Genomic DNA, 229188 nt, shown 5'->3' on the forward strand with positions numbered 1-229188 from the left:
GAAGTCGAGAGATACCGTTCTCCCGGAGGTAGTTGATCGCCTTCCCGACACCTGCATCCTCCGGGATGCTGATCACATCGTCGGTACAGATCTGTTCTACGGTCAGCGCGTCTAAATTATCGATGACGGCCGTCAAGATGGCGTCGGCCGTAATGATGCCGTACCGCTTCTCACCCTCGAACACCGGCGCGACCTTGGTCCCGCCCTCGACGAGCTGGCGGGCGACGTCCCGGATATGCTCGGTCCGGTCGATCTGGGGCGCCGGATCGTTTCGACTGGGCTTCGTCAGCGAACCGGCCTTCGCGTCGTCCTCGACGTGAGACTGGAGCACGTCCCGTTCGGCGAGCACGCCGTCGTACTCACCATCGCGCGTGACGATGATCCCCTTCGGGTTCTCTTCGTCGAACAGCGAGCGAACCTTCCCGAGTCTCGTCCCGACGTCGACTTCGACGTACTCCTGTGACGCGATATCAGAAATATCCATAGTACTCACGCTCTAGGGTTTGCTGTCGGGGCTATTTAACTTACCGCCCATTGTTAACATACGAAAATGATCGAAAACTGATAGCCAGACGGGCGGTGAAAGCAGTCGCTACGTACGATATAGCGAACGAGAGCGGCAGAAACCGGAAACTGGCGTCGAGCCTGACGCCGCGGTGCTGCAGTTTCTCGTCCTCGGGGAGGTCGGCGTTGGCGTCGCCGCGCATGCCCGAGCCGATATCCTTGCTGATCTCCGCCAGGGCGTCCGGGTCGTCCCAGTTGTTGACCGCTTCGACGACGGCCTCGCCCATCTGTTCGGGGTCTTCCGCGCCGAAGATCCCCGAGCCAACGAAGATGCCATCACAGCCGTGATGCATCATCAGTGCCGCGTCGGCCGGCGTCGCGATGCCGCCCGCAGCGAAGTTGACGACCGGGAGGCGTCCCTGCTCTGCGGTCTCGTGAACGAGGTCAAGCGGCGCCTCGTTCGCGCGGGCCCACTCCTCGCGCTCCTCGTGGGACATCCCGGTTAGCTGTCGGATCGCACTCTTGATGTTGCGCTGGTGGTGGACCGCCTGGTTGACGTCACCGGTCCCGGCCTCACCTTTGGTTCGGATCAGCGCCGCGCCCTCGTTGACCCGGCGAAGCGCCTCGCCGAGGTTCCGGGCGCCACAGACGAACGGGGAGGTGAACTCGCGCTTGTCGATGTGGAACCGGTCATCGGCGGGGGTCAGTACCTCGGACTCGTCGATCATATCGACACCGATCGATTCGAGGATCTGGGCCTCCGCGGTGTGACCGATCCGGGACTTGCCCATCACGGGAATCGATACCTCTTCGATGATTGCCTCGACCTCGACTGGGTCGGGCATACGGGCGACACCGCCCCGCTTACGGATGTCCGCTGGCACTGCCTCCAGTGCCATCACCGCGACTGCACCGACATCCTCTGCGATACGGGCCTGCTCGCGGTTGACGACATCCATGATGACGCCACCTTTCTGCATGCGAGCGAAACCGCGTTTTACGAGTTCGGTCCCGCGTCTGAGTTCCTCAAGATCGGTCTCTTCCGGCATGAATCTTCGTTAGGACTGAGCACACTTAACCCGTTCCTTTGGTTGAGTTTTGACGCCTGAAAACCGCCGGATCAGCGGTGGTTCTCGACGGATATCCCGGAGCTACATTGGTCGCGATTGACTGGCTCTACCGTCGACAGGGGTTTGGCCGGCCGACCCCCAGTCGGTACTATGGGCTGGAGCGTCGATGTCGAAGACGAAAGCTCGGTCTCGCTCGTCCACGACGAGGGGGTCCTACTGTACGCAAAGCGGGGCCTAGAGCACGAGGACCACGCCGAGTGGACGGTCGAGATCACTGATACCGCCACCGGCGAGGAGATAGAACGCGAGAGCTACGAGATCTCAAATCGGCAGCATCTCCAGTCGGTGCTGGACAAGTACACCGAGATCTATCCGCCGTAGCTCTCCCGCTCGTCGCGGCGATCACACGCAGACGATGCCGCCGGAACCGCTAGCGTTTTGAAGGTCTCCCGTGTCGTACACGACGATGGGAGAGCTACCGGAGCACGATCCGCTCCCGCAGTGGCTAGCGCCGGTACCACGCGTCGTCGAGGATCTGGGCCTGCGACTGGTCTGGATCGTCGTCGCGATCAATCTGGTAGGGACTGCCTTCGGCTTCTGGTTCTACGCCTTCGAGACGGGTCAGCTACTCAACACTCCGACGGTCATGTGGCCGTGGGTGCCCGATAGCCCGCTCGCGACGCTGTTCGCCGCAGGGGCGTTCGCCAGTTGGGCACGCGGGAACCCCCGCGAGTGGCTCACCGCGCTGGCCTTTTTCGGCAACGTCATCCTCGGGCTCTGGACCCCTTACACCATCCTCGTCTTTGCCGACGTCTACATGGCCGGTGGCTCACCGTTTCTCTACACGTTCATGTTCTTCAGTCATCTCTCGATGGTCGTCCAGGCGCTGGTACTCTATCGGATCAGCGAGTTCCCACCGTGGGCGGTCGGCATCGCCACCCTCTGGTACGGGTTCGATTTCGTCGTCGACTTCTTCATTCCGCTCGTCGGCGAGCCACATCACACCGTCCTGCCCGTTCCGCGGGATACCGAACTCTGGCTCGGAGCGACGGCGTTCGACGCAGCGGGTGCGGGAACGTTCGTGTTCACCTTGCTGGCGGTGTTTCTGGCACTTGCAATCCGCACGAAGAAAGTCGAACAACGGCACAGGGGCACCGGGAGTACCCGCTGAATCCGGGCGAGGCATCAGAGAACCCAGGTGTGGATACCCCTGCTGAACAGCAGGACGTAGTTGGTCACTGCCAGCAGTGCATACAGGAGTACGGACCCGTCTCGCCGTTCGGAGGCCCCGAGAGGACAGCACACTGCTTCAGGATCGGTAACGCAAGCAGGTGTCGTTTCAGCAGGGTTAAGTCGACAGTCGGACGAATCGGAGCCATGGCCACGAATCTCCCCGAACCGGATCGGCGGACTGTGCAGGGCGTGACCGCCGCCGGGATTGCCCTCGTATCGGTCGGCGTCGTGCTCGATGTCGCCGGAGTCGAAACGCTCGTCCTCGCTCTGGGCGTCTCGCTCTCCGCCGCCGGCATCGTGTTTCTCGCAACGCCGGGAGACACGAGCCAGCGCTACAGGCTCGCTTTCACCGCGCTGGCTGCCGGGCAACTCGCCCTCTTCAGTGGCCCTCTCGGGCTGCTCGGAATTATCGGGCTGCTCGCCGTCGGTGCGATAATCGCGTGGTTGAGCCTGCGGGAGGACGACCAGTTGTCGACCACGACGACGAGGTCATCGGCTTCGACCATCTCGCCGTCGCCCGCGTAGGTCCGTTCTTCACGCACCTCGAAGAGATCCGAATCGAGTGCTTCGCCGGCGAGTCGAAGGGTGCCGTCGTCGAGTTCGTAGTCGCCGCTTTCGAGCGCGGCGTCGAACTCGCCGACCTTGCCGCCGAACTTCGGACCGACCTGCGAGTAGTCCAGGCTGATCTCGTCGATTTCGGTCGTCACGTCGGGGTCCTCGTCGAAAGCGATCAGATCATCGACGTGCATGACCTCGCCGATTGCGCTCTCGAACCCGTCGATGGAACCGTACACCTCGACGCGGTCGAGTTCGGCGTTGAGCGGAAGTTGGTGCTCGCTCTTGTAGCGTCGCAGCGCACCGATCACCGCGGTCGCCGTCTCGCCCGCGTCGAGGTCGGCCTCGTGATGCGTCGTCGTCGGCCAGTCGGTGGTGTGGATGCTCTCCGTGCTGTACACCGACTGCCATATCTCCTCGGTGATATGCGGGAGGAGCGGGGCGAACAGTTTGAGGAATCGCCGATGGGCCGTCCGCAGGGCGTACGCCGTCGAGGGGTCGTCGGTCTCGCTCAGACGCTGTTTGGCGATTTCGAGGTAGTCATCGCAGAACGTGTTCCAGAAGAACCCGCGAAGTTGGTTGCGGGCCTTCGAGAACTCGTAGTTCTCCAGTTTCTCGGTGACCTCTTCGATAACGGCGTTCTGTTTGGCCAGTAGCCACTCGTCGATTGCGGCGAGTTCCTCGGGCTCTTGGGGATCGGTCTCGTCGACGAGGTGGCCGACGAGTTTCGAGGCGTTCCAGAGCTTTCGGAGCAGTTTCTCGCCGGTGACCAGATCCTGCTCTTTGAACGGGAAGTCGTCGCCGATAGAAGTGCCGGCGGCCCAGTAGCGCGCGGCGTCGACCGGGAACCGGTCGAGGACCTCCTCGGGGCGGACGACGTTGCCCTTGGACTTGGACATCGCCTCGCGGTTCTCGTCGAGGACCATCCCGTTGATCATCGTCGCGTCGAAGGGCACCTCGCCGGTGTGCTCGTAGCACTTGACGACGGTGTGGAACAGCCAGAACGAGATGATGTCGTGGCCCTGCGGGCGCAGGTCGAACGGGTATAGCTGTGGCCGGTCCATGGTGAACTCCCCGGATGCGCCGTCCACCTCGTCGGCTGTCTCTGCCGACTCGTCGCGGCGCCAGTCCCAGCCAGCGTTGATCAGCGGCGTCAGCGAGGAGGTCGCCCAGGTGTCGAAGACGTCCTCCTCGGGCCGCAGATCATCGCTTGCACATTCGGGACAGGCGTCGACCGGCGGGTCGTCCGAAAGCGGATCGACCGGCAGGGTCTCGCGGTCGGCGATGATCGTCTCGCCGCAGTCCTCGCAGTACCAGACCGGGATCGGAATGCCCGAGTCGCGCTGGCGCGAGATACACCAGTCCCACTCCAGGCCCTCGATCCAGTGTTTGTACCGGGTGTACATCTTCTCGGGGTACCAGTCCATCTCCCGGCCCGCCTGCAGATACTCCTCTTTCTTGTCGAGGATCTCGACGTACCACTGCTCGGTGACGAGGAACTCGACGTCGGTCGCACAGCGCTCGTGGACGTTGACGTCGTGGCTGATCTCCCAGCGGTCCCGGAGATAGCCCTCGTCGTCGAGGTCCTCGACGATCTCCTCGCGAGCCTCGTCGGTCGAGAGGCCTTCGTACTCCTCGGCGAGATCGGTCATCGTCCCGGACTCGTCGATGGCAACGCGAAGCGGCAGGTCGTGGGCCTGATACCACTCGATGTCAGTCTGGTCGCCGAAGGTACAGGACATCACGACGCCGGTCCCTTTCTCCATGTCGACGCGCTCGTCCTCGATGATCGGCACCTCGTGATCGAACAGGGGGACACGAGCGGTCTCGCCGACCAGATGCGCGTTCTCCTCGTCGTCGGGATGGACGAACATGGCGACACACGCGGGGAGCAGTTCGGGGCGGGTCGTCGAGATGACGATATCCTCGCCGGTGTCTCGCGGCTGGTTGTCGCTCGACTGTTCCAAGTCGCGTTGCGACTCGCTATCGACGTGGGTGAAGGCCACGTCGTTGTAGTGTGAGTCGCGTTCCGCACCCTCCATCTCGACCTGCGAGATCGCGGTCTCGCAGTCGGGACACCATATCGCCGGCGCTTTCTGGCGGTACTCCCGGCCGCGCTCGTACAGATCGATAAAGGAAAGTTGGGAGATGCGCTGGACGCGTGGCTCGATCGTTTTGTAGGTGTTGTCCCAGTCGACGGAGACGGCCAGCGACTGGACGTCGTCGGTGAAGGCGTCCTCGTACTCGGTACAGACGTCACGACACTTCTCCTGAAACTCGCGGCGCTCGAAATCCTGATGCCGAATGTCCAGTTCGCGCTCGGTCAGTCGCTCGGAGGCGATCCCGTTGTCGTCGTAGCCGAAGGGGAAGTAGGTCGTCTCCTCGAACATCCGCCGGAAGCGGGCGACGAAGTCCTGCAGGGTGAACTGGTAGAGATGGCCCATGTGGAGGTCGCCCGACACCGTCGGCGGCGGCGTATCGATCGAGAACAGGGTGTTCGGGTCGGTGACGGACTCGTCGTACTCGTGGACGCCCTGCTCGACCCAGTACTCCTGCCACGCCGGTTCGATCTCGCTTGGCTCGTAGCTGCCATCGAGACCGTCGCTATCGGCCGTTGCGTCGGCTCCCGCGTCGCTCGCGTCGTCGGTGCTCATGCTCTCACCGCCCGGGTGGGGCGTCGTCGATACCGCGTAGTTCGCTGTCGATAGTGGTCGTACATACTGGTCGTTGTTCGCTGAATACTGGTCGGGCACAATACATCCGTCGAAACGGGGTGGGAGAGATGGGGCAGGACGCCCCTACGAAACTGTCGCCGCGGCCGGGGTGACCGGACCTCGCCATATACCCAGTTACTCTACCGGTGCTGTTATTTATACTGGTCAGCAAGGCGAATACCTCGACCCACCGTGGTCGGGGATGAAGCCGACAACTTGTGATACGAACCATTAAATGAACACGTCTCTAATCAAAAGACAGCGATGGATTACAGTCACCGCTACCACGCTTATCCGACACAAGAGGTAGCGGAAGGACTGAAACACCATCTCGACGTTCATCGCCAACTCTACAACCACGTCCGCTGGGACTATACAAACAGTCCCGAAGACGACAAACCGTCCGAATACGACCAGAACAATAAACTCCCCGAGTGGAAGCGCGAGTGGCCAGTGTTCAGCGACCTGCACTCGAAAGCCGCACAAGCTACTGTCGCTCGCTTCCACCGCAACCTCTCGAACCTTCGCAAGAAGAAAGAAAAGGGATACAAGGTTGGTCGGCTCAAGCGGCAAGCACCCGCAGAGTATCGAAGTGTGACGTACAGTCAGTCCGGTTTCGACCTCGATGAAAAGAGGGGCCACGACAAGTACGCATACGTCCGCTTCAGCCAAATCGGATGGGTGAAAATCCGGTACTCGCGTCCAATCCCCGACCGCGCCACCATCAAAGAGGTCACGTTCAAGAAGGAGACGACTGGTGAGTGGTTCGTCTCATTCGGACTGGATACCGACGATGCTGACTTGCCCGAGAAACCGGATAAAGAATCACTTGACGCAACCAATAGCGTTGGCGTTGACCTTGGCATCCTGAACTACATCCACACCAGCGATGGCAAGACCGTTGATTGGCTCGATCTTGAAGCCGAACACGAGCGACTCCGCAGAGAGCAACGCAAACTCTCGTGGAAAGAACAAGGGTCAAACAACTACGAGAAACAACGGGTTGAACTGGCGAAGGTGAAGCGTCACATTCGCCGGAAGGTGCTGGACTACCAGCACAAGATAACGACATGGCTCGTCCGCGAGTACGATGCCGTGTTCGTTGAAGATTTGGACGTGAAAAAGATGTTAGAGCAGTCGCATAACGCTCGCAACAAGCAGGATGCGGCGTGGCGGCAGTTCATCACGCTCCTCGAATACAAGGCTGAGCTGTACGGCTGTCACGTCGTGCAAGTCGAAGCCCGAGGCACAACCAAAGAGTGTGCGTCGTGTGGCGTGGAGACAACGAAGCCCATTTGGGTCAGGGAACACTCCTGCCCCTCGTGCGGCTTCGAGACAGACAGGGATGCGAACGCGGCAATGAACGTCTTGCAGAGGGGCTTTTCTGAGTTAGGGCTGGGATGGCCCGAAGACACGCCTGTGGAGACTGTGGCCGCTACGGACAGGGCTCTGTTTGAGTCTGTGTCTGCAAGTCACGTCGTAGAAACAGGAAGCTTGCCCTCGTGAGAGCAGGATTCCCCGCGCCACCGTGCGCGGGGTAACATTCAATTCAGAAGCCGCCGGTGTAGCTCTCGACGTACTGAAACGGATCAGAAATTTAAGTATGCCGGGCGATCACAGGGAGGGTATGAAGCCAATCCCCGCCGAGACGGCTACAGTGCCGTACTCGATCCCCTCCCGTCAGCCGACCGCCCTCCAGCCACCGACCGCCCCGGATAGATGAGCGGTGGCATCATCGACCGGTACGCGGACACCCTCGTCGAGAACAGCAAACTCGTCATCCTCCTCTTGCTCGCCGCTACTGCGCTCGTCGCGGCCGGTCCCGTCCTCGACGACACCGAAGGCGGTGATATCGGTCAGTTTGCGACCGGGTCAGCAGAAGAAGCGGCCCAGGAGGAAATCGGGGCCACGTACGGTGAAGACGAGGGAGCAGTCACTCAGATCGTCGTCCGCGACGAGGGGGTGACGTCCTCACCCGCGAATCACTGCTCGACGGCCTCTATCTCCAGCAGGAGATACGTGAAGAGGACGCGACAGACGCCACACTGCAGGAGGATAACGCCATCGGTGGCGTCGAGAACGTCGTCGCGACGGCGGCCTACTTCCAGCAGCAAGCGCAGTCGGGCCCCCCGTCGAGGGAGAACCGACGCTTGCCGAACAGATCCATGCCCTCGAAGCCCTCGATGAGGAGGACGTCGACGCCCTGCTCGGCGACGTGCTCGATCCGGCGACCGAGACGCCCGGTCCGGACGCCACGGCCTTCCTGCCGTCGAGCTACGAGCCAGGAACGACGACCGCCGACGCCCGCCTCACCTTCGTCTTCCACGCCAGCGCGGACTCGGTCGAGGGCGGCGAGGACGCAATCGGCGACGCCCAACTGGCTATCGACGGCCTCGTCGACGAGCGGTTCGACGACGCGTTCGCTTTCGGCGGCGGCATCACCGACGACGCCTCGACGCGGGCGGTCGGGGACAGTTTCGCCATCATCACGCCCGTCGCGCTGGTACTCGTCCTCGCCGTCCTCGGCGTCGCCTACCGCGACCTCGTCGACGTCCTCGTCGGCGTGTTCGGCATCGCCGTCGTAATGGCGTGGCTTGCGGGCATTCAGGGCTGGCTCTCGATTCCTCCAGCCAACTGCTGATCGCCGTCCCCTTCCTGGTGATCGGTCTCAGCATCGACTACTCGCTTCACGTCGTCATGCGCTATCGGGAGGCCAGAGAGGGACGACTGCGTGACGACGGTCCCGACGCGACGGTCCCCCGCGAACCGACGGCGGCGATGCGACTCGGCGTCGCGAGCGTCGTCCTCGCGCTCGCGGCCGCGACGTTCTCGACCGGTATCGGCTTTCTCTCGAACTACGTTAGCCCACTGGCAGCGATCCAGGACTTCGCACTGTTGAGCGCGGGCGGCATCCTCGCGACGCTGATCGTGTTCGGCACGCTCGTCCCGGCGGTGAAACTGGAACTCGAACAGTTACTCGCCAGATTCGGCCGCGAGCGACGCAACGCCGCAGTCGGCGTGGGTACGGGACCGATCAACCGAACGCTGACCGGTATCGTCTCGCTCGTCCAGCGCCGTCCCGTCGCGGTGCTCGTGCTCGCGCTCTTGCTTGCCTCCGCGGGGGCGTACGGCGCGACCGGTATCGACACCGAGTTCAACCAGGCCGATTTCCTGCCCGAGGATCCGCCTGACTGGGTCAAGTCGATACCCGGGCCGCTCTCGCCGGGAGATTACGACGTTCGCGCAAACGCCGCCTATCTCGGCGACAACTTCCGCCAGCAGGGCGCGGGGACGGAGACACAGATACTCGTCAGGGGAGAGGTCACCGATCCCGACGTGTTGGCGGCGATGGACGAGGCGACAGCGCCGCCCGAGTCCGGGAGTACCGTCGTCGCTCGACCGGACGGGAACGCCGCGGTCGACAGCCCCGCGAGCGTGCTGCGCGACGTCGCCGCCGAGAACGACCAACTCGCCGACGCCATCGACGCGCGCGACGAGACCGGAAATGGACTACCCGACGAGGACGTCGCGGCGGTCTACGATACGCTCTACGACGTCGCGCCGGAGCGTGCTGGAGAGGTCCTCTACCGAAGCGGCGACGAGTACGAGAGCGCTCGCCTGTTCGTCGGCGTGCAGGGCGACGCGTCCGCCCAGTCAGTCGCCGACGACACCCGTATGATCGCCGACGGCATCGCGGCGACCGACGCCGTCTCCGCCACCGCGACCGGCGGGCCGGTACTCACCGCCGTTCAGCAGGACGCTCTGCTGGAGACGCTGGTGCAGGCGTTCGCGGTGACGCTCGTGGTCATCATGGCGTTTCTCTCCCTGCTGTACTTCATCCGGCACGGCGCGCCGGACCTCGCCATCGTCACTATCACGCCAGTCCTGATCGCGCTCGCGTGGCTACTCGGGACGATGTCCGCGCTCGGCATCCCGTTCAACAGCGAGACGGCCGTCATCACCAGCCTCGCCATCGGACTGGGTGTCGACTACAGCATCCACCTGAGCGAGCGCATTCAGGACGAACTGGTCGAGGGCAACGGCGCCTCGCTCGACGAGGCGCTCTCGACGGCGATTGCCGGCACCGGCGGTGCGCTACTGGGGAGCGCCGCGACGACCGCGGCCGGGTTCGGCGTTCTCGCGCTGGCGCTGGCCCCACCGCTCCGGCGGTTCGGCCTCGTCACCGGGCTGAGCATCGTCTACGCGTTCATGGCCTGTGTGATCTTGCTCCCGGTGCTGTTCGTGCTACGCGAGCGCGTCCGGGAGTGGCGTGCAGGACGGACTGCCGGGGAATGACGGCCAGAAACGACAACCCACTTGTCGGTGGCGACGCGTAGTCCGATTCGATGGACTGGACCGGAGTCGGCGAGTTGGTCGACGAACACCAGGAGATAGTGCGTTCTGTACTGTCGCTCGCGTACATCCTCGCCATCCTGCTGGTCGGTGCGGTGCTGGTCGGTGATCCGACGAGTAACTACCCGATCATCTCCGATGCCGTCGGTCTCGTGCTCGTCGTCCACGCCTACCGGACGGGGAACCTGGCGGCGCTGGGATCGACGCTGTTGCTCGTCGCCGCGCTCGGCATCTGGTTCCTGATCGCCTCGCCGTCGCTTCCCGGCGTCGATATCGGCGCGCTCGTCCCCGCGAGCGTTCCGTCGGAAGCGGTCCCGCCCATCGGACTTGCGGCAGTGCTCGCCGTCGGCTACGCGCTCACGGTTGCGGAGGTCCTGCCACAGCTAGATCGGGTCGTCGCCGAACGTGTCCAGTAAGGGACCGGGCGGACGGAAGGAGCTACTCGCTGTCGTTCGAGTGCGCACGGACCCAGAGTTCACCGATGCGCGACAGGCTGGTCCGGTGGGATTTGCCGTGTGACTCCTGTTCGATGTAGCCTTTCCCGCCGGGGCCGAGCAGGTCGACGTTGTAGATCACTTTCGAGCGGAAGCTATCGGTGTACTCCTCGTTGAGTTCGCGTGCCAGCGCCTCGGCCAACTCGGAGACGCTCTCGAACTCGCCGTGCTCGCCCAGCGTGAAGAGGATTAGCTCCTCGAACGGCTTGACGTTCGAGAAGGAGGCGACCGGTAGCTCGACGATGTGGCTGCCGTCGATCTCCTTCGCACCGATGGTCGTCCCGCGCTCGTCGAACTCCGAGAGCAGGTCGGTGGCGCTGTCGAGGCGCTCGTCGAGGCGCTCTCCGGGGACCTCGGACTCCTCCTGCAGCGTCTCCAGTAGCTCTCGTTGTTTGCGTAGCTCTTTGGCGAGTTCGGTCTCCAGATACTTTTCGGGTGCCGTGTAGTAGGTGTGGATCTTATCGCGGTCCTCCTGGCGCTCGACCATGATCGAGTGGGCCGCGGTGGCGAACGCAAACGAGATGGTCCGCGGCATCGCACTGATGTTCACCCAGACCTCGTTGCCCCGATCCAGTTCGTCGTTGATGAGGTCGAACGCCTGCTCGAAGGCGGCGTCGTAGTCGTAGACGTCGTCGAGGACGAACCGATCCGTCTCCGCGCCGAGCAGGTTCTGGAAGTCCTTGTCCAGTTTTTCCGAAAGGTGCTGTGCGTACTGAACGTTCTCCTCGCTGCCGACGGCCCCTTCGAGAAGGATCACCCGGTCGACGTCCTGCTGATCGCGGACCAGGGGCGCGATCAGCCGGTCGTAATCGAAGCCGACCGGCACGATGTGTGTCTGCATATCCGATCATTGGCGGCGTGGCTTAAGAATCTCCGCAAGTCGTCCCGGCCCCTGCAAGGCTGGCACGAATAGACGGCGTTTAGTGGAGCGAGCGAGAGCATCTACGTAATGGCGACACCCGATAGAGACGACTCCGCGCAGCAATCCGAACACGGAGCGCCCGCGGAAGGGAAAGTAGTCCGCGACCGCTTCGAGACGGACGAGGTGTTCCAGCGGATCATCGCGGCCGCCGACGAGGAGATCGATATCGGGCTGCGTGAACTGTTCTTCAGCAGTCTGGCCGGCGGCTTCGCCATCACGCTCACGTTTCTCGTCTACGCCTCTATGACTGCATCGACAGGGAGCCATCCCGTCCTGAGCGGGATCCTCTACCCGATCGGTTTCGTCTACATCATTCTCGGCGGCTACCAGCTATACACCGAGAACACGCTCCCTCCGGTCGCGCTCTTTCTCGAACGCCTCGCGAGCCTCCCCGCTCTCCTCCGTATCTGGGGCGTCGTGATCGTCGGGAACTTCGCCGGCGGGACGATGGGCGCGCTGATCCTCGCACAGACGGGCGTGTTCGGCGATCCGGCGGCCCTCGCGGCGACGGACCTCGCGATGAAGGGGATCGACACCCCCTTCTGGGATCTGTTCTTCAAGGGCGGCTTCGCGGGGCTGATCGTCGCCGGTGTCGTCTGGCTCGACTACGCCGTCCGCGACACCATCACGCGCTTTTTCCTCATCTACATGGCGTTTCTGATGATCCCCTACGCCGATCTGTTTCACGTCGTCGTCTCCTTCACGGAGTTGATGTATCTGGTCTTCCTCGGCGAACCGGTGCTCCTGTCCGGACTGACAGGGTTCATCCTGCCGGTGTTGCTCGGTAACACCATCGGCGGCGTCGTACTGGTCACCGTCGTCAACTACTTCCAGACGACCGAACGGCGCGTCGAAGAGGCCCGGCGGGACGGCGTCGAACGACAGCTATCGATCCGCGAGTGGATCATGGGCGGCGCGGCCGGACGCGGCTACGTCCCGACGACACTCCAGACCGACTCCGAACCGGAGGACCGCGGCGACGCCATCGAGTTCGACGGGAACGTCTACGTCAAACAGGAGGAGGCCGAGGACTAGGGTCGTGGTAGGGGGCGTGGCCGTCCGGGACTGACGGCAGGACGCGGTCGGGTACTCTACTAGTTGTGCAGCAGCGTCGCTGAACAGGCCGTCGAGTATCTCCGGCGTCGTGGGGTGGTAGGCGCGGTCCGGAATCTCGTGGACGTCAGGCCCATCTCGACGGCCAACTGCATCGTCTTGGCCATCACGTCCGCGTCGGGGTGGAGCCCCTGATAGCCGAGCACCGTCCCGTCGCCCCCGACGACGATGCTGGCGAGTCCCTCGGAGTAGTTCCGACTCCGGAAGACGCCGAGCGAGTCGACCGACTGCGTCGCGGTGACGTAGTCGATGCCGGCCGCTTCCGCGGAGTCAGCCGTGTGACCGACGCGTGCGTACGGCAGGTCGGCGAGACCGGAGAAGACGACCTGATGAGTGACGTTCTCGTAGGACTCCAGTTCTTCGGCTGCGCGATGTCTGAGGATGTTCTCGGCGGCGACTTCGCCCTCCTCCTTGGCGACATGCAGGATGGGTTCGCTCCCGTTGGCATCGCCGATGACGAACATGCGCTCGTGGTCGCGGGCCTGCATCGTGTCCTCAACCCAGCCAGGTTCGGGAGTCAGCGCCGTCGCGTCGAGTCCAAGCCGATCCAGTGCGGGCTTGCGCCCGGTGAACATGAACAACTGGTCGGCCTCGACAGTGCTCTCGGTCTCGCCGTCGTTCACCACGGCGCGGACCCCGCCGTCATCTGTCCGTTCGAGCCGTTCGGTCCGCGTGCCGAGTCTGACGTCGATGCCGAAGGCGTCCTCGTAGTGATCGACGAGTTCGGTTCCGAACGCCGGATCGGCGTCGGGGAGCACGGCCGGGAGCTGTTCGACCGCCGTGATATCCATTCCGGCCGCCTCGGAGAGATACGGTACCAGTTCCAGCCCGATAGCGCCAAGCCCGATGACTAGCCCGGACTCGGGGAACTCGGTCGTGTCGAAGACGTCCGCGCTACTCTGGAAGGGGACTTCTTCGATGCCGGGGATCGGCGGGACGGAAAGCGTCGACCCTGTCGCGACGACCACGTACTCCGGCTCGATAACGTCGTCGCCGACTGCAAGCCGGCGGTCGTCGAGGAACGTCGCCTCCTCCTGACGGAGGGTGACGTCGTCGCGCTCGATAATGGAGTTCATTTTCGACTGGCGTTTCCCGGTGTACATCGAGACGCTCTCGTCTTTCCGCGCGACGACCTGTTCGAGGTCGAGGTCGGGGACGTCCGCCCCGATCCGGTCGTCAGTGCGGGCGGCGAACCGCCGCTCGGCCGCCGACAGCAGTTCCTTGGACGGCATACAGCCGGCGAGCACGCAGAGCCCGCCCCCGGTTCGCCGTCGTCGATCAGCGTCAGTTCGAGATCGGGTTCCGCGGCAAGCCGTTCGACCACCGGTCCGGCGGCACTTCCGTGGGCACCGACAACTGCAACGTGGGTCGTCATACACGACTGTATCCGCCTGGGAAAGATAATTGTTTGGTATTGGGATTTATACACACAACAATCGATATCACAGCTGTTAGTGCCTGAAGATTGTGTTTCGTCGTCGTCGAGACGAGCTACATCGGGAGTGGGTCCCCGGAGGAGCACGCCGCCGACCTACCGGTCGACGCCGGAGAAGAACCGCGACCGGCGCTCGTCGGCGGCCGCCGTCGTCGCCGCCGAGACGGCGACCGTCAGGACGAGTCCCAGCAGCATGCCGACGATAGAGGCGTTCCAGCCGAGGTAGGTCGCCGGGACGAACGACGTGAACACGGAGAACAGGTAGAACAGCTGGCTACCGCCGATCCCCGCGTACATCCCCGAAAGCGTAGTCCGTCGCCAGTAGAGCGCGACGAGGACCGGGAACGCGAGTTGCGCGAAGCCCGAGAACGCGAGGTTGCCGATTTCGATCAGTGTGCCGGGTTGGCTCAGACTCGCGAAGAAGGTCGCGGTGGCGAAGACGACGACGCCGACCCGGCCGAGCAGGTCCTCGCGCCGGTCGGAGATGTCGGCATCGATGAAGGGGCGGTAGACGTCCCGAGTGAAGTAAGACGACCCCGACAGCAACATCGAGTCGCTGGAGGACATCATCGCGGCCATCGCGCCGGCGATGACCAGCGCGGCAAACCAGACGGGTGTGTACTCGTTGAGCAGGATCGGGACGACGTTTTCGCCCGCCGGAACGTCGATACCGAGCCCTGCGGCCCACGTCCCGAGCAGGAAGGCCGGGATGAACAGCAGGACGACCAGCACCGGCCAGAGGATGAAGGTGCGTTTGAACACCGTCTCCGAGTTAGCAGTGAAAAAGCGCTGGTTCACCTGCGGGAACATCGCGACGCCGAAACCGATCGAGATGGCCGTCGAGAGCATGTACTGCGGCGTGTAGAAGGCGCTTCCCAGCGCGAGGAACTCGGGGTTCGATTCGGCGACTGCGGCGGTCGCCGCACCCGCACCGCCGACGGCGTCTAACACCCATAGCGCGGCGACCCAGGTGATGACGAGCATGAACGCGCCCTGTACCGTGTCGGTCCACGCGATGCCGCGCATCCCCGCGAGCACGACGTAGATGATCATGAAGACGGTCACGAGCGCCGCACCGGCCCAGAACGGCAGAGCGCCGGCGGTCAGTCCGCTCAGCGCGGCCCCCGCGCCCATCTGTTGGAGCATCACGTACGGGAACAGCCAGAACAGGCTGATACCGGCAACAAGCCCCCGAAGGCCGACGGATCCGAACCGGTCGCCGAGCATCTCTCCAAGCGTGACGTAGCCGTGACGGTTGCCGATCAGCCACTGCTTGTAGCCGACGACGTACCAGAGAATGGCAAAGATGATCCCGTCCATCAATCCCATGACGAGGATCCACTCGGGCCCCTGCGCGTAGGCGAGGTTCGGCCCGCCGAAGAACGTAAACGCCGACAGGAGAGTGGCAAAGGTCGTAAAGAGGAGAACGATCGTCCCGAACGACCGGCTTGCGAGATAGAAGTCCTCGGCAGTCCGCTCGGTGACTCGGTAGGCCACCAGACCGATCGCAAGCGCCAGGAACAGATAGCCGACGATGATTCCGAGTTGAATACCGATAGCGGTCACAGGCCATCACCACCGCGGTCGTCGCCGGAGCTATCGCCCTCCGGTCCGAGGCGCGGTTCGTCGCCCGGTTCGATCCAGAGTCCCCAGTCCTCGCGAGCGAACAGCCAGAACGTAAGCGTCGCCGTGATCATCACACCGGCGTGCCACCAGATCCAGACCGGAAGTCCGAAGATCACCGTATCGACACCCCAGAGGAACCACGGGATTCCGAGGACTGCCAGCGAGAGAAACGCCAGCGCCCAACCGATCCGTCGTAGACGTGTCGCCATTGCCACCACGTCGGGCCTGCGGATGTTAAGTGCTGTCGTATCATGACGGACGAACGAGAGTACAGACGGCAGAGAGAGAGATGGACAGTACAGCCGATTCAGTGCGGAACTTTTTGACAACTCGCGTGTGATAATTTGACATGCAGACAGGTATCCAGTTATATACACTTCGCGACCTGAACCGTTCGGTCGTCGACCAGCTGACGATGGTCGGCGAAACTTCCTCGACGGCGTCGAGTTCGCCGGCCTCCCGAGCGAAGACGGCCTGTCGACGGCAGTATCGGCGGCGGGGCTGACGGTCGCTGGGGCCCACTTACAGGCTGAGTTGATCGAACGCGAACCGGAGCGGGTCGCCGACGCCTGTCACGCCCTCGATTGTGCCACGGTCGTCGTCCCGTATCTCGACGAGTCCCGCTTCGTCGACCGGGCGGCAGTGACGGAGACAGCGACGCGTCTGGGCCTGCTCGCCGACGCGCTCGACGAACACGGCTGTCGGCTCCTCTATCACAACCACGATCACGAGTTCGTCACGCCGACCGATACCGACGCACAGACCGCGTTCGACCTGCTCGTCGAGACAGCGGACGACTCGGTCGGGGTCGAACTCGATCTGGGCTGGGCGAAAGCGGCCGGCCAGGACCCGATCGACTTGCTCTACCGATACGGCGACCGGATCCCGCTCGTCCACCTCAAGGATGTCACCGCCGACGGCGAACCGATCGACCTCGGCAACGGCGTTCTCGATATCCCGTCCTGTATCGAGGCCGCCCGGGACGCCGGCGTCGAGTGGATACTTTTCGAGCACGACCAGCCAGAGGATCCGCTGGCATCGCTGGCGAATGCCGACGCCGTATTGCAGGAACCCCACCGCGCCCGGTGAGTGCTGACTTCGAGAACTGTAGTGTTTTAGTGCAAAGACTGTAGCGTATTACTTTTATAACTGTAGTAAACAACTTCAGTATCCGTAGTTATCACGATAGATGGCGACTGAGGCGCTCGCAGGTGTCCTCGCCCAGTGACGACAGCTATTTGGGCCGGCCGACTCCTATATAAACTGTTCCATGGCCTTCATCATGGGCACATCACAATCACGCCTCTCACCGGGGCAGATCATCAATGGACGACACCACAAAATATCTCATTCACGCCGACGTCATCGCCAGCGGGGTGGTCGAGCGGAGTGACGTTGTCGGTGCGATCTTCGGTCAGACCGAGGGACTCCTCGGCGACGAACTTGATCTGCGAAGCTTACAGCAGTCCTCGAAAGTCGGTCGCATCGACGTCGAAATCGACTCCGCGGGCGGGGAGACGCACGGTACCGTAACGATAGCGACGAGTCTCGACAAGGTAGAGACGGCAACGCTCGCCGCGGCCCTCGAAACACTCACCAGAATCGGCCCGTGTCGGGCCGACCTGGAAGTAACGAACATCGAGGACGTTCGCGCGGCGAAACGCCGGGAAGTCATCGAGCGAGCACAGGAACTGTTCGTCGAGGCGTTCGACGAGACGACCAGCAGCAGCCAACAGATCCTCGAAGAGGTGCGCCAGCAGGTCCGGGTCGCCGACATCACCGAGTACGAGGGCTCCCTGCCGGCCCACGCGTCGAGGAGAGCGACGCTGTCATCGTCGTCGAGGGGCGTGCTGACGTCCTGACGCTGCTGAGTACGGCGTCAAAAACGCCATCGCGGTCGAGGGGACCGACGTTCCCCAGGAGGTCGCGGACCTGTCGGCCGAGCGGACGACCACGGTCTTTCTCGACGGCGACCGCGGCGGCGACCTGATCCTCAAGGAGTTCAGCCAACTGGGCGACGTCGATTACGTCACCTTCGCGCCGAACGGTCAGTCGGTCGAAGACCTCTCCAGAGAGGAAGTGTTCGAGGCGCTCCGCGAGAAAGTGCCGTACAACGTCGTCGAAGGCGCGTCGGCACCGCGCTCGGCCGTCGCCGCGACGGACGGAAGCGCCAGTCCAGCCCCACCCAGTGGCAGTTCCTCGGCGCAAGAACCGGTCGGGGAGGGTCCGCCCACGACGATCGATCCGGAACTAACTCGGGAAGGCGCCGACGGGGCGGAGTGCACTCCCCAGGAGGAGGCCGCCACGACGGAGGCGGCTGACGCCGGCAAGCAGACAGAGGACCGCGACGACGCCGACGAGAGCGAGCCACAGACCATCCACGGTCACGTACACGAGGTCGTGGGGAACGGTCTGGTCCGACTGCTCGACGACGATTTCGGCGTCGTCGAGGAGGGGGCCGTCTCGGAGGCGTTCGAGTTGCTGGACCGGAGCGACGCCACGGCGAACGCGCTCGTCCTCGACGCGCCGCTCGAACAGCGATTGCTGGATCTGGCGGCCCAGCGCGGGGTCAGACAGGTCGTCTCGACGTCGCTGGGCGAGTTCACGAAGCGACCGACGAGCGTCCGTATTCGGACGGCCGACGAACTCGTCGACGAGTCGGCCTGAGGGTCCGCGCGAGCAACAGCGCCGGGTCGCCGTCGTAGTACTCGGGATCGACGTCGACGACGTGAAACCCGGCGTCCTCGTAGAGCGACCGCGCCGCGTCGTTGTCGGGAGACACCGCAAGCGACAGCGTCGTAACGCGGTCGGGAAGCCGCGCCATCGTCGCCGCGAGCAGCGCCGATGCGCGGCCCTCCCGTCGGGCGTCCGGCGCGACGACGAGTTCGGCCAGGTAGGCGCTCTCTCCCCGGGGAGCGTCATCGCGTAGCCGACCGGCGTGTCGGTATCGTCGGTCGAGACGAGCAACAGGCCATAGTCCTCCAGCGCGCGCTCTAACGTCTCGGGCGCAGGTTCCGGTAGAAGCGACTGGAGCGCGCGCAAAACGGGGGCGTCGGCCCCGGTTGCAGTTCGGATCACGAGAGTCCAGTGAGGCCGAAGGCGACAGCCAGTACGACACCGGTAATCCCACCCGAAAGCGTCGCGAAGAAGTTGACGCTCTGGTTGCCGAAGTACTCGCCTTCGAGGGTCGCACCGACGAGGCTGTCGACTGTCATCCCGGCGATGCCTGCGGCGACGACGACGAGCGTTCCGGTCGTTCCGATGGTCGCGAACAGCAGTCCGGAAAAGAGCCCGATGATCGTCGCACCGACTGTTCCCGCGAGTTCGCCCTGCCAGGTGATCGCGCCGTCGGTACCGGGGGCGACGGGTTCGAGCGTCGTGATCAGTCGCGGCGCATCGAAGACGCTCCCGATCTCGCTGGAGAGGGTGTCGGCCAGCGCTGTCGAGAGCGAGCCAGCGAAGGCAAACAGGAAGAGGTACGGATCGACCGCGATCAGCCCCGCGTCCGCGGCGGCGTAGCCGAAGACGGCGGCGAGCGCGACCGTCGCGTTACCGAGTACGTTCGCGCTCCCACGCGCGCCGTCGTTGCCCTCCGCGACGCCCCGATCACGCTTGTCCTCGTAGCGGAACTTGGTCGATAGCCCGCCGATACCGAAGAAGGCGATCATGACGGCGAACCAGGAGTAGCCGCCGAGGACGATGGCGACGAAGGCGAGGAAGACGCCGGTGAGCATCCCCTCGACCGAGGCAGTTTCCAGCGCGTACGAGAGGTAGCCGACGGCGACGGTGACGCCGAGAGCGACTGCCACGTCGAGGGTGCTCGTCGTGAGCGTCACCTCCGAGAGCAGCCACAGCAACAGGCCGATCGAGAGGATCACCGGCGGGTCGTCACGGCCCAGCAGGACCGTCCGGATCAACGCGCCGACAAGCGCGCCACAGGTCGCCATCACGACGAGTTGTGAGGCGTGTGGTATCGGCTCGGCCGCGATCAGTACGGCGAGATACTGGGCGGCAACGCCCGCGAGCAGTCCGCCGGCGACAAAACCTGCGGCGTCGGCGAAGGGGCCGTCGCCGTAGCCCCGACCGAGTTCCGCGGCGAGGTTCCCGTAGGCGTACAGCACGATAGAGCCAGCAAACACCGCTACGGGAAGAGCGGTGAAAACAGTGAGAAATCCGAGCACTACGGCTGCGACGGAGAAGCCGACGAGGCCTTTCAGCCGCTCGTCCCGGCGATCACCGGGGCGAGCGAACAACTCGAAGGCAACCCCGTCGGTGACGAGGACCGCGCCCACCGCGACCAGCGCGAAGAGGCCGGTCGCGACGCGTGCGTCGACTGCTGCGACGAGCGCAAGTGTTCCGACCGCGGCAAACGCCCCCGCTCGTCGTTCGGATGAGGTCACACTATTCCCTTCCTTTACCTGATGGTTACATAAGAGTCCCGAAGCCACGGCGTTCCAAGCCGGTGTGTTTACCACAGCGCGGGATCTGAACACGAACGTGGGACTGTACGATCGGTATCTCGCCCTGCGTGTCCGCCGTCACGACGCACCGCCGCCGGCACACGTCGCCCTCGTGCTCGCGGAGCGTGACCTGCTGAGCGGGGTGCCTACGACACGCTCGAATCCTTCTTCGAGTTGGCTTTCGAGTACGGCACCGACCGCGTAACGGTCTACGTCAGCGTGCTGGACGAAGCCGTCGCACCGACGCTCGAACGGTCGCTCCGGGACGTCGACGCACCGAAACCGATGGCGATCAGGGGGCCGACCGACGGGGACCGGGCCGACGCGCCGATCCAGATAAGCATCGGCCTCGGGGGAAACACGAGTTCACGACGGCTGTCCAGGCGCTCGCGACGGAGGTCGAAGGGGGAGCTTTCGCCCGACGCCGTCACCGAGCACGACGTCGAGGAACGACTCGTCTTTCCGGACGCGCCGGATCTCGTGGTCAAGACCGGTGCCGAACGCCTGTCGGATTTCATGATCTGGCAGTCAGTCTACTCGGAGCTATACTTCACTGACGTCAACTGGCGGGACTTCCGGCGTCGCGATTATCTCCGTGCCCTACGGGAGTACAAACAACGCTCCCGGCGGTTCGGCCGGTAGGAGAACGCCGGGAGACGAACTCTCTCGTGTTCCCATACCCACTTCGTTTGCAGTGGGTCCTCCGTGGTTTCGTGTCATCGAGCGTACGAAACCCAACCGTTTTTATACCAGAACAAACGACTACTAGGTGCAATGGCGAAAGGTACGGTTGACTTCTTCAACGACACGGGCGGTTACGGATTCATCGAAAGTGACGACGCTGACGAAGACGTATTCTTCCACATGGAAGACGTCGGCGGGCCTGACCTGGAGGAAGGTCAGGAAGTCGAATTCGAGATCGAAGAGGCCGAGAAGGGCCCACGAGCGAAGAACCTCGTCCGCCTGTAACACGACCCGAACGGTGCGGTTCCGGGCGTCGCGTTGGGGTCACACTCAGGCGGTCCGCCCGTGCAGTACGTCTTCCCGTATTTTCTACACTTCCCAGCCGAGGCTATCTCGTTCGCTCACCGCGTTCCGAAATCGTGGAGCGCGAGACCGTGAGCGATATACGTTCAGTTCCGAAAGTAACGGGTATGCCCGAGGTACTCGACGAGGAACTCTACCAGCGCACGAAGCGGCTACTCGAACCGGGAGAGATCCAGCTCAACGGTGCCGTGGTCCACACCGAACTCGGCTCCGAGGACGAAATCGACATGATGCAAGCGACCCTCGACGTCGGCGAGATTATCGCCGAGCACGCGGGCTACGATCCGAAAGACACCTTCGTCTACTCCGGCAACGACGACCCCGACTTCTCCTCGAATCAGCATCAGGGGCTGACCCTCGACGACGAGGAGTTCGTCTGGGAGTGCCAACAACTACTGCGCGAGGGGACGTTCGACATCGTCTTTTACTACGAGGCCAGCGCCGACCAGGACGCGATTCTGGCGGACATCGAGGCGGCCGGGTTCGCCGTCTCCGGCGTCGAGGGCGAATAGCGCTCTCGCCGACTCAGAACTGGAGATGTGAGGTCGAGTCGGGACCGTCGTCGCCGTCGTCGTCGCTCGTACCGGTCCCGAGATAATCGACGTAATCGTCAGTCAGGTACACCTGTCCCCCATCGACGGTGATATCGACCGACGGGAGCGTCGTGCCCGCCGCTTCGCCGTTGTCGCACTCGCCCGAGCACGTGTCGAAGATCGAGCCGTGTTTCGGGCAGACGATGCCGTCGTCGCGAACGATTGCACCGATTTCCTCCCGGTAGAGCCGCTGGTTCTCGTGGGTACAGCGGTTTATCCACGCCTCGACGCCGGTGCCCTCACAGGGGACGAGAACCACCTCCTCCTGTGAACCGTGCTGGTCACGTACCGTGAACAGCCACGATCCCTCCTCTCGCACCGTTTCGACGCTCGTCAACCGATAGCGACCGCTCATATGCGGCCACTGGGACGGAACCCCGTTAATTCCTCGGCCGGGAGTCCTCGACAGCCGTGACCGCCAGCCGATAGTCGTCCCGAGGGGCTTATGTCCGGTCGTTCCCGAGGTTCGGGTATGAGTACTGACGCCGCGGACCTGACCGAGCAGGACCGGGCGATCGTCAACGCGTTTCAGGGCGGCTTCCCCGTCGTCGCCGAGCCGTTCGAACCGGCCGCGGCGGCGCTTGCCGAACACGGGATCGAGCTATCGGCCGAGGCGCTACTGGACCGGGTTCGTGAACTCGACGAGGAGGGGACGCTGACCCGCTTTGGCGCGCTGATCAACGCCCAGGAGATCGGCGGCGCGGCGACGCTCGTCGCCATGCACGCCCCCGAGGAACGGTTCGACGAGATCGCAGAGCAGGTGAACGGCTTCACCGAGGTCGCACACAACTACGAGCGCGAGCATCCGTATCTGAACATGTGGTTCGTCGTGAGCGTCGCCGATCCCGACCGGGTCGAGACGGTGCTCGGGGAGATAGAGGACGCGACGGGCCAGGAGACGTACAACCTGCCCAAACGCCAGGAGTTCCGCGTCGAGGCGAAGTTCTACGTCGACGGGCCGATCGAGGGCGGTGCGGTCGACTGCTCCGACCTCGGGCCAGACGTGACGCCGAGCGGTCGCGAGACGCTCACGCCCCAGGAACTCGATCTCGTCCTGGAGATCCAGGGCGGCCTACCGATCTCGGCGACGCCCTATGCGGACGTCGCCGCGGCAATCGACGCCGAAACCGACTGGGTCATCGAGACGATCAAGCGGTTCGATGCCGAGGGGAAAGTCAGACGCGTCGGCGTGATCCCGAACCACTACGCGCTTGGCTACACCGAGAACGGCATGACGGTCTGGGACGTCCCTGACGAACTGGTCGACGAGGTCGGCCCCGAAATCGCCGGACTCCCCTTTGTCACCCACTGCTACCGTCGGCCGCGTCACGATGGCGTCTGGCCGTACAACTTCTTCGCGATGACCCACGGTCGGACCGAGGCCGAGAGCGAACGTCGGATCGAGCAGGTACGCGAGCGGATGGCCGAGTACTGGGACGTCAGCGACGAGGACTGGGACTCCCTGTTCTCGACGCAGATCCTGAAAAAGACCGGAATCCGCCTCGACGAACGGGCGGAGGCCAACACCACACCGGCCGGGGAGTGATCGCCCGAACATGTACGGCACAACGACCATCGTGTGGAGTGTAGATATGCAGACTATCGCGAGAGCTATCGAGCGAAGACCATGATCCCACTGCTCCACGACTTCAGCGGTGCGACGGTGCTCGTCTTCGGCGGCGGCCGCGTCGGCGCGCGAAAGGCCCGCCGGTTCGCCCGCGAGGCCGACGTAATCGTCGTTAGCCCGACGTTCGCCGAGCAGGAGTTCGGCGACAGCGACCTGATCCGCGAAGCGCCCGACGCCGAGTCGGTCCGTGAGTGGATCGATCGGACGGAGCCAGCACTGGTCGTCGCGGCGACAAACGACGAATCGGTCAACGAGGCGGCCGAGACGGCCGCCCGCGAAGGCGGGGCGCTAGTCAACCGAGCGGACCGGAGCGGCGCGACCGACGACGGCAACAGGGCGGTCGACGACGTGGTCGTCCCGGCAACGGTGCGGGACGATCCGGTGGTCGTCGCCGTCTCCACCGGCGGTACAAGCCCGGCGCTATCGCGGTATCTCCGCCGGCAGATCGAAACGGAACTCGAGGGCGCGGGCGGGATGGCCGAGTTGACAGGGACGCTCCGCGGCGAACTCCGGACGGTATCGCTCTCGCCGAGCGAGCGCCGGGACGCCGTCAGAACGGTCGTGGAGTCTCCAGCGGTTTGGAAGGCTTTACGTAGTCGAACATCTAATGTCCGGCAAGTGGCAGAGGACGTGATCCAGGAGGAACTCGGGGAGTTCCCGGGTGATGGTGAATGATGAACGCTACAGGGGCCGTAACTGGGGTTAGCGTCTCGCATAGCACCGCGACCGTCGACGACGTGGCACGGGCGGGTGCGGCCGACCAGCGTGCAGAGGTCGCAGAGCTAATCGAGAAGCCGTACGTGACTGAAGCGTTCGCGCTTCACACCTGCAACCGAACGGAAGCGTACGTCGTCACCGACGACGCCTCCGTCGGCCGGGCGGCGTTCGAAACGTTCGCACCGCACGTAGACGACGAGTCGGTCCGCTACATGGACCACGAGGAGAGCCTCGGACACCTCATGCGCGTCGCAGGGGACTCGAATCGCTGGTCCTGGGCGAGGACCAGATCCTCGGGCAGGTCCGGACGGCCTACGAGGACGCCCGCGGCGAAGACGGGATCGGCCCGATGCTCGAAGATGCCGTGACGAAGGCGATTCACGTGGGCGAGCGCGTCAGGACGGAGACAGCGATCAACGAAGGAATCGTCTCGCTGGGCAGTGCCGCCGCGACCGTCGCGATGCGCGAACTCGACACCGATGCGCCGACAGCGCTCGTCATCGGTGCCGGGGAGATGGGGACGACTGCCGTCAAGGCGCTCGCGGATCGCGGCGTCAACGATATCGTCGTCGCCAACAGGACGATGCCGCATGCCGAGCATCTCGCGAGCGAGGTCGACGCCGATGCGACCGCCGTCCCGCTACAGGGTGCGGACGCCGTCGCCGAGCGTGCCGACCTCGTCGTCTCGACGACCGCGAGCGATAGCCCGGTCATCGGCGTCGAACCGTTCGAGACAGAGGGGAGACGGTCGTCGTCGACCTCGCACAGCCTCGCGACGTGGATCCGAGAGTTGCGGATATCGAGCGCGTCACCGTCTATGATCTCGATACGCTCACGTCGGTCACCGAGCAGACGCGACGCCAGCGCCGCGCCGCGGCCGAGGAGGCCGAGGAGATAATCGATGCCGAGTTCGATCGGCTGGTCAACCAGTACAAACGGAAACGGGCCGACGAGGTTATCGCCGCGATGTACGAGAGCGCGGATCGGGTCAAATCCCAGGAGGTCTCGACTGCCGTCTCGAAACTGGAGGCCGAAGCGGACGCCGAACTCTCCACGGACGAACGCGAGGTCGTCGAGTCGATGGCCGACGCGCTCGTGAGCAAGCTACTCGCGCCGCCGACCAAGAGCCTGCGCGAGGCCGCCGGCGAGGACGACTGGACGACCATCAACACGGCACTCCAGCTATTCGACCCCGAGTTCGACGGCGAGAGCTACCCGCCGATGCCTCCCGAAGGGATCGACCGCGAAGATTTCGTCGACGGACTTCCCGAGGGTATCTCCCCGGAAGAACTCCCTGACGAGTTCCCGGAAGAAATCACCGAAAGCGCGCTTTCGGATGACTGACGGGGTGACCTTTTATTTTCTTGCAGACCGACGAACGTCGTATGGCAGATTTGCTATCCGACGAGGAGATCAGCGAGCAACTTCCCGATGGCTGGGAGCGTGAGGGCGACGAGATAGTTCGCGTCTACGAGTTCGACGAGTACCTTCGTGGGGTCACCTTCGCACAGATGGTCGGCGAAATCGCCGAGGCGGAGTTCCACCACCCGACGATCGAGATCCGCTACAAGGAAGTCGAGATCCGCTTTACCAGCCACGAGGAGGGTGGAATCACGGATCAGGACATCCATATGGCCGACCTGATCGAGTCCGAACACGACTGAAGATGAACGCTCGCTACGTCTTCGCCGTCGAGTTCCGGGTGCCAGTCGACGACCCGGAACTACGCCTCGACCCGGAGACGTTCGAGACGAAACTCTACCGCTCGGCGGCCTCGCCGGGCGACGAAGGCTGGCTGTTTTTCCGTAACAACCTCTGGCGCGGCGAGGTCGGCGACGAGGCACATATGCGCCAACTGACCACCGAGGAACTCCACGTCGACGTCGAATCCGTCGAGTACCGGGCGTTCGAGACGGACGAGGCGTATCTAGACGCGCTGAAAGAGGAGATCGCCGCGGACCTCGACCCGTTCAACGCCGACAGCGTCACCGAAGTGCTCTCGAAGTACTTTTCGAGTTCGCTGGAGGTCGAGTAACGCCACGGTTCGGAGCCTATCGCGCCGGAAACCACGGCGGATGGTCGTGTCGCCCACCGTCGCCCAGTCCGGCATCGAAGGGACCGTATACTGTTGCCTAGAGAGCCCCTGAGGCTCCGAATGAGGGGAATACTTATTCCGTTCTATCGCATACCTAATCTTCCCGATGGTTCCCGATTACGACTTCTGGCTGCTCGACCTCGACGGGACGCTCGTCGACGTCGAACCCGCCTACGTCTACGAGGTGATGGACGAGGTGGGGCGGCGACTCGGCCGGGAGTTCACGACACGCCAGGCCGAACTGCTCTGGCACGGCTACGGCGGGCAGCGTGACCAACTGCTCGACCAGCTGGGATCGATCCACAGCGGTTCTGGGCGACGTTTCACGAGGTCGAGGACCCGATCACCCGCTCCGAGTCGACGTTCCTGTACGAGGACGCCACCTTCGTCGGCGAACTCGACCGGCCGACCGGGCTGGTGACCCACTGTCAGAACTATCTGACCGGTCCTGTCCTGGAGTACCACGACATCGCCGACTGGTTCGACACCGTCATCTGCTGCACCGACGACGTGGGGTGGAAGCCCGACCCCGCGCCCGTCGAAGAGGCGATGGGCAACCTCGACGTCGGCCAGAACGGCCACGCCGGCGCGCTCGTCGGCGACAGTGCCGAGGATATCGGTGCAGCCAGAAACGCCGGTATCGACGGCATCCACGTCCAGCGCTACGATCCCCACGAACGCGGCTTCGTCGTCTGGGGCGACCGCCACATCCGCTCGTTCGACGAACTCGCATGAAACCGTGCCGAGGGCCTGACCGCCGGATCGCCCCAACCGACGGCTAACGTGCCGCCGGATTTAGGGGCGCTGATAGCCGTCGAGGTCGGCGAGCACCGAGTCGATATCCGCCAGCGCAGCAGCGAGTTCCTGCAGTCCGTGTTTCCCAAGTCGATCCGGGAGCGCCAGCACGCGCACCGTCTCGACGCCGAGCGGGACGAAGCCGAGGTCGAGCCGTGACGCGGTCGCCCGAAGCCCGAGACCGGCGTCAGCACGGCCGTGTTTCACTTTTCGAGCGGGGCTCTCGTGCGCACGGACGGCCAGGTCGAAGCCGTCGATGGCCTCGACCAGTTCGTGCCGGGTCGTCCCCCGGTCGTCCGCCAGATCCGCGATAGCTTCCGAGAGCGTCGTCCGCAGGCCCGAATCGGTCGTCCGGTTGATCAGGCGCAGATCGCGGTCGACGAGGTCGCCCAGCCCCTCGATACGGTCCGGATTGCCGGCCGGAACGACCAGCCCCCACTCGCGTTGCCAGGTGGCCAGCTCGTCGGCCTCGACGTCCGGAGCCGCCGACCCGCTCGTGACGGCTACGTCGGGGACGCCATCGCGAAGCCGGCGGAGTCCCTGACGCGTCCCGACCGACAGATAGCGGGGGTTCGAGAGCCGGTCCAGTAGCCGGGAGACGGCCGGGTCGTCCTCGCCGACGCCGAAGACGGTGGGCGGTCGGACGTCCGGCGAGAACAGTTTGACAGTGACTGGCTCGCCCGCCGCGAGGTAGTCCGTTTCGGCGTCGACCGTAACGAGTCCATCGGCGTCGGCCAGACTCGTCGTTGCGCCGCTGCCCTTGTCGACCGGATAGACGAGTCGGTCGCCCGTACCGCTCTCGACCAGTCCGACCGGCATGAGCCGGCGTCGACCCTGATCGTGGCGGGCTTCTGTCGCCATCTCGCCGTCGACCGTCGCGGACGCAGGCTCCGGTAGCCCGGCGGCGTCTCTGATCAGCGGGGCCACGAAGACCCGGAACGTCATCATCGCGGAGACGGGGTAGCCGGGCAGGCCGACGTACGCGCCGCCGGCGAGTTCGCCGACCAGCATCGGCTTGCCGGGCTTGATGCCGACGCCGTGGAGCAGCAGTTCGCCGCGGTCCTCGATCACCTGGTAGATGACGTCGACCGCACTGGCGCTGGTCGACCCCGACGAAAGTACGATGTCACACTCCTCGCTGGCCTCGACGAGGATGCGCTCCATCTCGTCGTAGTCGTCGCCGGCGTGGGGGTACAGCACCGGTTCGCCGCCGGCCTCCTCGACAGCCGTCGCGATAGTGTAGCTGTTGACGTCGTAGATCTGTCCGGCATCGCTGTTCAGCGTCTCGCCCGGCCGGACGAGTTCGTCCCCCGTCGAGACGATGCCGACCGTCGGCTGTCCGCGGACCGGCACTTCGTCGACGCCGAGCGCCGAGAGCAGGCCGATCTCACGGGCGGTGAGTCGCATTCCGGGGCCGAGCGCCCGCTCGCCAGCGGCGACGTCCGCACCGGCGAGCATGACGTTGTCGCCCGGCGCGACCGAGGTACGGACCAGCACGTCACGGTCGTCGCCCTGGCCCTCGTCGTCGGTCCGCTCGACCGGGACCATCGCGTCCGCGCCCGGCGGCATCACCGCGCCGGTAGAGATTTCGACCGCTTCGCCATCGTCCACTTCGACTGTGGGGTCCGCGCCCGCGTGGACGGTACCGACGACGGAGAGTCTGGCGGGGTCGGCCTCGTCCGCACCGAACGTGTCCCGAGCGCGCAGCGCGTAGCCGTCCAGATTGGCACGGTCGAACCCCGGCACGTCGAGCGCCGCATCGACGCGCTCGGCGAGCACACGACCGCCGGCGTCGGCCAGCGGGACGTGCTCGGTGTCGGGCGATAGCTCTAGACCGTCGACGACCTCGTGTGCGACGTCGGGATCGGTCAGTTCGCGGAACTGGCGGCGCTCGCTCACGGCGACCACTCCCAGTGCTGGACAGCGACCGTCTCACCCTCTGGAATCCCCTCACGGGGTTCGGGCACCACGACCCAGCCGTCAGCGAGCGCGACGCTGGAGAGGACCCCGAGCCTTTCGCCCGTGTCGGCTCCGCGACCAGTTCCTCGCCCTCCTGCCCGGTCCGGACCCGGGCGAACGTTCTGGTTCCGGGTTCGCTCGCTATCTTCCGATCCAGTCGAGCCTGTCGGGTCGGATGGGCAGGGGGCGACGTGCCACGGACCCAGTGCATCGCCGGTCGCAGGAACTGGACGGCGTTGACGATACACGCCACCGGATAGCCCGGGAGCATGAGCACCGGCGTCTCCTCGACGACGCCGAGCGCAACGGGGTGGCCGGGCTTGAGGCCGACACCGTGGACCAGCACCTCGCCCAGTTCGTCGACGACCTCGGGGATCAGGTCGCGCTCGCCGACCGACGAGCCACCGGTCGTCACGACGATGTCCTTGGTCAGGTCGCGCTGGACCGCCGCCCGCAGGCTCTCGAAATCGTCGGTGACGACGTTCCGGTACTCCGTGCGGCCGCTCCAGCGCGAGACCAGCCGTGAGACCGTCAGGCCGTTCGTCTCGATTACTTCGCCGGGCTGGGGGTCGTGCTGGACAGCTCCTCGCCGGTCGGGATCACGCCGACCGTCGGCTCGTCGTAGACGGCGACCTCGTCGACGGCTAGCGACTTCAGCAGCCCCAGATCCGAGGGGCGAAGTCGGTGGCCCGGTTCGTACAGCGCCTGGCCCGCTTCGACGTCCTCGCCGACCGGTGCGACGTTCTCGCTCTCGGCTACGGCGTCGAACACCTCTATCTCGCCGGCGACCTCGTCGACGTCCTCGATCATCACGACGGCATCACAGCTCTCCGGCACTTCGCTCCCCGTGTGGACGCGAACGGCCTCGCCCGGTGCGGGGTCGGCGTCCCGGTCCGCGGTCCGCAGGAGTTCCGGTGATCGGCTGCTCGCGCCGAAGGTGTCCGCCGCGCGCACGGCGTAGCCATCCATCGCCGCCCGACGATAGTGCGGGACGTTTCGCCGTGCGGTTACTGGCTCTGCGAGGAACTTGCCGTCAGCCTGGGTCAGTGGAAGTTCCGTCGAGCCGACCGTCTGGCTCGTTGCTTCGCGCAGTCGTTCTCTGGCCTCGTCGACCGGCGTCCGGTGTTTGAACCCCGACCGTTTCCGATCGGGCTCGGAATCGCTCATACACCAGTGTGGTGTCGCGACGGCAAAAAACCGAGTGCCAGGCTGGTAACGAACCTGCCAGGAGATCGGTCGGCCCGGTCGCCCGGCACAACTGCTCCGGGCGGAGATACCGGGACCACGGCCTTTTTCGCTTCCCGTTACTAAGAGAGAGTTATGTCAGCGCTGCGCGATGCCCTGCGCGATCTGCCCGATGCCGTGTTCGCCGATCTACTGGAGAGCGAGGAGGAGTATCTGCTCGTGATCGATCTGCCAGGCGTGACCGGCGAGACCCTCGACGTGCGAGTCGACGGCGGTCGCCTGATCATCGAGGCCCGCAGAGAGAAGGCCCTGCCGACCGATTTCGAGTATCTCCGCGAGGACCGCTCGCTGTTTCTCGACGCCGAGGTACCCCTGCCGCCGGACGCGACCGGCCAAGATGCCACGGCGACGATAGACCGTGGCGTGCTCGAACTCACCCTCCCCAAAGAGACCGGAGAGGTCGAAACGACGATCGAAGTGCATGACGAGTAGACGGGGGTGGTGAGCCTGGTCAACCTCCGCGCCTACTGGCGCTTTTTCATAGTAGCGAGACAGTTCTTTCCCCTCCTGTTCGCGTACGCCCGCGACCGGAACCGCTTCCTGGTGTTCGGGCGAGGGCGGTCGGTCGACAGCAGCACGCGCCGCCAGCGCGCCGAGCATCTGCTGGACACGCTGTTGACGCTTGGACCGACGTTCATCAAACTCGGACAGCTACTGTCGACACGGCCCGACATCCTGCCCCCGGAGTACATTCAGGTGCTCTCACAGCTACAGGACGAGGTTCCCCCGGCCGACTGGGAGGACGCGAGGACCGTCATCGAGGACGAACTCGGCCCGGTCGACGAGTACTTCGACGGGTTCGACACCGAGTCGATCAGCGGCGCGAGTCTCGGTCAGGTCCACCGCGCCCGGGTTGACGGGCAGGAAGTCGCCGTGAAGATCCGACGCCCCAACGTGAAAGGGCTCGTCGAGGCGGACCTGCGAGTCATCAACTGGTCGCTTCCGATCCTCATGTTCTTCATCGGCGAGGCGCGGTCGTTCTCGCTCCGGAACCTCTCCGACGAGTTCGCGAAGACGATCCGCGAGGAGATGAACTACCAGCGCGAGGCGGCGATGCTGAAAGATATCAAGCAGAACTTTGCCGACGACGAGACGATCCGGATCCCCGCCGTGATCGACTCCCGGTCCGGGCCGAAGGTACTGACGATGGAGTACGTCCCGGGGACGAAGATCAACGATATCGAGGCGCTGGACGACGCGGGAATCGACCGGACCGAGCTGCGACGACCCTCCAGCGGGCATACCTCAAGATGATCATCGACGATGGCGTCTTCCACGCCGACCCCCACCCCGGCAACCTCGCCGTGCAGGAGGACGGGACCATCGTCTTCTACGACTTCGGTATGAGCGGGCAGGTCGATCCGTTCGTCCAGGAGAAAGTCGTCGACTTCTACATCGCCGTCGCAAACCAGGATATCGACGGTATTCTGGACGTGCTCGTCGAACTGGGAACGCTCTCGCCGGACGCCGACCGGGCAGTGATGGCCGACGCGCTGGAACTGGCTATCGCCGACGCCCGCGGGGAGGACATCGAGACCTATCGCGTCCAGGAGATCGTCGGCCAGATCGAGGACTCGATCTACGAGTTCCCGTTCCGGCTACCCAAGAACCTCGCACTCGTCCTGCGCGTCGCGACCGTCGTCGAAGGGGTCTGCGTGACGCTCGACCCGGATTTCGACTTCATCACGATCGCGACCGATTATCTCTCCGAGGAGGGGTATCGCGAGGAGACGGCACGCCGATACCTCTCCGACGCCGGTGAGGAACTACAGGACACCGCCGAGTCGTTGTTCAGAGTCCCGCCGAAAGTCGAGAGCGCACTCGACCGGATCGAGCGCGAAAACTTCCATCTGCGAGCGGATATCGAGGACTCGGACGACCTTCTGGACCGCCTCGCGAAACGACTCGTGCTGGGAATCCTCGTGGCGACGGGGACCCTCTCGACGGCGCTTTTGTACGCCTTTGCGACCGCAGAGTCCGCGGCTATCGTCGTCGTCCCCACGCTGTTGGTTGGCTTTCTGCTGTACCGCTCGTTCACCAAGCGCCGCGGTATCCGGGCAAGCCCACAGTTTACTCGCCAGAACCTTCGGGAGCGCGAGGAGGAGTGAGACCGAAGACGTATTGAGCCAGGGCGAAAAAACGATGAATAATGTCATCCTCATTTGATCCAGAGACACCGGTCGAGTCGTATCATCCCGGCCACACGCGGTTCGTCCGCGTCGGTGAGCCGATCCACGATTCGGTGTTCGTCATCGACGCCGACGACACCGCACTCGGTGTCGACGTGGAGATCGACCAGGGAGGGCGTGACAATCTCGCGCCGCGCCTTCCGGATCTGTCTGTCGACCCCGAGAACTACGACGACGACGATTTCGAGTGGTCGGTCGTCTCGACGCCCGAGGAGAGCGATGGGGAGGTCCTCTCCTTTGCGACCTCGAAGACGGAGATTATCCGGTACGATGCCGGGGCGGACAACGCCGCCGAGTTCGTGGCCGATGTGCCGGGCGAGTACGTACTCGGACTCGACGCGCCGGATGGCCAGCACGAACTGACGCTGTACGCGTTCCCCGAGGGGACGGGTGCCCTCGTCCTCGCATCGAACTCGACGGCGAGTACGACGAGACGGGCGAGCGCTTCCGAATCGAATCGAACGCGAACCTCGCGCCGTCGAGCGACGCCGCTCCCGGAGATCTGCGCGTCGAGTTCCTCGCGGACGACCGGGACGCACTCGCGACGGCCGACGTCGAGGTCGCGGATGACGGCCGGTCGGCCACCGTACCGGTCGCAGCGCTCGACGGCGAGACGGCACGCGTTCACGCCGCCGCCTACGACGGGTACGAGACCAGCGTACAGGACTCGGTCGAACTCGATCCCGCAGGCGAGGTCTTCCTGCCGAACCGCTCGCCCGAGTGGATCGACGACGCCGTCATGTATCAGATCTTCCCGCGCTCGTGGGCGGGCGAACGCGGCAAGACGACCTTCCAGACGCTGATCGGCGGCGACGAGGAGACCGGCGCACGCGGCGTCGAGTATCTCGACGAACTGGGCGTCGACGTCCTCTGGGTGACGCCGGTCGTCCCGGCGACGAGCGCGCAGATGGACCTGCCACCGGGCGGCCCCCACGGCTACGGCACCCTCGATTATCTGGGGATCGCCGAGGACCTCGTCCCCGAGAGCTACGACGACCCGGTCGCCGCTTACGCCGATTTCGTCGAGGCGTGTAACGAGCGCGGTATCAAGGTGTTATTCGACCTCGTGATCAACCACGCCGGACGGTGGATCGACCAGTTCGTCGACACCATCGCCGAGGGCGATCAGTCGGTCGAGGCGGGCAACAGCGCTACCGTCAAGGCCTGGAACGAGGAGTCCACATACTTCGACTGGTGGGACCGCGTCAACTCCCCCGCTACGCCAAAGACGGCTCCCAGATCGAGGCCGCACCGCGTGCGACCGGCTTTGCGGATCTCCAGTGGATGCCCAACATCAACTACGAGAACCTCGCGATGCGCGAGTACATCCTCAGCGTCGCGGACTTCTGGTCCCGCGAGGTCGGCGTCGACGGCTTCCGCTGTGACGTCGCCTACGGCGTTCCCCACAGTTTCTGGAAGGATGTCCGCGAACTGGTTCGGGAGAACAACAGCGAGTTCCTGCTGCTCGACGAGACGCTCCCGACCGATCCCGCGTTTTCGGAGAACGAGTTCGACATGCACTACGACTCCTACGGGTTCACCTTCACCGCCCAGAACGTGCTTGAAGAGGGTGATGGCCTCACCGAGGGCCAAGAGCGCGTCGAGCATCTCTACGACTTCGCCGCCGATCCCAGCAATCCCGAACAACTCGTCGAGGACGTCTTGGCGCGCCAGGACCACGGCGTCCCCGATCACTCGCGAGTGCTCAACGCCGTCGAGAACCACGACGAGCAACGTCTTCTGAACCGCACTGCGGTCGACCTTGCGAATCCGGACCGCGACAGCGTCACCGAGGCTGAGTGGGACGACGCCGCGAAGGGACAGCGTGCTGCCTTCGCTGCCTGCATCGCCCTGCCGGGCGTTCCGATGGTCTACTACGGGCAGGAGCGCCAGATCAGCCGCTACGGCGAGGGACGGGTCTCCGACCCCGACGACCGCCGCGGGCGCGACGACGAGGGGAACGTCAGACCCGAAGAGGACGTCCGGCCGGGCGGCCGCCAGCGTGCGTTCATGAACTGGGAGGAGTACGACGAGGATCATCTCGAGTTCTACAGGGGGATGATCGATCTGTATCACGACCTCGACGTCCTGCACCCGGACGCCGAGCTATCGTCGAAGCCGACCGACGACGAGATAGATGCTGTCCTGTTCACCCGCGACGCAAGCGAGCGAGACGACGTGTCGGGGCCGGAAACGGTACTCGTCGTCGTCAACTTCGAGTCCGAGCCAGTGACGATCGGACTGCCCGAGGGCGTCGAACCGGAGAACCTCGCAGTCGACGACGGCGGGAGCGACGGCGGGACCGTCACAGTCGACACCGTCGGCGTCTTCGCGGTCACCGGAACGCTCGCCGAGAACTGAGCGGCGACGGCGCAATCTACACGCCGGCCCGATTCAGGATCGGCGTTCAGCGAACCGCTGGCTGAGCGCCGTCGACAGATCCGTCAGATACACCCCGCCCCACAACGCCACGAGGAGGCCGCCGATCGTGTTGTAGACGATGTCCCAGAGCGTGTCGTAGACGCCGTACTGCGTGAGTACCGACGGCATACCCAGCGCTCCAGCGCTAACTCCGATAGCGAACTCGAGGAGTTCCCAGACGACGCCGAACGCGAGCACGAACAGCAAGATGATCACCGCGATGAACTTCGGCGGCAGGTAGACCGCGTCGGAGTGCTCGTCGATGGCGCGCACCGTGGCGTAGCCCGCCGCCGCCACGACTGACGCCGAGAGCGCGTGCGTCATGTGATCCCACCACTCCGTCCCCGAGTAGAAGTTCCAGCCAGCGCCGGGGATGCCGACAGTCCCCAGTGCGTGGAGGAAGGCGGCGGTCGTGATCCAGAGCGTGATCCGGGGATCCATCGGGAGGCCGTAATCCCGCTCCAGAAGCCCCGGGATCCGGGTGACCGCCAGCGCGACGCCCGTGTTGACGATGATCCCGATACTCCCCCGTTCGATGCCGATAAACAGCAATCCGACGAGGCTGACCTCCATCAGTCGAGAGAGTTGGCGCTGTCGGTGCTCCGAGCCGAACAGCCGCGAGATGCTATTACTCACGAGTCTCACCCCGTCCCTCAGGAGTGGTCCCCGAACCGGGGTCCCCGGCGTCGTCGACGCGCTTGCTTTCGGCGACGAGTCGGGGCTCCATCGACGTGTACCGGCGGAAGTATAGCGTGAACACGCCGCCCGCGAACAGCCCAGCCAGCGCGGAGTAGATCCACTCGTACATCAGTTCCTCGTTGGTCGAGATGTAGTTAGTGCCGAGGTAGACGTCAAAGCCCCACTGGACCAGCCCCCAGAGCGCGGCGGCGGCCAGCGTCGCCACGACGACGAGCACGATCGCAAAGCCCGGTGAGAGCCGAACGGCCGTAAAGGACTCCAGTTCGACGGCGATCACCAGGGCGATGGCGGCGACCGCGAAGTACGCGGCGAACTGACTGGAGAGCCGTTCTGATCCGAGCGCCAGACCGACCACCGGCAAGGCGGCCATTAGCAGGACTTCCCACGGCAACATGACGTACGGCGAGCGATAGGCGAGCGGCGGGATCACCGCGAGGACGAGGAGCACGAAGGCAAAGAGCGACCAGAGCACGCCAGTGACGACGACGATACCGACGCTGGCGGCTCCCAGCAGAGCGATCAACAGCCACGAAACGACCGCGTTTCGACGGCCGCCGGCGAGCAACTCGTCGAGTCCGGACAGCGACATACCGGTTCTAAGAGGTTCACACATATATTGATGTGTGACCCGCGGCCGACAGTCGAGCGATAACGTCAGACCGCCGCGGCGAGGACGTACACTATCGCGTAGCTCAGGAGTGCCGCAGTGATCCCCGCGAGCGCGGTAAACGCGACGCCAAGCCAGTCGGGCAGCAGTTCGTCGTCGGTGGTCGCGCTCGGGCGCTGGGTGAGTGGCGGCGACCACCGCGAGAACCGTCGTCGAAGCTCGGTCGCTGTCGGAATCGGGCTGGGTCGCACCGAGAGCCCCCGCAGACGAGCCCTACCGAGAGGATCGAGAACACGAAGTGATAGGACACGTCGAGCGTCGGCGGCGCCATCGCGAGGGCGGCGACCCCGTAGGCGACGCCGACGGATGCACGGCGGTCGACGAAGTTCCACCACGACAGGCCGCCGATCCGGGCAGTCGTCAGCGCCGCGAGCCAGATCACGGACAGTTCGACCGCAAACGCGCCCAGCAGGTGGATCGTCGGATCGGCGTGAAGCAACACCCGGCTATCGAAGACGGCGACGCCGAACGGATAGAACAGTCCCGGTGGGTCCCCAGTCAGCAGGTCGCCCCACGGATGGGACAGCAGTCCCGCCGTGGCGGCCAGAGCAACTGTTCGAGCCGGGAACTCAGTCTTCCAGCGGCTCAGCGTCGCGACGCCAACGCCGGCGACTGCGAACAGCCCCATCACGACCCCGCCCAGCAGGCCACTCACCGCGTAGGCGACGACGATCAGCGCGGTGAGGATGACGACAGCGAGACCGCGACCCACAGCCCGGGTCTGCGGGGTCGCAGTCTTCGTGCCCGCCCAGAGCCCGAACGCGGGTCCCGCAAGGAGGGCGACGACTAGCGAGTGGGTTATCGTCCGGTGGACGTTCCGCGTGGCGTCCCAGAACGTGCTTGGTTCGACCACTGACTCGGCCGTCAGCGACCCGGCGTCGAGCGCGACTGCGGCGTACGCGACGTCGATGTCCGGGACGGCGGCGAACGCACCGGCGACCAGCCCCAGCGTCAGCGCGCGCCGCGCCGGCCAGCCTCGCCAGTCCGCGATCAGCGCGGCGAGGGCGAACGCCAGCAACGCGTGACCGAGAAACACAGTATCGCAGATACGTTTCTAACCATTATAACCTTCTCGCCGCTTCTGTAACATGTTATCTCACACCGCACATCGGGAGTGCGGACGGTTTTTGACCCGCGACCGCGTACGCCTGGACGGCCGATGACGACGCACTCGCTCCGAGGCGGACTCGGCATCCGGCGACGACGAGCCCTATGAGTGCCGAGGCCGACTTTCGATCCATACAGTTGCGGAGAGACGTGAATAAACGTCGGAGAATTGCGTCTGCTACTCGCTGAGAGAGGGCGGTCGCACTCGACGTTCCAAAGTTGCAGTTTGTCGTTTCGACTCTCTCACCTGATTGTCTCCGAACGAGACCACAACCACACGAACGAACTCGTCGAAACGGTCGAGGATCACATCAACTCCGAGAACTGGCGGTACCGACAGACATCATCGAACTCCGGAGAAACGCTCGCTATCCGGGATCCGGAGAGGGTGTCACATTTCCCACAGATGTATTTGCGAGTAGTGATTGGTTCAAGTATACCAATGTCTACGAAAAGTGCGACGGCTACCGATACCGAACAACAGACGTCTGCTCGGGACACCCGACTCCGGCTATGGAACGCCGTCATGGCTGTCCTGCATTTCCTGCAAGGACTGGCGATGGTCCTCCTGGCCGAAGGCGTCCTGTGGCCAGTCACGCGCACCAGATACGGGTTCAACCCCGCAACCGAGTCGATTTTTCCGGAGACAGTCTCCTTCTTCGACGCCAACCTCCCGCTGCTGGTGGCTGGATTCCTCTTCATTTCCGCGTTCGCGCACACTATCATCGCGACTGTCCGGTACGACAAGTACATCGAGTATCTCGACAGGGGGATGAACCCCTACCGCTGGTACGAGTACTCCATGAGCGCCTCGCTGATGATCGTCGTGATCGGCATGCTGGCCGGGGTCTGGGACGTCGGCACGCTCGTGGCGCTGTTCGGACTCGTTGCGGTGATGAATCTCTGCGGACTCCTGATGGAGCAACGCAACCAGTCGACCGACGAAACTGACTGGACGCCCTACTGGGTGGGTGTCATCGCCGGTATCGTGCCCTGGATCGTCATCGCGATTACGTTCATCGGCACAGTAGTGGCCAGCGACGGCGAGTTCCCCGAGTTCGTCATCTACATCTACGTCTCGATTTTCGTCTTTTTCAACCTCTTTGCGCTGAATCAGGCCCTGCAGTATCTGGAGGTCTCACGCTGGAAGAACTACCTCTTCGGCGAGAGGGCGTACATCCTGCTGAGCCTGGTGGCCAAGTCCGCCCTCGCGTGGCAGGTGTACTTCGGCACGCTGAACTCCCCGATCTAGCCGTCGAGAGCGTGGGTCATCGCTCGGACCCATTCAGATGAAACTCTAATAACCACCCAGTAAAAGACGCCTACCTCTAATAATCAGCATAAACTTATACACCAATAATTGACATCGTGTTACATGCCACGACACAACAGACGAACCTTCCTCAAGGTAGGTGGCGCACTGCTGGGTGGTATCGCGGTAGGAACAGAAGTCACAGCGGCGACACGGACTGATCGATTCATCGTCAAGACACGCGGCAAGCGTGGACTACGGGGTTAGACGTCGTCCACGAGATGCCGGGAGTGAATTTCGCGGTCGTCCGCGGATCCGAACAGGAGGTAAAACGGGCTGTCAAAGACTATGCGCCCGACATCGAGATCGAACTGAACGAACCGGACGTGAACGAGGACGTGCCGACGTTCGACGCCTCGGACTACGAGGGTCAGCCAGGCGATTTCCTCCAATGGGACAAGGCCGATCTGAACGTTCCGGAGGCCCACGAGACGACAGAGGGTGAAGGAACACGCGTCGCGGTCATCGATTCCGGGGTGCTGGAGACGCACCCTGATCTCGCTGGGCCACTAAACGTCGATCTTTCGAGGAACTTCACCGACGACGGTGGCGATCACAACCCAGTCGGCGGCGACGACCACGGAACGCACGTCGCCGGTATCGTCGCGGCCGACAACGCTGAGGGAACCGGCGTCAACGGGACAGCGCCGAAGACCGACCTCGTGGACTGTCGGGTGTTCTCGGGGAGGGCGCATCTTTCGCGAACATCCTCGCTGCTGTGGTGTATAGCGTAAACGTCGACGCCGACGCCGCGAACCTCTCGCTGGGCGCGTACCCGATCCCGAGACAGGGACTGGGTAGTTTCTACGGGAAGGTCCTCAACAGCGTGATGACTTATGCAAACAAAGAAGGGACGTTACTCGTGTTGTCTGCCGGTAACGCCGGCGCAGACCTGCGAAAGGACAAGAACTTCATCAGCCTCCCGAACGAAGGAGCACAGGGCCTCTCGGTCGCTGCGACAGGTCCGATCGGATACGGCTGGGACGCCGGCGACAGGGAGGCACCCCCAGAGAGTCCGGCGTTTTATACGAACTATGGGACCAACGATATCGTGCTTGGGGCACCAGGCGGGGACGCCGATTTGAGCGCTATCGGGACGGGTGTTCCGTGGTTCTATGACCTCGTGTTCAATACAGTGTTCGCCCCCACTGGTAATCTCGTGTCAGGGACGTTTGGGCCGAAGGCAGAGGATTATCCTGGCGATGTAACCGCCGAGCGAACCGGCGAGGACGGAGGGAACGTCACCGTTCAGGGGACGCCGCCCTACACGACCGACGACGTACCGTGGTACGCTTCTGTCGGGTTCGGCGGTGCGGAGTTCGCGGCAAGCAAAGACACCTTCGAGGGGGACGAAACCGTGACTGTCGATTACGAGACGGGGGTTGACCACGAGCGGCCCGCACCGGACTGGATTTCGATCTACGTGACCGTTCCAGCGGAGAGCGACGACGGCGACCCGACGGATTACGTGGTGATCGACTGGCAAGTGTCCGAGTCCTCGGGTTCGTCGGTCGCCTGGACAGCGAGCGACACGTTCGGCGACGGTCCCGGCGGCGTCTTCGAGGCGAGCAACGTCGTCGAGATTTTCGAGGACCCAGAGATCGACCCATCCTCGCCGAGTGCCAGCGAGAGCGACGTCGTGGGTGAGGCAGAGGTCAATGGCGTCGGCGTCTTCAGCGGCGGCGGTATCGGTCGCGACGACCCGGTCAACATAACCTACACTGGCGTCTCGTTCGAGGACAATGACCTCCTCATCCCACAGGATCCGGGCTACGGCTGGAAGGCCGGCACCTCGATGGCGGCACCGAACGTCGCCGGCGCGGCCGCGCTCGTCAAGAGCGCGAACCCGAACTACAACGCCAATCAGGTCGAAAGCGCACTCAAGCGAGCAGCAGATGTGCCCAACGACTACGATAAAGCGTTCTACGGGAGCGGCTATCTGAACATCCTCGACGCGCTCTAAGCGTCTATTCTCCCCATCCGATCACTGAATCCCGACTGTGCAGTTTCGCGGGTCGACGCCGACCCACACTTTTCGCGGTCGTCGCACAGGAGATGCCGAGCCATATCCGAGTCTACCTCCCCGAGATTCCGTTCGTTTAGGGCCCAAAGGCGGGGGATACCCGACATACGATCCGGGACGTGTCGTCAGATCCGGACCCTGATTCAGTCGTCGACGAGGTATCAGAGCGCTGTACGCGGGGGCTTCTGGCAACCTCTCGTTCTCGCCGCGTCTCCCGATGCATACTCGACCAGGAGTAACAGTTCAGTTGGGCAGGGGTCGGACGTGCCGAACGGGAAACCGTCTACTGACGCATGCTGTCAGCAACTACGGGGTATTCGTGTGCTGTCGGTCATGACTGTCCGGGAGCAGATACTGTCCGAGGTCGGAGAGTGTCTCCAGGCCCTGGGCCTCACCCTCCAGTTGCGGAACGACCCCGACCGGGAACTCGAACCGATCCTCGATCTCCTGGAGGCGATTCCTGTGTCGCCTGGCGTCGCGCTGGCACCGGTCGCACGGGCATTCTTCGTCGTTCTCGAACACGCGGTTCACCACGAGGGAGTCGACTGGGACGGAGGCGTCTTCGAGTTGTGACACGAGGCGCTCGGTTTCGCTGATCGCCATCTGCTCGGGTGTGAGCACGACTCGAAAGCGAGTGTGGGCCGGGTCGCGAAGCAGGTCGCCCACCTCGCTGACGCGCTCGCGAAGCGACGCGATTTCGTCGTCCTCGTCGCGACTGCCCCAGTACGCGGCAGGGCCCATCACCATGCTCCGTGCTGTTCTGGCCGTCTGCCGGACGCGGCGCTGGACCTCGCCAGCCACGCCGAGCGTCTCGTCGAGCACCTCTGGAAGATCGAATAGCCGAAGGGTGTGACCGGTCGGCGCAGTGTCGAAGACGACGGTGTCGTACCCTGCCGAGGTGTAGCGAGCCATGTACTCCAGGGCGGCCACTTCGTCGCCACCCGGGATCAGTCCGGCCTCGAAGAGGCGTTCGAGGTCGTCTTCTCCCAATCGCAATCCTGCGTCTCGGAACTCGTCGGCGAGCGCCCGGACGACTGACTGATACGCTTCCTGTCCGGTCTGTGGGTCGACCTCGGCGGCGAACAGCGAGTCGGTCACCGCCGTCGGTTCACCGCCGAGGTCCTGTTCGAACGCATCGCCGAGGGAGTGTGCCGGGTCCGTCGAGACGACGAGCGTCTTCGAATCGGACTCTCTGGCCGAGAGGGCGAGTGCATGTGCCGTCGCACAGGTGGTCTTTCCGACGCCGCCTTTTCCACCGTACAACACGACAGTAGATGGCCGCTGTCCGCTTCCGTTCGTTCGACGCATCATATAGAAGAACGAGTTACAGCGTTACAAATCCGAGGCCTGTCGAACCCTCTGTGCGGCTATGAACGTTTGGGAACGGTCCGGAAGCGCTGTCCGAGGGGGTGAGATCTGGTCGAGGATCCAGTCGCTGTGGGTCGTGAGACGTGAGTGGCGCGGCATTCGATTTACCAGTTCGTGGGAACAAGGTTACAGTATTTTTGAGAGGACGGTCAAGATTGACACATGAGTGAAACAGGCTCCGACGAAACCGTACCCCCGGACGTCGAAATCGCCCGAAACGCTTCGCGACGACCGATCGAAGAGGTCGCCGGAGACCTGGGTCTCGACGAGACCGATCTCGACCGGCGTGGAGACGGCATCGCGAAACTGTCCTGGGATGCAATTCACCGGGAGCTGACGCCCCGTCCGATGGGAACCTGGTTCTCGTGACGGCGATGACGCCGACGCGACGCGGGGCGGGAAAAACCGTCACAACCGTTGGGCTGGGACAGGCCCTCTCACAGCGGGGAGAATCGAGCGTCGTCGCCATCAGAGAGCCATCGCAAGGGCCGGTGTTCGGCATCAAGGGCGGTGCAGCGGGTGGCGGCTACAGCCAGGTGCTCCCGATGGAGGAGATCAATCTGCACTTCACCGGCGACATCCACGCCGTCACGGCGGCGCACAACCTCATCGCGGCGATGATCGACGCCGAGCGGACGCACGACAACGACCTGGATATCGAACCGGATAGCGTCGCCTGGAACCGCGCACTCGACGTCAACGACCGGGCGCTTCGAGAGGTCGTCGTCGGCCTTGGGGGAAAAGTGAACGGGCCACCGCGGGAGGACTCGTTTCTCATTACTGCGGCCTCCGAACTGATGGCCGTCCTCTGTCTGGCGACCGATATCGCGGACCTCAAAGAACGAATCGGTCGCATCATCGTGGCCTACGACACCGACGGCGACCCGATTACGGTCAGGGATCTCGACTGCGTGGGTGCCGTAACTGCCCTGCTGAAAGACGCCTTGCGGCCGAACCTCGTCCAGACGATGGAGGGAACGCCGGCGTTCGTTCACGGCGGTCCCTTCGCCAACATCGCAACGGGAACGAACTCGATTCTCGCGGACCAGCTCGGCTTGCGCCTCGGAGAGTATCTCGTCACCGAGGCGGGCTTCGGTGCCGATCTCGGCGCGGAGAAGTTCGTCAATATCGTCTCCCGGGAAGGGGTCGCGCCGGACGTTGCCGTGGTGGTCGCGACCGTCGACGCTCTCGAAAAACACGGCGAGGCGATGGTGGAGCGACAGCAACGCACTCACGACTCCGGCGATGGCGCAGGGCCGCCAGCGGACGATCATCTGGCGACCGTTCGCGCTGGCTGTGCGAACCTCGATCACCACGTCGACAACCTTCGGGCAATGGGTATTCCAGTCGTCGTAGCCGTCAACCGGTTTCCCGACGATACCGACGAGGAGATTCAGGCGGTTCTGGACCACTACGAAGTGCGCGACGTTCCGGCCGCGGTTTCGACGATGCACCGTGACGGCGGAGAGGGTGGCCTCGAGCCAGCAGCGTACGTGCAGCAAGCAGCCACCTCGGGGACCGCGTCGCTGGACCCCTCGTACGACCTGTCGATGGACATCGACGAGAAGATCCGTGCCGTCGCCACGCAGGTGTACGGAGCCGACGATGTCGAGTTCACCCCGCAGGCCCGCGCCGATATCGAGAATCTGACCGATCTCGGGCTGGACGACGTACCGGTCTGTCTCTCGAAGACCCCCGCGTCACTATCCGATGACCCCGACGAGGCGGGCGTTCCGTACGGCTGGGAACTGACGGTCAGGGAGCTGTATCCGTCGGCCGGTGCAGGGTTCGTCGTCGCACTCACCGGTGACGTTCTCACGATGCCCGGCCTCTCCGCCGACCCTGCTGCGGTCGACATCGAGGTCGATGACGACGGCTCTGTTCACGGGCTGTTCTGACCAGTCCGAGAGCATCTCGTAGGAGAGTGCGCTCCTGCACCTCGGCACCGTTCAGCGTCTCATCTTGGACCGTCCTGAGAGTAGCAATCGACGCAGGTCCTTTCGAGAGAGACCGCTCCATCACCGTTACTCTTCGACCGGTGGCCGGCGGACGACGACAAGGGGGACGACAGTACGCTCGGCGAGCCGTTGGGAGGTATCGCCGAAGATACGATCGGTGAGTTTCGGCTCGTCCTCGCCGACGACGAGCAGGTCGTGTTCGTTGGCGGCATCGACGAGCGCTGTCAGCTCGTCGTCCGCTCGCTCGATAGTCGTCGTCACCCGTCCGTTTTCGATGCCTGCATCCTCCATGGCGGAGACAATCGCTGTAAACGCTTGCTCTATGGCGTCCGTGTCTGCCCCCTCCTTTGCGGCATGGTAGACCGTCGCGGTCGCGTCGGTTTCTTCGAGTACTGCCGCGGCTGTCGCGGCGATGTTCGGGACGTTGATTCCGCCGCGAACCGCGACGATGACGCGCTCGATCGATTTTGTTGGGGCCGGAAACAGTACGGCGACCCGGTCGATTTCGGTGGCTACCTGCTCGATAGTCCGTCGGGCGTTATGAGTAAACGACAGCCGGGTCTCGACATCGGAACCGGCGTCGGCGAACAGATCAGCGACCGTATCGAGGGTCTGCCGTGCCTCGTCCTCGAACTGGGCTCGCGCCTGCTCGGAACTCGTCTGGTCGGGGATTTCGACGATACCTACCAGCACGACGGGTAACGGTGCGAGGAACTCCACGAGCGTTTCTGACACGGTCTCCCGCTCCTGGGCCGCGATTTGAACGACGACTGTCGGTGTCGGAGCAGTCATTGGACCTCCCCTTGAGCGATAGTTCGTCCGTGTACAAAAAGTACCAGCCGAGCGCAATGAGGCCGATTGCAGTTCCGAGTAGCTGTGATAAGGGCTGCATATAGTATACGAGCCCGAAACTCGCCAGCGCGCCGAGAACCGGCACGAACGGATAGCCCGGGCATCTGAACGAGGGTGTGTACCAGTCGGGGCTCTCGTGGCGGAGTTTGAGCAACGAGACGCAGGTCAGCCCGTACAGCAGGAGATGGAGGAACGAGGCTACCTCTGCGAGGACTTCCGTTCGTCCCGAGGCGACGAGCAGTACCGTCGTACTGCCAACGAACGAGAGGGCGAAGTGTGGTGTCCCGTACGTACGGCTCACCCGGGCGGCCTGTGACGGCACGAGTCCGTCGGCACTCAGTGCATAGAGCGCCCGCGACGCACTCAGTATCGAAGCGTTAGCACTCGAGACAGTCGCCAACAACCCGGCAACGAGAATGCTCACCGCACCGATGGGTCCGAGATAGACCCGCGCGACTTCGACGATGGCCGTCTCGCCCATCGCACCGATGGTCTCCGGCACGAACGTACTGCCGGCGATCAACAGCGTGATGACGTAGAGAACACCGACCAGAACCACCGACCCGATCATCGACAGCGGGAGGTTCCGGCGGGGTTCGACGATGTCTTCGGCGACGGTCGCTATCTGAGCGAAGCCGAGATAGGAGGTGAACACCAGCGCGGCCGTCGTCAGGACGGGGGCGTAGCCCTCAGGAGCGAACCCGGTCGCTCGTGTGGTCTCACCGTAGACCCCCAGCAGTTCCAGTCCACTGACCGACAGGAAGACTGCGATAATCGCCAACAGCACGCCGACGATGGAGTTCTGCAACGTCTCGGTGTTTTCGGTTCCGAGAATACTCGTCACCGTAAGCCCCACACCGGCGGCGATGCCGAGCAGGATTGCCACGGTCCCGGAATCGACAGTCGCAGGCATCGACTCGACGATGCCGGCCTCCATCAGTACCGATATCGCATACTCGCCGAACCCGACGAGATAAAACGCCGAGGCGAACACCAGCCCGAACCCGACCCCAATGCCGACAAGCGCGCCCGGAAGCGCGCCGAGACTCCGGGAGATGAAGTAGTATCCACCGCCCGATTTCGGCATCGCCGTCGCCAGTTCCGCAGTCGGCAACGCGACGAGCAGCGCGATGATCGCTCCGATAGCAAAGGAGAGCGACGCCGCGGGACCGGCCCGCCCAGCGGCAATACCCGGAAAGACGAAGATTCCCGCGCCGATCATCGTGCCGACGCCGATCGTCACTGCGCCAGCCAGCCCGACCGTTCTGTCGAGATCCGGCTGGGATGATGCCGACTGTCTGTCACGTCTCACACTGCAACAGATCGTCGTCGGTTTAATTCGACGTGGCTCCGTGTGAACCCGTTATATCTCGACTGCATCGATGGGAACGGCCATCCGCTGTCGGTCCGGTTCGAAGCCGAGTTTCTCGTAGTATGCCATCGCTCGGTCGTTGTCCGCTTCCACTCCCAGCGAGAGTTCGACACAGCCCTCCTCCCGTGCGTACTGGATCGCCCGCGCTATCAGACGGTCGGCGAATCCCGACCCCCTGTAAGCGGGGCCGACGTACAGGTTTCCGATGAACAGCCGTTTCGCCGGGTCGAGGAACTCGTCGGTCGGTTCGAGTCCAGCATTCAGCCAGCCAGCAAAGACGGCATCGATCCGGTCGAGGCCGACCGTAGAATCGTTCACGTCGTCGAGAGCGATCCAGGCCCGCCGATCCGGGACATCGTACTCTTCGAGCAGGTCCTCGACGACGGCCTCCCGGTCCAGATCCGAACTGAGGTGTTGCTCACCGACGGCAGCGCCCAACTCCTGCCAGAACGGGACCCAGCACTCGTCGAAGAACCGCTGGATAGCCGCGTTCTCGACTCGAAGCCGGCGGAGACGAACGGACGAATGATCGCCAGTCGTCGAGTAACCGTCGCCGGCCTCTAGCGTGACCGCAGACAGCGGGACGCGCATTCGATAGCCCTGAGCCTCGAAGCCGAGACGTTCGTAGTAGCCGATGGCGCGCTCGTTCTCGATTGCGACATCGAGCGTCAACTCCTTACAGCCGTCTTCGCGCGCCTGCTGGATCGCACGTGCGATCAGGTCGTCAGCGAGTCCCGATCCACGATATGACTCGCGAACCCAGATGTCGGCCACCTGGAGCCTGTCAGGCCAGTCGAATTCGTCGGGAGACGGTGCGAGACTCGTTTTCACGAACCCGGCAAAGGTCGCATCGACCGTCGAAAGTGGCGCCGGTCGGTCGATGCCGTCCTCGAGTGCGACCCACAGCCGATCCGACGGTGCATCGAGCAGGTCGAGGTGGTGCTGTACTACCGCCTCGATATCGACGTCCTCGATCAGGGTGTGGGCGGCGACAGCATCGCTCAATCCCTCGTGATAGGGCAACCAGCACTCCTCGATAAAACGGCGTAGATCTGCCTCTTCGGTAGGGACACGGCGGATCTGCATATGTGGATATCAGATCGATCGATCAAGAGCGTTGGGATGACGGGCCGATCGACCGCTAGAGCGGGGCTGTCTCGCTGCTGGCGGTCTCGAACAGGTCCAGGAACTCCTCGTCGTACTGCTCGTCGACGTGTTGCACGTTCCAGAGCCCCGATGCTCGGATCTCCGGACTGGTGCTGTATCGACCGAGCCAGCAATCCGCTCGCGGGTCGGTCGAGCGCTCCTCGAAGTCGCTGAGGAGGGCGATGGCGTTCCGTTCGAGGTATGCCCGGTCACTATCGGCACTCGGTTCGTCGTCGAGAGCAACCCAGAGAAACGGCTGGTCTCGGATGTACGCACTGACGCGCCGTTCGAGGATGTACTCCGCGTCCCGGACCGCCGACCGATCACGCTCGATGCTCGACCAGCGTTCGTCCCAGTCGGGGTAGTCGGCGTGGAGGTCGTGTTTCTCGATGATCGCTTCGCCGACACGTTTTCGATAGACAGAGCCGCGATGGTTCCCCCGTGTGGGTGCTCGGAACTCCCGCTTCCCGTTCCGTAGTGCTGTTTGAGCCTGTCCCAGAGCGTCGTACTGCTCCCTTCGGACACCGCATGTGTGCCGATACGGGCGACTCGGAACTGATCGGTCGATTCGTAGGTCTCGCCCGGTTCGAGGAAGAAGTAGACACCGCGGTCGGGCCAGTTCATGTAGCCGGTGCAGTGTTTGAGCTTTTGTGGGCCACCGACTCCGTGCTCGAGGTCGCCGAGTAACGTATAGAAGCGGTCGCGGTCGTCCTGGCGAGTCATTCCTACACCTCTCTTCTCGGTGACACACAAAGAGCTTCATCACTCACTGCGAGGGGTCGTGTAGAACGACATCGAGACCTGGAACGAGGGCGCGAAGACCCTCTTCGGCTACGATGCCGAGACCGCTGTCGGGATGTCGATGGCACGATTCCATCCGGAGTCCGACCGTGCGTCTGGACTTTCGGATCGGTTACTCCAGCAGGCCCGCATCGCCGGCGAGAGCGCCCACGAGGGCTGGCGCGTTCGCGCCGATGGCTCGGAGTTCTACGCCGACATCCGCTATGCGTTACTGGAGACCGAGGCTGGGGCGTCCCGGGGCTATGCGATGATCGTTCGAGACATGACGGACCGCCGCCGACAGCGCCGTCGGACAGAACAGTTCGTCGAGGAGTCCGACGACGTGGTGTCGATTCTCGGCCCGGACGGGGATCTGACGTACGTCAGCGGTTCCGCTGACCGCGTGCTCGGCCACGACCCGGACGACCTCGTCGGCGAGAACCTCTTCGACTACCTGCACCCCAGTGGGCGCGAAGAGGCCATGGAACACTTCTTCAGCGCCCTCGAGGGCGAGGTGGACAGCGCGGAGGCAGAGTGTCGGTTCCGCTCGGGCGATGGGGACTGGCTGAACGTCGAAGGCCAGTGTCGAGACATGACGGACGACGACGCTATCGACGGCGTATTGCTGTATCTCCGTGACGTGACCGACAGCAAGGAACAGGCCCGACAGTTCGAGGGGATATTCAATCAGACGTTCCAGTTCACCGGCCTGCTCGACCCCGACGGGACGGTTATCGAGGCCAACGAGTCCGCACTCGAGTTCGGCGGGTTCGACCGCGAGGCAGTCGTCGGTGAGCGGTTTTACGAAGCCCCATGGTGGACGCACTCCGAGGAGACGAGCGACGACATCCGGGACGCAGTAGAACGCGCTGCTGACGGGGAGTTCGTGCGCTACGAGACCGGCGCCAAGGGTGTCGACGGTCTTGCAACACTCGACTTCTCGGCGAAGCCGATAACTGACGAGGACGGCGAGGTCTCACTCGTCATCGTCGAGGGGCGCGACATTACGCAACAACGCCAACAGCGCCAGCATCTAGAGGTGATGCAACGAGTGATGCGTCACAATATGCGCAACGACCTGACGAAGGTCGAGGGCTACACGCAACTGCTCGCCGAGGAGACGGATCCGGATACGAAGGCGGAGTATCTCGAAATCCTCGAATCCGTGCTCGACCGCTGGAAGCAGATGAGCGCCAGTATGACCAAGATCCGACGGGTGTTTCGGAACCAGGAGGGGAGCGGTCGCGGGAAGACGCCGCGACGCTCGTCGACGACGCTGTCGCGGCGGCCAGCGACGCCCTCCTGGACGTGACAGTCGAGAGCGACACCGCTGTCGAGGCAGTAGATATCCCGGCAGACATCGCAGAAGCCCTCCGGGAACTGATCGAAAACGCCAGCGAAGCCGTGGCGCGGCCGGATGGCCGGGTCGAGGTATACCTATCCCGCCCGGAGGAAAACTGGGTCAGTATCGACGTTGTCGACGACGGCCCCGGCCTCCCGGAGATGGAAGCCGAAGTGCTCGAAACCGGTGAGGAGACCTCGTTGAACCACGGCGGAAGTCTCGGACTATGGATGGTCCGAACGCTCGTCAAACAGGCGGGCGGCGACATCTCCGTCGGCGCCACACCGGACGGAACGAGCGTCACGCTCCGCATACCCACGAAAGAGCCGTAGCAGGTCGATACCACGGGTTTCGACGGGACGGATTCAGGGTTCGATTGGACGTTTAACTGCGGCATCGTCAGAAGCCTCCACTGTGCTCGCCTCCGACTGGCTATCGACGAACTCGACGAGTATGTCGCCGACTGCGGTGGTGACCTCGTTCTCGAACGACGCCTGAACGGCGAAGAGTCCGCACGAGCCAAGACCGGTCGGCGAGGCTCACCCACCAGAGCGTCGGCGGCGACCGCGCCAGCGATTGCGGACGACTTTTCTCCGTCGTCCTCGAACGCCGGGATGTGACGCTCGACCGTGAAGAGCTACGAAAGGGGCTGGCACGGACGTGGCCGTATCTCCTCTCTCACCACGAACCGTCCGAGCGATGTCGGTGTTACTCGCCCAGGCTCCGCGGTCGACGGATCAGGCTCTGTGCGCGGTGTACCGGGATCTATCCCGGCATCCTCGCCGCGCTGTCCGGAGTCGGCGGGTCGCCGACGCTCGCGCTGGCCATCGTGATCGCCTTCCCACTGCCGGCGCTCGTCGACTGGACGGTGACGACGTTTACCGGTCGGCGCGGTTACAACGCCGTCCGGACGGCGACGGGATTGCTGCTCGGCTACGGCTACGGAGTCGGCCTCTATCGAGTGGTTCTGGCGGGGGATTTCCGCATAGTTGCGGTCGGCATCAGCTATGCGATGGTCGCTGGCGCACTGCTCTCGCTGTCGCTGACCGGAACTGAGGCCCGATGAGTACTACTTTGTAACTGCTTCGACAAATGCCATCCATCGTGAACTACTGCACCAACTGCGGTGAGCAGATAGCCGAGGACGCAGATCTCTGTCCTGAGTGTGGTGTCGACCAGCCGGCGACGCCCGAAGGCGAGCACATGACCCGAGACGAGAACCAGAAGTACTGCACGGAGTGCGGCGAACTGATCAACAGGCGGGCAGAGATCTGCCCGGAGTGCGGGGTGCGACAGCCCGGTATGGCCGACCCGAGCAGTGACAAGGTCGTGTCCGGCATCTTCGCCCTGCTGCTCGGAGGCATCGGCGTCCACAAGTTCTACCAGGGGAACATCAAGTACGGCGTGCTCTACCTGTGTTTCTTCTGGACCGGTATTCCCGCCGTCATCGGCCTTATCGAGGGTATCCTGATCCTGCTGGCGGACGACGCCGAGTACGAGCAGACGTACGCCGACGGGAGCATTCTGGGCCAGTTCTGAATCACGGGACACCGAGGAAGATAGCGATCACCGCGACCCGAACACATTAATCGGGAGCACCCGACGGTGGGGGTATGGCCGGAATCGTCTTCTTTGGGACCGAATCGCTCACTGAAGTCGTCGAGTTCTACGTCGAGACGCTCGATGCGGAGCGCTGGCTCGACCAGCCGGACTGTACGATCCTGCAGTACGACAACATGCTCTTTGGCTTCTGCGAGCGCGAGACGGCCGAAACCGATGGAACGATCACGTTCGTCGTCGACTCGAAGCGGGCAGTCGACGAACTGTACGAGCGTCTCGGCCACGTCTCGGAGGAGCCTCCCGCCGAGAACGAGCGCTACCGCATCTACCAGTGCTTCGCCGAGGACCCCGAGGGACGGACCGTCGAGGTCCAGACGTTCTTGCACGAGACCGACCCCGTCTGAGCCGAGCGATAGGGAGCCATCTCCCGGCTGGATCCGGATCGGACTCGGCCCGCCGGAGTCACAGTCTCGGAGTGGCTACTCGGCGCGTGCAAGCTCTACAACGAACGTCGCACCGCCGGAATCGTTGTCCTCGACCCGGATATCGCCGCCGTATCGGTCGACGAGCGTCCGGACGAGATACAGTCCAAGCCCGGACCCCTCGCTATCCAGACCCTGTTCGCCCTCGTCGAATATCTCGTCCTTGAGGTCGTCCGGCACGCCGGGGCCGTTGTCCGCAATCGAGATCCGGACCCGGTCCTCGAATTCGGTCGTCGAAACCTCGATCTCGGGAACGTCGGAGTCGTTGTGGAGGACGGCGTTCTGTAGCAGGTTCCGAAAGACGGAGTCGAGCATGTCGTCGGCGGTGACGACGACATCCGAAAGTGAGCCGTCGAGCCGAACCACTGCCGCCCGGAAGTCGGATCGGGTGTCCTCGATCTGCTCGTGAAGCGCCGTCGATAACCGTTTCGACACCAGTTCCGACTCGCTCTGGAGCAGGATGTCGGTCATCTCCTTGGCCGACGTCGTGATATCGATGGCTTCGTCGCCAGCGCGCAGGATCTGTTCGAGATACTCCGCCTGCTTGCCGTCGAGGTCGTCTTCAAGCGCCTGGGCGTACGCGGAGACCAACTGAAGCTTGTTCCGGATATCGTGATGGACGATCCGGTTAAGGATCTCCAGATTGTCCCGTTGGGTCTCGATCCGTGACTCGTAGGTTTTGAGATCGGTAATATCACGAGCGTAGCCGAGCACCGCGTCTTGGTCGGTTCCGGCGACCGTATAGGGGAGCTTGGTCGTGCGGAGAACCCGCGTCTCGCCGTCGGCGGTGGTCAACTCTTCTTCGGGAATCTCCAGCGCTTCGCCGGACTCGATCACTCGCAGGTCGTCCGCCTGGAAGTTCTCGGACTGGTCGGCGTCAGGCAGGATCTCCGAGTCGGTTTTCCCCTCGACCTCGTCGGGTGTCAGTCCGTACGACGCCGCAGTCGCTTCGTTGGCGAGAATATACTCGCCGTCCCTGTTTTTGGCGAACAGCAGGTCGGGCACCAGATCGACGATCTGGCGGAGCTGTTCGCGCGTCCGCTCGATAGTCTCTTCGTACTTCTTGTGCTCGGTGATATCGAGATGGATGCCGACCGCACGCTTTGGCTCCCCGTCGTCGTCGCGCTCGACGACCTTGCCGACGTCTCTGATCCACTTCCAGTCGCCGGCTTTCGTCTGCATCCGATGCTCGCAGTCGTACAGTTCCGTTTCGCCGGTGAGATGAGCGCTCAGTTGCTCCTCGACCCGTTCCATATCCGCCGGATGCACACGTTCTTCCCACGTATCGAGATGCGAGTCGAGTTCCGCGGGTGAGAACCCGAGCATCGAAGCCCACTGCTCGTTGAACTCCACTGCGTCGGTCTCGACGTTCCAGTCCCAGACGCCGAGTTCCGCTCCTCGGATCGCCAGATCGAGCCGTTCTTTCAGTTCGCGTAGCTCCTGTTCCTGTTCGACGTGTTCTGTCACGTCACGGGCACTACCGACGACTCGGACGACCTCGTCGTCGACCACGACCGGGACGAGCGTCGTCTGCCAGGTTCGGGTACCTGCGGGAAGCGAAAGGGTCTCCTCGTAGGAGATCCGCTCGCGAGCGGTCACACAGCGTCTGTAGTTCGCTTCGACCTCCGCGGCGACCTCATCGTCCAGAACGTCTCGCGGCGTTTTTCCTCTGATCGACTCCGTTTCGAGACCGCTCTTTGCCTCGTGGGAAGCGCTCAGTTGCCGGTAGCGGAACGTCGGATCCGACTCGTCGCCATCGACGTCGAACAGGAAGATCGCATCGTCCGCGTTCTCCATGATCGACTCGTAATCCGCCAACAATCGCGTTCTATCACGTTCTTGGCGCTTTCGCTCGCTAATGTCCCGAACGGCACAGACGAGACTTCCATCCGGCCGTCCAGTCAGTGACACTTCCTGGGGAAACGTCGTTCCGTCCGCACGGACGCCCGTCGCCTCGCCGCGCCAGTTTCCGCTCGCGTCGACCGTCGGAAAGATCTCGGACTGGAAACGCTCTCTCTCGCCCTCGTTGTAGAGGCCGGTCCAGGATCGCCCGACCAGCTCTTCGGGGTCCTCGTAGCCGTAAATCGTCGCGTGCGCCCGGTTGAGGTAGACGAACTCGCGGTTCTCGTCGAGAATCGCCATCCCGTCTATCGAGGCCTCCATCGCGCCGGAGAGACACGAATCCGAAGTCTGGGCCGGTCGATTCTTGCCGCTCTCGCGGAGACAGAGTGTCACGCCATCCGCGGAGGGATGGATCCGGACCTGAAACCAGGAATCGACCTCGTCGGCGTACGCCTCGAAGCGTACCGACTCCTTCCTTTCCAACGACCGCCGACACTGACCCCTGACATCGTCGTCGAGTAGCGCTACCAGCGAGTCGAACGCCCCGCCCTCGCCAGTGACAGAGGCCTGTGACAGCAGTTCGTCGGCCGGTGCGTTGCGAAACGTCTCGGCGAGTCGCTCGTCGTACGCGAGGATCGGATCGTCGATTCGCGAGAGCACGCTCTCGGCCGACGGGTCCGATCGGACTTCGTCGTTCGAGTCGCGTCTCATCGGTACGCCTGGCCAGTGAGACTTTCATAATACTTTCCAACAGTATTCGAGAGATAATCGTTTGATTGCCAGTTAGTCAACGTCCGGTGCATACGTTTCAGAGAGAGTCCAGCGTATTCAGCGTTCGGTACGATCAGCTACGGGGAGTGGCTCGGTTTGGTACGACGGCACAGCACGGCCGGAACGACTGCCTCAATCCTGCTCCTCGACGGGCGCGCCCGGTGCGTTCGTCTTCACGCTCTGTAACCCCTGTTTGGCTTTCTGTTTGGAGGCGTAGCCCTGTCCGCTGTCCGCGATGATGTTGCCGTTGTCGTGGACGAGTCGCCAGCGCCACTTGCCCTGATTGTCGGCGAATAGCTCCGCCGTGGCGTCGCTTCCCGCCGCATCGGTCTCGACAGGTTCGTCTTTGGACTGGTCGACCACGTTCGCGCCCGCGACGTTCTTCTTGACGCTCCCGAGGCCCTGTTTGACCTTCTGTTTCGAGGCATAACCCTCGCTCCCATCGGCGATGATGTTGCCGTTCCTGTGGACGAGTCGCCAGCGCCACTGGCCCGCATTGTCTTCGTATACCTCGAACGTCGCCTTGCTCGCCACTACCGCCGTTTCGACGTCGTTCTCACCCTCATCCCACTCCAGTTCGATTGCGAGGCTCAACTGATCGCCCTCGCGTTCGATTTCGACCTCCAGTTCGGACTCCTCGGGCGGTGACACCGTTATGGTCTGCCCTTCGTCGACGGGGACGGGTTCGCCCCGCCCGAGGCGTCGGGACAGTCGGTGAAAGAAGGCGGCGAGTCCATTGCGGCTTCGGGTCTCTGTCCGTTCGTACAGGACTTCTTCAGTAGGATCTGACATAGCTATGGTGTTTGTGGACACCCTGCATAATACTGTTCCTGTCGGCTGGCTTCGCGACGACCCAGTCGGAACAACACCGGGTTTCAAGCCCATACCGGCCGATAGACCGATGATGCGAACGACTCGTCGCGGGGCGCTGGCCCTCGGGCTTGGCGGTATCGCCGGATGCGTTAGCGGGCCGAAGCGGACGGCTGAGCTATCGACGAGCGAGGGCACTGCGGACGTCCGCGTCGGCTTCGTCGGCGACGTGATGCTCGGGCGGGGCGTCACGGAGCACTGGCAGGGGGCGGAGCCATCCGGCGTCTGGGGATCGACCCTCGATCGACTGGACACGCTCGACGGCCTGGTGGTGAATCTTGAGTGTACGATCACCGAGAACGGCGAGCGCTGGCCGGACAAGACCTACTACTTCCGGTCGGACCCGGAGTTCGCTCGACCGGCACTGGCGGCCGCGGACGCCTCTATAGCGGCACTCGCGAACAACCACGTCCTCGACTTCGGGGAGACCGGTCTCCTCGAAACGACTGCCCACCTCGACCGGGCAGACATCGCACACACCGGAGCAGGACCCGATCTCGACGCCGCCCTGGAGCCAGCCGTCACTACGGTCGACGGCCTGACGGTGGCGATGCTCTCGCTCACCGATCGCTGGGGGAGTTCGGTGCCGGGGCAGAGAGCGCAGGATCGGCGTACATGCAACTCGATCCATCGGTTCCTGCGACCCGTGCGCTGGTCAGGACAGCACTGAAGCGTGCAGCGGCGCACGATCCGGACCTCCTCGTCGCATCCCTGCACTGGGGACCGAACTGGACCACAACGCCGGAGAGCCAGCACGAGGCGTTCGCCCGGTGGCTGATCGACGAGGGCGTCGACGTGGTCCACGGCCACAGCGCACACGTCCTGCAGGGCGTCGAAGTGTATCGCGGATCGCCGATCATCTACGACGCCGGCGACTTCGTCGACGACTACGTCCACAGGGAGGAGGTGTACAACAAACGCAGTGCCCTTTTCGAACTGGGACTGGTCGACGGGGAACCCGACTCGCTCCGGCTCGTTCCGACAGAAATCGCCGACTATCAGGCGACAGTGGCCGACGAGGAGATCGCCGCGTGGTTCCGGGAGACGATCCGAACGCGCTCCGCACCGTACGGAACGACAGTCGACGAAGACGGGCGGAGCGTCACCATACCGTTAGGGAGCAACGGAGGGTAAGACGGCCGAAACCGGCGTGTAAACTCGCCAACAACGCCGTCGATAGCCACTTCGACGATCGACGACATCTCGTCGGAAAGAACATCAGTTATATGTGGCGAGTCCTCTCCTGAAGACAACGACCTCTATATGACCGGTAAATACGACCTTGTCATCGTCGGCGGCGGAATCAGTGGTGCGTCACTTCTGTATACGACAGCGAAGTTCACCGATATCGAATCGATCGCACTGATCGAGAAGGAATCCGAGATTGCGGCGATCAACTCTCATCACACGAACAACTCTCAGACGCTTCACTTCGGCGACATCGAGACCAACTACACGCTCGAAAAGGCCGAAGAAGTAAAGGAGGGCGCAGAGCTACTCGCAGGCTATCTCGAACAGTACGATGACGACCGCGAGATGCACGCAAAGCGCAGCAAGATGGTGCTGGGCGTCGGCGAGGACGAAGTCGACGAACTCGAACAACGTTACGACGAGGAGGGCTTCGGCGACCTCTTCCCGAAACTGCGCCCGATTGAACGCGAAGAGATCGGCGAGATAGAGCCGAAAGTCGTCGAAGAACGGGACCCCGACGAGGAGATGATAGCGCTCCAGACGCCGGACGGCTACGTCGTCGACTACGGCGAGACGACCAAGTCCTTCGTCGAGCAGGCCCAGAAGGAGGCGAACGTCGACGTCTACACCGGGACGGAGGTCTCGGATATCACGCCCACGCTGGACGGCTACACGATTGCGACCGATGCGGGCCGGTTCGACTGTGACGCGACCGTCGTCGCCGCCGGTTCGCATAGCCTCCAGATGGCCAAAGAACTCGGCTACGGCGAGGACAAAGCGTTGCTCCCCGTCGCGGGGAGTTTCTTCCTCGCCGACGACCTGCTGAACGGGAAGGTGTACACCCTTCAGATGAAAAAGCTCCCGTTCGCGGCGGTCCACGGCGACGCGGACGTCCACGACCCGGGCGTCACGCGCTTCGGTCCGACGGCAAAACTCGTTCCGGCCCTCGAACGCGGGCGTATCTCGACCGTCCCCGACTTCCTGGACGTGTTCGGGCTAAACGTCGCCTCGTTCCTCAGTTACGCCAACATCCTCGCGGATCGCACCCTCCTGCCGTACGTCCTGAAGAACCTGCTGTACGACCTCCCCGAGGTCGGCACCCGGCAGTTCCTGCCGAACGTCCAGAAAGTCGTCCCGAGCGTCGAACTGGACGATATCGAGCGCGCCAAGGGCTACGGCGGCGTTCGACCGCAGATAGTCGACACCAGCGAGAAGTCCCTGGACATGGGCGAGGCGAAGATCATCGGCGACGACGTGATCTTCAACATCACGCCCTCGCCCGGCGCGTCGACCTGCCTGAAAAACGCCATGCGGGATACCCACACCCTGCTCGAGTTCTTCGATAACGAGTACGAGTTCGACGAGGACGCGTTCCGCGCGGACACCATCGAGAACTTCCCGCGCGCTGAAGCAGAGGCAGAAGCGACCGAAGCGGTCGAGTCGCCGAGTGCGAGCGACGTCACCGCGACGGCGGGCGATGCCGCTACGGGCGACGACTGATCGGCAAGGCCGGCCAGTTAGCGACGTTGTACCTCATGCCCGGACGTGACGCGGTCGTACTTATACCAGCGAGAACACGACCGAGAGGAGCGGTACCAGTACGACGACGTAGAGCGCGGCCGAAATTGCCCAGTCCCGGCGGATCGTCCGGGTACGGTCCGGATGGACGTCGACCTGTGGCAACACGACGACGGCGAAGAAGCCGACCATCAGGACGTAGAGGACGAATGCGGCGAGTAGCGTCGTGACGAGACTGCTGCCGAGCAGTCCCTCCGTCGTGAAGAGTAGCCAGACGAACAGCGGGCCAGTCAGAACGCCAGCGAGATAGTGGACGACCGTGGCAAGCCGTTCCGGTGCGGCCCGCGGCGTCGTTTTGGTCAACACACCGGCGGCCACGAACGGCGACGTTTCGCCCTCCGGGAGCACGGCCATGATGCGGTCCATCGCCAGCGTGGCGATGACCCCGCCGATAACGCCGACGACGAACTGCAACGACACTGTCAGGGATGTGAGAGACGAATCCATACCCATCGGTAGGTGTCATCCGTCTTTTTTCTGGTGGTTCGAGGGGTCGGTCCCGGCGCGACGCTCACCTGGCGCGCGCGAGACGGGCGAGTACTGTCGCACCGACGAGAAACAGGACGCCCACGAGTCTGACACGCGTCGTTGCATTCGTTCGCGGCTCGAACTCGACGGCGAGCACCCGGTCGTACCCCCACGCCGCTATCGCCAGTAATCGGTCGGGGACGAGCAGGTGGACGAGTCCAGCGAGCAGGCTTCCGGCGGTGGCGGCTCGCAGTATCGTCTGAAGTCGGGCCATCGAGCGTGTCTCCGGACGCCGGAGATATGTGCGTTGTGTCGGCGCCAGCGTGCGCGCACGCGCACATGCGCGAGGGGCTTATCCGTGCTCGGCCCTGAACGCTAGCGATGACAGACAGCCAACTGCCCCCGCGGGACGAGGACGGAGCGACGACCGGACCGTATCCGGAGGACGACGACCGTCCGGTGGAGTACGAGACGGTGCAGACGCCGGTACTCGTCGTCGGCGCGGGCGCGGCCGGTGCCCGCACGGCTATCTCGCTGGCAGAAGCGGGCCACGAGCCGCTGGTGATCGGGAAACGCGATCACGGCGACGCCCACACCACGTGGGCGGCGGGCGGCATCAACGCCGCGCTGGGATCGCTCGATCCCGAAGACGACTGGACGATTCATGCCGCCGACACGCTCGACGAGGGCCACTTTATCAACGACCCCACCGCGGTCGAGTTAACGACCCAGGAGATGCCCGACCGGATCCGGGAACTCGACGAGTGGGGGATGGGCCTCGACCGGACCGAGGACGGCAAGGTCAATCAGCGATACTTCGGCGCACAGTCGTTCCGCCGGACCTGCTTCGTCGGCGACCGGACCGGCGAAGCGATGCTGGAGGCGCTCGTCTCGAAAGCCCAGGGGCTATCGATCCCCTATCGCGAGAACGTGATGATCACGCGGCTGCTCTCGGACGGCGCGGCGGTCCACGGCGCGGTCGGCTACGAGATGGAGAGCGGCGAGTTCGTCCTGTTCGAGGCCGACCACGTCGTCCTCGCGGCTGGCGGCTACTCCGCGCTGTACAACCGCCACTCCTCGCGCGACGACGAGAACAACGGCGATGGCTCCGTGCTGGCGCTCGAAGCGGGCGCGTCGCTGATGGACACCGAGTTCGTGCAGTTCCACCCGACCGGGATGGTCGAGGCGCGCTACGGCGAGGAGTGGGCGGGCCGCCTCGTCACAGAGGCCGTCCGCGGCGAGGGGGTCGGCTGTACAACGCGAGTGGCGAGCGGTTCATGGAACGGTACTCGCCGGACCAGATGGAACTCGACGCCCGCGACGTGGTGGCTCGCGCCATCGCCCGCGAGATCCGCGAGGGGCGCGGCACCGAGAACGGCGGCGTCTATCTCGATATCTCGCACCGGGACGACCAGTACGTCAAGGATCGGCTACCGAAGATGTACGAGCGGTTCGCGGATCTGGGCGTGGACATCACCGAGGAGGCGATGGAGGTCGCCCCAACCGCCCACTACTCGATGGGCGGCGTCGACATCGACTTCGAGACGGGCGAGACCGGCATCGAAGGACTCTACGCGGTCGGCGAGACGGTCGCCGGCGTCCACGGCGCGAACCGCCTCGGCGGCAACTCGCTGGCCGAGACGGTCGCTATCGGGAAACTCGTCGGCGAGCACGTCGCCGAGCAGGTCGATGCGGACGGCGAACTGCCGGCCACCGCGCGGGCACTCGCCGAGCGCGAGTTCCGCTCGCTGGAACGACTCGGCGGGGCCGGCGGCACGGAACGCCCCCAAGAGTTACTGGACGACCTTGGCGACGTGCTCTGGGAGCAGGCCGGCATCTTGCGCGACGAGTCGTCGCTCCGTACGGGCCTGCGCGAACTCGAAGCGCTCCGTGAACGGACCACTGACCTCCGAATCGAGGGGGACCGGACCGGCCGTGACTTCGAGTTCGCCATCGATCTCTCGTTCAGCCTTACGCTCGCGGAGGCGCTGCTCCGGAGCGCGCTGAAACGCGAGGAGTCCCGGGGAGCACACTACCGGACCGACTACCCGGACGTCGATCCGGACTGGCGGCGTAACATCCTCGTCGACGCGGGCGATACGGGTCTTACACTGCGAACGCGTGGTGTCCCCGACCCGAGCGAGCCAGTACAGGAGGCTGTCGAGGAAGGCTACGAACTCGACTACCACCATCTGGAGTAGCGCCCCCGAACTGGCGCGATTCCGGATACGCGATCGTTTCCCACTGGGTGCGGTGGTCACGCCCTTCGGGTACCGACAGCAGCGCGTCCTCACGGGCCGCCGCGGTCAACGCCAGCGCGTCGAGCACGTCGTCACGACCCACATCCTTGCGGTAGTACTCGTCGAGCGCGGCCTCGTAGGCCGCATCGGCGTCGTCGAGTTCGTTTCTGAGTAGTTCGCGGCGGGTCGCCAGCCCTGCATCGGTGTGTTTGGAGTCGGGGACCGGCGTCCCACCCGCAAACGCCGCGAAGCAGAGTTCGGGGTGACACTCGACGACGCGTCGGTGGGCCGTCTCGTGAGAAGCGAGGAAGTCCCGGACCGCCGCGATTGCTGGCAGGATGTTGTAGGTCTGTTTCGAGAGGCCATGGCCGGTCTGCTCCCGATTGCGCTCGTTCGCGTCGGCGTAGTCCTCGGCGTCCAGAACCGCCCCCGCAGGCGTGTAAAACACGCAGGAGCGTCGGTCGCCGAGCAACTCCTTTGCGGCCTTGTCGCAAGCCCGTCGGCCAGTCTCCGGCAGTCCGATGGGGATGTCGATCAGCAGCCGTTCGGCATCGCTGTGCGCTGCCCAGAGCGTTTCAATGTCGTCGTAGCGCGCTACGCCGAGCGCACCGTCGTCGAGGATGCCTGCGACCCACCCGCTCGAACACGCGTCGACGCCGAGATACTTCACACGTAGCCGTTCGACGCCGGACAGTTTAGCGTGCCGCTGAACGGTGAACTCGGAGACCCCTCGCGCTCCGGTACACTCTCCTTTCGACGCGTCCACATACTATGTACAGATGGCCCTCTCGCACGGTAGCGAGCAGTCCAGGGCGCGCGTGCTCGACGCGCTTGCGGAGTTCGGCCTCGACCGGATCGAGGCCGGACTGGCACGGGCGTATCTCGACGACCTCGGCGTCGGCGTCCCGGCCAACCGCTTCCTCGCCGATCTGGTAGACTCGGTCGCTGCGGCGGACGCCCGACTGATCGCGCGCGAACTCCTCGACCGGGAGAGCCCATCGCTGGTCGATATTCTCCGCGTGTTCGAGCTATCGGTTCCCGAGGCTGATCGGGAGCTAAACGGGGTCTACTACACGCCGGGGTCCATCGTCGAGTACATTGTCGCAGAAACGGTCGGGCAGGGCGACCGCGTCTGCGATCCGGCCTGTGGCGGCGGCGCGTTCTTGCTGGAGGCGACCGACCGGCTCTACCGGAGGACTGATCGCCCGGTCGTCGACCTCCTCGAAGCGCACGTCTACGGCGCGGACCTGTTCGCGAACAACGTCAGACAGTCGAAGATCCTGCTCCTGCTGTACGCGCTCTCGCGGGGCGAAGACCCCGAACACGTCGAGTTCAATCTCGTCGAGGCCGACTCCCTCCGGCTGGACTGGGCCGAGACGTTCCCGACCGTCGCATCCGGCGGCTTCGACGCCGTCGTCGGCAATCCCCCTACGTCCGGATCCAGCACCAGTCCGCGCCAACGAAGGAGTATCTGCTCGACACCTACGAGACGGTGGAGTCCGGGAACTTCAACACGTACATTCCCTTCGTCGAGCTAGCGATTCAGTTGGTGTCGACGGACGGAACTGTCGGCTACATCACGCCACTGAACTACTTCACGACGCTGACGGCCCGTGATCTCCGGGCGTTCCTGCAGGAGAACGCCTACGTCCGGAAGATCGTCGACTTCGGTGAGCTACTGCTGTTCGAGGACGCCAACACCTACACGGCGATCACGTTTCTCGATCAGCATCGCAAGGGGCAGTTCCAGTACGTGAGCGTGCCCGACGAGAGCGCCGTCGACGCGCTGGCCGATCTAGAGCCGATCACGATCAACTACTCGTCGCTCGACCCCGAGAAGTGGCGACTGCTCGACGATCCGGCCTACGAAGCGATCAACACTATCGAGTCGTACCGCCCGCTCGACCGGATCGCCGACATCCACACCGGGGTCGCGACGCTCAAAGACGAGGTCTACACGCTGGTCGCCGGGGAGCACACCGGCGAGTACTACACGATTCCTTTCGACGGCGAGGAGTACCGCGTCGAACGCGACCTCTGTCGCGAACTGGTCAAGATTCCGGCGGTTAGCGACCCGTCGGCGCTCGTCGACAATCGCCGGCGCATCATCTGTCCCTACCGGACCACGAACTGGGAGGATCCCGGCGAGGCGAAGACACGCCGCGTCGAGCACGAGGTGATCCCACCCGATGACCTCGCCGCGACGTATCCCCGCGCTCACGAGTATCTCGAGGCCGTCCGGGACGTGCTCGCGACGAGAGAGAACGGGGTCGGTGCCGAGTACGAACCCTGGTACAAGTACGGTCGGAAGCAGGGGATCGGATTCGTCGGCGAACGACTGTACACGCCGACGTTTAGCGACGGCCCACAGTTCGTCTATCACGATAGCGAGGCCGCCCTGTTCGCCAACGGCTACGCGGTCTTTCCGCGAGAGGAGAACGGCGCAGTGCTCGACGCCGTGCTCAACTCCGGGGTTATGGACTACTACATGCGGAAGACGAGCAAGGACATTCGGGGCGACTACCAGTGCTATCAGAAGAACTTCCTCCGCCGGTTCTCGGTGCCGACGTTCACGCCCGAGGAACGCGAGCACCTCCGCAGTGGCTGCGACAAACGCGTCGACGCGTTTCTCGCCGAGAAGTACGGCCTCGATATCGAACTCCCGTGATACCCTCGGTTCGGCGTCGCCGGAGTGGCGGCGTTCGTCCGGAATCGACCTGACCCGTCAGTCGGCCAGTTCGTCGGGGTCGAGCGGCCGCGAGGTCCGCCAGTAGTGGTCGTAAGTGTCGTTCGCCCACGACCGGACCGCCGGATCGTCGGTGTCCAGCGAGGCGCGCAACACGCCGCTTTCGTCGCGGAGCAGGAGGTGAACCGTATCGTCGATGATAGTTACGGCCAGCGGGATCCCCTCTTCGCGGAGTCGGATCGATGCGTCCTCGGTCCGCAGGAGTCGCTCCAGTTGTGATCGTAGCTCCGAATCGTCGGCGACCGCCTCGATTGCGCTCCTGGAGAGAACCGCCTGGAACGATTGCTCGCCCGCCGTGACCCGCTCTTCGACGACGGTGAGGCTCCCCTCGTTGAACGCATGCGAGAACGCCCGGACCGACTCGCTCTCGCGGAGCAGGTCGAGTAACCGCTTGAGCGGCGCGTTGGGCCGGGTCTGCGTCGGCTGGGTGATCTGTGCGTCGGCGAGTCGCTGGAGGTCGAAATCCATCGCGTGCGTGGGGAGATACTCGACGATGCCGCGGAGTTCGCCCTCCGTCTCCATGATCTTCAGGAGGTCGGTAAAGCCGGTGGCGACGAGCCGTCCGGTCGCGGTGGCGACGTACTCGTCGCCGTCCTGGACGATCCACGAGCGAGCCTCGAAATCGCCGAGTACGCGGCTAAGCGTCGCCTGCGATGCGCCGGTCTCCTCGGCGAGCACGGAGCGGGTCCGCCGCCCGTCGGCAAGCCGCTGGAGCACCTGCACGCGGTTCTCCGAGAGTGCGAGGAACTCGATCTCTTCGAGCGCCGATTCCATACCCGCATTCGAGCAGCGTCAGCTAAACCGTTTTCGCACCGTGAAACGCTTGCAGTCCCCGGAGCGTTCTCGCGGCAGGGCTGGCTTTCTTCCCCCGAAACATTTTCTAAATTACACTATAAGGCTCCAGCCCCTACGGCAGTACAAGATGTTTTCTGTACTCCTTGCAGTACGATTCGACCGTCTCGCAGGCCGGGTGAGTCCGTCGCCGTGATGGACCGACGCGCACTCCTCTTTTTGCGGCGTCGAGTCTCCTCTTCGGCGGGACGTTCGTCGCGGCAAAGGCAGGACTGGAGTACTTCCCGCCGCTGGCGTTCGTGGCGCTCCGGTTCGACATCGCGGCGGTTGTACTACTTGGCTACGTGGCCGTGACGCGGTCTCGCGGGGAGTTGGTGCCGAGAACGCGCGGCGACGTCGCCGGGATCCTCGCGACCGGCGTGCTCGCCATCGGACTGACGAACGCCCTGCTGTTCGTGGGCCAGCAGTACGCGACCAGCGCTGTTGCCGCAATCGTGTTCAGTCTCAACCCGATCCTGACGCCCGTCTTCGCCGCCGTACTCCTCTCCGACGAGCGGCTGTCGGCACGCGGCGTGGTCGGTATGTTGCTGGGTCTGGGTGGCGTCATCCTCGTCGTCGGCCCGTCCCCGGCGCTGCTGCTCGGCGGCGATGCGTTCGGAAAGGCGATCCTCCTCGCCGCCGCGGTCAGTGGTGCGCTCGGCGCGGTCTCGATCCGCCGGGCTAACAGTTCGATCTCAGTACGGTCCGAACCGCATGGGGCCTGCCCTTTGCCGCCCTGCTCACGCACTCGCTGAGCACGGCGAGCGGCGAGTCGCTGTCCGCCATCGTCTGGACGCCCGAAGCGGTCCTGGCGCTTGGCTATGTCGCGCTCTTTGCCGGTGTGCTCGCGTACGTCGCGTACTTCGGTCTCATCGACTCGGCGGGCGCGATCCACGCGAACCTGGTCTTCTACGTCGTCCCGGTCGTCTCGACTATCGGCGGGTGGGCGCTGCTGGGCGAGACCATCTCGACGCTGGCGATTGTCGGTTTCCTGACCATCTTCGCTGGCTTCGCCGTGCTGGGAAGCGAGTCGATCGACCTGCACCGGATCTATCCGGCCGCGCGGAACCGTCACGGCCCGCCAATCGATCAGTTCGTCACCCTCGACGAGGCGCGTGGCGGGAGCGGCGACTGATCTGGACAGACGACTGCTTCACTCGGCCAACAACGAATCGCTTTTCGCCCGGTTGCTCCAATAGTGACTATGGAGAAACTCGAAGCGTCGCTACACGAAGCGCCGATCATCGACCAGGATGGCTACGAGTATCTGGTCCACCCGATCAGCAACGGCATCCCGTTGCTCGATCCGTCGCTGCTGCGCGAGGCCGTCATCGGCCTGATGCGCGAGACCGATCTCGACGTCGACAAGATCGTCGCGCCGGAGGCGACCGGCATTCACGTCGCGACCGCGCTCTCCCTGCAGACCGACATCCCGCTGGTCGTCATCCGCAAGCGCGAGTACGGCCTCGACGGCGAGGTCTCCCTCGACGCGACGACTGGCTACGACGAGTCCGAGATGTTCATCAACGACGTCGAACCGGGCGACCGCGTGCTCGTGATCGACGACCTGCTGGCGACCGGCGGCACCCTCGGCGCGATCTGTGAGGCGCTCGAAGGGATCGGTGCGGAGGTCGCAGACGTCGGTGTCGTCATCCGGAAAGTCGATCAACCGGGCCTCGACGATACCGAGTTCGACGTGACGAGCCTCGTCGACATCACCATCGACGACGGCGAAGTAACTCTCCACTAACTGGAAACTACGAGAAAACGGCGACGGACAGCTACTCCTCGGCGACGTTGACAGTGAGCACCGGGGCTGGCGACTTCGTTACGACCTTTTGAGACGTGCTCCCGAGCATGTTCTCGGTGTACCGGTCGGCCTGGGTCCCCATCGTAACGAGGTCGATGTCCGCGTCTTCGACGTAGGAGACGATAGTTTCGGCGGGCGATCCGCGTCGGATCGTCGTCGACACGTCGATACCGGCGTCTTCGAGGGAGTCGGCGACTTCGGAGACGGCGAGTTCGCCCTCTGCCCGCAGGTCTTCGAGGACGTCCGCTTTCATCTCGTCTTTCAGCGTCAGGAACGCCCCGTCGTCGATGACGTAGAGGACGTGAGCGGTCGTCGATTCGGCGTCGGCGATGTCGATCGTGTGTTCGAGCACCGTCTCGACCGACGCGCCGCCGTCGGTCGGGAGCAGAATGTCGCTGTACATCGTATGGGATCTTTCGGCGGTCGATACACACCGTTTACGGTTTCCGGACGGTGTCGAACCCGGTTCGGGCCGCGCGCTACTGCTTCTCGAAGGCGTGGCGGACGATATCGGAGTCGTCGTCCCACTCGAAGTGGTCGTGTGCCTGGCGCAGCATCTCCTTGTAGCCGTCGAGGTCGGCCGCTCCTCCGCCCGAGCGTCCGCGTCGGTCATATCCCCAAGCGTTCGCTCCTCGACCGCGGTGATCTCGAACGTCTCGCCGTCGACGGTGAAAGTGTCGCCCGCCTCGGCATACGCCTGTCCGCGGTGGATCTGTGTGACCTCGCCATCCAGCGCTTGCTGGCGCATCCGCTCGCTCGGAAGGATCGTTCCGGCATCGATCTGTGACATAGGCGTGGCTTGGTCTGGTGAGACAAAGGGGTTTGGTCGCCGGGGCTACTCGTCGCTAACCGGGTCACCGTTCACAGCGAGACGGTCGCCAGATCCGATTCGAGGTCGGCGACGTGCTCGTTGTAGGCGTCGATGACGCCGCCCACCATCGGGGCGTACTTCCGGACGTCCGCGGCAGAGGGGGTTCGTACTGCGAGAGGAGGTAGACGCCGCCGGAACCGCCGGCGCGCAGGTAGGAGACGCCGTCCGTATCCCACTTCAGTTCCCAGCGCGTCCCGTCGACCCGCGTCGTGAACGTGCCGTAGTCGCCGCCCTCGTACCGGTGTAACTCGCCCGCGATCAGGTTACACGCCTCCTCGATCCGGTTCAGAAGCTGATCCCGCTCCGCGACGACGCCCTCGGTCGTCTCGACGGGTGGGTACTCGGGGTCGACGTCGTCGAGCAGGCCGTCGAGCGAACGGACGTACTCGTTGTAGGACTCCACGAACGCTTCGTAGTCCTCCAGCGCTTTTGCCAGCGCCTCCGGTTCGGGGTGTTGTTTGGTCGAGACGACGTAGACCTCGAACCCGCGACCGCCCTCGAAGCGGAGATACTGGAGGTCACCGGCCTCGTACTTCACCGTCCACGTCCCGCGCTCGGTCTCGAACTCCTGCTGGCCGTAGTCGCCGCCCTGGAACTTCGCCAACTGATAGGCGATCTTGCCCGTGTGATCGCGGACCTGCTCGACGAGTTCGTCGCGCTGTCGTGTGGCCTCTTCGGGGTCGGCCACGTCGAGCGCGGCTGGATCGATCATGGACAGTGGTGGGGCCCGACCGTCAAAACAGGTTCGGCTACTCAGTCCGAGAGGATCTCTCGCGGCAGTTCGGTCGGCTCGATGTTCCGGCGGTGACACTCGTTGACCACCCGGAGCGAGAGGGGGTACGCGAGAGCCATGAACACGACCGCGAGGACGACGTTCCCGACGAGCAGGCGGACGACGATATCCGAACCGGCCGAGAACGATACCGTGGAGGGGACACCACCCGGCGGTGCGCCCAGAAGTCGAATGCCGACCCAGAAGCTCGCGGCGTAGACGCCCCACTTCACGACCGGGTTGAGCACGAGCACAGAGGCAAACAGGGCGATCTTGCTGATGCTGTCGAACAGATACGTGAGCAGAACGAAGATCAGGAGTCCCGCCCCAAGCGTCGGCATCGCCGTAATGAAGACGCCGACCGAAAAGCTTCCGGCGATCTCTCCGGGCGTGTTGTCTTCGAGTAGCGCCCGATCTAGCTCGTTACGAAGCCGTCCAGCGAGCGCCGAGAACCTCTCGCGGACCATCCTACCGGACTCACGTCGTACCCACTCATCAACGCTTCGGCTCTTAGGATCGGCCGTGCTGTGGGGTCGGGACGGGCGACAACTGATCTCTGGCAAGCAGGTGGACGTAATCGTCGAGGTCGAGGGCGAACCGCGCCTTCTCGGGCGTCTCGACCCACGTACAGTCGTACTCGTCACCCACCTCCTCGCCCTCGCCCGTCACTGTGTGGACCCAGTCGTCGCGCGGTTCGTCGACGGTAGCGTGGAAGAAGTGCCGGACGTACCAGCGCGGCGGCGATGCACGGCGCTGCCAGACGTCCGTCGTCAGGTGGTCGACCGATTCGAGCGACGAGAGCCCGGTCTCCTCGTGGACTTCCCGGAACAGTGCCTCTCGTGGCGTCTCCTCGTCTTCCAGTGTTCCTTTCGGAACCTGCTTCCCCTCGTACTCGGGCCCATCGAACACGAGTAATTCCCCATCCTCTCGGGTGATGTACGCGCAGGCCTTTTCTACGTATGTCACTGTTCTGGGCGGCATTATATGATATATGACTACCAGGTAGGACAAAAACCCTTCACTCGTATACCTTAAATTCCTTGTTCGTCTCCAAAGAGTTCCCGGATCCTCAGTTCGTCGTGATCACTTCGAGCACGTCCCGCTCGTCGAGGTCTGAGCTCGCGCCGCGCTGGCGGTTCGACCGGCAGTCGATGGCGTGGAGGAAGCCCTCGCCGATATCGGAGTGGAGGCTGTACGCGAAGTCCTCGGCCGTCGAGTTCGGCGGGAGGAGATAGCAGTCGGGCAGGACCTCGCCGTGCTCGTTGCCCAGCCCGTTCGCGCCGCCGGGGAAGACGGGGATGACGCCGAGCACATCGAACAGCGCCGCTTCGAGCGCGTCCTGTACGCCGGTCGCGCCGTACTCGGTCACGAACTCGCGGATCTGTTCGAGGCCGGCCTCCTGACTCCCGGAGACGTCACCGACGATTTCGAAGTCGTCGTTGCCCGGCGTGTACTCGATGACGCCACCCTCGTCCGCGGACTTGAGTGCCTTCTCGGCGTGGGCGCTCGCGGGGACGATGGTCAGGTGTTCGTACTTCGGATCCGAGGTGATTTCGGCGTAGTTCTCCTGGGCCTCGGGCGTATCCATCTTGTTGGCCGCGACGACCATCGGCTTGGTGTCGCGTCGGATCTCGCGGGCGAGTGTGAGTTCGTCCTCGTCGTCCCACTCTGCGGGGTCGAAGCCGATACCGACGCGCCGGATCAGCCGCTTGATCTCGTCCTCGCTCGTCCGGAACGCGCTCATCTGTTCGGCGAGTTCCTCCTCGATATCGTCGTCTTCGGTCGTGTAGCCGGACTCGTAGCGGTCGATCCCCTTTCTGAGGACGCTCAGATACCACTGATCGAGTTCGGTTTCGAGGAAGTCGATGTCGTCGCGCGGGTCGTGACCCTCGGTCGGTTCGCCCTCGATATCCGTCTCGCCGGAGAAATCGACCACGTGGACGAGCACGTCGGTCTCGTTCAGGTCGCTGAGGAACTGGTTGCCGAGGCCCGCGCCCTCGTGTGCGCCGGGGATGAGCCCCGCGACGTCGACCAGTTTCGTCGGGACGAACCGCGTCCCGTCGTCGCAGTAGCCGACCGACGGCGTACAGGTCTCGTCGAACTCGGGGGCCGCACACTGGACGCGCACGTAGGCTTCGCCGACACTCGGGTCGATCGTCGTGAAGGGGTAGGCCCCCTCAGGAACGTCGTTCATCGTCGCCGCGTTGAAAAACGTCGACTTGCCTACCGAGGGCTTGCCGACGAGTCCGATCCGGTAACTCATTACCACGAATCCGCGCGCGCCGGTGAAACGCGTTTCCCTCTCCTCGTCCAGTGGTACGGGCTCACGTGGCGTGAAGAGCGGCCGATTCGACGGATCTGGTGGTTCGCTGAATACGGCACACGGCCACTGGATCGATATCAGTTCGGTATACGATAACACGCATCCCCGGGCGGTTGTAACATAAACAATTATTAAGGATTGGCCCACAGTGATGAGTAGGATGGTTACGCACGTAGCAGTACGCGAGCACTCTTTCTGATCGACGTCCAGTAACCGACCGATCCGCCGCGCCCGACCCAATGTCAGCAAATAGCCAGACTACCCGACGAGCGGCCACAGGTACCGCACCGACAAGCACCGCCCACGACCCGCACACCGAACCGACAGCGAAGAGCGTCCGCCCGGACGATAAGCAACGAGCAGGCCGGACCGCCGCCAGCGAGGACGCGCCAGCGATGTTCGGGGCGTCCGAAGGCGTTCTGCCGAACCTCCTCGACGAGCACAACGCGCTCGTCGCACCCGAGACGGAGTAGGCCCCGCGCCGGTTGCAGTTCGCGTGTCAGCGTACACTTCCTCAGCAGAGGCAACCCTGTCAACAAACGGCCAGTATATTCATGTAAGGGTATACCAATCCTTGCCATAGCGAATGGCCCAATCGACGGACCGCCAAACGGACGAGGGCAGGGGTACGAGCCGTCGGGCCCTGCTCGGCGCGCTGGGCGGGGCCGTCGGCCTACCGCTGGGGACCGGAGCCAGCGCCTACGCCGCCGATCGGCGGTTCACTGACGAGGACAGTGACGGGATCCCAGACGACAAAGAGAGGTCGGAGGCGTTCAACGACCGACTCGAAGCGTTGTTCGGAGCGGATCAGTTCGAGAGAGTCGACCCGGCCCGCCCGGATCTCTTGCTCGACGTCCGGTACGTCGAGGGAACATCGATCGACTGGCGGACGAAACAGAGCATCGAGACGCGTTTTCGCGAGCGGGGGATCCACGCCCAGTGGCTTGATTACCCCCGAGAGTACGACAGTGAGCGCTTCGAGGAGCGCTACGGCTGGAACGTCAAATCCGTCCTGTGGGAGCGTGACGGCTTCTATCACGAGGAAGTCGAACCGTTCGTTCGGGACGTGGCGATCCAACTCGTCGTCGTCCCGGGCCACGACGGCGAGGAGTACGCCGGGCAGTGTACAGCCCCTGGGCGAAGCTACTCGGGAGCGGCGTCGATGGCCACGTCAACGGCTTCAGCGTCGGCAACCGGGCGATCGTCGGGGAGCGCGATGATCGTTGGGAACAGGAACGCCTCGTCTTTCACGAGATCGCTCACCTCGCCCTGTGTCACGACGACGATCCGACCAATACCGGCGTGATGGGGACGAACGATGAGATCGCACTGACCGACGAGGAGTGGGCGAAAATCAAAGCTCATCTCGACGATGTACGGGATACGAGCGGCTACGACATCGCCCTGCGGAAATGTCTCTGGAAAAGGTGTCTGGACGGCGTGACCGGTCGGTTCTCGTGAGCGTCAGCGGCCGGAAGAGACGTCCGTGCTCCCGCACTCCGGACAGCGTGTTAGCGTCCCGATCGAGACCGCATCGAGTCGCTCCCACTCGTCGCTCCCCGCCGGTGCCTCGAACCCACAGTTCCAGCAGTGTGATATCGCCGCTGGCTCCGAGTTCTGGGCCATATGGAACATTTCGAGAGACTCGGTCTTAACTCCGGAGGGTGGGAGGTGAGAAAAGTGTTAACTCGATTTTGAAATCCAGTACATTCATAAACGATACTGATATACGTACACATGATGCCCGAAATCGAAGTGTCCGACTCGCTTTACAGCAAAATCGAGGAAGTGTCCGACAGCAACGAACTAGAGGATACCATGTGGGAGATGGTGTACCTCCTTCAGCGTGGCAACGACCCGACGTGATAGGCTGACTCGAGTACCTCTGATTCTTTCCCGGCCGTTTGCCCCGAGCCATGCGACCGGCAACGGGCAGATTCATTAGGCATCGCCGTCCACCGTACGAGCATGATTCTCCGGGGTGCTCGCGTCGTCGACGGCGGGGGTGACGTCTTCGACGGGCCGATCCAGTTCGATAGAGAGAGCGGACGTACCACCGCCGTCGCCGAGGTATCGAAGGCAAAGGCGGACGAGCAGACGGTCGACCTCGGCGGCTACACGCTGCTGCCCGGTATCGTCGACGCGCACGTCCACTTCTCGCTGTCCGGCGAGGCGAGCGTCGAAGACGTCGTCACGAAGAGCGATTCCGAGTTGCTGTTCACCGAAATCGCCAACGCGCGCCGAACGCTCGAAAGCGGCGTCACCGGCGTGCGTGCGATGGGCGCGCGCGGCCTCGACGTCGAACTCGCCCGGGCCATCGAGCGCGGCGACGTCGTCGGCCCGCGCACGGTCGCCAACTGCGGATCGATCACGATCACCGGCGGCCACGGCCACCATCTCGGTATGGAGGTCGACGGCCCCGAGGCGTGTCGCCGCGCCGTCCGCGAACAGCGCAAGCAGGGCGCGGAGTTTATCAAGTTCATGGCGACCGGCGGCGTCACCACGCCCGGCACGGATCCCAGATCGCTGGCGTTCACCCGCGAGGAGATCCACGCCCTGATCAACGAGGCCCACCGCCGTGACGTCCACGTCGCCACCCACGCCCACGGCGCGGAGGGCATTCAGGCCGCCGCGGAAGCGGGCGTCGACACCGTCGAACACGGTACCTTCCTCGACGACGAGTCGATCCAGGCCATGCTCGACAACGACGTCACACTCGTTCCGACCCTCACCGCACCCCACCGCATCCTCCACAACGGCGACCGCGCGACCGCCGAGACGCACGCCCAGTCGAACGAGGTGTACGAGACGCATCGCGAGTCGTTCCGCCGCGCCGTCGAGGCCGGCGTGAGAGTCGCCGGCGGCACCGACGCGGGCACCCCGTTCAACCACCACGGAACGAACCTGGTCGAGATCCAGTTCATGGCTCGCCACGGCATGACACCGGTCGAGGCGATTACGGCGATGACCGGCACTGCCGCCGAAACAGTCGGTCTCGACGACGCCGGGCGGATCGCGCCCGGCTATCACGCCGACCTGCTCGTGATCGACGGCGACCCGACCGCGGACGTCGCCGCGCTCGACGATATCGAGACGGTCATCAAGGGCGGCGAGGTCGTGACGGGGACGCCGCTGGGCCGCCTCTAACGTCTCGCCGGTAGTTCTGTTATGCTGGCTCCCGTAGTCTCGACTATGTACGACGATATCCTCCTGGCAACCGACGGTAGCGACGACGCCGACGCGGCGGCCGACCACGCCATCGACCACGCCGAGCGCTACGACGCCACCCTGCATCTGGTCTACGTCATCGAGACGCGAACGGCCTACGACAACGCCATCGTCGATCCCGAAACCGTCGCGGGCAACCTCCGGAAAGAAGGTCGGGAAACGCTCGACCGGATCGCAGAGCGCGCTGACTCTGCGGGCGTCGAGACGACGACAGTGATCCTCGAAGGTGTCCCACACGAGGCTATCGAGAACTACGCGGCCGAGCACGATGTCGACCTGATCCTGCTCGGCACGCAGGGCCGGTCGGCGTTCAGACGCGCGCTGCTGGGTAGTACGACCGACGCTGTCGTCCGGTCGCGAGTCGCGCCGGTGCTGGTAGTCGACGAGGAGTCGGGCGAGGACTGAGACTCCGCAACCACTAAACGCCGTTCGCCCCACACTCCGGTAATGAGCGATTGGACCGAAAAATACCGCCCGTCGACGCTGGCGGAGGTCCGGGGAACGACACGGCCCGCGACGCGCTAAAAGAGTGGGCCGACACGTGGGCCGAGCACCGCAAGGCGGTCATCGTCTACGGCAGTCCGGGGATCGGGAAGACCTCGGCCGCCCACGCGCTGGCGAACGACAAAGACTGGCCGGTGATCGAGTTGAACGCCAGCGACCAGCGACAGGCCGACGTGATCGACAAAGTCGCGGGCGAGGCCGCCCAGTCAGGAACGCTCATGCAGGGTAGTTCCGGTCGGCGACTGATCATCATGGACGAGGCCGACAACTTCCACGGCAACGCCGACTACGGTGGCTCCGCGGCGGTCACCGGCGTCGTCAAGAAGGCCGACCAGCCGATGATCCTGATCGCAAACGAGTTCTACGACATGTCCCAGGGGCTACGAAACGCCTGTCAGGAGATCGAGTTCCGGGACGTCTCGAAGCGCTCTATCGTGCCCGTCCTGCGGGATATCTGCCGCCAGGAGGGCGTCGAGTACGAGGACGAAGCGCTCGAACAGATCGCAACGCAGACCAGCGGCGACCTGCGCTCTGCGATCAACGACCTCCAGGCCGTCGCGGAGCGGGCCGAACGGCTGACTCTCGACGACGTGGTGACGGGCCAGCGAGACACGACCGAGGACATCTTCGACTTCCTCGACGAGGTGATCAAAAAGCTCGATCCGCAGGCCGCACAGAGGCGTCCTACGACGTCGACGAGACGCCCGACGACATGATCAACTGGATCGAGGACAACATGCCCAAAGACTACGCGGGCCGGGAACTCGCGGACGCATACGGCTACCTCGCCAACGCCGACCGCTGGCTCGGCCGGGTGCGCGCGACGCAGGACTACTCCTACTGGCGCTACGCGGGCGACAACATGACTGCAGGCGTCGCGGCGGCCCGCCAGGAAAAGAAAGGCGGCTGGACGCGCTACGGCCCGCCAAGCTACTGGTCAAAACTCGGCCGGTCGCGTGGCTCCCGGGAAACCCGGGACGCCATTGCACTCCAGATCGCCGAGGAGAGCGGCACCAGCATCGGTACGGCGCGTCGACAGATCCTCCCGTTCCTCGCGGAGATCACGCACCACTGCAAGAACCGCGAACTCACCGTTCGGATGGCCGCAGTGTATGATCTCGACGAGAAGCAGGTCTCCTTTGTCACCGGAAGCGGGAAGACGACCAACAAAGTGCAATCGATCGTCGAGGACGCCGAAGAGCTTCGCGGGCAAGAAGCAGTCGAGCACTCCGGCGGCGCGTTCGAGGGTGCGACGCGGGATCAGGCCGACGAAACGGACGCGGATAGCGAGCAGGACTCGACCGAGGATGATGACACCGCCGCGGACGAGAAGGAGTCGGCCTCAGACGACGGACAGGCGGGATTGACTGACTTCATGTAACCGCCGTCAGGACGCAGGCCAGCCGTGACTCACAGCAGACCGATCTCCCGACCAGCATCGCGGAAGGCGTCGAGGCAAGCGGCCAGATCCGATGCGGAGTGAGTGGCCATCGGCGTCACCAGGAGCCGACTCGATGCGTCCGACCGGCCCGACGGAGCGACGGCCCGAGCGACGACCCCGCGGTCGTACAGCAACTCACACAGGCCAACTGCGTCCGCCGGGTCGTCGAACGGTATCGCGAGGATCTGTGTCGACCCATCTACCTCGTACTCCATCGCTGCTAACTGGTCACGGAGATACTCGGCGTTGCGCCAGAGTCGCTCCTGACGGTCCTCGGTTCGCGCAACGTGGAGCGCTTCGACCGCCGCCGCGGCCGACGGCGGTGCTGCCCGGCCGAAAACGTGCACGCCTCCCTCCGGTCGATCAGCAACTCGATCAGGACGTCGTCCCCGGCGACGTACCCGCCCTGGCTGGCAGCGCCGTCGAGAGGCTACCAGTCTGGACGTTGACGCGCTCGGTAAGCCCGTCGCGCTGGACGATTCCGCCGCCGTCCTCGTAGAGACCGACCGCGTGTGTCTCGTCGACCAGTAGCCACGCGCCGTAGCGTTCGGCCAGTTCGCACAGTTCGGCGAGCGGTGCAACCGTGCCGTCCGTCCCGAACACCGATTCGGTAACGAGCAGCCACGACTCGTCGGCGTCCCCATCGGCCCGCGATGCCAACCGGTCGGCCAGGTCGGCGACGTCAGGTGGTCGTAGTGGACGGTCTCGGCGTCGGCCAGGCAACAGGCGTCGGTGACGGCCGTGTGGTTCTCCGCATCGGAAAAGACGACGTCCGGTTCGAGCGCCGTAATCGTGCCGACGACAGCGGCGTAGCCGGATGGGAACACCAGCGCGCGGTCGGTCCCCGTCGTTTCCGCCAGTCGATGCTCGAGGTCACGGTGGACAAGCGTGTCGCCGGTCGCCGTCCGACTGGCACCCGAACCCGTTCCAACCACCTCAGCGGCGGCAACCGCGGCGTCCTGTATCTCGCTGTCCTGCGTGAGGCCGAGGTAGTTGTCCGAGGCGAACACCAGTCGCTCGTCGCTGTCGACTACGGGGAGCGCGCCGCCTGACGGCGGTGCGAACTGGGCGCGTTTCGCGATTCGGTTTGCGGGCGACAGTCGGCGGTGTGACCGACCATCACCGTCGTTCAGTGTCGAGGCGGGATCGAACCCGTGGCTGTCGAGCGTCCCGTCGACTCGGCGCGGACGCGCACCGTCGTCTCCCGAATCGGCGTCTTCACTCATGGTTCGACACAGTCCCGTCGCCGCCGTTGTGCGGCGGAGTCGTCTACTTTCACAGTTCTCATCGCTTCTAACTCCCCATCTACTCAGTCGGCGCTCTGCAACTGACTTGGAACTGCGACCGGAGGAGTATAGCTTTTCTCACTTCGAACGGCGAGAGAGAGCGTTCTCGTCGGTGACGAGATGGCGATGGCTCTCGAATCTGCGCGACTCGCAAAGAGTCACTCCGACGGAATCCGCGGATACCTGAATCCTCTCAGTCGTCGGTCGCCCCTTCCGCGGTCTCCTCCCAGCGTCCGGGCCGGCGTTCGAGCGCCGTTTCACCTCGTCCGGGTCGAACTCGTTCGCGTCCATATTCGGCCGTAGCCCGGCACGCTCCATCGCCTCGATATCATCGCCCGGCGACTGCCCGCTCGTGGTGAGGTAGTCGCCGGTGAGGATACCGTCCGCGCCAGCCTCGAAGGGAAGATGCTGCTCGTCGGGCGCAAGGTTGACCTCCCGACCGCCGGTGAGTCGGACTCGCGCCTCGGGATGGAGAAGTCGGTAGACCGCGACAGTTTTGACGATTTCGGCGGTCGTGATGTCGGCGGTGCCGCCGAGGCGCTCGGCCATCGGCGTCCCGGCGACGGGATTCAGAACGTTCACCGGGAGCGAGGAGATGCCGACCTCCTGGAGCGCGATGGCCGCGTCAACCCGATCCGCCGGCGACTCGCCCATTCCCAGGATGACGCCAGCGCAGAGATCCATCCCTGCCTCCTTGGCGACTTCGAGCGTCTCGACTCGGTCCTCGAAAGTGTGGCTATCGACGACCTCCGGGAAGTAGTTCGGCGAGGTCTCGATATTGTGGTTGTAGTGGTTGAGCCCTTCCTCGGCCAGTATCTCCGCTTCCTCGTCGGTGAGAATGCCGAGGCTCGCGTCCACCTCGACGCTCGTCTCGTCGCGGACGAGCCTGATCGCTTCGAGCACCTCTGCCCACTCGTCGGGCCGGTGTTCCTTGCTGACCCCCTTCTCGGCGACGACGATGCCGAACCGCTGTGCGCCGTCACGCTCGGCCCGCTTCGCGGCCTCCAGTATCTTCTCGGGCCCGAGGAAGCCGTAGGTGTCGATACCGGTATCGAAGTGAACGGACTGCGCACAGAAGCCACAGTCCTCCGCACAGTCGCCCGCCTTCGCGTTGACGATGCTACACGCGTCCACAGTGTCGTCGCCCAGCTGGGAACGGACGTAGTCCGCGCCCGGTGCGAGGTCGTCGACAGGCTGGGCGATCAGTGCCAGGCCGTCAGTCCGATCAAGCCGCTCACCGTCGAGTACGCGCCGAACCGCGTCGTCGACTGTCCGGTTTCCCGTCTCGTAAACCATACTAAATAGACAAGTTTACAGGATGTTAAACTGTTCGATGGCCGATGAAACCCCGATCAGTGAGCGCCTTGGGGGTTCGATATTACGTGTACAGAGCGTCTCACCGGACATAGCCCTGTAGCAGTATACTACCCACTAGCCTACGTTTTATCGTAGTAAGGTATTCTTACAATGGGTCACTGACCCACCATCGGCTCTCTACCCGGAAGACTGCGTGACGACTGTCCTGCGAGACGCGACTGCCACGCGAGCGGCTACTCGGCCCACGGTCCGAACGACTATACGCTGTGCTTACGTACGCCGGTGCAGCAAGTGACGCCCGTGAATGCGCCAGAGACTGACGTCGCGACTGACCGACGACGCGGGCCGGAGCCACTCAGCGTGGCCAGCAGTGGCTCCGGCGGGTACGACCCTCGTCGAGATGTCACCCTCATTGCCATCGCCGTGCTCGTATTCGGGACGCTCGCAGTGGGCGTGCTCGGGTTCGGCGCGACCCCGGTACTCGACGACGACGACGGCGACGGAACGCTGTTCCCGTTTCAGGACTGGGGCGAGGACGGACCCGAGGAAGTTCGACTCGACGTCCAACCGAACCGTACCGAACTGAAACCGGGCGAAACCGTCGAGGTTGCCGTCAGCTACGAGAACGGGACGGCAGTAACGGATGCACGGCTGAGAGCGGACGGTGAGAACTATCGGTTAGACGAGAACGGCCGCGCCGCCATCACCTTCGAGCGTGGCGGCGAGTTCACCGTCCGGGCCGACAAGGAGAACACGGAACTAACCAGATACGTGGCCGACGGAACCATCGTCTCCGTCACTCGATTCGACGTCCCGCTGGCAGTCGAGGCCGACGCCGAGCGGAGTACCGCCGGCGAGGATGTGACGTTCAGGTTACGCCGTGCAGACGCCGGGGAGGCCGTCGCAGGCAGTCTCAGCGTCGACGGCGAGACCTACGAGACGAACGAAGTCGGCAGTGTCACCGTGCCGTTCGAGCGCGCCGGAACGTTCGAGGCGACCGCGTCGAAGTCGTCGACCGATACCGAAGCCTTCGCCGAGGCGACGACGGCCGTCACGGTCGAGCGGCGATCGGTCGCGCTCTCGCTCTCCCGGGACAACGCGGCCCCGAAGCCCGGCGAATCGGTGAGCCTCACGGTGCGTCGTGGCGACACCCAGGAACCGATCAACGCGACCGTCGAGACCGATGGTGAGCAACGACTGGCAAGCGACGGGAAGTTCACCGTCAGCGCCGACCGCGCGACACGGCTGGAGCTATCGGTCGCGGCCCCAGATACCGACAGCGAGACGTTTGAGACGGTGACGACTACGATCCGATTCGAGCGATACGAGGCACCGCTGGCGCTCGATGCGGATGTGACAACCGTCGAGCGTGGCGAGACGGTGGAGTTCACAGCACGGCGGACGGATACCGACGAACCGGTACCAGCAACGCTCACTGCGGGCAATCGCACCGAGTGGCTCGACTGGCAGGGCACTGGGTCAGTGCGGTTCGACGAGGCCGGGACGGTACCAGTGACCGTCACGCGCGCCAACACGACGACACACACCTTCCCGTCCGACGAGCGGACAGTCACCGTGCTGGACACCGAGTACGAGATTCTCGGGTTCGAGGCACCCGAGACGGTCGACCGCGCTGACAACGTGACGGCGGAGTTCACCGTCCGCAATACGGGTGCGGATCCCGGAACGGCCGAACTGGTCTACGAGTTCGACGGCGACGAGCAGGCTACCCGCGCTGTCGCGCTCGATCCGGGCGGCCAGGAGACGCTCTCACTCTCGGTTCCGACTGCCGTCGAACCGGGCGAGTACGAACACGCCGTCTCGACGCGTGACGACACCGAAACCACGATAATCGCCATCGAGGACGCGAGCGATCGAGAATGAGCGATCGGTCTCGTTCACCCCATTCAGCTGTCGTTTCGTGATATATAACCTAAACGGCTATAATCCCAAATTACTGGCTAAAATCTGTTTTTAAAATGTTTAACGATCTCTAGTATCGTTATAAAACATAATACGAAGTGTTTGATGCGTTGAAACGGATCGAAAACAAAGAAACGCTCAGCGGCCTATAAGAGATGGTAGCCTGATGGCTTAGATACGGCTGGAAAACTCATGTCAAGTCCCTCCATTCACAACGAAACTGGATCGATCGCTGGTGAGTCTACCGACGGAAGTCTCCGCAAGTGGTTCGCGGACCGGGTCGTCAATCAGATCTACGCCGCTGGCTTCTGGAGCGCCGTTGTGCTCCCATTCCTTCACGTCCCGATGCTGGCGACGGGACTCGAGACCACCGGCGAAGTGTACACGTTCCTCGCACTGCTGGCGCTGAACGCCGTCGCGTTGCTGGTCGGCTATCCACACAAGCAGTAGCCCTCCCTCAGTTGCTGTCCTTCCCCCGCTTTTTTCCCGCAGAAATCGCTATCCGCCCGTGGACTTAAGTTAGCCTGTGCCCTGACGCTAAATATGGCCGCGCATGGCCGGCCGGCACTGCGAGATTTGTTCGACGAGTCACCGACTCCGCATATTGCTCATCCGCCTCGAACCCACCACCGAGATTTCTACGTGGCAACGGACGGCTCCTACAGGGAGGAGAGCGGCGGCCTCGGTGCAGTGATCGAGACACGGGAGGGGACCCGGGTAGCGAGACTCTCGTTGCCCCATACCGTCCCGGACAACAACGTCGCGGAGTATCGGGCGTTACATCTGGGGCTGGACGTACTGGCCGCTCGCTCACCCCCGAACGCCCGCATCGGCGTCCTCGTCGATCACAACGAACTGGCCGGCAACGTCAACAACGCGATTCTCGCCGGACAGCACCCCGACGGTGAACCTCCGCATCCACTCTCACCACCGTCGAACACGTCGAACCACTGGCGCGGTATCCGTGCCCGCCTGTCCGGCTTCGAAGAGGTGCGTGCCGCACGCATCCGCAGCGAAGACAACCCGGCGCATCCGCTCGCAAACGCGCCACACCAGTATGCACACGTTAATCGGGAGCCGGACCGCTGCGTGATCCCCGGCAGCACCGAATCGACCACGAGCGAGTTCCCCCGCCGTCGCGGGCCGACCGGCACGCGAGCGACTAGCGAGGCTCTCCCTCGGGTCAAAACTCCCGGGCAAAAAGCCGCCTCACTGGGTGATGCCCGCTCCGGCAGTGAATCCCCTCGCAACGCTCGGCGTCTGGGTGGTTCTACCACCCCACCCGACTCGCGCTACTCTTCCTCTTGTGCATCCACGACTGCCACGCCGGCCAGGTTCACGATGTCTTTCACCTCGTCGTCCCGCTGGAGGACGTGGACCGGCTTGTCCATCCCGACGAGCATCGGGCCGATGGCTTCCGCGCCGCCGAGGCGTTGAAGCAGTTTGTAGCTGATGTTGCCCGCTTCGAGGTTCGGGAAGACGAGTATATTCGCCGGTTCCTCCAGCGCCGAGAACTCGTAGGTGCCGTGGAGCATGTCCTCGACGACGGCCGTGTCGGCCTGCATCTCGCCATCGACTGGGAAGTCGATTGCGGGGTCTTCACGGAGCCGTTGTGCGGCCTCCCGCGGCTTTCTGGTCCCCTCGTTGTCGACGCTCCCGAAGTTCGAGTACGACAGCAGGGCGGCGCGAGGTTCGATGTTGAAGCTCCGGGCAGCTCCGCGGTGTGCTCGGTCACTTCGGCTAGCACGTCTTCGTCGGGGTTCTGGTTCACTGTCGCGTCGGCGATAAACACGACGCGGTTCTTGAACGTCAGCATGTAGACGCCAGCGGCATACTCCGCGTCATCGGCAGTGCCGACGATCTGCAGGGGTGGACGGAGCGCGGAGGGGTAGTGATGGGTCAGCCCCGAGAGCATCGCGTCGGCGTCGTCCATCTCGACCATCACCGAGGCGAAGTAGTTGCTGTCCCGGATCATTTCCTCGGCTTCGCTCCTGGTGATACCTTTGCGCTGTCGGAGTTCGTAGAGGCGGTCGACGTACTTCTCGTAATCGTCGCTTTCGGGGTCGACGATTTCGGGATCGAAACTCAGCCCCAGTTCGCTTGCCGTCTGCTCGATGGAGTCGCGATTGCCGATCAGCACTGGCTCCGCTATCTCCTGTTCCTGCAACTGATAGGCCGCGCGGATGATCTTCTCGTCGCCGCCCTCCGCGAGGGCGACGCGTTTCGGATCGCTCTTCGCCTTGTTGAGTACCACCCGCATCATCTCGCGGGACTTGCCGAGTCGCGCTTCCAGTTGTTCGACGTACTCGGAGACGCCGATTTCGGTGCGCGCCGCACCGCTGTCCATCGCCGCCTGCGCGACCGCCGGCGCGACCTCGAACAGCACGCGGGGATCGAGTGGTTTCGGGATGATGTAGTCCGGGCCGAACTGGATCGGTTCGTCGCCGTAGGCCTTGACGACCGCGTCGGGGACGTCCTGACGCGCCAGGTCGGCGAGCGCTTCCGAGGCCGCGACCTTCATTTCCTCGTTGATCTCGCTCGCGCGGACGTCGAGCGCGCCGCGGAACAGGAACGGGAAGCCGAGCACGTTGTTGACCTGATTGGGATAGTCAGAGCGACCCGTCGCCATGATGACCGAGTCGTCGCGAGCGGCTTTGGCGTCCTCGTAGGTGATCTCCGGATCGGGGTTGGCCATCGCGAAGATGATCGGGTCGGACGCCATCGAGCGGACCATCTCCTGGCTGACGATCCCACCGACAGATAGCCCGACGAACACGTCGGCTCCCGCTATCGCGTCGGCGAGACTGCCTTCCGGTACGTCCCGCGCGAACTCGGCTTTGTACTCGTTGACATCGCCGGCTTCGACGCGGGTTTCGGTGATGATACCGCTGGAGTCACACATCAGAATGTTCTCGCGATCGACGCCGAGCGAGACGTAGAACCGGGCAGTCGAAATCGCGCTTGCACCCGCACCGGAGAAGACGATCTTCAGTTCCTCGGGATCCTTGTTCGCGACGCGGCAGGCGTTCAGCAGTGCCGCTCCGCTGATGATCGCCGTCCCGTGCTGATCGTCGTGGAAGACGGGAACGTCCATCCGCTCGCTCAACTGTCGCTCGATCTCGAAGCAGTCCGGTGCCGCGATATCTTCGAGGTTGATCCCCCGAACGTCGGTTCCATCGCGGCGACCGACTCGACGACCTGCTCTGGCTCCGAGTGATCGAGTTCGATGTCGAACACGTCGATATCGGCGAAGCGTTTGAACAGCACGCCTTTCCCTTCCATCACGGGTTTCGAGGCTGCAGAGCCGATATCGCCCAACCCCAGCACGGCCGATCCGTTCGAGACGACGCCGACCAGATTCCCTTTCGCGGTGTACTTGTAGGCGTCTTCGACGTCGTCCCGGATCTTCCGACATGGAGCGGCCACACCGGGCGAGTAGGCGAGGCTCAGATCCCGTTGCGTGTTCGTCGGCTTCGTCGTCGAAATCTCGATTTTCCCGGGCGGTTCCTCTTCGTGATACTCTAACGAATCCTCGTCCATTCCCATGTTATAGATACACATATCACCGACGGTAAAAAGTTGATCGAAGCTACGGATCGACAACTGTCGAAAAACGCAGTAAGTCGCGGCGTCTGCGTCGAATATGACGTAATTATTCTTCGTCTGTGAACAATATCTCGTGGCGTTCGATCGAGACATCGTGGCCGCGAGCCTCCACGTCAGTTGTCGGCCAGCGACCCGTCGTCGTCAGCACCTCGAAGTCGTCTTCGGTGACGAGGACGGTGTCCTCGCTCTTTGCACCCTGGACGGTCGGGTTCCAGGCGTACGCCGTCGGCGTGTGGACTGGCGCGTCGTGACCAGGCGTCGCGATCCATTCTCGCCCCGCGAAACCGGCCGCACCGCCCTGATGATGCTCTCGCCACTCGCCCTCGTGGCCAAGCGCGGCGTAGGCGTCCTGGATCTCGGCGAACACGTCACCTGCGCTGGCCGCCGAATCGGCGGCTCCCTGCGTCGCCGCGAGCGCGCTCGCCTCGACCGTCATCGCGGCGTCGTGGCGCTCTTCGAGCCATTCGGGCGCATCGAACGCGACCGTCCGGGTACACGAAGCATGCAGGCCGGCCATCTCGGCAGTGACCGACACCAGCGCGTACTCGCCCAGTTCCACGGGCTGGGGGTGTAGTGGCGGTACTCCTGTGCCCGCTCGCTTCCGCCCACCAGCACGACCGGTGCTTCGATCCCTCGGGCCGAGAGCGCGACACGGAGCGCCGCGGCGGCTTCCTGTTCCGTGTCGCCCGCTTCGAGTTCCCGGGCCACTGCTTCCACCGCCTCGGCCGTCTGCCGGCCGAGCGACCGGTAGGCGTCGATATCGCTCTCGCTCAGCGGTTGGCGGAGCGCTCCGGCGTCGACCGAAGCAAAGCCCGGCACCTCGAAGTCGGCCGCCGCGGGCCCTCGGCTTCCGCCTCGACGGCCTCGGCCAGCGACTCGGCGTGCCACTCGAACTCGACGACATCGACGTCCTCGCCCACTTCCTCGTCGCGGAGCCGTCCCGCTTCGATGTCGTTCGTGACGACGACGACCCCATCGCCATCGTATCCAGCCGCGGCGACGCCGATATCACCCTCCCTGTCGACGACGTTGTTCCCGCCCGTGAGCCACGCAAAGAGTTCGGCCGGGCGAACCAGACGGAGTGCAGGTCGTTCGCTTCGAGATACGCATCGAGACGTTGCTGGCGCATATGGCACACGTCTGCAGGAAGGGTATTAGAAACGTCGAAGCGAGTCGCTGCCGCCCCGCTTTGGTCAGGTCTAAGTAGGCGAAAGCCTGAGTTCAGGCAACGATGGCACCGGGTAGATCCGACCCCGACGACGGTGGATGGTTTTCCTTCCCACGCCTGATGGCAGTGGCGACAGGGCTAACATTCTCGCTCATCCTGATCGGCATCTACACGGCGGTATCGGGTGCCGGTCTGACCTGCCAGGGGCGCTGGCCGCTCTGTGACGGCTGGCTTGGCCTGTTCCCCGCGAACTGGCCGAGTTTTATCGAGTGGTTCCACCGGCTGATCGCGATGCCGACCGGCTTCATGCTACTCGGTCTGACCGTCGCCGCCTGGCGCGGTGACCAGCCACGCCGGGTTCGGTACGCGATGACCGCCGCGCTGGCAATCCTTCCCACCCAGATCATCCTCGGCGGACTCACCGTTACCCAGTACGAGGTCGTGATCCTCACCGCACACTTTGCCACCGCGATGCTCATCTTCACGCTCGTCGTCGCGGCGACGGCGTGGGTGCTCGAAGACCGGTTCGATCGGCCACACAGAGCGGCGGCGTTCTCTATCGCCGGTCTCGCCCCACTGTTCGCCGTCGCGACGCCGTTCGTGATCAGTCTCGGTTCGTTACGACTGCATATGCTCTACTACGGAATCGGACTGCTCGCGTACGGCACGCTGATCGCGCTCGGGATCTGGGTGTCCGAGCGGACCGGCTTCGGGGCCGACACGCGCCGGATCTCCTTTGCGGCGTGGGGGCCGCGGCGGCGCTCGGCCTGACGATGCTGCAGTTGCGATTACCGGTGAGTCCCGCCGATCTACCACAGATCTCCGGGAGTGCGGCTCTCGTCGCCGCCCTCTCCGTGCTGGCCGCGTGGTGGGCCCTCCAGGACGGAGATGCCGGTCCGACCGGCCGATCCGACCTGTTGGGACGAAGCTAAGTACGGCCCGCCGTTATCCCGGACTGCTTCGCATGTACGACGCGGTGCTCTTCGACAACGACGGTGTATTGACGTGGCTGACCTCTCTCGACGTCTTTTCGCGCGCTATCGAGACGACGTTTGCGGAGTTCGGCGTCACCGACCCCGACCCCCAGCACGTCGAAGCGCTGTACGGCATCACTCCGGACGAACTCCAGCGGATCTGCGAGCGCTATGGGGTCGACCCCGCACCGTTCTGGCGGCGGCGGGACCGAAACGCTGCCCTCGCCCAGCACGCCGAAATCCGGGCCGGGCGCAAGCCGCTGTACGACGACGTCGAGATCCTCGACGAACTCGATCAGGAACTCGGCATCGTCAGCAACAATCAGGCCGACACCGTCTCCTACATCGTCGACTACTACGACCTTCCGGGCAGTGACATCTGTTACGGGCGTCAGCCGACGCTCGACGGCATCCGTCGGAAGAAACCGGACCCGTACTATCTCCAGCAGGCTCTTTCCGCCATCGGCACTGAGGACGCCCTCTACGTCGGGGACAGTGGTTCGGACGTCGTTGCGGCCCGACAGGCAGGAGTCGATTCGGCGTTCGTCCGACGCTCACACCGACAGGACCTAGAGCTACCGGAACAGCCGACGTACGAAGTCGAGGACCTCTACGGCGTGCGAGATATCGTCGACTCCACAGACTGATCGCAAAAAGAACGATATCGGCTACTGGAAGCCGATGCGGCCGCCCTGTGGGCCACGTGGGTCGCTGCCGCCGCCTTTGAACTCCTCTTTCATCTGCTCGTAGTAGTCGAGGATGTCATCGGTGATCGTCGGCCGGACGTCTTCCAGCGCCAGTCGGAAGTGCCGCATCTCCACCGAGTCGGCGTCGTCGTCCTCGCGGAGGGCCTCGATGGCCGCCTCTCGCGCGATGGATTCGATGTCGCTACCGACGTAGCCGTCGGTGATCTCCGCGATCTCCCGGAGGCTGACATCGGCCGCGAGCGGCGTGTCATCGGTGTGGATGTTGAGGATCTGCTCTCGGCCTTCCACGTCCGGTTGACCGATCATCACGAGTCGGTCGAACCGGCCCGAGCGGATCAGCGCCGGGTCGATCATGTCCGGTCGGTTGGTCGCGCCGATCACCATCACCTCACCCATCTCTTCGAGGCCGTCGAGTTCGGTCAGTAGCTGGTTGACCACCCGCTCGGAGACGTTCGAGCCCATCTCCTGGCTTCGGGCAGGCGCGAGGCTGTCGAGTTCGTCGAAGAAGATGATCGTCGGTGCGACCTGCCGCGCTTTGCGGAACGTCTGGCGGATCGCTTTCTCGGACTCGCCGACCCACTTCGACAGGAGTTGCGGACCACGCACGCTGATGAAGTTGGCGTTGGTCTCGTTTGCCACCGCCTTCGCCATCAGCGTCTTCCCGGTACCTGGGGGCCCGTAGAGCAGGACGCCTTTGGGTGGCTCGACGCCCATCCGGGTGAACTTCTCCGGGCTGACATGGGCCACTCGACGCTCTCCTGGACCTGCTGTTGGGCCTCTTCGAGTCCACCGACGTCGTCCCAACTGATCTTCGGGAGTTCGACGAGCACCTCCCGCATCGCAGACGGTTCGACTTCGTTCAGCGCGCCGCGGAAGTCCTTCCGCTTGACGATCATCCGGTCGATCAGGCTCGGCGGGATGTCCTCCTCGTCGAGATCGATCTCCGGCAGGTAGCGCCGGAGCGCCTTCATCGCCGCCTCCTTGGTCAGGCTCTCGATATCCGCGCCCACGAAGCCGTGGGTCTCGTCGGCGAGGTGCCCGAGGTTCACGTCGTCGCTGAGCGGCATCCCGCGGGTGTGGATCTGGAGGATCTCCTCTCGGCCCACCTCGTCGGGGACGCCGATCTCGATTTCGCGGTCGAACCGGCCCGGACGCCGGAGCGCGGGATCGACCGAGTCGACGCGGTTCGTCGCCGCGATGACGATGACCTGGCCCCGCGATTCGAGGCCGTCCATCATCGTCAGCAACTGGGCGACGACCCGACGCTCGACCTCACCGGTAACGTCCTCGCGCTTGGGTGCGATCGAGTCCAGTTCGTCGATGAAGATGATCGAGGGCGACTCCTCGGTGGCATCCTCGAATATCTCTCGTAACTGCTGTTCGGATTCCCCGTAGTACTTCGAGATGATCTCGGGTCCGGCGATAGAGAAGAAACTGGCGGAGGTCTCGTTGGCGACGGCTTTCGCGAGTAACGTCTTCCCGGTGCCCGGCGGCCCGTGGAGCAGCACGCCTTGTGGCGGTTCGATGCCGAGCTTTTTGAAGATCTGCGGGTGTTTCATCGGGAGTTCGACCATCTCCCGGACCCGCTGGATCTCGCTTTGCAGGCCCCCGATATCCTCGTAGGTGATGCCGCCACCGGTCTTCTCGAAGCCGCTGATCGGCTCCTCACGGAGTTCGACGTCGGTGTCTTCGGTGACGAGTACGACGCCTTCCGGTTCGGTCTCGACGGCGATTAGCGGGATTGCCTGGCCCGGTGATCGCATGAACGGATGGTTCGTGCTGGACATGACCGGCACGATATCACGCCCGACAACCGGCCGCTTGAGGATCTGACGTTTGACCATTCCGGCGGCGTCGGAGCCGAACTGCACGCTCGCCTCCTCCGGCGGTGCGAGCACGAGCGAGTCAGCCTTCTGGGCCTCGGCTTTCTGGATCGTGACGCGCTCGCCGATGCCGACGTCGGCGTTTTGCCGGGTGAACCCGTCGATCCGGACGGTGTCAGTGTTCCAGTCCTGCCGGTCCGCGCGCCAGACTTTGGCCGCGGTGGTATCTGCACCCTCTATTTCGATAATATCGCCAGGGCTAAGCTTGAGGTGCAATAGCGTATCCGGATCGAGACGAGCGATGCCACGCCCCGAGTCGTTGGGGTAGGCTTTCGCGACTTCCAGTTGAACTTCGTTCATATTTCCAGTGTACGGGGTCGTGTTGATTCTCCGTGACGGGGTCCGATATGTCTTTTGTTGGCTCGAACCGCACGCCGTGGACGACAGTTCTACCGTGCCGTATGTTAACATTCTTGTCTGGGTCGCCCGGCTACAAATGCGTAACGGCGTCGGCAGAAGAAAAACAGCGGCAAAACGTCCACTGGCCCGAACCCTTTTATAAGCGGATTCCCTATCAGTAGCAAGGACTTTTCATGAACGGTAACACTCCGTACGCCGGAACTCCGGGCACCACGCAGGCCGGGAAGCGCGCGACCGCCGATCTGTCCGACCTGACGGCGGCCCAGCGGCGCGTACTCCGGGAGAACGTAACCCAGATTGCCGCCCGGACGCGCTCGTTCCTTCCTGACGAGTACGTCGTCGACGCCGACGTCTCGCAAGCCGCTGGCGGTGCGAGAGCAACCGTCGCCGTACAACCGCCGGTCGGGCATCCGGTCAGTGCTGGTTTCACCCCGGAGGGCGACGACTTCGACGACGAACCGCTGATCACCGACGACGACGAGTTCGAGGTGGCGCGTGGACTCGCCGCTGCGCGGCGCTACAGGTCAAACAGGCCGTGCAGGACGACGTGACGCCGACAGCGCGATAGCCAGCCCTGAGCAGTCTTTTAGTCGCGGCCGATTTAGCACTCGTATGAACACAGAGTACTGGCGTGCCGAACTGCCGCATCTCCTCGTCATCGTCCTGCTCGTCTTTGGCAGTGTCCAACTCGCCCAGATAGCGATTCCGGGCGGGTTGTCGTTCTGGGCGGGGCTCATAGTGGCGATGCTCGTCGGCCTGTTTTATCGCCCGACCGTCGAGCGGTTGGGCTATGCCCCCGACCACTGGGACTGACTCCTGACAGTGCTGTTCGCTCTCGAAGGCTATCTAACCCGCAGTATGATGGGGTTTGTGCTCCCCCCGAAGGACGCTAGCGCAAGGCTCATACGCCCCAGATGTCTATGGCAGTTTGATGACTGACGCTCACTACGAATGTTCGGGATGTGGCCGGAAGCTGCATTACCAGACCACGAAACACAACGGCTGTCCGGACTGCGGGACCGTCCCGCTGCACAGCGCCGACTGAGATAGCGCGGGTGCGGTGCCCGTGCTACCTTTTCAGGGACGCTACTGGGGTCTGGAGGCGGCCACAGCGGTCGTAGTTTTTCATCGTAAATGATGTGATAGCGGTAGCGCCGCGGACGAGTGCCGATAGCCGCCGGACCGTCCAGTCGTTATTTGCCCCAGAACGGATCCCGACGCCGATGCTTGTCGAGATACATCTGCAGGGCGTCCCGTTCGTCCGGCGGGATGTCCTCTAGCAGTTCCTGTTCCAGGATCTTCGCGTGTTTCTCGGGGAGTTCCGTCCAGAGTTCGTCGCCCTCCTCGATCTGTCGGCCGACGGTCGGGCCATCGATAGCGATGCTCACACGGTCGCCCTTGCGGGCCTCGTCGACGTCCTCGCCGCCGTCCTGGATCCCTTTGAGTTGCCCGACGCGCTCGGGTTCTTTAGCCTCGAACCGGGCGACAGCCTTGTTGTTCTGGAGCGTTCCCGAGAGGATTTCGACGCCGACCACGGCGGGGTCGTTCTGCCGGAACGTGTGATCGGGCAGGATCTGGAAGCGAGCGGGGCGGGTGATCTTGTCGAGGATGGTCTCCTGCTGTGCCTGCTCGCGCTCCTCGACGAACTCCTCGTACTCCTCGATCAGCCGGTAGATGACGTCGCTCTGGAAGATCCGAACGTCCTCTTCCTCTGCTGCGGTGTGGGCGTCGGCGAGCACGTCGACATTGAACGCGAGGATCGCTTCGTGTAACGGATCCTCGGCGGTGCTGGCGACGGAGATATCACGCGGTGCGACGTCGCCGACCTCCGCGCGGACGATTGGCACCTCGGCCTCGTTGAGCGCGTTCGACATGGCTTCCAGACTGCCGAGCGTGTCGGCTTTGACGACGAGTCCCTGCTCCTCGGTGTCGACGGCGATGTCGGCGAGTTCGGCCTGCACCTCCTCGATCACCTCGTCGATTTCGCGGTCGCGGACAACTCGGACCGGCGCGCCGGACATCGCGTCGTCAAGGTCGGGCGCAGCGATCTTGATCCCCGCCGCGGCCTTCAGTTCCTCGACGTTCTCGAATCGGCTTTCGGTCCGGATCTCCGAGAGCGGCCGCGGTTTCAACAGCGCGCGGACGTCCGTGACGATGGTGCCGTCGGCCGCGCCGACGACTACCGTATCGTCCTCCTTGACTGTGCCGTCGTAGAGCACGACGTCGAGCGTCGTCCCGAAGCCTTTCTCCTCTTTGACTTCGAGCACGGTGCCAACGCCGGGGCCGGAGACGTCGATCTCCATGGCCTCTTTCATGTAGCGCTGGGACAGGCCCATCATCACCGTCAGCAGGTCGGGAATCCCCTCGCCGGTCATGGCGGAGACGGGGACGACGCCGACGTTGTTCTGGAAGTTCTGGACCCGCCAGTACAGATCGGCCGAAAAGCCCTTGTCGCTCAGTTGGCCGATGATCTCGTAGAGTTTCTCGTCGAGTGCCGAGCGCACGCGGTCGCTCTGTTTCTCGTACGTTTCCTGTACCGGGGCGTCCTCGTTCGGGTTCCAGCCGGGAACGGTATCGATCTTGTTCGCCGCGACGATGAAGGGCGTCTCCGAGCGTTTGAGGATCTCGATCGCCTCCACAGTCTGGGGCTGGAAGCCGTCGTTGACGTCGACGACGAGGATCGCGATATCCGCCAGTGCGCCGCCACGGGAGCGCAGCGTTGCGAAGGAGTGGTGTCCCGGCGTGTCGATGAACAGCAGGCCGGGCAGGTCGAAGTCCGTCGGGTCGACCAGATCGCCGGCGATCTCCGAGATGACGTCGAGCGGCACTGCTGTCGCGCCGATGTGCTGGGTAATCGCACCCGCTTCGCCCTCGATCACCGCCGAGCCGCGGACCTTGTCGAGTACGCTCGTCTTGCCGTGATCGACGTGTCCGAGGACGGCGACGATAGGCGTTCGAAGGGCGGCGTCCGTTGATGTTGTAGAGTCCGACATAGTGACCACCAGAGAAGGTTCTTGTTCAGAAGCTACGGCGCGCAGCATTTATGCCTATCTTTTCCGACCGTGAGCGACCGCCGTCGGCCACGTCGCTCACGACTCGAAGAAGACGGAAGCAAACAAGTACCAGACACTCAAAGGGTCGGGTATGCACGCATTGCTCGGACTGCTCGCGGTGACGACGTTTGTCGACGACCTCAGCTCGGCGGCCGGGTACTTCGAGACTGCCGTGACGGTCGATCCGCTGTCGGCAATCCTTGTGGTCGTGGGTCAGCTACTCATTGCCGTCTCGATTCTCGTGTTCGGCTACCTCACGCTCCGCGCGGCACTCGACCTGGTTATTCCGGAATCGATCGGTCGAGCACCGCCCCAAGATGAGTGATCGCGGCGTCCTGATCCGGCCCTGCGGCGTCCCGGCCACGAAGCCATCGGCGTACTCCATGATGGCGTCGATCCGCTCTTCGACGTCCTCGGGCGTTCCTGCGACCGAAAAGGCGTCGATCATCCCGGGCGTGACCGTCCCGAACGCTTCCTCGAAGTCGCCCCGCTCGATAGCTTCGCCGATGGCCGCCGCGCGCTCCTCGTCGATACCGTGTCGGTCCAGTACCGGCGGTGCCGCACCCGAGGTGATGAAGGCGACTGGCTGGCGCGCGAGTTCGCGGGCCACGTCGGCGTCCTCGTCGACGCTGACGCTCGCGTATGCGGCGAACTCGAACTCACCGCGCTCGTCGGGCCGGTCGGCCAGCCCTTTTTCGACCTGCTCGGCCGCCCACGCGAAGTCGTCGGGGTGGGAGGCGTTGTACAGCAGGCCGTCGGCGTGTTTCGCGCTCATGCGGAGCATGTGTGGGCCCTGCCCGCCGACGTAGACCGGAATCTCACCGTCGACGTCGTACTCCAGTCCGGCGTCTTTCGCGGTGAACGTGCCGTCGTGCTGGACGCGCTCGCCAGCCCAGAGGTCCTGGGCGACTTTGAACGACTCCAGCACGCGCCGGAGCGGCTTGTCGCGCTCGACCCCGAGCCCGGAGAGCGTGGACTTGTCGCCGGGGCCGATGCCAAAGACCGCGCGGTCGTCGCTGACTTCGTGCAGACTCGCCACCTGCGAGGCCAACTGGACCGGATGAACGACGTAGGGGTTGGCCGCCGCCGGGCCGACGCGGATCTCCTCGGTCGCCGCAGCGATCCGGTCGAGCGTCACGAACGGATCGCGATTGAAGTAGTGACACGCCGCAAACAGCGTGTCGAAGCCGTTTCGTTCGGCCGCCTGCGCGCGGTCGACGATCTCTACTACCGGATGATCGGGGGTGAGTTCGATGCCTTTCATACGTTCTCTGGTCTGCCTGTTACTCGTCGTAGCTCCACTGCCGCAGCGCTTGCTGAACGAAGTCGCCATCCACGTCGCGGAACAGTTCGTCGCTCCCGCCGTGGTCGCCGAAGACCCAGTCGCGGATCACGACGACGGGGGTTCCGCCCGCGCCTTCCCCGGCGACGAGGTTCGCCGTCGCCGCCAACTCGTCGACGACCGACTGGACCGTCACTTCGAGTTCGTGGCCGTCTCGGTCCTGCTCGCCGCGCCAGTCACGACTCGCGGGCATACCGTCCCAGCCGAGGGTGACGCCGCGCTGGCCGTGACGGAACGGCCGCCCGCAGGTGTCCGAGACGATTACCGGCACGTCGGTCGAAAGCCCCTCGCGAATCTCCGCGGCGCGCTCGGAGGGCTGTTCGGGAAGGAGCAGAATGTCGTGGCCGGGGACGTTCGAGCGGTCGATCCCCGCGTTCACGCTGATATGGCCGAAGTGGGTCTCGGTCAACAGGAAGGGGGCCTCCATCAGTAGCTCTCGGCTCTCCTCCAGGACTGCCTGGGCGAAGCGCGGGTCCTTCTCGTCGCCGGTGATCGCCGCCAGCCGATCCGCAATATCGGTCGCCCGCTCACCGGCCGGGAAGTCGCCCAGGTCGGCCGTCCGCCCTCGCGCCTTCGAGACGACCGTACTCGCGACCACGACCACGTCGTCCGGACGCAGGTCTATCCGCTCGTCGATCATCGCCGCCAGATCGTCTCCCTCCCGTATTTCCGGGAGGTCCGGCACCGGGAGCGCCTGCATACCCGCTTCTCGGCAGCGTGGAGGTAAAAGCGCGCGGATGGTGGAAAGCACGTCCGCTGTCGAAGGCCGGATCGGCGGCGTCCCCGATGCAGACTGAACCGATCCAGTCGGCTACCGGGTGGTATTTCACCGGCGGGTCGGTACGTAGCGGTATGAATTTGCAACGACCGCGCCGGCCACGGGGATTCCGTATCGCCGACTCCGCCCAGCAGATCGTCGGCGGATTTCTGCTCGCCGGGCCGTTCGTCGTGACCGAGGAGGTCTGGGTGCTGGCGTCGAACATGAGCATTCTGCAAGCGATCCTGACGATGGGAATCGTGTTCGCGATCGGCTATGCGACGCTGTACAAAGCGGATACGAACCGTGATGCCGACGCCGAGCAACAGGTCGCCGGCATTCCGATCCGATTCCTGTCGCTGATGCTGGTCTCGTTCGGATCGGTGACGATCCTGGCGCTGCTGTTCGACGCGCCAGATACGTTCGTGGACGAGGCCGCGTCGACCGCTGAACTGGTTCAGGTCACGATCACGGCGATCAGCGTGGGATCGGTCTTCAGCGTCGTCGGCGCGGCGACGGCCGACAGCGTCTTCTCCCGATAGAGACTCTTCGCAGTGCATCGAAAACGGTACCAGAGCGGCAGGCCTTCCTCCGACCATGACCACACGCGTCTGTGTCTTCCTCCGTCATGGTGGGCAAGTGCTCGCCGAACGTCGTCCCGAGGACGGTGGGGAGGCGTCACGATGGGGTCTCCTCTCCGGTCAGTGCGACGACAGCGCGGCGGACGAACCGATCGCATCGGCACGGCAGATACTGCGCGAGGACATCGGTATCGCCGACGGGGTCGAACTCGTCCGGACCGGGTCGCCCGTCGAGACCGAGGAGGGCACGCGCAGTCCGGTACTGTTCGATCTGGACGAGGCGACGGCCGCCGGTTCAGTCGTCGAGTCGAACGAACGCCGCCAGTGGATCTCGCCGACAGTCTTGCTCCACGAGGACGCCGCCCCGGGGTGCTGGGAGGCCTACGAACGCGTCGCCCCGACGGTCCGATCGGTCACTGCGGACGACGACCACGGTGCGGCGTATCTCTCCGTTCGCGCACTCGAAATCCTCCGGGACCGGGCCGCCCTGCTGGCTGCTGAAGGTGACGCTGACGCGGACGAACTCCTCGACCTCGGGAGGCGCTTGCTCCGCGCCCGCCCGAGCATGGCAGTGCTTCGGAACCGGGTGAACCGGGCACTGAACGAGGCGACCGAAGGAGACGGCGAACAGGAGTCTGGCACCGTCAGCGAGGCCGAAGCGACGACGCCAGCCACGCGCGTCGAGCACGCCGCGACGGAGGGCATCGAACGGGCACTCGCGGCGGATGCCGACGCGGCGCGGGAAGCGGCCGACCTGCTCGGCGGCGACAGCGTGCTCACGCTCTCGCGCTCGGGCACGGTGCTCGCGACGCTCCGGCGTGCCGATCCGGGAGCCGTCTTCGTCGCGGAGTCCCGGCCAGCACGGGAGGGCGTCGACGTCGCCGAGACGCTCGTAGAGTCCGTCGGGGTTCCCGTCACGGTTCATACGGACGCCGCCGTCGGGCACGTGCTGGCGACCGAAGATATCGACGCCGTGCTGGTCGGCGCGGACACCGTCCTGCCGGACGGGCGCGTCGTCAACAAGACCGGCACCCGCGTTGCCGCGCTGGCGGCCGCCCGCGAGGGGTTCCTGTCTACACCGTCGCGGCGAGCGACAAGATCAGCCACGAGGACTCGGTCAACCTCGAAACCGGGATCGCCACCGCGGTGTACGACGGTGACGCTAACCTCGACGTTCGGAATCCGACGTTCGACGTCACGCCGGGCGAGTTGGTGACGGGCGTCGTCACCGAACGCGGACGACTCGATGAAGAGGACGTCGCCGCAGTTGCCGAAGAGCACGCCGCCGCCGCGGAGTGGCAGAACCCGCCCGAAGACGGAACACGGGAGCCTGCTGAAGCCGAATGGGAGGACCACTGAAAACGGCGGGTGGCGGGACTGCGAACGGCGAGGGGAAGACTGGACGGGACCACGAACCGGAAGGCCGAACCTGAAGACGCAACAGTAAAACGCCGCCACGGTCTACCGTCGAGGGGCGGCAGTGACGAAGGTTACCCCCACCGAGCCCCTTGTGACGACACCTTACACCGAGCCGCCTTCTTACATCTCGTGAGTGGCGATGCTCTCCGGTAGGCTTATTCGCGCCGTGACACGACTGTAACCTCATGCCAACAGCCGAGTCGACGGTCACAGTTCACAGGGATGTCCCGTACCGGGAGGTGGCTGGCGAGACGCTAAGGCTCGACATCTACGAGCCAACCGACCGCAAGGGCCCCCTCCCCGTGGCCGTCCTCGTCCGTGGGGGCGGGTTCGTCATCGGCGACAAGGGCGAGTTCGCCCGACACGCCATCGACTTTGCGAGCGATGGCTTCCTCGCAATCGAGCCACAGTACCGACTCGCCCCGGAGTGGCCGTTTCCGGCGGCTCTCTCCGACGTTCGGGCAGCGGTCGAGTGGGTCCGGGACGAGGGGAAGCAGTACGACGCCGATCCGGACCGTCTCGCCGGGGTCGGCCACTCCGCGGGGGCGAATCTGGTCGCGCTCGCGGCGGCAACCGCCAACGGCGCTGAAGAGGCGGACGCGTCGCCACTCGCCGCAGTCGTCGGCTATTCGGGTATCTACGACTTCCGGGCGTTCGACACCGCCGAGTTCGACCCCGACGAACCCGACATCCACGCGCAGTATCTCGGCGGAACCATCAAAGAGGTCCCGGAGACGTACGAGCGCGCCTCGCCCGCCGCGCGGATCGACGACTCGACGCCGCCGACGCTGTTGCTCCACGGGGCCGACGACGACGTACTACCGGCGGCGCAGTCCGAACAGTTCGCCGACGCACTCGCGCCCGTAACCGATGTCGAGTTCGACGAACTGCCGACCGATCACGGTCTGCCGTTCCACGGGGCGACCTACGACCGCGTGTACGAGCGCACTCGCACGTTCCTCCACGAGCACGGCCTCGACGGGTAGGTCCTTACCCCGCGCTCGGTATCCCGTGCGTGCGGTCGAACACGGTCACAGCCGCCTTGAACAGGGCGAGCAGGACCGGGCCGAGGAACAGCCCCATGACCCCAGCAGGTAGATACCGCCCAGGACGCCGATCAGCACGATTGCCGGGTGGATCCCCGACCCCACATCGACGAGGATCGCCCGGAGATACTCGTCGACGACCGCGAGGACCGACAGCCCGTAGACCAGCAGGATCACCGCTCCGACCGGATCCCCGACGACGATGAGGTAGCCGACCATCGGCCCCCAGACGAGCCAGATACCGATCAACGGCAAAACCGAGAGGATCACCATAACCACTGCCCAGAACGCGGCGTTGGAGATGCCGAGCACCCACAGGCCAAGCCCGCCGAGGATCCCCTCCGCGATTGCGACCAGCAGATGGCTCCCGACGACGGCCCAGATTACGCGCGACATCTCCTCGTACAGTTCGTCCTGAACGTCCCCGGAAAGGGGGTTACCTGACGGGTCCAGTCGAGTAGTTCGGTGCCGTCGACCAGAAAGTAGTACAGCAGGAAGGCGAGTATCAACACGCCGGTCCCGACTTCGACCGTCGTATCGAGCAGTCCGAGCGTCTGCGTGAGGAGAATATCCGTCGACGCGTCGAGCAGGCCCTCGAACTCCGCCAGGACCGCCGACTCGAACTCTGCGACCTGTTCGGGTTGGGCACCCAGATCCTCGAGGAGGAAGCGCCTGATCGAATCAATGAACGCGGACAGTTGGCTCCCCTGTAGTTCGGTGAGAAACGAGATTGTCGTATCGATGATGATCAGTGACAGTATCAGAAGGGGCACGATTGCCACCACGAACGTGACAGCAGTGAGGAAGCCGGCGGACAGTCGCTGACCGATCCGGTCGGCTAGCCGCTCGTGGAGGGGAAAGAGCACGAATGCGATCAGTCCGGCGGCGAGTACGTACTGGAGGAACGGATCCACGAGCAGGAAGCCGATCACCCCGAGCACGGCGACCAGGAGGGCAAAGAACGCGGTTCGAACGTCCATATTCCGAACTCATAACAGAGCTATGTAAACGTTGAGATATTGGTAGGTGCTGTAGCCGAGACTTTTTGCGCCGGCGCGTGGACATCACAGTCGATGCCCTCGCTCGCCGAACTCACCGATGCGCTCGACGGAATCGTCTACGAGGAGACCCAGCGACGCGACCACGGGATCGATCTCACCGTCGCCGAGGTGTACGAGGTCGATACCCCTGGTCGAGTCGACTTCGGGGGCGGCGAACTTGCCGAGGCCGAACTCGCTCCGCACGACCGGACGTGGCGACAGGGGGACGACGAGTACCAGTGGTGGCATCTCGACGCCGGGCAGTACCTGATCGAGTACAACGAGCGACTGTCGGTGGACGAACGCGTAGTTCTACAGGTGCGCGATGAACTCCGTGCTCGCGGGGCCGCGCACCCGACCCTGCACGTCGACGAACTCTCACTGGTTCCGTTATCGGTCGGCGGGGGCGGTCTCCGACTGAAAGAGAACGCGAGAGTGTCAACATTGCTGGCAGACGGATGAGGTCGATCCGGAGATAGGAAGTACATCTGTCCAATATTTAATGGCAAAACAAGACATATATTCAATATAGGGGAAGCTGTTTTCTGCCCCTGTGGTCTACTTCCGCGTGCGTGCTGGATGGCACGCACATTCGTCTTCCGGTGTTCCACTTCACCGGGCGACAGCGGGGGACGGCTGGCTTCCGACAGCTCCGACTGGCCTCCGATGGCCGCTCCCCCGCCTCGCACGTTCGTTCGCTCAGTCACTGCCCGGTGTGGCAGTCGGTTCGTCCACATCCACTTCGTTGTCCGTCCAGGTCCCCCTGAGGAACCAGAGGCCAGTCGTGACAGCGCTGGCGACGTAGGAGAACGCCATGGCGTACCAGACACCGATTACGCCGAGATCCGTGTAGACCACCAGGAAGTACGCGACAGGAATCCGGTAGATCCAGAGCTCCTGGATTGACAGAAACATGGCCGTTCGCGTCGACCCGCTCCCACGGAACGCCCCGAGGACGACCTGGAAGATGCCGAGAAAGGCGAAGGTCGGTGCGGCGATGACGAGATACGCCGAACTGACCTCGATCACGCCCGCGGCACCCTCACCTGTAATGAACACGCCGGTAATCGGTTCGGCGTAGGTGTACGCCACGACGCCGACGAGGGAGAACACGCCGACGATAATTGCACTGCTCATGCCGACCGCCTGTTTTGCCCGCTTGATCTGGTTGGCCCCGAGGTTCTGTCCGACCGCCGTCTCCGTTCCTCGTGCCAGGCCCATCGCGGGAAGGAAAACGAGCGAAGCGAGTCGCTGGACGATACCGTACGCGGCGACGGCGTCGGTGCCAGCGATGGCGACAATCGCCGTCAGCGCCGTGATCCCGAAGGAGCGAAAGCCCTGCTCGCCCGCAGTCGGCAGGCCGAGATCGACGATCTTGCGGACGGTTGTCCGCTTCGGGCGGAGGTCAGACAGCGACGGTTTGAGGCCGGTACGGCCACTGAACAGGAGATACATGCCGATCATCGCCGCCGCTCCGCGCGAGAGGATCGTCGCAACTGCCGCGCCGGCGACGCCCCAGCCCTCGAAGCCGGTCGCCTCGTAGAGCCACGCTTCCAGCGCAAGGCCGTCGAGACCCGGTATCGCGGTGAGCCACGCGAACAACACGTTGTCGTCGAACCCGAGGATGAATATCGGATCGACGAGGAGGTTGACCGCGACGCTGACGATCATCAGGTACAGCGGCGTCTTCGTGTCACCCCAGCCACGCATCAGCGCGTCGAATATGAAGAACCAGAACATGAACTGCACCCCGAGGAAGATGATACGCGTGTATTGGACTGCGTAGGCGTAGGCGTCGGTGCCGGGATTCGCGCCGACGAACTGCATAAGCGTCGGGGTGAGCAGATAGCCAAGGACCGCACAGAGGACGGACAGCAGTGTGACAAAGGAGATAGTCTGCCCGGCGACGTGGTGGGACTGGCTCTCGTTGCCTGCCCCCTTGTTCTGGGCGATCAGTACGGTGCCCGCGACGGTGAACCCGCCCGCCACGCTGACCATCAGGAAGATGATCGCGAAGGAGTACGACAGCGCCGCGACGGCGTCAGAGCCGACGCGCCCGACCCAGAACGTGTCCGCGAGGTTGTATCCGACCTGCAGGAGTTGCGTGAGGATGATCGGGGACGCGAGCATGATCAGGGGCTTCAGTAGCTTCCCGTCGACGACGTCTACCGATCGGTCCCCGCTTTCACCCATTCGACGCTACTGCCCCTTCCCAGTTGTGTCGTCTGTCCCGTCGACGAGTAGGCCCTCGACGAACTGTTCTTCTAGCTGGTCGCGGACTCCACGGGTGTATTCGGGGTCGTCGAGCGTGATCTGGCGCGTCCGCGCGCCGTCAAGCGTCGCAACAAGGAGCCGTGCGGTTGCGGCGGGGTCGACCTCCCGGAACACACCTTGCTCGATCCCATTCTGGATGATGTCGGCGACCGTCGATCGGAGTACCTCGTCACTGCGCGCGAGTTGTTCGCGATAGGCCTCGTTGAACGGCCCTCGGGACCGGAGTTCAGCAGGGCGAGATGGAGCGCCGCTCGCTCGTCCTCTTCGGGTGCGAACTCCCACAGATCGAGATACTCCCGGAGTCGGTCGGCGGGCGAGTTCTCCTCGCTCGGTGCGACGACCTCCTCGAACTCGGTGATCAAATGGTCGATAAACGCCACCAGCAGGTCTTCTTTCGTGTCGAAGTGGTAGTGCAGGAGCGAGGTGCTCTTGCCAGCCTCGTCGGCGATATGTTGCATCGTGAGGTCGGCGTAGCCGTGCTCGCAGAGGGCGCGATAGGTCGCGTCCATGATTTCCTCGCGCGTATCTGCTGCGGCGTCGGAGCCGTTCGGTGTGTCGGCCATCCTGACTGACTAGTCAGTTAGTGAACGGTAAACGGCTTTCGGAGTCGGACGATAGCGTTGTGGAGGACGGCAAGCGACCGAGACGCATCACTGCTGGTTCTACTGTGGCTACACGTCTACCAGTCTGGACCGCCACCGATCACTCCAAAAGCACAGACAGCTCCGCACCGCCGGGTGCGTCGACGTCAGTTGGAGCGTCGCCAGTCAGGAGCCGCCTCCAGCCTGGGAATTGCCGATTCGAGTTCCGATCGGATCGCGCCGTAAAAGCGCTCTCGGCCCACAGGCGTCTCCACGCGAATGATGACGGTAGTGCTTGTGACCTCGAAAATCGACATCACCCATCGCCTGCTTGCCTGCTCCCAGCGACAGAGCAGTGTCGACTCATCGTCGTCGACGGTACGCGATCCTAACTCCCAGCTCTGTCGTGACAGATGGGAGAAGTCGTACGGTACGGCGCCCGGGAGAGATACAGGGTCGTCGCCGTCACAGGGACTGGCACGTACTACCATGATGATACGTTCGTATCGCAAAAGCAAAAATATGGGTATTCGCTCGCGAGACGCTCGAACCACACTTCTTCGGGCAGCCACCCCCGTCAACCTCGATATCCTCACCGACCTTTTTTGACTCGGGTGTGCAGGCACACCGCTCGCAAAAAAATCTCGGCCAAAAATCCGAAGCGCACCGCGCTTCGGTGAACTCGCTCGCTCCGCTCACGAGACGCTCGAACTACACTTCCTCGGGCAGCCACCCCCGTCAACCTCGATATTCTCTCCGCTGATATATCCGCTGTCCTCGTCAAGGAAAAAGAACATCGCCTGTGACATGTCCTCGAAGCCGGCGGGCCGTCCCCGTGGGAGTTCGTCGGGGAACTCCGCCGAGTTCTCGACGACGTAGGGGGAGATGGCGTTGACAGTGATGCCGTCGTCAGCCGTGTCGGCCGCGAGCATCCGGGTGAACATCAACACGCCGGCTTTGGCCATGAAGTAGGGGGCGTTCTTCGGGTTTATCAGTCCCTTCTCGCTGGAGGCGTAGCCAACGTTGACGATGCGGCCGTAGGACTGCTCGTGCATCGCCGGTAGTGCGCGACGCGAGCAGAGATAGGTCGCGTTGACGTTCGTATCGAAGACGCCCTGCCACGTCTCGTAGTCCATCTCCGTCCAGTGGACGGGCGCAAACGCCCCGACGTTGTTGACCAGTACGTCGACGGCGCCGAGTTCGGCCTCGACGGCGTCGAAGATATCGTCCACGTCCGCTGGCACCGTGACGTCGCCCTGCACGACTGTCGTATCGCTTGCGCCGCGCTCTTCGGCCCGCCCGGCAACAGTCGCCGCGGCGTCGTCACTCGTGTTGTAGTGGACCGCCGTCTTCGCGCCGCGGTCGGCCATCGCAAGCAGTAGTTCACGGCCGACGCCGCGGGCGCTCCCCGTGACCAGCACCGTCTGCCCGTCGAGATCAGGATCGATCATATCTGGTCCAGGGGTTCGAGAGCAAAAGAACACGGTCTTTGTGCGGGATATCTCCACGTCAGTATATTTAACACGGTTGCAAGAGAATAGCCCTGTATGACACTGAAATCAGTTCTCGTCGCAGTCGGACCTGGCGACGCCGAACGGGCCGAAGAGATCGCAGAAGCAGCCATCGAAGTTGCCGGGCCCGCCGACGCCACAGTCTCCCTGGCACACGTATTTACCGACGACGAGTATCAGGACGTCCTCGACCAACTCGAGTTCGACACTGAACTGTCGGAAGTCTCGGCGGACGACACTGCCCAGCGCCACGCCACCATCCGCTCGCTCTCGGACTTGCTAGAAGAGCAGGAGATCAGATACGAGATTCGTGGCGCAGTCGGACCGCACGGCGAGACCATCGTCGATCTGGCTAAAGAGACCGATGCGGACCGCGTCATCGTCGGAGGCCGAAAACGGTCGCCGACCGGCAAAGCGGTGTTCGGTAGCACCGCACAGCACGTCATGCTCAACTCCCCGTCTCCCGTCACGTTCGTTCGTGAACAGTAGACCGGTATTGGCTCGCCGTCGGTGAGCGGACCGGCGGGAAAGAAACTATGTAATTAAGTACGACCGGATTCCTTTTGGAGGTACATGGTGCATTACGCGGGCGTCGACCTGGGCGCAACCAACGTCCGGGCCGTCGTCGCTGACGACGACGGAACCATCGTCGGCTCACACGAGCAAGGAACGCCGCGCGGGCCGACCGGGATCGCCGTGACCGAGGCCGTCCTCGGCGTTCTCCGGCAGGCCTGCAGGGACGCTGGCGTCGAACCCGAATCGATCACCGCCGCTGGCATCGGCTCGATCGGTCCCCTGGATCTCGCCGAGGGGGCAGTGATGGATCCGGCGAACCTCCCGAACACGATCGATCGAATCCCCCTCACCGGGCCGGTCGAGAAACTGATCGACAGCGACGAGGTCTACCTACACAACGATACGAACGCGGGCGTCATCGGCGAGCGTTTCTACAGCGACCGCAACCCGGACGACATGGCGTATCTGACCATCTCGAGCGGGGTCGGTGCCGGCGTCTGCGTCGACGGGAACGTGCTCTCGGGCTGGGACGGCAACGCCGGCGAGGTCGGCCACATGGTGGTCGACCCGCAGGGACAGCTCACCTGTGGCTGTGGGAAGGACGGCCACTGGGAAGCGTACTGTTCGGGGAACAACATTCCCAGGTACACGAAGTGGATCCATCAGGAGGATCCCATCGACACTGCCCTGCCGGTTCAGGATCCCGAGTTCAGCGCGGCGGACGTCTTCGAGTACGCGGGCGAGGACCCGCTTGCCGATCACGTCATCGACCAGGTCGCTCACTGGAACGCAATGGGCGTCGCCAACATCATTCACGCGTACGCCCCGCTGGTCATCTACGTCGGCGGTGCAGTTGCGCTCAACAACGAAGAACTCGTGCTCGGCCCGCTCAAAGAGGAACTCCCCGAAATGGTGTTCACCAACGTTCCGGAGGTCCAGTTGACGACGCTGGGCGACGAAGTCGTGGTCAAGGGTGCGCTCGCGAGCGCGCTGACCCGCGGCACCGGCGACCGCGCGAAGCTACACTGACCGCGGGGTTTATTTCTCTCTCGTCCGGACCATTCGTATGCGCCGCCGAACCCTCCTCCGTGCCGGTGCGGGTGTCCTTGCTGGAACCGCTGTGGGACGTGTGGCCGCACAGGAACGGGACGGCTACGAACCGATGGGTAGTGTCGAGATTCCGGGTGCGAAAGAGGCCGCGATCACCGACGACGGCGAGATTGCCTACGTGGCCGCGGGCGACGGCTTCGTCACCGTCGATCTCTCCGATCCCACAGCGCCAGCCGTACTCAACGAAGAGCGGGGCATCCCCTCGGACGATCCGCTCGACGGCATCTGGGACCTCTGGCCGGACGGTGATCGGCTGGTCGTCGCCGGTCCCGCGAACCGCACCTTCGCGACGCCGACGGTCCTACTCTACGACGTGAGCGACCCGGCAAATCCCGTCGGCATCGACCTGTACGAACCGGGCTATCCGATCCACAACACCTTCTTCGAGGACGGTATCGTCTATCTCACGCAGCACGGCGACGAGGGGAATCCGATCGCACTCGTCGACACGGCAGAGGACGAACTAACCGAACTCGCGCGGTGGTCCTTACTCGATCACGAGGACGACTGGAGCGGCGTCAGCCAGCGGCTCTACCCGATCCACGACATCTACGTACAGGGTGAGCTCGCCTACCTTTCCTACTGGGACGCCGGCGTCTGGGTCCTCGACGTGAGCGATCCGAGCGCTCCGGAGTACGTCAACCATTTCGGCGACTACTCGCGCGAGGAACTCGAATCGATGAGCCAGGAGCGATCGCTCTGGGAGCCGTTCGCTCCGCCAGGCAACGCTCATTACTGTCAAGTCAACGAGGAGGGAACCGTACTGGGCGTCAGCAAGGAAGCCTGGACGACGACCGACGAAAACGACGAACCGGTCGGCGGCCCCGGCGGTATCGACCTCTGGGACGTCACGGACCCGACCGATCCGGAGCGTCTCTCGCGTATCGAGCCGCCGGAGTCGTACGACAACACCCAGCAGGGACAGTTTACGACCGCACACAACTTCGACCTGGTCGGGGACCGGCTGTACTCGTCGTGGTACTTCGGTGGCGTCAAAGTTCACGACGTGAGCAACCCGGCGAATCCGGCGGAACTGGTCTGGTGGCGAGAGCCCGACGAGGCCGTCTTCTGGACCGCGCAGGTCGGCGTTCCCGGGGACTTCTTCGTCGGCAGCAGCGGGGAGAGCGACGGCGGGTTTCAGCTTGCTACGACCGGCGCGCTGTACACGTTCCCCGACGAGGCGGGCGAACAAGCGTCGCCGCCGTCGCTCGTCGACTCGGCTGCGACCGGCTCTGACCAGGACGACGACAGCGCGAGCGAGAACGACGAGGGTACCGAAGACGACAGTGCGAGCGAGAACGACGAGGAAACCGATACCGAAGACGACACAGACGGCGACGACGGCTCAACTGAGTCGGACGACGATTCTATCCCCGGCTTCGGCGTCGGAGCCGGGGTTGCAGGCATCGGCCTGGCCGCCTGGCGCCACGCAACACGTAGTGACGACGGGGAGTAACATCGTAAACCATGATGGTTAGACGTCCAGACGGCCGAAACCCGAACCCTTTCCGTTCTCCGCTGTGTACTGGTGATAATGAGTACCGAAGCGTCCGAGGAGACGGACGACGGGGAGAGCCTGGCCGACGAAATCGAAAGCTGGCTGGTAAAACAGATGCCGATCATCCAGATGCACGGCGGAACCAGCAACGTCCGCAAGGCAGACCCCGAGGACGGCGAAGTGATTATCGAACTCGGTGGCGGCTGTTCGGGCTGTGACGTCGCCGACATCACTTCCGGAAACATCGAGGCCGAACTGCTCAAGAAGTATCCCGAGGTCAAAGACGTCACCGTCCGAGTCCCCGACTCGGGCGAGGCCTTCGGCATTGACCAGCAAGAGAGCATTATGGGCGTCGACCGAACCGAAGGCGGTCGTGGCGACGTCAAAGGCAGCCGCTGGTAACACGTCGCTTTCCCGCGAACTGGCCGTATCCACTGACTATCTGGTTCCCTTGTGAGTATCTGACTTGGCCTGGTTTTCAGTTACTGGGAACGTGAATCCCCCTTATATACCACCGTCATAGAGCAGTAAGTGATGACAGATAATATCGGTGCGCCAGGAACGAAGTTCTCGCGACGTGACCTCATGCGTGCAACCGGATCCGCGGGGCTGCTGGGCCTGGCAGGCTGTTCGACTCCATCGTCGGATGCTCCATCCAGTTTGGACCAGCAGCAAAAGGTCAAGCAAAGTGGACTATCGCCCGCCGGAGCGCCGCAGGTCGTCGACGTCACCGAGCAGAACAATCAGGTGACCCTGCGGTCGGTCACCTCGACGCTTCCGGCACACCCCGGAGAAGCGATGGGTGGCCCCGTCGAACTCCCCAGAGTGTGGGCGTGGCAGGCCGACGACCGCGAACCGAGCGTCCCCGGCCCCGTCATCAGAACGACGGAGGGCGAAGACGTCGAAGTGACCCTCGACAACACGGAGGCCAACATGCCCCACACCGTGCACTTCCACGGGGTCAGCAAGACCTGGGAGAACGACGGCGTCCCGACGACCACCGGGATCACAGTCATGCCCGGCGAGGAACACACCTACGAGATTCCCGCTAACGTCCCCGGGACGCATCTGTACCACTGCCACTACAACACCCACCGCCACATCGACATGGGCATGTACGGCGTCTTCCGGGTCGATCCGAAGGGGTACGAACCCGCCGATCAGGAGCTATTCATGACCGTCAAGGACTGGGACTCCAGGCTCAACCGGATGATGAACGGCGAGGACGTCTCCTACAGCCCTCGCGACCGGAGTCCGGACGTGTTCACGATCAACGGTCGCTCGGCGCCCCGGACGCTCCACCCCGAAGACGGTTCGCCGATCATCGTCTCGGAGGGCGATACCGTCCGCGTTCACTTCGCCAACAACGGCTACATGAGCCACCCCTTGCACACGCACAACCATCGGTTCCGCGTCGTCGAGAAGGACGGTTCTGAGATCCCCGAGGTCGCCCAGTACGACCAGGACGTGGTCAATCTCGCCCCGGCCGAACGGAAGACCATCGAGTTCGAGGCCGACGCCGATCCGGGGATCTATCTGTTACACTGTCACAAGGTCAGCCACGCGATGAACGGCACCAGCTATCCGGGCGGGATGGTCGGCGCAATCGTCTACGAGAGCGCGATGGATACCGATATCTTCGCGGGCCTGATGGATTACGCCGGCTACGAGGGCTGAAAAAACCGTACTCGCCGAAGACTACGTGGTGTCGCCGAGTTTCGTCCGGCTGATCTTGATACCTGTCGGCGTGACGATCAGTTGATCGTCGCCTTTCTGGACGATATCGCCGTCGACCTCGTCGGCGACCTGTCGCAGTTCGTCGACGACGTGTTCGACCGTGCTATCCTGCGTGCGCAGTCGCGTGATGTCGGCGATAACGAGGTCGCCGTCGTACACTGCGTCCTTGATGTCGATGACGTCTTTCTGGCCAGCGATCTCCGCGATGTGGACCTGCATCGCCGCGTCGCCCGCGACCGACTCGAAGTCGTCGAGGTCCAACTCCACGTAATCCTCGGTGCTCCGGGAGCCCCGGCCGCCGAGAATCGTACTCATGAGTCCCATACCACAACGTCTCCGTCGGAGCGGGTATAGTTCTTACGTCAGACACAGTCGCAGGAAACGGCGGGGATGGTTTTTTCGCACCGGACTCCCCACAGAGTGATATGACGTTTAGCATCTGTGTCAGAGAGGAGTACACCGACACCGAGGGCGACGAGCAGACACGCTTTGGCGTCGCCGTCACTACGAGACTGCCGGCGGTGGGGACGCTCTGTCCCTTCGCCAGCGAGAACGGCGCAGTGGCGACCCAAAGCCTCGTCAACGTCGACCTCGGGCGGGACGGTGTCCGCTATCTCGACGAGGGACTGGCAGTCGAAGACGCGCTCGAAGCCCTGCTACACGCGGACGACGGCCGGGAGAACCGCCAGCTACACGGCGTCGACGCCGACGGTTCGTTCACGTTCTCCGGCGAGGAGTGCAAAGAGTGGTTCGGCCACCACGACGGCGGGAGCTACACCGTCGCTGGCAACCTGCTGACCGGCCCGGAGGTCGTCGACAGCGTCGCCGAGAGCTACGAGGAGGTTTCACACGAGGAGGACGTAGACCCTCTCGGCGACGACAACGACCCGGCGCCGCTGGCAGAACGGCTGATCGACGTGCTGGCCGCGGGCCATGCGGAGGGTGGCGACAAACGGGAGGAGCTACCCATCCAGAGCGCCGCGCTGATCGTCGAACGAACGGAAGACAGCGAGATGGAACCGTACTACGACGACCTGCGCGTCGACGCCACGGAGACGCCGATAGCGGACCTGCAGGAAACGTACGAACTTGCTCGCGAGGGCTTTCGGGATGCAGTTGAGCGGTACGAGGACGCGTACGCAGAGGACGACCTTGACGCCGAGGACTAGACCGAGAACTCGTAGAGTTCGTCGCCGACGTGGTGGACCGACTCGACGACTTTGCCCTGCTCGCCGACCATCTCCGATCCTTCGACGAGCGCGCGGCCGATCGCGAGCACCTTGTCGTGGTTCTCCTCCGCAATCGCGACCAGATCGCCGGCCTCGATCTCCTCGTCGGCCTCGACGATACCGGGCCGCATCACGTCCGCACCGTCACTGACGAACGAGATAGCGCCACTGTCGACGGTGACGATGTGCGTCTCGGGCTCGAACCGGTTCGCGCCGCGAACGGTGAGAAACGGCTCGTCGTCGACGTACAGCACCGACGGTTCGCCGTCGACGAGCACGAGATCGAACTCCGAGTCTTTCAGTTCGACGAGTTCGTAGGTGTCGCCATCGATCTCGACGCCGAGGCCCTCGGCAATCGCCGTTTCCAGTTCGTCCACCCCGTCACTGCGCAGGTGGTGTCGCGAGTTGATTTCCATACACGGATCGAACGGCGGAAAGCGCATAAACGCCCCGGACTGTAGCGACCCCGAAAAGTGCTAAGTAGGCCGCTGTCGAAGAGAGACGTATGTGGGGCTCCGGGAATTCAAAGCAGGAATCCGTCACCTGCATCGCCTGCGGCTGTTCGATTTCGCGCGCGGAGGCACGCGAGTACGACAAGTACGGCGACCGCTGGGAACGGGACGGCAAGGAGTTCGAGTATCTCTGCAAGCAGTGTGACCACGAACTCTGTCACCAGCCACGCGACGAACTCGAAGGACTGCTCGTCGAACTCGATGCGGGGACACACGGCCAGGCCGAGTTTCTCTCCTGGTACAGTGCACTCGTCGAGGAACGCTACGGCGAGATAGAAGAGTCGTGACGGGAGAGCGGAGTCGACAGTTGCGATCGCTTTTTGCCCCATCCAGTCGTCAGCCGCGGACAGCTATCGATTTTCGCAGTTTTTCGGCTCGGCGTGACCGTTCGGTGCGTTTCGAGGGGCCTGTCACGAGGCATCCTGGATTTCGACCTGCACCGTCTCATCGGCCACCACTTCGACGGTGTATCCCTTATACTCGAAGCTAACTCGGCCCGGTTTCGATTCGTTCGGCATCGAATCGAACAGGTGTTGTAACGCCTCGGCGTCGATCACCGAATGTAACGGCGGGTGGAGATCGATCGGATCTGTACCCTCAGTTTCGGCGATTTTCTCGACGACCTGCACGCTAATCGAGTCCCGTGGCGAAGAGGTGATATTGGAACTCATACACTTTTTACCACCTATTGAACTATAAAGTTAAGGAACAGTATCGTCCGTTATCAACAGCATGAAAGTTCTTTTCTGGGAGATAGCCAGCATGAGAAGTCGAGCTATACTCATCGGCGGTTATGCCGTCTCAGAGCTATTGATCCACCAGTTCGCTTCCGAAATGATTGAACGGACTAGAGTACTCTCGGCGCAGAATCTCGGAGTGTTCGATCACCAGTCCGGTCCGGTCAGCTCTTCGGCGACCTCTTCGACCCTCGGTGTGTCGATACAGACGACTTCGACGTGTAGATTGCTGGTTCCTCCCAACATTTCACGAACGTGGACGACACCGGGAATCTCGATCGCCTCGTTTGCCAACTCCCTCCGCTCCTGGATCGGGGCCGAACAGACGAACAGGATCTGATGTGGAATCCCCGCCGTCTCGTAGTTGATCTCCGGTTGGAACCCCTCCAGAATCTCCGCATCTCTCAGTTCCTGGAGACGGTTACTGACCGTACTCGCCGAGACATCGATTTGCTCTGCGATCTCTTCGTGGGTGAGCAGGGGCGATTCCCGTTGCAACAGTCGCAGTATCTTTCGACTCGTCTCGTCTATCTCCATACGCTGGTTCGTCGGCCACGTAGTTGGTGTTTTTATTTAATCAGTGACCGATCGGGCCGGGTACTGCTGGAGGCAACCGGCATGTTGTTGCGTTCCAGGATGTCGAATCGCCAACCGACGCCTACTCGCAGTACGTGGCGATACGACTATCAGGCCGACACTCATACGTCAGTGCATGACCAGCGAATCTCAGTCCGAGGCCGGCACGGCCGAAGGACAGGGCCCCGTCGAGATCGATGAGGAGATGGCCCGTCATCTGGAGAACAAACGCGAGGAGCTGTTCGAGAAGTTCGAGATCCGGGACGGTTTCTCCGAGGAGATACTCGAAGAGGCCAGAGAGCGAACCGAGGGCGTCGAGCAACAGATCGCCGACGAGGTCGACGAGCGCGAGGACCTCCGTGACATGACGACCTGGACGATCGACCCGATCGACGCCCAGGACTTCGACGACGCCATCTCGATCGAGGAACACGACGACGAGTACGTGCTCTGGGTCCACATCGCCGACGTGACCCACTACGTCAACCCCGACACGAAGATGTGGGACGAAGCCGTCGAGCGGGGCAACACCGTCTATCTCCCGGCATACACCGTCCACATGCTCCCGCCGGTGCTCGCCGAGACCGTCTGCTCGCTCGTGGCCAACGAGGACCGCCTCGCACACACCGTCGAGATGCATCTGGACAAGGAGAACCTCTCCTACGAGACCATCGACATCTACAAGTCGGTCATCGAGAGCGACGCCCGCCTGACCTACGGCGAGGCCGAGACCCTGCTGGACGACCCGGAGACCGCCGACGAACTGCTCGAAGACCCCGAGGTCGACCTCGCCGAGAAGTGCGAGATGGTCTGGGAGGTCGCCGACCGGATGCACGAACAGCGCAAGGAAGACGGCTCGCTCGTCCTGAACCCCGCCCGGGACCGCGCCCACACCATCATCGAGGAGTGCATGCTGAAAGCGAACAAGGCCGTTACCCACCAGCTAATGTGGGACCGTGGCGTCGAGGCGATGTACCGGGTCCATCCCCAGCCAAGCCCCGACGAGTGGGACAAGGCGCTTCAGGAGATACAGGAACTCGACGGCGTCTCGATCCCCGCTGGCTCCTGGGACGACCCGCGCAAGGCCGTCAACGCCACCCTTGAGGAAGCGCCGGGTCGCCAACTCGACAAGATCCAGTGGGCCGTGATGAAGGTGATGCCCCGCGCGAGATACATGAACGACCCGTTCGGTGGCCACCACGCGCTCAACTTCGAGATATACGGTCACTTCACCAGCCCGATCCGCCGACTCAGCGATTTGATCAACCACTGGATCGTCTACACGAACGACGTCCCCGAGGATCTGGCCGCGCTCTGTGACCACGCCTCCGACCAGCAACAGGACGCCGAGCAGTGCGAGCGCGAGTACAAAAAGTTCCTCGAAGAGGTCGGTCTCGACGCCGCGGCGGTGAACAACCGCGGGATAGAGGTCGTCGAGTCCGAGTAGGACTCGATCGGTCGGAAACGGAAGTCGTCGACGTGATTAATAGGAACAGACGCTGTAATCTCGTTCTACTCGGTTGATCCAGTTCCGACTCAACCCTCGCACTGGAGTATACGCTACATTACAAACTCACATAGCTGGCTTGCATCTGTATGATTCCGAAGCGTAACAGTGAACATTCTGCTGTCTCCCGCCGCGGGTTTGTTGCGGGCACCGCGGGCGTCGTCGCTGCGTCCGGCTTCGCGTCCCCCACAGCGGCGTCAGGGACTCTCTCAGTGATGACGCGGAATCTCGCGGCTGGTGTCGAGCTATTCGATCTCGACGGCGCGAGTTCGCTCGCGGACGTGCAACAGACCGCAGGACAACTGTTTGCGGATCTCAGGCGCTATCCGGTCGCCCCCGTGCCGAGGCGATCGCCGCCGAAATAGATGCCACCAGCCCCGACGTAGTGGGGTTGCAAGAGGCCATGCTCGTTCGCACGCGACGTCCCAGCAACTTCCAGAACAACCCCTCTCCGAGTGCATCGGACGTTGTGGTCGACTTCCTCGACGCTCTCTCCACGGCGCTCGCGGAGCGTGGGCAGAGTACGAGGTTGCGACCTCGCAGGTCACGACCGATATCGAGGTTCCGGCCGACGTCGACGAGGAGACGATCGACGTACGGCTGACCGACCGCGTGGCCGTACTCGTGCAGGCGGATACCGAGATACTCGGGACCGGTGGCGACACCTTCGAGGCGGCCCGTTCGGTATCCGTCGGTGGACTCACGGCCGATATCAACCGTGGGTACTGCACGGTAGACGTATCGCTCGACGACGCAGACGTCACCGTCGCCAGTACCCATCTCGAACCGTCCGAAGCCTCCTCGCGACGCGGCCAGGCCGGTGAACTGGTCGAGGTGCTCCCGACGGACCGCCCGGTCGTGCTCGCTGGCGATTTCAACAGTGGCCCCGGCGCGGAGACCGCTACCTACGAGTTGCTGACGGAGTCGTTCTGGGACGCGCACACTACGTTGCGGCCGACCGCCGACGGCTACACGTGCTGTCAGGAGGACGACTTGACAAACGACGAATCACAGCTCTCGCGACGCGTCGATGCCGTCCTCTACCGCGGTGGTGCCGACCCGACCGCCATCGAACGCGTCGGCGCTGCTACCGACGATCGCGTATCTCTCGACGACGAATCAGTTACTCTCTGGCCGTCCGATCACGCCGGCGTCGTCGCCACCTTCGAGATAGACCCGACGGTGGATCCCGAACAGACGGCCCCTTCGGGCAGTTCCGAGCAGGAGTCCGACGATAGACTCACGGGATTCGGTATCGTCGGAACCATCACTGCCCTCTTACTCGCCGTTCTGGGACGGAGTAGCCGGGGCGACGGAGATCACGAGACGGACGACTGACGACGTACTACTCGCCCAGCCACGCGTCCGTGATCCGAAGACGTCCCCGCGTGCCCTCCCACTCAGTTTCGTACTCTGCTCGATCGGCTGATCCATGTGCGGGCCGTCGGTCACCAGCGTCTCGAACTCGCCGCCCTCGCCGAGGATGTGGACGCCGTACTCGTCGTGCAGTGTCTCCAGTTCGTCCAGCGCGTCGGCGTCGAGTCGCCGTCCGAGCCAGGATTCGTCGAGGCCACCGGCGGCGACCTGGACGATCCGAATCTCGAAGCCGGCATCGAGCATCTCGTCGGCGAGCGTTCTGGGGTCGCGCTGCCAGAGCGGCGCGAAGAGTTCGATGCCGAGGCGCTCGGCCATCGCCTCGATCCGACTGGTCTGGAACTCGCTTTCGACAGCGCCGGCGGTGACGCCCGCGACGCCACCCTCCAGTTCGGCGTCGAGGTCTTCGAGCGCGGCCTCCAGGGTTCGACCTCGCGGTCGCCCTGCGCGCCCGAGTCCTCGGCCGCGTCGGCGTCGAGGTCGTCGGGGTAGACATCGATCAGCGGGATGCCGACGCTCTCGGCGGCCAGGGTCGCGAGATCGGTCGCCGGGACGTGGTACATGTACGAGTCACCGCCGGGGTGGACCGTCAGCAGTCGACCGACCGGCAGGTCGCGTTCGAGTGCCTGGTACAGTGCCCACGAGGAGTCCTTCCCGCCGGAGTAGAGGCTCACCCAGTGGCCGTCGGCAGGACCGCTGTCGTCGCTCATACAGCCAGTACCGACCACGTGGGCAAATGCCCGTCGAAGGCGTCACGCCTCCGCTTCCGCGACATCCGCGTCCTCTAACCTGGAACCGGAGAAGTACATCGCGACGCGGATACCGACGACGCTAATCAGCACGCCGAGCAGGACGAAGACGCCGAGTCGGTTACCCACACTCAGCGCGAACCCCTCGACAGAGACGACGCCAAGCGAGACGTCGGGCATCTCGAAGGGGCCAATCCGGCCGCCGCGTTCGAGAAAGTACGCGGAGAAGCCGCGGACGACCAGTCCGATGCCGATGACGACGAACGGGAGATTGAGAAACGAGGGGCGGACGTTCTCGTCCTGGATGACCTCGTCGAGCAGTCGCCCGGTACTGGCGGCCAGCGCGGCCAGCGCTAGCCACGGAACGCTGGCGTAGGCGAACATCATCGACTGGATGAACGCGCTCCCGGGATCGGAGAGTTCGGAGACGGCGAGGACGCCGGCGAACACACCGACGAGTGTCAGCCCCGCCGCGACGACGTAGGTGACGACCGACACCTGCCCGGAGTACAGCGAGTCTCGGGCCTGCCGTGCGAGCCGAGTGAGATACTCGTCGATACCGATCCCCTTGTACAGCAGGAAGGTGCCGATGACAGTCGTGATCGTCGCCAGTGCCATTGCCGGGCCAGCAACGATCGAGAGCGCCGGAAAGACGATCAGCGCCAGGCCGATTGGCACCAGCGTCGTCTGTCGGAGTTCCTCGTCAGCCAGGAACTGCTTGAGTAGGTAGTACGTCGACTCGATATCCCGGGCCTGCCGCACCACGACGCGGTCCACCGAGTCGACCCGGAGACGGCTCTCGACGACGGGAACGAGCCGTTCGTCTTGGGCACTGTCGATGACGACGATTGCGGACTCCACGTCGTACTCCTCGATCAGGTCGTCGAGTTGGCGGGCGACTGCCCGATCCGCGCTAACCATCGAATCGCTGGCACCGGAGACGACCGCGACGACGGCGTCGTCGTGATCGTCGCGTAGCTCACGGGTCACCCGCAGGGACTCCAGCAGACTGTTGACCGAGGAGTCCTCCGGATCGGCAAGCCCCATATCGATCACCAGCGATTGAACGGCTTCCCACCCCGCGACGGGAGTCGAGAGTCCTGTCTTGCGGCCGACATCGTCGGTCCGGTCGACACAGACGACCAGCGTTGTCACTATGTACTCATCATGTACGGGGGCAATAAAAACTCCTACGACCGTTCACCGGAACTGGATGTCGACCTCGCCGTCCTCACCGAGAACGCCGGCGACGCCCGCGCCGAGCGAGTACGCAACCGCGCTCGCGCCGCCGCGAAGCCGTGCGGGGAGGCCACGCTCCGGTTCGAACTCTTTGACGTCGACCGAGTCGGCCTCTATCCGGTCGACCAGCGCGTCCTGCACGTCCTCGCCAGTCCCGAGTTCGTCGACCAGCCCGATGCCGAGGGCCTCCTCGCCGAGGTAGATCCGGGCTTCCGTCTCTCGGATCGTCTCCTCGTCCAGGTCACGCCCCGCCGCAACCCGGTCGACGAAGTTGCCGTACAGGTCGTCGATCAGGCTCTGGAGATACTCGCGTTCTTCCTCCTCGAACTCCTTGAGGGGCGTCCCGGCGTCCTTGTACTCGCCCGCGGTGAGCTGTTCGTAGGAGACACCGACCTTGTCGGCCAGTTCGCTCGCGTTGACTCGCGAGCCGATCACGCCGATGCTGCCGACGATACTCATGTCTCGCGCCCAGAGTTCGTCACAGCCACAGGCGATCCAGTAGCCGCCGCTCGCGCAGGTGTCCTGCGCGTAGGCGACCGTCGGCCCGTCGAACTCCTCGGCCGCGATTCGGATGTCGTCGCTCGGAACGACCTCGCCGCCGGGCGTGTTGAGCCGTACCAGCAGCGCCTCGACGTTGTCGTCCGCATCGGCCCGTTCGATCTGGTCGACGATGTCGTCGGCCGGCGTCGAAATGGGCTGTGTGGGTAGCGGTCCGCCGCCTCCGTCGCGCGTGATCGGCCCCTCGACGGCGACCTCGGCGACGTTGTAGCCGGGGAACAGCGAGCCAGCGGCGTTGCCGGCGAGTTTGATGCCGACGCCGACGGCTCCCAGTGCGAGCAGGATACCGAGCAGTTCAGCCGTCGAATCCGGGACGACCACGAACAGTTCATAGCCGATGAGGCCTGCAATCACTGCGCCGATCAGTACGATCCCAACCTGTGCCAGCATCCGAAGCGGATTATCCACTGGCAACACCTCCTGTCATACTCCGGTGTAGGTGGTCGGTCGGTGATAAAACCACGATACTCGACTGGCAGGTGGCAGGCGCGACAGTCGGCGATGCCACTGGTCAGTCACGATCAGAAACGCCGCAGAGAATCAGCAGATACCGATTACAGTCGACCCGCCTTCTGCAGCTTCATCAGGTCCTCGGTTTCGAGGGTCTCGCCATCTTTGAACCGCTCGTAGATCTCTTCGGCTTCCTGCTCGACTTCCTCTTTTTCCTTCTCGCGCTCGGTCTTGCGCTCTTCTTCTTCCTCTTTGTCGAGTTCGCGCAGGCGCTTCTGGACGCGGACGAAGTCTTCGTGGTGCTGGTCGGCCGCTTCCTGGGCCTCGACGAAGAGTTCGTGCATCTCGTCGGCGTCGTCGCGGATGTCGTCAGCCTCGCGGTAGGCCTCGATCATCTGGTTGTGATGTTCCTGGGCCTTGTCAGCGAGTTCGGTGACTTTCTGGTGGTGCTGGGAGGCCTCCGATCGGACTTCCTCGGCTTCCTCGACGAGGTCGTCTAGCTCGTCGTTCTGGTTGAGTTTGTCCTTGCGCTGGCTATACTCCTCGCGTTTGGCCTCGATCTTCTCGATAAGCTCGCGTTCGTCCTCGGTGCTGAGAACTTCTGTCTGCTGTTTAAATTCGAGCTCCTCGATCTCCTCTTCGAGATCCTCGAGGTCCTTGCCCTCGTCGAGTTCGAGGTCGGACTTCATTTCCTCGACCTTGTCGAACAGCTCGTTTGCTTTCGCGTTGAGCTCGTTCCGGCTCTCTTTGTGCTCCTGAACCTTCTCGTTAAGCTCGTCGCGTTTCTCGCGGTGTTCCTGTGCCTCGTCGACCTTCTCACGCGTCTTCGCGTTGAGTTCGTCCCGTTTCGAGGCTCGGTCCGATGCGAGCTGGTTCAGCTCGTTACGTCGGTCCCGTAGCTGACCGGCGATTTTAATGAGCTGTCCTTTTGAATTGTTTTCGAGCTGTTCTTCTGTTAGTTCGACGTTGTCTGAATCGTCGAGTTGTTGTGCGTCTACCATGTGTTGTTCAAACCTCTGTGCCATACCCGCACCGGTGAGTAGCAATCGCTCAGACGAACTGTGACGGGTCGATAATAAGCAGTTCCTGTCATGTTGGTCTGCGAGCGATACTACCCGAACGCCGGTGACGTTCTGGTATCTCCTACTACTGTCCCATCCAATTTAAAAGTATCGGTGATTATCAGGGTGAAAATAGCTAGCACGGGGCCTGAGAAGACGTGTTAGCCGTTACCAAGACATTAGCGTAGTATATAAACCCCACACTCGTAATCGAGGGGATATATCACCGAGCGGAACCCCCCGGCGCTCACGACAACTGGTACCGGTTCCGAACGTCAAGCCCGTCTCCTGTCAGATGGAGCCGAAGGTCGTCGGCGTCCCTATCGATCTTCGCACCGCCGGCCGAAGCGCGTGACAGCGGCTCTACGTCGATATCGACCGTCCCCGTCCGGCTCCCTGCTACCCACTCGACGGTCCCCGAGACGTGATCGTGCGTGTCGTTGAGAAGCGTCAGACCGACGGCACCCCCGTCGGTGGCTCGTCCGCGACGACCTGCACGGGTTCGTAAGCCGCCGCAATCGCGTCGAAACTCGCTTTCTCGTGGCCGGCCGCGTCGACGACACCCATTCCCCCGCCGGGACGGACGTCCTGCAGCGAGAAGGCGGCGAGCAAGTCGGTGCCGTCCCGCCGCAAGGCCTCGACGACGTGTTTGAGGGTCCGTCCCTGCTCGCGCTGGGTCTCGACCGGTGTCCCATCGAGTCCCTCGAACGCCGCGTGGACGCCGGGGGAATCGTCGACATCGGTTAGCGACCCCGCGCCGAACTCCGTCACTACATCGCCGATACCCGGGTAGGTGTCGGTGAGCCAGCCGATATCCCCGGCGGTGCCGTACTCCCAGCCAGGATAGAGATGTGCGGCGTCGGGGGCCGTCCCGGGTGGTCCGGAGACGGGGAAAACGGGCCGGTCCGTCTCCATGCCGTCCGCGACGGCGTCGGCGGAGGTCCGATCGAATGAGGTTCGCCACGCGCGCCAGCGTACTCGCGTCCGCGCGACTCGACCCGACCCGAGCGGCGTGTCGAACGGCGAGCGTGGATCGTCGTGGACGCCGTATGCGGCGACGCTCGGATACGACTCACAGGCCTCTCCGAGCGCCGATCCGACCTCGATACCGCGTTCGGGATCGTACTCGACCGGCCCGGTCAGCGGGAGATCCTGCCAGACGAGTAGACCGGCCTCGTCGCAGGCCTCGTAGAACTCGGGTGATGGCACGTGTGCGTGCGCCCGGAGGAGGTTGGCGTTGGCGTCGAGTGCCCGCTCGACCGTCTCCCCGGGATCGGCACCCGGCAGGACGTTGAACCCCGGGCTGGCACCGAACGCCCGTTGACCAGCAGTCCGTCCTCGTCGTAGGTGATCCTACTGAACCCGGTCGTGGCGACCCGTTCTTGCTCGCCGAGTTTGGCGTGGACGGCGTACCGATGCTGTGAGCCGAACCCGCGTGGCCACCAGAACTTCGGGTCGCGGACGTCGATTCGCCGTTCGACCACGACGCGCTCGCCGGCCGCGGCCTCCACGTGAGCGCGCTCCATCGTACCGCCGCCGCGAAAGCCCTCCGGCCGGAGCGAGAGGGTGATCCGGTCGTCGACCGGTTCGGCCGCGTCGACGGTGATCGACGCGTGGATCGCCGCACCGTCGTCGCCCAGTTGGGGGTTACCGACAGATCCGTGATGGCGACGGGCCCGTGTGGCTCGACCGTTGCATCCCACCAGATCCCGGGCACACGTCGGTCCGCAGGGAGCAGATCGGTCTCGTAGATGCCCCCGAACGCGTCGGTCGGTCGACGACATTCGACCACGAGTTCGTTCTCCTGAGACGGCTCGAACTCGAACCGTGCGGGGGTAAAATACGACTCGTGGCTTCCGAGAAAGGTTCCATCGAGCCAGATCCGTGTGCGCCCGTAAAGCCCGTTCAGTTCGAGGGTCGCCCGCGTTTCGTCCGCGTCACGGGGATCCGAGAAGGTCGTCCTGTATGCCACGGCGTCCGCCCCAGCCAGCGCAGTCGGACGGCCAGGCACCGCAACTGGCTGGGGGTTCTCCATGGTCGGTGGCTCGTTCTCTTCGTTCGGTTCGACCGGCGTTGCCAGCCACTGACCCAACATTGTTACCAGCCAGTGTCCGGCACCGAAATAGGTCTTGCCCTCCCCGGTTCGTCTTCACTTTCGCTTTTACTTTCACTTTCACTCCGGGGACGGCTTAGTTTAACTATGATCGGGAGAGCAGTCGGTAGTATGCTCGAACAGCTAAACTGTGCGTGCGAGGCCGATGGTTGCGACGTCGCGCTCGGCGATGAGCACCTGATGCTCTCGATGCGGACCGACGCCGGAACCCGCCGTGCGTACGAGTGCGACTGCGGCGCGGTGACGGTCACCGTCGTCCAAGACTGACCGAATCCCGCCGGAGATGAACGGCCTGAAGACCCCCTCGGGCTATCCAGCCGTATGGAAGAACGCATCTCCGCTGTCGGTCACGAGCACGTCAGCGCCGACCACGCCAGCACGTTCGAGGTGACGACTGACGACTTTCTCACCCCTGCAGGCGACTGTATCCTCGCTATCGACGCCGACCGAGCGCCAGCATCCTTCGACGACGCGTTCGTCGAGGCCTGCCAGGACGCCGACGCGACGATCACGGCAACAGTCGACGTCGACGGTCTGACTCAGTCCGTGACCGGCAGCGGCCATCCCGAACTCAACTTCGAGAGCGACCGCAGCGCCGTTGCCCGCGCGAGCGAGTACGTCGACGAGCGGACGGTGATGGTGAACGCGGAGTACGGCGCAATCGGCATCGACGACGAGATAGTCGACGCGCTTGCTGGCGGCGCGGAGCTAACGCTGACACTCGTCGTCAAGTGAGACCGGCGGGTCGAACCGCGGTACGCCTCAGGTTTATATACGAACCCGCGGCGACGGGCGGTATGCCCCAGCGAACTGCCGCGACGACGGGCAAGGCGGGTGTGTGACGCCCCGCGTCGCGGCGGCCCTGTCACCTGTTCGCCAGAGTGCCAGTAGCGACACCTGGTAGCCGACCGGCTACAGACCGGTCGGCTCGTCGATGAACGTCGTCGTCAGTCCCCACTCCTCGGCGAGCGACTGCAAGTTCCGAACGCCGAAGGTCTCCGTCGCGTAGTGGCCCGCGAGAACGACGGTGATCCCGTGCTCGCGTGCGAGGTGGTACGCCTTCTGCTTGCCCTCGCCCGTAACCAGCGCGTCGGCACCGCTTTCGGCGGCCGCGCCGAGCCAGTCGACGCCGCTGCCGGTGACGACCGCTACCTCCTCGATCCGGTCCGGGCCGAACGCGAGCGTCTGGACGTCGCCCGCGCCCGTGTCCAGCGACTGCTCCAGCGAGTCGGCCAGTGCGGCCGGAGTGATCGGCTCGCCGCGACGCCCACGCTGTCCGATATACTCCCCGCCAACCGTGCCGAACGGCTCGCGATCAGCTGCTCAGCAGGTCGGCGATTCCCGCGGCGTTGCCCAGTTCCTGGTGCCCGTCAAGCGGGAGATGGGACACATAGAGGGCGATATCGTTCTCGATCAGCGCTTCGATCCGGTCGTACTCGGGACCGGTGACGTGCTCCATCCCGCCGAACACGACGCCGTGGTGGGTGACCATCGCGTTGGCTCCGGCCGCGGCGGCCCGCTCGATGGTCTCGACTCCAGCATCCACCGCGAACGCGACGTGCTCGATCGATCCTTCCTCGGGACCGACCTGCAGGCCGTTCGCACTGGCGTCGACATCCGCGTACGCGTCGGTGTCGAGGCGGTCGTCGAACCGCTCGACGAGTTCGGTCAGTTGCATGGCTGTCGGTTCGGGAAGCGGGAGAAAGGGCGTTGTGGTCTGGATCGGACTGCTCTCCCCGCGAAGTCGACCGACCGCTACCGGTTGGCGTGGGTGAACACGAACTCTCGGAGGAGTTTCCCACCGAGGGTAGCCGCCTGCCCGTCGTCGCGGTCGTTCACCTCGACGATGTCGAAGCCGATCGATTGGGGAGCAACGGAACGGACCACATCGCGCATCTCACGCCCGGTCAGGCCGAACGGTTCCAGCGTCCCGGTTCCCGGGGCGTAGGCTGGATCGGCGGCGTCGACGTCGACACTCAGGTAGACCGACTCGTCGGCCAGCGATGCTGGGGGCGTCCAGCCACCGACATCCTCCGGCGGGACGACAGTCACGTCGCTGTCAGCGGCGCGGTCCCACTCGTCCTCGCTGCCGGTGCGCGCACCGAGTATAATCGCCTCGTCGGCCACCTCGAGCGCGTGATGGGCCACCGTCGAGTGGCTCAGTTCGTTGCCGTCGTACTCCTCGCGCAGGTCCAGATGGGCGTCCAGACAGACGAAGATGTCCGGATCGAGCGCCCGTACTGCTGCGACAGTGACCGTATGTTCCCCGCCCAGCAGGAGGGGAACGGCATCGTCCCACTCGACGTCGGTCACGACACCCTCCAGGTATTCGAGGTACTCCGCGGCGTCGTCCCAGGCGTGGACGTCGCCGTGGTCGTGGACGTCGAGCGATGAAAAGTGAGAGTCGGCGTGAGAATCGTAGTCGTCGAAGGTCCGGGCGAACTGCCGGAGTCGGTCCGGACCGAATCGGGTGCCGGGCTGGAACGTCGTAGAGACGTCGAGCGGTGCGCCGACGATCACGTAGTCAGCGGCTTCCCGCTCCGCGACGGCACCAGGGAACATCTACGATTCGATGATCTTGCGCTGCTCTTCCATCTCGAGGTACTCGATTTCGTCGTCCGGCGAGAGGTCAACATCGCCGGGGGTCTTGATAGTGATCGTATCGTAGGTCTCCAGGTCCATCACCTGCGCGACGTCCTCGCTCTCGACGCTGACGACCTGTCCCTGTTTCCGGTTGATAATCGGGACCCAGATCTTCGCATCGACGGGCTGAGAGAGGCTCCGCTTCTGGCCGTCGAAGACACCCGTGCCTTCGATCCGGGCCTTCGCGCTACCGTGTTTGCCCGGTTTTGCCGTACTGTAGGCGGTGATCTTGCACGGTTCTCCGTCCATCATGAGGTAGTTACCTTCCTGCAGATCCCGAACTTCTTTCTGCGTTTTCGCCATACCGCGGGATTAACAACCGAACGGTATAAACCGTTTGGAAAGTCGGAGCGACGGGTTTCTCGGCATTCAGAGAGGAGGTCATCAGCGGTATGATAGCGTGTCTCCTCCGGATCGCTGAAGTCGCTCGACTCCATATGTCCGAGCCATGACCGAGGACCCCGAACCGGCAGAGAACATCAGTGGCGGCACTGCAGGTGGCGGACAGACCGCGTCGTTCGACCCGGACGAGTCTGCGACCCGTGCCGAACTCGTCGTGGACCGACTGGGCGAGCGCTACTGGCAGAAAGCCTACGGGGGCCGTGACGGTTTCGAGTGTCTCGTCCGAACGATCCTCAGTCAGAACACGAGCGACAAGGCCAGCCAGCCAGCCCACGACGCCTTGATCGACCGCTACGGCGGCGACGGCGACCTCGCGGTGTCGCTCGCAGACGCCGAGCGCTCGAACTCGCCGAAACGATCAGTTCGGCGGGACTGTACAACCAGAAGTCGAAGGTGATCCAGCAGGTCGCCGCCCGCGTCGTCGAGGAGTACGGTTCGAGCGAGGCCTTCGACGGCTTTGTCCGTGAGGAACTGCCCGCCGAGGTCCGCGACGTTCTACTGGATATGCACGGCGTCGGGCCGAAAACCGCCGACTGCGTCCTGCTGTTTGCGGGTGGACGTGGCGGCGTCTTTCCGGTCGATACCCACGTCCACCGGATCTACCGCAGGATGGGCATCGCGCCGCCGGTCGCCGACCACGAGGAGGTGCGGGAAGTCCTGGAGGGAGAGGTACCAGCCGAAAAATGTGGGTTCGGGCACACGGCGACGATCCAGTTCGGCCGCGAGTTCTGCACCGCACGCAAGCCCGCGTGTCTGGAGGATCCGGACGCCTGCCCGATGGCCGACGTCTGCGATCAGGTCGGCGTCTATCCCGATACCGGCGAGGTCGTCGATCCGAGCGACACAGAGTAGGGAAGCGGTAGTAACTCAGTACGTCCGGGCGAAGTACGCAGTCTCCTCGGCGGCGTCGTCGCAGATCGCACACTCCTCCTGAGCGGGTTCTTCGTCACGATCCAGCGGGCACATGACGATTTCGGCGGCGATCTCGTCTTTGATCACCGTCTCACAGGCCTCGTCGCCACACCAGCCACACTCGACGTAGCCGCCGTGCTTGCCGATGGTGCCGAGGATCTCGGGGGACTTTCGGCCTCGCGGACGTTCTCCTCTGGTTCTCCGCTGCGGCGTCGTAGAGTTTGTCGTAGACGTCGTCGAAGTGGGCTTCGACGGTGGCCGCGATATCCTCGCGGTCCTCGACGATCGACTCGCCGTCGGGGCGGTGGACGAGCGTGACCTCCTCGTCTTCGACCTCGTGGGGGCCGATCTCGAAGCGGATCGGGATGCCGTTGAGTTCGTGTTCGTTGAACTTGAAGCCGGGATTGCGCTCGTCGCGGTCGTCGAGATCGACCGAGATGCCCGCGGCTTCGAGTTCGCCCGCGATCCCCTCGGCATACTCGAGGACCTCCTCTTTGGTGTCTTCCTGCCAGATCGGGACGATAGCGACCTGCGTGGGTGCGATCGTCGGCGGGAGGACGAGGCCCTGATCGTCGCTGTGGGTCATGATCAACGCGCCCAGCGAGCGCCAGGAGAGCCCCCACGAGGTGGTGTGGGCGACCCGCTCTTCCTCGTCCTCGTCGGTGTAGGTCAGGTCGAACGCCTCTGCGAAACTGGTGCCGAGGTAGTGGCTCGTCGCGCTCTGGACGGACTTGCCGTCGGGCATCAGCGCCTCGATGGTCGTCGTGGTGTGTGCGCCGGGGAACTTGTCGTGTTCGGGCTTGCGGCCGCGCATGATCGGGATGGCCAGTTCGTCCTCGAAGAGCCGTTCGTACTGATCGAGGCGGAGCATCGTCTCGTTCCAGGCCTCGTCCTCGGCTTCGTGTGCGGTGTGGCCCTCCTGCCAGAGGAACTCCTTGGTGCGGAAGAACGGCTTCGTTTCGGTCGCTTCCCACCGGACGACGCTACACCACTGGTTCAGGCGAAGCGGGAGGTCGCGGTGGCTGCGAGTCCACTGGGCCATGAAGGGCGCGATGATGCTCTCGCTGGTAGGCCGGACCGCGAGGCGTTCTTCGAGTTCGTCGTGGCCGCCGTGAGTGACCCACGCCACTTCGGGATCGAACCCCTCGACGATGTCCTTTTCGCGCTCCAGAAAGCTCTCCGGGATGAACATCGGGAAGTAGGCGTTCGTGACGCCGGTCTCCTTGAACCAGCCGTCGAGTCGGTCCTGTAGTGCCTCCCAGAGGGCGTACCCGCGGGGGCGCGTTACGATGAATCCGCCCATCGGGGCGTAATCTGCGAGTTTCGCCTTCTGGACGACTTCGGCGTACCAGTCGCCGGTCGCATACTCCTTGCTCTCGGTGATACCGAGTTCTTGCTCGCTCATTGTACGGTGTGTATCCGTCCGGGGTAATAGACGAACCGATCCGGGCGGACGAGCGGCGACCGGGTCTACGGGGGAATCGGTTCGCTCCACGAACCAGTTCTGTATACGGCAATAATCACCGCAAGAGTCACATGAATGTAGAATAGACGACATGCATGGGGGACCGTTATAACGGGCGGGCAGAAGATATGCAGTCGATAGAGGACCCACCGAAGGGTGTGATGAAATCATTAACGGAGCCCATACGGCGGTCCGTCCTCCGCTATCTAAATGCAGCGGAGACGACAACGGTCGACCGACTCGCGCTGATCGCTACCGGACTGTCGACCCACGGAGAGGGACAGCTAGCGACCGCGGCCGACTACCGCCGAACCAGAATCGAGCTACATCACGTCCATCTTCCGCAGTTAGAGCAGGCCGGGTTGATCGAATACGACGCCAAAAGTCGGGAGGTGGCCATCGATACGTTTCCGGAAGGGCTGTTCGCCCTCGTGGACGATGCCGACGCATCCGAAGACCGACCGGGGAGTCCGGGGAGACCCAGCCTGCCGGACCGGAGTTCGAGGCCGATCCAGTAGTAGCTGTACCCGTGTCGTCGCTTCGCGGCCTCATCGCGACGGTCGAGCATACACAGGTGCCGGTGCAAATATTCAGTCCGAAACCACGCGAGGAGGTCGTTTCCCAGTTCATCAACAGGAACGTACAGATCGATTACGAACCGTTGCCGTCGTCACTGTCGCCCGGCTTTGCCGTCGTCGACCGTGACGGAGCCCTGCGGTTCTGTCATCTCGACGTGCTGACGAGCGTCGACGAGCCACCGACCGGAGAGCCCTGGGACGACGACACTGACCGAACGGCGTACAGGCAGTTCCTGGGGCTGTTCCGGAACAGCCCGTTTGCGACGACTGACCGTACGCAGTTGCTCGCGACGTCTCGCGAGATCGAAGACCGGGCGTGGCGTGCCGGGCAGGGTGAGCTCCACGCCGGCTTTCAGTCGATGTCCGTCTTTCGCTCGCAGGCCGAGCCATACCGCAGACTCGCCGAGGAGACCGGACTCGACGTCCAAGTGTACGGCCGACCCGACTGGACGCCGTTCGATAGCACCGATCTGGGGACGGTCGCAGTCGACGACGACGACATCGGGAGAGTCTGGTTCGTCCTCTACCGGGACCCCTCGGGAGAGAACTCCTGTGCGCTGCTCGCGGAGGAGCGCTCGCCGGACGAGTACTTCGGGTTCTGGACCTACGACGACCGGCTAGTCGACCGTATCGTGGAGTATCTCGACGCGGCGTATACCATCGCCGCCGAGTGACGGTTCGCGGCTGAACCGCTACTGATCGGGTGCGACCGCGAACGGGGACGCCGTCGCCGTCCAGTTCCAGCCCGGGAGCCGCGTCTGGAAGCCGGCCGCCAACGCGGCGTCGAGATCATCGCTCCCGGCGTCCCCGTCCGGGGGATGATGATGAATATCTACGTAATGAAACGTCGCCTCGCCGAGCAGGCCGAGCGGCTGGTTCCCCGCGATCATACCCGCAAGCTGTCGACCGAGAAGCTCGTCGACGACGAATCCGGGGTAGTCGTCCTGAACGTCCAGATCACGCAATAGAGCGACGAGTGCCGCGACGTTGACGGCGAGGTCACCGTTGGCGAATACGGCGTCGACCTCGCGACGGTAGGTTTCACTGTCGACTGGGTCGACCGCCGTCTCGAAGGCCGTTCCAAGTTCGGAGCGGGTATCGTTGATCAGATCGACGATGGCTTCGTCGCGTGCGCGAACCCATTCGTACTCGCGCTCGACGATAGCGGGCGTCAGTTGCATACCCACCAATTCGGTCGGAGTCGGTTAACTCTCAGCCCCTCATCTGTGCGGTTTGCGGGCTCAGAATCGGGGGCTCACCTCGAATATTGCGAAGATTTTTATAATGCGGGGCGAGTACTGCCGAGTAAGCGGGTTTTCCCTGGACCTTCTCGCAGAGTGTGCGGGAAGGGCCCGATACACCAGGATCATATCCCCCAGAGACACCGATCATCCAGTATGCCTACCCTGTGGCTATCCGACGGCGTGACGCGAGTTCGTCGTGTTCACCCGTTACTGGCGTGCTTGCGGTGGCGCAAGCGCTCATTCGTTTACGAACGATCCAGTGAGGCCCGGGCAGATGATCCCACAGTCGCTGGGACGAACCACGCTACTATGACGTTTCCACTATGAGTTCCGTTGATCGACAACTCGACGACCTACACGAAGAGATTACCAGTGAACTGCCAGCCGATATCACGGTTTCCGATGTCAAATACGAGGGGCCAGAGCTAGTCGTCTATACGCGCGATCCGAAGAAGTTCGCGCAGCAGGGCGACCTGATCCGGAAACTCGCCAGCAAACTGCGTAAACGCATCACCGTCCGCCCCGATCCGGACGCCCTCGAACGCCCGCGTGACGCCAGAGAGCAGGTGATGAACGTGATTCCGGACGAAGCCGGCGTCACGGATCTGGACTTCCACGAGGACACGGGCGAAGTCGTGATCGAAGCCGAGAAACCCGGCATGGTGATCGGCCGTCACGGTTCAACGCTCCGGGACATCACCAAGGAGGTCGGCTGGACGCCCGAAGTCGTCCGGACGCCCCCGATAGAGTCCTCGACGGTCTCGAACGTCCGAAACTTCCTCAAGCAGGAACGCGACGAGCGCCGTGACATCCTCGAACGCGTCGGCCGGCAGATCCACCGCGAGGAGATGTCCGACGACGAGTACGTCCGCATCACGACGCTTGGCTGCTGTCGCGAGGTCGGCCGTGCGGCGTTCATCCTGAGCACGCCCGAGACCCGGATCCTCATCGACTGCGGCGACAAGCCCGGCGCGGAGGGTGAGGTACCGTATCTGCAGGTACCTGAGGCCCTCGGCGCGGGCGCACAGAATCTCGATGCTGTCGTGCTCACGCACGCCCACCTCGACCACTCCGCGCTCATGCCGCTTCTCTTTAAATACGGCTACGACGGCCCGGTCTACACCACCGAACCGACGCGCGACCTGATGGGCCTGCTCCAGCTCGACTACCTCGACGTCGCCGTGAAGGAAGGTCGAACGCCGCCGTACGACTCCGAGATGGTCCGAGAGGGGATCAAACACACCATCCCGCTGGAGTACGGCGACGTCACCGATATCGCGCCGGACGTCAAGCTGACGCTGCACAACGCGGGCCACATTTTGGGCTCCGCCGTCACCCACTTCCACATCGGCGACGGCCTCTACAACGTTGCCTTCTCCGGCGACGTCCACTACGACGATACTCGCCTGTTCAACGGCGCAGTCAACGACTTCCCGCGCGTCGAGACGCTCGTGATGGAGTCGACCTACGGTGGTCGTAACGACTACCAGACCGATCAGGACGACGCCGAAGACCGGCTCAAGCAGGTCATCAACGACACCTACGACCGCGGCGGAAAGGTGTTGATCCCGGCCTTTGCGGTCGGCCGGTCGCAAGAGATGATGCTCGTCCTCGAAGAGGCGATGCGCAGCGGTGACATCCCGGAGATGCCGGTCCATCTGGACGGGATGATCTGGGAGGCGACGGCGATCCACACCACCTACCCCGAGTACCTGCGCGACGACCTGCGTGATCGGATCTTCCACGAGGACAAGAACCCGTTCCTCGCCGATGCGTTCAACCACATCGACGCCGGCGAGGAGGAACGTCAGGAGGTCGCCGACGGTGGCCCCTGTATCATCCTCACGACGTCGGGGATGGTCACCGGCGGACCGATCATGTCCTGGCTTCGCCACCTCGCGAGCGAGGAGGAAAGTACGCTCACCTTCGTCGGCTATCAGGCCCAGGGGACGCTCGGCCGACGCCTCCAAAGCGGCTGGGACGAGGTGCCGATGAACGACGCCGACAGCGGGCGCGCCTCGAAGATCAGTCTGAATATGGACGTCGAGACGGTTGACGGCTTCTCCGGCCACGCCGACCGTCAGGGACTGATGAACTTCGTGAAGACGATGAATCCCCGACCCGAGAAGGTACTCTGTGTCCACGGCGACGAGTCCTCGACGCAGGACCTCTCCTCGGCGCTCTACCACGAGCACAACATCCGGACGTTTGCGCCGAAGAACCTCGAAACGTTCCGGTTCCTGTGAGCAGGCCGAAACGCCGGCGCGCGCGATTGTTTGCGTTCGGATAACGATCGTTTAGTAACGCTAACAGGGACGAGTGAACCTTTAGCAACGCTAACAGAGACGAGCAAATTCTTACTAATGCTGATAGAGATGATCTAATACTCAGTAACGCGTATAGAGACGAGTTAACGCTCAGTAACGCCTACAGTGAGGGGCTAACGCTCGTTAATGCATATTACAGAGACAAGCAAACCTGTTGTCGCTCGTCAACCGATAGCAGGCGTCGTACAGTTTAACCAATCAAACCGCGATATTTCCACTAACTACGGGTTTTTGCGAGGCTCCTGTAGTCGCAAGCGGGTCATGTCGACAGACGTAACACGACGAACAGTGCTTGCTGGAACCGGTGCAGCAGCAGTACTCTCGGCTACAGGTGTATCGCTCGCTGACGAACAGGAAGACGATGAGGAAGACGACACCGAGGAGTCCAACGGCGACGGCGATGCCGAATTCGCGGCAGTGAACGCAGTGCACGCCTCGCCGGACGCACCGAACGTCGACGTGTTCGTAAACGGCGCTCGCGTGCTCGAAGACGTCGCGTTCCGACACTTTAGCGACTACCTCGCACTGCTCCAGGGGGAGTACACGGTCCAGATCGTCCCAGTCGGGGGGCCGACGGTGCGGGCGACGGTACTGGAATGGGTAGCGGCGACGGAACGGGCAACGGAGCGGGCGAGGGCAATGGAGTGGGTAACGGCAACGGTAATGAAACGGGCAACGGATCGGATGACGGGGACGGAATAGGCAGCGACGACGGAGGGGGCAACGGTACCGGAACAGGGGACGACGGGAACGGTATGGGCGGCGATGACGGAGCGGGCAGCGATGTCGACCCCACGGAGGACGCCGTCATCGACGAAGAGATCGAGGTCTCTACGGGCATCGTAACCGCCGCTGTCATAGGGGAGGCGGCCGAGGACGCCGACCAAGAGCTAGAACTCAGTGTACAGAAAGCCGACCTCAGCGAACTCGCGGACGGCGATAGCCGAGTTCGCGCGGTTCACGCCTCACCCGATGCGCCGGAGGTCGACATTGTCGCCGACGATAACCCCCTTGTCGAGGGCCTCACGTTTGGTAACTCCGAGACCTTCGACGTTGCGGAAGGCGAGTACACCCTCGAAGTTCGCGAAGCGGGTCAGGATGAGTCGGTTGCGGACTTCGACGTTACACTGGACGCAGGGGTCGTCTACTCGGCGTTCGCCGTCGGCTTCCTCGAGGAACAGGGCGGTGACTCCGGAGGCATGGGTGACTCCGAAGACAACGGTAGCGATTCTGCGGGAGCGGGCGACTCCGAAGACAACGGCAGCGACTCCGGAGGCATAGGCGACTCCGAAGACAACGGCAGCGACTCCGGAGGCATAGGCGACTCCGAAGACAACGGCAGCGACTCCGGAGGCATAGGCGACTCCGAAGACAACGGCAGCGACTCCGGAGGCATAGGCGACTCCGAAGACAACGGCAGCGACTCCGGAGGCATAGGCGACTCCGAAGACAACGGCAGCGACTCCGGAGGCATAGGCGACTCCGAAGACAACGGCAGCGACTCCGGAGGCATGGGCGACTCCGATACAGGGTTCGACCTGTTGCTGAATGTCGACGCTCTTACACCCAGTGCGGCTGTCGAGGAGACGGCAGAAGCCGATGACGACGGCGAAGACAATGGAATGGGTGACGACGACGAGGACGACGGCATGGGCGACGATGACAGCGGAGTTGGAGACGATTCTGACGGCGGGACGGACGACGATTCGAGTAGCCTCTGAGACACTGCGCCGTCACCGCTATTTTTCTGGGTGAGTATCGAGTTTACCGCATCAAATCATGGTGGACTTTCACAATAAGTAGTATTAACCATGTAGATAAAATGCCTTATATCCCCTTGCATGTGTATATAAAACCATTAGTCATTCAGGAGTAGCGTCTTATGGGAGCGGTTCACTATCGCATACAATGTCTGAGCAACGTGAATCGACTACGGACCGGTCGGGGGTCTCGCCAACCCCACCGACGAGCGGTCCAACTGCGGTGTAGGCGTCGTCATGGATCTTGACGACGGTAGCTCTCACGATGTCGTCGCGGACGGCGTCGAACTGCTGGAGAACCTCGAACATCGGGGGACGACTGGAGCGGAAGAGAACACCGGTGACGGGGCAGGTGTAATGCTCCAGACGCCACGAGAGTTCTTTTCTGCGGTCGTCGATGCCGAACTGCCCGAGCGGTATGCGGTCGGTTCGATATTCTTCCCGAAGGAGGGCAGTGCACAGTCGGAACTGAAAAACATCGTCGAGAGCGTTCTCGCCGACTACGACCTCGACGTCGCCCACTGGCGCTCCGTTCCCACTGACAACAGCGACATCGGCAAGACCGCGCTGGACTCCGAACCGGCGACGTGGCAGTGTTTCGTCTCGCCGCCGGAGGAACTGACTGACGACGAGTTCGACAAACGACTCTACGCCGCCCGGCGAGAACTCGAAAACAGCGTCGAGGACGAGTCGCCCGACGGGAGCGATCGGTTTTACGTCTGTTCGCTCGACCGGCAAACGCTCGTCTACAAGGGCCTGCTCAAAGGCGATCAGGTCGGGGAGTACTTCTCGGATCTGAGCCACGAGCAGGTCAAATCGACGTTCGCCATGGTACACGCCCGGTTCTCGACGAATACGCTCGGCGCGTGGCATCTCGCCCACCCGTACCGGAACATCATCCACAACGGCGAGTTCAACACGATTCAGGGCAACATCAACTGGATGCGCGCTCGGGAGACGGACCTCGAAAGCGAGCACCTCGGCGAAGAGGTCGAGACGCTCAAACCGATCATCAACGACCCCGGCCAGTCCGACACCGCGAGCGTCGATAACGCGCTCGAACTGCTGCTGGAAGACGGTCGAGAGCTACCCCACGCCCTGCGGATGCTCGTCCCCGAAGCCTGGCGCGGCGACGAGACCATGGACGACGACCGGAAAGACTGGTACGACTTCCACGCCTCGCTGGTCGAACCGTGGGACGGCCCTGCGCTCGTCTGTGCGACCGACGGCGAACGGGTCGGCGCGGTGCTCGACCGCAACGGGCTTCGGCCCTGCCGGTACGACGTCACGACCGACAACACGCTGATCATGGCGAGCGAGGCCGGCGCGCTCGAACCGGACTACGGCAACATCGAAGAGCGCGGCCGTCTCCAGCCCGGACAGTTGTTCCTCGCCGATCCGAACGAGGGACGCGTCATTCCGGACGACGAAGTGTTCGAGAGCCTCACCGACGAGAAGTACGGCGAGTGGGTCGACGACCAGCAGGTCCACATCGGCGACATCGCCGACCTCGAAGACCTGGCCCCGCGCAACAACATCGACGAACTGCGGTCTCACCAGGCCACTCAGGGGTACAGCCACGACGAACTGGAGAACATGATCGAGCCGATGATGAAAGACGGCAAGGATCCCGTCGGCTCAATGGGCGACGACACGCCGCTGTCGGTGCTGTCGGATTACAACCGCCCTCTCTTTTCGTACTTCAAACAGCTGTTCGCACAGGTGACGAACCCGCCGCTCGATTACATCCGCGAGGAACTGGTGACGAGTCTGGAAAGCCGGATCGGCCACCAGCGTAATCTCCTCGACGAGTCGCCGGCCCACGCCCGCCAACTCATCGTCGACTCGCCGATTCTCACAGACGCCGAGACGGAAGCGATCAAGGAAAGCGCGCTAGATGGTCTCTCGACCGCAGTCGTCGACATGACCTACGACCGCGGCACCGACCTACAGGCGGCGGTCGAAGACGTCCGCGCGGACGCAGAGGCGGCGATCCGTGATGGGCACGAGATTATCGTCCTCTCGGACCGCTCGACGGGGTCGGACCAGGTGCCGATCCCGGCACTGCTCGCGACGGGGGCGGTCCACCACCACCTCGTCCGGAACGGACTTCGCAACCACGCCGGTCTCGTCGTCGAGTCGGCGGGGCCGCGGCAGGTCCATCACTTCGCGACGCTGATCGGCTACGGCGCGGACGCAATCGACCCGTATCTCGCCTACCGCACCATCGACGACATCGTCGCTGGCGAGGAGGGCGCGGAGATCGAAACGGCTGTCGACGCCTACGTCGGCGCCGTCGAGGACGGCCTGCTGAAGACGATGGCCAAGATGGGCATCTCGACAGTCGAGAGCTACCAGGGCGCACAGATCTTCGAGGCTGTCGGCCTGGATTCCGACTTCGTCGCCGAGTACTTCGAGGGCACCGAGGCCCGTACCGAGGGGATCGGTATCGAGGAGATCGAACAGGATCTCACCGACCGCCACAAGAACGCCTGGGACGACGAGCCGGAGATCGACCGCTACGGCGAGTTCGAGCACCGCTCGAACGGGATCCACCACCAGTGGAACCCGGACACGGTCGGCATCCTCCAGCAGTCGGTGCGTTCGGGCGATTACGAGCGCTACAAGGAGTTCGCCGAGCAGATCAACAACCAGCAGGAGACGCTGCAGACCCTCCGCGGCCTGCTCGAGTTCGAGACCGAAGAACAGGAGTCGATCCCGGTCGAAGACGTCGAACCGGTTCACGAGGTCGTACAGCGGTTCTCGACGGCCGCGATGAGTCTCGGATCGCTTTCGCCGGAGGCCCACGAGAACAACTCCATCGCGATGAACCGCCTCGGCGGGAAGTCGAACACCGGCGAGGGCGGCGAACCACCGGAGCGCTTCGGCACCGAAAAGGAGTGTACCGTCAAGCAGGTCGCGTCGGGCCGCTTCGGCGTCACCTCGCATTACCTCTCGGAGGCCGACGAACTCCAGATCAAGATGGCGCAGGGATCGAAACCCGGCGAGGGTGGCCACCTGCCCGGCATGAAGGTCAACGAGATGATCGCACACGTCCGGTACGCGACGCCGGGCGTCGGCCTCATCTCGCCGCCCCCGCTGCACGACATCTACTCCATCGAGGACCTCAAACAGCTGATCCACGACCTCAAGGCGTCGAGTCCCGACGCCGACATCAACGTTAAACTCGTCTCAGAGGCGGGGATCGGTACCATCGCGGCCGGCGTCGCGAAAGCCAACGCCGACGTGGTCCACATCTCGGGCCACTCCGGCGGAACCGGTGCGAGCCCGCGGACCTCGATCAAGAACGCGGGTCTGCCGTGGGAACTCGGCCTCGCCGAGGCAAACCAGATGCTCGTCGAGACCGACCTCCGGGACCGCATCCGCGTCAGCGCCGACGGCGGAATGAAGACCGGCCGCGACGTCGCCGTCGCCGCCCTGCTCGGTGCCGAGGAGTACATCTTCGGGACGGCCTCGCTGGTCACGTCAGGCTGTGTGATGGCCCGCCAGTGTCACAAGAACACCTGCCCGGTCGGGGTGGCCACCCAGCGCGAGGAGCTTCGGAACCGGTTCCCGGGCGAACCCGAACACGTCATCAACTACATGACGTTTATCGCCCAAGAGTTCCGCGAGATCATGGCCGAACTCGGCTTCGAGAGCGTCGACGAGATGATCGGCCGGGTCGACCTGCTCGACCAGCGTACCGACGTCGACCACCCCAAAGCCAAGAACATCGACCTCTCGGAGGTGCTCTACGAGCCAGAGGGTGACCAGCACCGGAAGACCCGCGAACAGACCCACGAGGTCGACGAACAGCTAGATCACGAACTGATCGAGGCCGCCGAACCCGCCCTCGATACGGGCGAACCGGTCGCCGTCGAGGCCGACATCTCGAACGCCGACCGGGCGGTGGGAGCGACCCTCGCCAACGCCGTCTCGACCGAGTACGGTGGCGACGGGCTCCCCGAGGATTCGATCTCGGTCGACCTGCACGGGACGGCCGGACAGAGCTTCGGGGCGTTCCTCGCGGACGGCGTCTCGATGCATCTGACTGGAAGCGCCAACGACTACGTCGGCAAGGGACTCTCCGGCGGGAAACTCACCGTCTCGACGCCGTCGGAAGTCAGCTACGACCCAGCCGACAACATGGCTATCGGTAACGTCGCCCTGTATGGCGCGACTCAGGGCGAACTGTACGTCAATGGCATGGCGGGCGAACGCTTCGCCGTCCGAAACTCGGGCGTCAAGGCTGTCGTCGAAGGCGTCGGCGACCACGGCTGTGAGTACATGACCGGCGGCGTCGTCGCGGTGCTCGGCGACACCGGCCGGAACTTCGCGGCCGGGATGTCCGGCGGTATCGCCTACGTGCTCGATCAAGAGGGCGACTTCCCGGATTCGGTCAACCGCGGAATGGTCTCGGTCGAACACGACCTGGAAGACGGCGACATTCCGATGCTGCGCCGTCTGATCGAGAACCACGCGGCCTACACGGACAGCAAAAAGGCCGAGTGGGTGCTCGATAACTGGGACGACCTGCTCGATTCGTTCGTCAAGATCATGCCCGACGCCTACTCGCGCGTGCTCGAGGACGGCGCGGACGACGTCCGCGATACGCTCCCGTCCAGTGCAACGCCGAAGGCGACCGCAGCGGGCGGTCGGTTGGCTTCGAGCGACGACTGACTGACTACTCCTCGATTTCGCAGAGCGTATTTTCGATCAGCGTCACCATTCCACGCCGTAACCGCTCGGATGCCGCCTGGCTCGATATGTCGAGTTCCTCGCCGACGCCCGCCAGCGACGTCTCCCGAGGGATGGAGAAGTAGCCGTTGCCCGCCGCGGCCACGAGCGCCTCCCGCTGCTGATCGGTGAGTTCGTAGGGACACTCGGGTGGCTGGCGCTCCTGATCGTAGACCGCTTCGACATCGACGGAGATCCCGGCGGCTTCACAGCGGTCACACCAGTCGTTTAGCGAGCCGCGATCCGGGAACCGAAGGCGACCGGTCCAGCCGTCGCCGCTCGATGTGGCATCGAGGACGACTACGTCCAGTTCGACGGCCGCACGATGGGCCTCGATGTCAGGGTGGTTTGAGGGATAGACGACCCGATAGTATCTGCCATCCTGCGTCTTCGTGATCCGCTCGGGGTCCCGAACGGATGGATCATCGTCTAACCCCGCCTCGAAGGCCTCGAAGTCGCCCCCGCGTGCCCAGAAAAACTTCCGGGGCGGAACTGTATCCGTTGCAGTCATATGATCAAACTGTACCGTCATCCGCGGTGCATCCGACAGCGCCGACTGCAGCATAGATCCGTTAGAGCGCAATTCTGCAATCATATAGCCTACATGAAAGCCGTATGTATAACTATGCGGGTGATTAATCGATGCGCGAAAATCACGGGGCTAGGCCCCGTTTTGTGGCCATGTCAGAGCCAGCGGATCCGGACCGTCCGAACCCGTGCATGGTATTGTTTGTAGCCATTACCTATAACGATACGGCTTGAATATACAACCACCCGTGCGACGGAAGCGGCCTCCGGCACTGTTTTGTGGTCCGCGGCGAAGCCACAGGCATGGACGATGCCGACCACGTTCTGGTCATCGGTGGGACGCGCTTTATCGGCCGTCACGCCGTCGAGGAGTTCCTGACACACGACTACGAGGTAACCGTGTTCAACCGCGGGAACCACGATAATCCCTTCGTGGACACCGACGCAGTCTCCCATTTCGAGGGGGACCGCACGGACGATAGCGACATGGCGGAGGCGGCCGCGCTGGACCCGGACATCGTAATCGACTGCGTGGCGTACAAGCCCCGCGAGGTCCGGACCGCAACGCGTGTGTTCGATGACGTGGACGCCTACGTCTACATCTCCAGTGGCTCAGCGTACGGCGACGAGGAGATTCCGAAACGCGAGGACGAGACGCGCCTCTGTGAGTGTACCGACAAGCAGGCACTCGACGACTCACCCGAGAGCTACGGCCCGCGAAAGGCCGAGGGCGACCGAGCGGTGTTCGCCGCCGCCGAGCGGGGTGTCAACGCGATGAGTATCCGGCCCTGTATCGTCTACGGCCCCCACGATTACACCGCACGCACCGACTACTGGATCGACCGGGTGCTGAATCACGACCGCGTCCTCGTCCCGGGCGATGGCTCGAACGTCTGGCACCGCGTCTCGGTCTCGGCCGTCGCCGAGGCGCTCCGGGTCGTCGCCGAGGAGGGCGACACGGGCGAGGCGTACAACGTCGGCGACCGTCGGATGCTCACGCTCGGCGAGACTGTCGAGACCATCTCGGAGACGCTCGCGGCGGCCGGTGTCGAGGACGCCGACGTCGACATCGTCACCGCGGGCGAGCGCGAACTGGCGACCGCCGGCATCGGGATGGAGGAGTTCCCGCTGTACCGGTCGTACCCACACATCCTCTCGACGTCGAAACTGGCCGATCTGGGCTGGGATCCGATCAGTGTGGAGGAGGGATACGAACGCGCCGTCGAAGATCATCTCGCGAGCGACCGGATGGGGCGGGAGAACGGTCCGGACAGGACGGACACCGAACGGGTGCTGGGTGTGCTGGATACGCTCTGATCGGACCGGTCTCGGATCATGACGGCGCTCGAAGCGCAGTAGTTCGGTTCGTGCCCCGATTGCCGGACCCGCCGAGAAACACCCGACCACTCCCGGCAAACGGAGAAACCCATTTCACGCTGGACTGAGACGCTTCGGGTATGTTCGATAAATCGACGTGGATCCGGCTCCCCGGAACGTCCTCGTCGGCCACGGCGTTCTAGAGCAGACCGCAGAAGCCATCGAGGAGCTCCACCTGCGGGGCCAGCCCCTGATCGTCACCAGTCCGACGCCATACGAAATCGCGGGCGATCGGATCATGTCCCAGTTCGCGTCGTGGGATCAAGAGCCGGCGGTCGTCGTCGTCGAGGAGGCGAGTTTCGACGCCATCGAGCGGGTGATCGACCGTGCCCGCGAGGTCGACCCCGGCTTCCTGATCGGTCTGGGCGGTGGCAAGGCCATCGACATCGCGAAAATGGCGAGCGACGACGTCGGCCGCGGGTTCGTCTCCGTCCCCACGGTGGCCAGCCACGACGGCATCGTCAGCAATCGTGGCTCGGTTCCAGAGGAAGGGACCCGCCACAGCGTCGCCGCCGAGCCACCACTGGCCGTCGTCGCGGACACCGAAATCCTCGCGAACGCGCCCTGGGAGCTAACGACCGCTGGCTGTGCGGATATCATCAGCAACTACACCGCGGTGATGGACTGGCGACTCGCCTACCGACTCAAGAACGCGCCGTACTCCCAGTACGCCGCCGCACTCTCGGAGATGACCGCCGAGATGCTGGTGGGTAACGCCGACTCGATCCGGCCCGGCCTCGAAGAATCCTCCTGGATCGTCGTCAAGGCGCTGGTCTCCTCGGGCGTCGCGATGAGCATCGCTGGCTCCTCACGGCCCGCCAGCGGCGCGGAACACCTCTTCTCGCACCAACTCGACCGGATCGCGCCGGGCCGGGCGAGCCACGGTCATCAGGTCGGCGTCGGATCGATCATGACCGCCTACCTGCACAGCGGCGAGAACGGTCTCTGGCGGGATATCCGTGACGCGCTGGCGAACATCGACGCCCCGACGACTGCGGCGGAACTGAACCTCGACGAGGACGAAGTGATCGAGGCGCTGACGACCGCCCACGAGATCCGGGACCGCTACACCATCCTGGGCGACGGCATCGACGAGACGGCCGCGCGGGAGGTCGCCAAACAGACCGGTGTGATCTGACTGTCGGACCGGGGCGCAGTATTGCAACATCTAAATGTCCGGCCCCCTCAGTGAACGATAATGAACGGGAATCGATTCGGTCGCCTCTTTCAGGTGACCACGTTCGGCGAAAGTCACGGTGAGGCGATGGGCGTCACCATCTCGGGGTGTCCGGCAGGCCTCGAACTCTCCGAGGAGGACATCCAGGGCGACCTGGACCGGCGCAAGCCCGGACAGTCGATGATCTCGACGTCCCGCGGCGAACCCGACGCCGTCTCGATCAAAAGCGGTACACAGGACGGCTACACGACGGGCACGCCCATCGGAATGGTCATCCAGAACAAGGACGCCCGGTCTGGCAAGTACGAGCCATTCATCACCGCGCCCCGGCCCTCACACGGCGACTTCACCTACTCGGCGAAGTTCGGCACGCGAAACTGGGGCGGCGGCGGGCGCTCCTCGGCGCGCGAGACAGTGAACTGGGTCGCTGCTGGTGCCGTCGCAAAGAAACTCCTCGAACAGGAAGGCGTCGAACTCAAGGCGCATGTCAACCAGATCGGCGATGTCGAAGCGCCCGAGGTCTCCTTCGAGCAGATGCTCGAACATTCGGAGGAGAACGACGTGCGGTGTGCCCACCCCGAGGCGGCCGCCGAGATGCAGGAACTGATCGAAGAGTACCAGAAAGAGGGCGACTCGATCGGTGGCTCAATCTACTTCGAGGTTCGAGGACTCCCGCGAGGACTCGGTGCGCCGCGATTCGATTCGGTCGAGGCACGACTCGGCCAGGCGATGATGAGCGTGCCCGCCACGACGGCGTTCGAGTTCGGCCTCGGTCGCGAGGCCCGCGAGTACACCGGCAAGGAGCGCAACGACGACTGGGAGTTCGACGACGACGGCACCCCCACGCCTGTCGAGAACGATCACGGCGGCCTTCAGGGCGGCATCACGACCGGCGAACCGATCTACGGCGAGGTGACGCTTCACGCCCCGACCTCGATTCCGAAGAGCCAGCAGACCGCCGACTGGGAGACCGGCGAACTCAAGGAGGAGAAGGTCATCGGCCGCCACGACCCCGTGCTTCCACCGCGAGGCGTTCCGGTCGTCGAAGCGATGCTCGCGCTGACCCTCGTGGACTTCATGTTGCTCTCGGGGCGGATCAACCCCGACCGCGTCGACGGCGACCTCGGCGAGTACGACACCGACTACCACCCGAGCAACCCCCGCGAGTAGCGCGAACTCATTGTTACCGGCGAGCGGAACCGTTGGTTACACCTCCGCCGAGCACCTGCCCATCAGCAATGCGTGTCGCTGTCGGCAGCAAGAATCCGGTCAAGATCAGCGCCGTCGAAGACGCTCTCTCCGGTATCCCTGGCGTCCAGGTCGAGAGTATCGCCGTCGATTCCGGGGTTCCCGAACAGCCGTGGGGCCAGGCGGAGACCATCGAGGGTGCCGAGAACCGTGCCACGCGGGCAATCGACGCCGGATACTACGATCTGGCGGTTGGCATCGAGGGCGGTGTCGAGGAGACTGAGGCAACACCCGGTCTCTCGCTGATCATGTGGGCCGCAGTCACCGACGGCGATCAGCTGGTCCGCGGCGGCGGGCCGACGATACCCCTGCCCACGCGGATCGGGGAGCGTCTGCACGCCGGCGAGGAACTCGGGCCGATTCTCGACGACGAACTGGATCGGTCGGACGTCGCCGAGCAGGAGGGTGCGGCTGGCGTCCTGACGGGGAACGCTATCTCGCGACGCTCCGCGCTCGTCCACGCCGTTGCCAGCGCGCTGGGTCCGTTCGTCACGAGCGAGTACGACCGATGAGCGATTAACCAGCCGTACCAACGGGGCTACTCCGGGGTTCGTTCCGGGGGTTGTGGTGTCAAAATCGCATGACTGCGCCGAGTTAGCCGTCCGTACCAAACCCGCTAAGGGTGTCGACCCCATCTCCTGTAGTATGAGTACGACCGCCGCGACGACCGCCACTGAGGACGCGCTGGAACTGGATCTGAGCGAGAAGCAGCGTCGGATTCTCGAACACCTCCGCGAGAAGGTGGCCACCAAGACCTATTTCAAGTCCCGGAACATCGGCGACGCGCTGGACATGACCGCCAAAGAAGTGGGGGCGAACATGACCGCGATTCAGGAGGGCGCGGTGGGAATCAACGTCGAAAAGTGGGGCTACTCGTCGAGTACGACCTGGAAAGTGACTGCGTAAATCAAGAGGCTTCGGGGGGGGTTCAGGGGTCGAACTGGATCAGTCCGTCCGCATCGGCCGCCAGCGCTTGCGCATCCGGCCCGAACGAGTCGGCGTATCGAACGACGAGTGTTAGCACCGTCTCGGGTTCGACGACTGCGTAGCCTGACTCGCGGTCGAGCAGTCCCGCGCTCTCTAGCTTGCTGGCGTACTTGCTGACAGTTGGCTCCGAAACGTCGAGAGCGGCGGCGAGGTCGCTGCCAGTTGCGTCGGGGTCGCGAAGCAACTCGATGATCATGCCGCGAGGGGTCTCACGGCGCAGATAGCCCAGCGCGACCTGCTCGAACGTGGAAAAGCGCTCGGCCGGGAAGTATCGCTTGTAGTCGCCGTCCCGGCGCGTCTCGACGCGGCCGGTCTCCAGTAGTTCGCGCAGGTGGTGCTGGGCCTCGCCGGTACCGAGTTGGAGATCGTCACGGATCTTCGAGAAGTGCGCGCCGGGCGTCGTCGAGAGGTAGCCCTCGATAGCGGAGCGGGGTTCGCTACGGGCGTTGTCAGCGTCGCCCTCCGACCCTGCGGCGATGCCCGCGAGCGGGCTGGCTGCTCCGAGCGCTGCGAATCGGCGCAACGTCGCGCGCTTTCCCTCGTCGACTGGACGATCCGACATCTACTGCGGTATAGAGGACTCCGTAATAAAACCGCTTCGGGTCATATGGTACCGATGTCCGGGGGCCAGTTGGCGTGGTACTGGCCCGGAACGCATCTACACAGTCGAAAAAAGTGTCGGCCGGGTCGTCGTTACTACACGTCTTCTTCGAGTTCGACCTCGCCTTCCTCGATTTCTTTGTCCATCTCGGTAACGACTTCGTCCGCGCTCTTGATGTCCGCTCCGGCACTGCCTTCCTTGATCTTCTGGGCCTCTTCCTCCATGGCCTCGATATCTAGCTCGGCTTCCTCGTCGATCTGACCGAGGATCTCCTCGATATCGTTGAGGCCGAGCAGTTCGGCGGTGTCGTCGTCGAAGTCGAGACTCTCCAGCGAGCCATCGGCCTGCTGGACGTCGCTACCCGAGAGATGTTTGCCGTAGCGACCGATCATCGAGGTGAGTTCCTGGGGCATGACGAACGTCGTCGACTCGCCCTTCCCGATCTCTTCGAGGGTCTCCATCCCCTGATCGATGATGGCGCGCTCACCCATCGATTCGGCGGATTTCGCACGAAGCACGGTCGAAATGGAGTCACCCTGCGCTTCCAGGATCTGGCTCTGCTTTTCACCCTGCGCGCGAATGATGTTGGACTGCTTGTCACCTTCGGCCTTCTCGACGGCACTGCGGCGTTCACCCTGCGCCTCAGGATCATGGCACGGCGACGGCGTTCGGCGCTGGTCTGCTGTTCCATTGCCTGCTGGACGTCCTTGGAGGGGTTGACTTCGCGGACCTCGACGCTCTCGACGCGGATCCCCCACTCGTCGGTAGGTTCGTCGAGTTCGCGACGGATCTTCGCGTTGATCTCCTGGCGTTTGTTCAGCGTGTCGTCGAGTTCCATGTCACCCAGCACGGCACGGAGCGTCGTCTGGGCGAGGTTCGAGACTGCCTTCTTGTAGTTGTCGACCTCGAGGAACGCCTTCTTGGCGTCCATGACCTTGATGTAGACGACGGCGTCGGCCGTCACCGGGGAGTTGTCCCGCGTGATCGCTTCCTGACGTGGAACGTCGAGGGTCTGCGTTCGCATATCGAACGCGTACGTACGCGAAACGAACGGAGGGATGAAGCTGATACCGGGCTGGAGAAGTTTCCGATACTCACCGAACACGGTCAACGCGCGTTTCTCGTACGCGTCGACGATTTCGACCATACTCGCGACGGTGACGATCGCAAGCAATAGGACGAGTCCGACCAACAGCGTTGGACCAACTCCGACCAGGGCTATTGTAACTGCCATATAAATAATTGCGGATGCGCACGTAAAAATCCTTTTCGTTCCTGTCGATGAGCCGTCAGTATCGGGAGTGCTCACTCCGTCGCTTGCTCGGTTTCGGCGTTCTCGGACGGCTCTCCAGTTGCTGGCTGACCGGTTTCATCCGACTGGGCAGTCTCGCCCTCGGTCGCGTCGCTGTCGACGTCGCGGTCACGCGCGAGCGCCCGGTCGATTTCGTCCTCATCGAGGTGCTCGAACGAGTCCACGGTGAGGACGTTGCCGCCGCCGGGGTCGACGACGATCACTTCCGCCCCCTCCTCGATCTCCTGATCCATGCTACGAGCCTGGAAGTAGGGGTTGAAGCCGCCGTCTTCGAGTTTGATCTGGCCGTCGGTCTTCGTCACTCGTTCGGTGACGTAGCCAGTCTGGCCGGTGAGCGAGTCGGAGTTGCTCGTCTGTCCGGCCTCGGTCCCGCCGTAGAGATCGAACTCGCGGTAGACAAACAACGTCGCGGCACCGGTTATCAGCACCATGCCGGCGAGTACGAGCGTCGAGACGGTACCACCCAGTACGCTGCCGACTGCAAGCCCTAACAGTCCGGCGACGAGGAGAGCAACTCCGAGAACGATGAAATTAGCGCCGGGAGCCATCGCTTCCATCATCAGCAGGATGATGCCTGCGATCACCAGGAGCGTTGGGGCGTCGATAGCCTGCAGGACCATACCCTCCCTTGGGTACGTGGCCGATTAACCTTTGTGCAGCCCCGCCAGTCAGGCGAAGACGGTTACGGTCCGCGCGAGAATCAAGAGCGCGAGGACGACACCGAGAACGACGAAAGCGGCGTTCTCCCAGTCGACGGATTCCGGCTCGATCGTCGTCTTGATGACACCGTCCTTGTCGACGTCTTCGACGTCGAATTGCCACTGCTCTGGAGGTGGGTCGTCGACGGTCTGCTCGGGGTACTGGCCTCCATCAGTTGCACTCCCCGTAGTAGGGGTCTCGTCGGACTCGCTGTTGCCCGCCGAGTCGTCGCTGCGTCGGTCATACCTTCGGTTGTCCCTCCAGCGGCAAAAGACCGCGGCTCTCCGTCCGACTATCGCTCGGAGACGTCCCTGCGTGCGCGGAGGATGTCGCCGCCGTAGACGACACCACGCTCGGCGTCGACCGTCACTCGGTCGAGTCGCTCGACGGCATTGCCCAGCGGCGCGCCGCTGATCATCGGGATGTCGAGTTCGCGTGCGACCATCGCCGGATAGCCGGTCATTCCGGGGCGGGCATCGATGATGCCAGCCAGTTTTTCGGTCTCGCCGGAGAACTCGCCGTCGAAGTTCGGTCCCAGCGAGATGATCGCACCCTCAGGCACCGAGGAGAGATCGCCGTCCTTCGTCTCGACGATCGGTCCCGAGACACGTCCGTCGACGACCACGCGGCCGGATCCGACGGTCTCGGCGGCGACGTGGACCTTGAGCAGGTTCGTCGAACTCACGTCCTCGAACTCGGTCATCATGCCCGAGAGGACGACGACGGTGTCACCGCTCTCGGTAACGCCGGCGTCGATAGCGGACTGGACGGCGTTCTCGATCAGTCTGTCCGAACCCTGCTCGACGAAGCAGTGGTGACCGGTCTAACACCACCCGAAAGCGCGAGTCGGCGGCGTACCTCCTCGTTGGGCGTCGCGGCGACGGTCGGAACGCCGGGGCGGAACTTCGCGGTCTTGAGCGCGGTGTAGCCGGACTCGCTGGCCGCGATCACGGCGCTCGCGCCGATGTCGCGAGCGAGATAGCGTGCCGAGCGGGCCAGCGCATCTGTCCGCGTGTTGTCCGCGGTGGGGACGCGCTGTTCGCGGAGTTCACGATACTCCGTGCTGCCCTCGATCTCGCGGACGATCCGGTCCATCGCCTCGACGACGCGGGCCGGGTGATCGCCGATCGCAGTCTCGCCGGAGAGCATCACGGCGTCCGTGCCGTCGAGCACGGCGTTTGCCACGTCGGAGGACTCCGCCCGGGTCGGACGGCGGGCGTGGACCATCGAGTCGAGCATCTCCGTCGCGGTGATGACCGGGACGCCAGCCTCGCGACATTTGCGGATGATACGTTTCTGTACGACGGGGACCTGCTCCATCGGACACTCGACGCCGAGGTCGCCACGCGCGACCATGATCCCGTAGGACGCCTCGATGATCTCGTCGAGGTTCTCGACTGCGCCGGCGCGCTCGATCTTGGAGACGATCGGGATGTCCGCGCCGTTCTCTTCGAGGACCTCGTTGACGGCGTAGACGTCGTCGGCATCGCGGACGAAACTCGCCGCGACCAGATCGACCTCTTTCTCAGCGGCGAGCGCGAGGTCGCGGCGGTCTTTCTCCGTGACGACGTCGAGTTCCAGATCGACCCCGGGGACGTTGACACCTTTTCTGGCCGTCAGTTCGCCGCCGCTTTTGACCGCCGCGTAGACGTCGTCGCCGTCGACCTCGGTGACTGTGAGTTCGATCCGGCCGTCGTCGAACAGGACGGTGTCGCCCGCTTCGACGCCGGTAATCGGGATCGAGAGGCCGACCGCTTCGGGGGTCGCGTCGTCGCCCTCGTAGAGTCGGATCTCGGAATCGGTCTCCAGTTCGATCGAGCCCTCGATATCAGCGGTCCGTATCTCGGGGCCCTGCGTGTCGAGCATCGCGGCGACCGGTTCGTCGGTGGCTCTGCCGACGGACTGGATCCGGTCGATCAGTGCCGACCGATCCTCACGGTCGCCGTGGCTGGCGTTGATCCGTGCGACGGACATGCCCGCGTCGACGAGGTTCCGAAGCATGCTCCGGGAGTCCGATGCCGGGCCGATGGTACAGACGATTTTCGCGTTTCTCATACCCCCACCTACACCCGACCAGTCAAAAAACGCAATGATTACGTCCCAGCGTTCAGAAACGACCGATTCCATATTGTACGTCGACATTCCGATCAAAAAGGAACATAGCTGTCCACTTTTTGACCGTAGCTTCGAGTCGTATCCGTAGTTTCCGTTCGCACCTCGTTTAATATCGCTCGTTCACTGAGTGAACATGTTCACGTTCGTGTTAGTTAGATAACTGTTCTATCCGTCCCGGTTTGTCGTCGACCCGACTCCCGACTGGTGGGGGTCGAAGCATCCGGCAGATCCACAAGCCAGGCCGGTGGGATCAGGAACCGCGTCGCTGCGGAAGTCGTACTCGCCGGTCACTCTCCGACCGAGTCAGCAAACACTTCCCGCTCCGCGATAATCCGTCGGTATGGACGACGACCCACCCATCCTCTCGTCGCTGCCGGACGCCTCGCTGACCATCGACGCCGTCGACTCGCTCGACGCGAACGATAGCGTGCGAGAAGCCACCGTTGTCATGGTCCGCGGCGCTGGCGGGCCGGACGGCCCGAACGAAGAGCACACCGACGACCTGATCCTCGCGACCGACGAACGCGTCCGCTATCTCTCGCGCGTCCCCGAGGAGGGCTGGTCGGTCGACTACACCCAGGAGTACGAAGAGGGCGAGTACGACGACGCCTTCGAGGAAGTGCTGGCGGTCGCACAGGAGACCGCGGAACTCAAGCGACAGGCTCAGACCGAGTTCGAAATGAAGTAGACTCTCCCGATTCACGCGACCGGAAACGCCGTCAGTCGCCGCCGAGACCGTGCCGATGGAGCAGGCATCCCGTCGCTGGCCTTGACGTCGAGGAGCAGCCATGACCATCTGATCTCCTCGTGGCCCGCGTAGTTCCCGCGAGTAGCGAGCCACGTGCCCCGCAGTACGTGCTCGGACGAGACCGTTTCGCTGGGTGCTCAAAATTCGGTACCAACCCACACGTCTGTCCAAGCGTTCATCTCACAGCACGTTCTCTTGCCTGATGAGGAAGTGGGTCAGCAATCTGTCACCCGCCCTCGCCTGTCCTTCCAGCAAGTCGTCAGCACTACTGATACGAAGCTATCCATGCCCGATAATCGTCACCCAATAGTTGAGCACTAGGTCGTAGCAGTGAGCACTCGTCGACAGGCGGAGCTGGAACCATCTGGAAGCGTTCTTAACCCACTGTTAGGGGCGTATTCGCCGACGAGTCAGTAGCGAGACACGGGAAAGTCGACTGGCTCCGGTAGGCCCTACGTTTTTGAGTTGCTGGACTAGTTTCAAGTAGTTACCAGATAATGAACTGACATGAGTGATCTGAAGATCAAACTCGAAACGCTGTGGATACGGGTCCGAACGATCCTTCAGGTCGTCGTTCTACTCTGCTGTATCGGAGTTGTAGTTTTCGGAGTGTCCCTGATAGCCCTTGGACTGCAGCATGAAGCCGCAGTCGAACTCACGATTTTTGGAATCGAGTTCACCCCGAGCAAAGTCGGTGACACTATGCTAGACGCAGATGACCAGGTGGTTCTCCTTGGGGCGACAGTATCAGTCATTTTCACCGGCATCGTGGCCAGAATGACAAGTGGACTCGGTTCTCAGTCGTTCTGAGCACAATTACTGGTTCGAGGGGCGCTTCTATGTCTACAGATGCTCGACGACTTCGATGGTCCACCTCCCCGAATCCTCATCCCCGATATGCGTATGATGCTCGCCGTCGACCTCGCCCTCGTCCTTGAGCAAGCCGTCGAGTCGGAACCCGTCTTTCGGGGTCGTGCCGACTGACCCGACCGCCTGATATCCGCATTCAGAGGAGGCGACTTCCAGGGCTTCAAATCCCATCTTCGACGACTATCTGCGGCGCTCACGAGTTTGTTCGCGCCGCAAGGTAGTGGACTCGCCGGGACTGAGCAAAACCGAAGGTTTTGCGAAGGTCGGCGAGGAGCGACTGACGGAGCGAAGCGACGGAAGGAGTGGACTCGCCGGGATTTGAACCCGGGGCCTCTTCCTTGCGAAGGAAGCGATCTACCACTGATCTACGAGCCCGCGCACCTGTTTGTAATCGGAGAAGCCTATTTCAGGCTTGCGTTTCCAGTCGCTGGCGGGCGAAGCAGATTGAGCTTTCCGGCGACGAGTCCGAGCAGAAAGCCGAAGAAGTGAGCGGCGAGGGCAACGCCGGGTGCGGCGGTGACGAACGTCACGAGCCCGGCCAGGACGACGAAGAGCAGGAGTGTTACGCGCCCCGATAGCTGGAAGCGGTCGAACAGCCGGCCGCTCAGGCGGTTGCCGGTGACGAGGTAGCCGATCAGCGCGAACACCGCGCCGCTGGCACCGAGCAGGGCGACGTCGACGCCGAACAGCGATGCGAGGCCGATCTGGAAGACGCCCGCGGCAATACCCGTCACCAGGAAAAAGGCGTGAAACCGCAGGCGGGTCGTGTGGCGTTCGAGCAGGAAGCCGACGACTGCCAGCGCGATGGCGTTTGCGAGCAGGTGATCGAGCCCGCTGTGGGCGTAGACGCTGGTGACGAGCGCCCACGGATCGGCCAGAATCGGTGCCCGGAGCGTGAACAGACCCAGGGCCAGGGGCTGGCTGACGAGCGCGACCAACTGCTGGAGGACGAAGACGGCGCCGATCACTACCAGTAGCTCAAGCGTTGGGCTCCGACTATCAGGGGACCCGGCCATACGACAGGTAGGGAATCAAGGAACAAAAGGCTGAGCGAGCGCCAGCCTAAGGGCTACCCAGGGATCATAAATCGAAGAAAGTGCACGCGAGTGCGGCGGTTCCGCTCGATGACGACGGGATACTGTCGTCCGGCTCAGTCAGCGTAGTCCCGAAAGACATCGTCGATGTCGTTCGACCATCGTGGAATCGAGGATTCCGCTCAGTCCTCGAGAACGATCTCGATGCTGACGTCGTTGGGGACCTGAATCCGCATGAGCTGACGGAGTGCGCGCTCGTCGGCGTCCAGATCGATCAGGCGCTTGTGGACGCGCATCTCCCAGTGTTCCCACGTCGCGGTCCCTTCGCCGTCAGGGGACTTGCGGGTGGGGATTTCCAGCGTCTTGGTCGGCAGCGGGATCGGGCCCGACAGCGCGACGCCGGTCTTGTCTGCGATTTCGCGAACGTCCGCGGTGATATCGTCGAGATCCTCGGGGTTTGTTCCCGCGAGGCGGACACGTGCTTGCTGCATTTATTTCTCGTTGACGCTCAGGACCTTCCCAGCGGCGATAGTCTGACCCATGTCTCGGATCGCGAAGGAACCGAGTTCCGGGATCTCGCTGCTGGGCTCGATCGAGAGCGGTTTTTGCGGTCGGATGGTGACGACCGCGGCGTCGCCGGACTGGATGAAGTCCGGGTTCTCCTCGGCGACTTCGCCCGAGGACGGGTCCATCTTCTTGTCGATGGACTCGATCGTACACGCGACCTGTGCGGTGTGAGCGTGGAAGACCGGGGTGTAACCCGCGGTGATCACGCTGGGGTGCTGCATGACGACGACCTGAGCCTGGAACGTCTCGGCGACGCTTGGCGGGTCGTCGGCGGGGCCACAGACGTCACCACGGCGGATGTCGTCCTTACCGATACCGCGGACGTTGAATCCGACGTTGTCACCGGGCTCTGCTTTGGGCACCTCTTCGTGGTGCATCTCGATCGTCTTCACTTCGCCGCCCACGTCGCTGGGCTGGAAGGAGACGTTGTCGCCGGTGTTCATGATACCGGTCTCGATTCGTCCGACAGGGACGGTACCGATACCGGAGATGGTGTAAACGTCCTGGATGGGGAGTCGGAGCGGGGCGTCCGTCGGCGGCTCCGGCGCGGGGAGGTGGTTGAGGGCTTCCAGCAGGATGTCGCCGTCGTACCAGTCCGTGTTCTCCGACTCGTTGGCGATGTTGTCGCCCTCGAAGGCGGAGATGGGGATGAACTCGGCGTTGTCGGTGCTGAACTGGACCTGGTTGAGCAGGTCAGTAACCTCGGAGACGACCTCCTTGTACGTCGACTCCTTGTAGTCGACGAGGTCCATCTTGTTGATGCCGACGATGAGCTCGTCGATGCCCAGCGTACGGGCGAGGAAGACGTGCTCCTGTGTCTGGGGTGCGACGCCGTCGTCTGCCGCGACGACGAGGACCGCGTTGTCGGCCTGGCTCGCGCCAGTAATCATGTTCTTCACGAAGTCGCGGTGGCCAGGACAGTCGACGATGGTGAACTCGTACTCGTCGGTCGAGAACTCCTGGTGGGCGATGTCGATGGTGACACCGCGCTCTCGCTCTTCGGCGAGGTTGTCCATGACGTAGGCGAACTCGAAGCCACCCTTGCCTTTCTCCTCGGCTTCTTCTTTGTGCTGTTCGATGACGTGCTCTGGTACGCTCCCCGTCTCGTAGAGGAGGCGTCCCACGAGCGTGCTCTTCCCGTGGTCAACGTGGCCGATAATGGCCAGGTTCTGATGTTGGTCGCTCATTGTTGTATCTCACGCGCAGAGGCGCTATATCGGATTCTTTCGCCTGTGGCAGTTAAAACGATTTCGATACAGTGTGTTGCGCATCCCGAAGCCGTCATGCGGTTTGTGTGACGTTGACACGGCCCTGTCAGGAAAAGTCACCGACGAGCCGTGAAATCGCACTCGGGAAACGCGGTTACAGCGGCGGGAGACGACCGACGTCAGCGAGCACTGCCGTGGCCGTCTCGGGTCCTCCGGCACCGCGCCCGCTGATGTTCAGTTCGCCGGCGTTCTCCGTCTCGAACTGCACGATGTTTCTGGTGCCCGTCACCGCGAGCACGCCGTTCTGCGGGACGAGTTTGGGTGCGACGTGCACCCCGTCGGGCGTCGCCTCGCCGATCAGTCGGACTGTCCGGTTGTCCTCGGCCGCGAGATCGAGCGCGTTCCCGGGGACGTTCTGGATGCCTTCGACCGTAGCATCGTCGAGGGTGTACTCGCGCTCGCCCTGCGAGAGGACGTTCGAGAGGATCACGAACTTCAGCGCGGCGTCCGTGCCGTCGACATCGAAGGACGGATCTGCTTCCGCGACGCCGAGGTCCTGGGCCTCGGCAAGGACGTGCTCGTAATCGAGTCCGTCAGCCGCCATCCGCGAGAGGATGAAGTTCGCCGTCCCGTTGAGCACGCCACGTGCCGCCGTGATCTGGCCCGGACCGAAGTCGTCGATCGTCGACAGGATCGGGATCGCGCCGCCGACAGCAGCCTCGAACAACACGTCGCCCGCGCTGTCCTCGGCCAGGGTCATCAGTTCGCCGTATCGCTCGGCGACCGGCCCCTTGTTCGCCAGCACGACGTGACGGTCACGGGAGAGCGCCGTCTCGACGTGGCCAAAGCCTGGCTGAGCGTCGCCGAGCGTCGTCGGCGTCGCTTCGACGAGCACGTCGTAGTCGGCTGCGAGCACGTCGTCGGGCGATCCGTCGCCGACAGTTCCCTCCCTTTCCTTCCGGTCGAGCACTGCGTCGGCGTCGATCCCACCCCTGTCGACAACGCCACTGCTTGAGTCGGCGATAGCGACGACCTCGTGGCCGTACTGGCCGGCGAGTTCGGCGACAGAGCGACCGACGGCACCGGCACCGAGGACGGCGAGTTTCATGCTGACCCCCTGCTGCTGTGGCTCGATGACGTGGATATCCTTCTCCTCGGCGATATCGCGGACGGTCTCTAGGACCTCTTCGGCCCGGTCGGCTTCGGTCGCAAGCCGGAGACGTGCACTGGAAACGCCCTCGGTTCCTTCGGGTGCTGAGAGCGAAACGTCGACGACCTCCGCTCGCGAGGTAGTCTGAAACTGTGTGAGGCTGTCGGAGAGGTCCGTGTCGATCAGGTGGCCGACGAGAATCACGGTGAGTTCCTCGCTGTATCGCTCTGCGCCGGCCTGGATGACGTTGATGCCGGCGTCACGAAGCGACTGGACGATGTTCTCGAACCGATCCGGCGGGCACTCGATGTCGACCTCGACGGGAATGTGACCCCGCGGCGTCACGTTGCCCCGCTCGTGGAAGATAGAGAGCAGATTTGCGCCGTGTTCCGAGATGGGTTGCAGCGCGTTCAGTAGCTCGCCCGGTTCGTCGACGAGTTCGAGGCGGACGGTGTACGCCTGAACATGCTGGCCGCCGTCCGTCTCGGCCTCCTCGTCGGCGTCGTCAGTCATCGTGGAACACCCCGACTGCGGATTCTTCGGCGAATACGATCATATCCATCCCTGACGGGGAGGAGGTATAAGAGTTCAGCCATTCTCGACTGTGCCCGAGTAACACGGAGTCGGCGACTTTTTGCTCGCGGCGGGTAAAAGCAGACCATGTCCGTCTACCGTCGGCTGTTGGACGCACTGATCGCGGTCGTGCTCTCGGCAGCTACCATCGCACTCACCGCATCGGTCACACCGGAACTCGCCCAGCCGCTTGGGATGCTGGTCGCCTGTGTCTTTTACTTCTCGCGACATCCCTGGGGATCAGAGGAAGGCGAGCGGATAAACGAGCGTATCGACGAGTTTTACGACCGCCATCTCCCGGTGTAGTCACGGTCGAACGCAGTTGCTATCACGTATCGAAAACGGAGAAAGAAGACGGCGTCGCTATATGTAGTCGACCGATTGAGGCAGTTCGAGCTTCATTCCCTTGCGCTCTCGGATCTCCATGATCTGATCGCGCTGGAGGTTGTCGGCCATGACCTGGAAGCCTGCGTTCTCGGTGTTCCAGGAGGCACGACCCTCGGTCGCGGAGCGGATGTCGCTCGCAAAGCCGATCATCTCTTCGACCGGTGCGATCCCTTCGACGACCATCAGATCGCCTTCCTGATACATGTCGTCGACGCGGCCACGTCGGCCCTGAATCTCGCCGGACGCCGAGCCCATGTAGTCGTTCGGAACGTCGATCCGAACGTCCTGAATGGGTTCGAGCAGTTTGATGTCGGCGTCGATCAGCGCGCTGTGGGCCGCGTTCCGGACCGCAGGGATGACCTGTGCCGGACCGCGGTGGATGGTGTCCTCGTGGAGACGCGCGTCGTGAAGCCGGATGAGCGACCCCTGGACCGGCTCTGCGGCCAGCGGGCCGTCGTTGAGGGCGTCTTCGAGTCCCTCGATGAACAGCTCCATCGTCTCGTTGAGGTGCTGGATACCTTTCGTGTCGTCGATCAGGACGTTGGTCCCGTGGATGTGCTCGACGTTCTGGCTGGTATCCTTGTCCATACCGGCTTCTTGCAGGGATTCACGCCGTTCCTGCTCGGGCATGTCCATGCTCGCTTCGCCTTTCTTGATCACGTCGACGATGTCCTTGTCGAGCGGGTGAACGGAGATGTAAAAGCGGTTGTGTCGGTTCGGGGAGATCCTCGACTTCGCGGCTCTCGCTCTGTGGCATCTCACGGAAGACGACGATCGGTTCGCCGGTGTTGATCGGGATTCCCTGGTTACGCTCGATACGCTGACCGATGACTTCCAGGTGAAGTTCGCCCTGCCCGGAGATCAGGTGTTCGCCCGTCTCCTCGTTGATCTCGATCTGAATCGTCGGGTCCTCTTTGGAGACTTGTCGAAGCGTCTCGATGAGCTTCGGCAGGTCGTCCATGTTCTTCGCCTCGACGGACTTTGTGATGACGGGCTCGGAGATGTGCTCGATCGACTCGAACGGCGTCATCTCGACGGAGGAGACGGTCGAACCGGCGATAGCGTCGGCCAGACCGGTGACCGCCGCGATGTTCCCTGCGGGAACGCGGTCCACTTCCTCCCGTTCGCCACCCATGTAGATACCGACGCTCTGGACGCGGTTCGTCCCGGCCGTCCCGGAGACGTAGAGGTCCTGGCCCTTCTCCAGCGTTCCGGAGAAGACGCGGCCCGCAGCAATCTCGCCAGCGTGCGGGTCGACACCGATGTCGGTGACCATCAGCACGACTTCGCCGTCCTCGTCGACGAGACGCATCGTGTCGGCGAGTTCGGAATCCGGATCGCCACGCCAGACCCGCGGAATACGTCGGGGCTGGGCGTCGACGGGGTTCGGGAAGTGCTCACAGACCATGTCGAGCACGACGTCCGACAGCGGCGTGCGCTCGTGGAGTTCCTGGCGCTTGTCGGCCTGTTCGAGGTCGATGATGTCGCCGAAGGACATCCCGGTGCGCTGCATCGACGGCATGGAGACGCCCCACTTGTACAGTGCAGAGCCGAAGCCGACGGTACCCTCCTCGACGGAGACCGTCCAGTCGTCGATGTCGTCCATCTCCTCGGTCATACCACGGATCAGTTCGTTGACGTCGTGGATGACCGCCGTGAGACGCTGTTGCATCTCCTGGGGACCTTCCTGCAGTTCGGAGATGAGTCGGTCGACCTTGTTGATGAACAGCGTCGGTTTGACGCCCTCGCGGAGCGCCTGTCGGAGCACCGTCTCGGTCTGGGGCATCGCCCCTTCGACGGCGTCAACGACGACGAGTGCACCGTCGACGGCGCGCATCGCTCGGGTCACGTCGCCACCGAAGTCGACGTGGCCCGGCGTGTCGATGAGGTTGATCAGGTGGTTGGTGTCTTCGTACTCGTGGGTCATCGAAACGTTTGCCGCGTCGATGGTGATCCCACGTTCCTGCTCGTCCTCTTCGGTATCCATCGCAAGCTGTTCGCCCGCGGTGTCCTCAGAAATCATGCCGGCACCGGCCAGCAGGTTGTCGGTCAGTGTTGTCTTGCCGTGGTCGACGTGTGCGGCGATGGCGATGTTCCGGATGTTCTCCGGTTCGTCCATCAGTCGCTCGCACTCCTCGACGATCTTCTTTCGTCTACCCATTACCGTCTCATTATCGTTAGCGGGGTGAAAAGGGTGCTGTTTCGTCAGCGCGAACTGTGTGAAGCGCTGACGAGGCTCGTAACGAGCAAATCGAAGTCACGGTGTTTCGTTACTGCCGACCGTGTGGTGCAGTAACGAGGGACGTCGTGGAGCGTAGCGAAACGACGGTGTTTCGTGACGGTAAACGCGTGAGGCCGGCACGAAGCTCGGCACGACCGTAGGGAAGTGCCGGTGTTTTGTCAGTGTGAGGTGTATAAAGCGCTGACGAGGCCAGAAACGAGTGAAGCGAAGTTATTACGCCGCGTCCGAGTCCATCGCGCAGGTATCGACGCCGATTAGCGAGTACAGCCCACAGGTTCCCGTCGCCGCAGTTACGAGCATCACGATGGCGACGACGCCCAGTACCGGGGCCAGGATCTCGGGGAGGGACAGCGCACCCGCGAGAATTGCGATCGATCCGGTTCCGGCGAGTGCTCCGGCGACTGTTCTGACTTGCTGATCCGTCGTGCCGACGTTTTTGCTCATACCCATCGTATGAACCCTGCATGTATAGTTCTTTGTATTGTAAATATCTTACAATATAACTGTATTAAGATAGCTTTTAAACTCGACAAACCATGAAAGTAGAAAACAGCGAGCGAGCAATATAGTTTTCAATTCACAATTGCACCGCACGTTCCGATCCCTATTGCCCGTTGCGCAAATCACCCGAAAGGCTGCACGTCGAGAAGCCCTCCTGAGTCCCCGGACCAGATATCTAAGGAGACCAGTACATCTAAGGATTACTCGGCCGTGCGCTCTGTATGAACGGAGATCAGCCGCATCCGTGGGTCGGCCTCGTGCTCGGCTCGGTGTTAGCCGGCGTGACCACGGTGATTGCGGGACTCGTGCTCGATGGTCCACGGTCGCTTGCCGTCGGTCTCGGTCTCGCGACGCCGATTCTCTTGTTTTATGGATCCGGGTCGGGCGATACCTTCGACCGGGAGGGGTATCTCGGAGACCACTCGACGGACGAGATGCTGAGCGATATGATCGTCATCGCCCTCCTGGCGACGGGTACCGGCCTCGTTGGCGTTACGGCCGTGATGGCGGTGACCGGCAGTCAGATCGTCGTGTACGGCACGGCCGCCGGAGCGACGTTTCTGGGCGGCTATACCGCGCTGTACGCCCGCCAGCCGGAGTATCTCGGTGCCGTCGAGAGCTGAAGCCACGCCACCGGTAGTCATTAAGTCGCCAGTGTCCGATGGATTGGCTATGCGCGTCGCCGTTCTCGCCCACGGGAAGTTCCCAGAGCGGGCAAAGACCGCGGTAGGAGTCCTCAGATACGCCGACTACGACGTTGCCGCCGTTATCGACCGCGAGCGAGCAGGAACGCGAGTGAACGAGCACGTCCCCGACGTCCAGGACGCGCCAGTCGTCGCTGGCTTCGGGGAAGTTGCGGAACCGGTCGACGCGCTGATCATCGGAATCGCGCCGATCGGCGGCGGTTTCGACGATAGCTGGCGACCCGACGTGGTGGCCGCGCTCACGCGTGGCTGTGACGTGATCGCCGGACTGCACTACTTCCTCGCAGACGACGAGCAGTTCGCCGACCTCGCCGCCGAAAACGGCTGTGAGCTACGTGACGTCCGCCGGCCGCCCGAGGATCTCACGGTCAGCAAAGGCATTGCAGGGGATGTCGACGCCGAGGTGATCCTCACCGTCGGCACCGACTGCTCGGTCGGAAAGATGACGACGACGATGGAACTGGCCCGGAACGCCCGGGCCGCCGGCCACGACGCCGCCATCGTCCCGACAGGCCAGACCGGTATCATGATCGAAGGCTGGGGGACGCCGGTCGACCGCGTCGTGAGCGATTTCACCGCGGGGGCGGTCGAGCAGATGATACTCGAACGGGGAGACGAGCACGAGTACCTCTTCGTCGAGGGGCAGGGAAGCATCGTCCACCCGGCCTACTCCGCGGTGACCTGTGGGATCCTCCACGGCGCGTTGCCCGACGCGCTGGTCCTCTGTCACGACGCGGGCCGGGAGCGAATCCACGGCTACGAGTCGTTTTCGCTCCCACCGGTAGACCAGTACGTCGACCTCTACGAGGGCCTCGCCGGGCCGGTCAGTTCGGCGTCGGTCGTCGCCGGCGCGCTCAACACGGACGGACTCGACGACGGGGAAGCCGAGCAAGCCGTCGTCGACTACGGGGACGCGCTCGACGCGCCGGCGACCGACGTGCTCCGGTACGGCACCGACGACCTGCTGGAGGTGGTGGTATGACGCTCGATGCCGCCGTCGAGCACGTCGAACTGCCGTTCGAGTTCCCCTTTACCATCGCGCGAGGGACGACGACACACGCCGAAACCGTACTCGTGCGGATCGAAGACGAGGCGGGCCGGACCGGAATCGGCGGCGCGGCACCCTCGGCCCACTACGGCGAGACCGTCGAGACCGTCGAAGCCGTCCTGCCGGCCCTGCTGACGTCGTCGAGACCGTCGGGGATCCACACCAACTCGCCAGGATCGAGCGCCGGATGTACGAGACGGTCCGGGGAACCCCAGCGCCCGGGCGGCGGTGAGTATCGCGCTACACGACCTCGTCGCGAAGCGTCTCGATCTGCCGCTGTACCGCTACTGGGGACTCGACCCGACGGAGAGCATCCGGACGTCCTACTCGATCGGCATCGACGACGCCGAGACGATCCGGGAGAAAGTCGCAACGGCGACCGAGCGGGGCTACGAGGTCCTGAAGGTCAAACTCGGCACCGACCGGGACGAGGCGATCGTGCGGACGATCCGCGAGACGGCCCCGGACGCGACGATCCGGGTCGACGCCAACGAGGCCTGGTCGCCCACGGAAGCGATCCAGACCATCGATCGGATCGCCCCCTACGGGATCGAGTTCGTCGAACAGCCAGTTCCCGCCGAGGACCCCGAGGGGCTTCGCTACGTCTACGAGCACTCGCAGCTACCGGTGGCGGTCGACGAGTCCGTCGAGCGGGCCACGGACATCCCACGGATCGCGGACCGGTGTGACGTCGCCGTCCTCAAACTGATGAAGTGTGGCGGTCTCCGGGAGGCCCGACGGATCGTCGAGACTGCTCACGCTCACGGACTGGAGGTGATGTGTGGTTGCATGTACGAGTCGAACGCGTCGATTGCCGCCGCTGCGCATCTCGCACCACTGCTCGACTACGCGGATCTCGACGGCTCCCTGCTGCTCGACGAGGATCCCTACGATGGCGTCCCGATGCCCGGCGGACGGATCGATCTCGAAGCGATCGGACGAGCCGGAACTGGAGCACGCCGAACCTGACCATATAAAACGCCACAGAACGAACCCAGCGGAACAACCGACTTCGATCCTAAGCGACGCGTATGGGAACGGGAACGTGGCAACTGACCGAGACCCGAACGAAACGTATCGAAAACTGGGCGATTCACGCGTCGCGAGGGGCCTTGCTCGCGCTATTGGTCGTCTTCGTCGGCGCGGGTCTCACCGGGACGATGCCCTCGCTCGAACTCCAGATGGTCATCTATCTCGTGGGGATGGTCGGGCTGAACCTCCCCCACGGCGGCTACGAGCACTTCGAGAACCTCCGGCGGCGAGGGCTCCCGATGGGCGCGAAGTACGTCGCGATGTACGTAACGTTCGTGGCCGGGTTCATCGCGCTGTTCTTCGTCGCGCCGTTGCTCGCGCTCTCGCTGGCCTTCGCAACGGCAGTGGCTAAAGGCGGCCACGGCGACCTCCGGGTGATGGACGCGCTGGTCGGGAGCGACCACCTCGAAAGCGAGCCACAGCGTGCCCTCGCCGCGTTCGTCCGCGGAGGCGCGGTGATGATCGTCCCCCTACTCTTCTGGCCGGAGACGTTCTACGGCTTTGCCTCCTACATGGTCTCGATGTTCGACGCCGGTGCAGTCGGGGCGTTACACGGCCGGATGGAACTGATGACTCCCCTGCTGGGCGGCGTCTACGGCCTCGCGCTACTCGCCCATCTCGTCTGGGGCTACGTCGCAGTGGCGGATCGACGGAGTGGCTCGCCGACGTCGGCGAGACGTCGTTGCTCGTGGGCTACTTCGCCGCCGTCCCCGTGGTTATCTCGATCGGACTGTACTTTCCGCTCTGGTACTCCATGCGACAGTCGGGCCGCACGTTCGTCGCTAACCGCAAGGAGCCGGACGACGGACAGGGCCTCCCCGTCCCGGTCGTCTGGGGCGTCCTGATCGTCGGCGCGCTGCGACCGGACTCGTCGCGGCGACGCTCTGGTTCGTCGCGCCCAACCCGCTCGGGACGCAGGGACTGCTGCCGGGGCTGGTCGCGTTCTACACGATCTTCGTCTGTATCGTCGCCCTCCCGCACGTCGTCGTCGGCGAGTGGCTCGACTTCAAGCGGGGCATCTGGTACGTTCCTTAAAAAGCCCGACATCGGACGGGCCACCCATTCAACAGTCCAGTCCTAACCGGCGGAGTGTGACACGAACCCTCGCTGATACGTCCCTCGCTGGTACGTCTATCGGCATCGTCGGTGCCGGCATCGGCGGCCTCTCCGCGGCGGCGTATCTCGCCCGAGACGGGGCCGACGTAACGGTCTACGAACAGCGCTCGGCGGTCGGCGGCGTCGCAGGGACACTGGTCGACGGCGAGTTCCAGTTCGACACTGGTCCGTCGTGGTACCTGATGCCCGAACTGTTCGAGCGCTTCTTCGAGCACTTCGACAGTCAGCCGACCGACTACTACGACCTCGAACGGCTCGACCCGAACTACCGGGTGTACTGGAAGGACGGCGACAGCGTCGACGTACCCGCCGATCCGGGCGCCGCCGCGGAGCTGTTCGAGTTCTACGAGGACGGCGGTGGCGAGGCATTCGAGCGGTATCTCGATCAGGCCGAAGAGGCCTACGAGCTGGGATGAACCGGTTCGTCATGGCCAACCGCTGGCGGCTACGCGATTACGTCTCGACTGACGTTGCGCGCTCGGGCCGGGGAATCAACTTCCTCGGGACGATGGACGAGCACGTCAGCGAGTACTTCGATCACCCCAAGCTCCGACAGTTGGTTCAGTACACGCTGGTCTTCCTCGGTGGGTCGCCGTACAACACGCCGGCGCTGTACACCCTGATGAGCCACGTCGACTACGGGCTTGGCGTCTACTATCCACAGGGCGGGATGTCGGCGTTCATCGACGCGCTGGAGTCGGTCGCCCGCGAGCAGGGCGTCGAGATTCGGACGGAGACGCCGGTGACCGGGCTGGAGCCGGGACAGTCGAGTATCTCCGTCGACCACCGGGGAGGGACGACGAGCCACGACCGGGTCGTCAACAACGCCCCGCCCGCACACGTCGAGCGGGACCTCCTCCCGGATGACGTAGTCGGCTCACGGCCGATCGGTTCGCTGGTCGGCGGCGACGGCGAGTACTGGGACAGCCGAACCCTCGCTCCCTCGGCGTTCATGCTGTATCTCGGCATCGACGGCGACCTCGACGAGTTCGAGCACCATACGCTCGTGCTCCCGACGGACTGGAGCGACCACTTCGAGTCGATATTCGAGGAGTCCGGATGGCCCGAGGATCCGGCGTACTACGTCAACGTTCCGTCCCAGACCGACCCCTCAGTTGCACCCGAGGACGCCGAGACGCTGGTCGTCCTCGTCCCGGTCGCGCCCGAACTCGACGACGACCCCGAGCAACGAGAACGGTTCCGTGACGACGTGCTCGACAGCCTCGCCGAGCACGTCGGCGTCGACCTGCACGACCGGATTCGCGTCGAGCACTCGGCCTGCGTCAGCGATTACAAAGCCCAGTTCAACAAGCTCGGCGGGACGGCGCTCGGCCTCGCCCACACTCTCGAACAGACCGGGCCGATGCGCCCCGGATTCAAGGTTCCGAACGTCGACCGCGCATACTACGTCGGCGGCGACGTCAACCCCGGAATCGGCGTCCCGATGTGTCTCCTAAGCGGCGAGCACGTCGCCGAGGTGGTGAAAGAGGACGTCGCGGGCGGCGGACTCTTCGGTAACTGGTGAGATCACGGGGGTATCGCCGGGACGAGGTGTCCGGATTGCCGTACCGTTTTGTTCGTTCGACCCTTGACACGAGTAATGAGCGAACTCCCAGAAGTGATTGCTGGCGTCGACGACGTCGACTGTACCGGAATGGACGTGCTGGTCACCGGTTCGACGAGCGGCATCGGCCGTCACGCCGCGCTGGCGCTGGTCGACTGGGCGCGGACGTGATCGTCCACGGCCGCGATCCGTGGAAAGGCGAGAGCGTGGTCGACGAACTCACCGCGCTCGGCGCGGAGGCGACGTTCGTCCGGGCCGACTTCTCCGATACCGATGCCGTCGAGGAACTCGCGGCAACGGTTCGAGAGGAAACCGATGGGCTCGACGTGCTCGTCAACAACGCCGGCGGATTCTTCCGTGGCGGCGAACTGACCGACCTCGGCGTCGAGTACACGTTCCACGTCAACCACCTCGCGCCGTACTTGCTGACCGCAGAGCTACTGGATCACCTCGCTCCGGACGCCCGCGTCGTCACGACGGCCTCAGGTGCCCACCAGGGCGCGTCGCTGGATCTGGATCGAGTTACCGAACCGGACGCCGGGATGTGGGCGTACAGCCACTCGAAACTGGCAAACATCCTCTTCGCGACCGAGTTGGCGCGACGGCTCGACGCCGCTGATCGGGACGTCACGTCCAACAGCCTCCATCCGGGTGCGATCCCCGGCAGCGGCTTCAGCCGGTTCCTTCCCGGCCCGCTCTCCAGCCTGTTCGGGAAACTCGATGTGGTTCCCGGCGTCACGTCGGTGGCTGACGGGGCCGCCGCACTGGTGAATCTCGCAGTATCACCGAGGACCGCAGACGTCTTCGGGCGCTACTTCTCCGGCCAGAGCGTTACGACGCCCTCGGATGCGGCACAGGACACCGTCGCCGCACAGCGCCTCTGGGAGCAAAGCGCCGAACTGCTCGATATCGAGGAGCCACTCGCTGAGCCCCCGGCAAAGACGTCTGCGGACGAGTAACGAACAGGGAACACCGATTGCCCCCGACCCAGGCCGTTTCCGCAAGCTTTTGGCCAGTGGCGCGAGCAGGTGAGCCGTGAGCCGCTATCGTACCCTCTCGCTGTTCCTGTTGCTCGCCGCCGTCTGGGGCTCTGCGTTCGTAGCGATCAACGCCGGGCAGCGTATTTTCCACCAGTAACGTTTGCCGCGCTCCGGTTCGACGTCGCCGGCATCGTCATGCTCGCGTACGCGGCCTACGCCGTCGACGATCCGATCCCGCGTGGCCGCCGCGAGTGGTCGGACGTCGCCATCGGTGCGACGCTGATCATCGCTGGCTACCACGCCTTCCTCTTCTACGGCGAAAGTAGCCCCGCGGTGACCAGCGCCATCGCCGCGGTCATCGTCGGACTCTCGCCCCTCCTGACGACGGTGTTCGCCAGGGCCTTCCTCCCGTCCGAGCGACTGACGCTCGTCGGTGTCACCGGCCTACTGATCGGTCTCGTCGGTGCGGTCGTGCTTGCGTCGCCCGACCCTGCAAACCTGACAGGAGACGGCACTACCGCCAAGTTCCTCGTCCTTCTCGCCGCGACGTCCTTCGCCCTCGGCTCCGTCCTCACGAGGGCCCTCGACTCCGGGATGGACATCGAGACGATGGAGGCCTGGTCGATGCTCGTCGGCGCGGTGCTCACTCACGGGGTCGCGCTCGTACTCGGCGAATCGGTGGACGCTATCGTCTGGACGACCGAGTCCCTGCTGGCGCTCGGCTACCTCGCCGTCGTCGCCAGCGGCCTCGGCTTCCTCATCTACTTCGACTTGCTCGACCGGGTCGGCCCCATCGAGATCAACCTCGTCTCCTACGTGGCACCGGTCTTCGCGGCGCTGGTGGGCTGGCTCCTGCTCGACGAGGGCCTCACGCTCACGACCGTCGCCGGGTTCGCCCTCATCTGTACGGGCTTTGCGCTCGTCAAGCGGTCGGCGATCAGAGAGGAACTGTCCTGATCGCCGATCAGGTGTCCGTGATCTCCACGTCGAGCGGGTCTTCGAGCTTTCCAACCACGGCTTCGAGCGCGTCGGTCGCCGTGATCAGCCCGACCACCTCGTCGTCGTCCAGCACCAGTGCGAGTTCCTGTTTCTGGGCCTGAAACCGGTCGATCGCTTCGCTGAGGTGGACGTCCGTACCGAGGGTCATCGGCGGCGTCGCGATATCCTCGAACGACCGCTCGCCCGCCCGGAGGTCGTCGAACGCATCGACAACGGTCGGCACGTAGACGATTCCCAGAAACTCCGCTGGCTCCTCGCCGATCAGCGGGAAGCGAGTGTGGGGACTCGATCCGATACGGTCGAGGTTCTCCTCGGCCGACAGTGCCGTCGAGACGAACACGATGTCCTCGGTCTCCGTCATGACGTCTCGAACCGGGATCTCACCGATGGTGAACGCGTTGAGCACCTCCTCAAGGCGTTCTCTGGGGAGGTCCCCGCGGTCGAGCAGCGTCGTCAGCCGATGTCGAAGCTCCGCCCGGGATCGAACCCGTTCGGTCTGGCTCTCCAGCCACGCGCCCGTCATCTCGACGCCGAACAGGCTGAGCGTCCACTTGGCGACGCTGTCACCGATCGCAATCATTGGCGAGATGAGTTTCGTGAACCAGTACAGCGGCGTCGCGCCGTGGCGGGCGACGAACTTCGTCCGCTCGACCCCGAGATAGGTCGGCGTCTGCTCGCCGTGGGTCAGATGGACGAGATTGATGATGACGAAGGCGATGATCCCAGCAGCGCCGACCGACGCGAGCACCGTGTTCTCGAAGAACGGCTCGAACAGTCCCGAAAGCGCAGGCTCTGCGATGATACCGACAGCGATGCTCGTCGCGCTGATCCCGACCTGACAGCTCGTGAGATAGATCTCCAGATCCTCGGTCATCTCCCAGGCGCGCCGCAAGCCGGGTTCTGCGAACTCCGACTCGTCGTACTGGCGCACACGCGTCAGGGAGAACTCGGTGGCGACGAAGAAGGCATTCCCCAGGATAAACAGTGCTCCGGCGACCAGGCGGAGACCGATCTCAAGAGTATCCATACGTCGACAGTTTAACGTCCAGCATAAAACTACTGCCGCCGGCAGTTCGAGATCTCCAATGGCTCAGGTAGCGTCTGTGAGCAGGGCCGGCGCGAAGTTCGAGTTATGGCCACCCGAAGGCTGGTGCTCGCAGGTAGAAAATGCGGGAAAAGTGGGCCGGCGCGAAGCTCGAATTACGTCCGAGAACCTGCGCTTTGCGCAGAACCTCGGCCTCATTCTGAATTCGCTTGGATGGATTTTCCACGCATTCCGGACCGCTCGCTACGCTCGCGGTGATGGAATGCGGGAAAAGTGGGCCGGCGCGAATTCAGAATCGCGGTTACGGCCACCCGAAGGCCGAAGGATACCAAGCTACCCCACCGGCCCGCACACGAAGGAAGGGGAGTATCGTTTTTAACGCTTCCGGACTGTGCCCAAACGAGCGTCAGAATCGCGTGTAGCCGTCGGTGTCGAGATAGTGCTGTGCGACAGTGATCGCGTGATCAGCGTGGAGTCGATTCGGGCCGAGTCGGACCCGCCGATCAGTCGTCGACGCCAGCAGTTCCGCCTCCCACTCCTCGAAGTCGTAGTGGTCCGAAAGAACGAAGATCGGATCGGTCGGCGGTTCGACGTCCGAGATGGGGTCGCCGTCCTCGTGCAGTTGGACGATCGATCCCTCGCTGGCGACGTCGTCGAGTAGCTCCTCGAAGCCGATTCGCGTGAGCGAGACGCCCGGCGACGTCTCGACGGGGATATGACCGATCGCTTCCTGACGTTGTTCGAGCGCGTTTCGGACGAGCGCGGCCGTCGAGCGCTCGTCGGGGTTGAGTCGCCGGAGGTCGCTCCCCTCGAAGGTGACCGTGAACTCGTCCTGGAGAACGAGATGCACGCGGACGTCCTCGCGGAGATCGTGCGAGAGGAAGAACGCGGAGTTAACACACCGGCAGAGTATGTCGAGGCGGCCCGCCCCGCCCGCGAGATCAGAGAGCGCGAACTCCGACTCGATGGGGGCGTCGTGGCCGATTACGATGAACTGTCGCATACTCGGAGATAGCCGGGCGGATAAAAAGGGGCGTCGACTCGACCTGTTGGCCAAAAAGAATTTATTCCACTTTATTCAATGATATATTATAATGCCCTCCATCACCGTCCTGCAGTCCGGCGCAGTCGGCGGCTTCTTCCTGTTGTTCGGCCTGCTACTGTTCGCCGTCTACGTCGGCCTGATCGTGTGGACTTACTCCGATGCACAACGGAACAGCCCCCAATCGGCGGTCCTCTGGGCGCTCGTGGTCTTTTTCGCGCCGTTTCTCGGCGTCCTGCTGTACGTCCTGCTCGGTCGGGGGCAGTTGTAAGCGAGAGAGATCGGGCGGGACTCGCCGACTGGCTTCCACAAGGTAGTTACCCACGCTCCGACTGGATAGAGGTATGACGGTTATCGAGGACGCCCGTGCACTTCTGGAGACCGGACCGCTCTGTGACGCCTGCCTCGGGCGTCCCTTCGCGGACCGGAGTTTCGGGCTGACGAACGACGAACGGGGTATGGGACTCCGGACGACCATCGCACTGGAAGACGATACCGACTACGAATCGACGCCACCCGAGGACTGCTGGGTCTGTGAGGGCTTCTGTGGCGAGTACGACGCGTGGGCTGACCGCGTCGCCGAGGCGCTCGAGGGCGTCCACTTCGAGACGTATCAGGTCGGGACGCGTACGCCACCGCTGATCGAGGAGAACGACGCACTGCTCCGGGCGGACGCCGGACTCGACGAGGATGCGGGCGAACTGTTCAAATCCGAATTCAACCGCGAGGTCGGCAAACGCGTCGGCCAGAAGACGGACACCATGGTCGACTTCGAGCGACCCGATGTGCTCGCCCTGCTCAATCTCGAACGCGACGGCGACGTCGAAATCCAGGTCAACCCCGCGTTCGTCTACGGCCGCTATCGCAAACTCGAACGGGACATTCCCCAGACAGAGTGGCCATGCCGGGAGTGCGGCGGCAGCGGCAAGGAGCTCGGCCCCGACGGCGAGGTCGACTGCGAGTACTGCGGCGGGAGCGGCTACCTCTACGACGACAGCGTCGAGGGCTACGTCGCGCCGCTCGTCCGGGACGCCATGGAGGGCGAGGAGGGCGTCTTCCACGGTGCTGGGCGCGAGGACGTCGATGCGCGGATGCTCGAGCACGGCCGACCGTTCGTCGCCGAAGTGAAGAAACCCCACTACCGTAGCCCGGACGTCGAGGCGCTCGAAGCGCGGATCAACGAGGCGGCCGAGGGCGCAGTCGAAGTCGAGGACTCCGACTCGCCACCCACGAGATGGTCGAGCGCGTCAAAGAGCTAGAAGCGAGCAAGACCTACCGGATGGACGTCGAGTTCGACGAACCGGTCGACGAAGCCGAATTTCAGGCGGCCCTCGACGAACTGGAGGGGACGACCGTCGAGCAGTTCACGCCCGAGCGCGTCGACCACCGCCGAGCCAGTATCACGCGCACGCGAGACGTGTACGAAGTCGACGGCGAACTCGAAGACGAGCGTCACGCCGATATCGAACTCCACGGCGCAGGCGGACTCTACGTCAAGGAACTGGTCAGTAGCGACAACGGCCGGACCGAACCAAGCCTCTCCGGCATGCTCGATATCGACGCCGAAGTGACGGCGCTCGACGTGCTCGACGTGCAGGGCGAAGACGAGGCCTTCGAGCAAGACGAGTTCTTCAGAGACGCCTGAACCGCGAGCAGCCGTTTTGCCGACGTGTCGTATCGACGGAGCCACGGCTCAGTCTGTTGAAAACGGCCGAAGAAAGTTCGAGACCGATCAGTCGGCAGTCGCTTCGACGGTTTCGCCCTCGTCCTCGCGGTAGTGCTCCGCGATGAGGTCTTGGTCGATCCGGTTGAGAGCCTCTTTCGGGAGCATCGAGAGCAGGTCCCAGCCGAGTTCGACCGTCTCGTCGATCGAACGGCTGTTGTCGTAGCCCTGCTGGACGAACTCCTCCTCGAAGCGGTCCGCGAAGTCGAGGAACTTGTTGTCCCGCTCGCTGAGCGCTTCGCGGCCGACGATGTTCACGAGGTCGCGCAGGTCCTCACCCTCGGCGTACGCCGCGTACATCTGGTCGGAGACGTCGGCGTGGTCGACGCGCGTGAGTCCTTCGCCGATACCGTCGTCCATCAGCCGAGAGAGGCTCGGTAGGACGTTGATCGGCGGTTTGATACCCTGGCTGTTGAGATCCCGATCGATGTAGATCTGACCTTCCGTAATGTAGCCGGTCAGGTCGGGGATCGGGTGGGTGTCGTCGTCGCCGGGCATCGTCAGGATCGGAATCTGCGTGACCGATCCATCGCGGCCCTCGATCCGACCGGCGCGCTCGTAGAGCTGGGCCAGGTCGGTGTACATGTACCCGGGGTAGCCACGTCGTCCCGGGACCTCCTCACGTGCGGCACCGATCTCTCGGAGCGCCTCACAGTAGTTGGTCATGTCGGTGAGGATCACTCAGCACGTGGTAATCCTTCTCGAAGGCGAGATACTCGGCCGTGGTGAGCGCGAGTCGCGGCGTGACCGTCCGCTCGACTGCGGGGTCGTCCGCGAGGTTCATGAAGACGACCGACCGTTCCAGCGCGCCGGTGCGCTCGAAGTCGTTCATGAACTCGTTTGCCTCCTCCTGTGTGATCCCCATCGCACCGAAGATCACTGCGAACTCGGAGCCATCTTCGCCCTCCTCTTCCTCTTCCGGCACGGACGCCTGCCGGGCAATCTGGAGTGCGAGGTCGTTGTGCGGCAGTCCCGATCCGGAGAAGATCGGCAGTTTCTGACCGCGAACGAGGGTGTTCATACCGTCGATGGCCGAGACGCCAGTCTGGATGAACTCCTCGGGATACTCGCGGGCGTAGGGGTTGATCGCCTTGCCGACGATATCGATCCGCTCGTCGGGGACGATCTCCGGACCGCCGTCGATCGGGTTCCCGGAGCCGTCGAGCACCCGTCCGAGCAGGTCCTCGGTGACGGGCATCTTCATGGTCTCGCCGAGGAAGCGAACGGACGACTTGCGGTCGATCCCTTCGGTTCCCTCGAAGACCTGAATCGCGACGACCCCCTCGCTCGATTCAAGTATCTGTCCGCGCTTGATGTCGCCGTTAGGGGTCTCGATCTCGACGATTTCGTCGTACCCGATCGGCTCGTCGACCTCGGCGAACACCAGCGGGCCGCTGATCTCCGTAATTGTCTGATATTCTTTCATTGTTAGTACAGCTCCCGCGTCTGGTCTGCGATGTCGTCTTCCAGGTCGCTGATGAACTGTTCGTAGTCCTCGGCGACGCCCATCCGGTTCAGCTGCGGCGCGGCGTCGATGTCCTGGATCTCCTCGACCGGCACTCCGGCGTCAAGCGCGTCGAACGACTCGTCGTTGAACGCCTTGATAGCCTGAAGCATCCGGTAGGTCTTGTTCGGTTCGCAGTAGGTGTCCACGTCGTGGAACGCGTTCTGCTGGAGCCATGCCTCGCGCAGGTAGCGGGCGACCTCCAGCGTCAACTGCTGGTCCTCGGGCAGGGCGTCCTTCCCGACGAGCTGGACGATCTCCTGGAGTTCGCCCTCCTCGTCGAGGACGTCGATCGCCCACTGGCGGATCTCCGGATAGTCCTCCGCGACGTTGTCTCGGTACCACGGATCGAGCTGATCGCGGTACAGCGAGTACGACTCTGTCCAGTTGATCGACGGGAAGTGCCGTCGTTCCGCGAGGTCGGCGTCGAGCGCCCAGAACGTCTTGACGATCCGCAGGGTGTTCTGGGTGACCGGCTCGGAGAAGTCCCCGCCAGGCGGGCTGACCGCGCCGATGGCGGAGACCGATCCCTCGGTCCCGTTGATGTTCTCGAAGTAGCCGGCTCGCTCGTAGAACTGTGCGAGGCGAGCGGCGAGGTAGGCCGGATAGCCCTCTTCGCCGGGCATCTCCTCGAGTCGCGAGGAGATCTCGCGCATGGCCTCGGCCCACCGCGAGGTGGAGTCGGCCATCAGTGCGACGTCGTAGCCCATGTCGCGGAAGAACTCCGCGATGGTGATTCCCGTGTAGATACAGGACTCACGGGCGGCGACGGGCATGTTCGAGGTGTTCGCGATGAGGCAGGTTCGGCTCATCAGCGGCTTCCCGGTCTTCGGGTCTTCGAGTTCCGGGAAGTCCTCGATCACTTCGGTCATCTCGTTACCGCGCTCGCCACATCCGACGTAGACGACGATGTCCGCGTCAGCCCACTTGGCGAGTTGGTGCTGTGTAACGGTCTTCCCGGAACCGAACGGGCCCGGAATCGCGGCTGTCCCGCCTTTCGCGATCGGGAACAGACCGTCGAGAATGCGCTGTCCGGAGACCAGCGGGGTCTTCGGCGTGCGCTTCTCTTCGGCCGGCCGCTGTTTGCGGACCGGCCACTCCTGGTGCATCTGGATCTCTTCGCCGTTGTCGACTTCGGCGACCGTCTCCTCGACGGTGAACTGGCCGGCCTCGATGGCGCTGACCTCGCCACCCTCGTAATCGGGGGCACCATTACCTTGTGCTCGATACTCTCGGTTTCCGGGACGGTGCCGATGATGTCGTTGGCCTCGACCTCGTCGCCCTCCTCGACGGTCGGGGAGAACTCCCACTGCTTGTCGAGGTCGATACCGGGTGCGTCGACCCCACGGTCGAGGAACGCTCCCATCTCTCCTTCGAGGACGTCGAGGGGACGCTGGACGCCGTCGTAGATGGAGTCCAGCATGCCGGGACCGAGATCCACGCTCAGTGGCTCGCCCGTGTTCTCGACGGGTTCGCCGGGTCCGACACCCGACGTCTCCTCGTACACCTGAATCGTCGTGACGTTGCCTTCGATTTCGATGACCTCGCCCATCAGCCCTTCGTCGCCGACGTAGACGACGTCGTTCATCCGGGCATCAAGGTCGGCCGCCGTCACGACAGGTCCGCTCACGCTGTCGATGACACCGTCCTCCTGGATAGTGTCCGTATCTGTTGCTTTGCTCATGATTTAGCTCTCTTCGTCTTCGTCCATCAGATCGATACCGATGGCCCGTTTGATCTGTTCGCGCAGTCCGCCACTCCCGGCACCGCCACCGAGCGTAACGACGACGGGTTCGACGCTCGTCTCGACGTCTTGCCGGACGTTCCGCGAGAGGTGATCGAGGTCGTCGTCGTGCATGACGACGATTCCGATCCCCTCGTCCTCGAGCACTGCGGTAACCGCGTCGTCGAGGTCATCGTCTTTCTCGTCGTCGGCGACGTTGTGGAACTCACGGACCCCGGCGAGTCGAAAGCCGGTCGTGAACTCGGGACTGCCGACGACTGCTATCTCCTGGCTCATAGTATCACCAGTTCCTCCTCGATCTCCGCTTCGTCGAGTCCGACTTCGCGACCGCGTGCGATCGCACGGATGTTCTCGACTTCCCGCTCTTTGGCGAGAATATACGACATCACGGCGGTGATCGACACCGGATAGACAGTCGACAGTCGATCCGTGTACTCCAGCAGTGCCGCGTCGAGCGCGTGCTCGAACTGGATGAGCGTATCGGCCTCCTCCAGTTCGTCGAGTGCGGTCGACAGGTCCTCACCGTACCTGCTCTCCCGGATATGCGTGATCAACTGGTCGGTGTTCGTCGCCAGCGATCGAAGATCACTGGGGGTGAACAGCGTTCCACCTTCGATGAAGTACGCCGCCGGATCGAGGTCGGCACCGCTCCGTGCTATCCGAAGCGCGTTCCGCGCGTTCAGGAAGTCGATCTCCGCCTGCAGGAACTCGACGTACCGGCCGATCGGCCCCTCGTTCCAGCCAGTCGGCAGGTCGTCGAGTAAGTGCGTGTAGAACTCCCGGTCGACTGCGTTCTCCAGCGGAACGAGCACGCCGTCGTCCTCGAACTCCTCGAGGGCGTCTGCGAGCGCGTCACCGTACAGCGTCTCGTCGAGCTGTTCGACCACCGCTTCGATGGTCTCCAGTTCGGAGAGCCGGTCGAGGAACTCGGGCTCGAGTTCGCCCGCCCGGATCAGATCGGACTGGATCGCTTCGGCCGACGCGTCGGAGTAGACGCCACGGATGACCGTCTTGATGTTCCACGTGTCGTACTTGCGGAGGTACCGGGCGATCAGATCGTTCAGTCGCCCCTCCGACCAGTCGAGCATGTCGTGGAAGTGCTTTGCGAGGTTCTGGTTGAGTGCGTACTCGATCAGATCGGTGCCGCTGTAGCGCGCACCGAGGGCGTTGATCTCCGTCTCGTACTCGGTCTCTTCCATGAACCGCGCGATGCCACCGGGCCCCATTCGGATCAGTTTCCGATAATCCTCATCCGACAGGAGCGCCGCTCGTCGAGCCCGGACGCGGGCGTTGACGTACTCGGGATTCGATGCACCGATCGAGCTCATTGGTCGAACAACCGTGCGCTGATGTCTCGAAGGTTGTCCTCCCAGACGTCCTCCAGCACGGAATCGAAGGTGTTGTTCACGCGGATGTTCGACGTGTCACTCTCGAGGACGACGCCGCCGAGACAGTCCTGCTCGCCTGCGAACTCGAAGCCGTCGTACTCTTCGAGGATCGATTCGAGCAGTTCCTTGTCGTCGGCACGGCCGTATACCTCGACGTCCGCTCCGTCGTCGAACTCGACCGCGGCCGCATCGAGCAGTGCCGTCGTCAGCTCTTTGCGGGTCTCCTCGTCGAGGGTGGCGAGTTCTTCTTCGACCTGATCGTAGACGGATTCGAGCGTATCTCGGCGGGCTTCGAGGCGCTGCTGCTTTGCTTCGAGCTTCGCACTGGAAAGACGCTGTTCCTGTTCCTGTTCGATCTGTTTTTCGACCTCCGCTTCGGCTTCGGCGATGAGCTCCTCTCGCTCCGCCTCGGCCTCGGCGACGATCTCGTCGGCGCGCTCTTCGGCGTCGGAGTTGATCTCCTCCGCACGCGCGCGGGCTTCGTCTCGTATGTCCTCAACTACCGTTTCTAAACTCATGGTTGTAAATAGAGGTTGGTCGGGGCTCTACTGCACCAGTACCAGGATGAAGACGACGAGCGCGAAGATCACGAGCGTCTCCGGTAGTACTGTCAGAACCAGCGACCTACCGAACAGGTCTTCGTCCTCGGCGATAGCGCCGACTGCAGCGGATCCGATACCTCGTTCCGCATATCCGGAGCCCAGTGCCGCGAGACCAACAGCGATGCCGGCCGCTGCCAGCGCGTAGCCATTGCCCAGGTTCTGTGCCGCTTCGGGGCTCATCGCGTTCGTGTTCAGGAACGTTGCCGTCTCAGCCAGTGTCGTAAGTAGTGCAGCTTCCATGTTTGTAATCAGTCTTGAGTTGTGTGACTTCGATCGTAACCGAACGGTTGATATTTCTCCCCGCCGCCTTCATAAAACTTCTGAAAGAACTCGACATACTCGAGACGGACCATCTGGATACCTGCGGACGTGATACCGAGCAGCAGGACAAAGATGTGTCCGATTACAAACACGAGTATGGCGATCGGCAGGAGTAGGGCAAACGGCACTGCATCGATGTGAAGCAGTCCCGCGAACTGTGCATCCATCGCGGCGATATCCTGCGTCGGCAGACCGAATACGGTGTGGCCCTCGGCGTCGACGTACTCACCGAAGACAAGCAGGTTGACCACGAAGGCCATCCCGGCTTTGGCGAGCAACACTGCGGGAATCCGCAGGAACGAGAGGGTGTGACCGAAGATGTAGGCGGGCGTCTCGATCAGCCCGATACCACCCTCGCCGATACCGATACCGACGAGTCCGACGACGAACAGTCCCAGACCGATGAGACCGACCGTCTCCGGAAAGCCACTGAACGTAAGGAACCCAGCGATATCTCCGTTGTTGAGCGCCGCCTCCGGACCGACGATGAAGCCGGGCTTTCCGGACGCGAGGTGCTGGGAGAAGACCCAGACGAAAAAGCCGTTGAGTGCGACGACCCACGAGAGGTTCTCGAGGCCCGATTCGACTACGCCGTGCTGGAGGTCGTTAACGAAGCCGACGATCCAGCCCAGGCTCAGCATCGCGATGCCGAACAGCACGGCAGCGACGAGCCAGAAGTTGACGAAGTCCGGCGACGCGATCCCTTTCGATATCACGCCTGCGAACGGCAGGTGGATCCCCAGTTCGTACATGTGGATCCCGAACAGTTCGTCGTACAGATAGCCGAACATAGTCGTGAAGACACCACACCACAGAGCGATGGCACCCATCGCCTGCAGCCCTACGGACTCGGACCGGTACAGTGCGACCCCGAGCGCCAAATAGAGCAGTCCGTACGCGATGTCACCGATCATAAACCCGAACGCGAAGGGGAACGAGAGGAACACGATCAACGTCGGATCGATCTCGCTGTACTTCGGTCGGTTGACCGTGTTGACGATCATCTGGAACGGCTCCGCGATGTCGGGGTTGTCCTGCACGACCGGCGGGGAGTCGTCCATCATCGTCGCGCCGCCGTTAGCACCGACGGGCTGTCCGCCATCCGTCGCGGCTTTCGGCGGTTCCTCTTCCTCGGCGGGCGATTGCTCCTCGCTCGCCGACTCTTCGGGTTCCACGGCTTCGGCGTGCGTTGCGTGACCCTGTTCGTTGTAGTCCGCACGAACGAGCTCTTCGACCTCCAGTCGGTTGCCGACCGCATCTTGGAGTTCAGTCTCGAACTCGTCGTATCGCTCCGTTGGAATCCAGCCTTCGGCGATAAACGCCCGCTTCGACGTCGCAAACTGCAGGGGCGCTTCCGAACGCTGGACATCGATCGAGAGCTTCTCTTCGGCCGCCAGCAGGAAGCCCCCGACTTCCTCTTTGAGCTCTGCGAGTTCCGCTTCGATCTGCTCGCGCTGATCCTGTAGCTCGCCTTTGCGCTCGCGAAGTTCCGCGAGGAACGTTTCGGGCGCTCGGTCGCTGTCAGGCACCTCAGGTGCGGCGAACTCGATACCGACGAGCGCGTCTTCGAGTGCGCCCTCGGCGTCGTCGACCGGGTACACGAACACCGCGACGACCTCGTCGCCGGTGAACGTCTCGTACGCGTCGACGGTCTCTTCGTCCTCCAGTGCCGCTTCGATCTCCTCGACGTCGCCGTGACCGACCCGCACTTCGAGCGAGTCGTAGCCACGAAGGAGATCGAGATCGATTCCGAGATCGACGAATGGCTCGATCGATTCGATCCGTTCGTTGACCTGCCGCAGCTCGTCCCGAATCTCGTCACGTCGGTCGTCGAGCTCGTTCACTTCGGTCTGGATCCCGTCGAGTTCGTCGTCGATCTCTTCCTGTGAGACGATCCGGCTCGGGCCGGCTTCGTCGTCGTCGAGGTCGAGGATGCTCTCCAGCGCGCGAACCGTCACGAGTTTTTCCGACGCGTCCTCGGAGCCTTCGATCGGATCGCCGTGCTCGAAGCCGTCCCAAGAGCCGTCGTAGTCACTCAGGTGCACCAGATTCATCCCGTGGACGGTCTCGATGACCGGCTCCATCACGGTCCGGGAGCCTGCCACCGACACCTTGCTCATCTGCTCAGGTCTGAGCATGCACCGCCTCCTCGAAGATATCGAGGACGAACTCGACAGCGTCGTCTTCGCGCTCGCTTGCGTCTTCTGCGAGCGCCTCACGCTGCTGGCGTCCCTCTTCGAGGATCGCCTCCCGTTCGTCCTCTATCTCTTCGCGGGCCTCCGCGAGTCGCTGTTCTTTCAACTCTCGTGCCTCGGCCTCCGCCTCCGCGCGGATCTCCTCGGCACGCTCACGGGCTTCGGCGATACGGTCGTCCCGCTCCGCCTCGGCCTCCGCAACGATCTCGTCAGCTTCGTCTTCCGCCGTCTGAATTTGGTCAAGGACCTCTGGCCTCGGCATATCTTTTGGCAGGCGGATAATTGCGAATGGGCGTATAAGGTAGTTGCGAAACAGCGCCCGCTCATTTTGCGGGGGTTTAAGATCCAACCCGGTTGGAAAGCGGTCTGGCGCGTCGTACCATCGAACGGTCAGGATTATGATCACCCAGTCCTAACGGCGTAGCAATGGGCGTTCTCGAAAATAAACGACGCGCACGGGTGTTCTACAAGTATCTCTCGCAGGTGTACGATCAGATTAACCCGTTCATCTGGAACGAGGCCATGCGAACCGAAGCGATCGCTCTGCTCGACATCGACGAGGACGACCGCGTCCTCGACGTCGGTTCCGGTACCGGCTTTGCCACCGAAGGATTGCTCGAAAAGACCGAGAACGTACACGGACTCGACCAGAGCGTCCACCAGATGGAGAAAGCGTGGGCCAAACTCGGCAAGCACGACCCAGTCAAGTTCGCGCGTGGGGACGCGGAGCGACTGCCCTACCGGACGAATAGCTTCGACGTCCTCTGGTCGTCGGGATCGATCGAATACTGGCCGAACCCGGTCAACGCGCTTCGGGAGTTTCGGCGTGTCGTCAAGCCCGGCGGGCAGGTGCTCGTCGTCGGCCCGAACAACCCGCGAAACTCGGTCATGCAGCGGGTTGCGGACGCGATCATGCTGTTCTACGACGACGAGGAGGCGGACCGGATGTTCGAACAGGCGGGCTACGAGGAGTTCGACCACTACCTGATGGGCCCCTCCCACAAGCCCGACATCGCCATCACGACGGTTGCGACGGTTCCCGAGGACATCTAGACGGGCCGTTTAGCGGGCAGTTACAGTTTTCTCAGCGAGGACGTGCTCGTCGTAAACGATAGTTACGCTGACCGACTCGCCGGCGGCAAGCCCACCCGGTGTGTTCGTCGACGCGATCCGAAGGGAACCGGTCTCTCCTGCGGTCCAGTCGTCGTCCATCCCGGAGTTGAACGGACCGGTCGGTCCGGGGGCGAAGCCGTCTGCCGAAAAGAACGGGACTGGTGGCTGTTCGTCCAGTTCAGTCCCCTCGACAGCGATCCGTACCGATAGTTCGGACGGTTCGAGCGCGTCACCGCGCGCATGTCGGACCCTGATCGTATCCGAGTCGGCGTCGGCCGTCACGTCGAGCACCGTTGTCGGCGGTGGCTCAGGCTCTTCAACGGCGAGCAGGCCACCGGCGGCTACCCCGGCGATCACGACGGTGAGTCCGACCAGAAGGACGACGCCGATGACTGGCGTGAGTGCTCTATCCGTCGGCACGTCCCCGTGCGTCCTCATACCCTGCCATCGCCGCGTACTGGCGTATAAATCTGTAGACCGGTATTGGGGAAGTATAGATCGCTATCAGGAACTGTCGGTGGTTTTCAGAGACGCTACTCCCGGACCGTGATCGAAACCTCGCCCGCGTCCGTGGTCGCCGTCACCTCGACGTCATCTTCGGGCGCAAGCAGCCAGGCAGTGCCGTCCTCGTCCGTCTCGACCGACTGCTGACCGGCGACTGAGACCGTCGCGTCGACGGGTTCCTCGGAGTCGGGACCGGTCACCGATACCCAGACCGGGCCGCCCCCGGAGACGCGGTGACTAGAGACCGTTGCGTTCTCGTTCGACCGACTGACCGTTGCGGTCGTCGAGAGCGAGTCGACGGTAAGCGTGTGATACTCCATGACGACTTCCTGGGTACTAAAGTCGATATGCGACGTCGACTCGCCGCGGGGATGATCCAGACTGAGAGCGATCAGCCTGTCGTAGCCGCTGATCCCGAGGCCGAAGAGGTTCGAGTAGATCCACGGGTATAGCTCCGGGCCGCGGTCGTCGAGTTCAGTCAGACTTTCGAAAGTCGGCGGTTCGTCGGGCGCGAACTGATCGAACTGCACGCCCTCACGGACGTAGATCCGATCGTCGGCGTCCGAACTCGACTCGTCGAGGGTGCTCAGGACCAGCGCGTTCTCGGCCGCGGAGATCTGTATCGGGCCCGCACGCTCGGCGGTACCGTAGGTCGCTTCCAGCAGTTGGGTTCGGATCGGGCTATCGAACCGGCTCAGATCGCCCTTGATATTGCGGACACTCACCGTCACCTCGGGATCGGTCTCGGCGAGTTCGTCGACTGTATCAGCCGCGGACCGGAGCGTCCGGGCCTCCTTGCTCACCTCCGCAATGCCACGGAGGAGGGTGCTGTCGTCCATCTCGCCGTTGCTGTACGCTGCTGCAAGCACCGCTTCCCGCTCGTGAAGCGCTACTGTCCGGTCTTTGATCTCGTCGAGGTGTTCATTGAGGACCGCTTGCCGTTGTTCGGGCGACTCCGCGTTCTCGAAGGCGCGTTCGACGGTCCCCAGTTGGATCTGCGTTCGGAACTCCGTATCACCCATAGCGAGAGCGCTCCCAAGGTCAGCACCGTGCTCGGCAGAGCCAGCCCTGGCGTCGCTCCCGGTCGTAATCCACGTGATACCTTCGTGGTCCGTGACCTCGGTCTGGGAGAGCGAGGCGGTGGCGACGTCGTCCGGACCGGACGTTGGTGGGCCGACGCCACCGACGACGGCCGTCATCGGTGCGGAGGCGACGAGGAGGGCGACGAGCAGTGTCGCGAGGATGCGCGTCATTACCGTAGATGTAAGCGTCTGCTATATAAAAGTTCGCGGATCCCTCCGATTAGTCTCCCAGCGGCACTCTGGATGAAACACCACGAGCAGGCGCGAGATAATTCATAACCAGTAGAGACGTTTTATCTATGGAAAGCGTTTTCTACCGGGAGATAACACGAGTCTATATGCGGGTTTCCGCCGTCCTAGTGGTCGTTATCCTTACGTGTGCCCTCCTCGCGGCCGCATCAGGTGGTGCCGTCGCCGCACCCACCGATCCCTCCATCAGTGGCGACGATGTCCCGTGGTCCGAGAGCGTGCAGACGCTCCAGCAGGCGGAAGACGACGGCAACGAGTCAGTCCGCCAGACACTCCGGGTCCAGATAACTGGCGAGGGCCACGCCGAGTGGACCGTGAGCACCCGGTACGAACTGGAGGACGAAGCCGACCGCGAGGCCTTCGAGCAACTGGTCGAGGACCTCCAGAACGGGGAGGAAGACATCGGCTACTCCACCGATACCTTCCGCACGTACGCGGACGGTGCATCGGCAGCGACGGACCGCCAGATGATCCTCCGTGACGAGCAGTGGAACGGATCGGTCGAGGACGGAACCGGGACGCTCGCCCTGTCGTTCACGTGGACGGGTTTCGCCGCGGTCGATGGTGACCGGGTCGAAGTTGCCGACGTCTTCCAGTCGGGTGACGGCGAAACCTGGCTCCCGAGCCTGAACGACGACCAGCGGCTCGTAATCGTCGCACCTGACGGGTACGCTGTGGACGGATTCAGCCTCGATACGCCGCCGGACAGTGGGTTCGAGGACCGGTCCGCCCAGTGGACCGGCCCCGAAACGTTCGAGGCCAACGACATCCGGATCACCTACGTCACGACCAGCGGACCGGTCGAACCCCCAGCCACCGGGGGACTCTCGACGATAGCACTGGTCGGAGGAGGAATCGGTCTCCTCTTGCTCGTCGCACTCGTCGCAGGGGTCTTCCTGGTGAACCGTTCGGACGAAGAATCGATCGGAAGCGCTCTCTCCTCGACCATCACCAACGGGGAGACAGAGGCCATCACCGCGCCTGACGGCCAGCAGCCCGACGGTCTACCCGACGAGGGAGCAGTCGGCGGCGCGACACAGCACGACGAGCCAGCGGAGACCGAGACGGGCGGGGTGGCCATGGCGTCCGACGCCGACGAGACCGACGACGGGGTCGATCCAGACCTGCTCAGCGACGAAGAGCGCGTGATGCGCCTGATCGAGCGGAACGGCGGTCGGATGAAACAGGCCAACATCGTCACGGAGACCGGCTGGTCGAACGCGAAAGTCTCGCAACTGCTCTCGTCGATGGACGAGGACGGTCGGATCGACAAACTGCGGATCGGCCGCGAGAACCTCATTAGCCTCCCCGATGAGGATATCACAGAGACCGAGCAGTAGGACAACGGGAAGCGACGGATCCCGAGTTTCAAAAAGGTTTAGCGAGTACCGCGTGCAATAGATAATCATGAAGGTTCTGGTGACCGTCAAAGAGGTAGTTACGGTCGGCGACGAGTTCGAGATCAGTGGGACCGAGATCGCCGAACAGTACCGCGAGTACGATCTCAACGAGTGGGACGACTACGCCGTCGAGGAGGCCGTCCAGATCAGCGAATCGGAGGACGACGTCGAGGTAGTTACGGCGACGATCGGCCCCGAGCGAAGCGACGAGACGATCCGAATGGCGCTCGCGAAAGGCGCAGATCGCGCGCTCCGGATCTGGGATGACGACCTCGAAGCGACCGAAACGCTTGACGTCGGGGCAAAAGCGGAGATACTCGGAGCGGTCGTCGAGGCCGAGGACCCCGACCTCGTGCTCACCGGCGTCCAGGCCGAGGACGACGCCTTCGGCGGCACTGGCGTCGCGCTGGCCGAACGCGTGGGCTACGAATGGGCAGCCGTCGTCAACGACCTCGATCTGGATGCCGATAACGGCGTCGCGTCGGTGCGGCGCGAACTCGAAGGCGGCGTCGAGGAGCTAACCGACGTCGAACTGCCAGCAGTGCTAACGATCCAGACGGGGATCAACGAGCCCCGATACGCGAGCCTGCGCGGCATCCGGCAGGCACAGGCCAAAGACCTGGACGTCGAGACGCTGTCCGACCTCGACGTCGACCCCTCGGCGGCCGATAGCGCGCTCGACGTCACGGAGATGTACGTCCCCGAGACCGAAAGCGACGTAGAACTGATCGAAGGAGGAGCCAGCGAAACCGCCGGACGGTTGGCTGAAGTGCTTCGGGAGAAGGGGGTGGCAGAATGACGGATATTCTCGCCGTCGCGGAACACCGCCGCGGCGAACTCCGTGACGTGAGCTTCGAGCTACTTACGGCCGGCCGCGAACTCGCCGATTCGACGGGCGGCGACCTCCACGTCGCGGTCATCGGCGGGGACGTCGACGCGTTCGCCGACGATCTGAACCGAGAGGGCGTCGACCGCATCCTGACCGTCGGAGCGGGCGAGGAGTTCAACCACGACGTCTATACGCAGGCTATCGCGGCACTGTACGACGAGGTTGCGCCGCAGGTACTTCTGCTCCCGAACACGGTCAACGGGCAGATTCCGCCCCGCGCTCGCGGAGCGTCTGGGCCTGCCCTACGTCCCCGACGCCGTCGAACTCGACCTCGACGGCGACGAACTGGTCGCTACCCGCGAAATGTACGGCTCGAAGGTCGCGACGACCAACGCTGTCGACGCGGGCGACGGCGTCGCCGTGACGGTCCGGGACGCCGAGTGGCCCGTCACTGAGGGAGCGGGCGAAGCCGAAATCGAGGCGGCCGACGTCGATATCGACGAGAGCGCGGTCCGCTCGACGGTAAAGGGCTTCGAGGAGGTCGGCGCGGGCGACGTCGACATCACCGAGGCCGACCTGCTGGTCTCGATCGGCCGCGGGATCGAGGAGGAGGAGAACCTGGAACTGATCGAGGACCTCGCCGACACCCTCGGCGCGACCATGTCGGCGTCCCGGCCGATCATCGACAACGGCTGGCTTCCGAAGGGGCGGCAGGTCGGCCAGTCCGGCAAGGTCGTCACGCCGGACGTCTACCTCGCCATCGGCATCTCCGGGGCCGTCCAGCACGTCGCCGGAATGAAGGGCGCGGAAACGATCATCGCGGTCAACACCGACCCGAACGCCCCGATCTTCGATCTGGCAGACTACGGAATCGTCGGCGACCTGTTCGAGGTCGTACCGGAACTGATCGAAGAGTTCGGGGAATAGGACGCGAGTCGCTCTTACTTCGATTTCTGTAGTATATTGGTTTGAAAACAGTAGCCATACGCTTCTGAAATATGTAGTAGTCGAGACTCTCCCCGGGAGCCTATTACAGGCGGTCTACCGCGGGCTTACTGTACGCTCCCGATCACGTCCGCGTCGGACGGCCCGTCGATATCGAACTCCGCCACGAGTTCGTCGAGTTGCTCCGGGTCCTGGCTGGCGTAGAGCGGCTTTTCGGTGGTCTGAGATGGCTCGTCGACGCCGAGACGCTCGGCTATCGAGTCGGCGGCCGCCTCCGCCATCATGCGATGGGTCGTTAGCTTCCCGCCGACGACGCTGGTGAAGCCCTCGACGCCGTCGCGTTCCTCGTGATCGAGCACGAAGAACCCGCGCGAGATACCGCGTGCCCCCCGGTTTCAGCCTCCTCTGGTGCGTACAGTGGCCGGACGCCCCAGTAGGTGCGGGTCTCGGGTGCCTCGGCCGCGGGTGGGAACATCTCGGCACACTCCTCGATGGTCCGCTCGATTTCCCAGTCCGCTTTCTCGTACTCGTCCGGATCCTCGACCTCGACACTGGTCGTCCCGAGCACTACCTGCTCTGCGTGCGGGATGACGATGTCGCCGTCGTCCGGGTCACGAGCGCGGTTGAGTACGATATCGAGTCCGTCGTACTCCTGCGCGATCATGACCCCCGGGTGGGCTTCATCTCGATATCGACACCCGCCATATCGCCGAGTTGCCCGGCCCACGCGCCGGTCGCGTTGACGATGTGGTCGGCGTGAATCTTCCCGATGCCGTGGTCGACTGCCGCACCGATCACTCGGCCGTCGTCACGGAGCAGTTCGGTCACCGGTGCGTCCGGGTAGATCGCTGCACCGTGCTCGCGTGCATCGGCGGCGGTCGCCGCGACGAGTCGGGACGGGTAGATCACACCGTCAGGAACGACCATCACCTCCTCGACGTCTTCGGCGAGATCAGGCACCGCCTCGCGGGCCTCCTCCGGCGAGATCCGTTCAGCGGGAATGTCGTGTTCGAGACACGCCTGGTACTTCTCCTCGAAGTACTCCGGGTCGTCGTCTGCCAGTCTGACGAAGTATCCCCCGTGTCGCGGATACATTCCCCCGCGATGTCCCGCAGAATATCGTTTTCGACGATACACTCACGTGCTCCCGCAGCATCCGACTCCGCGTAGCGCGCGCCGCTGTGCAAGAGTCCGTGTGAGCGCCCGGTCGTCCCGATGCCGAGGCCGCCCCGATCGATAAGCGTCACGTCGAGTCCGCGCATCGCCAGGTCGCGCGCGATTCCGGTTCCGGTTCCCCCACCGCCGACGACGAGTACCTCCGTACTGTGCATCATGCGCTCTAGGGACGGCATGGACTTGATAGGCACGGTCACCTGGGTGAGCGGCCGCTATCGTGCAGATGACCGAAAACCGATCGTGTGGTCGAGACTACTCTCGGCAGGAACTACGCATGCGTCGACAGCACCGTCGCTATCTCAGGTGAGTCCAAAAGAAAATACAATCCGCATTCCCGTCCGAAGACGGGAAGTCGAACCGAATTAGAGTCGGGTGACGTTGGTCGCCCGGGGGCCCTTGGGGGCCTGTTCGATATCGAATTCGATGTCTGTGCCTTCTTCGAGGTCCGGACCGCCAACGTCTTCCATGTGGAAGAAAACGTCATCGTCCGCGTCGTCCGTCGAAATGAAACCGTAGCCGCCTGTGTCGTTGAAGAAATCAACGTTTCCTTTCGCCATTGCAACCGTACCGACGCCAGTATTACGTATAAGGGTTGTGTTACTCGTTCAGATTACTGGCGGATTTTAAAATATGATCCGAACTGCCGACGAGAATCGTGAACATCTGTTAATTCCGCCGGCCGTTCGTGAAAACACGTGAACGGCAGAGTGGGATCGAGGAGTCAATAAAGGTGACGACGACGCCGTCCGGGACCGCCCTACTCCAGAAGACGGGCGACTGCGTCCGTGAACTCGGGCGGTACGAGTTCACGAAGCGCCTCGGTATCGGTCTCGCCGTCGGCGTTGACAAAATACGCGCTCCCTCGGTCCTCGCCGTAGACACCCTGAAAGTCGTAGACGAACCCGTAGACGGTTTCGGTACTGGGGACGTCGTCGCTGTCGAGCAGGAACTCGACTTGCTGGTCGACGTTGTACTCGACCAGTTGATCGACGATGCTCACGTCGCGGTCGGCGTCGACACGCTCGTCGTCGAGGCCGGCTTCCACGACAGGGACGAGCAGATCGACCCACTTCTCGATCCCGGGCGGAACCTCACTACCGCCGTTCTGGACGGCGTCGAGCGCGGCCGTCACTGCGCCACAGCCGCTATGGCCGACAACGAGAGTCACGTCCGTCTCGGTGTTGACCATCGGGTAGAGGACACTGCCGTCGACGACCCGTTCACCGTCGTGAACGTCCCAGACCTGGTTGCCGATCGTACTCGGCGTGAACAGCCAGCCCGGCTCGTCGATATCCCACATCCCGTCCTGAGGAACCCGGGAGTCGGAACAGCAGATCGAGACTGCGGCGGGTGTCTGGGCGTCCTGGACGGCCGCGAAGTGGTCCGGCGACAGCGAATCGACGTGACGGGCGTTCCGTTCGAGCAGTTCGTGAAGCGTCGTTTCGGGCATACGTTTACATCTCAATGAGGCGGGTTTTATTTTCCGATTCGTACAACGCGTACCGGCGCATGTAGCGAGAACTAAACCCGCCCGCGGTCAATCGTCAGGCATGCCAACTGAGGACGTCTACGAGTGCGACGAGTGCGGCGAGTCCGTGCCGGTCGAGGACGCCATCCGGTCGAAGACCTACGGCGATCTGGACCCGGACAAGTGGCAGACGTTGAACTGCCCGCAGTGTAAGGCGCGCCTCGCGACGGTGTTCGTCGGCGACGAGTGACGACGACCGCTGACCCCGTTCGCTAGCCGAACAGCCGGTCGCGGATGGAGCGCTCCGACGGTCGTTCGGCCAGCAGTACGGAACAGTCGACCTCGTTGACGACGTCCAGATGCAGCGAGTCAGTTACGAGCCGTGAGAGGAGTCCACGCTCGGTCGCCCCGAGCAGCAGGAGAGTGTCCTCGGTCGCCTCGCGTTTGATCGCGCCCTCGACGTCCCCGCTGTCGTCGACGATCGTTTCGGCGTCTTCCAGACTGTGGTCGATCGCCCACTCGCCGATGAAGCGTTCGCCATCGTCGCGCTCGTCCGGCCCGTCGACGACGTGCAACACCGATACCGAGGCACCGGTGGCGGACTGAAACAGTTGTGCGACTTCGGCGCTCAGATCGGAGTCCGGACCGCCTCTGGTCGGCAGGAGGATCCGCGAAGCGTCCAGTCCACGGTCCTTGACGACGAGGAAGTCGCAGGGGAGCTGGTTGGTCAGTTCCGAAATCGGTCGCTCGGCACGGGCATCGCTCCAGAGTCGGTCTTCCTCCCAGCCCAGCATCACGAGATCCGGTTCGACGCGCCGGGCGGTGTCGAACACCTCCTCGAACGACCGGTTCGTGATGATCCGGGACGTGTTGACCTCGACGTCGTAGTCGACGGTACGGCTTTTGATATCGGCCATCAACCGATCCGACTCGGCGATGATGCTCTGGCGTTGGCCGGGACGGAAGTCCGAGGAGCGACCCCGTGGCGTCTGCACGATGTGGACCACCTGCACGCTTGCTCCGTCTCTGGCGCTTGCGAGCGTACACGCGAAGTCGACGATCGGACCCTCAGTCCGGGGGTTCGCGATCGGAACCAGAATATCGAAATCCGACTCTTCGGAGCCGATGTCCCGCTCGGCGCTATCGAGGATCGGGACGTACGACCTGCCCACGAGACGGCCGAACAGCCACTCACGAACAGTCAGCCGTCGCTCGATCCCGTCGAATCGGGCCGATTCGAGACGGTTCTCGCTGGTCTGGAAATAGTTGACGATGGTGACCAGCGCCACGCCGCCGATCGTGTTGCCGATCAGGACGGGAAGAATGAACGTCGTAATACCGGGGAGAAGCGCCAGCTCACCGTGGAACATCAGGTAGAGCGCCTCGGTGAAGGTGACGACAACGTGAAAGAGCCCGCCAAGGGGGATCGCCAGGAAGGCGAGATACGTTATGACCACACGAGAGATGGTATCACGCGACGCGAACCCAACCCAGACGACGCCAGCGACGATCAGGCCGGCGAACACCGCCTTGAAAAAGAGCGACCACCAGCCGACCTCGAAGGCACCGTGCCGAGAGATCTCTAGCGCTTCGGTCGCCGCAGCCGGGTCAAACACGCCACCCCAGGTGAGCGCCATCGCGCCCGCCGCACCGCCCGCGAAGTTCCCCGCAAGTACTATTGTCCAGTGCCGAAGTAGCGCCGGGAGCGACGCGAGACGTTCGAGCGTGAGCGCGACCGGCGGCAGGGTGTTTTCGGTGTATAGCTGGTAGCCGCCGATGATGATGTAGAGAAAGCCGAGGGGATAGAGCAGCGATCCGACGACTTTGCTGTCGGTCGTCGCCGAGACCGAGGCATAGAGGAGAAACGTGATACTGATGGCGAACCCTGCGGCGATGCCGCTGAAGAAGAGTTCGCGCCCGCTTGCGGTGACCTCCTCGTCCGCCGCAGCGACGATCCGCTGGAACACCTCGTCGGCCGAGAAACGGTCATGGACGGCCTCGCCGACGGCCGGTGCGCCCATCTGTGACCGTTCGACGGTCTCGCCCGTAGTGGCTTCTCGGTCGTCGGTGTCCGGGTCCTGCATTGGTCGGTCAAATTCCTCGGAAGGACTTGAAAGCTACCATCTACGCCTGATGACGGTTAGACGTCCGGATGCCGCCGAACGGCGCGGCCTCGCACCAGGGTTCTGCAGGGATCGATCCGACGTGACTGAGATGGTCACTGAGCGACGCTTCTCTAAACTGACGGGGCGGTCACCCACTGCGTGCAGCCTTGTGAAATTCGGTGCCAAGACATACGTTCACAGGAAACGTACTATTCCGTATGCCGACGGTTCAGTTCCGTGATCGTGAGATCGACTGTGAGACGGGCGAGATCCTCCGTGACGTCCTGCTTCGGGCAGGCGAGAGTCCACACAACGGATTGGCAGATAGCGTAAACTGTCGAGGAAACTCGACGTGTGGCACCTGTGCCGTCGAGGTCGATGGAGCGGTCGGAGAGAAGAGTTCTCAGGAGCAACGCCGCCTCTCGTTTCCGCCACATGACCCCGAAGATGGCTTGCGATTGGCCTGTCAGACGACGGTCGAGGGTGACGTCGACGTGACCAAGCATCCGGGGTTCTGGGGGCAGAAAGTCGACGAGAACGGGTAGACGAGGGGAGGGCCGGTTCGGCCGCCACTGATCACGCGACCCGGCGCGACAGAAGAGTTACACTGACGCTTGTCGAAGTATCCGTATGGTTCAGAAAGTTGCGTGCGGGTCTGGCGCTGGCGGCCGGCGTCGCTGGTGCTGTGGGGGCCTGGAACCTCTATCAGCGATACAGCACGGAGAGCGTTGCCTACACCGTCGTCGCTCAGGTGGGCGACGCCGAACTACGCCGGTATCCGTCGGTCGTTCTCGCCGAGACCGTGGCGACGTCCGAGCGGGAAGCGTTCGGTCGGTTGTTCCGATATATCGGCGGTGATAACGTGGCCGCCGACGAACTCCCGATGACCGCGCCCGTAGAAGTTGACGGGGACGGGACATCGATTCCGATGACTGCACCGGTCGAGCGGGGAACCGGCGTCGAGACAGGTCACGTCGGCGGTGACGAAGGCGACGATTCGGACGTCAGGATGGCGTTTCATCTCCCGGAGGAGTACGACATCGACTCGGCGCCCCAGCCAACCCACGACGAGGTGACGCTGACGAGAGTGCCCGAACGGACTCTTGCCGTCCGCCAGTTCTCCTGGCGGCCCACCGACGAGCGAGTCGCTCGCGAAAGCGACCGGCTACTGGAGACGCTCGAAGCGGCGGACGTTCCCATCACCGGAGAGCCGTTCTACATGGGCTACGACGCGCCGTGGACGCTGCCGTTCCTCCGGCGAAACGAGGTCGCAGTCGAAGTCGAGGCACCTGACCAGGGCTGAGAGCGTTCGGGACCGACTCGGAGACGGCGGGTCGAATACGGAAGACTCGACGGTCGCTACTCCCGGATGAGGTCGAGGACCTGTTCGTAGTACTCACCGAATCCGGGGTCGGATCGGGAGCGCGGACGCGGGAGGTCGACAGTCACCGTCTCACGGACCGCTCCCGGTTCGGAACTCATTACGACGATCCGATCGGCGAGTCTCACCGCCTCCTCGACGTCGTGAGTGACGAACAGCACCGTTTTTTGGTTTCTTGCCAGATCTCCAGGAGTTCGTCCTGTAGCATCCTGCGCGTCTGCGCGTCGACGGCACCGAACGGTTCGTCCATCAGCAGTAGACCGGGATCGATCGCCAGCGCCCGGGCGATGCCGACTCGCTGTTTCATGCCGCCAGAGAGTTGGTTGGGGTAGGAATCGGCGAACTCTTCGAGGCCGATCAGTTCCAGCAGTCGGTCGACGCGCTCTGTCCGTTCGTCGGCCGGGGTGCCCTGCTTTTCGAGACCGAACGCGATATTCCCGCGGACAGTCCGCCAGGGAAACAGGTGGTACTCCTGAAAGACGACCCCCATGTTCGTCCCCGGTTCCTTGACCGGGGCATCGCCGAGGAACACCATCCCCTTGGTGGGCTCTTCCAACCCTGCGATAATCCGGAACAACGTCGTCTTGCCGCTGCCGGAGGGGCCGACCAGGCAGACGAACTCACCCTTGGTGACGTCGAACGTGACATTCCGGAGTGCCTGCACGGGACTACCCTCGCTCCGATACTGCTTGCTCACGCCATCGACGCGTACTCCGGTCTCGGCGACCCGTTCGCCGTCTTCTATCGCCATACGAGCACCTCCTGTTGGGCCGTTCTGAAGGCGGTATCGATTACCAGGTACGTGAGGCTCAACACCAGAATATACGCGATAACAACGTCGACCCGCAGATTGTTCGATGCGCGCAGAATCTCCCGACCGATACCCGGAACGCCGAAGATTTCGGCAGCCACCACGAGCATCCAGGAGCGGCCGATAGCTGTGCGCATCCCGGTCAGTATTTCCGGGAGTGCGGCGGGTACGACGACCGAGCGGACCAGTTCGATATCCCCGTTGACGCCGAGACTCCGCGCGACATCGAGTAGGTCCTCCGATACCCCCTCGACGCCACCGTACGCCGCATAAAAGTTGATCCAGAACGCACCCATGGCGATAATAAACGCCGCTCCCCAGTGGTTGATTCCGAACCACGCGATTGCGAAGCCGATAAGCGCCAGCGGTGGCACCGGCCGCAGCAACCGAACGACCGGGGCCGACAGATCGTCCAGCGAGCGACTCCAGCCGAACATGACGCCGAAACCGACGCCGAGTAGCGTCCCGATGAAGACACCGGGGAGCCAGTGGAGCATGCTCTGGAAGAGCGCGGTGGTCATCTCACCACTGGCTGCCAGTTCGGAGAACGTTTCGCCGACCGTCAGCGGCGATGGCAGGACGTACTCCGGTTGGGAGAGCGAGGTAATCCACCACACCCCGATGAACGTCAGGATGCCGGTGATGCCGAGCGCGGTATGCTGCAGATCAAAGCTCGATAGCGGGGCAAACGCCTCCTCGTCACGGTCGAGTTCTTCGCTGAGTGTGTCAGTTGCCATTGTTCAATGTACCCCTTCGGTTCACAGACTGTCGTAGACGCTGTAATCGAAGATCTGGTCCATGGAGAGTTCCTCGTCGATCTGCCCGTTTTCGTGAGCGAACTGCGAGAATATCTTCGTTCCCTCCTCGATTTCCCGGGGGTCCGTAATGAAGTTCGATAGCGGCGAGTCGAGCGCCTTGCGGGCCCGATCCACCGGCATTCCGATCCCCGATTCGACGTGTTCGGCCGTCCGATCCGGGTTCGCCTCGATGAACTCCGTCGCACGAACGTGCTGGCGGAGGAACTGCTCTGCGATCTCCGTATCCCGAACTTCGTCGGCCATCGTCACTACTGCGGCGGGTTGGCCCGGCATGACCTCTGTTGCGGTCCGGAGCATCTCCACGGGCGAACCCTCCTCCTGAGCGATTGTCGGTACTGGCTCCATGATCGAGGTGCCGTCGATTTCACCGTTGGCGATGGCCTGCCAGACCGCGTTAGCACCGCCGATTTCGAGGATATCGACGTCCGTCTCGGGGTCGATACCGACGATATCTCGGAGCCAGTAACGTAACAGGACGTCCGGTGTCGATCCCTGTGGGAACGTCCCGAACGTGAATTTGTCCCCCGTCTCTTCGGCCCACATGTCGAAGGCGTCGGCACCGTGCTCCTCGAACAGGGCGTTGAAATCGCGGTGGCCCATGATACCCATCGGCTCTTTGATGTTCGCGGCGGTCACTTTCGCGGGGATGCCACGGTCACTAACGATCATCGACGGAACCATCCCGAACATCGCGATGTCGATCTCTCCGCCGCCGAACGCCTGAACGATCGCCGGTCCGTTGGTAAACTCTCGGGCGTCGATGTCGCTGTCAACCTCCTCGAAGTAGCCTTCACCCTCCATCACGAAGTACTGAAGATCCGGATAGATCGGCATATACGCGACACTGAGTTCGTCGAGATCTCCGCCAAGACAACCGGCCAACCCGGCGGTAGCGGCCAGGCCGCTAGTAGCCATGAACTGCCTCCGTGAGAACGCCTCGTCTGTCATCAGAGTGGATAGGCGGTATTCACTTACGACAAGCACGGTCTCGGTAAATACCACGAGTAGCGTCGACGGGCCGACGATCGAAAATTCGGCAGGCTACCCCCAGTCTGTCTGCGATTTCGCTACAATGACGGTTCATATGGAGCGTCGTAGCTACCGGTGTATTCTACCGGCTTTCGGACATTATGTCAAACAGTAGTGACAACCGCCTGAAACTCCTTTGAACAGTAGTAACGACCCTGTCCCGGAAATATAGTGCTTATAGTTGACGTACCGAATCATTAAGTGTTCTCTCGCTCCACGTATAGAACATAGAAGACCATGACAGATTTGGGCGGATTCCACGATCATGTGGCACGTGTCGATCTCAGCGACCGTGAAGTGAACTACGAAAGCATCGACGACGAGGATGCGAAGAAGTATATCGGCGCCCGTGGGCTCGGGGTCAAGTACGTCTTCGACCAGGGTCCGGACGTGGACCCACTCGGCCCCGACAACCTGATCGCATTCATGAACGGCCCCCTCACCGGGACACAGGTGACGATGAGCGGACGGATCGCCGTCTGTACGAAATCCCCGATCGAAGGCCAGGTAACCGACTCACACCACGGTGGCTGGTCGGGTGCGAGGCTCAAGTGGTCCGGCTTCGATGGCCTCCTGTTCGAGGGGAAAGCCGAGGAGCCAGTGTACGCCTACGTCGAAGACGGCGAAGTAGAGCTACGGGACGCCTCGCATCTCTGGGGCAGCGGCGTCCACGAGACCGTCGAGACCGTCGAGGATGAGATCGATGGCGAGTACGGCAAGAACCTCTCGATCATGGCGATCGGCCCCGGCGGGGAGAACGAGGTTCGGTACGCCTGTATCGTCAACGAGGACGACCGGGCGTCGGGCCGCGGCGGTACCGGCGCGGTAATGGGGTCGAAAAACCTCAAAGCGGTCGTCGTGAAATCGGCGACGAAGATGCCCAAACCCGCGGACACGGAGACGTTCCGTGAGGGACACAAACAGGCGATGCAGTTGATCCAGGAATCCGACGTGACCGGTCCCAACGAGGGCGGACTGTCGGTGTACGGGACCAACGTCCTGATGAACCTCACCGAGGAGATGGACGGCCTCCCGACGAAAAACGCCGCATACACCTCGACCCGGTCGATGCGTGATTCGGAGGGCGACGACCTCGATGCCGAGGAGATCTCCGGCGAGCACGTCCGCGAAAACATCCTCGTCGACGAACCGACCTGTCACTCCTGTCCGGTCGCCTGCAAGAAGGAAGTCGAAGTCCAGACCCAGCACAAGGGCGAGGAGATGAACGTCCGGATGGAGTCGTTCGAGTACGAGTCCGCGTGGGCCCTGGGGCCGAACTCCGGGCACACGGACGCCGAAGCGGCCACGCTGATGATCGACCGGTGTAACGACCTCGGCATCGATACGATCGACGCCGGCAACACCATGGCGATGGCCATGGAGATGACCGAGCAGGGCAAGTTCGACGGACTGGGCGATGTCGACGGGCAAAGCCCGTCTGCTCGGGAGACGGAGTCTCCCGCTGGTCTAGATTGGGGCGACACCGAGGAGATGATCGAGATGCTCGACCGCATCGCACACCGCGAGGACGAACTCGGCGACCATCTCGCGGGCGGCCCCGCACATCTCGAACCCGAGTTCGACGCCGAAGAGAACTCCCTGGCAGTCAAAGGCCAGACGATGGCCGCCTACGACCCACGCTGTATGAAGGGGATGGCCATCGGCTACGCCACCTCGAACCGCGGGGCCTGTCACCTGCGCGGCTACACCCCGGCAGCGGAGATTCTCGGCATCCCCGAGCAGGTCGATCCGCACGACCCCGAGGGGAAAGGCGAGCTGTGTGTGCTCTTTCAGGATCTGCACGCCATCTCGGACTCCTTCGACATCTGCAAGTTCAACGCCTTCGCGGAAGGTATTGAGGAGTACGTGCTCCAGTACAACGGTATGACCGGCCGCGACGTGACCGAAGACGAACTGATGGAGGCCGGCGAACGCATCTACAACCTCGAACGGTACTACAACAACCTGGCCGGCTTCGACGGCGCGGACGACGACCTGCCCGGCCGGTTCGTCGAGGGCCACGAGGACGCTATCCCCGCACAGGGCGGGAGCGAGGGGCAACTCGCCGAACTCGACCAGCTAAAAGACGAGTATTACGAGGTCCGCGAGTGGGTCGACGGCGTCGTGCCCGACGAGAAACTCGACGACCTCGACATCGATATCGGCCCCGGCACCGGCGTCTCGTCGAGTGGCGACTCGCCCGCCACGGCGGACGACTGAGACCCCCGGCCAATCTTCCCGAAGTCCATTTATCAATGAGCGAAACAGAGGAGTTCGAGTTTCGAGTAGAGTCACGGTTGACCAGCCACGGCGTGTACGTCGATACCGTCACGGAAACGGAGGACGGCTACGCGGTCCAGTACGAGTCGATTTCGGCTGACTCGGAAGGGATCGTCCCCCACCGCGAGGTCGGGCGGGTGATCAACGTCTTCCGTGACCTGCACGACGACGACTGGACGGGCACGGACATCGAGGCCGTCGTCACCGACTTTGAGGGCGTCGAAATGGGTTGCTGGCACGTCGACGCGGAGTGGATCGACGAGTTGCACAACGGGGACCTGACCGAAGTGGAGTTCTCGGAGCGGGTCGTCGGCACGATTACACACAGCGACGAGTAGACGGGTCCGTCACGCCGGCGCGATAGCGACCGGCTCTCTGATCTCCACGCTGGTCTCGAACTCGTCGCGCCTGTCGAGGCGTCGACCGTCCTGCAGGAACTGTGTCTCGTGAGCACGTCTGAGAGCGTCAGCCTCGCGCTCAGTGAGGTCCAGGTCCTCGCCCACGCCCGACCAGTGGCCCTCCGGCGCGAGGAAGTAGGTCGTTCCGTCCGTTCCCTCGATCCGTTCGAACTCCCTCGCGTACGCCTCGTACTGGCCCACGAGATGCTGTTGCGCTCGTTCGAGAAGGGTCGACAGTCGCGAGAGAGTGACGCTCGCGCGTGCGCCTGCGAGCAACACTACCTGCCCATCGATCGGATGCGTGTGGTCGGCGCCAGACATGGCCGGGATAGCTCAGCCCCCGCCCGGACCGCTTTCTGTGAGAACTGCTCGATCAGCGGATCGAGCGTCTCCGCGCTCTCGCCCTCGAAGGAGACGGTGACCTCGGTGAGTTCCATCGAACGACCGACGCTGACCGTCGACTCTGCCACCGAGGCACGCCAGTCGTCGCCCTCGACGGTAGTTTCGTCGATCCGGTCGCCGCCAAGCCCCTCGAGATAGCCGATGACGGCTCTGGCTGAGACGCCCCGATAGCTCCGTTCGCGCTCGATCATCACACGTTCATAGTGGCGGCCGTTAGCTAAAGGTGTTGGCGCCAGCGGTCGACGTCCGAGGCGGAACGGTCCGCCTACGAGCCACCGCCGTGCCGGATCCCGTCGTCGACGATCCGGGCGTTTCGCTCCCGGTCGATCCGGTCGGCCAGATCGCTGTGGTCGTAGATCTGCTGGATGATCGAGGCGTGGAGATCACGCCAGCCCATCGCGTAGATGGGCGACTGGCCCCACGCGCGCAGTTCGACGACGTACTCGTCGTACTCCTCCCATCGACTCTCGAAATGCTGGATCATGTCGACGACGGCACCGACCGCCTCGCCCGCATCGTCGGTGAGCGCGGCGTTGAGTTCGCTTTCCCAGCCTTCGATCGCTCTCCCCATGTCCTGTTTCGTATCTTTACCGTCTTCGGGCAGAGCGTCGACGATTCCCTCCGGAATATACAGCTCTAGTTCTTCCATACGGCTACTGTGGTGGCGTCGGAAATAAAAGATACCGGCGCTCCGGACAGTCGAACATGTTCGGGCCGGACGCTTTCGGATTTGAGAGCCTAGAACCACGTATGGGAGAGACACGACAGCGAGCAGGTGAGCGGCCGGCCGGCACGACGGCCCCGGAGACGACCGTCGAGGTCCGATGTACTGGCCACGTCCGGACGGCAATCGGGACCGGGCGACTCCAGTACACGTTCGAGGGGAGACGCTCCGGGAGTTTCTGGACGCCTTCTTCGAGGAGTACGACGTGCGCGAGATGCTGATCGCGGAGACGGAAGCCGAGGCGACGACGCAAGGGTGGGCGCCGGAGATGGACGAGCTACCGGGCAAGAACTACGCGAAGAACCCAGAGGGCGAGCAGACCAGACGCTACGCTCGCGTCGTTATCAACGGGACGTTCAACGAACTCCTCGATGGGCTCGATACCGAACTTGACGACGGTGATCGGGTCGCGCTCATCTACCCGTTCATCTACTGCTGTTGAGGGCCGCAGGCTGACAGCCCCCGGCCGGCTATCCGCCCGCCACCGGCGGAAACGCACTGATCGTGTCGCCGTCGTCGAGTCGGGTCTCCATCCCCTCCATATGGGTAATATCTTTCCCGTTTTTCATCACTGTGATGTACTCCCGCGGCGAGCCATCCGTATCGAATACCTCTAGCTCCGGGTGTTCCTCGTCGAGTTCGCGGAGGACGTCGCCGACGGTGGCCTCCTCGGGAGCCGTCGTAGTGACAGTCTTCTGTCCGAGAGCCTCACGGAAGCCGGCGAACGATCTGATCTCGATCTCCATACAGGGTACTGGCACTGGAGCAGTATAAATCGAATCGCGCAATGATCGTGGAGAACGGGGCGAACGACGATACCGTCACGTCACCCGACCGACGACAGGGATCGCCCGCCGGGGCGGATTGACTTCCTCGACCTGCGTCAGGACGATGGCGACGCCGACGCCTGCGAGTAACGCCGCGAACGCAAAGGGGACCGCAAAGCCCCACGCGACGAGGATTCCGGAGAGCAACGGCCCGGCAGCGACGCCGAAGCCGAAGGCCATCGTTAGTACGGACAGCGTCGACCCGGATTCGTCGGCAGGCGCGATGTCCCCTGCGAGGGCAAGGGCTGGTGCAAAGACCATCGCACCGGCCGCACCCTGCAGGAATCGCGCGCTGAACATCAGCCACGAGTCCGATACGATACCGATGCTCACGCCGGGAACGAACCCCTGTACCAGCGTCGTCGGCACCAGCAGGATCGTGCCAGTGAGAATGAACGCTTTGCGTCCGTAGAAGTCGGTCGCGCGCCCGATCGGGGCCTGCAGGAAGATCTGTGCGAGCACGAACGCGGCGAACTGGAGGCCGAACATCTCCGGCCCCTGATTCAGTTGGGAGTTGACGATCTCCCCGAGCGTGGCGAAGACGGCGATTCCGACCGCCATGAAAAAGGAGACCACGCCAAGCGCGAACACCGGATCGAGCAACTGGGTCCCCGTCTGATCGAAGACGTCGATCCCGCTCAGCGCCGATTCGTCGGAATCGGACGGCTCGATGTCCGGATCCCGGATGAGCGCCAGCACGAGAAAGAAGGCAAGCGTCGCAGTCGAGGCGGCGAGATAGAACGCGGCGTCGAAGCCGGTAAGCGTCAGCGTCGTCGCGCCGATGGGGATCGAGTACGGACCGGCGGCGACGACGCCGCCCGCCGCGATGGGGCCGACGCCGAACCCGACCAGGCGGAAGGTGTTGTACGTCCCCATGTTGCCGCCCCGGTTGCCCTCGCTCGCGAGGTCATTGACCAGGGCGACTGTCGTCGGAATAATGAACGCGCCGGCGATGCCCTGGAGCACACGCAGGAAGATCAGATGCCAGTACGCCGACGCCAGCGAGTACGCGAAGCTGCGACGGCGATCAGCGTCAGTCCGAACAGGACGAAGATCTTTCGCCTGCCGGTGCGGTCCGAAAGCTTCCCAGTGAACGGCTGGAGCGGGCTATTGATGAGGCCGAAAATAGAGAGCACGAGGCCGGTGATAAACACCTCTGTCAGGCCAAACGTCGCACCGCTGACGAAATCGCTAGCGATGAACAGCGGCAGGACGACGATGAGAAACGAGTTGCCAACGGACTCGGACATGCGCGCGAGCGCCAGCGCCAGCACCTGCGGATTGACGCCGAAGAGGTCTCTCATTGGTAGCTCCGACAGGCCGGAATGCTCGGTAGACTCGGTATAGTCACTCGAATGAAACCGACGTGCGGAGTCAACAAGGATGTTTGGATAGCGGGTCTCTGTGCGTCGTGGCCTGTATGGAGAAACGACCGGGACTCGTGACCCCCGGGTCTCGAACCGATCAGGGGACCCTCGCGTGCGGGGTGGCATGGCCGGTCAATTTTTTATAGTGTGATGAGAACTGTCATTTATGACACCAGTCCCCGCTGGACGAGTCATCTTCCTCACCGGCGCTATTGCGACCCATGCCGTCGTCGGCTACGTGTTGGGTGCGATACTGGCCGACCGACCGTACGTCGGCGCTGTCGGCGGCGTCGTACCCGACATAGATTTCCTCTTTCCGGCGGCGTTCGAGTGGCCGTTCGTCCACCGTGGGGTTACTCATACCTTGCTCGTAGCGACCATCGCGACGGCTCTCATCGCGGTTCGACATCGGGCCACCGGGACTGCCTTCGGAGCGGGATACGTCTCACACCTGCTCATCGACGCGACGACTCCCCAGGGGGTCCCCTTCCTGTATCCGGGCCTCTCCGAATCGTTTTTCTTCGCGCTTCCGCCCGGCGGCCACTCGACAGTTGGAACGGTAATACTGTGGAGCGGGGCACTGTCGCTGCTCTATGTGGACGCCTCGGGGGACGTGCTTCGGATCTGGAACAGTCACGGCTGACTGTTCGATATTCGAGGAAACCACACCTGCGAAAACTGGTCGAACAGTACGTTTGTTACCTCCGCGAGTGAACCGTCCGTATGGGAAGCGACGGCCTCATCGAACTCGACCAGGAGTGTTGGGTCGCATTGGCAAAGTACAATCTGCTTTTGGCGACTGGATTCGGGATTCTCGCCGTGGTCGCTCGGGCCGTATTCCCGGATCACGGTCTCCTGATAGTCGAAAACGCGGTGCTTGCGCTGTTCTTCGGAGCTATCCAGACCTACGCCTGGCTCTCCGGGTGACCTTGCCGTCGTCGAGGCTGGTAGCTGATCGACCCTCACAAAGACTGTCCCGATAAGCCATTGCTTCTGTGACTTGCTACGCTCTGTGCGGTCCAGAGCGACCGTATCGGAAGAGCTATCGAGTGATACAGCGCGCCCAGTAGCGATCCAAGCGGCGGTGGCCAACGTCGGAGAGATGTGTGTTTTTATGCGGCATCCGGTCGAGGGGCCGGTATGGAGACGACAGGATCAGTCGAGGGGATCTTCGTCACGCCGGATTCGGGCGAGCAGATGGAGGTTGTCGACGCCGTCGAGGCCGTCGCCGGGAGAGGGCTGCGTGGCGACCGGTACTTTCACGAACGCGGGCTCTACAACCGCCGCGAGGACCTTCCGGAGGCCACGGACGTGACGCTGATCGAGATGGAAGCGCTGGAGGCGGCACGGCGAGACGAAGGGATGAAGCTAGAACCACGGAAAACCCGACGGAACATCGCCACCCGAAACGTCCCGCTGAACCATCTGGTCGACCGCGAGTTCACGGTCGGCGACGCGACGATGGTCGGCGTGCGGTTGTGTGAACCCTGCGGATACATGGAATCGCTCGCGGATGCCGAGGGTGCTGTCGACGCGCTCACCCATCGCGGCGGACTGAACGCGAACGTCGTCGACTCGGGGGCTATCGACGTAGGCGACGCCGTCGAATTTTGAGCCAGTTCCGGATGAACTGCTCGTCAGACGCCCCAGAAGAAGGCTATCCCGAGCGTCGTTATTACTGTACCAAAGAGTGATAGGCGGGTTATTTTAGTGATGTGTACGTTATAATAAATGTGGAGGTCAGGATTCCCTACCATGACATACACACTCGAAATCAGCGACGAACTCAAGGACCGACTGGACAGCCACCTTCAGGAAGGTGAATCGCACGAGGAATTCATCGCGGAACTGGTGTCCATCTACGAGACGGAAGGCGAGTTCCTTCGAGAGGGCTATTCGGAGTAAGTGCTCACCAGAGAGTCACTCTGTGAGCGCGTCCCCCGCTGTCCGGCAACCGCGCCACCGTCGTCGTTTTTCAGCCCGCTCGTCGAGGACTCTCTGCGAACCGGTTGGCAGCAACGTGTGCGGCCTCTTCGACAGGCCGCCAATATTCGCAACGATGTGCAGTTCCTGCTCGGTTCGCTGTGCGGACTGCGATCGTCGTGTTCGATTCAGCTAAAAAACAGTTTGCTGCTCACGGTCGCGACGCTTTTTCACGTTGTTCGCGGTGAGAAATGCCGCCTCCCCGATTTGAACCACCGGAAGACATCGCTACGCTCGTCTTCCGAGCCCCCTCTCGCTCGATTCGCGGTTTCACCGCTCATCGCCGAGGCGTTCGCTTCGCTCACCCCTCGTACCGCTCGCGGGGAGGGGGACAGCTCGATCTTCAGTCGAGGCCGCCGCTCTTCGAATCGGATCCGTATAGAATCGGTATGCCGCCTCCCCGATTTGAACGGGGGACAGCTCGATCTTCAGTCGAGTGCTCTCCCAGTCTGAGCTAAGGCGGCCCGCCTCGTGGCGTACCATTATCTCTATCGATGGAAGGAAAAAGGATTTCAGAAACACGGCGGGTGGGGTACCATACCTCATGGACTGCGCTACGATCGCTCGAAGTAGTCGAAACTGTACGTTTCGGCGACAGGTGGCAAGTTTTCGGCTGGCTCCTCACGCAGGTCGTCCCAGTCTACCCCTCCGGCGGCGGATCGGTCGAGCCGTATCTCCGACGCTCGCTCGAACTCCTCGTCGTTATCGTCGTCGTTATCGTCGTTATCGTCATCGTCTTCGTCTTCGTCTTCGTCTTCGTCGTCGTCGTCGAACCTGTCAGTCTCTAAGGTGAGCCAGGCGTCGATTTCGATATCGAGAATCTGATAGTTGCTGGTGAACAGCGACTCGAAGACGTTGATTGCGAACTCCGCGATAGCCTGCTCGGTCCGGCTTGCATCCGAGGAAAACACGGCTCGCTGCCGCGCCGCGAGATAGCCCAGTCGAACCCGGTAGCCGTCGGGATGTGACTCGACGTCTATCTCGTCGTCAAACCATCCCTCGAAGACGTCCGGCTTGCCAATAAACGGGAACGGGTCCTGGGCGAGTCTGATCGCCGCTGTCTCGGTTAGCTCCGGACCGTCCGGTGATTCGGGGGTGAACGTCACCCGCTCGGTCCGCAGGTCGGCCCCGTCCTCGGACGCCTGAACGCTGACTTCCACGGTCGCCTCCTCCAGGAGGCGTGGATCGAGATCCACCCTCGGTTCGACCAGAGACCGGGCCGCAAAGGTATCGGTTTCGACGACTTCGCCGGGGTATCGAGCGACGACCTCGAAGGGAACGTTTGCGGTCGCCTTCTCGATAGCGAGCGTACGTCCGTCCCCGGTCTGGTCGGAGACACGTAGCGAGGCCGTTCGCTCGAAGTCGTATGTGATCGTCTCCGTAGCCAGTTCGCGCTCTTCGTCGACAGTGTACAGCGTCACCGCGATCTCCTGGTCCCCTCCGACCGGCGGATCGAGGTCTATTGGCAGGGTTTCCACTGTCCGATCTGCCTCGAACTCGCTCGTCTCGTAGCGCTCCCCGGCGTATTCGACGATCATATAGAACCGGGCGTCAGCAGTCGCCTCGTCGACGACGAACACGTCTCCTGCACCGCTCTGGTCGGTCAGCGAGAGTCGGCCCACCGGCCGATCGACGGTGTACTCGATCTCGCGGCGCAACACCGACTCGTCGTCCGCAGCAGTCCGGAGCAGGATGCTGACCCTGACCGTCGTGTGGTTGTCGAGTTCGGGAGCGATCGGTAGCTCCACGTCCGTAGCCGATTGCTCGGCCGCAAACGTGTCGCTTACCGTCGCTTGTTCGCCGTGTCGTAGTTCAAGATAGTAATCGACCGACGCTGAGGCGGCCGTGATCGTCACTGACGATCCGTCACCCACCTGATCGGAGACGCTGATGTATCCGTCGTATGATGAGGAAGCTGATTGCTCGGGCGACTGATCGTCCTCGTCTCCGAGACAGCCAGCCAAGACAACGACGGACCCTGCGAGAAACGACCGACGGTCTATCGGAACAGTGGCCATATGCCCAAACATGGACGATCAGTAGGTCAACGTATTTGCCTATTGGTACCACGATTGCTACGAGTAAACGACCACGGGTCGGGTGACCCGTGGCTTTTGTAGTTCCCTCAACTTTAGCTGTGAAGCACTCCCTGTGAGGCGATCTCGTGGGATGAGGTTGGACGGTTTACATCCACACCACCACAATTTGTGGTGTTGTGGCGTCCCGACCCGACCCGGCGCACCCGCACTTGTGGCGGGGTTTTGCGAGGTCGGTAGTTATCCGCGTTGCTGTGACTGTCATCGCCGGTCTCTGTTTTCGCAATCCATCGCACCGCAGCATTCACCGACGCGTTCCGATCAGAATGATCCTGCTCAAGAGCACACACATCATTCTGACACGTGAATCGCCCACCGTTCCGAGAGCCAAGTTCACCGCAGCACGCACAGCGCTGTGAGTTATACTCAGATTCGACATGCTCGACTGGCGCACCGTGACGGTGGGCTTTGTACGTGACTTGCCGTTCAAACTCGTGAAACGGCAGTTTATGCAATCGGCGGTTCATATAGCTGCCGTAGTCCATGTCGTTGCGAATACCGTCGAGCGATTCAAACACCACAACAGGGTTCGGGAACCATCGCACGTAGTGTTCGATGACTTTGCTGAGTCGGTGAAGCGTCCACTCAGTAAAGTTCTCCACGTGGTTCCCGATCTCGTGGACGACGCTGTGTTTGTCGTGTTCCTGGCAGCGACGTTTAATGTCGTAGTATCGCTGCCGTTTCTGCTTGACTTGGCCGTAATCAATGGTGAGTTGCGCGAGCGTTTCACGCGACTCCCTGTCGAGGACGGTTGTGGTGATGTTGCGTTCGTTAATGTCGATGGCGATGACAGACTCTGCATCGTCCGCAGCATCTAGTTCGACTGGTTGTTGTATCGGGACGTGTAGGTAGTACACGCCCTCTCGATACACAACCTCTGCTCGACCCACAGATAGTGAGCTCGACGAGTCAAGCGCGTGCTTGACTCTGTCGAGCGACTGTTTATTCCCGCGAAGAACCCCACGAACTTTCTCTTTGTATGGTTGGGTGCTGATGCGGTAGCCGACGCGGTCATCTTTGTCACGAACTGTGAGTTCGTAGCCTTCGCCGTGATTCATGACGAGCGGGAAGGCTCCGAGAGAGTCGGTCGCGGGTGGTTGTGGTTTCGGTAAGTCGTCTTGATTGTCGCTATTGTGCCATTTTTTCAACGCGGACTCGTAACTGTTGTAGGCGTCGCAGGCTTTCCACACAACGGCTTGGGCGTTGTTTTTCACGAAATCATTCGCGGTCGGCGTGACTTGTTTGGCAATCTCGGTCTTCGAGTATCCGAGTTGTCGCATTGCCCAGGTGTGGTTTGCGATGGGTCGGGCGTCGAATCGGGCTTGTTTGAGACGCCAGCGCTCGCCGCTCTCGATGTGAAGGCGGAAGCACAGCGTTTCAACAAGCTCTTTCATCTGACAAATAATTCATCACAACATATCCCATTAAAACCACGCATCAACTCACCGTGGTTTGCCTGATCAAGTTAACGGCATTCACCCACGGGTCAGGTGACCCGTGGTACTCTGCCTGCCATCTATAGATCAGCAGGGCTGCGACGAGTTCCCAGAGCACAGACATATAAGACGGGCGCCAGTAAAACGATGGAATAGGTGTACTCGACTCCTTCGGTTCATTATTGAGCAGTCTCATCGCCGCAAGCGTGATGCTACTGTTCGCAATACTGAGCGTATTCGTGACCGTATTCATCGTCGACGCCGCCGCCTCGATCGGGGGCCTCTCGCCGAGTGACGACTTCGTCCTGCTCGGCGCGGCACTGCTCGCGTCAGCCGCGATTGTCGCCGGTGGAGGCAGTTTCGCGACGCCGGAAGTCGAGGAGTAAGGGCGACCGACTGTTTCCAGGTAGCACTCGTCGACGAGTAGTGACGAATGGGTCCGAACCCTCAGTGATTCTGCTGTCGCTCACGGAGTTGTTCGCGACAGCGAGGATGGGTTCGGGCGGGGTCGAACCGAAGCCAGATGTGCTCACTACGCTCCGCGCGACTGGCAGGGTCCGAACCCTCAGTGATCCTGCTGTCGCTCACGGAGTTGTTCGCGACAGCAAGGATGGGTTCGGGCGGGTTCGAACCGCGAGGACTTCGCTCCGCTCGTCCTCTGGGTTGCGAACCCGACGACCGCATCGCGCAGGCGGCGCTCGGAAGTGAGCGCCGACAGAAACTCAGTGGGTTCGGGCGGGTTCGAACCGCCGATCTCGGCCTTGTAAAGGCCGCGTCATAACCAACTAGACCACGAACCCGGCACCTGAGCGAAGACGACCCACGGGAATAACGCTTTCTTTCTCGGTCGGTACGCTTACCATTCTGCTGGTCCACAGAACACGTATGATCGACCGTCGTCTCCGGATCGCGTTCTCGCTAACTGTCATCGTAGTGAGCGTCCTGGGGCTCGGTCTGTTCGCCAGCCAGATGGGCCTGCTTCCATGGTCCGGCGAACACTCCGATGCGACTATTGAGGTCGTCGACGAGGACGGGGAGACGCTCGCAGTAGTCGACACAGAGGTCGCGGACACGCGCTCAGATCGCTACACTGGGCTGAGCGAGCACGATTCGCTGGCCGATGGCGAAGGGATGTTGTTCGTCCACGACGACGAGGACGAACGCACCTACGTCATGCGGAACATGTCCTTCGGCATCGACATCGTCTTCGTCGACGCCGACGGCCAAATCACGACGATTCACAGCGCGCCTGCGCCGGCCCCCGACGAGGACGGCGAGCAGCAGCGCTACAGCGGGACGGGACAGTACGTCCTCGAAGTGCCACGGGGCTACATGGACGACAACGACGTTTCGGTCGGCGATCGGATCGAGATCGAGTATCACGACTGACGCATGGATCGAAAACCCATAGAGTCAGCGTCTCCTAGATGACGCCTATGGCCGACACGCTGAACACGCTCACCGAGCAGGACGGCTGGCGGCAGGAGGGCTTTGCGGCGCGCGTTCACTACGAAGGCGCGGACGAGTACTACAGCATCGAGTACTACGAACCGAGCGACTGCGTGCTCTACTGGAAGGTGAAGGGAGACGGTGAGACGGCAGTGCCCGTCGGTCGGGAGACAGTACCGACGCCGCTTCGCGATCGGATCCGAATGGACCTCGACGCCGCGGGGATCGACCCGGAGATCGAACGACGCGATATCTAGAGAAACCGGTTAATCTCCCGTTCTAACAAACTCTTTTAGACCGTTGTCTGTTAAACCGAGTGAATGAGCGGTGTCGACTGGGACGAGGACGACCCCTTCGAAGAGCAACGGGACAAGATCGAGAACCCGATGCGGCGGTTGTTCAGTGCCTACGGTAGCCGGTACAGGTTTCAGGCCATCGTTGGCATCATTACGAGCATCTTCGCACGGATCCTCGATCTGCTGCCGCCGATCATGCTGGGTGTCGCTATTGACGCCGTCTTCTTCGAGGAGGTGGGCTACGCCGAGGCGTTCCCGATCGGTGGAAACCTCATCGAGCCAGTCGTCCCCGGAACGACGGAAGGGCAGTTCTGGCTAACGATCGGAATCATCGGGGGCGCGTTCATCCTGGGTTCAGTCTTCCACTGGACGCGTAACTGGGGGTTCAACTCCTTCGCCCAGAACATCCAGCACGACGTCCGGACCGACACCTACGACAAGATGCAGCGGCTGAACATGGACTTCTTCGCCGACAAACAGACCGGCGAGATGATGTCGATCCTCTCGAACGACGTCAATCGCCTCGAACGGTTCCTCAACGACGGGATGAACTCGCTGTTCAGACTCGTCGTAATGGTCTTTGGGATCGGCTTGCTGCTCTTTGCGTACAACTGGCAGTTAGCCCTGGTTGCCATGCTTCCCGTCCCGCTGATCATGGCCTTTACGTACTTCTTTATCAAGATCATTCAGCCGAAGTACGCGGAGGTCCGCTCGACGGTCGGAAACGTCAACTCCAGACTCGAGAACAACCTCGGCGGCATCCAGGTTATCAAGTCGAGCACCACCGAGGACTACGAGTCCGAACGGGTCGACGACGTCTCGATGGACTACTTCGACGCCAACTGGGACGCCATCACCACGCGGATCAAGTTCTTCCCCGGCCTGCGCGTCATCGCCGGTATCGGCTTCGTCATCACGTTTATCGTCGGCGGTCTGTGGGTGTTCCAGGGGCTCCGGGGCCGTTTACCGGTGAACTCCGAACCGGTACCTTCGTCGTGTTCATCCTCTACACCCAGCGGTTCATCTGGCCGATGGCGCAGTTCGGGCAGATCATCAACATGTACCAGCGCGCTCGCGCCTCGTCGGCCCGGATCTTCGGACTGATGGACGAGCCGAGTCGGGTCGAGGAGGACCCGAACGCGACCGAACTCACCGTCACGGATGGTCGCGTCGAGTACGACGACATCTCCTTTGGCTACGACGAGGAGACGATCATCGAGGACGTCGACTTCACGGTCGAAGGCAGCGAGACGCTCGCACTCGTCGGGCCGACCGGCGCCGGGAAGTCCACCGTCCTGAAGCTACTGCTGCGGATGTACGACGTCGACGAGGGAGCGATCCGGATCGACGGCCAGAACCTCCGAAACGTGACGCTCAACAGCCTGCGGCGCTCGATCGGATACGTCAGCCAGGATACGTTCCTGTTTTACGGCACCGTCGAGGAGAACATCCGCTACGGCACCTTCGACGTCGAGCGCGAGGACGTGGTCGAGGCCGCAAAGATGGCCGAGGCTCACGAGTTTATCCAGAACCTCCCCGAGGGCTACGACACCGAGGTCGGCGAACGGGGCGTCAAACTCTCCGGCGGCCAGCGCCAGCGGCTCTCGATTGCCCGTGCCATCCTCAAGGATCCCGAGATCCTGATCCTCGACGAGGCCACCAGCGACGTCGACACCGAGACGGAGATGCTAATCCAGCGTAGTCTGAACCGTCTCACCGAGGACCGCACTACATTCTCGATTGCCCACCGGCTCTCGACGATCAAGGACGCCGAGAAGATCCTCGTCCTCGAAGACGGCCGGATCGTCGAGCGAGGTACTCACGAAGAGCTACTCGGTAACGACGGGCTCTATGCGCACCTCTGGGGCGTCCAGGCCGGCGAGATCGACAAACTCCCACAGGAGTTCATCGACCGGGCGGCAAAGCGGCAGGCCCGGACCGAGACCGACGACGACTGAGCACCCCGCCGACGACTACCTATTTAGTGGCGTGCCCGCAACGCACAGGACGTGCACCTGAGCGATTCTACCTGGACGGATGCCGACGCGAGCGACGCCGACGTCGCCATCGTACCGGTCGGAAGTACGGAACAGCACGGCCCACACGCACCGCTTGGCACCGACGCGATCACTGCCGAAGCGGTCGCGGAGGCAGGAGCCGAGGAGTACGGGGAGGTCGTCGTCGCGCCGCCGATTCCGGTCGGCGTCGCCGAGGAACACCGCCAGTTTCCCGGAACGCTCTGGGTGAGCGAGGACACCTTCCGCTCGTACGTCCGCGAGACCATCGACAGCCTCGCGTACCACGGCTGGGATCGGGTGGTCATCGTGAACGGCCACGGGGGAAACACCGACGCCCTCCGTGAGGTCGCCGGGCGGATCACGCGCCATGACGATGCCTATGCCGTCCCGTTCACCTGGTTCGAGGCGGTCGGCGACCACAGTTCGGAGATGGGCCACGGCGGGCCGCTGGAGACCGCACTCCTGCGTCACGTCCGGCCCGAGAGCGTCGCCGAGGACCGGATCAAGGAGGCACGAGAGGGTGCCAGCGACGGCTGGGGCGAGTGGCAAAGCGGCGTCAACCTCGCGTACGACTCCGCGGAGTTCACCGAGAACGGCGTCGTCGGCGATCCGGGTGATGGCGACGCCGAGCGCGGGGAGGAACTGCTCGAACTGGCGGCAGAGGCGCTCGCAGAGCTACTGAGCGCGGTGGCGACGCGAGACGTAGAGCGCCCGGAACATAAGTAAGGTTCGACAGTCGCTGCTCGACTGACGCGAGATGTCGGATCGTCGATCCGGACGCGGCGCTACTCCTCGTCTGCGGCATCGTCATCGCCGGCCGCGTCTTCGAGGGAACTCTTGAGATCCGGAATCGTCGCCGTCAGATCGCCGACCTGTTCGTTGGCTTCCTCGATGGTCTCGATCAGCGCTTCGACTTCCGCGATCGATTCCTCCAGATCGTCGGCGTCGTCGAACGCGTCGGCGCGCTGGCCCATCGTGAACCACTTTTTCGCATCGCGGAGGTGATCAGTCGCCTCGCCGATATCGAGTGCCGACCGCAGCGAGTTGAGTACCCCGAGCACGTTCTCGCCCTGAGTCTCCCAGACCGTTTCGCTGTCGGGGAGTTCGGCCCGCGCGTCGTCCAGCGATGATTCGACGTCGTCTCGCATCTCCGATGCCGCCTCGCCGAACAGTTCGTCGTCGTCGAGCGTTGACTGACTCATACACATACTTCTATCCGATCGCTGTTAAAAAGTCGCCCGAAAGTGAAAGTGAAATTCCGGATTTCGGCCGTTTTTTCGGCCAATCTGGCGAGTCTGTCGACTCGGCGTGACCGGCTACGCTTCTTCGCTCCCCGTCGTGACGCCGAACTGCCTCTCTCGGGCCCGCTCGCGCTGCTCTGGTACCAGATCGAGTCGCTCCTCGACGTCGCCGAGGACGAGCAGGCCGTAGTATCGGAGATAGCTCTGGACGGGGACCTGCAGGACGGCCGCGACACCTACCAGCAGTACGAGGCCGATGAGTGCGGCGACGACGACGAGCACCAGTCCCGCGCCCGAGGTGACACCGAGTCCGCCGACGACGATGACCGTTCCGAACACCACCGCGAGCGCGAGCGCAACGAATCCACCAGCGAACGCAAGGACGGTCGTGACGGCCGCCGCGAGGAGGAGGCCGAGAACGTACTGCACGACCACGAAGACCAGAAACTCGGCAGGTTGGGCACGCAGTGCAGTCCAGACCCGCGCCCAACCGGAGCGGATGCCCCGCTCTTCCTGTATCATCGTCGGGACGACGAAGTAGGTAGTCAGACTGCTGACGACAGTCGTCGCGAGTGCGACGAACGCGCCCACTGAAGCGGCATACCCCACCGCGTCGGCGAGCGAGTCGGCGATGCCGAGTTCCAGCACGGTCAGCGCCGTACCGGCGACTGCAACTGTTGCAACGAGGCCGAGTACAAGTCGGAACGCGAGCAGTGAAAGACCCTGCTTCCAGCGTCGGGCCACGTACGTCCGGACGGTGACGTCACCACTCCGAAGCGACTCGACGAAGACGAACTCGGCGATAGAGGCGAGCGCGACAAACGCCAGCGCGAACAGCGCGAAGACGACGGCAGCGGCCGCGACTGCCAGCAGTAGATCCTCGGGGATCGCTCCCGGATCCGCATCGGCGACCGGCCCGTCCGCAAACGCCTCGCCCGTCGTGATCTCTTCGAGGGTCGGGCCGCTGTAGGTCGGGTCGACTGACGGCGGGATCGGCGGGACGTTCGCAGAGAGGCTGATCCCGCCGCCGCTGAGCAGGAAGACGACGACCGAGAGTTTGAGAATTCGTCCGGGCGCAAACGGCGTCATGAGTTCCCGCGTGAGATCGATCGCGTCGCCGACGGATCTGACCGCAGATAGACTCATACGGAAACATAAGAGGGCCAGCATAAAATACACTGTCGGAGAGGGTACCATCCACGCCTAAAACCGACGGGCAGCGTCCAGATAGCCAGTTCGCCGCGGCGACTATCCTCGACGCGGCTCCCTACTCTCCGCGGCGAATATCCTCGACCCGCATCATCGGATAGCCGTCTTCCATCTCCATTCTCGTCAGCACCTCGCTGTCCTCGTACTCGATAGTGATCTCGACTTCCATGAACTCGCCTGTCAGTTCCGTGTAGCCGTGGTCAATGGCCGCATCGAGTTCGTCTTCGAGGATATCGACGCGCACTTCGGCGGCATGGGGCTGGTTCTCGATCGACTCCTCCATGGCGCGTTCGAGGCTCGACGCGCTGGCGGGGCTCACCGGCGTCCCCGCGAACTGATGATACAGCGTCCCGAACTTGATACCGGCCTCGAAACACGCGCGTTCGCCCTCTTGTGGCTCCATGCTCGAACGTTTGAGACTCGGCGTAAATCACCTTGGAAAGCGGTTGTCCGTCACGGGCACAAACCGTATGGTACTTGACTCACCTGGTCCACTGAACGAGTAAATGGACGAACCCGTACTGCTCACCGGCGCAAGTGGCCGGGTCGGCTCCGCAATCCTCGGCGGTATCGCCGACGAGTACGACTGGCGACTCTTAGACCAGGAGCCGCCGACCGGCGACACACCCGGTGAGTACGTCGTCGCTGACGTCACCAACGAGGCCGCCCTCCGGAACGCGATGAAGGACGTCCGTGCGGTCATCCACCTCGCTGGCGATCCACGTCCGGAAGCCCCTGGAACAGCGTTCTGGAGAACAACATCGACGGCACGAAGAAGGTGTTCGACATCGCGGCCCAGACCGGCGTCGAGAAAGTCGTCTTCGCCTCGTCGAACCACGCTGTCGGCGCGTACGAGACGGAGGACCGGACGCCCGATATGTATCGTGACAACCACGAGTACCGCCTCGATGGCTCCGAACTCCCCGCCCGAGCAACCTGTACGGCGTCAGCAAGGCCGCCGGCGAGACGCTCGGCCGGTACTACCACGACCACTACGACCTGAGCGTCGCCTGTGTCCGGATCGGCAATCTCACCAAAGGCCACCCGCCGATCGACTACGAGCGCGGACAGGCCATGTGGCTCTCCTACCGGGACTGTGCCCACCTCTTCGACCGCTGTATCAAGGCCGACTACGACTACGAGATCGTATATGGGATCTCCGACAACGACCGCAAGTACTACTCGCTCGAACGCGCGAAGGACGTGCTGGGCTACGACCCACGGGACAACTCCGCCGAGTTCGACGGCGAAAAGAAGGCACAAACCGAGTAGCTAGTCGAACAGTCCGTCGACGTCCCGTTCACGGTGTTTGCGGCGCTCGACGTGCTCACTCAGGCGCTGGTAGATGATGCCCCTGTTCTCCGGATCGCCGACGAAATCGACGACGAGTGTTATGAACGTCGTCTCCGCGTCGCCGAGTTCCTCGCGCGCGTAGCCGACCCCGTCCTCGAGCACCCCCTCGTCGTAGTGCTCCGACTCCTCGGCCAGCACCTCGGCGGCCACGAAGGCGGCGTCGACGTCGAGGTCACCCAGCGCGAGCGCGCGGTCCTCGTGGGTGAGGACTGGCGGCTCCCGGCGCTCGATGAGTTCCGGGTCGGTAGCGAGCGGTCCGAGATATGCCCGGACAGGGTCGAGAGCCACGCCACGATAGGGCTCGGAAAGCCCATCGAGATAGTCGAGCGCGCTCTCGGCGAGCCCCGTCGCACCCTCCCAGTTTCGGTTCCGGGCGTGGTAGACCGCGGCGGTAAACTGGATCAGGCCGTGCAGAAAGCGCTCGTCGTCCGTGCCGTCGCCCAGGTCCAGCCAGCGGTCCTCCCAGGCGTCGTGGGCGGCGTGGTACTCGCCGGCGTTGTAGATGGCGATGCCGGCCCGCAGTTCCGCGTCCATGCGTAGACATCCGCCCGGAGCAGGGTAAACGTCTCGACGGGCGGCCGTCGTGGCACTCGATGACTCGGCTCAGACGTGCCCGTCGAGGAAGTCGGCAATCGCGGAGTAGGCCTCGATTCGGTTGTCGAGTTTGCTGAATCCGTGGCCCTCGTCCTCGAAGAGCAACTTTCTGACCGGAACGCCCTGTTCGCGCACCTCCTCGACGATCTGTTCGGCCTCGCCGACGGGCACGCGGGGGTCGTTCTCGCCGTGAAGCACGAACAGCGGGGCCGCGATGGCGTCGGCACTGTTGATCGGGCTGATCGATTCGAGGAACGGGCGGTCCTCCGTGAGCGACCCGTACTCTGCCTCGCGGAGTTCGCGCCGCCAGTCGCCGGTGTTCTCCAGGAACGAAACGAAGTTCGCGATGCCGACGACGTCGACGCCCGCCGCCCAGAGGTCCGGATACTGGGTGAGGCTGGCGAGAGTCATGAACCCCCGTAGGAACCGCCCTTGACGGCGATCCGGTCGGGATCGACCGCGGGGTGCTCGTGGAGCCACTCGACGCCGGCGCGGACGTCTCTCACCGAATCCATCCGCTTTTCGACGTCGTCGAGGTGGGTGTACTCGCGGCCGTAGCCCGACGATCCGCGGACGTTCGGCTCGAAGACTGCGTACCCACGGTCGAGGAAGTACTGCTTGACGCCGCTGAAAGCGGGGCGGCGCTGGCTCTCCGGACCACCGTGGATATCGACGATGACGGGCGTCTCACTCTCGACGGGATCCTCGGGCAGAGAGAAGAACGCGGGGATCGCCCGCCCGTCGAAGCTCTCGAAGCGCACCAGTTCGGGCGACCGGAACGTCTCGCGGGGGATGCCCGCGGTCGGCGCATCGGTCCAGCGCTCGGCCGCGCCAGTCTCGAACTCGACGACGTAGACGTTCGGGTTCGTCGACCGACCGTTCACGGTGAGGGCATACTGCTCGGCGTCCGGCCCGAAGGAGACGCCGCCAGCGGTTCCGGCCGGGAAATCGGGAGTCGGCACCGCCTCGATCGTCGTCTCGTCGACGAGCCGTCCGGCCGTGAGATCCGTGTAGCCGTCGACGTTTCGCGAGTAGACGAGCCGTCCCGTCTCCTCGTCGAGAGCGACGCCGCCGACGTTCCACTCGCCGCCCTCGCGGACGGTGTCGAGGTCCTCGCTCGCCAGGTCGAGACGGGCGAGATACAGCGTATCACTCCCCTCGTCAGTGACCAGATAGACCCCCTCGCCATCCGGTCCCCACTGGACGCTCTGGTACCGGACGTCCCCCTCGTGTGGCGTGACGTGTGAGAGCGTCTCGCTGTCGAGATCCAGCACGTAGAGGCCCTGATCGAAACTCGACCGTGACTCGTGGACGAGCAGGCGGTCGTCGTCGGGGCTCCAGCCGGCGACCGACAGCCACCCGTCGCCCTCGTGGACGAGTTGGGCGTCGTCGCCGCGTTCGTCGCGAGCCTGTACGTAGACGTCGAACACCGACTCGTCGCGGCGGTTGGACGCGAAGGCGAAGCGGTCGCCGTCGTGGGACCAGCCGCCCCACCTGTGTTTCGCACGGGCGGCGCGAGGCTCGTGACGACGCTTCGAGCCAGTATCGTGCTCTGCATCGGAGAGTGTGGTCAGGTTCCTGATCGTCCCGTCGGTCATATCCAGCAGGAACAGTTGCTGGCGCTCGTTGCCCCCTCGTCCATACCGAAGGCCACCTCGTCGCGTTCGGGTGACCACGAGACGAAGGTGACCCGTTCGTCGTAGAAGGTGCGCTGTTCGGGCCAGCGGTTCGACCCGTCGAGCGTCCAGATCTGCGGGGTGCCGGTCGTGTTCAGCAGGAAGGCAAGCCGTTCGCCGTCGGGGCCGAACGAACTGCCATACGCGCTGCGGACGTTCAGATAGCGCTCGATCGAGTAGGACATATCCCTACCAGCGAGCGCAGCGGCAAAACGTCACCGCCGGTCCCTGCATGGAATAGGCGGGATTTTTAATCCGGGGTCACATCCGACCCGTGTATGCGCGTCGCGATGGTTTCGTTCGAGACAGTTCACCAGCGTGACGCATCACCGCAACGACGTGTCGACCGGATCGCCAGAGCACTGGTCGAGCGGGGCCACGACGTTCACGTCTTTTGCTCGCAGTGGTGGGACAAACGGATCGGCACCTTCGAGAGCGAGGAGATCACCTACCACGGCGTCGTCAGGTCGACCGACTCGAAACGATCCTTCCTCCTCACGCTCCCCTTCGCGATCAACGGCTGTGACCCCGACGTGGTCCACGCCGCAGCGACGTACCCGCCTGCGGTTGCGTCTGCAAGTTTCGGCGCGACGCTGGCGCGGACCCCCTTGCTCTGTGACTGGTACGATCCGGCGGTCGGCGACGGCTTTCTCTCGCGCCGGGCGCTCTCGGCACCGGATCGGATCGCTGTCCCCTCCAGACTCGTCCGGACGCGGCTGCGCGAGAACGGGGCGGACGCCGACCGGACACAGGTCGTCCCCAACAGCGTCGACTTCGACCTGATCCGCGAGACCGAACCGGCCGACGAGCGCCACATCGTCTACGCGCGCGACCTCGACGAGGGGGCGAATCTCGAGAGCCTCCTGCTCGCCCTCGCCGAGTTACGCGAGTTCGACTGGTCGGCAACCGTAATCGGCGACGGCCCCCGGCGCGCGGAGTACGAACGGCAGGTCCGCGACCTGCGGATCGACGACCGGATCACCTTCGCCGGCGCGCTCTCCCGCGAGGAGCGAGTCTCCATCTACAGGAGCGCCCACGTCTTCGTCCAGACCGCCCACCAGTGTCGCTTCCCGACCGAGATGCTCTGGGGTCTGGCCTGTGGCTGCGTCGGCATCGTCGAGTACCACGTCGACTCCAGCGCTCACGAACTCGTCGAAGGGCGCGAGCGTGGCTTCCGGACGACATCGGAGAGCGAACTCGCCGACGCCATCCGCGAGGCCGGCGAGATGGACTCGAAGACGGTCGACGAGGAGTTCGCAGGCTTCGACCGCGGGGCAGTGCTCGAACAGTATCTGGATCTGTATCGAGAGCTTCTGAAAGCAGTACGGCGTCCTCTGACGGTAGTTCGGTCGGTTTGCGGTGAAACTTCGAAGAGTGTAGCGTATTGCTTCGAGGAATGTCGCGGATCGCTTCGAGAGTTTCGATCAGAGCCGTGAGATCGCTACTCGTCGTCGGGCCGCCGATCCGCCGTCTCCGCCACGCTGACTGCCGCGGCGTTCTCGGCGACGTCGTGGACGCGGACGATATCGGCCCCACGCTCGGCCGCGAGTGTCGTCCCGGCGACAGTCGAGGAAGCCGCTCGCCGGCGTCCTGGCCCGAGAGCGCGAACATCGACTTGTGCGAGTGGCCGATCAGCACCTGACAGCCGAGCGCCGCGAGTTCGTCACAGCGATCCAGTAGCTCGAAGCTCTCGGCGGATGTCTTGCCGAAGCCCAGTCCGGGATCGACGATGATCTGCTCGCGGTCGAGGCCCGCCTTCTCGGCGAGCAGGACGCGCTCGGAGAGTTGGTCGATCACGTCCTCGACGACGTCGTCGTACTCTATCTCGTTGCTGGGATCGACCGGCGCGTCGACGCTGTGCATGACGACCAGTGCGGCGTCGTGGTCGGCGGCGACAAAGCGCATCTCGGGGTCTTCCAGCCCGGAGACGTCGTTGATGATATCCGCGCCAGCCTCGACGGCGGCACGAGCGACCGGGGCCTTGCGGGTGTCTACAGAGATCATGGCGTCGAGATCCGTGATGGCCTCGATCACGGGAACAACGCGGTCTATCTCCTCCTCGACGGTGACGGGTTCGGCGCCAGGGCGGGTGCTCTCGCCGCCGACGTCGAGTATCGCGGCACCGTTTGCGACCATCCGCTCGGCGCGTTCGGTAGCGTCCTCGATGGCGTTGTACTCGCCGCCGTCGTGGAAGCTATCGGGCGTGATGTTGAGAATGCCCATCACCGCGGTGCCCGAGTCCCACGGGTAGTCCAGGTCGGGATCGGCGGTCCGGATCCCGAGGCTCTCGCGGATCTCCCTGCCGACCACGGAGAGCCCGTAGGGCTGGCCGTCGAGTTTGTCGACGAGGCGTTTGAACTGGGCCATCGTCCCCATCAACACGACGTCGATGATGACGTCGTCCTGATCGTTCAGACCCGAGAGCGCGCACTCGCCGCCGAGACTGAGCATCTCCTCTTTGAGATACTGTGCCTGGCGTTTCTGCACCCGCGTTTTGAGCACGCGGTGGACCCCTTTGCCACGCATCCGCCAGACACCCGGATCGGTGACGTGGGCGTCCGAGAGCACCGCTCTGGCGTCCTCTGCTCCTCGACGCGCTTGGGAATCTGTAGGCGCGTCCAGCGCGTCCGGGCCTCTGCGACGGTAAGCAGCGAGCCAGTGACGAGCACGCAATCGTCCTCGTCCGCTTCGCGGAGGGCCCGCGAGAGCGCTCCCTCGACGGAGTTGTTGGTGACGACGTCGTCCGCGCCGCTGGCCTCGAACACCCGCGCGAGTACGGCCTCGTCCTCCGCCCGATCCAGATCCGGCTGACATGTCACGACGCGGTCGGCGGTCGGGAGCGTCGCCGCCATCGCACGGTGGTCCTTGTCGTGCATCGCACCGAAGACGAGGTGAAGGTCGTCGTACTCGAACTCCTCCAGGACGTCCGCGATCCGCTCACAGGCGCCGGGGTTGTGTGCGCCGTCGAGCACGGTGAGTGGCTCCTGCTCGACGACCTCGAACCGTCCGGGCCAGTGGGACCGGCGCAGACCAGTTGCGAGGGCGTCCTCGGTCAGGCTGTCGGCGACCTGACGGGCAAGCGTGACCGCAATGGCCGCGTTCTCGGCCTGATGCTCCCCCAGCGTCGGGATCCGGGTGTCCACCGACCAGCCCGGCCCGTCGATACCGACCGCGGCTTCGGTGTGATTCGTCCGGCCGCCGTAGGTCGGCACTACCTCGCCGTTCTCGCCGACCGTGACGACGTCGCCCGCGACCGAACGGACGGCTTCGAGTGCATCCCCTTCCACGGCCGCGACCAGCGGGGCCTCTGCAGGTGCGACGTGGGCTTTGTCGCGGGCGATCTCCGCGACCGTGTCGCCGAGGACGTCGGTATGTTCCAGAGTGACGGAGGTGATGGCGCTGGCGACCGGATCCACCACGCTCGTGGCGTCCTTCTTGCCGCCGATACCGACCTCCAGGACGGCGACGTCGACCTCCTCGCGCGCGAACTGCCAGAGCGCCATCGCGGTGGTCGCCTCGAAAAACGTCGGCGAGATACCCTCTGCACCGCGGTCACGGACGTGCTCCTCGATGTGGTCGACGAACTCGCAGACGGCTCCTTTCGGGATCTTGCGCCCGTCGACGCGAATGCGCTCGCGGAGATCATCGAGATGGGGTGAAGTAAACAGCCCGACGGTGAGTCCCGCCTCCCGCAGGATAGACTCGGTCATCCGCGCCGTGCTCCCCTTGCCGTTGGAGCCGGCGATCTGCACGCACGTGAGGTCATCGTGTGGGTCGTCCAGTGCGGCGAGCAGATCATCGGTCGACTCGATCCCGGGGCGAGGACCGAACCGACGCAGATCGTAGAGGAAGTTCGCCGCGTCGTGGAACTTCATACCCAACACGTCCGGTGCCGAGTGCTTGAGGCTGTCGGAAGGCACTACTCGACCCGCTCGTAGACGAGGTAGTACGCGACCACGAGAACGATCAACAGGATAGTAAAGGAAATCGCCGCGGTCAACGCTTCGTTGGCCGTCGGGAAGTCGGCCAGTCGGAAACTGATGATCTCCCGGGCGATAGCGATAATGGCCGCTCCGATGACGATCCGGATGACCGGATCGTTGCGGACGTACGCCACCAAAGTCCGGTGAACCTCGACGAGGATCAACAACAACAAGACGGTATCCAGAAGATCGACGACCGCGACCGGTTGCGTGAACCGCCCGGAGACGAACAGCTCGTAGAGCCCGATCAGGACGTCGAATATCCCGACCAGAAACAGCACCAACAGGATGTAGGCTGTCGCGAGGACGAGCCAGCGCATGACGCTTTCGGACGGTCCCGTGGCACGCGACGCCAAACTGCTCATGGCTCATTCATGGAGCGAGCACAGTTAAAGACCGGCCGCACGCTCAGGAGTTTGGATGCTCTTACCGCCGCCGAAACCGCCTGCTGGGGCTATTCCCGAATTCCGAACGGTCGTATAGGAGGGACTCGCGGGTTTTATATTCGAGGAAAGACGATATTCGCGCGCTATGGGACACACTTTGACAGAGAAGATCCTCGAGGATCATCTCGTAGAGGGCGAACTGACGCCCGGCGAGGAGATCGGCATCGAGATCGATCAGGTACTTACACAGGACACGACGGGGACGATGGTCTGGCTACAGTTCGAGGCCATGGGTCTGGAGGAAGTCCAGACCGAGATCGCTGCGCAGTACTGTGATCATCAGACCTATCAGTTCGACTTCAAGAACACGGACGACCACCGATTCCTGCGTTCTGCGGCCGGCACCTTCGGGGCACACTTCTCCCGCCCCGGCAACGGCATCTGCCACAACGTTCACCGCGAGAACTTCGCGGCACCCGGCAAGACGATGCTGGGTTCGGACTCCCACACCCCGACGCCCGGCGGCCTCGGCGAACTCGCCATCGGCGCGGGTGGGATCGACGTCACCGTCGCTATGGGCGGTGCGCCGTACTACATCGAGATGCCGGAAGTCGTCAACGTCCGACTCGAGGGCGCGCTCCCCGAGTGGGCGACTGCGAAGGACGTCATCTTGGAGCTACTCCGACGGCTCTCCGTGAAGGGCGGCGTCGGCAAGATTCTCGAATACACCGGCCCCGGCGTCGAGACGCTCACCGCGCCCGAGCGCATGACGATCACCAACATGGGGACGGAACTCGGTGCGACCTCCTCTATTTTCCCGACCGACGACCAGACGAAAGACTACCTCGAACGCGTCGGCCGCGGCGAGGACTACGTGGAGATGCAGCCCGACGAGGACGCGGAGTATCACGACGAGATCGTCGTCGATCTCTCCGACCTCGAACCGCTCATCGCGGAACCGTCGATGCCCGACAAGGTCGTCCCGGTCAGCGAGGCCGCTGGCGAGGACGTCGAGCAGGTCATCGTCGGCTCCTGTACGAACGGTGGCTACGAGGACATCCTCCCGGTCGCGAAGATGCTCGAAGGCCGAGAGGTCGCGATGTCGACCGAGACGATCGTCGCACCTGCCTCCAAACAGGCCTCCGAGATGCTCGCCCGTGAGGGCTGGGTCGCGGAGATGATGGCCGCTGGCGTCAACTTCTCCGAGTCGACCTGCGGTGCCTGTATCGGTATCGGCCACGTGCCCGCAAGCGATTCGGTCTCTCTGCGTACCTTCAACCGGAACTTCGAGGGCCGCTCCGGCATCGAAGACGACAACGTCTATCTCTGTTCGCCGGAGGTCGCCGCCGCCGCGGCGATCAAAGGCGAAATCGTCGATCCGCGCGACCTCGCAGCGGAAGAGGACATCGAAGCGCCCGGCATCGAGCTGCCCGACACCTACGACGGCTCCAAGACGGACCTCATCGCGCCGGACGAGGCCATCGACGACGAGCTTATCAAAGGCCCCAACATCGGCGACGTGCCGCTGAAGGATGCCCTCGACAGCAAGCTCGAGGGCGAAGCGCTGCTGAAGATGGACGACAACATCACGACCGACCACATCATCCCTGCAACCCAGGACATCCTGATGTACCGGTCGAACATCGACAAGCTCTCCGAGTTCACGCTTTCGCGCGTCGACGACACGTTCGCACAGCGAGCGGCCGACGCCGACGGCGGCTTCCTCGTCGCCGGCGAGAACTACGGTCAGGGCTCCTCGCGCGAACACGCCGCCATGTGCCCGATGTATCTGGGCATCGAGGGCGTGCTCGCACAGAGCTTTGCCCGGATCCACCGCGCGAACCTCTTCAACTTCGGTCTGCTCCCGCTGATCATCGACGAGGACACCTACGAGAAGATCGATCAGGGTGACGACGTCGAGATCGTCGACGACGTCCGCGAGGCCGTCGAGAGCGGGCAGGAGGAGTTCACCGTCCGCGTCAACGAGGACTGGGAAGCGACCGCGACGCTGGACGCCTCCGAGCGCGAGCGCGACATGCTCGCAGTCGGTGGCAAACTCGCATGGACGAAAGAGCAGGCCCAGGGCGGCGATAGTCCTGCGCCGGCAGACGACTAAAGCGAGACCTGAGCGGGGCGAAGGTCTCGACGAATCGAACGGGGCTTTGCCCCGCGAGATGCGAGATCAGGCGCCGCCTGATCTCGTTGTTGCGAACGGGGCTTTGCACCGTGAGAAGCGAGACCTGAGCGGAGCGAAGGTCTCGACGAATCGAACGAGGCTTTGCACCGTGAGAAGCGAGACCTGAGCGGAGCGAAGGTCTCGACGAATCGAACGAGGCTTTGCACCGTGAGAAGCGAGACCTGAGCGGAGCGAAGGTCTCGACGAATCGAACGAGGCTTTGCACCGTGAGAAGCGAGACCTGAGCGGAGCGAAGGTCTCGACGAATCGAACGAGGCTTTGCACCGTGAGAAGCGAGACCTGAGCGGAGCGAAGGTCTCGACGAATCGAACGAGGCTTTGCACCGTGAGAAGCGAGACCTGAGCGGAGCGAAGGTCTCGACGAATCGAACGAGGCTTTGCACCGTGAGAAGCGAGACCTGAGCGGAGCGAAGGTCTCGACGAATCGAACGAGGCTTTGCACCGTGAGAAGCGAGACCTGAGCGGAGCGAAGGTCTCGACGAATCGAACGAGGCTTTGCACCGTGAGAAGCGAGACCTGAGCGGAGCGAAGGTCTCGACGAATCGAACGAGGCTTTGCACCGTGAGAAGCGAGACCTGAGCGGAGCGAAGGTCTCGACGAATCGAACGAGGCTTTGCACCGTGAGAAGCGAGACCTGAGCGGAGCGAAGGTCTCGACGAATCGAACGAGGCTTTGCACCGTGAGAAGCGAGACCTGAGCGGAGCGAAGGTCTCGACGAATCGAACGAGGCTTTGCACCGTGAGAAGCGAGACCTGAGCGGAGCGAAGGTCTCGACGAATCGAACGAGGCTTTGCACCGTGAGAAGCGAGATCCGAACGGAGCGGAGGTCTCGAAAAGTCAAGCGGCGAGGAACAACCCGCGAGACCCACCCTGCAATCGCGTCTCGAAATTGCGAGCAGGCGGGCGGCCTGCGAGACAGCAGCTCCCATTTTTACACACCAGCCCCCGAGCGACGCGTCGTGCACACAGTTTAGCCAGTGCACGTCGAAGTGAGAGATGATGTCGTCGGCCGTCACAGTCAGTCTGCAGTCGATCCGAGCACAGGCAGTGCTCTATCCGCTGGGGGTGTGGCTGATCATGGCTGTCCTCGCCGTCATCAACGGTGGCTTCCGCGAGGTCGTCCTCATCCCGCGGATCGGCGAGTATGCCGGCCACGTCGTAAGTACGGCCCTGCTGGTCGTCGCGATTCTCTCCGTCTCGGCGCTCTATTTCGGCCGGACATCGATCGGGTACACGTACGCCGAGTTGCTGGCTGTCGGCGTGCTGTGGACGGTGCTCACCGTCGGGTTCGAGTTTCTGGTTGGCTACGTCGAGGGGACGCCGGCCTCGGTGACAATCGGGCAGTACAACGTGCTGGCCGGGCAGGTCTGGATCGCGGTTCCGATCACGCTACTCGTGTCCCCACTCCTGTTTGGCTGGTATCTCTCCGGCTGAGTCGACGACTGGCCGTCCGAACGATAGGGCTTAACGACCCTCGGTACGTAGTCCGGACAGTGACGTCCCCGCCGGACGACTCCGCGACAGGCGTACGGGTACGGCGAGCGGAGCGGGCAGATCTCCTCGCCATCTATCGGATCGAGAAAGCGTCGTTTTCGAGCCCCTGGCCGTTCGACGCGTTCGAGCGCCACCTCTCGACACAGGGGTTTCTCGTCGCCGTCGATGGCGAGGCACCAACCGGAGACGGTCAGATCGACGCCGCGGACGTGGTGGGATTCATCGTCGCCGACGTCGTCCCGAACCACGGCCAACCGCTCGGTCACGTCAAGGATCTGGCCGTCCATCCCGACCGTCGCGGCAAGGGTATCGGGACGGAACTGCTCCAGCACGGCCTGCAAGCGCTACACGACCAGTCCGTCCACTCGGTAAAGCTCGAAGTTCGGGAGAGCAACGAGGGAGCGCAACGGCTGTACAGTCGCTCCGGGTTCCGGCCGTTGCGACGCATCCCACGGTATTACGACGACGGCGAAGACGCGATCATCATGGTTCGGTCGTTCGAGTGATGCCACGAGCAGATGGCGGTACGGTGACGGGACCGTAACAACCACACTCACATGCCCGACCGTCGAACTCGTCACGAACGCCGATTTTACGATCACGTTTGGTTTGCCCCGAACACGGAGTCGGAGACGCGGTAGCCTTTTGCGAGCGAACACGTAACGGTGAGATATGGGATATGCCTGTCCGGTGTGTGAGGCCCCACAGGCCGACGGAGAACACCTCGCGAACCACCTCGCGATCACCGCAATACTCGGCCGAGAGGGTCACGAGGAGTGGCTGACCGAGCACGCCCCGGGGTGGGAGGAGTCCACACCGAGCGAACTCGCCGAGGAAATCGTCGACGCAGTGCCCGAAACCGAGTTCCCCCAGATGTTCGAGGACACGACCGGCGGGCACGGCCACGAGCATGGTGGCCAGTCGGGAGCCACCTTCGAGCAGGAACTCGCACAACAGACGGCCGGTCGTGGTCGCGATGACCTCACCGACGAGACTCGCGACGTCCTCGCGGAGGCCCGCGAGATGACCGAAGCGATGCTCGACGAGGGCGAGTCCGAGGAGAGCGACGAGAGCTGAAACGGATCGACAGTACCCGCGTGGATCGAACCGTGAAGTCGGAACCGGTAACTTTCCGGCTACAAAGATTCGACTATGCACACTACGGGACTGCTCTCTCCGGACGACGAGACCACAGCCAGGGAGTCCTACGAGACGCTGGGACCGGCCGCACAGACCGTCGTCAAAGAGACGGCGAAGGCGATGGCGTTCGACGCCGCCGAGTACGACGAGCGCGTGACGAGCGACGTAATCGAGACCGCCCGGGACGCACTGTTCGCGTCTCTCCTGCAGGTCCGGATCGGCACTGACAAGGAGTACGACGAGTGGAACGCCGAGTTCGATGGGACGGTCGAAGAGCGTGGGAGCGAGCACGTCGAGAACGTCGTCTGGCACGTCGGCCCGGACGGGAACGCAGTGGCCGCGACGTTCCAAGAGAAAGAACAGGCGGCAGTCGCGACGCTCCGCAGGCAGGCGTTCGGAAGCCTCTACAGCGATATCGTCCGGCCGTAACACCCACCGAACTCAACTGTCCGCAGACTGTAGTACGACTGTGACACTCGACCCAGTCCGACTCGGGCAGCGGCTGGACGACGAGTTCGGTGGCAAGCCCGGCGAACAACGGGTCGTCACCCGACAGGCTGTCGACCTTCACGACGCCGGCAAGTACGCGACGGATACGGGCACCGAACTGACCGTCAAGGAGATAGTGGACCACCTTGGAGACGCACCCGAGGACACGCTCGCGGAGCGATGGAACTGGTGGATGGGAGCGCTCGACGTCGCCTACGGCGGCTACGAGCGCTTTTCTGTGCGACGATACCCGGAGTGATAGCCGCTCGCCCTGCGACGACCTCATGCCGCAACCGACAGCCCCGTGAGCCGCGAGTCCGTCCTGGTGAGTATGGGCGAGTCCGACACCGCGGAGAACGACGACTGGACGGTACTGGAATCTGTGACCGAGTACGAAACCGGCTGGTACGATGGCGGCTACGACCTCGTCGAGCAGCCCAACGGGACGACGAAACGCTACTACTGGGCGGAACTGCCGCCTGCAGTCGTCATCGTCGCCGTCGCGGACGATCAGCTAGTCTGCGTCGAACAGTACCGGCCGACGATCCGTGAGACGCAACTCGAACTCCCCGCGGGAATCGTCGAAGACGGCGAGTCCTACACCACCGCGGGGGCCCGAGAACTCCGCGAGGAGACCGGCTTCGATCCCGCCGGTACGTCGCTCTTGCAGACGTACAAGGTGGCGACGGGCGTTCTCCGCCACGACCGCGGAATCGTCTTCGCGGAGGGGCTGACCCCCGTCGAACGCGAACTCGACGACAACGAGTTCCTCGAGGTCCGGACGGTACCCGTCGACGAAGCGGTCGAACACGCCCGGGAAGCCCCGACCAACGACGCGACTATCAATGGAGTCCTGCTCGCCAGTGAGGAGGGACTACTGTAGCCTACAGCGCGAGATAGCCCAGCGTGAGCCACGGGCCGACGAGCACAGCAGTGCGAGCAACAGTTTGAGCGCCTCGCCGCCACAGAGTGTTCCGACCAGTCGAGCGGCTTCCATACGCGAACGAAGAGGAACCGTCTATTTGGTTACGAGCAGTATACGGGCTGGTACGGTCTTTCAGCGCCGTCGGGCCAGAACTGGTCCTGTAACTCGATTTCGGCGACGATATCGTAGGGGTCCTTGCCTTTCCGAATTGCATCGAGCATGGTGAAGGCGTCCTCGGGCGAGAGGAAGTGGGTCGTGATGGCGCGGCCGAGCGGGGTCGGCTCGAAGCCGTCGATGAACTCGTACTCGAGCAGTTTACCGACCGCGTGCTTGGTCGGAACGTCGCCGAGCATCTGGCCGTTGAGGCGTTTGGTGGCCTTGCCGGCGACGGTGATGTTCGCCAGCGTCTCCTCGATGGCCGCGCGCTCGTCGTAGACGGTCCGAACCGACTCCATATCGCCTTTGAGCAGTTTGAACGCGACCTCGTCCTCGGTCATCTCCATGCTGGAGTGATAGCTGGTGTCGGGTTCGACGAGGACGTAGACAGTCCCTTTGTCGTGGTAGTCGGGCCGACCCGCCCGCCCGAGCATCTGGTGGAACTCCTGGACCGAGAGCCACTCGATCCCCATCGCGAGCGTGTCGAAGATCACCTGGGAAGCGGGGAAGTCGACACCCGCCGCGAGCGCGGCCGTCGTTACGACCGCCGCGAGATCCTGATCCCCGAACTTCCGTTCGACGGATTTTCGCTGGCCGTAATCGAGACCGGCGTGATACGGCGCGGAGTCGTACTCCAACTTCCTGCTGACCTCATGACAGCGCCGTCTGGAGTTCGTGAAGATGATCGTTTGCCCGCGATACCCCTTCGAGGATTTGCTGTCGAACTCGCGTTTGACCAGTTTGTTCTCCAGACGCGTCTTCTCGCGCTGGTCCGCGAAGGTGACGTGACGTTCGATCGGTACCGGCCGTTCCTCGAACTCGACCAGATTCGCGCGCAGGCCCTGTGCGAGTTCGCGGGGTTCCCGACAGTCGCAGAGAGATAGACCCACTGCGCGCCGTCGTAGCCGGATCGACCCGTCGCTCGCTCCTCGCAGTAGTATTTGAGCCGCGAGATCATCCCGTCGAGGCGGTGGCCCCGTTCGTCCTCTTTGAGCGTGTGCACCTCGTCGATGACGACGGTGCCGATGTCGCCCAGATCCCGGCCGGTCCGGAGCGCGTGGTCGATCCCCTCGTACGTGCCGACGATCACGTCGGCGTTCGGGTCGAACCGGTTGCCATCGTCTCGCACCCGACTCGCGCCGACGCGGATCGTCACGTCGACGAGGTCGCCGTACTCGTCCTCGAAGTCCTCGTGTTTCTGGTTGGCCAGCGCGACCAGCGGGACGAGAAAGAGCATCTTCCCGTTCCCGTTGAGCACGCGGTCCAGCCCGGTCATCTCGCCGACGAGCGTCTTGCCGGTCGCCGTTGCGCTCACGACGAGTTGGTCGTCGCCCTCCAGCAGGCCGTTCTCGATGGCCAGGCTCTGGACCGGCAACAGCGTATCGAACCGGTCCTCCAGAAGTCCCTGAACGCCGGGATGGAGGTTCAGCGAATCCACGCGGACGCGCTCGATTTCCTCACCCGTCGCACTGATCTCGTCGAATTTCGTCAGGTCCGGGTCGAGGTGGCCCTGCAGGAGGTTCGTGACTCGCTCCAGATCCTGAACCTCGAGCAGTAGCTCTTCGAGTCGCTCCTGGGCGGCGCTCGTCACCTCGCCCTGGTAGGAGAGTTCGCGTTCGAGTTCGACTTTCGCACAGGTCGGACAGACGTACTCGTCGTCTTTCTTGATGGCGGTCTCGCTCGTCAGCGGCGAGTAACGGCCGTCCGAGGCGCAGATCCGACACGTCCGGACGACTTTGGCCGAGAGCTGATAGCCGCCAAGCGCTTCGCGAAGCCGGTCCCGGTGCTCTGGAGCGGTCTGCTCCGAGATACGGATGCGGTTCGCTCGCCGACCGATATCGACGAACTCGTCCGGACTGCGCGGTTCCTCGCTGAGCCGTCCTTGATACGGAATCGGCTCGGACGGGGGCCTGCGGACGTCTCTTTGAGGTCGAGTCGGGCGCGGAACAGCCGTTCGCCGTCGCGTCGAACGGTGACGAAGTAGTCGTCGTTCGACTCGTGGAGGAACAGCGTGTCGACCTGCGGGACCTGCCGTGACACGGTCTTTAATATCCGTTCCGCCTATTTGAGACGTTCGGAATCCGAGTCGTCTGGACGGCGAACGTCGACGCGGCCATCGGTCTCGGCGAGCACGAACCCGGCCGCGTCGAGCCAGTTGGCGGCCTCGCGGGTCCCGTGGAGAAGCAACTCGACCAGATCGCTCCGCTCGTCGACGTCAGTCGCGAGGCGGTACGAGTCGAGAACGTGGAACTCCGTCCCGATTTCGGCGGCGATCTGCCGGTGATCGCGGAAGGATGCGCCGTGGTAATCGACGCGGAACTCGGGGTGACGGACCACAAGGGCGTTCGTCCCGCCGCCCAGACCGGGGACGGCGACGACGTCGCCCTCGGCATCGAATAGCCGACGGAGGTCTGCCGGTCGGGCAAGCGCGAGGTCGGCCATCACGACCGCAACCGGGTCGTCGGTACTGGCGAGTACGTCGTTGATCGCGGGCGATAGCGGTCGGTCGTCGACCGTGACCGGGACGTCGGCATACTCCACACCCAGCGATGCCGTCGCCAGGAGTTCCGGGTCGCCGCCCGCCTCGCGGACGGCCGCCAGCACGTCCCCGAGCATGGCCCGAGCGAAAGCCGTCCGCTCTCCGGGGTCGAGAACGTCGTCGAGACGCGTTTTCGGCTCCCGGGCGTCGAACGGGACGAGGACACGCATGACTGTCGGGTAGGTGTGGATCGAAAAAGGGAGTTCCGGATTCGACTCAGCCGAGTTTGTCGTAATCGTCGCCCTGCTGGCGGGTGTACAGCAGGAATCCGATGCCGACGATCATGAGCAGCGCAACGACTCCGACCCCACCGTACAGGAGCAGGTCGCGCTGTTCGGCACTCGACTGGGCGTCCTCGGCGTCGGACTGGGCGTCCTCGGCGTTCTGGACGGCGCGCTCGAAGTCGCCGTTCTCGTAGAACCCGATGGCGTTGTCGAGCGTGCTCTGTGCGTCGGCGATGTCGGCGCCGTTGCCCTCGGCGGTGGCAACGTCCGTCTCGGCGTCACCGATCGCCTCGCGGGCGTTTTGACTGTCGCTCGTGTAGTGGTGGGCGTCCCACGAGTCGATGGTCGACTCGCCGCCACCGTCGCGGACCTCGGTGAACTCCGTGACGAGGAACCGCTCTTCGGGGTCGTAGCTCCACGTCTCGACCTCGGGCGTGGTGCCGGTGAGCGTGACCTCGAGTTCGGCGACATCGGCGTCGGCGTCGACGAGATATTCGAAGGTATCGCCGCCGTAGCTCTGGCTCTGCCCGACCTGGTCGCCGGCGTTATCGTACGCCGTGACCGACCACGTCGCGTTGGTCATGTTGGTCTGACCCTGTAGCGTCCACTGCCGGGGCGTGTCGCCCGCATAGAGATCGGTCAGTGTGTAGGTCGTCGATACGTCGCTGCCGACTTCAGACTCCCCGGGGACGCCGTCGGTATCGACGGACGCGACGGCTGCTGCCGGAGCCACCGTGGCAAGGCTGACAGCCAGCACGAGGAGGAGTACTCCGAGCTTAGAATAACGGTTCAAGTTCATCTTCGTCATCTTCGACGAGGCTTTCTAAATTCTCTTCGCTCTCGGACCGGATGTCTTCGATGTTATCCTGTGCCTCGATGGCGACCTGCTGTAGTTCCTTGATGCGCGGAACGTTCGAGACGCCCGACAGCAGGATCACGCTGGCGACGAAGTTCGACTCGGGAACCGGGTAGTCGCCACCGCGGACTTCCATACTTCCGGTCTGCTCTTCGAGCCACTTCCGCCCGCGCTCTATGCCCTTCCGATTGAGATGCTGTGGCGGACCGCTCAGGACGAGCAGTGCGCGCTCGGTCCCGTCGATCTCACAGGGAAGGGTAAGCCGTCCGAGCGCCGCCTTCCGGACGAGGCTCGTGATACGGTTCGTCGTATGTGCGGTATCGACTTGCGTCTCCTCGCCACCAGTAAACCGGGAGAGGAGACCGCCGTCGTCGCTACCGGACTTGTCTACTTCCTCGCGGGCGTAGCCGATCGTGGAAACGCCGCCACCCGATAGCGTGTTGATGATCTCGCTAGAGTCGACGACGCTTTCTGCGACCTCGTCGCCCTGATTGATCTCACCAGCACCGAAGAGGATCCCGAAGCGTCTGACTATCTCGTCGTTGATTTCGGCGTAGCCGCTCTCGACTGACTCGCCGGACTGTCGCCACGAGTCGTTGTCGAACACCATCAGGTTGTCCACTTCGCGGACGAACGTCTGGAACGATCGGGCCGCGTTGAGCGTGTAGATCCCACCCTCGTCGCTGCCCGGAAGCACGCCGAGCCCGTAGACGGGTTCGGTGTAGATTCGCTTGAGATGTTTCGCGAGCACCGGCGCGCCGCCGCTCCCCGTCCCGCCACCCATTCCTGCAACGATCAGGAACGCATCGACTTCGTGAACCGGGATCGCGTCGATCGCGCTCTGTACTTCGTCGATGTCCTCTTCAGCGATCTCGGCACCGAGTTCGTTGTCCGCGCCGACGCCGTGGCCCTTCACGCGTGACTGGCCGATCAGTACGCGGTTCTCTTGGGGTATCCGCTCTAGCCCCATTAGATCCGCCTTGGCGGTGTTTACCGCCACTGCGGATCGAACGATCCCGCTGCCGGTCCGATCGTCGTATTCGAGGAACTTATCGACGATCTTCCCGCCTGCCTGTCCAAAGCCGATCATCGCCAGTTTCATAATTCGTATCCGGGTCTCCGTTGGCATGAGAACAGAGGTAATAAGGATATAAACCTTGTGATGGTGTGAGTAACTCGATGAAGGTCAATAGCAGAAAATCGGTAGACTGCAAGGGATTCTAATGGTAATTGTAGCTTACCAAGAATGAATCGTTTGCGACCCGATAGTGGGTGTTTAAGATCTGTTATGCAGTGCGGGTAAAAAACGGTTGCCGACGTTACGCGAGTCCTAAATACTCCTGAAGGGTCGTGAGCGATTCCGGATCGACGTCGAAAGCAGTGACGTCGTTGTCCTCCGTAGTGTTGTCAAGTTGAAGCGACCGGGCCTGATCGGGGCCCATCGGGATGAACGGGAGCGGGCCCGCAAGGGTCAGTCCGATCTTCGCTAGCGGCATCGGGACCGGTGCGATAGTGACTGACTTGCCGTTCGCCTCGTACGCGAGCCGTGTGACGTCCGCGAGCGTCAGCACCTCCGGGCCGCCGATCTCGTACGTCTCCCCGGTGTGGCTTTCGTCCTCGACGGCGTCCGCGAGTAGCGGGACCAGATCGTCGACGTGGATCGGCTGGAATCGCGTCTTGCCACCGCCGGGAAGCACCTTGACAAACGGACCCGGCGTGAGTTTGCGCGCGAACGGGACGAACTCGCCGCCGTCGCCGAACACGACCGAGGGCTGGAAGATCACCGACTCGACGTCCGCATCGCGCACGAGTTCTTCGGCGAGTCCCTTCGCGCGGATGTACTCGGTATCGCCGTCCGGATCCGCCCCCAGAGCGCTCATGTGTACCAGCCGGTCGACGTCGTGTTCGTCCATCGCCTGCAGAATGTTCTCGGTGCCGCCGTAGTGGACCGTCATGTGAGTCGTCCCGCTCGGCGGCTGAAACAGCGGCGAGAGCGCAACGAGGTTGACGACGACGTCCTGGCCCTCGAAGGCTCCCTCGATGGAATCGTAGGCCGAGACATCGCCAACCGCAGTCTCGACATCGTCGGGGAGTTGACTCGGGTCAGGGTCGCGTGAGAGGGCAGTGACGTCCTGCCCCCGCTCGGCGAGTTCGGCACAGACGTTTCGACCGATGAATCCGGTTCCGCCCGCAACAAGAACGTTCATGTCCAGTGATTATACTCGATGCGCGATAAAAGTACCGCGAAACTGGAGGGTCCGCGTCTCACTCGGTGTCCGTGGCTCGCATCCCTCGGGGTTTTCGAGGGCGAGTCGCTCGGCAGCGTGGACGATACGACCGGGGACGAGCAGTTCCAGCATGCCGACGATCACGGAGAGTGCGCGGGGCATATCGACGAGCACCACGGCCAGCGTCACGACGGCGCCAGGCGTGTCTCGACTCCGACAGACAGTTGACCGATGGACGAGAACTGAGTGGATATGCTGGTGACGCTCGAAGGGATCGACGGGAGCGGGAAGACGACCGTCTGGGAGGCGCTACACGAGGACTATCCGGATGCGACGTTCACCCGCGAACCGACAGAGACGTGGTACGGCGACGCGGTGAACCGCTCGATAGAGGACGAGGACGCGGACCCGCTCGCCGAACTGTTCCTCTACACGGCGGATCACGCGGCCCACCTCGCGGAGACGGTCCGCCCCACGCTGGAACAGGGCGGTCTCGTGATCTCGGATCGGTACTCGGACTCGCGGTACGCCTATCAGGGCGCGACGCTGGAAGGCGAAATCGACGAGCCGATGCAGTACGTCCAGGACGTCCACGAGCCGTTTACCGTCGTTCCGGACCGGACGGTCTACTTCGACATCGACCCCGCGACCGCTGCCCGGCGGAGCGGGAAGACCAACAAGTTCGAGCAGGACGCCTACCTCACTCGCGTTCGCTCGAACTACGAGCAACTGATCGAGGACGACCCCGATCGGTTCGTGCGCGTCGACGCGACCGACTCCAGGGATGCAGTGCTGGAGCGGGTCAGAGACGTATTCGCCCGGATCGTCGACGCCGACGGTCCCGAGTGATCGGGGACTGCGGGGTCAGGACGGGTGCTGATGTCTGATTCGCTCGGCGATTTTCCCGGGCACTGGCGTGCCACAGTCCTTGCACTTCCAGGTCGGGTAGACGCCGCCGGGTTCCTTTTCGAGGTCCTGTTTATACTGTAGCCGTGCGCCGCAGACACACCGATGCGTCGCGGGGCTCATGGCTCAACCATCGTGCCACGAGCGCTTAACGGTGGTTGGTCCTGCTGTTTCGTAGGGGAAAGGGAGCGCTCTCAAATCGGGCGTCGGGCTGGCGTGTTCCTCGTGTGGCTGGACGACGACGAACCCGGACTGGCCATCGAAATCCATCTGGAAACGCTCTCCGGACTCCTGACCGACCATATCGGAGAGGTTCCTGTTGACCTGTACGTTCGGCGTGGTTCCGCTCCAGGCGACCGTCGCACTCGGATCCGTCGTGACGGGCGGTTCGAAGATGATCGGATCGGCGTGAGTGGTGATGGCAACGTAGCCCGGGCCTTCGAGATAGACGTTGGTGAATCCGCCAGCGAAAGCCCCGGCGAGGCTATCCATGGACGAAATATCGTAGGAAACGTCCGAATCGAAAGCGAGGACGTCCTCGCCGTTGACCGTAATCGAATCCCCGGCGTCGAGTTCGAGCAGTTGGATCTTCTTTTCGTTGTCAGCGAGATAGACGTGTCCATTTCCTTCGACGCGCATCACCGGCGTTCCCTCACCGGTCGCGGCTTCCTTGATGAAGCCGGTAATACCCCTTCGGGACTACTCTTGCCGGTGAACGATAGGTCACCCGTGTAGGCGACCATCGAACCGGCTTTCGCCAGCACAGAGTCGTTGACATCGATGTCGAGCGTATAGCTGTTCTCCAGTTCGAACGGCTCGTCAGTCTCCGTTGGACCGTGTTCGGAGGTGAAACTCTCGATATTCATGTGTTGCGGGGCCACTTGTAGGTGGCTTCGAGTAAACGTAGACGGGGGCAGAATAAAAACACACCCGCAGTGTTTCTGCTCCGGAACCCCCGGGCAACCGTTGATCGGGCGTCGCGCGACGACCGGAGCGGGATTCTCCCCACTGACCATACCGGCGCTGCTCTATCGACCGATCACAGGAGCGCAGAGAGGTCGTCGAACTCCCCTTCGGGCAGTGTAGAGCACTCAACAGAGCCATCACGATGGGTATAGCTGTACGCCGTTTCCTCGCCAGTCGCCGAGAGAATCCGGTACTGGCCATCACTGATCTCGATCGCACAGCAGTCTTCGAGTGCAATCCCCGACATGGACTCTGCTTCGAGTTCGTCCCGAAACGGGGGCGACGTCCTGCTCCAGCGTGCGGGGTACACGCGAGGTCGTCGATCCAGCCCAGACAATCGGTCATAGTGAACTCGGTTCCCGCTACCGAATCGGAGAGACCACTGGCAAACCAGCACATCGCACCTGCGCTCAGTCCGGTCATGATCGTCCCCTCCTGATAGGCTTCGTAGAGCAGTTGATCGACGCCATGCGTTTGCCAGCAGTCGAGCAACAACGGAACGCTTCCGCCGCCGACGTAGACGACGTCGGCCCAGTCGATGTTCGTCCGGATCTCTTCGCGTTCGACCCCGTCGTCGTGGAGCAGCAAATGGCGGGTCTCGCACCCGAGCGTGTCCCCATAATAGCTATCGAACGTATCACAGTATCCGCCAGCATCGCCGCTCGCCGTGGGGACAAACAAGACGCGAGGCGTCGCAGAACCGGCCGCGTCACAGATGTACTGGTCGATCGGTTCTGTCTCCTCTCTTGCAATCTCGCCACCACCGATGGCTACGATCCTGCTCATACTGCCGTAGTATCAACAGTCATACAAATATCTATCCGTCGTACTGATCGCGATTGCTATGGACGGTTCCTGAGAAAGAAGCAGGGCTGTTAATAAACGCCCGAACGGGAGTCGCAAGATTAGTTGCGTCCGCGTGGGTAG

At 63.4% G+C, this 229188-nt stretch carries 194 protein-coding genes, 4 tRNA genes and 54 pseudogenes (1 of these 252 cut by a window edge); 130 read left to right on the forward strand and 122 right to left on the reverse strand.

Annotated features, from left to right (window positions below; genetic code table 11):
- Together ACFQH2_RS14860 and pdxS are read right to left on the reverse strand one after the other, a co-directional pair.
- On the reverse strand, positions 1-484 hold the 5' portion of the coding sequence (locus tag ACFQH2_RS14860; RefSeq protein ID WP_377054919.1) for a CBS domain-containing protein. Its footprint begins 674 nt before the window's first position; 484 of the gene's 1158 nt are visible here — the first part of the coding sequence; its start codon is at positions 482-484; its stop codon lies off the left edge, out of view.
- 163 nt (positions 485-647) lie between these two features.
- Positions 648-1553, reverse strand: a pseudogene (pdxS, locus tag ACFQH2_RS14865) (pyridoxal 5'-phosphate synthase lyase subunit PdxS); the annotation flags it as partial.
- A 171-nt stretch (positions 1554-1724) separates the two neighbouring features.
- Here pdxS and ACFQH2_RS14870 point away from each other — a divergent pair.
- Together ACFQH2_RS14870 and ACFQH2_RS14875 are read left to right on the forward strand one after the other, a co-directional pair.
- Positions 1725-1955 carry a hypothetical protein gene (locus tag ACFQH2_RS14870; protein WP_377054923.1) on the forward strand — a complete coding sequence of 77 codons (231 nt, stop codon included), beginning with the start codon at positions 1725-1727 and terminating at the stop codon, positions 1953-1955.
- A gap of 85 nt (positions 1956-2040) precedes the next feature.
- Positions 2041-2745: a DUF1405 domain-containing protein gene (locus ACFQH2_RS14875; RefSeq protein ID WP_377054925.1), complete on the forward strand. Its 705-nt coding sequence runs from the start codon at positions 2041-2043 to the stop codon at positions 2743-2745.
- Between the two features lie 14 nt (positions 2746-2759).
- On the opposite strand, the gene ACFQH2_RS14880 is transcribed toward ACFQH2_RS14875, so the two are convergent.
- Both ACFQH2_RS14880 and ACFQH2_RS14885 read right to left on the reverse strand, forming a co-directional pair.
- Positions 2760-3176, reverse strand: coding sequence for a hypothetical protein (locus ACFQH2_RS14880; protein ID WP_377076879.1), 417 nt, complete (start codon positions 3174-3176; stop codon positions 2760-2762).
- A complete protein-coding gene (locus tag ACFQH2_RS14885) occupies positions 3140-6016 on the reverse strand; it encodes a valine--tRNA ligase (protein WP_377077004.1) in 2877 nt (958 codons plus the stop codon). The genes ACFQH2_RS14880 and ACFQH2_RS14885 overlap by 37 nt, the downstream gene beginning before the upstream one ends.
- A gap of 324 nt (positions 6017-6340) precedes the next feature.
- On the opposite strand from ACFQH2_RS14885, the gene ACFQH2_RS14890 reads away from it, so the two are divergent.
- From ACFQH2_RS14890 to ACFQH2_RS14900, 3 genes and pseudogenes are all read left to right on the forward strand, one after another.
- Positions 6341-7582, forward strand: coding sequence for an RNA-guided endonuclease InsQ/TnpB family protein (locus tag ACFQH2_RS14890; protein WP_377054933.1), 1242 nt, complete (start codon positions 6341-6343; stop codon positions 7580-7582).
- A gap of 213 nt (positions 7583-7795) precedes the next feature.
- A pseudogene (locus tag ACFQH2_RS14895) lies at positions 7796-10372 on the forward strand (efflux RND transporter permease subunit).
- Positions 10373-10422: 50 nt separating this feature from the next.
- Positions 10423-10845 carry a hypothetical protein gene (locus ACFQH2_RS14900; RefSeq protein ID WP_377054937.1) on the forward strand — a complete coding sequence of 141 codons (423 nt, stop codon included), beginning with the start codon at positions 10423-10425 and terminating at the stop codon, positions 10843-10845.
- 22 nt (positions 10846-10867) lie between these two features.
- On the opposite strand, the gene ACFQH2_RS14905 is transcribed toward ACFQH2_RS14900, so the two are convergent.
- Complete coding sequence (locus ACFQH2_RS14905; RefSeq protein WP_377054939.1) at positions 10868-11764, reverse strand: DUF6293 family protein; 897 nt, start codon at positions 11762-11764, stop codon at positions 10868-10870.
- Between the two features lie 108 nt (positions 11765-11872).
- Here ACFQH2_RS14905 and ACFQH2_RS14910 point away from each other — a divergent pair.
- Positions 11873-12826: pseudogene (locus ACFQH2_RS14910) on the forward strand (formate/nitrite transporter family protein); the annotation flags it as partial.
- A gap of 114 nt (positions 12827-12940) precedes the next feature.
- Here ACFQH2_RS14910 and ACFQH2_RS14915 read toward each other — a convergent pair.
- The 3 genes and pseudogenes from ACFQH2_RS14915 to ACFQH2_RS14925 form a co-directional block, all read right to left on the reverse strand.
- A pseudogene (locus tag ACFQH2_RS14915) lies at positions 12941-14333 on the reverse strand (dihydrolipoyl dehydrogenase family protein); the annotation flags it as partial.
- 156 nt (positions 14334-14489) lie between these two features.
- Positions 14490-15959: a sodium:solute symporter family protein gene (locus ACFQH2_RS14920; protein WP_377054943.1), complete on the reverse strand. Its 1470-nt coding sequence runs from the start codon at positions 15957-15959 to the stop codon at positions 14490-14492.
- Complete coding sequence (locus ACFQH2_RS14925) at positions 15956-16228, reverse strand: DUF3311 domain-containing protein (protein WP_377054945.1); 273 nt, start codon at positions 16226-16228, stop codon at positions 15956-15958. The genes ACFQH2_RS14920 and ACFQH2_RS14925 overlap by 4 nt, the downstream gene beginning before the upstream one ends.
- Positions 16229-16368: 140 nt before the next feature.
- Between ACFQH2_RS14925 and ACFQH2_RS14930 the strand changes: the two genes are divergently transcribed.
- The 3 genes and pseudogenes from ACFQH2_RS14930 (at position 16369) to dnaG (ending at position 18686) form a co-directional block, all read left to right on the forward strand.
- Positions 16369-16524, forward strand: coding sequence for a hypothetical protein (locus tag ACFQH2_RS14930; RefSeq protein ID WP_377076880.1), 156 nt, complete (start codon positions 16369-16371; stop codon positions 16522-16524).
- A 29-nt stretch (positions 16525-16553) separates the two neighbouring features.
- On the forward strand, positions 16554-17108 hold the full coding sequence (locus tag ACFQH2_RS14935; RefSeq protein ID WP_377076881.1) for a sugar phosphate isomerase/epimerase family protein: 555 nt from the start codon (positions 16554-16556) through the stop codon (positions 17106-17108).
- 236 nt (positions 17109-17344) lie between these two features.
- Positions 17345-18686, forward strand: a pseudogene (gene dnaG, locus ACFQH2_RS14940) (DNA primase DnaG).
- On the opposite strand, the gene ACFQH2_RS14945 reads toward dnaG, so the two are convergent.
- A complete protein-coding gene (locus tag ACFQH2_RS14945) occupies positions 18622-19137 on the reverse strand; it encodes a GNAT family N-acetyltransferase (protein WP_377076882.1) in 516 nt (171 codons plus the stop codon). The pseudogene dnaG and the gene ACFQH2_RS14945 overlap by 65 nt on opposite strands.
- Positions 19094-20419 carry a DUF92 domain-containing protein gene (locus tag ACFQH2_RS14950; RefSeq protein ID WP_377054953.1) on the reverse strand — a complete coding sequence of 442 codons (1326 nt, stop codon included), beginning with the start codon at positions 20417-20419 and terminating at the stop codon, positions 19094-19096. The genes ACFQH2_RS14945 and ACFQH2_RS14950 overlap by 44 nt, the downstream gene beginning before the upstream one ends.
- A gap of 97 nt (positions 20420-20516) precedes the next feature.
- Between ACFQH2_RS14950 and ACFQH2_RS14955 the strand changes: the two are divergent.
- The 3 genes and pseudogenes from ACFQH2_RS14955 (at position 20517) to ACFQH2_RS14965 (ending at position 22038) form a co-directional block, all read left to right on the forward strand.
- Positions 20517-21121, forward strand: a pseudogene (locus tag ACFQH2_RS14955) (undecaprenyl diphosphate synthase family protein).
- Positions 21122-21253: 132 nt separating this feature from the next.
- A complete protein-coding gene (locus ACFQH2_RS14960; protein ID WP_377054957.1) occupies positions 21254-21448 on the forward strand; it encodes a cold-shock protein in 195 nt (64 codons plus the stop codon).
- Positions 21449-21633: 185 nt separating this feature from the next.
- Positions 21634-22038 (forward strand): DUF5778 family protein, encoded by a 405-nt coding sequence (locus tag ACFQH2_RS14965; protein ID WP_377054959.1) that lies wholly within the window; start codon positions 21634-21636, stop codon positions 22036-22038.
- Between the two features lie 13 nt (positions 22039-22051).
- Here the strand turns inward: ACFQH2_RS14965 and ACFQH2_RS14970 are convergent, their stop codons facing one another.
- Positions 22052-22474 (reverse strand): Rieske (2Fe-2S) protein, encoded by a 423-nt coding sequence (locus tag ACFQH2_RS14970; RefSeq protein WP_377054961.1) that lies wholly within the window; start codon positions 22472-22474, stop codon positions 22052-22054.
- Between the two features lie 117 nt (positions 22475-22591).
- Here ACFQH2_RS14970 and ACFQH2_RS14975 point away from each other — a divergent pair, with 117 nt between their 5' ends.
- The 6 genes and pseudogenes from ACFQH2_RS14975 (at position 22592) to ACFQH2_RS15000 (ending at position 27293) form a co-directional block, all read left to right on the forward strand.
- Entirely contained in the window at positions 22592-23665 is a 1074-nt protein-coding gene (locus ACFQH2_RS14975; RefSeq protein WP_377054963.1) for an Lrp/AsnC family transcriptional regulator, read from the forward strand.
- 81 nt (positions 23666-23746) lie between these two features.
- Positions 23747-24421: a precorrin-2 dehydrogenase/sirohydrochlorin ferrochelatase family protein gene (locus tag ACFQH2_RS14980; RefSeq protein ID WP_377054965.1), complete on the forward strand. Its 675-nt coding sequence runs from the start codon at positions 23747-23749 to the stop codon at positions 24419-24421.
- Positions 24421-25807 (forward strand): annotated as a pseudogene (gene hemA, locus ACFQH2_RS14985) (glutamyl-tRNA reductase). Before ACFQH2_RS14980 ends, hemA begins: the two are co-directional and overlap by 1 nt.
- Before the next feature lie 41 nt (positions 25808-25848).
- The gene (locus ACFQH2_RS14990) at positions 25849-26127 is read left to right on the forward strand and encodes a 4a-hydroxytetrahydrobiopterin dehydratase (protein ID WP_377054969.1); all 279 of its coding nucleotides are present in this window, start codon (positions 25849-25851) and stop codon (positions 26125-26127) included.
- Positions 26128-26129: 2 nt separating this feature from the next.
- The gene (gene lwrS, locus ACFQH2_RS14995) at positions 26130-26498 is read left to right on the forward strand and encodes an LWR-salt protein (protein WP_377054971.1); all 369 of its coding nucleotides are present in this window, start codon (positions 26130-26132) and stop codon (positions 26496-26498) included.
- 166 nt (positions 26499-26664) lie between these two features.
- Positions 26665-27293 (forward strand): annotated as a pseudogene (locus tag ACFQH2_RS15000) (HAD family hydrolase).
- Positions 27294-27353: 60 nt separating this feature from the next.
- Here the strand turns inward: ACFQH2_RS15000 and ACFQH2_RS15005 are convergent.
- Entirely contained in the window at positions 27354-29252 is a 1899-nt protein-coding gene (locus ACFQH2_RS15005) for a molybdopterin biosynthesis protein (RefSeq protein ID WP_377054975.1), read from the reverse strand.
- Positions 29249-30479, reverse strand: a pseudogene (gene glp, locus ACFQH2_RS15010) (gephyrin-like molybdotransferase Glp). The gene ACFQH2_RS15005 and the pseudogene glp overlap by 4 nt, the downstream one beginning before the upstream one ends.
- Before the next feature lie 153 nt (positions 30480-30632).
- Here glp and ACFQH2_RS15015 point away from each other — a divergent pair.
- The 5 genes and pseudogenes from ACFQH2_RS15015 to ACFQH2_RS15035 all read left to right on the forward strand — a co-directional run bounded on the left by ACFQH2_RS15015 (position 30633) and on the right by ACFQH2_RS15035 (position 35107).
- Positions 30633-30989 (forward strand): Hsp20/alpha crystallin family protein, encoded by a 357-nt coding sequence (locus tag ACFQH2_RS15015; RefSeq protein WP_377054979.1) that lies wholly within the window; start codon positions 30633-30635, stop codon positions 30987-30989.
- A 6-nt stretch (positions 30990-30995) separates the two neighbouring features.
- Positions 30996-32665, forward strand: a pseudogene (locus ACFQH2_RS15020) (ABC1 kinase family protein).
- 41 nt (positions 32666-32706) lie between these two features.
- Positions 32707-33549 carry a hypothetical protein gene (locus ACFQH2_RS15025; protein WP_377076883.1) on the forward strand — a complete coding sequence of 281 codons (843 nt, stop codon included), beginning with the start codon at positions 32707-32709 and terminating at the stop codon, positions 33547-33549.
- Positions 33486-33866, forward strand: a pseudogene (locus tag ACFQH2_RS15030) (alpha-amylase family glycosyl hydrolase); the annotation flags it as partial. The gene ACFQH2_RS15025 and the pseudogene ACFQH2_RS15030, both read left to right, overlap by 64 nt.
- Before the next feature lie 74 nt (positions 33867-33940).
- Positions 33941-35107, forward strand: a complete 1167-nt coding sequence (locus tag ACFQH2_RS15035) for an alpha-amylase family glycosyl hydrolase (RefSeq protein WP_377076884.1) — start codon at positions 33941-33943, stop codon at positions 35105-35107.
- Between the two features lie 33 nt (positions 35108-35140).
- Here ACFQH2_RS15035 and ACFQH2_RS15040 read toward each other — a convergent pair whose 3' ends face one another.
- The 3 genes from ACFQH2_RS15040 to ACFQH2_RS15050 all read right to left on the reverse strand — a co-directional run bounded on the left by ACFQH2_RS15040 (position 35141) and on the right by ACFQH2_RS15050 (position 37569).
- Positions 35141-35740, reverse strand: a complete 600-nt coding sequence (locus tag ACFQH2_RS15040) for a hypothetical protein (protein WP_377057100.1) — start codon at positions 35738-35740, stop codon at positions 35141-35143.
- Between the two features lie 55 nt (positions 35741-35795).
- Positions 35796-36455 carry a hypothetical protein gene (locus ACFQH2_RS15045; protein WP_377054985.1) on the reverse strand — a complete coding sequence of 220 codons (660 nt, stop codon included), beginning with the start codon at positions 36453-36455 and terminating at the stop codon, positions 35796-35798.
- A gap of 103 nt (positions 36456-36558) precedes the next feature.
- Entirely contained in the window at positions 36559-37569 is a 1011-nt protein-coding gene (locus ACFQH2_RS15050; RefSeq protein ID WP_377076885.1) for a metal-dependent hydrolase, read from the reverse strand.
- A 513-nt stretch (positions 37570-38082) separates the two neighbouring features.
- Here ACFQH2_RS15050 and heR point away from each other — a divergent pair.
- From heR to ACFQH2_RS15065, 3 genes and pseudogenes are all read left to right on the forward strand, one after another.
- Complete coding sequence (heR, locus tag ACFQH2_RS15055) at positions 38083-38892, forward strand: heliorhodopsin HeR (RefSeq protein ID WP_377054989.1); 810 nt, start codon at positions 38083-38085, stop codon at positions 38890-38892.
- 281 nt (positions 38893-39173) lie between these two features.
- Positions 39174-39967, forward strand: a pseudogene (locus tag ACFQH2_RS15060) (S8 family peptidase); the annotation flags it as partial.
- A gap of 780 nt (positions 39968-40747) precedes the next feature.
- Positions 40748-40915: a S8 family serine peptidase gene (locus ACFQH2_RS15065; protein ID WP_377077005.1), complete on the forward strand. Its 168-nt coding sequence runs from the start codon at positions 40748-40750 to the stop codon at positions 40913-40915.
- A gap of 366 nt (positions 40916-41281) precedes the next feature.
- On the opposite strand, the gene ACFQH2_RS15070 is transcribed toward ACFQH2_RS15065, so the two are convergent.
- Positions 41282-42283: an ArsA family ATPase gene (locus tag ACFQH2_RS15070; RefSeq protein ID WP_377057102.1), complete on the reverse strand. Its 1002-nt coding sequence runs from the start codon at positions 42281-42283 to the stop codon at positions 41282-41284.
- Positions 42284-42505: 222 nt separating this feature from the next.
- On the opposite strand from ACFQH2_RS15070, the pseudogene ACFQH2_RS15075 reads away from it, so the two are divergent.
- A pseudogene (locus tag ACFQH2_RS15075) lies at positions 42506-44241 on the forward strand (formate--tetrahydrofolate ligase).
- Positions 44242-44367: 126 nt separating this feature from the next.
- Here the strand turns inward: ACFQH2_RS15075 and ACFQH2_RS15080 are convergent.
- From ACFQH2_RS15080 to ACFQH2_RS15090, 3 genes are read right to left on the reverse strand one after another with little or no spacing between them, the layout of a single operon-like run.
- Positions 44368-44994: a universal stress protein gene (locus ACFQH2_RS15080; protein WP_377076886.1), complete on the reverse strand. Its 627-nt coding sequence runs from the start codon at positions 44992-44994 to the stop codon at positions 44368-44370.
- The gene (locus tag ACFQH2_RS15085; RefSeq protein ID WP_377076887.1) at positions 44894-46465 is read right to left on the reverse strand and encodes an APC family permease; all 1572 of its coding nucleotides are present in this window, start codon (positions 46463-46465) and stop codon (positions 44894-44896) included. Before ACFQH2_RS15085 ends, ACFQH2_RS15080 begins: the two co-directional genes overlap by 101 nt.
- Positions 46466-46516: 51 nt before the next feature.
- Positions 46517-47611, reverse strand: a complete 1095-nt coding sequence (locus ACFQH2_RS15090) for a GNAT family N-acetyltransferase (protein ID WP_377054999.1) — start codon at positions 47609-47611, stop codon at positions 46517-46519.
- Between the two features lie 130 nt (positions 47612-47741).
- Between ACFQH2_RS15090 and ACFQH2_RS15095 the strand changes: the two genes are divergently transcribed.
- From ACFQH2_RS15095 to ACFQH2_RS15125, 7 genes are all read left to right on the forward strand, one after another.
- The gene (locus ACFQH2_RS15095) at positions 47742-48149 is read left to right on the forward strand and encodes a hypothetical protein (protein WP_377076888.1); all 408 of its coding nucleotides are present in this window, start codon (positions 47742-47744) and stop codon (positions 48147-48149) included.
- A gap of 50 nt (positions 48150-48199) precedes the next feature.
- Positions 48200-48358 (forward strand): hypothetical protein, encoded by a 159-nt coding sequence (locus ACFQH2_RS15100; RefSeq protein WP_377076889.1) that lies wholly within the window; start codon positions 48200-48202, stop codon positions 48356-48358.
- A 106-nt stretch (positions 48359-48464) separates the two neighbouring features.
- Complete coding sequence (locus ACFQH2_RS15105; RefSeq protein ID WP_377077006.1) at positions 48465-49763, forward strand: PAS domain S-box protein; 1299 nt, start codon at positions 48465-48467, stop codon at positions 49761-49763.
- Positions 49760-50125 (forward strand): ATP-binding protein, encoded by a 366-nt coding sequence (locus ACFQH2_RS15110; protein ID WP_377076890.1) that lies wholly within the window; start codon positions 49760-49762, stop codon positions 50123-50125. The genes ACFQH2_RS15105 and ACFQH2_RS15110 overlap by 4 nt, the downstream gene beginning before the upstream one ends.
- 284 nt (positions 50126-50409) lie before the next feature.
- Positions 50410-50859 (forward strand): DUF2085 domain-containing protein, encoded by a 450-nt coding sequence (locus ACFQH2_RS15115; RefSeq protein ID WP_377055003.1) that lies wholly within the window; start codon positions 50410-50412, stop codon positions 50857-50859.
- A 38-nt stretch (positions 50860-50897) separates the two neighbouring features.
- The gene (locus ACFQH2_RS15120; protein WP_377055005.1) at positions 50898-51332 is read left to right on the forward strand and encodes an NINE protein; all 435 of its coding nucleotides are present in this window, start codon (positions 50898-50900) and stop codon (positions 51330-51332) included.
- Between the two features lie 74 nt (positions 51333-51406).
- Positions 51407-51757 (forward strand): VOC family protein, encoded by a 351-nt coding sequence (locus ACFQH2_RS15125; protein WP_377055007.1) that lies wholly within the window; start codon positions 51407-51409, stop codon positions 51755-51757.
- Between the two features lie 75 nt (positions 51758-51832).
- On the opposite strand, the gene ACFQH2_RS15130 is transcribed toward ACFQH2_RS15125, so the two are convergent.
- Positions 51833-54388: a PAS domain-containing protein gene (locus ACFQH2_RS15130; RefSeq protein WP_377055009.1), complete on the reverse strand. Its 2556-nt coding sequence runs from the start codon at positions 54386-54388 to the stop codon at positions 51833-51835.
- Between the two features lie 192 nt (positions 54389-54580).
- A complete protein-coding gene (locus tag ACFQH2_RS15135; protein WP_377055011.1) occupies positions 54581-55240 on the reverse strand; it encodes an HVO_2922 family protein in 660 nt (219 codons plus the stop codon).
- Between the two features lie 112 nt (positions 55241-55352).
- Between ACFQH2_RS15135 and ACFQH2_RS19875 the strand changes: the two are divergent.
- Both ACFQH2_RS19875 and ACFQH2_RS15150 read left to right on the forward strand, forming a co-directional pair.
- Positions 55353-56452 (forward strand): annotated as a pseudogene (locus tag ACFQH2_RS19875) (CapA family protein).
- A 129-nt stretch (positions 56453-56581) separates the two neighbouring features.
- Positions 56582-58009, forward strand: a complete 1428-nt coding sequence (locus tag ACFQH2_RS15150; protein WP_377055015.1) for an FAD-dependent oxidoreductase — start codon at positions 56582-56584, stop codon at positions 58007-58009.
- A 60-nt stretch (positions 58010-58069) separates the two neighbouring features.
- Here ACFQH2_RS15150 and ACFQH2_RS15155 read toward each other — a convergent pair whose 3' ends face one another.
- Together ACFQH2_RS15155 and ACFQH2_RS15160 are read right to left on the reverse strand one after the other, a co-directional pair.
- A complete protein-coding gene (locus ACFQH2_RS15155) occupies positions 58070-58540 on the reverse strand; it encodes a hypothetical protein (RefSeq protein WP_377076893.1) in 471 nt (156 codons plus the stop codon).
- 58 nt (positions 58541-58598) lie between these two features.
- Positions 58599-58829 carry a hypothetical protein gene (locus ACFQH2_RS15160; RefSeq protein WP_377055018.1) on the reverse strand — a complete coding sequence of 77 codons (231 nt, stop codon included), beginning with the start codon at positions 58827-58829 and terminating at the stop codon, positions 58599-58601.
- A 107-nt stretch (positions 58830-58936) separates the two neighbouring features.
- On the opposite strand from ACFQH2_RS15160, the pseudogene ACFQH2_RS15165 reads away from it, so the two are divergent.
- Positions 58937-60129, forward strand: a pseudogene (locus tag ACFQH2_RS15165) (FAD-dependent oxidoreductase); the annotation flags it as partial.
- Between the two features lie 240 nt (positions 60130-60369).
- A complete protein-coding gene (locus ACFQH2_RS15170; protein ID WP_377077007.1) occupies positions 60370-60756 on the forward strand; it encodes a hypothetical protein in 387 nt (128 codons plus the stop codon).
- On the opposite strand, the gene ACFQH2_RS15175 is transcribed toward ACFQH2_RS15170, so the two are convergent.
- On the reverse strand, positions 60662-61465 hold the full coding sequence (locus ACFQH2_RS15175) for a DUF429 domain-containing protein (RefSeq protein ID WP_377076894.1): 804 nt from the start codon (positions 61463-61465) through the stop codon (positions 60662-60664). The genes ACFQH2_RS15170 and ACFQH2_RS15175 overlap by 95 nt on opposite strands.
- Positions 61466-61574: 109 nt before the next feature.
- Here ACFQH2_RS15175 and ACFQH2_RS15180 point away from each other — a divergent pair, with 109 nt between their 5' ends.
- Together ACFQH2_RS15180 and ACFQH2_RS15185 are read left to right on the forward strand one after the other, a co-directional pair.
- Complete coding sequence (locus ACFQH2_RS15180) at positions 61575-62333, forward strand: N-6 DNA methylase (protein WP_377076895.1); 759 nt, start codon at positions 61575-61577, stop codon at positions 62331-62333.
- A complete protein-coding gene (locus ACFQH2_RS15185; protein WP_377076896.1) occupies positions 62288-63463 on the forward strand; it encodes an Eco57I restriction-modification methylase domain-containing protein in 1176 nt (391 codons plus the stop codon). Before ACFQH2_RS15180 ends, ACFQH2_RS15185 begins: the two co-directional genes overlap by 46 nt.
- Positions 63464-63520: 57 nt before the next feature.
- On the opposite strand, the gene ACFQH2_RS15190 is transcribed toward ACFQH2_RS15185, so the two are convergent.
- Positions 63521-64315 (reverse strand): helix-turn-helix transcriptional regulator, encoded by a 795-nt coding sequence (locus ACFQH2_RS15190; RefSeq protein ID WP_377055026.1) that lies wholly within the window; start codon positions 64313-64315, stop codon positions 63521-63523.
- Between the two features lie 233 nt (positions 64316-64548).
- Between ACFQH2_RS15190 and ACFQH2_RS15195 the strand changes: the two are divergent.
- Both ACFQH2_RS15195 and hpt read left to right on the forward strand, forming a co-directional pair.
- Positions 64549-65507 (forward strand): annotated as a pseudogene (locus tag ACFQH2_RS15195) (DMT family transporter); the annotation flags it as partial.
- A 69-nt stretch (positions 65508-65576) separates the two neighbouring features.
- The gene (gene hpt / locus ACFQH2_RS15200) at positions 65577-66122 is read left to right on the forward strand and encodes a hypoxanthine/guanine phosphoribosyltransferase (RefSeq protein WP_377055030.1); all 546 of its coding nucleotides are present in this window, start codon (positions 65577-65579) and stop codon (positions 66120-66122) included.
- Positions 66123-66153: 31 nt separating this feature from the next.
- Here hpt and ACFQH2_RS15205 read toward each other — a convergent pair whose 3' ends face one another.
- From ACFQH2_RS15205 to ACFQH2_RS15230, 6 genes and pseudogenes are all read right to left on the reverse strand, one after another.
- A complete protein-coding gene (locus ACFQH2_RS15205) occupies positions 66154-66585 on the reverse strand; it encodes a universal stress protein (protein WP_377055032.1) in 432 nt (143 codons plus the stop codon).
- Positions 66586-66661: 76 nt separating this feature from the next.
- Positions 66662-66972 (reverse strand): annotated as a pseudogene (locus tag ACFQH2_RS15210) (ASCH domain-containing protein).
- A 71-nt stretch (positions 66973-67043) separates the two neighbouring features.
- Positions 67044-67765: pseudogene (locus tag ACFQH2_RS15215) on the reverse strand (hypothetical protein).
- Between the two features lie 41 nt (positions 67766-67806).
- The gene (locus tag ACFQH2_RS15220; RefSeq protein WP_377055038.1) at positions 67807-68292 is read right to left on the reverse strand and encodes a DUF2062 domain-containing protein; all 486 of its coding nucleotides are present in this window, start codon (positions 68290-68292) and stop codon (positions 67807-67809) included.
- Between the two features lie 43 nt (positions 68293-68335).
- Positions 68336-68806, reverse strand: a complete 471-nt coding sequence (locus tag ACFQH2_RS15225; RefSeq protein WP_377055040.1) for an NUDIX domain-containing protein — start codon at positions 68804-68806, stop codon at positions 68336-68338.
- Positions 68807-68894: 88 nt separating this feature from the next.
- Positions 68895-70088, reverse strand: a complete 1194-nt coding sequence (locus tag ACFQH2_RS15230) for a redox-regulated ATPase YchF (protein WP_377055041.1) — start codon at positions 70086-70088, stop codon at positions 68895-68897.
- A 299-nt stretch (positions 70089-70387) separates the two neighbouring features.
- Here ACFQH2_RS15230 and ACFQH2_RS15235 point away from each other — a divergent pair, with 299 nt between their 5' ends.
- From ACFQH2_RS15235 to ACFQH2_RS15245, 3 genes are all read left to right on the forward strand, one after another.
- Entirely contained in the window at positions 70388-70621 is a 234-nt protein-coding gene (locus ACFQH2_RS15235) for a hypothetical protein (protein WP_377055043.1), read from the forward strand.
- Between the two features lie 113 nt (positions 70622-70734).
- Positions 70735-71454, forward strand: a complete 720-nt coding sequence (locus ACFQH2_RS15240; protein ID WP_377076897.1) for a hypothetical protein — start codon at positions 70735-70737, stop codon at positions 71452-71454.
- Entirely contained in the window at positions 71454-71609 is a 156-nt protein-coding gene (locus tag ACFQH2_RS15245; RefSeq protein WP_377076898.1) for a hypothetical protein, read from the forward strand. The genes ACFQH2_RS15240 and ACFQH2_RS15245 overlap by 1 nt, the downstream gene beginning before the upstream one ends.
- Positions 71610-71612: 3 nt before the next feature.
- Here the strand turns inward: ACFQH2_RS15245 and ACFQH2_RS15250 are convergent, their stop codons facing one another.
- The gene (locus ACFQH2_RS15250; RefSeq protein WP_377055047.1) at positions 71613-71774 is read right to left on the reverse strand and encodes a hypothetical protein; all 162 of its coding nucleotides are present in this window, start codon (positions 71772-71774) and stop codon (positions 71613-71615) included.
- 111 nt (positions 71775-71885) lie between these two features.
- On the opposite strand from ACFQH2_RS15250, the gene ACFQH2_RS15255 reads away from it, so the two are divergent.
- From ACFQH2_RS15255 to ACFQH2_RS15270, 4 genes and pseudogenes are all read left to right on the forward strand, one after another.
- Positions 71886-72014, forward strand: a complete 129-nt coding sequence (locus tag ACFQH2_RS15255; RefSeq protein WP_377076899.1) for a phosphohydrolase — start codon at positions 71886-71888, stop codon at positions 72012-72014.
- Positions 72015-72116: 102 nt separating this feature from the next.
- Entirely contained in the window at positions 72117-73295 is a 1179-nt protein-coding gene (locus ACFQH2_RS15260; protein WP_377055051.1) for a metal-dependent hydrolase family protein, read from the forward strand.
- A 45-nt stretch (positions 73296-73340) separates the two neighbouring features.
- Positions 73341-73781 carry a universal stress protein gene (locus tag ACFQH2_RS15265; protein ID WP_377055053.1) on the forward strand — a complete coding sequence of 147 codons (441 nt, stop codon included), beginning with the start codon at positions 73341-73343 and terminating at the stop codon, positions 73779-73781.
- 42 nt (positions 73782-73823) lie between these two features.
- Positions 73824-75261, forward strand: a pseudogene (locus ACFQH2_RS15270) (replication factor C large subunit).
- Positions 75262-75290: 29 nt separating this feature from the next.
- On the opposite strand, the pseudogene ACFQH2_RS15275 reads toward ACFQH2_RS15270, so the two are convergent.
- Positions 75291-76547 (reverse strand): annotated as a pseudogene (locus ACFQH2_RS15275) (aminotransferase class I/II-fold pyridoxal phosphate-dependent enzyme).
- A 138-nt stretch (positions 76548-76685) separates the two neighbouring features.
- Positions 76686-77903 (reverse strand): biotin synthase BioB, encoded by a 1218-nt coding sequence (gene bioB / locus ACFQH2_RS15280; protein WP_377076900.1) that lies wholly within the window; start codon positions 77901-77903, stop codon positions 76686-76688.
- Between the two features lie 312 nt (positions 77904-78215).
- On the opposite strand from bioB, the gene ACFQH2_RS15285 reads away from it, so the two are divergent.
- From ACFQH2_RS15285 to ACFQH2_RS15295, 3 genes and pseudogenes are all read left to right on the forward strand, one after another.
- A complete protein-coding gene (locus tag ACFQH2_RS15285; protein ID WP_377076901.1) occupies positions 78216-79808 on the forward strand; it encodes a hypothetical protein in 1593 nt (530 codons plus the stop codon).
- A 231-nt stretch (positions 79809-80039) separates the two neighbouring features.
- Positions 80040-80297, forward strand: a complete 258-nt coding sequence (locus tag ACFQH2_RS15290) for a hypothetical protein (RefSeq protein ID WP_377055063.1) — start codon at positions 80040-80042, stop codon at positions 80295-80297.
- Between the two features lie 93 nt (positions 80298-80390).
- Positions 80391-81013: pseudogene (locus ACFQH2_RS15295) on the forward strand (ribonuclease H).
- 126 nt (positions 81014-81139) lie between these two features.
- Here ACFQH2_RS15295 and ACFQH2_RS15300 read toward each other — a convergent pair.
- Together ACFQH2_RS15300 and ACFQH2_RS15305 are read right to left on the reverse strand one after the other, a co-directional pair.
- Positions 81140-83393, reverse strand: a pseudogene (locus ACFQH2_RS15300) (NADP-dependent malic enzyme).
- Positions 83394-83499: 106 nt separating this feature from the next.
- Positions 83500-84582 (reverse strand): annotated as a pseudogene (locus tag ACFQH2_RS15305) (M24 family metallopeptidase).
- A gap of 102 nt (positions 84583-84684) precedes the next feature.
- Between ACFQH2_RS15305 and ACFQH2_RS15310 the strand changes: the two are divergent.
- From ACFQH2_RS15310 to ACFQH2_RS15320, 3 genes are read left to right on the forward strand one after another with little or no spacing between them, the layout of a single operon-like run.
- Positions 84685-85392 carry a COX15/CtaA family protein gene (locus tag ACFQH2_RS15310; protein ID WP_377076902.1) on the forward strand — a complete coding sequence of 236 codons (708 nt, stop codon included), beginning with the start codon at positions 84685-84687 and terminating at the stop codon, positions 85390-85392.
- A 2-nt stretch (positions 85393-85394) separates the two neighbouring features.
- Positions 85395-85553, forward strand: a complete 159-nt coding sequence (locus ACFQH2_RS15315) for a hypothetical protein (RefSeq protein ID WP_377076903.1) — start codon at positions 85395-85397, stop codon at positions 85551-85553.
- 44 nt (positions 85554-85597) lie between these two features.
- Positions 85598-86242, forward strand: a complete 645-nt coding sequence (locus ACFQH2_RS15320; RefSeq protein ID WP_377076904.1) for an HAD family hydrolase — start codon at positions 85598-85600, stop codon at positions 86240-86242.
- A 21-nt stretch (positions 86243-86263) separates the two neighbouring features.
- On the opposite strand, the pseudogene ACFQH2_RS15325 reads toward ACFQH2_RS15320, so the two are convergent.
- Positions 86264-88485 (reverse strand): annotated as a pseudogene (locus ACFQH2_RS15325) (CDC48 family AAA ATPase).
- A gap of 233 nt (positions 88486-88718) precedes the next feature.
- On the opposite strand from ACFQH2_RS15325, the pseudogene ACFQH2_RS15330 reads away from it, so the two are divergent.
- Together ACFQH2_RS15330 and ACFQH2_RS15335 are read left to right on the forward strand one after the other, a co-directional pair.
- Positions 88719-89113 (forward strand): annotated as a pseudogene (locus tag ACFQH2_RS15330) (DUF5811 family protein).
- A 44-nt stretch (positions 89114-89157) separates the two neighbouring features.
- On the forward strand, positions 89158-89358 hold the full coding sequence (locus tag ACFQH2_RS15335; RefSeq protein WP_377055077.1) for a hypothetical protein: 201 nt from the start codon (positions 89158-89160) through the stop codon (positions 89356-89358).
- 380 nt (positions 89359-89738) lie between these two features.
- Here the strand turns inward: ACFQH2_RS15335 and infB are convergent, their stop codons facing one another.
- On the reverse strand, positions 89739-91538 hold the full coding sequence (gene infB, locus ACFQH2_RS15340) for a translation initiation factor IF-2 (protein ID WP_377055079.1): 1800 nt from the start codon (positions 91536-91538) through the stop codon (positions 89739-89741).
- Positions 91539-91689: 151 nt separating this feature from the next.
- On the opposite strand from infB, the gene ACFQH2_RS15345 reads away from it, so the two are divergent.
- Complete coding sequence (locus ACFQH2_RS15345; RefSeq protein ID WP_377055081.1) at positions 91690-91923, forward strand: hypothetical protein; 234 nt, start codon at positions 91690-91692, stop codon at positions 91921-91923.
- Here ACFQH2_RS15345 and ACFQH2_RS15350 read toward each other — a convergent pair.
- Positions 91880-92862 (reverse strand): annotated as a pseudogene (locus ACFQH2_RS15350) (5,10-methylenetetrahydromethanopterin reductase). The gene ACFQH2_RS15345 and the pseudogene ACFQH2_RS15350 sit on opposite strands and share 44 nt — an antisense overlap.
- A 19-nt stretch (positions 92863-92881) precedes the next feature.
- Positions 92882-93640 carry a coenzyme F420-0:L-glutamate ligase gene (locus ACFQH2_RS15355; protein WP_377055085.1) on the reverse strand — a complete coding sequence of 253 codons (759 nt, stop codon included), beginning with the start codon at positions 93638-93640 and terminating at the stop codon, positions 92882-92884.
- A gap of 152 nt (positions 93641-93792) precedes the next feature.
- Here ACFQH2_RS15355 and ACFQH2_RS15360 point away from each other — a divergent pair, with 152 nt between their 5' ends.
- The 3 genes and pseudogenes from ACFQH2_RS15360 (at position 93793) to ACFQH2_RS15375 (ending at position 96683) form a co-directional block, all read left to right on the forward strand.
- Positions 93793-94239 (forward strand): DUF2391 domain-containing protein, encoded by a 447-nt coding sequence (locus ACFQH2_RS15360; protein WP_377055087.1) that lies wholly within the window; start codon positions 93793-93795, stop codon positions 94237-94239.
- 55 nt (positions 94240-94294) lie between these two features.
- Positions 94295-95637 (forward strand): annotated as a pseudogene (locus ACFQH2_RS15365) (initiation factor 2B).
- 245 nt (positions 95638-95882) lie between these two features.
- Positions 95883-96683: an alpha/beta fold hydrolase gene (locus tag ACFQH2_RS15375; protein WP_377055091.1), complete on the forward strand. Its 801-nt coding sequence runs from the start codon at positions 95883-95885 to the stop codon at positions 96681-96683.
- A gap of 45 nt (positions 96684-96728) precedes the next feature.
- Here ACFQH2_RS15375 and ACFQH2_RS15380 read toward each other — a convergent pair whose 3' ends face one another.
- On the reverse strand, positions 96729-97139 hold the full coding sequence (locus tag ACFQH2_RS15380) for an AI-2E family transporter (RefSeq protein ID WP_377076905.1): 411 nt from the start codon (positions 97137-97139) through the stop codon (positions 96729-96731).
- Positions 97127-97723 (reverse strand): AI-2E family transporter, encoded by a 597-nt coding sequence (locus tag ACFQH2_RS15385; RefSeq protein ID WP_377076906.1) that lies wholly within the window; start codon positions 97721-97723, stop codon positions 97127-97129. The genes ACFQH2_RS15380 and ACFQH2_RS15385 overlap by 13 nt, the downstream gene beginning before the upstream one ends.
- A 93-nt stretch (positions 97724-97816) precedes the next feature.
- Between ACFQH2_RS15385 and ACFQH2_RS15390 the strand changes: the two genes are divergently transcribed.
- Positions 97817-98245 carry a dCTP deaminase gene (locus ACFQH2_RS15390; RefSeq protein WP_377055095.1) on the forward strand — a complete coding sequence of 143 codons (429 nt, stop codon included), beginning with the start codon at positions 97817-97819 and terminating at the stop codon, positions 98243-98245.
- A gap of 237 nt (positions 98246-98482) precedes the next feature.
- On the opposite strand, the gene ACFQH2_RS15395 is transcribed toward ACFQH2_RS15390, so the two are convergent.
- From ACFQH2_RS15395 to ACFQH2_RS15410, 4 genes and pseudogenes are all read right to left on the reverse strand, one after another.
- Complete coding sequence (locus tag ACFQH2_RS15395; protein ID WP_377055097.1) at positions 98483-99976, reverse strand: MATE family efflux transporter; 1494 nt, start codon at positions 99974-99976, stop codon at positions 98483-98485.
- A gap of 6 nt (positions 99977-99982) precedes the next feature.
- A pseudogene (locus ACFQH2_RS15400) lies at positions 99983-100620 on the reverse strand (TetR/AcrR family transcriptional regulator).
- 185 nt (positions 100621-100805) lie between these two features.
- Positions 100806-101129 carry a hypothetical protein gene (locus ACFQH2_RS15405; protein WP_377055101.1) on the reverse strand — a complete coding sequence of 108 codons (324 nt, stop codon included), beginning with the start codon at positions 101127-101129 and terminating at the stop codon, positions 100806-100808.
- A 204-nt stretch (positions 101130-101333) separates the two neighbouring features.
- Positions 101334-102089, reverse strand: a complete 756-nt coding sequence (locus tag ACFQH2_RS15410) for an SDR family NAD(P)-dependent oxidoreductase (protein WP_377076907.1) — start codon at positions 102087-102089, stop codon at positions 101334-101336.
- 96 nt (positions 102090-102185) lie between these two features.
- Here ACFQH2_RS15410 and ACFQH2_RS15415 point away from each other — a divergent pair, with 96 nt between their 5' ends.
- The 5 genes from ACFQH2_RS15415 to ACFQH2_RS15435 all read left to right on the forward strand — a co-directional run bounded on the left by ACFQH2_RS15415 (position 102186) and on the right by ACFQH2_RS15435 (position 106950).
- Complete coding sequence (locus tag ACFQH2_RS15415; RefSeq protein WP_377055105.1) at positions 102186-102638, forward strand: universal stress protein; 453 nt, start codon at positions 102186-102188, stop codon at positions 102636-102638.
- Between the two features lie 84 nt (positions 102639-102722).
- On the forward strand, positions 102723-103694 hold the full coding sequence (locus ACFQH2_RS15420) for an ROK family protein (protein WP_377055107.1): 972 nt from the start codon (positions 102723-102725) through the stop codon (positions 103692-103694).
- 37 nt (positions 103695-103731) lie between these two features.
- Positions 103732-105231 (forward strand): LVIVD repeat-containing protein, encoded by a 1500-nt coding sequence (locus tag ACFQH2_RS15425; protein WP_377055109.1) that lies wholly within the window; start codon positions 103732-103734, stop codon positions 105229-105231.
- Positions 105232-105309: 78 nt separating this feature from the next.
- Complete coding sequence (locus ACFQH2_RS15430; RefSeq protein WP_377055111.1) at positions 105310-105675, forward strand: NifU family protein; 366 nt, start codon at positions 105310-105312, stop codon at positions 105673-105675.
- A gap of 132 nt (positions 105676-105807) precedes the next feature.
- Positions 105808-106950, forward strand: coding sequence for a multicopper oxidase domain-containing protein (locus ACFQH2_RS15435; protein WP_377055113.1), 1143 nt, complete (start codon positions 105808-105810; stop codon positions 106948-106950).
- A 21-nt stretch (positions 106951-106971) separates the two neighbouring features.
- On the opposite strand, the gene sepF is transcribed toward ACFQH2_RS15435, so the two are convergent.
- Positions 106972-107334, reverse strand: a complete 363-nt coding sequence (gene sepF, locus ACFQH2_RS15440; protein ID WP_377055115.1) for a cell division protein SepF — start codon at positions 107332-107334, stop codon at positions 106972-106974.
- Between the two features lie 101 nt (positions 107335-107435).
- On the opposite strand from sepF, the gene ACFQH2_RS15445 reads away from it, so the two are divergent.
- Entirely contained in the window at positions 107436-108179 is a 744-nt protein-coding gene (locus ACFQH2_RS15445) for a DUF1028 domain-containing protein (RefSeq protein WP_377055117.1), read from the forward strand.
- Here ACFQH2_RS15445 and ACFQH2_RS15450 read toward each other — a convergent pair.
- The gene (locus ACFQH2_RS15450) at positions 108176-108655 is read right to left on the reverse strand and encodes an RNA-binding protein (RefSeq protein WP_377055119.1); all 480 of its coding nucleotides are present in this window, start codon (positions 108653-108655) and stop codon (positions 108176-108178) included. The two genes, ACFQH2_RS15445 and ACFQH2_RS15450, sit on opposite strands and share 4 nt — an antisense overlap.
- 89 nt (positions 108656-108744) lie before the next feature.
- Here ACFQH2_RS15450 and ACFQH2_RS15455 point away from each other — a divergent pair, with 89 nt between their 5' ends.
- A complete protein-coding gene (locus tag ACFQH2_RS15455; protein WP_377055121.1) occupies positions 108745-109038 on the forward strand; it encodes a DUF7562 family protein in 294 nt (97 codons plus the stop codon).
- Positions 109039-109161: 123 nt separating this feature from the next.
- On the opposite strand, the gene ACFQH2_RS15460 is transcribed toward ACFQH2_RS15455, so the two are convergent.
- Positions 109162-109422, reverse strand: a complete 261-nt coding sequence (locus ACFQH2_RS15460) for a HalOD1 output domain-containing protein (protein WP_377055123.1) — start codon at positions 109420-109422, stop codon at positions 109162-109164.
- 213 nt (positions 109423-109635) lie between these two features.
- A complete protein-coding gene (locus ACFQH2_RS15465; RefSeq protein WP_377076908.1) occupies positions 109636-110025 on the reverse strand; it encodes an Lrp/AsnC family transcriptional regulator in 390 nt (129 codons plus the stop codon).
- Positions 110026-110200: 175 nt separating this feature from the next.
- Between ACFQH2_RS15465 and ACFQH2_RS15470 the strand changes: the two genes are divergently transcribed.
- The 3 genes from ACFQH2_RS15470 to ACFQH2_RS15480 all read left to right on the forward strand — a co-directional run bounded on the left by ACFQH2_RS15470 (position 110201) and on the right by ACFQH2_RS15480 (position 112909).
- Positions 110201-111511: a ribonuclease catalytic domain-containing protein gene (locus ACFQH2_RS15470; protein WP_377055127.1), complete on the forward strand. Its 1311-nt coding sequence runs from the start codon at positions 110201-110203 to the stop codon at positions 111509-111511.
- Between the two features lie 275 nt (positions 111512-111786).
- On the forward strand, positions 111787-111936 hold the full coding sequence (locus tag ACFQH2_RS15475; RefSeq protein ID WP_377076909.1) for a hypothetical protein: 150 nt from the start codon (positions 111787-111789) through the stop codon (positions 111934-111936).
- A 247-nt stretch (positions 111937-112183) separates the two neighbouring features.
- Positions 112184-112909 carry an endonuclease/exonuclease/phosphatase family protein gene (locus tag ACFQH2_RS15480; RefSeq protein WP_377076910.1) on the forward strand — a complete coding sequence of 242 codons (726 nt, stop codon included), beginning with the start codon at positions 112184-112186 and terminating at the stop codon, positions 112907-112909.
- 7 nt (positions 112910-112916) lie between these two features.
- Here ACFQH2_RS15480 and ACFQH2_RS15485 read toward each other — a convergent pair.
- From ACFQH2_RS15485 to ACFQH2_RS15510, 6 genes and pseudogenes are all read right to left on the reverse strand, one after another.
- Positions 112917-113655, reverse strand: a pseudogene (locus ACFQH2_RS15485) (diphthine--ammonia ligase).
- Between the two features lie 42 nt (positions 113656-113697).
- Positions 113698-114849: a DUF373 family protein gene (locus tag ACFQH2_RS15490; RefSeq protein WP_377055133.1), complete on the reverse strand. Its 1152-nt coding sequence runs from the start codon at positions 114847-114849 to the stop codon at positions 113698-113700.
- Positions 114850-114894: 45 nt separating this feature from the next.
- Positions 114895-115881 carry a signal peptide peptidase SppA gene (gene sppA, locus ACFQH2_RS15495; protein ID WP_377077008.1) on the reverse strand — a complete coding sequence of 329 codons (987 nt, stop codon included), beginning with the start codon at positions 115879-115881 and terminating at the stop codon, positions 114895-114897.
- 164 nt (positions 115882-116045) lie between these two features.
- Positions 116046-116942 carry a coiled-coil protein gene (locus ACFQH2_RS15500; protein WP_377055135.1) on the reverse strand — a complete coding sequence of 299 codons (897 nt, stop codon included), beginning with the start codon at positions 116940-116942 and terminating at the stop codon, positions 116046-116048.
- A 510-nt stretch (positions 116943-117452) separates the two neighbouring features.
- On the reverse strand, positions 117453-118211 hold the full coding sequence (locus ACFQH2_RS15505) for a hypothetical protein (protein ID WP_377076911.1): 759 nt from the start codon (positions 118209-118211) through the stop codon (positions 117453-117455).
- The gene (locus ACFQH2_RS15510) at positions 118142-118705 is read right to left on the reverse strand and encodes a hypothetical protein (RefSeq protein ID WP_377076912.1); all 564 of its coding nucleotides are present in this window, start codon (positions 118703-118705) and stop codon (positions 118142-118144) included. Before ACFQH2_RS15510 ends, ACFQH2_RS15505 begins: the two co-directional genes overlap by 70 nt.
- A gap of 497 nt (positions 118706-119202) precedes the next feature.
- Between ACFQH2_RS15510 and ACFQH2_RS15515 the strand changes: the two genes are divergently transcribed.
- Together ACFQH2_RS15515 and ACFQH2_RS15520 are read left to right on the forward strand one after the other, a co-directional pair.
- Positions 119203-119382, forward strand: coding sequence for a hypothetical protein (locus ACFQH2_RS15515; RefSeq protein WP_377057151.1), 180 nt, complete (start codon positions 119203-119205; stop codon positions 119380-119382).
- A 54-nt stretch (positions 119383-119436) separates the two neighbouring features.
- Positions 119437-119850, forward strand: coding sequence for a DUF371 domain-containing protein (locus ACFQH2_RS15520; protein ID WP_377055139.1), 414 nt, complete (start codon positions 119437-119439; stop codon positions 119848-119850).
- A 177-nt stretch (positions 119851-120027) separates the two neighbouring features.
- Here the strand turns inward: ACFQH2_RS15520 and ACFQH2_RS15525 are convergent.
- The 3 genes and pseudogenes from ACFQH2_RS15525 to ACFQH2_RS15535 form a co-directional block, all read right to left on the reverse strand.
- Positions 120028-120793: pseudogene (locus ACFQH2_RS15525) on the reverse strand (Nif3-like dinuclear metal center hexameric protein).
- Between the two features lie 77 nt (positions 120794-120870).
- Positions 120871-121677: an agmatinase gene (gene speB / locus ACFQH2_RS15530; protein ID WP_377055143.1), complete on the reverse strand. Its 807-nt coding sequence runs from the start codon at positions 121675-121677 to the stop codon at positions 120871-120873.
- On the reverse strand, positions 121678-122061 hold the full coding sequence (locus ACFQH2_RS15535) for a translation initiation factor IF-5A (RefSeq protein WP_377055145.1): 384 nt from the start codon (positions 122059-122061) through the stop codon (positions 121678-121680).
- Between the two features lie 145 nt (positions 122062-122206).
- On the opposite strand from ACFQH2_RS15535, the pseudogene ACFQH2_RS15540 reads away from it, so the two are divergent.
- Positions 122207-123012: pseudogene (locus ACFQH2_RS15540) on the forward strand (endonuclease III domain-containing protein).
- 15 nt (positions 123013-123027) lie between these two features.
- On the opposite strand, the pseudogene proS reads toward ACFQH2_RS15540, so the two are convergent.
- A pseudogene (gene proS / locus ACFQH2_RS15545) lies at positions 123028-124477 on the reverse strand (proline--tRNA ligase).
- A gap of 155 nt (positions 124478-124632) precedes the next feature.
- On the opposite strand from proS, the gene ACFQH2_RS15550 reads away from it, so the two are divergent.
- Both ACFQH2_RS15550 and ACFQH2_RS15555 read left to right on the forward strand, forming a co-directional pair.
- Complete coding sequence (locus tag ACFQH2_RS15550) at positions 124633-125055, forward strand: DUF7344 domain-containing protein (protein WP_377076913.1); 423 nt, start codon at positions 124633-124635, stop codon at positions 125053-125055.
- Positions 125056-125111: 56 nt separating this feature from the next.
- Entirely contained in the window at positions 125112-125789 is a 678-nt protein-coding gene (locus ACFQH2_RS15555) for a DICT sensory domain-containing protein (RefSeq protein WP_377076914.1), read from the forward strand.
- 18 nt (positions 125790-125807) lie between these two features.
- Here ACFQH2_RS15555 and ACFQH2_RS15560 read toward each other — a convergent pair whose 3' ends face one another.
- Positions 125808-126296, reverse strand: coding sequence for a hypothetical protein (locus ACFQH2_RS15560; RefSeq protein ID WP_377055153.1), 489 nt, complete (start codon positions 126294-126296; stop codon positions 125808-125810).
- Positions 126297-126682: 386 nt separating this feature from the next.
- Here ACFQH2_RS15560 and ACFQH2_RS15565 point away from each other — a divergent pair, with 386 nt between their 5' ends.
- From ACFQH2_RS15565 to gltB, 4 genes are all read left to right on the forward strand, one after another.
- Positions 126683-128605, forward strand: coding sequence for a beta-CASP ribonuclease aCPSF1 (locus ACFQH2_RS15565; protein WP_377055155.1), 1923 nt, complete (start codon positions 126683-126685; stop codon positions 128603-128605).
- Between the two features lie 342 nt (positions 128606-128947).
- Positions 128948-129388 (forward strand): DUF4397 domain-containing protein, encoded by a 441-nt coding sequence (locus ACFQH2_RS15570; protein WP_377076915.1) that lies wholly within the window; start codon positions 128948-128950, stop codon positions 129386-129388.
- 53 nt (positions 129389-129441) lie between these two features.
- The gene (locus ACFQH2_RS15575; RefSeq protein WP_377076916.1) at positions 129442-130407 is read left to right on the forward strand and encodes a DUF4397 domain-containing protein; all 966 of its coding nucleotides are present in this window, start codon (positions 129442-129444) and stop codon (positions 130405-130407) included.
- A gap of 276 nt (positions 130408-130683) precedes the next feature.
- Positions 130684-135126, forward strand: coding sequence for a glutamate synthase large subunit (gene gltB / locus ACFQH2_RS15580; protein WP_377076917.1), 4443 nt, complete (start codon positions 130684-130686; stop codon positions 135124-135126).
- Positions 135127-135130: 4 nt separating this feature from the next.
- On the opposite strand, the gene ACFQH2_RS15585 is transcribed toward gltB, so the two are convergent.
- On the reverse strand, positions 135131-135778 hold the full coding sequence (locus tag ACFQH2_RS15585) for a bacterio-opsin activator domain-containing protein (RefSeq protein ID WP_377055161.1): 648 nt from the start codon (positions 135776-135778) through the stop codon (positions 135131-135133).
- A 236-nt stretch (positions 135779-136014) separates the two neighbouring features.
- Between ACFQH2_RS15585 and ACFQH2_RS15590 the strand changes: the two genes are divergently transcribed.
- From ACFQH2_RS15590 to ACFQH2_RS15610, 5 genes and pseudogenes are all read left to right on the forward strand, one after another.
- Positions 136015-137028 carry an NAD-dependent epimerase/dehydratase family protein gene (locus ACFQH2_RS15590; RefSeq protein ID WP_377055163.1) on the forward strand — a complete coding sequence of 338 codons (1014 nt, stop codon included), beginning with the start codon at positions 136015-136017 and terminating at the stop codon, positions 137026-137028.
- Positions 137029-137168: 140 nt separating this feature from the next.
- A pseudogene (locus ACFQH2_RS15595) lies at positions 137169-138226 on the forward strand (NAD(P)-dependent glycerol-1-phosphate dehydrogenase).
- A 60-nt stretch (positions 138227-138286) separates the two neighbouring features.
- Complete coding sequence (aroC, locus tag ACFQH2_RS15600; protein WP_377055167.1) at positions 138287-139435, forward strand: chorismate synthase; 1149 nt, start codon at positions 138287-138289, stop codon at positions 139433-139435.
- A 68-nt stretch (positions 139436-139503) separates the two neighbouring features.
- Positions 139504-140025, forward strand: a complete 522-nt coding sequence (yjjX, locus tag ACFQH2_RS15605; protein ID WP_377055169.1) for an inosine/xanthosine triphosphatase — start codon at positions 139504-139506, stop codon at positions 140023-140025.
- Between the two features lie 133 nt (positions 140026-140158).
- Positions 140159-140419, forward strand: a complete 261-nt coding sequence (locus ACFQH2_RS15610) for a DUF7123 family protein (protein WP_377055171.1) — start codon at positions 140159-140161, stop codon at positions 140417-140419.
- Between the two features lie 22 nt (positions 140420-140441).
- Here ACFQH2_RS15610 and ACFQH2_RS15615 read toward each other — a convergent pair whose 3' ends face one another.
- The 4 genes and pseudogenes from ACFQH2_RS15615 to pyk form a co-directional block, all read right to left on the reverse strand.
- The gene (locus tag ACFQH2_RS15615; RefSeq protein WP_377055173.1) at positions 140442-141062 is read right to left on the reverse strand and encodes a winged helix-turn-helix transcriptional regulator; all 621 of its coding nucleotides are present in this window, start codon (positions 141060-141062) and stop codon (positions 140442-140444) included.
- A gap of 134 nt (positions 141063-141196) precedes the next feature.
- Positions 141197-142335, reverse strand: a pseudogene (locus ACFQH2_RS15620) (SPFH domain-containing protein).
- A gap of 71 nt (positions 142336-142406) precedes the next feature.
- Positions 142407-143033 (reverse strand): NfeD family protein, encoded by a 627-nt coding sequence (locus ACFQH2_RS15625; protein WP_377055177.1) that lies wholly within the window; start codon positions 143031-143033, stop codon positions 142407-142409.
- A 371-nt stretch (positions 143034-143404) separates the two neighbouring features.
- A pseudogene (gene pyk, locus ACFQH2_RS15630) lies at positions 143405-145167 on the reverse strand (pyruvate kinase).
- Positions 145168-145567: 400 nt separating this feature from the next.
- Between pyk and ACFQH2_RS15635 the strand changes: the two are divergent.
- Both ACFQH2_RS15635 and ACFQH2_RS15640 read left to right on the forward strand, forming a co-directional pair.
- Entirely contained in the window at positions 145568-145915 is a 348-nt protein-coding gene (locus ACFQH2_RS15635) for a hypothetical protein (RefSeq protein WP_377055183.1), read from the forward strand.
- A 567-nt stretch (positions 145916-146482) separates the two neighbouring features.
- Entirely contained in the window at positions 146483-146785 is a 303-nt protein-coding gene (locus ACFQH2_RS15640) for a hypothetical protein (protein ID WP_377055185.1), read from the forward strand.
- Positions 146786-146818: 33 nt separating this feature from the next.
- On the opposite strand, the gene ACFQH2_RS15645 is transcribed toward ACFQH2_RS15640, so the two are convergent.
- The 6 genes from ACFQH2_RS15645 to ACFQH2_RS15670 all read right to left on the reverse strand — a co-directional run bounded on the left by ACFQH2_RS15645 (position 146819) and on the right by ACFQH2_RS15670 (position 150762).
- Positions 146819-147016 carry a hypothetical protein gene (locus tag ACFQH2_RS15645; protein ID WP_377055187.1) on the reverse strand — a complete coding sequence of 66 codons (198 nt, stop codon included), beginning with the start codon at positions 147014-147016 and terminating at the stop codon, positions 146819-146821.
- Positions 147017-147148: 132 nt separating this feature from the next.
- A tRNA-Ala gene (locus tag ACFQH2_RS15650) sits at positions 147149-147220 on the reverse strand.
- A 26-nt stretch (positions 147221-147246) separates the two neighbouring features.
- Positions 147247-147861, reverse strand: a complete 615-nt coding sequence (locus ACFQH2_RS15655) for a rhomboid family intramembrane serine protease (protein WP_377055189.1) — start codon at positions 147859-147861, stop codon at positions 147247-147249.
- A 200-nt stretch (positions 147862-148061) separates the two neighbouring features.
- Complete coding sequence (gene rpsJ, locus ACFQH2_RS15660; protein ID WP_238478021.1) at positions 148062-148370, reverse strand: 30S ribosomal protein S10; 309 nt, start codon at positions 148368-148370, stop codon at positions 148062-148064.
- On the reverse strand, positions 148371-149633 hold the full coding sequence (tuf, locus tag ACFQH2_RS15665) for a translation elongation factor EF-1 subunit alpha (protein ID WP_377055192.1): 1263 nt from the start codon (positions 149631-149633) through the stop codon (positions 148371-148373).
- Between the two features lie 175 nt (positions 149634-149808).
- Positions 149809-150762: a homoserine dehydrogenase gene (locus ACFQH2_RS15670; protein ID WP_377055194.1), complete on the reverse strand. Its 954-nt coding sequence runs from the start codon at positions 150760-150762 to the stop codon at positions 149809-149811.
- Positions 150763-151464: 702 nt separating this feature from the next.
- On the opposite strand from ACFQH2_RS15670, the gene ACFQH2_RS15675 reads away from it, so the two are divergent.
- Positions 151465-151683, forward strand: coding sequence for a hypothetical protein (locus ACFQH2_RS15675; protein ID WP_377055198.1), 219 nt, complete (start codon positions 151465-151467; stop codon positions 151681-151683).
- Positions 151684-151740: 57 nt separating this feature from the next.
- On the opposite strand, the pseudogene ACFQH2_RS15680 reads toward ACFQH2_RS15675, so the two are convergent.
- Positions 151741-153925 (reverse strand): annotated as a pseudogene (locus tag ACFQH2_RS15680) (elongation factor EF-2).
- A 294-nt stretch (positions 153926-154219) separates the two neighbouring features.
- Positions 154220-154450 carry a YgaP family membrane protein gene (locus ACFQH2_RS15685; RefSeq protein WP_377055202.1) on the reverse strand — a complete coding sequence of 77 codons (231 nt, stop codon included), beginning with the start codon at positions 154448-154450 and terminating at the stop codon, positions 154220-154222.
- 278 nt (positions 154451-154728) lie between these two features.
- On the opposite strand from ACFQH2_RS15685, the gene ACFQH2_RS15690 reads away from it, so the two are divergent.
- The 9 genes and pseudogenes from ACFQH2_RS15690 (at position 154729) to ACFQH2_RS15730 (ending at position 161908) form a co-directional block, all read left to right on the forward strand.
- Positions 154729-155130, forward strand: a complete 402-nt coding sequence (locus ACFQH2_RS15690) for a hypothetical protein (RefSeq protein ID WP_377055204.1) — start codon at positions 154729-154731, stop codon at positions 155128-155130.
- A gap of 49 nt (positions 155131-155179) precedes the next feature.
- Positions 155180-156193 (forward strand): DUF1611 domain-containing protein, encoded by a 1014-nt coding sequence (locus ACFQH2_RS15695; RefSeq protein WP_377055206.1) that lies wholly within the window; start codon positions 155180-155182, stop codon positions 156191-156193.
- A pseudogene (locus ACFQH2_RS15700) lies at positions 156190-157228 on the forward strand (dipeptide epimerase). The gene ACFQH2_RS15695 and the pseudogene ACFQH2_RS15700 overlap by 4 nt, the downstream one beginning before the upstream one ends.
- 62 nt (positions 157229-157290) lie before the next feature.
- A pseudogene (locus ACFQH2_RS15705) lies at positions 157291-158326 on the forward strand (Brp/Blh family beta-carotene 15,15'-dioxygenase).
- A gap of 56 nt (positions 158327-158382) precedes the next feature.
- The gene (locus ACFQH2_RS15710) at positions 158383-158823 is read left to right on the forward strand and encodes a phytoene desaturase family protein (RefSeq protein WP_377076918.1); all 441 of its coding nucleotides are present in this window, start codon (positions 158383-158385) and stop codon (positions 158821-158823) included.
- Positions 158775-159932: a phytoene desaturase family protein gene (locus ACFQH2_RS15715; protein ID WP_377077009.1), complete on the forward strand. Its 1158-nt coding sequence runs from the start codon at positions 158775-158777 to the stop codon at positions 159930-159932. Before ACFQH2_RS15710 ends, ACFQH2_RS15715 begins: the two co-directional genes overlap by 49 nt.
- A gap of 75 nt (positions 159933-160007) precedes the next feature.
- Entirely contained in the window at positions 160008-160142 is a 135-nt protein-coding gene (locus tag ACFQH2_RS15720; RefSeq protein WP_377076919.1) for a hypothetical protein, read from the forward strand.
- Positions 160139-160930, forward strand: coding sequence for an SDR family NAD(P)-dependent oxidoreductase (locus tag ACFQH2_RS15725; protein WP_377076920.1), 792 nt, complete (start codon positions 160139-160141; stop codon positions 160928-160930). Before ACFQH2_RS15720 ends, ACFQH2_RS15725 begins: the two co-directional genes overlap by 4 nt.
- Positions 160931-161006: 76 nt before the next feature.
- A pseudogene (locus ACFQH2_RS15730) lies at positions 161007-161908 on the forward strand (DMT family transporter).
- 7 nt (positions 161909-161915) lie between these two features.
- Here the strand turns inward: ACFQH2_RS15730 and ACFQH2_RS15735 are convergent.
- The 3 genes from ACFQH2_RS15735 to trmY form a co-directional block, all read right to left on the reverse strand.
- Positions 161916-162977 (reverse strand): CNNM domain-containing protein, encoded by a 1062-nt coding sequence (locus ACFQH2_RS15735; protein ID WP_377055218.1) that lies wholly within the window; start codon positions 162975-162977, stop codon positions 161916-161918.
- Positions 162978-163269: 292 nt separating this feature from the next.
- Positions 163270-163343 (reverse strand) — tRNA-Pro (locus ACFQH2_RS15740).
- A 58-nt stretch (positions 163344-163401) separates the two neighbouring features.
- Positions 163402-163998 (reverse strand): tRNA (pseudouridine(54)-N(1))-methyltransferase TrmY, encoded by a 597-nt coding sequence (gene trmY / locus ACFQH2_RS15745; RefSeq protein ID WP_377055220.1) that lies wholly within the window; start codon positions 163996-163998, stop codon positions 163402-163404.
- A 91-nt stretch (positions 163999-164089) separates the two neighbouring features.
- On the opposite strand from trmY, the gene ACFQH2_RS15750 reads away from it, so the two are divergent.
- Positions 164090-164308: a PLDc N-terminal domain-containing protein gene (locus ACFQH2_RS15750; protein WP_377055222.1), complete on the forward strand. Its 219-nt coding sequence runs from the start codon at positions 164090-164092 to the stop codon at positions 164306-164308.
- A gap of 73 nt (positions 164309-164381) precedes the next feature.
- Positions 164382-165682, forward strand: a pseudogene (locus tag ACFQH2_RS15755) (tRNA pseudouridine(54/55) synthase Pus10).
- Positions 165683-165769: 87 nt separating this feature from the next.
- On the opposite strand, the pseudogene ACFQH2_RS15760 reads toward ACFQH2_RS15755, so the two are convergent.
- From ACFQH2_RS15760 to ahaH, 8 genes and pseudogenes are all read right to left on the reverse strand, one after another.
- Positions 165770-167186: pseudogene (locus ACFQH2_RS15760) on the reverse strand (ATP synthase subunit B).
- Between the two features lie 2 nt (positions 167187-167188).
- Positions 167189-168948: pseudogene (locus ACFQH2_RS15765) on the reverse strand (ATP synthase subunit A).
- Positions 168949-168951: 3 nt separating this feature from the next.
- On the reverse strand, positions 168952-169284 hold the full coding sequence (locus ACFQH2_RS15770; protein ID WP_377055230.1) for a V-type ATP synthase subunit F: 333 nt from the start codon (positions 169282-169284) through the stop codon (positions 168952-168954).
- Positions 169281-170336: a V-type ATP synthase subunit C gene (locus ACFQH2_RS15775; RefSeq protein ID WP_377055232.1), complete on the reverse strand. Its 1056-nt coding sequence runs from the start codon at positions 170334-170336 to the stop codon at positions 169281-169283. The genes ACFQH2_RS15770 and ACFQH2_RS15775 overlap by 4 nt, the downstream gene beginning before the upstream one ends.
- Positions 170333-170914, reverse strand: a complete 582-nt coding sequence (locus tag ACFQH2_RS15780; RefSeq protein ID WP_377055234.1) for a V-type ATP synthase subunit E — start codon at positions 170912-170914, stop codon at positions 170333-170335. Before ACFQH2_RS15780 ends, ACFQH2_RS15775 begins: the two co-directional genes overlap by 4 nt.
- Positions 170915-170941: 27 nt before the next feature.
- The gene (locus ACFQH2_RS15785; protein ID WP_377057108.1) at positions 170942-171178 is read right to left on the reverse strand and encodes a hypothetical protein; all 237 of its coding nucleotides are present in this window, start codon (positions 171176-171178) and stop codon (positions 170942-170944) included.
- A 68-nt stretch (positions 171179-171246) separates the two neighbouring features.
- Positions 171247-173457 (reverse strand): V-type ATP synthase subunit I, encoded by a 2211-nt coding sequence (locus ACFQH2_RS15790; protein WP_377076921.1) that lies wholly within the window; start codon positions 173455-173457, stop codon positions 171247-171249.
- Positions 173444-173776 (reverse strand): ATP synthase archaeal subunit H, encoded by a 333-nt coding sequence (gene ahaH, locus ACFQH2_RS15795; protein ID WP_377055238.1) that lies wholly within the window; start codon positions 173774-173776, stop codon positions 173444-173446. Before ahaH ends, ACFQH2_RS15790 begins: the two co-directional genes overlap by 14 nt.
- Positions 173777-173940: 164 nt before the next feature.
- Between ahaH and ACFQH2_RS15800 the strand changes: the two genes are divergently transcribed.
- Entirely contained in the window at positions 173941-174567 is a 627-nt protein-coding gene (locus ACFQH2_RS15800) for a methyltransferase domain-containing protein (RefSeq protein WP_377055240.1), read from the forward strand.
- Positions 174568-174576: 9 nt separating this feature from the next.
- Here the strand turns inward: ACFQH2_RS15800 and ACFQH2_RS15805 are convergent, their stop codons facing one another.
- Both ACFQH2_RS15805 and ACFQH2_RS15810 read right to left on the reverse strand, forming a co-directional pair.
- Entirely contained in the window at positions 174577-175065 is a 489-nt protein-coding gene (locus ACFQH2_RS15805; RefSeq protein WP_377055242.1) for a type IV pilin, read from the reverse strand.
- A gap of 95 nt (positions 175066-175160) precedes the next feature.
- Positions 175161-176384 (reverse strand): DUF7096 domain-containing protein, encoded by a 1224-nt coding sequence (locus tag ACFQH2_RS15810; RefSeq protein WP_377055244.1) that lies wholly within the window; start codon positions 176382-176384, stop codon positions 175161-175163.
- A gap of 167 nt (positions 176385-176551) precedes the next feature.
- Between ACFQH2_RS15810 and ACFQH2_RS15815 the strand changes: the two genes are divergently transcribed.
- From ACFQH2_RS15815 to ACFQH2_RS15830, 4 genes and pseudogenes are all read left to right on the forward strand, one after another.
- A complete protein-coding gene (locus ACFQH2_RS15815; protein ID WP_377055246.1) occupies positions 176552-177802 on the forward strand; it encodes a helix-turn-helix transcriptional regulator in 1251 nt (416 codons plus the stop codon).
- A 67-nt stretch (positions 177803-177869) separates the two neighbouring features.
- Positions 177870-178661: an electron transfer flavoprotein subunit beta/FixA family protein gene (locus ACFQH2_RS15820; RefSeq protein ID WP_377055248.1), complete on the forward strand. Its 792-nt coding sequence runs from the start codon at positions 177870-177872 to the stop codon at positions 178659-178661.
- Positions 178658-179126, forward strand: a pseudogene (locus tag ACFQH2_RS15825) (electron transfer flavoprotein subunit alpha/FixB family protein); the annotation flags it as partial. The gene ACFQH2_RS15820 and the pseudogene ACFQH2_RS15825, both read left to right, overlap by 4 nt.
- Positions 179112-179618, forward strand: coding sequence for an electron transfer flavoprotein subunit alpha/FixB family protein (locus ACFQH2_RS15830; protein WP_377077010.1), 507 nt, complete (start codon positions 179112-179114; stop codon positions 179616-179618). The pseudogene ACFQH2_RS15825 and the gene ACFQH2_RS15830, both read left to right, overlap by 15 nt.
- Before the next feature lie 125 nt (positions 179619-179743).
- Here ACFQH2_RS15830 and ACFQH2_RS15835 read toward each other — a convergent pair.
- The 3 genes and pseudogenes from ACFQH2_RS15835 to ACFQH2_RS15845 all read right to left on the reverse strand — a co-directional run bounded on the left by ACFQH2_RS15835 (position 179744) and on the right by ACFQH2_RS15845 (position 182262).
- Positions 179744-180970, reverse strand: a pseudogene (locus ACFQH2_RS15835) (FAD-dependent oxidoreductase).
- Positions 180971-181174: 204 nt separating this feature from the next.
- A complete protein-coding gene (locus ACFQH2_RS15840; protein WP_006087767.1) occupies positions 181175-181369 on the reverse strand; it encodes a cold-shock protein in 195 nt (64 codons plus the stop codon).
- 200 nt (positions 181370-181569) lie between these two features.
- Positions 181570-182262: a carbonic anhydrase gene (locus tag ACFQH2_RS15845; RefSeq protein WP_377055255.1), complete on the reverse strand. Its 693-nt coding sequence runs from the start codon at positions 182260-182262 to the stop codon at positions 181570-181572.
- 100 nt (positions 182263-182362) lie between these two features.
- Here ACFQH2_RS15845 and ACFQH2_RS15850 point away from each other — a divergent pair, with 100 nt between their 5' ends.
- Entirely contained in the window at positions 182363-182530 is a 168-nt protein-coding gene (locus ACFQH2_RS15850; RefSeq protein WP_377055258.1) for a hypothetical protein, read from the forward strand.
- A 22-nt stretch (positions 182531-182552) separates the two neighbouring features.
- On the opposite strand, the gene ACFQH2_RS15855 is transcribed toward ACFQH2_RS15850, so the two are convergent.
- Positions 182553-184364, reverse strand: a complete 1812-nt coding sequence (locus tag ACFQH2_RS15855; protein ID WP_377055260.1) for a formate/nitrite transporter family protein — start codon at positions 184362-184364, stop codon at positions 182553-182555.
- 239 nt (positions 184365-184603) lie between these two features.
- On the opposite strand from ACFQH2_RS15855, the gene ACFQH2_RS15860 reads away from it, so the two are divergent.
- A complete protein-coding gene (locus ACFQH2_RS15860; protein WP_377055262.1) occupies positions 184604-184930 on the forward strand; it encodes a 2Fe-2S iron-sulfur cluster-binding protein in 327 nt (108 codons plus the stop codon).
- 98 nt (positions 184931-185028) lie between these two features.
- The gene (locus tag ACFQH2_RS15865; RefSeq protein ID WP_377076922.1) at positions 185029-185688 is read left to right on the forward strand and encodes an SOUL family heme-binding protein; all 660 of its coding nucleotides are present in this window, start codon (positions 185029-185031) and stop codon (positions 185686-185688) included.
- A gap of 56 nt (positions 185689-185744) precedes the next feature.
- Here the strand turns inward: ACFQH2_RS15865 and ACFQH2_RS15870 are convergent.
- The 3 genes and pseudogenes from ACFQH2_RS15870 to ACFQH2_RS15880 all read right to left on the reverse strand — a co-directional run bounded on the left by ACFQH2_RS15870 (position 185745) and on the right by ACFQH2_RS15880 (position 188343).
- A pseudogene (locus tag ACFQH2_RS15870) lies at positions 185745-186517 on the reverse strand (ABC transporter ATP-binding protein).
- Positions 186508-187314 carry an ABC transporter permease gene (locus tag ACFQH2_RS15875; RefSeq protein ID WP_377055269.1) on the reverse strand — a complete coding sequence of 269 codons (807 nt, stop codon included), beginning with the start codon at positions 187312-187314 and terminating at the stop codon, positions 186508-186510. Before ACFQH2_RS15875 ends, ACFQH2_RS15870 begins: the two are co-directional and overlap by 10 nt.
- A gap of 21 nt (positions 187315-187335) precedes the next feature.
- Positions 187336-188343, reverse strand: a complete 1008-nt coding sequence (locus ACFQH2_RS15880; protein ID WP_377076923.1) for an ABC transporter substrate-binding protein — start codon at positions 188341-188343, stop codon at positions 187336-187338.
- Between the two features lie 318 nt (positions 188344-188661).
- Here ACFQH2_RS15880 and ACFQH2_RS15885 point away from each other — a divergent pair, with 318 nt between their 5' ends.
- Complete coding sequence (locus ACFQH2_RS15885) at positions 188662-190644, forward strand: aldehyde ferredoxin oxidoreductase family protein (protein WP_377055273.1); 1983 nt, start codon at positions 188662-188664, stop codon at positions 190642-190644.
- Between the two features lie 35 nt (positions 190645-190679).
- Positions 190680-191042, forward strand: a complete 363-nt coding sequence (locus ACFQH2_RS15890; RefSeq protein ID WP_377055275.1) for a hypothetical protein — start codon at positions 190680-190682, stop codon at positions 191040-191042.
- Positions 191043-191051: 9 nt separating this feature from the next.
- Here the strand turns inward: ACFQH2_RS15890 and ACFQH2_RS15895 are convergent, their stop codons facing one another.
- The 3 genes from ACFQH2_RS15895 to ACFQH2_RS15905 form a co-directional block, all read right to left on the reverse strand.
- Positions 191052-191423 (reverse strand): hypothetical protein, encoded by a 372-nt coding sequence (locus ACFQH2_RS15895; protein ID WP_377055277.1) that lies wholly within the window; start codon positions 191421-191423, stop codon positions 191052-191054.
- Positions 191381-191692: a hypothetical protein gene (locus ACFQH2_RS15900; protein ID WP_377077011.1), complete on the reverse strand. Its 312-nt coding sequence runs from the start codon at positions 191690-191692 to the stop codon at positions 191381-191383. Before ACFQH2_RS15900 ends, ACFQH2_RS15895 begins: the two co-directional genes overlap by 43 nt.
- A 77-nt stretch (positions 191693-191769) precedes the next feature.
- The gene (locus ACFQH2_RS15905; RefSeq protein ID WP_377055279.1) at positions 191770-192153 is read right to left on the reverse strand and encodes a hypothetical protein; all 384 of its coding nucleotides are present in this window, start codon (positions 192151-192153) and stop codon (positions 191770-191772) included.
- Between the two features lie 101 nt (positions 192154-192254).
- On the opposite strand from ACFQH2_RS15905, the pseudogene ACFQH2_RS15910 reads away from it, so the two are divergent.
- Positions 192255-192670: pseudogene (locus ACFQH2_RS15910) on the forward strand (MoaD/ThiS family protein).
- Between the two features lie 28 nt (positions 192671-192698).
- On the opposite strand, the gene ACFQH2_RS15915 reads toward ACFQH2_RS15910, so the two are convergent.
- Positions 192699-192974, reverse strand: a complete 276-nt coding sequence (locus ACFQH2_RS15915; RefSeq protein WP_377055283.1) for a ubiquitin-like small modifier protein 1 — start codon at positions 192972-192974, stop codon at positions 192699-192701.
- Between the two features lie 75 nt (positions 192975-193049).
- Positions 193050-194359: pseudogene (locus ACFQH2_RS15920) on the reverse strand (MFS transporter).
- Between the two features lie 229 nt (positions 194360-194588).
- Between ACFQH2_RS15920 and ACFQH2_RS15925 the strand changes: the two are divergent.
- From ACFQH2_RS15925 to ACFQH2_RS15940, 4 genes are all read left to right on the forward strand, one after another.
- On the forward strand, positions 194589-195065 hold the full coding sequence (locus ACFQH2_RS15925; protein WP_377055287.1) for a metal-dependent hydrolase: 477 nt from the start codon (positions 194589-194591) through the stop codon (positions 195063-195065).
- Between the two features lie 80 nt (positions 195066-195145).
- Positions 195146-195349 carry a hypothetical protein gene (locus ACFQH2_RS15930; protein WP_377055289.1) on the forward strand — a complete coding sequence of 68 codons (204 nt, stop codon included), beginning with the start codon at positions 195146-195148 and terminating at the stop codon, positions 195347-195349.
- 213 nt (positions 195350-195562) lie between these two features.
- A complete protein-coding gene (locus ACFQH2_RS15935) occupies positions 195563-196036 on the forward strand; it encodes an MOSC domain-containing protein (RefSeq protein WP_377055291.1) in 474 nt (157 codons plus the stop codon).
- Between the two features lie 141 nt (positions 196037-196177).
- On the forward strand, positions 196178-196327 hold the full coding sequence (locus ACFQH2_RS15940; protein ID WP_377055293.1) for a DUF7557 family protein: 150 nt from the start codon (positions 196178-196180) through the stop codon (positions 196325-196327).
- 468 nt (positions 196328-196795) lie between these two features.
- Here the strand turns inward: ACFQH2_RS15940 and ACFQH2_RS15945 are convergent.
- The 3 genes from ACFQH2_RS15945 to ACFQH2_RS15955 all read right to left on the reverse strand — a co-directional run bounded on the left by ACFQH2_RS15945 (position 196796) and on the right by ACFQH2_RS15955 (position 199895).
- A tRNA-Phe gene (locus ACFQH2_RS15945) sits at positions 196796-196869 on the reverse strand.
- Between the two features lie 90 nt (positions 196870-196959).
- The gene (locus ACFQH2_RS15950; protein ID WP_377055295.1) at positions 196960-198423 is read right to left on the reverse strand and encodes a hypothetical protein; all 1464 of its coding nucleotides are present in this window, start codon (positions 198421-198423) and stop codon (positions 196960-196962) included.
- 113 nt (positions 198424-198536) lie between these two features.
- Entirely contained in the window at positions 198537-199895 is a 1359-nt protein-coding gene (locus ACFQH2_RS15955; protein WP_377055297.1) for an RNA-guided endonuclease TnpB family protein, read from the reverse strand.
- A 194-nt stretch (positions 199896-200089) separates the two neighbouring features.
- On the opposite strand from ACFQH2_RS15955, the gene ACFQH2_RS15960 reads away from it, so the two are divergent.
- The gene (locus ACFQH2_RS15960; RefSeq protein WP_377057112.1) at positions 200090-200323 is read left to right on the forward strand and encodes a hypothetical protein; all 234 of its coding nucleotides are present in this window, start codon (positions 200090-200092) and stop codon (positions 200321-200323) included.
- Positions 200324-200663: 340 nt separating this feature from the next.
- Here ACFQH2_RS15960 and ACFQH2_RS15965 read toward each other — a convergent pair.
- Positions 200664-200737, reverse strand: a tRNA-Val gene (locus ACFQH2_RS15965).
- Between the two features lie 85 nt (positions 200738-200822).
- Between ACFQH2_RS15965 and ACFQH2_RS15970 the strand changes: the two genes are divergently transcribed.
- The 4 genes and pseudogenes from ACFQH2_RS15970 (at position 200823) to ACFQH2_RS15985 (ending at position 204426) form a co-directional block, all read left to right on the forward strand.
- Positions 200823-201326, forward strand: coding sequence for a DUF192 domain-containing protein (locus ACFQH2_RS15970; protein WP_377055299.1), 504 nt, complete (start codon positions 200823-200825; stop codon positions 201324-201326).
- A gap of 47 nt (positions 201327-201373) precedes the next feature.
- Entirely contained in the window at positions 201374-201643 is a 270-nt protein-coding gene (locus ACFQH2_RS15975; RefSeq protein WP_377055301.1) for a DUF7538 family protein, read from the forward strand.
- Positions 201644-201706: 63 nt separating this feature from the next.
- Positions 201707-203640: pseudogene (locus tag ACFQH2_RS15980) on the forward strand (ABC transporter ATP-binding protein).
- Positions 203641-203691: 51 nt separating this feature from the next.
- The gene (locus tag ACFQH2_RS15985; RefSeq protein ID WP_377055305.1) at positions 203692-204426 is read left to right on the forward strand and encodes a creatininase family protein; all 735 of its coding nucleotides are present in this window, start codon (positions 203692-203694) and stop codon (positions 204424-204426) included.
- A 59-nt stretch (positions 204427-204485) separates the two neighbouring features.
- Here the strand turns inward: ACFQH2_RS15985 and ACFQH2_RS15990 are convergent, their stop codons facing one another.
- The 3 genes from ACFQH2_RS15990 to ACFQH2_RS16000 form a co-directional block, all read right to left on the reverse strand.
- A complete protein-coding gene (locus ACFQH2_RS15990; RefSeq protein WP_377055307.1) occupies positions 204486-204902 on the reverse strand; it encodes a DUF5790 family protein in 417 nt (138 codons plus the stop codon).
- 114 nt (positions 204903-205016) lie between these two features.
- Positions 205017-206087, reverse strand: a complete 1071-nt coding sequence (locus ACFQH2_RS15995; RefSeq protein WP_377055309.1) for a DUF7544 domain-containing protein — start codon at positions 206085-206087, stop codon at positions 205017-205019.
- Between the two features lie 121 nt (positions 206088-206208).
- Positions 206209-206553: a dihydroneopterin aldolase family protein gene (locus tag ACFQH2_RS16000; protein ID WP_377055311.1), complete on the reverse strand. Its 345-nt coding sequence runs from the start codon at positions 206551-206553 to the stop codon at positions 206209-206211.
- A gap of 103 nt (positions 206554-206656) precedes the next feature.
- On the opposite strand from ACFQH2_RS16000, the pseudogene azf reads away from it, so the two are divergent.
- A pseudogene (gene azf, locus ACFQH2_RS16005) lies at positions 206657-207422 on the forward strand (NAD-dependent glucose-6-phosphate dehydrogenase Azf).
- Here the strand turns inward: azf and ACFQH2_RS16010 are convergent.
- Both ACFQH2_RS16010 and ACFQH2_RS16015 read right to left on the reverse strand, forming a co-directional pair.
- Positions 207423-208037 (reverse strand): DUF309 domain-containing protein, encoded by a 615-nt coding sequence (locus tag ACFQH2_RS16010; protein WP_377055315.1) that lies wholly within the window; start codon positions 208035-208037, stop codon positions 207423-207425. It lies immediately after the preceding pseudogene.
- Positions 208038-208106: 69 nt separating this feature from the next.
- A pseudogene (locus tag ACFQH2_RS16015) lies at positions 208107-209958 on the reverse strand (S9 family peptidase).
- Positions 209959-210051: 93 nt separating this feature from the next.
- Here ACFQH2_RS16015 and ACFQH2_RS16020 point away from each other — a divergent pair.
- Complete coding sequence (locus tag ACFQH2_RS16020; protein WP_377076924.1) at positions 210052-211209, forward strand: glycosyltransferase family 4 protein; 1158 nt, start codon at positions 210052-210054, stop codon at positions 211207-211209.
- A 5-nt stretch (positions 211210-211214) separates the two neighbouring features.
- On the opposite strand, the pseudogene folP reads toward ACFQH2_RS16020, so the two are convergent.
- Positions 211215-213648, reverse strand: a pseudogene (folP, locus tag ACFQH2_RS16025) (dihydropteroate synthase).
- Between the two features lie 44 nt (positions 213649-213692).
- On the reverse strand, positions 213693-214121 hold the full coding sequence (locus ACFQH2_RS16030) for a phosphate-starvation-inducible PsiE family protein (RefSeq protein ID WP_377055323.1): 429 nt from the start codon (positions 214119-214121) through the stop codon (positions 213693-213695).
- Positions 214122-214287: 166 nt separating this feature from the next.
- On the opposite strand from ACFQH2_RS16030, the gene ACFQH2_RS16035 reads away from it, so the two are divergent.
- From ACFQH2_RS16035 to ACFQH2_RS16065, 7 genes are all read left to right on the forward strand, one after another.
- Entirely contained in the window at positions 214288-216258 is a 1971-nt protein-coding gene (locus tag ACFQH2_RS16035) for an aconitate hydratase (RefSeq protein ID WP_377055325.1), read from the forward strand.
- A gap of 1079 nt (positions 216259-217337) precedes the next feature.
- Positions 217338-217772 (forward strand): hypothetical protein, encoded by a 435-nt coding sequence (locus ACFQH2_RS16040; protein WP_377055327.1) that lies wholly within the window; start codon positions 217338-217340, stop codon positions 217770-217772.
- A 59-nt stretch (positions 217773-217831) separates the two neighbouring features.
- Positions 217832-218338, forward strand: coding sequence for a ribosomal protein S18-alanine N-acetyltransferase (gene rimI / locus ACFQH2_RS16045; RefSeq protein WP_377055329.1), 507 nt, complete (start codon positions 217832-217834; stop codon positions 218336-218338).
- Positions 218339-218504: 166 nt separating this feature from the next.
- Positions 218505-218909 carry a DUF5810 domain-containing protein gene (locus ACFQH2_RS16050; RefSeq protein WP_377055331.1) on the forward strand — a complete coding sequence of 135 codons (405 nt, stop codon included), beginning with the start codon at positions 218505-218507 and terminating at the stop codon, positions 218907-218909.
- Between the two features lie 75 nt (positions 218910-218984).
- Positions 218985-219401 carry a DUF5809 family protein gene (locus tag ACFQH2_RS16055; protein WP_377055333.1) on the forward strand — a complete coding sequence of 139 codons (417 nt, stop codon included), beginning with the start codon at positions 218985-218987 and terminating at the stop codon, positions 219399-219401.
- Positions 219402-219441: 40 nt separating this feature from the next.
- Positions 219442-219720 carry a hypothetical protein gene (locus ACFQH2_RS16060; protein ID WP_377055335.1) on the forward strand — a complete coding sequence of 93 codons (279 nt, stop codon included), beginning with the start codon at positions 219442-219444 and terminating at the stop codon, positions 219718-219720.
- Positions 219721-219792: 72 nt separating this feature from the next.
- On the forward strand, positions 219793-220344 hold the full coding sequence (locus ACFQH2_RS16065) for an NUDIX hydrolase (RefSeq protein ID WP_377057114.1): 552 nt from the start codon (positions 219793-219795) through the stop codon (positions 220342-220344).
- Here ACFQH2_RS16065 and ACFQH2_RS16070 read toward each other — a convergent pair.
- From ACFQH2_RS16070 to ACFQH2_RS16100, 7 genes and pseudogenes are all read right to left on the reverse strand, one after another.
- Positions 220336-220458: a hypothetical protein gene (locus ACFQH2_RS16070; RefSeq protein ID WP_377076925.1), complete on the reverse strand. Its 123-nt coding sequence runs from the start codon at positions 220456-220458 to the stop codon at positions 220336-220338. The two genes, ACFQH2_RS16065 and ACFQH2_RS16070, sit on opposite strands and share 9 nt — an antisense overlap.
- A gap of 29 nt (positions 220459-220487) precedes the next feature.
- Positions 220488-222582: pseudogene (locus tag ACFQH2_RS16075) on the reverse strand (DEAD/DEAH box helicase).
- A 21-nt stretch (positions 222583-222603) separates the two neighbouring features.
- A complete protein-coding gene (gene cofC / locus ACFQH2_RS16080) occupies positions 222604-223251 on the reverse strand; it encodes a 2-phospho-L-lactate guanylyltransferase (RefSeq protein WP_377055339.1) in 648 nt (215 codons plus the stop codon).
- 46 nt (positions 223252-223297) lie between these two features.
- Positions 223298-224062, reverse strand: a complete 765-nt coding sequence (locus ACFQH2_RS16085) for a DUF4398 domain-containing protein (protein WP_377055341.1) — start codon at positions 224060-224062, stop codon at positions 223298-223300.
- 19 nt (positions 224063-224081) lie between these two features.
- Positions 224082-225263 carry a tubulin/FtsZ family protein gene (locus tag ACFQH2_RS16090; RefSeq protein WP_377057116.1) on the reverse strand — a complete coding sequence of 394 codons (1182 nt, stop codon included), beginning with the start codon at positions 225261-225263 and terminating at the stop codon, positions 224082-224084.
- Between the two features lie 217 nt (positions 225264-225480).
- Positions 225481-226368: a complex I NDUFA9 subunit family protein gene (locus ACFQH2_RS16095; protein ID WP_377055343.1), complete on the reverse strand. Its 888-nt coding sequence runs from the start codon at positions 226366-226368 to the stop codon at positions 225481-225483.
- A gap of 9 nt (positions 226369-226377) precedes the next feature.
- Positions 226378-226551 (reverse strand): hypothetical protein, encoded by a 174-nt coding sequence (locus ACFQH2_RS16100; RefSeq protein WP_377076926.1) that lies wholly within the window; start codon positions 226549-226551, stop codon positions 226378-226380.
- 90 nt (positions 226552-226641) lie between these two features.
- Here ACFQH2_RS16100 and tmk point away from each other — a divergent pair, with 90 nt between their 5' ends.
- Entirely contained in the window at positions 226642-227238 is a 597-nt protein-coding gene (tmk, locus tag ACFQH2_RS16105) for a dTMP kinase (protein ID WP_377055347.1), read from the forward strand.
- Positions 227239-227253: 15 nt separating this feature from the next.
- On the opposite strand, the gene ACFQH2_RS16110 is transcribed toward tmk, so the two are convergent.
- The 4 genes and pseudogenes from ACFQH2_RS16110 to ACFQH2_RS16125 all read right to left on the reverse strand — a co-directional run.
- Positions 227254-227418 (reverse strand): hypothetical protein, encoded by a 165-nt coding sequence (locus ACFQH2_RS16110; protein WP_377055349.1) that lies wholly within the window; start codon positions 227416-227418, stop codon positions 227254-227256.
- A gap of 93 nt (positions 227419-227511) precedes the next feature.
- A pseudogene (locus ACFQH2_RS16115) lies at positions 227512-228161 on the reverse strand (AIM24 family protein); the annotation flags it as partial.
- A gap of 173 nt (positions 228162-228334) precedes the next feature.
- Positions 228335-228571 carry a hypothetical protein gene (locus ACFQH2_RS16120; RefSeq protein ID WP_377077031.1) on the reverse strand — a complete coding sequence of 79 codons (237 nt, stop codon included), beginning with the start codon at positions 228569-228571 and terminating at the stop codon, positions 228335-228337.
- A 20-nt stretch (positions 228572-228591) separates the two neighbouring features.
- A pseudogene (locus tag ACFQH2_RS16125) lies at positions 228592-229047 on the reverse strand (Type 1 glutamine amidotransferase-like domain-containing protein); the annotation flags it as partial.
- Positions 229048-229188: the final 141 nt, after the last annotated feature.

It is taken from the genome of Natronoarchaeum sp. GCM10025703, assembly GCF_042661985.1.
GTDB lineage: Archaea > Halobacteriota > Halobacteria > Halobacteriales > Natronoarchaeaceae > Natranaeroarchaeum.

Bases quoted from the DNA above. Each gene is read 5' to 3' on its own strand.
- rpsJ (WP_238478021.1), bottom strand. From the start codon at position 148,370: ATGCAGCAAGCACGTGTCCGCCTCGCGGGAACAAACCCCGAGGATCTC.
- tuf (WP_377055192.1), bottom strand. From the start codon at position 149,633: ATGAGCGACCAACATCAGAACCTGGCCATTATCGGCCACGTTGACCAC.
- ACFQH2_RS15535 (WP_377055145.1), bottom strand. From the start codon at position 122,061: ATGGCGAAAACGCAGAAAGAAGTTCGGGATCTGCAGGAAGGTAACTAC.
- ACFQH2_RS14900 (WP_377054937.1), top strand. From the start codon at position 10,423: ATGGACTGGACCGGAGTCGGCGAGTTGGTCGACGAACACCAGGAGATA.
- aroC (WP_377055167.1), top strand. From the start codon at position 138,287: ATGAACGGGAATCGATTCGGTCGCCTCTTTCAGGTGACCACGTTCGGC.
- ACFQH2_RS16035 (WP_377055325.1), top strand. From the start codon at position 214,288: ATGGGACACACTTTGACAGAGAAGATCCTCGAGGATCATCTCGTAGAG.
- ACFQH2_RS15850 (WP_377055258.1), top strand. From the start codon at position 182,363: ATGCCAACTGAGGACGTCTACGAGTGCGACGAGTGCGGCGAGTCCGTG.
- cofC (WP_377055339.1), bottom strand. From the start codon at position 223,251: ATGCGTGTCCTCGTCCCGTTCGACGCCCGGGAGCCGAAAACGCGTCTC.
- ACFQH2_RS14990 (WP_377054969.1), top strand. From the start codon at position 25,849: ATGGCAGATTTGCTATCCGACGAGGAGATCAGCGAGCAACTTCCCGAT.
- ACFQH2_RS16050 (WP_377055331.1), top strand. From the start codon at position 218,505: ATGGGATATGCCTGTCCGGTGTGTGAGGCCCCACAGGCCGACGGAGAA.
- ACFQH2_RS15820 (WP_377055248.1), top strand. From the start codon at position 177,870: ATGAAGGTTCTGGTGACCGTCAAAGAGGTAGTTACGGTCGGCGACGAG.
- ACFQH2_RS14925 (WP_377054945.1), bottom strand. From the start codon at position 16,228: ATGGCGACACGTCTACGACGGATCGGTTGGGCGCTGGCGTTTCTCTCG.
- ACFQH2_RS15625 (WP_377055177.1), bottom strand. From the start codon at position 143,033: ATGGTCCTGCAGGCTATCGACGCCCCAACGCTCCTGGTGATCGCAGGC.
- ACFQH2_RS15155 (WP_377076893.1), bottom strand. From the start codon at position 58,540: ATGGGTATGGATTCGTCTCTCACATCCCTGACAGTGTCGTTGCAGTTC.
- ACFQH2_RS15860 (WP_377055262.1), top strand. From the start codon at position 184,604: ATGCCGACGGTTCAGTTCCGTGATCGTGAGATCGACTGTGAGACGGGC.
- ACFQH2_RS14975 (WP_377054963.1), top strand. From the start codon at position 22,592: ATGAGTACTGACGCCGCGGACCTGACCGAGCAGGACCGGGCGATCGTC.
- ACFQH2_RS15420 (WP_377055107.1), top strand. From the start codon at position 102,723: ATGGTGCATTACGCGGGCGTCGACCTGGGCGCAACCAACGTCCGGGCC.
- gltB (WP_377076917.1), top strand. From the start codon at position 130,684: ATGGATCTTGACGACGGTAGCTCTCACGATGTCGTCGCGGACGGCGTC.
- ACFQH2_RS15015 (WP_377054979.1), top strand. From the start codon at position 30,633: ATGTCAGCGCTGCGCGATGCCCTGCGCGATCTGCCCGATGCCGTGTTC.
- ACFQH2_RS15785 (WP_377057108.1), bottom strand. From the start codon at position 171,178: ATGAGCCCCGAAGCGGCACAGAACCTGGGCAATGGCTACGCGCTGGCA.
- ACFQH2_RS15225 (WP_377055040.1), bottom strand. From the start codon at position 68,806: ATGCCGCCCAGAACAGTGACATACGTAGAAAAGGCCTGCGCGTACATC.
- ACFQH2_RS15100 (WP_377076889.1), top strand. From the start codon at position 48,200: ATGTGTGCCGATACGGGCGACTCGGAACTGATCGGTCGATTCGTAGGT.
- ACFQH2_RS16095 (WP_377055343.1), bottom strand. From the start codon at position 226,368: ATGAACGTTCTTGTTGCGGGCGGAACCGGATTCATCGGTCGAAACGTC.
- ACFQH2_RS15815 (WP_377055246.1), top strand. From the start codon at position 176,552: ATGCGGGTTTCCGCCGTCCTAGTGGTCGTTATCCTTACGTGTGCCCTC.
- trmY (WP_377055220.1), bottom strand. From the start codon at position 163,998: ATGCGACAGTTCATCGTAATCGGCCACGACGCCCCCATCGAGTCGGAG.
- ACFQH2_RS15970 (WP_377055299.1), top strand. From the start codon at position 200,823: ATGATCGACCGTCGTCTCCGGATCGCGTTCTCGCTAACTGTCATCGTA.
- ACFQH2_RS15460 (WP_377055123.1), bottom strand. From the start codon at position 109,422: ATGAGTTCCAATATCACCTCTTCGCCACGGGACTCGATTAGCGTGCAG.
- heR (WP_377054989.1), top strand. From the start codon at position 38,083: ATGTCTACGAAAAGTGCGACGGCTACCGATACCGAACAACAGACGTCT.
- ACFQH2_RS15895 (WP_377055277.1), bottom strand. From the start codon at position 191,423: ATGTCTGGCGCCGACCACACGCATCCGATCGATGGGCAGGTAGTGTTG.
- ACFQH2_RS15135 (WP_377055011.1), bottom strand. From the start codon at position 55,240: ATGTCAGATCCTACTGAAGAAGTCCTGTACGAACGGACAGAGACCCGA.
- ACFQH2_RS15855 (WP_377055260.1), bottom strand. From the start codon at position 184,364: ATGCAGGACCCGGACACCGACGACCGAGAAGCCACTACGGGCGAGACC.
- ACFQH2_RS15245 (WP_377076898.1), top strand. From the start codon at position 71,454: ATGGGGACGAACGATGAGATCGCACTGACCGACGAGGAGTGGGCGAAA.
- ACFQH2_RS14980 (WP_377054965.1), top strand. From the start codon at position 23,747: ATGATCCCACTGCTCCACGACTTCAGCGGTGCGACGGTGCTCGTCTTC.
- ACFQH2_RS15445 (WP_377055117.1), top strand. From the start codon at position 107,436: ATGACGTTTAGCATCTGTGTCAGAGAGGAGTACACCGACACCGAGGGC.
- ACFQH2_RS15575 (WP_377076916.1), top strand. From the start codon at position 129,442: ATGGGCGGCGATGACGGAGCGGGCAGCGATGTCGACCCCACGGAGGAC.
- ACFQH2_RS15385 (WP_377076906.1), bottom strand. From the start codon at position 97,723: ATGGACGTTCGAACCGCGTTCTTTGCCCTCCTGGTCGCCGTGCTCGGG.
- ACFQH2_RS15345 (WP_377055081.1), top strand. From the start codon at position 91,690: ATGCACGCATTGCTCGGACTGCTCGCGGTGACGACGTTTGTCGACGAC.
- yjjX (WP_377055169.1), top strand. From the start codon at position 139,504: ATGCGTGTCGCTGTCGGCAGCAAGAATCCGGTCAAGATCAGCGCCGTC.
- ACFQH2_RS15180 (WP_377076895.1), top strand. From the start codon at position 61,575: ATGGCCCTCTCGCACGGTAGCGAGCAGTCCAGGGCGCGCGTGCTCGAC.
- ACFQH2_RS15950 (WP_377055295.1), bottom strand. From the start codon at position 198,423: ATGGCCACTGTTCCGATAGACCGTCGGTCGTTTCTCGCAGGGTCCGTC.
- ACFQH2_RS15130 (WP_377055009.1), bottom strand. From the start codon at position 54,388: ATGAGACGCGACTCGAACGACGAAGTCCGATCGGACCCGTCGGCCGAG.
- hpt (WP_377055030.1), top strand. From the start codon at position 65,577: ATGGAGAAACTCGAAGCGTCGCTACACGAAGCGCCGATCATCGACCAG.
- ACFQH2_RS15230 (WP_377055041.1), bottom strand. From the start codon at position 70,088: ATGAGTTACCGGATCGGACTCGTCGGCAAGCCCTCGGTAGGCAAGTCG.
- ACFQH2_RS16020 (WP_377076924.1), top strand. From the start codon at position 210,052: ATGCGCGTCGCGATGGTTTCGTTCGAGACAGTTCACCAGCGTGACGCA.
- ACFQH2_RS15720 (WP_377076919.1), top strand. From the start codon at position 160,008: ATGAGCGAACTCCCAGAAGTGATTGCTGGCGTCGACGACGTCGACTGT.
- ACFQH2_RS15475 (WP_377076909.1), top strand. From the start codon at position 111,787: ATGACGCGGAATCTCGCGGCTGGTGTCGAGCTATTCGATCTCGACGGC.
- ACFQH2_RS15550 (WP_377076913.1), top strand. From the start codon at position 124,633: ATGGGGGACCGTTATAACGGGCGGGCAGAAGATATGCAGTCGATAGAG.
- ACFQH2_RS15845 (WP_377055255.1), bottom strand. From the start codon at position 182,262: ATGCCCGAAACGACGCTTCACGAACTGCTCGAACGGAACGCCCGTCAC.
- ACFQH2_RS15435 (WP_377055113.1), top strand. From the start codon at position 105,808: ATGACAGATAATATCGGTGCGCCAGGAACGAAGTTCTCGCGACGTGAC.
- ACFQH2_RS15775 (WP_377055232.1), bottom strand. From the start codon at position 170,336: ATGAGCTCGATCGGTGCATCGAATCCCGAGTACGTCAACGCCCGCGTC.
- ACFQH2_RS16040 (WP_377055327.1), top strand. From the start codon at position 217,338: ATGTCGTCGGCCGTCACAGTCAGTCTGCAGTCGATCCGAGCACAGGCA.
- ACFQH2_RS15310 (WP_377076902.1), top strand. From the start codon at position 84,685: ATGGCACCGGGTAGATCCGACCCCGACGACGGTGGATGGTTTTCCTTC.
- ACFQH2_RS15905 (WP_377055279.1), bottom strand. From the start codon at position 192,153: ATGGAAGAACTAGAGCTGTATATTCCGGAGGGAATCGTCGACGCTCTG.
- ACFQH2_RS14970 (WP_377054961.1), bottom strand. From the start codon at position 22,474: ATGAGCGGTCGCTATCGGTTGACGAGCGTCGAAACGGTGCGAGAGGAG.
- ACFQH2_RS15645 (WP_377055187.1), bottom strand. From the start codon at position 147,016: ATGGGATTTGAAGCCCTGGAAGTCGCCTCCTCTGAATGCGGATATCAG.
- ACFQH2_RS15390 (WP_377055095.1), top strand. From the start codon at position 97,817: ATGCCCTCGCTCGCCGAACTCACCGATGCGCTCGACGGAATCGTCTAC.
- sppA (WP_377077008.1), bottom strand. From the start codon at position 115,881: ATGCTGGCACAGGTTGGGATCGTACTGATCGGCGCAGTGATTGCAGGC.
- ACFQH2_RS15520 (WP_377055139.1), top strand. From the start codon at position 119,437: ATGGAAGAACGCATCTCCGCTGTCGGTCACGAGCACGTCAGCGCCGAC.
- ACFQH2_RS16070 (WP_377076925.1), bottom strand. From the start codon at position 220,458: ATGGAAGCCGCTCGACTGGTCGGAACACTCTGTGGCGGCGAGGCGCTC.
- ACFQH2_RS15925 (WP_377055287.1), top strand. From the start codon at position 194,589: ATGACACCAGTCCCCGCTGGACGAGTCATCTTCCTCACCGGCGCTATT.
- ACFQH2_RS15885 (WP_377055273.1), top strand. From the start codon at position 188,662: ATGACAGATTTGGGCGGATTCCACGATCATGTGGCACGTGTCGATCTC.
- ACFQH2_RS14930 (WP_377076880.1), top strand. From the start codon at position 16,369: ATGCAGACAGGTATCCAGTTATATACACTTCGCGACCTGAACCGTTCG.
- ACFQH2_RS16065 (WP_377057114.1), top strand. From the start codon at position 219,793: ATGGGCGAGTCCGACACCGCGGAGAACGACGACTGGACGGTACTGGAA.
- ACFQH2_RS16000 (WP_377055311.1), bottom strand. From the start codon at position 206,553: ATGGAGCCACAAGAGGGCGAACGCGCGTGTTTCGAGGCCGGTATCAAG.
- ACFQH2_RS15640 (WP_377055185.1), top strand. From the start codon at position 146,483: ATGAGTGATCTGAAGATCAAACTCGAAACGCTGTGGATACGGGTCCGA.
- ACFQH2_RS15125 (WP_377055007.1), top strand. From the start codon at position 51,407: ATGGCCGGAATCGTCTTCTTTGGGACCGAATCGCTCACTGAAGTCGTC.
- ACFQH2_RS15750 (WP_377055222.1), top strand. From the start codon at position 164,090: ATGCCCTCCATCACCGTCCTGCAGTCCGGCGCAGTCGGCGGCTTCTTC.
- ACFQH2_RS15515 (WP_377057151.1), top strand. From the start codon at position 119,203: ATGATCGGGAGAGCAGTCGGTAGTATGCTCGAACAGCTAAACTGTGCG.
- ACFQH2_RS15070 (WP_377057102.1), bottom strand. From the start codon at position 42,283: ATGCGTCGAACGAACGGAAGCGGACAGCGGCCATCTACTGTCGTGTTG.
- ACFQH2_RS15780 (WP_377055234.1), bottom strand. From the start codon at position 170,914: ATGAGTTTAGAAACGGTAGTTGAGGACATACGAGACGAAGCCCGCGCG.
- ACFQH2_RS15690 (WP_377055204.1), top strand. From the start codon at position 154,729: ATGAACGGAGATCAGCCGCATCCGTGGGTCGGCCTCGTGCTCGGCTCG.
- ACFQH2_RS15735 (WP_377055218.1), bottom strand. From the start codon at position 162,977: ATGGATACTCTTGAGATCGGTCTCCGCCTGGTCGCCGGAGCACTGTTT.
- ACFQH2_RS15810 (WP_377055244.1), bottom strand. From the start codon at position 176,384: ATGACGCGCATCCTCGCGACACTGCTCGTCGCCCTCCTCGTCGCCTCC.
- ACFQH2_RS15260 (WP_377055051.1), top strand. From the start codon at position 72,117: ATGATTCTCCGGGGTGCTCGCGTCGTCGACGGCGGGGGTGACGTCTTC.
- ACFQH2_RS15090 (WP_377054999.1), bottom strand. From the start codon at position 47,611: ATGCAGATCCGCCGTGTCCCTACCGAAGAGGCAGATCTACGCCGTTTT.
- ACFQH2_RS14885 (WP_377077004.1), bottom strand. From the start codon at position 6,016: ATGAGCACCGACGACGCGAGCGACGCGGGAGCCGACGCAACGGCCGAT.
- ahaH (WP_377055238.1), bottom strand. From the start codon at position 173,776: ATGCCGAGGCCAGAGGTCCTTGACCAAATTCAGACGGCGGAAGACGAA.
- ACFQH2_RS15685 (WP_377055202.1), bottom strand. From the start codon at position 154,450: ATGAGCAAAAACGTCGGCACGACGGATCAGCAAGTCAGAACAGTCGCC.
- ACFQH2_RS15615 (WP_377055173.1), bottom strand. From the start codon at position 141,062: ATGTCGGATCGTCCAGTCGACGAGGGAAAGCGCGCGACGTTGCGCCGA.
- ACFQH2_RS15890 (WP_377055275.1), top strand. From the start codon at position 190,680: ATGAGCGAAACAGAGGAGTTCGAGTTTCGAGTAGAGTCACGGTTGACC.
- ACFQH2_RS15430 (WP_377055111.1), top strand. From the start codon at position 105,310: ATGAGTACCGAAGCGTCCGAGGAGACGGACGACGGGGAGAGCCTGGCC.
- ACFQH2_RS14890 (WP_377054933.1), top strand. From the start codon at position 6,341: ATGGATTACAGTCACCGCTACCACGCTTATCCGACACAAGAGGTAGCG.
- ACFQH2_RS15995 (WP_377055309.1), bottom strand. From the start codon at position 206,087: ATGAGTCTATCTGCGGTCAGATCCGTCGGCGACGCGATCGATCTCACG.
- ACFQH2_RS15240 (WP_377076897.1), top strand. From the start codon at position 70,735: ATGGCCCAATCGACGGACCGCCAAACGGACGAGGGCAGGGGTACGAGC.
- ACFQH2_RS15335 (WP_377055077.1), top strand. From the start codon at position 89,158: ATGAACACAGAGTACTGGCGTGCCGAACTGCCGCATCTCCTCGTCATC.
- ACFQH2_RS15975 (WP_377055301.1), top strand. From the start codon at position 201,374: ATGGCCGACACGCTGAACACGCTCACCGAGCAGGACGGCTGGCGGCAG.
- ACFQH2_RS15500 (WP_377055135.1), bottom strand. From the start codon at position 116,942: ATGGTAGACGCACAACAACTCGACGATTCAGACAACGTCGAACTAACA.
- ACFQH2_RS15415 (WP_377055105.1), top strand. From the start codon at position 102,186: ATGACACTGAAATCAGTTCTCGTCGCAGTCGGACCTGGCGACGCCGAA.
- ACFQH2_RS15250 (WP_377055047.1), bottom strand. From the start codon at position 71,774: ATGGCCCAGAACTCGGAGCCAGCGGCGATATCACACTGCTGGAACTGT.
- tmk (WP_377055347.1), top strand. From the start codon at position 226,642: ATGCTGGTGACGCTCGAAGGGATCGACGGGAGCGGGAAGACGACCGTC.
- ACFQH2_RS15880 (WP_377076923.1), bottom strand. From the start codon at position 188,343: ATGACAGACGAGGCGTTCTCACGGAGGCAGTTCATGGCTACTAGCGGC.
- ACFQH2_RS15255 (WP_377076899.1), top strand. From the start codon at position 71,886: ATGATGCCCGAAATCGAAGTGTCCGACTCGCTTTACAGCAAAATCGAG.
- ACFQH2_RS16030 (WP_377055323.1), bottom strand. From the start codon at position 214,121: ATGAGCAGTTTGGCGTCGCGTGCCACGGGACCGTCCGAAAGCGTCATG.
- lwrS (WP_377054971.1), top strand. From the start codon at position 26,130: ATGAACGCTCGCTACGTCTTCGCCGTCGAGTTCCGGGTGCCAGTCGAC.
- ACFQH2_RS15790 (WP_377076921.1), bottom strand. From the start codon at position 173,457: ATGCTCAGACCTGAGCAGATGAGCAAGGTGTCGGTGGCAGGCTCCCGG.
- ACFQH2_RS16055 (WP_377055333.1), top strand. From the start codon at position 218,985: ATGCACACTACGGGACTGCTCTCTCCGGACGACGAGACCACAGCCAGG.
- infB (WP_377055079.1), bottom strand. From the start codon at position 91,538: ATGTCGGACTCTACAACATCAACGGACGCCGCCCTTCGAACGCCTATC.
- ACFQH2_RS16100 (WP_377076926.1), bottom strand. From the start codon at position 226,551: ATGCCCCGCGCACTCTCCGTGATCGTCGGCATGCTGGAACTGCTCGTC.
- ACFQH2_RS15695 (WP_377055206.1), top strand. From the start codon at position 155,180: ATGCGCGTCGCCGTTCTCGCCCACGGGAAGTTCCCAGAGCGGGCAAAG.
- ACFQH2_RS15455 (WP_377055121.1), top strand. From the start codon at position 108,745: ATGTGGGGCTCCGGGAATTCAAAGCAGGAATCCGTCACCTGCATCGCC.
- ACFQH2_RS15805 (WP_377055242.1), bottom strand. From the start codon at position 175,065: ATGAGGACGCACGGGGACGTGCCGACGGATAGAGCACTCACGCCAGTC.
- ACFQH2_RS15410 (WP_377076907.1), bottom strand. From the start codon at position 102,089: ATGATCGATCCTGATCTCGACGGGCAGACGGTGCTGGTCACGGGGAGC.
- ACFQH2_RS15290 (WP_377055063.1), top strand. From the start codon at position 80,040: ATGTCAAGTCCCTCCATTCACAACGAAACTGGATCGATCGCTGGTGAG.
- bioB (WP_377076900.1), bottom strand. From the start codon at position 77,903: ATGGTTTACGAGACGGGAAACCGGACAGTCGACGACGCGGTTCGGCGC.
- ACFQH2_RS15375 (WP_377055091.1), top strand. From the start codon at position 95,883: ATGCCAACAGCCGAGTCGACGGTCACAGTTCACAGGGATGTCCCGTAC.
- sepF (WP_377055115.1), bottom strand. From the start codon at position 107,334: ATGGGACTCATGAGTACGATTCTCGGCGGCCGGGGCTCCCGGAGCACC.
- ACFQH2_RS16110 (WP_377055349.1), bottom strand. From the start codon at position 227,418: ATGAGCCCCGCGACGCATCGGTGTGTCTGCGGCGCACGGCTACAGTAT.
- ACFQH2_RS15425 (WP_377055109.1), top strand. From the start codon at position 103,732: ATGCGCCGCCGAACCCTCCTCCGTGCCGGTGCGGGTGTCCTTGCTGGA.
- ACFQH2_RS15590 (WP_377055163.1), top strand. From the start codon at position 136,015: ATGGACGATGCCGACCACGTTCTGGTCATCGGTGGGACGCGCTTTATC.
- speB (WP_377055143.1), bottom strand. From the start codon at position 121,677: ATGTTCCCTGGTGCCGTCGCGGAGCGGGAAGCCGCTGACTACGTGATC.
- ACFQH2_RS15840 (WP_006087767.1), bottom strand. From the start codon at position 181,369: ATGGCGAAAGGAAACGTTGATTTCTTCAACGACACAGGCGGCTACGGT.
- ACFQH2_RS15235 (WP_377055043.1), top strand. From the start codon at position 70,388: ATGTCAGCAAATAGCCAGACTACCCGACGAGCGGCCACAGGTACCGCA.
- ACFQH2_RS15940 (WP_377055293.1), top strand. From the start codon at position 196,178: ATGACATACACACTCGAAATCAGCGACGAACTCAAGGACCGACTGGAC.
- ACFQH2_RS15990 (WP_377055307.1), bottom strand. From the start codon at position 204,902: ATGAGTCAGTCAACGCTCGACGACGACGAACTGTTCGGCGAGGCGGCA.
- ACFQH2_RS15635 (WP_377055183.1), top strand. From the start codon at position 145,568: ATGGACGACGACCCACCCATCCTCTCGTCGCTGCCGGACGCCTCGCTG.
- ACFQH2_RS14960 (WP_377054957.1), top strand. From the start codon at position 21,254: ATGGCGAAAGGTACGGTTGACTTCTTCAACGACACGGGCGGTTACGGA.
- ACFQH2_RS15800 (WP_377055240.1), top strand. From the start codon at position 173,941: ATGGGCGTTCTCGAAAATAAACGACGCGCACGGGTGTTCTACAAGTAT.
- ACFQH2_RS16010 (WP_377055315.1), bottom strand. From the start codon at position 208,037: ATGGACGCGGAACTGCGGGCCGGCATCGCCATCTACAACGCCGGCGAG.
- ACFQH2_RS15915 (WP_377055283.1), bottom strand. From the start codon at position 192,974: ATGGAGATCGAGATCAGATCGTTCGCCGGCTTCCGTGAGGCTCTCGGA.
- ACFQH2_RS15670 (WP_377055194.1), bottom strand. From the start codon at position 150,762: ATGAAACTCGCCGTCCTCGGTGCCGGTGCCGTCGGTCGCTCTGTCGCC.
- ACFQH2_RS15565 (WP_377055155.1), top strand. From the start codon at position 126,683: ATGAGTTCCGTTGATCGACAACTCGACGACCTACACGAAGAGATTACC.
- ACFQH2_RS15585 (WP_377055161.1), bottom strand. From the start codon at position 135,778: ATGATTGCAGAATTGCGCTCTAACGGATCTATGCTGCAGTCGGCGCTG.
- ACFQH2_RS15160 (WP_377055018.1), bottom strand. From the start codon at position 58,829: ATGGCCCGACTTCAGACGATACTGCGAGCCGCCACCGCCGGAAGCCTG.
- ACFQH2_RS14965 (WP_377054959.1), top strand. From the start codon at position 21,634: ATGCCCGAGGTACTCGACGAGGAACTCTACCAGCGCACGAAGCGGCTA.
- ACFQH2_RS15190 (WP_377055026.1), bottom strand. From the start codon at position 64,315: ATGGAATCGGCGCTCGAAGAGATCGAGTTCCTCGCACTCTCGGAGAAC.
- ACFQH2_RS15220 (WP_377055038.1), bottom strand. From the start codon at position 68,292: ATGGTCCGCGAGAGGTTCTCGGCGCTCGCTGGACGGCTTCGTAACGAG.
- ACFQH2_RS15610 (WP_377055171.1), top strand. From the start codon at position 140,159: ATGAGTACGACCGCCGCGACGACCGCCACTGAGGACGCGCTGGAACTG.
- ACFQH2_RS15675 (WP_377055198.1), top strand. From the start codon at position 151,465: ATGTCCGTCTACCGTCGGCTGTTGGACGCACTGATCGCGGTCGTGCTC.
- ACFQH2_RS16090 (WP_377057116.1), bottom strand. From the start codon at position 225,263: ATGAAACTGGCGATGATCGGCTTTGGACAGGCAGGCGGGAAGATCGTC.
- ACFQH2_RS15770 (WP_377055230.1), bottom strand. From the start codon at position 169,284: ATGAGCCAGGAGATAGCAGTCGTCGGCAGTCCCGAGTTCACGACCGGC.
- ACFQH2_RS15450 (WP_377055119.1), bottom strand. From the start codon at position 108,655: ATGGAAATCAACTCGCGACACCACCTGCGCAGTGACGGGGTGGACGAA.
- ACFQH2_RS15205 (WP_377055032.1), bottom strand. From the start codon at position 66,585: ATGTACAGCGACATTCTGCTCCCGACCGACGGCGGCGCGTCGGTCGAG.
- ACFQH2_RS15395 (WP_377055097.1), bottom strand. From the start codon at position 99,976: ATGGGTGAAAGCGGGGACCGATCGGTAGACGTCGTCGACGGGAAGCTA.
- ACFQH2_RS15930 (WP_377055289.1), top strand. From the start codon at position 195,146: ATGGGAAGCGACGGCCTCATCGAACTCGACCAGGAGTGTTGGGTCGCA.
- ACFQH2_RS15465 (WP_377076908.1), bottom strand. From the start codon at position 110,025: ATGGAGATAGACGAGACGAGTCGAAAGATACTGCGACTGTTGCAACGG.
- ACFQH2_RS15405 (WP_377055101.1), bottom strand. From the start codon at position 101,129: ATGGTAGTACGTGCCAGTCCCTGTGACGGCGACGACCCTGTATCTCTC.
- ACFQH2_RS15360 (WP_377055087.1), top strand. From the start codon at position 93,793: ATGAATTTGCAACGACCGCGCCGGCCACGGGGATTCCGTATCGCCGAC.
- ACFQH2_RS15470 (WP_377055127.1), top strand. From the start codon at position 110,201: ATGACCAGCGAATCTCAGTCCGAGGCCGGCACGGCCGAAGGACAGGGC.
- ACFQH2_RS15040 (WP_377057100.1), bottom strand. From the start codon at position 35,740: ATGGAGGTCAGCCTCGTCGGATTGCTGTTTATCGGCATCGAACGGGGG.
- ACFQH2_RS15265 (WP_377055053.1), top strand. From the start codon at position 73,341: ATGTACGACGATATCCTCCTGGCAACCGACGGTAGCGACGACGCCGAC.
- ACFQH2_RS15065 (WP_377077005.1), top strand. From the start codon at position 40,748: ATGGCGGCACCGAACGTCGCCGGCGCGGCCGCGCTCGTCAAGAGCGCG.
- ACFQH2_RS15560 (WP_377055153.1), bottom strand. From the start codon at position 126,296: ATGCAACTGACGCCCGCTATCGTCGAGCGCGAGTACGAATGGGTTCGC.
- ACFQH2_RS15025 (WP_377076883.1), top strand. From the start codon at position 32,707: ATGTCATCCTCATTTGATCCAGAGACACCGGTCGAGTCGTATCATCCC.
- ACFQH2_RS14905 (WP_377054939.1), bottom strand. From the start codon at position 11,764: ATGCAGACACACATCGTGCCGGTCGGCTTCGATTACGACCGGCTGATC.
- ACFQH2_RS15355 (WP_377055085.1), bottom strand. From the start codon at position 93,640: ATGCAGGCGCTCCCGGTGCCGGACCTCCCGGAAATACGGGAGGGAGAC.
- ACFQH2_RS14870 (WP_377054923.1), top strand. From the start codon at position 1,725: ATGGGCTGGAGCGTCGATGTCGAAGACGAAAGCTCGGTCTCGCTCGTC.
- ACFQH2_RS15045 (WP_377054985.1), bottom strand. From the start codon at position 36,455: ATGTCGCTGTCCGGACTCGACGAGTTGCTCGCCGGCGGCCGTCGAAAC.
- ACFQH2_RS15655 (WP_377055189.1), bottom strand. From the start codon at position 147,861: ATGGCCGGGTCCCCTGATAGTCGGAGCCCAACGCTTGAGCTACTGGTA.
- ACFQH2_RS15380 (WP_377076905.1), bottom strand. From the start codon at position 97,139: ATGTCGCGCGTAATCTGGGCCGTCGTCGGGAGCCATCTGCTGGTCGCA.
- ACFQH2_RS15315 (WP_377076903.1), top strand. From the start codon at position 85,395: ATGCTGCAGTTGCGATTACCGGTGAGTCCCGCCGATCTACCACAGATC.
- ACFQH2_RS14875 (WP_377054925.1), top strand. From the start codon at position 2,041: ATGGGAGAGCTACCGGAGCACGATCCGCTCCCGCAGTGGCTAGCGCCG.
- ACFQH2_RS15875 (WP_377055269.1), bottom strand. From the start codon at position 187,314: ATGGCAACTGACACACTCAGCGAAGAACTCGACCGTGACGAGGAGGCG.
- ACFQH2_RS15150 (WP_377055015.1), top strand. From the start codon at position 56,582: ATGACCGGTAAATACGACCTTGTCATCGTCGGCGGCGGAATCAGTGGT.
- ACFQH2_RS15570 (WP_377076915.1), top strand. From the start codon at position 128,948: ATGTCGACAGACGTAACACGACGAACAGTGCTTGCTGGAACCGGTGCA.
- ACFQH2_RS15935 (WP_377055291.1), top strand. From the start codon at position 195,563: ATGGAGACGACAGGATCAGTCGAGGGGATCTTCGTCACGCCGGATTCG.
- ACFQH2_RS15955 (WP_377055297.1), bottom strand. From the start codon at position 199,895: ATGAAAGAGCTTGTTGAAACGCTGTGCTTCCGCCTTCACATCGAGAGC.